Raw genomic sequence first — 230,686 nt, forward strand, 5'->3', positions numbered from 1 at the left:
TGCGTCAACCTCGCCGACCACAATGGACAACCGCTCGCTGGTACCTCCCGGACTCGCCAAATAGCTCAGCACCGGCTGGCAGCGCCCCACGGTAATCCCGGCCTCCTCCTGCGCCTCACGCCGGGCCACCTGCTCTACGCTTTCACCCGCCTCAATCATTCCCGCGACCATTTCCAGCAGCCAGGGCGTGCGGCTGCTGGTGTAGGCAGGCATGCGCAGCTGTTCAATCAAGACCACCTCATCGCGGCGCGGATCATAGGGCAACAGCACCGCCGCGTGACCGCGCTCAAAGACCTCGCGCACCACTTCGCCGCTCATTTCGCCGTTAAACAGACGGTGACGGAAACGGTAGCGATCGAGTGAAAAAAAACCACGGTAGCAGGTTTCCCGTGCAATAATTTCCACATCATCTTTGCCGAAGGTGACGGGGCTGGGTTTGTCGACACACATAACGTAATATCCTTACTGATTGAAAGAGCACCGGACCTGAACCTAAGCAAGTCGTACACTTTAGCGAGACGGTTAGCGCTCTTAAACTTGGATGATTTAGCAAGAATGGCACATTCGGCCACCCGTCCCAGAGGAAGCTCTCTGGTAAAATTGGCAGTCTAAGACGTTAGGTCTGTGCCACGCTAACCATATTTTCTGCATAACAAGGAATGCAAATGAAGAAACTGCTCCCTCTTCTTATTGGCCTAAGCCTCAGTGGCTTCAGTGCATTAAGTCAGGCAGAAAACCTGATGCAGGTATATCAGCAGGCCAAAGAAAGCAACCCGGATCTCCGTCAGGCCGCCGCTAACCGCGACGCTGCGTTTGAAAAGATCAATGAGTCCCGCAGCCCGCTGCTGCCGCAGCTGGGGCTTGGCGCTGACTATACCTATACCAACGGCTTTCGCGACAGCAGCGGCCTGAACTCAAATAATTACGGGGCTACCCTGGCGCTGACGCAGACAATCTTCGATATGTCCAAATGGCGTCAGCTATCGCTGACCGAAAAGCAGGCCGGGATTCAGGATGTCTCCTATCAGTCCTCTGAACAGACGCTGATGCTGAATACTGCCACCGCCTACTTTAACGTGCTACGCGCTATCGATCAGCTGACCTATACCGAAGCCAACAAACAGGCGATTTACAATCAGCTCGATCAGACGACCCAGCGCTTCAACGTCGGCCTGGTGGCTATTACCGACGTACAGAACGCCCGAGCGCAGTACGATCAGGTGCTGGCCCAAGAGGTCAGCGCACGCAACAATCTGGATAACTCGCTGGAGGCCCTGCGCCAGATCACCGGCCAGTACTATCCGCAGCTCTCCACTCTGAATATCGATCGCTTCAGCACCAAGCGTCCTGACGATGTGAAAGCGCTGCTGCAAGAGGCCGAGAAGCGCAACCTACAGCTGTTAAGCGCCCGCCTGAGCCAGGACCTGGCGCGTCAGCAGATCAAGTATGCCGAAACCGGCTATATGCCGACCCTGAATCTGACAGCCTCCACCGGCGTCAGCAATACCGACTATAACTCCCTCTCCAACGCGCAGAAAGAAACGCTGAGGGGAGGCAACGGCAGCAGCTATCAGGGACAGAACACCGTAGGCCTGAGCTTTAACCTGCCGCTGTATTCCGGCGGCGCCACCAACTCACAGGTGAAACAGGCACAGTACAACTTTGTCGGCGCCAGCGAGGCCCTGGACAGCGCCCACCGCAGCGTGGTGCAGAATGTCCGCTCCTCCTTCAACAATATCTCTGCCGCCATCAGCGGCGTATCTGCCTATAAACAGGCCGTGGTCTCAGCACAAAGCTCCTTGGATGCGACCCAGGCCGGCTATCAAGTAGGCACCCGCACCATCGTCGATGTGCTGAACGCCACCACGGCGCTGTACAACGCCAAGCAGAACCTGGCCAACGCGCGCTATGACTATCTGATCAGCCAGCTAAACATCAAGTATGCGCTGGGCACGCTCAACCAAAACGATCTGCTGGCGCTCAACGGCGATCTGAGTAAACCGGTCCCGACGGCGGCCGACAGCATTGCCCCCGATGATGCGGCCCAGGCCGCCAAAGCCAATGGGCCGATCCCCGGCGGGAGCGTGCGCTAAATAGCGTTGGCGCGGATGGCAACGTATAAGAAAGGGCGGATTTTCCGCCCTTGTTTTTTTCAACGCCACCGCGCGGCTATAATAAATCCTGCTGTGCCACGCCCTGTGGAGTATGCATCCGCGCCTCATAGGTGCGCGCCTTAGCGCGATCGAACTGATGCTCCCACTTGGCAACCACCAGTACGGCCAATGCGTTACCTACCACGTTCAGCGCCGTGCGCGCCATATCCAGAATCCGATCGACCCCGGCAATAAAGGCCAGTCCTTCCAGCGGAATACCGACGCTGCCCAGCGTCGCCAGCAGCACCACAAACGAGACGCCGGGGACGCCGGCGATGCCTTTGGAGGTCACCATCAGGGTCAGAACCAGGATAATCTCCTGACCGAGCGACAGCTGAATGCCGTACAGCTGGGCGATAAAAATCGCGGCGATGCTCTGGTATAGCGTCGAGCCATCCAGATTAAACGAATAGCCCGTCGGCACCACAAAGCTGGTGATCGATTTCGGCGCGCCATAGGCCTCCATCTTTTCCATAATGCGCGGCAGCACGGTTTCAGAGCTGGCGGTGGAGTAGGCCAGGATCAGCTCATCTTTCAATATCACGATCAGCGTCCAGATACGCAGGTGACACAGGCGAGCCACTGCGCCCAACACCACCAGGGCAAAAAACAGGATCGCCGCGTAGACCAACAGCACCAGCTTGGCCAGCGGGATCAGCGAGGCAAAGCCGAAGTTAGCCACCGTTACCGAGATCAGGCCAAAGACCCCGATCGGGGCATAGCGCATGATCATATGGGTTACTTTAAACATGCTTTCGGAAACCGCGCGGAACACCCGCAGCAGCGGCTCCTTATGCTCTACCGGCAGAGAAGAGAGCCCCAGGCCAAACAGCACAGAGAAAAAAATAATCGGCAAGATCTCGCCCTTTGCCATGGCCGAGAACAGGTTCGCCGGTATCAGCGCCAGCAGCGTACCGATCAGGCTGTGCGCCCCGCTCTGCACCTGCTCGGTAGTCCGCTCATACTGTGAGATGTCGACCGCAGCCAGATGGCTCATATCGACGCCCAGTCCCGGCTGAAACAGGTTAGCCAGCGTAATGCCCACGACGATGGCCACCGTGGTGATCAGCTCGAAATAGAGGATGGTCTTCAGGCCAATACGCCCCAGCTTTTTCGCATCGCCGACGCCGGCAATCCCGACAATCAGCGTCGAGATCACAATCGGGATAACAATCATCTTAATCAGGCGAATAAAAATATCGCCCGCGGGTCCCAGCACGTTGCTGACCAGCCACTGGCGCGATTCGGTTTGATCATGCAGCGCCGCACCCACCGCAATCCCTAAAATCAGCGCAGTAACAATCTGCCACGCCAGGGTCAATTTAAATCGTTTCGTCACTCTACCACCTCATTCTTATTGGGCGCCGCGGCGCCCTTTTTTATCTCTTGCCACTTCCCGACGGCGATCCCCCGCCACAGCCTGTCCCGCTGCTCGTCACTCCCTAGCGATATAAGCATAATTTATGCCACAAGACGGCATATCCCTCCGGATGGCGACAATTCAACCTGAATAAAAGAACAATATGCTGTTATACAGCCAATAGTTCGCCGGTGAATAAAACCAGAGGCAATCTTAACGATATCGCGACGGCCCATGACATCCGATGGCCGCCTCTCCCTCGACGCACGCTCTCGCACGCCCCAATTTGGGGCACCAAGTTGGGGCGATGCACTGTCGTTCAGCATACGTTCGCGCCATCGGAACATTCTCCGTACTGCGGCGCCGCGCTGCGTTTTATTACGTGATCGTGCGCGCAAAAAATACACAACTCGCTAACCGAGGCTAAAATTAACTCTATATTGACATATTATTAACATTGGCGCGGAGACGCAGCATGAGCCAGATCCATACCTACCCTGTTCCAGCGGATATTGCCCAGCACGCCTTTATCAATGCGGAAATGTACCGCGAAATGTACCTGGCCTCCGTCGAGGATCCCGAGGCGTTCTGGGCTGAACAGGGACAGATCATCAGCTGGATAACCCCCTACAGCCGAGTGAAGAATACCTCCTTCGATCCAGGCCATATCAATATCCGTTGGTTTGAGGATGGTTCCCTCAACCTAGCGGCCAACTGTCTGGATCGCCATCTGGCTGAACGCGGTGAGCAGACGGCCATCATCTGGGAGGGCGACGATCCGCAGGAGAGCCGCAGGGTAACCTATCGCCAGCTGCACGCTGAGGTCTGCCGATTCGCCAATGTGCTGAAATCACTGCAGGTAGAAAAGGGCGACGTCGTCGCAATCTATATGCCCATGGTGGTCGAAGCGGCAGTTGCCATGCTGGCCTGCGCGCGGATTGGCGCCATTCACTCCGTGATCTTCGGCGGTTTTTCCCCAGAGGCGGTTGCCGGGCGCATTATCGACTCTGGAGCCAAACTGGTGATCACGGCAGATGAGGGGGTTCGCGCCGGGCGAACCATTCCACTCAAGCGCAACGTCGACGAAGCGTTGCAGCACCCCCAGGTCAACAGCGTGCGCCATGTCGTGGTATTCCGCCGTACCGGCGGCGCGGGCGAATGGGACAGCGGTCGCGATCGTTGGTGGCATGAGCTGATGGCCCAGGCCGATGAACACTGTCCGGCGGTGGAGATGAACGCCGAAGATCCGCTGTTTATTCTGTATACCTCCGGATCGACCGGCAAACCGAAGGGTGTACTGCACAGCACCGGCGGCTATCTGGTCTACGCAGCGACCACCTTTAAGTATGTGTTTGACTACCATCCCGGCGATATTTACTGGTGTACGGCGGACGTCGGCTGGGTCACCGGCCACAGCTACCTGCTGTATGGCCCCTTGGCCAACGGTGCCATAACGCTGATGTTCGAGGGGGTCCCCAATTACCCCGGCATTAATCGCCTCAGTCAGATCGTAGACAAGCACCAGGTCAATATTCTGTATACCGCGCCGACGGCGATCCGCGCGCTGATGGCCGAGGGGCAGCGCGCCGTCTCCGGCACTCGCCGGACCTCGCTGCGCATAATGGGATCGGTCGGCGAACCGATCAATCCCGAGGCCTGGGAGTGGTATTACCATACCATCGGCAACGGCCGCTGCCCGATCATGGATACCTGGTGGCAGACCGAAACCGGCGGCTTTATGATCACCCCGCTGCCCGGCGCCACCGTGCTTAAAGCCGGATCGGCAACCCGCCCCTTTTTTGGCGTACAGCCCGCCCTGGTCGATAACAGCGGGGAGATCTTGGAAGGCGCCTGTGAAGGTAATCTGGTGATCCTAGACTCTTGGCCTGGACAGGCGCGTACATTGTTTGGTGCCCATGAGCGCTTTGAGCAAACCTACTTCTCCACCTTCAAGGGCATGTATTTCAGCGGCGACGGTGCCCGACGCGACGAAGACGGCTATTACTGGATAACCGGTCGCGTCGACGATGTACTCAACGTCTCAGGACACCGCCTGGGCACGGCGGAGATCGAATCAGCGCTGGTCGCACACCCGAAGATCGCCGAAGCGGCCGTCGTCGGGATCCCTCACAGCATTAAAGGACAGGCGATTTATGCCTATATCACACTGAACGTAGGAGAGGAGCCATCGCCCGCGCTGTACGCCGAGGTCCGCGACTGGGTACGTAAAGAGATTGGCCCCATTGCCACACCGGACATCCTACACTGGACCGATGCGCTACCCAAAACCCGCTCCGGCAAGATCATGCGTCGTATCCTGCGCAAAATTGCCAGCGGCGATATCAGTAATCTGGGAGATACCTCAACGCTGGCCGATCCTGGCGTCGTAGAAAAACTGCTGGAAGAGAAACAGGCTATGCAGCCGCGTTAGCGGCACTTACGGCGGAGAAGCGCGCTCCGCCTCATTCATAACGCCGCACGGACCGATACTGCCTGCGCGGCACGAGGAGTCTTTATGCACAACGAACTGGCTAATCCCGCGCCGCTGGGGCTAATGGGATTCGGAATGACCACGGTGCTGCTCAATATGCACAATGCGGGCATATTCGCACTGGATGCGATGATCCTCGCAATGGGGATCTTTTTTGGCGGGCTGGCGCAGATCTTCGCCGGACTGCTGGAGTTCCGCAAAGGCAATACCTTCGGACTGACCGCCTTTACCGCCTATGGCGCATTCTGGCTCACGCTGGTTGCCCTGCTGCTATTACCCAAAATGGGGTTGGCGGATGCCGTCACGCCGCCGTCGCTGGCGGCCTATCTGGCGCTATGGGGGATCTTTACGCTCTTCATGTTCTTTGGCACCCTACGCGCTAATCGGGCACTGCAGTTTGTCTTTGCCAGCCTAACCCTCCTGTTTTTTCTGCTGGCCTATGGCAATCTGACCGGCAATGCGGGCTTACTCCATATCGCCGGCGTTGAAGGGATCATCTGTGGCGCCAGCGCCATCTACCTGGCCATGGCCGAGGTGATCAATGGCCAGCTCGGTCGCCGCGTATTGCCCATCGGGGAGATCCGCTAACGCCGGTGCGGCAGCGCCAGCGTCGCCGGGCGGATAAACCCAAGGCCCCCGGCTTTCAGACATCGCTTCCTAGACGTTCCGTTCTGCTCCACGGCCGGCGCCGCGGTTCGCCTCAGGAGTCACCCACTGCCCGGCAAAACCTCGATAAACAAAAAGACCCCATGCTTGCGCATGGGGTCTTTCCGTTTGTTTGATGCCTGGCAGTTCCCTACTCTCGCATGGGGAGACCCCACACTACCATCGGCGCTACGGCGTTTCACTTCTGAGTTCGGCATGGGGTCAGGTGGGACCACCGCGCTATCGCCGCCAGGCAAATTCTGTTTTACCAACCGCCATCACTGGCCATCGGTTCCAATCTTGAACAAGCTAAATTCGTCTCTCTAAAAACACCTTCGGTGTTGTAAGGTTAAGTCTCACGGATCATTAGTACTGGTTAGCTCAACGTATCGCTACGCTTACACACCCAGCCTATCAACGTCTTAGTCTTAAACGTTCCTTCAGTGGGCTCAAGGCCCAAGGGAAGACTCATCTCGAGGCAAGTTTCGCGCTTAGATGCTTTCAGCGCTTATCTTTTCCGCACGTAGCTACCGGGCAATGCAATTGGCATCACAACCCGAACACCAGCGGTGCGTCCACTCCGGTCCTCTCGTACTAGGAGCAGCCCCTCTCAATCTTCCAACGCCCACGGCAGATAGGGACCGAACTGTCTCACGACGTTCTAAACCCAGCTCGCGTACCACTTTAAATGGCGAACAGCCATACCCTTGGGACCTACTTCAGCCCCAGGATGTGATGAGCCGACATCGAGGTGCCAAACACCGCCGTCGATATGAACTCTTGGGCGGTATCAGCCTGTTATCCCCGGAGTACCTTTTATCCGTTGAGCGATGGCCCTTCCATTCAGAACCACCGGATCACTAAGACCTGCTTTCGCACCTGCTCGAGCCGTCACTCTCGCAGTCAAGCTAGCTTATGCCTTTGCACTAACCTCCTGATGTCCGACCAGGATTAGCTAACCTTCGTGCTCCTCCGTTACTCTTTGGGAGGAGACCGCCCCAGTCAAACTACCCACCAGACACTGTCCCTACCCCGGATCACGGGGCCAGGTTAGAACATCAAACATTAAAGGGTGGTATTTCAAGGTCGGCTCCATGCAGACTGGCGTCCACACTTCAAAGCCTCCCACCTATCCTACACATCAAGGTTCAATGTTCAGTGTCAAGCTATAGTAAAGGTTCACGGGGTCTTTCCGTCTTGCCGCGGGTACACTGCATCTTCACAGCGAGTTCAATTTCACTGAGTCTCGGGTGGAGACAGCCTGGCCATCATTACGCCATTCGTGCAGGTCGGAACTTACCCGACAAGGAATTTCGCTACCTTAGGACCGTTATAGTTACGGCCGCCGTTTACTGGGGCTTCGATCAAGAGCTTCGCCTTGCGGCTGACCCCATCAATTAACCTTCCAGCACCGGGCAGGCGTCACACCCTATACGTCCACTTTCGTGTTTGCAGAGTGCTGTGTTTTTATTAAACAGTTGCAGCCAGCTGGTATCTTCGACTGGCTTCGGCTCCATCCGCGAGGGACTTCACCTACGTGCCAGCGTGCCTTCTCCCGAAGTTACGGCACCATTTTGCCTAGTTCCTTCACCCGAGTTCTCTCAAGCGCCTTGGTATTCTCTACCTGACCACCTGTGTCGGTTTGGGGTACGATTCAGTGTTATCTGAAGCTTAGAGGCTTTTCCTGGAAGCAGGGCATTAACCACTTCAGCACCGTAGTGCCTCGTCATCACGCCTCAGTGTTAAAGATGACCGGATTTGCCAGGTCATCACACCTACACGCTTAAACCGGGACAACCGTCGCCCGGCCGGTCTAGCCTTCTCCGTCCCCCCTTCGCAATAACACCAAGTACAGGAATATTAACCTGTTTCCCATCGACTACGCCTTTCGGCCTCGCCTTAGGGGTCGACTTACCCTGCCCCGATTAACGTTGGACAGGAACCCTTGGTCTTCCGGCGAGCGGGCTTTTCACCCGCTTTATCGTTACTTATGTCAGCATTCGCACTTCTGATACCTCCAGCAGCCCTCACAGGCCACCTTCAACGGCTTACAGAACGCTCCCCTACCCAACAACGCCTAAGCGTCGCTGCCGCAGCTTCGGTGCATGGTTTAGCCCCGTTACATCTTCCGCGCAGGCCGACTCGACCAGTGAGCTATTACGCTTTCTTTAAATGATGGCTGCTTCTAAGCCAACATCCTGGCTGTCTATGCCTTCCCACATCGTTTCCCACTTAACCATGACTTTGGGACCTTAGCTGGCGGTCTGGGTTGTTTCCCTCTTCACGACGGACGTTAGCACCCGCCGTGTGTCTCCCGTGATAACATTCTTCGGTATTCGTAGTTTGCATCGGGTTGGTAAGTCGGGATGACCCCCTAGCCGAAACAGTGCTCTACCCCCGAAGATGAATTCACGAGGCGCTACCTAAATAGCTTTCGGGGAGAACCAGCTATCTCCCGGTTTGATTGGCCTTTCACCCCCAGCCACAAGTCATCCGCTAATTTTTCAACATTAGTCGGTTCGGTCCTCCAGTTAGTGTTACCCAACCTTCAACCTGCCCATGGCTAGATCACCGGGTTTCGGGTCTATACCTTGCAACTAGACGCCCAGTTAAGACTCGGTTTCCCTACGGCTCCCCTATTCGGTTAACCTTGCTACAAAATATAAGTCGCTGACCCATTATACAAAAGGTACGCAGTCACACCCCGAAGGATGCTCCCACTGCTTGTACGTACACGGTTTCAGGTTCTATTTCACTCCCCTCGCCGGGGTTCTTTTCGCCTTTCCCTCACGGTACTGGTTCACTATCGGTCAGTCAGGAGTATTTAGCCTTGGAGGATGGTCCCCCCATATTCAGACAGGATAACACGTGTCCCGCCCTACTCATCGAACTCACAGCTGTGCACCTTCGTGTACGGGGCTATCACCCTGTATCGCGCGACTTTCCAGACGCTTCCACTAATGCACAAACTGATTCAGGTTCTGGGCTCTTCCCCGTTCGCTCGCCGCTACTGGGGGAATCTCGGTTGATTTCTTTTCCTCAGGGTACTTAGATGTTTCAGTTCCCCTGGTTCGCCTCGTTAAGCTATGTATTCACTTAACGATAGTGCAACGGATTGCACTGGGTTTCCCCATTCGGACATCGCCGGCTAATAATGCTTCATATCAGCTCACCGACGCTTATCGCAGATTAGCACGTCCTTCATCGCCTCTGACTGCCTAGGCATCCACCGTGTACGCTTAGTCACTTAACCTCACAACCCGAAGATGTTTCACTTCGTGCTGTAAGCATTTGAGAGACTCTCGAATCACTTATTAAAAGCAATTCGATTGTTTTCGAATTTTCAGCTTGTTCCAGATTGTTAAAGAGCAAAATATTGCAAACATGACTCGTAAGTCCGTTTTGCAATACTGTTGGCACCGTCTTTCACCCGATACCGCAAATGGCGTCCCCTAGGGGATTCGAACCCCTGTTACCGCCGTGAAAGGGCGGTGTCCTAGGCCTCTAGACGAAGGGGACACAAGGGTCGGCTTCGCAGACGCGTTTGCTCGAACATCTATCAGACAATCTGTGTGAGCACTACACAATTTCGTATTTTCAGGTAAGGAGGTGATCCAACCGCAGGTTCCCCTACGGTTACCTTGTTACGACTTCACCCCAGTCATGAATCACAAAGTGGTAAGCGCCCTCCCGAAGGTTAAGCTACCTACTTCTTTTGCAACCCACTCCCATGGTGTGACGGGCGGTGTGTACAAGGCCCGGGAACGTATTCACCGTGGCATTCTGATCCACGATTACTAGCGATTCCGACTTCATGGAGTCGAGTTGCAGACTCCAATCCGGACTACGACGTACTTTATGAGGTCCGCTTGCTCTCGTGAGGTCGCTTCTCTTTGTATACGCCATTGTAGCACGTGTGTAGCCCTACTCGTAAGGGCCATGATGACTTGACGTCATCCCCACCTTCCTCCAGTTTATCACTGGCAGTCTCCTTTGAGTTCCCGGCCGAACCGCTGGCAACAAAGGATAAGGGTTGCGCTCGTTGCGGGACTTAACCCAACATTTCACAACACGAGCTGACGACAGCCATGCAGCACCTGTCTCAGCGTTCCCGAAGGCACTCCCGTATCTCTACAGGATTCGCTGGATGTCAAGAGTAGGTAAGGTTCTTCGCGTTGCATCGAATTAAACCACATGCTCCACCGCTTGTGCGGGCCCCCGTCAATTCATTTGAGTTTTAACCTTGCGGCCGTACTCCCCAGGCGGTCGATTTAACGCGTTAGCTTCGGAAGCCACGCCTCAAGGGCACAACCTCCAAATCGACATCGTTTACAGCGTGGACTACCAGGGTATCTAATCCTGTTTGCTCCCCACGCTTTCGCACCTGAGCGTCAGTCTTCGTCCAGGAGGCCGCCTTCGCCACCGGTATTCCTCCAGATCTCTACGCATTTCACCGCTACACCTGGAATTCTACCTCCCTCTACGAGACTCTAGCTTGCCAGTCTTGGATGCAGTTCCCAGGTTAAGCCCGGGGATTTCACATCCAACTTAACAAACCGCCTGCGTGCGCTTTACGCCCAGTAATTCCGATTAACGCTTGCACCCTCCGTATTACCGCGGCTGCTGGCACGGAGTTAGCCGGTGCTTCTTCTGTAGGTAACGTCAATTGTGAGCGCTATTAACGTTCACACCTTCCTCCCTACTGAAAGTACTTTACAACCCGAAGGCCTTCTTCATACACGCGGCATGGCTGCATCAGGCTTGCGCCCATTGTGCAATATTCCCCACTGCTGCCTCCCGTAGGAGTCTGGACCGTGTCTCAGTTCCAGTGTGGCTGGTCATCCTCTCAGACCAGCTAGGGATCGTCGCCTAGGTGAGCCATTACCTCACCTACTAGCTAATCCCATCTGGGTTCATCTGATGGCATGAGGCCCGAAGGTCCCCCACTTTGGTCTTGCGACGTTATGCGGTATTAGCTACCGTTTCCAGTAGTTATCCCCCTCCATCAGGCAGATCCCCAGACATTACTCACCCGTCCGCCGCTCGTCAGCGGAGAAAGCAAGCTTTCTCCCTGCTACCGCTCGACTTGCATGTGTTAAGCCTGCCGCCAGCGTTCAATCTGAGCCATGATCAAACTCTTCAATTAAAAGCTTGATGCTCAAAGAAATTAAACTGTTTATTCGTAATGAATTAACTGCTGTCACTCTTCAAGACTTTAAATATTTTGGCATTCCGAGGAATGCTTAATACGAATCTTGCGAGTGCCCACACAGATTGTCTGATAATTTGTTAAAGAGCAGTGACTTAGCAAGTTCTCCTTACCAAGTCGAGGTGGCGTATATTACGCTTTCCTCGGTGAGAGTCAACGTTTAATTTACCGTTTCACTCTCACTCTCCCCGGCTCATCCTGTGATGTTGTTCACATGTGCCGTGTCGATGGAGGCGCATTATAGGGCCTGTTTTACCGGGCGCAACCGCTATTTTGCCCCAAATGAACCGAATGGCGCATTACACAGCAATTGAACTGCTTATACCTCATTACGCACAGAGTTATCCACAAAGGTGGCGCCGGCAAAAATTTGTCGAGCTTTACGCAAACGTTTTCGTTAAAATCATCGCGCATCAACATTCCGCTTCATTCGCAGCAAATTCTAATGGGTATATATAAGTAGGATTTACTGCGATCCATTGCCGAGGGATATAACCACCATGCAACACAGTCGTCCTGTTCGCCGCGCACTGCTGAGTGTCTCCGATAAATCCGGTATCGTCGAATTCGCCCAGGCCTTACATCTACGCGGCGTTGAACTGCTCTCCACCGGCGGTACCGCCCGCCTCCTGTCACAGGCCGGCCTGCCGGTTACCGAGGTTTCCGACTACACGGGCTTTCCTGAGATGATGGATGGACGTGTCAAGACCCTGCATCCCAAGGTTCACGGTGGGATCCTCGGACGTCGCGATCGCGACGCAGCCGTTATGCAGCAGCATGGTATTCAGCCCATCGATATGGTCGTCGTCAATCTCTATCCCTTTGCTCAAACCGTTGCGCGTCCCGACTGTTCGCAGGAGGACGCGGTGGAGAATATCGATATCGGCGGGCCGACCATGGTGCGCTCCGCGGCGAAGAACCATAACGATGTGGCTATCGTGGTTAACAACGGTGACTTTGAGAACATTATTGCCGAAATGGATGCCCACCACGGAGCCCTGACGCAGGCCACCCGCTTCGACCTAGCCATTAAGGCCTTTGAGCATACGGCCGCCTACGACAGTATGATCGCCAACTACTTTGGTTCGCTGGTCGCCCCCTACCACGGCGATATCCATAGTCCAAGCGGCCGCTTCCCGCGGACGCTAAACCTTAACCTAGTAAAAAAACAGGATATGCGCTACGGCGAAAACGGCCACCAGCAGGCCGCCTTCTATATTGAAGAGCCACAGGTTGAAGCCTGCATCGCTACTGCCCAGCAGCTTCAGGGGAAGGCGCTGTCCTACAATAACATTGCCGATACTGACGCCGCGCTGGAGTGCGTCAAGAGATTTGCCGAGCCGGCCTGCGTCATCGTCAAACATGCCAACCCCTGCGGCGTTGCGCTCGGCGACGATCCGTTCGATGCCTATGAGCGTGCCTACCAGACCGATCCCACCTCCGCCTTTGGCGGCATCATAGCCTTTAACCGTACGCTGGATGCCAAGACCGCTCAGGCCATCATCGCGCGCCAATTCGTTGAGGTCATCATCGCACCCCATGTGACAGAGGACGCCCTGGATCTCCTCAGCGCCAAGCAAAACGTGCGTGTTCTGGCCTGCGGCGCGTGGGAGGCACGCGTCCCCGGTCTGGACTTTAAACGGGTCAATGGGGGGCTATTGGTGCAGGATCGCGATCTGGGCATGGTGGATGTCGCCGATCTGCGCGTGGTCACCGAACGCCAGCCCAGCGAGCAGGAGCTGCGCGATGCCTTGTTCTGCTGGAAAGTCGCCAAGTTTGTTAAGTCCAACGCCATCGTCTATGCACGGGATAACATGACCGTTGGCATCGGGGCCGGACAGATGAGCAGGGTCTATTCAGCCAAAATTGCCGGTATCAAAGCCGCGGACGAGGGTCTACAGGTCGCCGGATCCGTGATGGCATCCGATGCCTTCTTCCCATTCCGTGACGGTATCGATGCCGCCGCCGCCGTCGGGATCCGCTGCGTCATCCAGCCGGGGGGCTCTATCCGCGATGACGAGGTCATTGCCGCCGCTAACGAACACGGCATCGCCATGATCTTTACCGGCATGCGCCACTTCCGCCACTAAGCTAATCGCCGCGGGCCTCCCGCGGCTCACAGGTGACCATCATGAATATTTTGATTATCGGCAGCGGTGGGCGTGAACATGCCCTGGCTTGGAAAGCAGCCCAGTCTCCGCTGGCCGAACGCGTATTTGTCGCGCCGGGCAACGCCGGCACTGCGCAGGAGCCTGCGCTGGAGAACATCGATATCGCCGCGACCGATATCGATGCGTTGGTTGCGTTTGCTTTGCACCATCAGGTCGGGCTCACTATCGTCGGCCCAGAGGCGCCGCTGGTGCTCGGGGTGGTCGACGCCTTCCGCGCGGCGGGGCTGACTATCTTCGGCCCGAGCCAAAGCGCCGCCCGCCTCGAAGGTTCCAAAGCGTTCAGCAAAGACTTCCTGGCGCGTCAACGTATCCCTACCGCCACCTACCGTAATTTTACCGAGATCGAGCCGGCGCTGGCCTACGTGCGTGAACAGGGCGCACCGCTCGTGATCAAGGCCGATGGACTGGCCGCAGGTAAAGGGGTGATCGTCGCGATGACGCAGGAGGACGCCGAAGCCGCCGTCCACGATATGCTGGCCGGTAACGCCTTTGGCGATGCAGGGCACCGCATTGTCGTCGAGGAGTTTTTGGAAGGAGAAGAGGCCAGCTTTATCGTGATGGTCGACGGCGAACACGTGCTGCCGATGGCCACCAGCCAGGATCATAAGCGAGTTGGCGATGGTGACAGCGGCCCCAATACCGGTGGTATGGGAGCCTATTCGCCGGCGCCGGTGGTCAGCGACGCGGTGCATCAGCGGGTCATGGAGCAGGTGATTTGGCCAACCGTACGCGGTATGGCGCAGGAGGGCGCCCCCTATACCGGTTTCCTGTATGCCGGCCTGATGATCTCTGCCGACGGCGAGCCAAAGGTCATTGAGTTTAACTGTCGCTTTGGCGATCCGGAGACCCAGCCCATCATAATGCGCATGCAGTCCGATCTGGTCGCGCTGTGCCTGGCCGGTGCCAACGGCACCCTGGATCGCCAGTCATCGGCATGGGATCCGCGCCCCGCGCTGGGCGTCGTATTGGCCGCGGGCGGATACCCGGGCGACTATCGTCAGGGCGACGTCATTCACGGTCTCCCCCCTGGCAGCGCGCAGGCCAAGGTGTTTCACGCCGGAACCCGGCTGAATGCACAGGGCGAGGTCGAAACCTGCGGTGGACGAGTACTGTGCGCGACAGCGCTGGGCGAGGACATTGCCGAAGCGCAGCGCAATGCCTACCGTCTGGCCGATACGTTGAGCTGGGAGGGCGGATTCTGCCGCCGCGATATCGGCTACCGGGCGCTACAGCGCTAGCGCTCAGACTATCAAGCCGGCGCTAAGCCGGCTTTTACACTGTTTTTTCCGTCGGTGCCCAGGCGCAGATGTTATGATTGGCGACCTGCAGTAGCTGCGCGCCCTCCGGAGCCGACAGCCAGGCCACCCATAGCGGGCCACGGCTATTGGCTTCTCGCCGCGCCAGCTGTGCCGCCTGCCAGCCGGAGAGCGGCAGCGGCGCGACCTGACCATCGCAGCGCGTAAATATTCCCCCCTGCCAACGCCCCTGGATGAGATTTACCCCACCGGCCACCAGCGTCGCCGCCATCTCCTGCGCATGGCGGGCCTGATACTGGGCTTTGGCGACCTCGTCGCTCCCCGGCATCTCCTTGCTCCCATTGCGCAGACGCTGCATATAGCTCAGCGCGCCCTGCATATCGAAGCGCAGCTGCAGCACATCGTCATTACCCTGTCCCGTCTGCTGCAGGATCTGGTACAGATGTCCGTCGCGGTAGGTATAGCGATCGATCTGTGTCTCAGTGCCATCCAGCGGGGTAAATACCCGCATCATCGCCTGAGGCTGATGTCCCGCCCCCTCCAGGCGCCAGAGTCGAACGATCCCGCCGTCCGCGATATAGCCCGTCGCGGTAAACGGCGCCACCGGCGCAGCGGAATGGCAGCCGGTCAGCAGCAGTGCGACCGGCAACAGCCCACGTACCCGACGGCACATAGACAAAAGGGGCGTCATCGCCCCCTCAACTACATATTCTGCGCTTACCACGCGTGACTTATTACTTAACCGCGTCTTTCAATGCCTTGCCAGAAACGAACGCCGGTACGTTGGCGGCGGCAATTTTGATCTCATTGCCGGTCTGCGGGTTACGGCCAGTGCGCTCGTTACGATGATTCACTTTAAAAGTACCGAAACCAACCAATTGTACGGCATCGCCTGCTTTCAGAGACTCAGTAATAGCAGCCAGGGTAGACTCCAGAGCGGCTTTCGCCTGGGTCTTGGACAGATCGGCCTTGTCTGCAATTACATCAATCAGCTGAGTCTTATTCATAAGTTATCCTTACAGTGTGTTTATCGTTTGCAAAGCATCGAGTGCGACGGATATGCCGATTGACAGCACTCTCCTGCATACACGCACCGATAGCCACTTCTTTTACGCCCCCCAAATGTAGAACAAGCGGGGGGCGAATGTGAAGCCTTATAGGGCGACAAATCAGGTGTTAAATCACGTTTTGCCGTCTTATTGCGCTAATTCAATACCAATATTGCTCACACCTGCCTCACGTAGGTCTGCGCGCAGCCCTTTTATCAGTTCCAGATCGCGCTCTTCCGCTTCGCTCAGCAGGCGATAAATCTCCCACTGAATGTCCAGTTCATCCTGGATCGCCGGTAATGTCTTCAGTTCATCGTCGCTCATTTCGCGCCCAGACTGCGTCATTTCCAGCATGCCAACCGTATACAGAGAGGTTTCGCTCACGGCAATGGCATGCGCCAGCATCTCGCCGCCCAGCTGCGCGTGCAGGATCTCACTCAGCGCAACGCAGGCATCGATCGCCGGATAGACGCCATACATATCGTAGGCATCGGCATCGGGGATCGCCGCCTCTAGCTTTTCCAGCTGGCTGTCGAAGTTAATCTTGACGTCTTTCACCGTCAGAAGCTCCCAGACCAGATCCAGAATACGGCGATACACTGCCGCCTCGCCAAAGGCGCTCTGCTGGCAAAAAGCCTGGTAGTTGGGGTACATCCGCTCAGTAAGACAAGCCATAAAGGTCAGCTGTTGCCAGCTTTCCAACTTTTCCAGACGTTTATGAATGGGATTACGCAGCATGCTGAAGTCTCTCTCGATTATCTGCGGCGCAGTCTAACCGAATTGCGGGAAAAACCCTACGACTGCGCCTGATTATAGGAATCTTTATCCATCATCCGTTTACATTTATTCCACCTGAACCGCCGATCGCGGCTGGGCGGCCTGCCAGCGTAGAAAGGCCGGGCGTCGCGAGGCGATGGCATCGGCCCAGCGAGTCGGCTCCGGTAGGCGGTATCCGCGCAGGCAGCACTGTACCCACGCCAGCGCACTGTCCGTACTCACGCGATGGCCGCCGGAGATGAACAGCGGGTTACAGCGAGCCTTGCTACGCAGCACCCAACCAAGCTGCTCGGTCCCATCCATGAGCGCCACCACCGACCCCGGCGTCTCATCCAGCGGCGCCGACTGTCCGCACAGACGCCGTTTGGCAACCCCGATAGTGGGCACATCGACCAGCAGGCCAAAGTGGCTGGCAATCCCAAGACGGCGCGGGTGGGCGATCCCATGGCCGTCCACCATCACTAGCTGGGGGCGGTGCCGCAGCTGCCCCCACGCCTGTAGCAGAGCTGGATACTCACGAAACGAGAGAAAGCCGGGAATATAGGGCATCAGGGTCTCAATGCGGGCGACCTGATACTCCACCAGCGTCAGCTCAGGGTAGCGCAGTACGGCCAGTGCGGCGCGGGTCACCGCGCCATCCTGCTCAAACCCAACGTCGGCGCCGGCGATCAATACCGGGGTCTCCCAGCGATCCGCCCGCTCCACCTGTACCGCCCGGGCCCGCTGCTCACTGCGTAACGCCTGCAAATCCATCGGTTAATGTCCCATCAGCGATGATAAGGTACGGACAGCCGGTGCACCGTATCAACAAACACGCCGGCGTGCTCGGGAGGGACATCCGGATGAATACCGTGCCCCAGGTTGCACACGTGTCCCTCGCCCTGCCCGAAGCCGGCCAGGATCGTCTCGACCTCTTGCTCAATGCGCGCCGGCGGCGCATACAGCAGAGAGGGATCCATATTGCCCTGCAGCGCCACCCGATCGCCAACCCGACGGCGGGCATCCGCGATATCGCAGGTCCAGTCCAGTCCCAAGGCATCGCAGCCCGTATCAGCCATCGCCTCCAGCCACTGACCGCCGCCCTTGGTGAATAGCGTCACCGGCACCCGACGACCTTCGCTCTCACGCTGTAAGCCATCGATGATCTGGTGCATATAGCGCAAAGAGAACTCGCGATAGTCGCGCCCGGTCAGCACGCCCCCCCAGGTATCAAAGATCATCACCGCCTGCGCCCCGGCGCGGATCTGCGCATTCAGATACAGAATGACGCTTTGCGCCAGCTTATCCAGCAGCAGATGCAGCGCCGCCGGATCGGAGTACATCATCTTCTTAATTTTAGTAAAGGCCTTGCTGCTGCCGCCCTCTACCATATAGGTCGCCAGCGTCCAGGGGCTGCCGGAGAAGCCGATCAGCGGTACGTCACCGCGCAGACTGCGACGAATGGTACGCACCGCGTCCATGACATAGCCCAGCTCCTGTTCAGGATCGGGGATCGGAAGCCGTTGGATATCCGCGTGACAGGTCACAGGATGAGTAAAGCGCGGCCCCTCGCCGGTCTCGAAGTAGAGCCCCAGCCCCATGGCATCCGGCACGGTCAGTATGTCAGAAAACAGGATAGCCGCATCCAGCGGGAAACGACGCAGCGGCTGCAGCGTTACCTCGCAGGCCAGCTCGGCATTTTTGCACAGGGCGATAAAATTACCGGCCTGCGCGCGGGTGGCGTTGTACTCCGGCAGATAGCGCCCCGCCTGACGCATCATCCATACCGGGGTCACATCAACCGGCTGGCGCAGCAGCGCGCGCAGGTAGCGATCGTTTTTCAGTTCGGTCATCCTTCGGCTCCCATTATTATTTGATGGCATTGTAACATGCGCGCTGCTTATTCATGCTGCGCCCGGCACAGCGCGACGGTGTCTTCGATCAGGCGGCGGGCCACGGTGCCTGCAGGGGGAAGCTGTGGCAAACGATCATAGCGATACCAATCGGCTTCCTGCAGCTCTTTGGGATCGTGGCACAGATCGCCGGCGGCGTAGTCGGCCAGAAAAGCCATCATCAGCGAATGGGGAAACGGCCACGGCTGTGAGGTCACATAGCGCAGATTCTTCACCTGCAGCCGGCTCTCCTCAAAAATCTCCCGCGCCGCCGCCTGCTCCAGGGTCTCTCCCACTTCGACAAAGCCCGCCAGTACGGTATAGATTCCGTTACGGTGGCGATTATGCCGCGCCAGCAGAATATGATCATCACGGCGAATGGCAACGATGATGCAGGGTGCGATCTGTGGGTAATAGCGCTGCTGACAATGGGTGCATAGGCGTGCCCACTCCTGCTGGCTCGCGTGCATCGGATGCCCGCAGTAGCCGCAGAAACGGTGGGACTGAAAAAATGCCGCCAGCTGCACGCCGCGCCCGACCAGCTGAAACAGGCCGCGATCGGTATCGATCAGCTGGCGCACCGATACCATGTCCTGCGGATACGCCAGGCACAGCAGCCATACCGGCATGCCCTGCCACTCGCCGATGCGATACGCCATCTTGCCAACCAAATGCCACTGCGCGGCGCTACCGTATGGCAGTTCGCCCTCCGGCAGCCAGATACGCCCCCGATCGCTGACCACCCACCAACCGCTATCACCGTCACTCACTTGCTGTGCCACTGTCACCGTATACACCCCTTACGCTCGATGGACGCGCTGACCTCCCCTGCGCAGGCAGCGCCGCATCAATTCTACGTTATTACTAAACATATTATTAACAATGCTTGCAGTTTCGCAGGCCGCTCCTTACACTGGCTCCCGCAGCATAGGCTCCGCCTGCGCTGCGCTATCTTGTCGGAGTGCCTAGCTGATACGCCGTATCACAGGCTGAGACCGTTGATTCGGGATCCGCGGAACCTGATTGGGTTAATACCCACGAAGGGAACAAGAGTAATTATCACGCTGAACCGGGCTCAGGCCCTTTTGCAACGTTCACCACTATTCATTACTCCTCTCCGAGCTCCAGACAAGCAATTTTTCCCTGTAACACCGTTGATGGCAGGAATTTGCTATGTCTACCGTTACTCACCGCGACGCACCGCGTCGCCAGCGCCGAGCTCAGGCTCAGGCCTTTATCGATACTCTCCAGGCGCAAGCCTATCCCAGCTCCCAACGCATCTACCTACAGGGCTCACGCGCGGATCTCCGAGTCCCCCTGCGCGAAATTGCCCTGAGCCCCACCCTGATCGGTGGGACGCCAGAGCAGCCGCAGTGGCGTGATAATGAGGCGATTGCGGTGTACGACACCTCCGGCGCCTATGGCGATCCGCAGGCGGAGATCGATCTGCGCCGCGGGCTGCCAGCCATACGCCGCGCCTGGATTGCGGAGCGCAACGACAGCGAGATCCTGCCGGGGCGCAGCTCAGACTATACCCGCCGCCGCCAAGCCGATCAGGATCTGGAGACGCTGCGTTTTGACCAGCGCTCTCCCGCACGCCGCGCGCGGCCGGGACACCGGGTCACGCAGCTGCACTATGCCAGACAGGGTATCATCACCCCGGAGATGGAGTTTATCGCGCTGCGTGAGAATATGGGGCGCGAGCGCATTCGCAGTGCCGTTTTACGTCAGCAGCACCCGGGGATCGCCTTCGGCGCCCACCTGCCGGACAATATCACGCCGGCGTTTGTCCGGGACGAGGTCGCCGCCGGGCGCGCCATCATTCCGGCCAATATTAACCACCCCGAGTCAGAGCCAATGATTATCGGGCGTAACTTTCTGGTGAAGGTCAACGCGAACATCGGCAGCTCATCTGTCACCTCCTCTATAGAGGAAGAGGTCGAAAAGCTGGTGTGGGCCACCCGCTGGGGCGCCGATACCGTGATGGATCTCTCTACCGGCCGCTACATTCATGAGACGCGTGAGTGGATCCTCCGCAACAGCCCGGTGCCCATCGGTACCGTCCCCATCTATCAGGCGCTGGAGAAGGTCAACGGCATCGCCGAGAACCTTGACTGGCCGCTGGTCCGGGATACGCTGTTAGAACAGGCGGAGCAAGGCGTGGACTATTTCACTCTGCACGCGGGCCTGCTGCTGCGCTTCATTCCGATGACCGCCGAGCGCCTGACCGGTATCGTATCGCGCGGCGGCGCCATCATGGCCAAGTGGTGCCTGTCGCACCATCAGGAGAACTTCCTCTATACCCACTTCCGCGAGATCTGCGAGATCTGTAGTGCCTATGACATCGCGCTTTCACTCGGCGACGGCCTGCGGCCCGGATCGATCCAGGATGCCAACGATCCGGCCCAGTTCGCCGAGCTGCATACCCTGGGCGAGCTGACCCGCATCGCCTGGGAATACGATGTGCAGGTGATGATCGAGGGGCCGGGCCATGTCCCCATGCACATGATCCAGCGAAATATGGAAGAAGAGCTCAGCCACTGCCACGAGGCCCCCTTCTATACCCTGGGGCCGTTAACGACCGACATCGCGCCCGGCTACGACCATTTCACCTCCGGCATCGGTGCCGCCATGATCGGCTGGTTCGGCTGCGCGATGCTGTGCTATGTCACGCCCAAGGAGCACCTGGGACTGCCCGATAAGGATGACGTCAAGCAGGGGCTCATCACCTATAAGATCGCGGCCCACGCCGCCGATCTGGCCAAGGGACATCCCGGCGCGCAAATTCGCGATAACGCCATGTCCAAGGCCCGCTTCGAATTCCGCTGGGAGGATCAGTTCAATCTGGCGCTCGATCCGGTGACGGCGCGCGCCTATCACGATGCCACCCTGCCGCAGGCATCCGGTAAGCTCGCCCACTTCTGCTCGATGTGCGGGCCGAAGTTCTGCTCCATGAAGATATCTCGAGAGGTACGCGAGCACGCCGCGCGCCAGCAGGAGGCCGACCCCGGCATGGCACAAATGGCACAGCAGTTCCGGGAGCAGGGCAGCGAAATCTATCTGGCGGACGTCGCCGACAGCGTGCCGCAGCATAAAGGGTCGTAATACGCCAGCCTATTTTTGCTGCGGCGCCGGCAACATCGCGCTGATCAGCGCCATTACCCGGGCACCAGGCTGGCTGGCGGCGACCGATACTCTGCCACCGCGGATCGGGGGCGGCGCGCACACGACGTCTAACGTTCCGCGGCCTCTCCCCGCCCCACAGGCAAAATAGCCCCCTGCCTGGCAGAGGGGTTTCATCGGCAAAAAAAAAACCGCTCCGAAGAGCGGTTTTTCATACTGTCACACAGACTCGTTAGTCGTCATTGCCACCCAGCAGACCTGCGTTCAGCAGCTCGGCCAGGTTGGCGCTGGCTTCTTCCGCGCTCACCTGCGGTGCGCTAGAGGTATCGGCAGCGCGGCGGCGCATGCGATCCTGGTGGTAGGCATAGCCGGTACCCGCCGGGATCAGACGGCCCACGATGACGTTCTCTTTCAGGCCGCGCAGCTCATCACGCTTACCGGCAACGGCCGCTTCCGTCAGCACGCGGGTGGTCTCCTGGAAGGAGGCCGCGGAGATGAAGGACTCGGTCGCCAGAGACGCCTTGGTGATACCCAGCAGATCGCGCATATAGGTCGCGGCAATCTTGCCGTCAGACTCCAACAGGCGGTTGGCAATCTTGACGCGGGACACTTCCACCTGCTCGCCTTCCAGGAACTCGGAGCTGCCGGCATTGGCGATGGTCGCCTTACGCAACATCTGACGCACGATAACTTCGATGTGCTTATCGTTAATCTTAACGCCCTGCAGACGGTATACATCCTGGACTTCGTTAACGATATAGCGGGTTACCGCGTTCACGCCGCGCAGACGCAGGATGTCGTGCGGAGACTCTGGACCGTCGGAGATCACGTCGCCGCGTTCCACGCGTTCGCCTTCGAACACGTTGAGCTGACGCCACTTCGGAATCATCTCTTCGTAGGCATCGCTGCCATCCAGCGGCGTGATCACCAGGCGGCGCTTGCCCTTGGTCTCTTTACCGAAGGAAACCACGCCGCTGATCTCGGCCAGGATCGCCGGCTCTTTCGGACGACGGGCTTCGAACAGGTCGGCAACGCGCGGCAGACCACCGGTGATATCCTTAGTACCGCCGGATTCCTGTGGAATACGCGCCAGGGTGTCACCGGCGCTGATGGCAATGCCATCCTCCAGCTGCACGATCGCTTTACCCGGCAGGAAGTACTGGGCCGGCATATCGGTACCCGGCAGCAGCACGTCATCACCGTTGGCGTCAACGATCTTCAGCGCCGGACGCAGATCTTTACCGCTGCCGGTACGCTCTGCGGAGTCCAGAACCACCTGAGAGGAGAGACCGGTCAGCTCGTCGGTCTGACGGGTTACCGTCTGGCCGTCGATCATATCGGCGAAGCGGATGAAGCCGCTAACCTCAGTGATAACCGGCATGGTATGCGGGTCCCAGTTGGCGACCGTTTCACCGCCGTTCACCTCGGCACTATCGCCCTTGGCCAGCGTAGCACCGTAAGGCACCTTGTAGCTTTCCTTGGTACGACCGAATTCGTCGATCAGCTTCAGCTCGGTGTTACGTGAGGTGATAACCAGCTTACCGTCAGAGTTCACCACGAACTTGGCGTTGCTCAGCTTCAGGTTACCCTTGTTCTTCACCTGAATGCTGGACTCTGCCGCCGCACGTGATGCCGCACCACCGATGTGGAAGGTACGCATGGTCAGCTGGGTACCCGGTTCACCGATGGACTGTGCCGCGATGACGCCGATGGCTTCGCCCTTGTTCACCAGGTGACCACGGGCCAGATCGCGACCGTAGCAGTGGGCGCACACGCCGAAGTCAGTTTCACAGCTTACGACGGAGCGCACTTTCACGCTGTCGACAGAGTGCTCTTCCAGCAGGTCACACCATTTTTCGTTCAGCAGGGTGTTGCGCGGCACCAGGATATCCGCCGTACCCGGCTTCAGCACTTCCTCTGCCGTCACACGACCCAGAACGCGGTCACGCAGCGGTTCTTTAACGTCGCCACCTTCGATAACCGGGGTCATCACGATGCCGTTGTGGGTACCACAATCGTCCTCGATAACCACCAGGTCCTGGGCCACGTCGACCAGACGACGGGTCAGGTAACCGGAGTTCGCCGTCTTCAGTGCGGTATCCGCCAGACCTTTACGCGCGCCGTGAGTTGAGATGAAGTACTGCAGTACGTTCAGACCCTCACGGAAGTTTGCGGTGATCGGCGTTTCGATGATGGAGCCATCCGGCTTCGCCATCAGGCCACGCATACCGGCCAGCTGACGAATCTGGGCGGCAGAACCACGCGCACCGGAGTCGGCCATCATAAAGATGCTGTTAAAGGAGACCTGACGCTCTTCTTCGCCATCGCGGTTGATAACGGTTTCGGTAGACAGGTTTTCCATCATCGCCTTGGCCACGCGCTCGTTCGCCGCGGCCCAGATATCGATGACCTTGTTATAACGTTCGCCGGCGGTCACCAGACCAGACTGGAACTGCTCCTGGATCTCGGCTACTTCGGCTTCGGCCTCGGCGATAATCCCCGCTTTCTTCTCCGGGATCACCATGTCGTCGATGCCGACAGACGCACCGGAGCGCGCCGCATAGGCGAAACCGGTATACATGATCTGGTCAGCAAAGATAACGGTCGGCTTCAGACCCAGCGCGCGGTAGCAGGCGTTCAGCATCTTAGAGATGGCTTTCTTGCCCAGCGGCTGGTTAACGATAGAGTACGGCAGACCTTTCGGCACGATCATCCACAGGATAGCGCGGCCAACGGTGGTGTCGATAAGTCCGGTGTTCGGAACCATCTCGCCATCGGCGCTTTTGCTGTACTGGGTGATACGCACTTTAACGCGGGCATGCAGCGACGCCAGACCGGCGCGATAAATACGCTCGGCCTCTTTCGGGCCACTCAGCACCATGCCTTCGCCTTTGGCGTTCACGCAGTCGCGGGTCATGTAGTACAGACCCAATACCACGTCCTGAGACGGAACGATGATCGGATCGCCGTTCGCCGGAGAGAGGATGTTGTTGGTGGACATCATCAACGCACGCGCTTCCAACTGGGCTTCCAGGGTCAACGGTACGTGTACCGCCATCTGGTCACCGTCGAAGTCGGCGTTGTATGCCGCACACACCAGCGGGTGCAGCTGAATGGCCTTACCTTCGATCAGCAGCGGTTCGAACGCCTGGATACCCAGACGGTGCAGGGTCGGCGCACGGTTCAGCATGACCGGGTGCTCGCGGATCACCTCATCGAGGATATCCCATACCACGGCTTCTTCACGCTCGACCATCTTCTTGGCCGCTTTAATGGTGGTAGCAAGACCACGCAGCTCCAGCTTGCCATAGATGAACGGCTTGAACAGCTCTAGCGCCATCTTCTTCGGCAGACCGCACTGATGCAGACGCAGGTACGGACCGACGGTGATAACGGAACGACCAGAGTAGTCGACGCGTTTACCCAGCAGGTTCTGACGGAAACGACCCTGCTTACCCTTGATCATGTCGGCCAGAGACTTCAGCGGACGCTTGTTAGAGCCGGTGATGGCGCGACCGCGACGGCCGTTATCTAACAGCGCATCGACCGCTTCCTGCAGCATACGCTTTTCGTTGCGTACGATGATATCCGGCGCGGCCAGATCCAATAGGCGCTTCAGACGGTTGTTACGGTTGATCACGCGACGATACAGATCGTTCAGATCGGAGGTCGCGAAACGACCGCCATCCAACGGGACCAGCGGACGCAGATCCGGCGGCAATACCGGCAGCACGGTCAGGATCATCCACTCCGGCTTGTTGCCAGACAGAATGAACGCTTCCAGCAGCTTGATGCGCTTGGTCAGCTTCTTACGCTTGGTCTCGGAGTTGGTCTCACCAAGCTCTTCACGCAGCTGCTCGCACTCGGCTTCCAGATCCATCCCTTTCAGCAGGGCCTGGATCGCCTCGGCGCCCATCTTGGCGTCGAATTCGTCACCGAACTCTTCCAGTGCGTCCAGATACTGCTCTTCGGTCAGGATCTGACGACGCTCCAGGTTGGTCATCCCACCTTCGACGACGACATAAGATTCGAAGTACAGCACGCGTTCGATATCACGCAGCGGCATGTCCAGCAACAGACCAATACGGGACGGCAGGGACTTCAGGAACCAGATGTGTGCGGTCGGCGAGGCCAGCTCGATGTGACCCATGCGCTCACGGCGAACCTTGGTCTGGGTCACTTCAACGCCACATTTTTCACAGATGACGCCACGGTGTTTCAAACGCTTGTACTTACCGCACAGGCACTCGTAATCTTTCACCGGCCCAAAAATACGGGCGCAGAAAAGACCGTCACGTTCCGGCTTGAACGTACGGTAGTTGATGGTTTCCGGCTTCTTAACTTCGCCGAACGACCAGGAACGGATCATATCTGGCGAAGCCAGCGCAATTTTGATCGCGTCAAACTCTTCGGTCTTGGTTTGCGCTTTCAGAAACTTCAGTAAGTCTTTCACGGATTAGCTCCCGTCGGAGTGAGAACTCTTAAGGCGCCCGCCGTAACGGGCGCCCTGTGATCGGTACGGATTCGAGTGCTTACTCGTCTTCCAGCTCGATGTTGATGCCCAGCGAGCGGATTTCTTTCAACAGTACGTTGAAGGATTCCGGCATGCCCGGTTCCATCTGATGGCTGCCATCCACGATGTTCTTATACATCTTGGTACGGCCGTTCACGTCATCAGACTTGACGGTGAGCATTTCCTGCAGGGTGTAGGCGGCGCCGTAGGCTTCCAGCGCCCACACTTCCATCTCCCCGAAGCGCTGACCACCGAACTGCGCCTTACCACCCAGCGGCTGCTGGGTAACCAGGCTGTAGGAGCCGGTGGAACGCGCGTGCATCTTGTCGTCGACCAGGTGGTTCAGTTTCAGCATGTACATGTAACCCACGGTTACCTGACGCTCGAAACGCTCACCGGTGCGACCGTCATACAGGGTGATCTGACCGGAGGTCGGGATACCACCCAGCTCCAGCAGACCCTTGATTTCGCGCTCTTTAGCACCGTCGAATACCGGCGTTGCAACCGGCAGACCCTTCTTCAGGTTTTCCGCCAGACGCAGGACTTCGTCATCGCTAAAGGTGTTCAGATCCACCTGCTGACGGGTGTTGTCACCCAGATCGTAGGCTCTCTGGATGAACTCACGCAGTTTGGCCACTTCCTGCTGCTGCTTGAGCATGGCGTTGATCTTGTCGCCGATGCCTTTCGCCGCCATACCCAGGTGGGTTTCCAGGATCTGACCGATGTTCATACGTGACGGTACGCCCAGCGGGTTCAGTACGATGTCGACCGGCGTGCCGTTCTCATCATAAGGCATATCTTCGATCGGGTTGATCTTAGAGATAACACCCTTGTTACCGTGACGACCTGCCATCTTATCGCCCGGCTGGATCTGACGTTTCACCGCCAGGTACACCTTAACGATCTTCAGCACGCCCGGCGCCAGATCGTCGCCCTGGGTGATCTTACGACGCTTAGCTTCCAGCTTCTTCTCGAACTCCGCCTTCAGCTCGTCATACTGCTCGGCCAGCTGCTCCAGCTGATTTTGCTTGGCTTCATCGGCCAGGCCCAGCTCAAGCCAACGGTCACGCGGCAGTTTTTCCAGTTTTTCCGCTTCCACACCGCCGGCAACCAGCACGTCGTGAATACGGGCAAACAGACCGGCTTCCAGGATCTGCAGCTCTTCGGTCAGGTCTTTCTTGGCCTGCTTCAGCTGCATCTCTTCGATTTCCAGCGCACGCTTGTCTTTTTCCACGCCATCGCGGGTAAAGACCTGTACGTCGATAACGGTACCGGAAACGCTGTTCGGCACACGCAGAGAAGAGTCTTTCACGTCAGACGCCTTCTCACCGAAGATGGCGCGCAGCAGCTTCTCTTCCGGCGTCAGCTGGGTTTCACCTTTCGGCGTTACCTTACCGACCAGGATATCGCCACCCTTAACTTCGGCGCCGATATAGACGATGCCGGATTCGTCGAGCTTGGAAAGTGCGGCCTCACCGACGTTCGGGATGTCGGCGGTGATCTCTTCCGGCCCCAGCTTGGTGTCGCGGGACACACAGGCCAGTTCCTGGATATGAATAGAGGTGAAGCGATCTTCTTGTACCACGCGCTCGGAGACCAAGATGGAGTCTTCGAAGTTGTAACCGTTCCACGGCATGAACGCCACGCGCATGTTCTGACCCAGTGCCAGTTCGCCCAGATCGGTGGACGGACCGTCGGCCAGCACGTCGCCACGCTCGATCGGCTCACCCAGTGAGACACACGGCATCTGGCTGATGCAGGTGTTCTGGTTGGAACGGGTGTACTTGGTCAGGTTGTAGATGTCGATGCCGGCTTCGCCCGGGAACATCTCATCTTCGTTAACCTTGATGACGATACGGGACGCATCCACGTACTGCACCATACCACCGCGCTTGGCGACGGAGGTTACACCGGAGTCAACGGCAACCGCACGCTCCATACCGGTACCAACCAGCGGCTTATCGGCGCGCAGGGTCGGTACGGCCTGACGCTGCATGTTCGCACCCATCAGGGCACGGTTGGCATCATCGTGTTCCAAGAACGGGATCAGGGACGCACCGACGGAAACCACCTGCTGGGTGGAAACGTCCATGTAGTCAACCTGATCACGGCTGAACAGGCTGGATTCGCCCTTGCTGCGGCAGGTCACCAGATCTTCAACGAAGCGGCCTTCATCATCCAGGTTGGAGTTCGCCTGGGCGATAACGAAGTTGCCTTCTTCGATGGCAGACAGGTAATGGATCTCGTCGGTCACGATACCGTCACGCACGCGGCGATACGGGGTTTCCAGGAAACCATACTCGTTGGTCTGTGCGTACACAGACAGGGAGTTGATCAGACCGATGTTCGGACCTTCCGGCGTTTCGATAGGACATACGCGACCGTAGTGGGTCGGGTGTACGTCTCGCACTTCAAAGCCGGCGCGCTCACGGGTCAGACCGCCCGGGCCCAACGCAGAGATACGACGCTTGTGGGTGATCTCAGACAGCGGGTTATTCTGGTCCATAAACTGGGACAGCTGGCTGGAGCCGAAGAACTCTTTCACCGCCGCCGAAATCGGCTTGGCGTTGATCATGTCCTGCGGCATCAGCATATCCAGATCGCCCAAAGACAGACGCTCTTTCACCGCGCGCTCAACGCGCACCAGGCCAACGCGGAATTGGTTTTCCGCCATCTCGCCCACGGAGCGGATACGACGGTTGCCCAGGTGGTCGATATCGTCGACTTCGCCTTTACCGTTACGGATATCGATGAGCTTCTTCATCACCTCGATGATGTCGTCTTTGCTCAGGATACCGGAGCCTTCGATCTCGTCACGCATCAGAGAACGGTTGAACTTCATGCGGCCGACCGCAGAGAGATCGTAGCGATCTTCAGAGAAGAACAGGTTCTCGAACAGGTTTTCGGCGGCTTCGCGGGTCGGCGGCTCGCCCGGGCGCATCATGCGGTAGATTTCTACCAGCGCGCTCAGGCGATCGTTGGTCGGATCGACGCGCAGGGTCTCGGACATGTACGGACCGTGATCCAGGTCGTTGGTGAACAGCGTTTCGATACGCTTGTAACCAGACTGGCTCAGCTTGGCCAGCAGATCCAGCGACAGCTCCATGTTGGCGGCGCAGATCAGCTCACCGGTGCTTTCGTCGATGTAATCTTTGGCGGCCACTTTACCGACGATGTACTCAACCGGGACTTCGATCAGCTTAACATCATCTTTTTCCAGCTGACGGATGTGGCGGGCGGTAATACGGCGGCCTTTCTCAACGTAGACCTTACCGTTAGCCTCGATATCAAAAGAGGCGGTCTCACCGCGCAGACGCTCCGGTACCAGCTCCATCTGCAGCTTGTTGTCGCGAATTTCAAAGATCACCTTATCGAAGAACAGATCGAGGATCTGCTCGGTGGTGAAATCCAGCGCGCGCAGGATGATGGTGGCCGGCAGCTTGCGGCGGCGGTCAATACGGACAAACAGGTTGTCTTTCGGGTCGAACTCAAAGTCCAGCCAGGAACCGCGGTAAGGAATGATGCGTGCGTTATACAGCACCTTACCTGAAGAGTGGGTTTTACCCTTGTCGCTATCGAAGAATACGCCCGGGCTGCGGTGCAGCTGAGAGACGATAACACGCTCGGTGCCGTTGATGACGAAAGTACCGTTTTCGGTCATCAGCGGGATTTCACCCATGTAAACTTCTTGTTCTTTGATGTCTTTAACGGTGCCTTCCGGCGCCTCACGCTCGTAGATCACCAGGCGCAGCTTCACGCGCAGCGGAGCGGAATAGGTTACGCCGCGGATCTGACACTCTTTGACGTCAAATACCGGCTCACCCAGACGGTAGCTGACATACTGCAGCTCGGAGTTGCCGCTGTAGCTCTGGATCGGGAACACAGAGCGGAAAGCCGCTTCCAGACCGTACTGGCCTTCCGGATCTTGCTCGATAAACTTCTGAAACGAGTCAAGCTGGATAGAAAGGAGGTATGGTACGTCCAGCACTTGGGGACGCTTACCAAAGTCCTTACGAATACGTTTTTTCTCGGTATAGGAGTAAACCATAGGGTTCCTCAGCTCGCTGAATAGTCGACCCATTCTGTCCGTCCTGATAGGACAGTTCATGCGACACCGTTTTGTGACCGAAAGGGTGAATCCCCCTTCGCAATACTTGTTTCTATCACTCTTAAACCATTTCATTGCGCTTTACACAGGCGCCGTAACTCACGGCCCTGACGCAGTATATTAAGGCGTCGATAGAAACAAGTATTGGGGATAACCGCTGGCTAAACAGTGTGAAACACCACCGGCATCCTTTACAGCGCAAAAAGGCTGGTGACCAAAAAGTCACCAGCCATCAGTCTGTTAGCACAGACTGTACTCCAGGAAGTTAAACTTATTTAACTTCAACAGAAGCGCCAGCTTCTTCCAGAGCTTTCTTCAGAGCTTCAGCGTCGTCTTTGCTGATGGCTTCTTTCAGAACTGCCGGAGCAGATTCTACCAGGTCTTTGGCTTCTTTCAGGCCCAGACCGGTTGCGCCACGGACAGCTTTGATGACAGCAACTTTGTTGCCACCGGCAGCGGTCAGAACTACGTCGAATTCAGTTTTTTCTTCAACGGCTTCAGCAGCGCCGCCAGCGGCAACGGCTACAGCAGCAGCAGCAGAAACACCGAATTTTTCTTCCATCATGGAGATCAGTTCAACAACGTCCATTACGGACATTTCTGCAACTGCGTCCAGAATTTGCTCTTTAGTGATAGACATGACAATTGTTCCTAAAAATCAGAAATAGTTTATACGTTAGCAAGTGCGACAGTAGCAAAGCAGCGGTTAAGCAGCTTCTTTCTGATCGCGCAGAGCAGCCAGAGTGCGGACCAATTTGCCGGCAGCGGCTTCTTTCATGGTCGCCATCAGGCGTGCGATTGCTTCTTCGTAAGTCGGCAGAGTTGCCAGACGGTCGATCTGGGCCGCCGGGATCAGCTCACCTTCAAAGGCTGCAGCTTTGACCTCAAATTTTGCATTGTCTTTGGCAAAAGCCTTGAACAGACGAGCGGCAGCGCCCGGGTGTTCCATAGAAAATGCAATCAGGGTCGGACCAACAAACGTGTCTTTCAGGCACTCGAACTGAGAGCCTTCAACGACGCGGCGCATCAGGGTGTTGCGAACAACACGCATGTATACGCCAGCTTCACGACCTGCTTTACGCAGTTCGGTCATTTTGTCTACGGTTACGCCGCGGGAATCCGCAACGACAGCAGACAGCGCGCCTTTGGCTACTTCGGTGACTTCAGCAACAATCGCTTGTTTGTCTTGAAGATTTAATGCCATTAGCTTGTGCTCCTGGATTTTTGCCGGAGAATGACTCCGGAACTCACTTCACTCGCTTACGACCGAGGCCGCGGCGAGCATAGAAACACGGTGAGCAGAATCCAGACATCTAAAAAGATTTCTTCGGGATCTGTCACCGTCTACGCAGGGAAATTAAGTCTCTGACGAGACACCTGCGGTCTTGGACGGAGGTCTGGAAAAGGCCAGACTCCAACCGAAAATTCGTTCGCTTTACATTCCGAGAATGCGCGGGCGTTAGATTTTAGACAAAACCGACGCCCGCGTAAAGCGAAAAGGCAATCCTAATCCCGCAGGATTAGTTAGCCACTGCGCTCAGGGTAGCCTGATCAATCGTTACGCCAGCGCCCATGGTGGTGGACAGGCAAACTTTCTTGATGTAGACGCCTTTGGCAGTTGCCGGCTTCGCCTTCTTCAGGGCAACCATCAGGGCTTCCAGGTTTTCCTTCAGCTGCTCAGCAGAGAAGCTCGCCTTACCGATGGTGCTGTGAATGATACCGTTCTTGTCGTTACGATAACGAACCTGACCAGCTTTAGCGTTCTTAACCGCTTCGGCTACGTTCGGAGTAACGGTACCCACTTTCGGGTTCGGCATCAGGCCACGCGGCCCCAGGATCTGGCCCAGTTGACCAACAACGCGCATTGCATCCGGGGAAGCAATGACAACGTCGAAGTTCATCTCGCCTTTTTTGATCTGATCAGCCAGGTCTTCCATACCGACCAGGTCAGCGCCGGCAGCTTTCGCCGCTTCAGCATTCGGACCCTGGGTAAAGACGGCAACGCGTACGGTACGGCCGGTGCCATGCGGCAGGACGGTAGCACCACGTACGTTCTGGTCAGATTTACGCGCGTCGATGCCCAGGTTTACGGCAACGTCTACGCTTTCAACGAATTTAGCGGTGGCCAGCTCTTGCAACAGAGCAACGGCTTCGTTGATGTCGTACTGTTTAGTCGCATCAACTTTCTCACGGATCACGCGCATGCGCTTGGTCAGCTTAGCCATCTCTTAGTCCTCCACTACCAGGCCCATGGAACGAGCGGTACCTTCGATTGAGCGAGCCATCGCTTCAACGTCAGAACCAGTCATGTCCGCAGCTTTAGTTTCTGCGATTTCACGTACCTGAGCACGGGTCACTTTACCGACCTTGTCTTTGTTCGGCTTACCGGAACCAGACTTGACACCAGCAGCTTTCTTCAGCAGAACGGCAGCCGGCGGGGTCTTGGTAACGAAAGTGAAGGAACGGTCAGAGTAAACGGTAATAACAACCGGAATCGGCAGACCTTTTTCAATGCTGTCAGTCTTAGCATTGAACGCCTTACAGAATTCCATGATGTTAACACCCTGCTGACCCAGAGCCGGACCGACCGGCGGGCTCGGGTTAGCCATACCAGCTGCAACCTGCAGCTTCACGTAGGCTTGGACTTTCTTGGCCATGTAAATTTCCTCAGTTGGGTAATATCGCCTCAGCGAGGCTCCCCGCGATGGTAAAACGTTTATGTGCTGAAAAACGCATCAGCCCATAAATACAAAAGGCGCGAAATTGTAGTTCAATTTCGCGCCTATGGCAATGCAGATTTTGCTGCCGCGTGCGTTATTACGCTTTTTCGACCTGGCTGAAGTCCAGCTCTACCGGCGTCGCACGACCAAAGATAGAGACAGATACCTTCAGGCGGCTCTTCTCGTAATCCACCTCTTCGACCACGCCGTTGAAGTCGGCAAACGGCCCTTCGTTGACGCGAACCATTTCGCCCGGCTCGAACAGCGTCTTCGGACGCGGCTTATCCCCCACCTGCTGCAGGCGGTTCATAATCGCATCCACTTCTTTATCGCTGATCGGCGCGGGACGATCGGACGTTCCACCGATAAAGCCCATCACACGCGGTACACTGCGCACCAGATGCCAGCTGGCGTCGTTCATCACCATTTGCACCAGGACATAGCCCGGGAAGAACTTACGCTCGCTCTTGCGGCGCTGGCCGCCACGGATTTCGACCACTTCCTCGGTCGGCACCATGACTTCACCAAACAGCTCTTCCATATTGTGCAGTTTGATATGCTCACGCAGCGACTGCGCTACGCGACCCTCAAAACCGGAAAACGCCTGAACGACGTACCAACGCTTCTTCGGTGCTTCAGACATTTTAGAACCTCAGGCCAGTAATAAAGGAAACCAGACGGACCAGAATACCATCCAGTCCCCACAGAATCAGTGCCATAACGGCGGTCACTGCGGCGACGATCAAAGTCGTATGCAGCGCTTCCTGGCGTGTCGGCCAAATCACTTTACGCATTTCGGTACGCGCTTCGCGGGCAAATGCCACGGTCGCCTTACCCTGCACTGTCATCAAGGCGATGCCGCCCGCGGCAGCGATGATAACCACAACGGCCAGAGCACGCAGTGGCAGACTCACATCACGGTAAATATAGTTACCGACGATGGCTACGATCAGCAGAACGGCGACGACCAGCCACTTCATGACTTCCAGGCCACGCCCGCTCCCTTGAGCATCGGTATTCGCACTCATAAACCAACCTGTCACTAGATTCCAGAAAAACAACTTTGCCCCGCAATGCGAGGCAAACCAAACCGAATGAGAATCTTACGAGATACCAATGTGGATAGCACATTTATATCTGCAAAAAGCGATGTTGCTCGCGTGTTTGCGCGGCAATCCACAGTTCGGCACCATACGCCGTATCGCCAGAGCCCATCTCACCAGTAATTATGTAGAAAAAAACCACTGATGAGATAGGTTCTTGTCAAACCGCGTAGAAAAAGGGCATCAAATGATGCCCTTTTATCACGTGCTGCGTCAAATCTTATTCGATAACTTTAGCAACAACGCCCGCACCAACGGTACGGCCGCCTTCGCGGATTGCGAAGCGCAGACCATCGTCCATGGCGATCGGGTGGATCAGGGTAACAACCATCTTGATGTTGTCGCCCGGCATTACCATCTCTACGCCTTCCGGCAGTTCGATGGTGCCCGTTACGTCAGTAGTACGGAAGTAGAACTGCGGACGGTAGCCTTTGAAGAACGGGGTATGACGGCCGCCTTCATCCTTGCTCAGGATATATACTTCGGATTCGAACTTGGTGTGCGGAGTGATGGAGCCCGGCTTAGCCAGTACCTGACCACGTTCGATCTCGTCACGCTTGGTACCACGCAGCAGAACGCCAACGTTCTCACCGGCACGACCTTCGTCCAGCAGTTTGCGGAACATTTCCACGCCGGTACAGGTGGTTTTGGTGGTCGGCTTGATACCAACGATTTCAACTTCGTCACCCACCTTGATGATACCGCGCTCTACACGACCGGTAACAACGGTACCACGGCCAGAGATAGAGAATACGTCTTCGATCGGCAGCAGGAACGGCTTGTCGATGTCACGCTCAGGTTCCGGGATGTAGGAGTCCAGCGTCTCGGCCAGTTCGATGATCTTGGCTTCCCACTCGGCTTCGCCTTCCAGCGCTTTCAGCGCAGAACCGCGGATTACCGGGGTATCGTCGCCCGGGAAGTCGTACTGAGACAGCAGCTCACGCACTTCCATCTCAACCAGTTCCAGCAGCTCTTCGTCATCAACCATGTCGCACTTGTTCAGGAACACGATGATGTACGGAACGCCTACCTGGCGACCCAGCAGGATGTGCTCACGGGTCTGCGGCATCGGGCCGTCAGTCGCAGCAACAACCAGGATTGCGCCGTCCATCTGAGCCGCACCGGTGATCATGTTTTTAACATAGTCGGCGTGCCCCGGGCAGTCTACGTGAGCGTAGTGACGGGTCGGGGTATCGTATTCAACGTGAGAGGTGTTGATGGTGATACCACGTGCTTTTTCTTCCGGCGCGTTATCGATCTGATCGAATGCGCGAGCGCTACCGCCGTAGGTTTTAGCCAGAACGGTGGTGATAGCAGCGGTCAGGGTAGTTTTACCGTGGTCAACGTGGCCGATAGTACCGACGTTAACGTGCGGTTTTGAACGTTCAAACTTTTCTTTAGACATTAATTGTCCCTCTAATACACGGATAAATCGGTGATATCACCACATCAACCAAGCAAATAACGCTAAAGGGCTGTTTATATGCTTGCTGAAATTTATTACAGAGAAACCAGAAGGGGGAAAAGAGAGATGGTGCTGATACCCAGAATCGAACTGGGGACCTCACCCTTACCAAGGGTGCGCTCTACCGACTGAGCCATATCAGCACATGTTTGGAGCGGGCAGCGGGAATCGAACCCGCATCATCAGCTTGGAAGGCTGAGGTAATAGCCATTATACGATGCCCGCACCTGAACCCGGCTACCTGATTGTTCTGTAGAGTTTACACCGGACGCCGTTGCTGCGCGTACCGCTGTATTCTGGAATGTACCGACTGCTTACACTCCAAGCCCTATTGCTAAGGCCGAATAAATGGTGGTGGGGGAAGGATTCGAACCTTCGAAGTCTGAGACGGCAGATTTACAGTCTGCTCCCTTTGGCCGCTCGGGAACCCCACCACACCGGATTGTATTACTTGATGGTGCCGGCTGCCGGAATCGAACTGGCGACCTACTGATTACAAGTCAGTTGCTCTACCTACTGAGCTAAGCCGGCATCAAGTAGCGCGCATTCTAGGTAGTGATCGTCAGCTATGCAACAAAAAAATTCGATTTTATGCTTCTTCGCTCATAAAACGCGCAGAACAGACGAATTCACGCCTCTGCGTCTCGATAAAGAAGCGACCGATCCCGTTCGCCGCAGCACATCGCGCTAAAGAATAATCCAATCCACCGCCAGAAGAAAGTCCATTGTGCCAACTTTTCCCCGCGGCGCGTAAATCCCCCGGAAACGGGCAAGCCGATTTATATAACGCTCCCCGCGACGACAGATGGCTTGATCGCATACAAACCATCACGTAGATTGAAGCAACTTTTGGAAAAAAGCGCTGCGCCCCAACCGAAGCTGTCTATAATAAGCGACTCGTTTTCTCTGGAGTTGGCGTCCGCGCCGTTTCCATCCCGCGCTGACAGGCAGACACAGGCATATGAAGAAAGAGCAAACCCTGGCGACCCCCTATCTGCAGTTTGATCGCCATCAGTGGGCGGCATTGCGTAATGCCGTCCCGTTAACTCTCACCGAAGAAGAGATTGCCCGTCTCAAAGGGATAAATGAAGATCTCTCGCTGGATGAGGTTGCCCAGATCTATTTGCCCCTTTCACGCTTGCTGAATTTCTATTTCAGCTCCAGCGTCAGTCGACAGGCCGTGCTGGAGAAGTTCCTCGGCACTCATAGCCCGCGCATCCCCTATATTATCGGCATTGCAGGCAGCGTCGCCGTCGGCAAGAGCACGACGGCCCGCGTATTACAAGCGCTGCTTAGCCGGTGGCCGGAGCATCGCCGGGTCGAACTGATCACCACCGACGGATTCCTGCATCCCAATAAAGTACTGCAGGAGCGGGGTCTGATGAAAAAGAAAGGCTTTCCCCAATCCTACGATATGCACCGTCTGGTGAAGTTTGTCTCAGATATAAAATCAGGCGTGCCGCGGGTAACCGCCCCTCAGTACTCTCACCTGATTTACGATGTGATCCCGGACAGCCATAAGGTGATTGAGCGGCCGGATATTCTGATCCTGGAAGGGTTGAACGTACTGCAAAGTGGGATGGACTATCCGCACGATCCACATCGGGTATTCGTATCCGACTTCGTCGACTTCTCCATCTATGTTGATGCTGATGAGCATCAGCTACAGGCCTGGTACATCAACCGCTTTCTCAAGTTCCGCGAGGGCGCCTTCTCCAACCCGGACTCTTACTTCCATCATTATTCACAGCTGCCGGAGTCTGAGGCCATCGCGATTGCCACCGGGCTATGGAATGAAATTAACGGATTAAACCTGCGCCAGAATATTCTGCCAACCCGCGAGCGGGCCAGCCTCATTATGACCAAGGGCAGCAACCACGCCATTGAGAGCGTCCGACTGCGTAAATAGGTATCTCACGGCACCGCGCTGACAGAAATAGCCGGGGGGAGCCCACGCTCCCCCGCCTTCGAACGATATGCCTACTCAGCCTGCGCGTAAGGAGATCTCACCGCCGATAAACGGGGTGATAATGCCGTCACGCTCCAGCAGCAGCGCACCCTGCGCATCAATGCCCCGCGCAATGCCGTGGATAACCTGCTCCCCGATGATCAGCCGTACCGGACGGTCAATAAAGTTATCCAGCGCGCGCCAACGGGCGATAAACGGTGATAAACCACGCACCTCAAAATCGGCCAACGTACTGCGCAAACGGCTCAGCAGGCAGGCTACCAGCTGGTTGCGATCGATGTCGACCCCGGCCTCCTGTAGGTTGATCCACTGCTGATCCACCACGCTGGTATCGGGATTGCGCATCATCAAGTTGATCCCGGCGCCGACCACAATATTCGCCGCATCGCCCGTTTTTCCCGTCAGCTCAACCAGAATACCGGCCAGCTTGCGATCGTTGAGATAGAGATCATTCGGCCACTTGACCTTCACACCGGCGGCCCCCAGTTCCTGTAATACCTCCGCCATGACGATCCCGATCACCAGGCTCAGCCCCATTGCGGCGGCCGGCCCCTGCTCCAGCTTCCAGTACATGGACAGATACAGGTTGGCACCGAAGGGTGAGAACCAGTGACGGCCTCGACGACCGCGCCCAGCCTGCTGATACTCGGCGACGCAGGCATCGCCGGAAGCCAGCGCGCCAATCCGCTCCAGCAGGTACTGATTGGTGGAATCCACCACCGGCAACACCGTTACTCGCCCCTGGGGCAGCAGGGTGCCGATCGTCTCTGCATTCAGCAGCTGCATGGGCGTCGGCAGACAGTAGCCTTTCCCTGGAACGGTAAATACGTCAATGCCCCAGTCGCGCAGGGTCTGAATATGCTTATTGATCCCCGCACGGCTCATGCCCAGCGACTCCCCCAAATGCTCTCCAGAGTGAAAATCGCCATCGGCCAGCTGCGAAATCAGTTTCAATGGAACCGTAATATCTTTCATGACAGCACCTCAACGGCGTTAACCTCACCCTGCGCGGCGATAAAGCGTACCTCTGGATCCAGCCACACAGCAAACGCCTCACCAACCCGACGGCGCACATAGCGCGCCAGCGCGATGACATCCTGGGCGCTAGCGTGATGCTGATTAATCAGCACCAGCGCCTGCTGACGGTGCACCGCCGCACCGCCGATCTGATATCCCTTAAGCTCGCAGCGATCGATGAGCCAGCCTGCCGCTAACTTCACCTCCCCCTTATCCTGCGGGTAGCAGGGCGCTTGTGGATAGCGCGCACGAATAGCCTCGGCAACCTCGGCGCTCACCACCGGATTCTTAAAGAAGCTTCCCGCGTTGCCATGCTGCACCGGGTCGGGCAACTTGGTTCTACGCATATGGCAGACCGCGTCAAATACGGCCCTCGGCGTCACGGTCATCGCATCAAGGCGAGTCAGATCGCCGTAGCTAAGCATCGGCTGCCAGCGTTTGCCCAGGCGTAATCCCACGGCGACGATCGCATACCCATCGCGATAGCGATGTTTAAAAATACTCTCTCGATAGCCAAAGCCACACGCGGCAGCAGGTAGGCGCTGCAGAGTGCCATTGCGCAGATCCAGCGCGTCGACATAGTCACAGACATGCTGTAACTCTACGCCGTAGGCACCGATATTCTGAATGGGCGCAGAACCTACACAGCCAGGGATCAGCGCCAAATTCTCTAGACCCGCCATTCCACGATCCAGGGTATAGCGCACCAGATCGTGCCAGTTTTCACCGGCCCCCACGTGCAAATGCCAGTTCGCCTCATCCTCATCAACCTGGATCCCGGGAATACGATTAAGGATCACACTGCCGGCAAAATCCTCCATGAACAGGACATTGCTACCGCCCCCCAGTATCAGAACCGGCTGTCGGCGCGCCGTCGCCGCCTGCCAATGAGACAAAAGCGCCGCAGCGCTGTCCGCAGTAAGGATCTGCTCGGCCCGGGCGGGAAGACCGAAGGTGGTAAATTCGGTAAGTGATGTAAGGTGCTTGGACATGAAACGGCTATCTCATCCTGACTAAACAGTCTCTAGTCTACCCGATTATCCGCGCCATACCGTGGATAAATCGGTAGAGAGAGAGGAATTTCAGCGGGCGGATCATCGGGGGAGATCCGCTAACGCCGGTGCGGCAGCGCCAGCGTCGCCGGGCGGATAAACCCAAGGCCCCCGGCTTTCAGACATCGCTTCCTAGACGTTCCGTTCTGCTCCACGGCCGGCGCCGCGGTTCGCCTCAGGAGTCACCCACTGCCCGGCAAAACCTCGATAAACAAAAAGACCCCATGCTTGCGCATGGGGTCTTTCCGTTTGTTTGATGCCTGGCAGTTCCCTACTCTCGCATGGGGAGACCCCACACTACCATCGGCGCTACGGCGTTTCACTTCTGAGTTCGGCATGGGGTCAGGTGGGACCACCGCGCTATCGCCGCCAGGCAAATTCTGTTTTACCAACCGCCATCACTGGCCATCGGTTCCAATCTTGAACAAGCTAAATTCGTCTCTCTAAAAACACCTTCGGTGTTGTAAGGTTAAGTCTCACGGATCATTAGTACTGGTTAGCTCAACGTATCGCTACGCTTACACACCCAGCCTATCAACGTCTTAGTCTTAAACGTTCCTTCAGTGGACTCAAGGTCCAAGGGAAGACTCATCTCGAGGCAAGTTTCGCGCTTAGATGCTTTCAGCGCTTATCTTTTCCGCACGTAGCTACCGGGCAATGCAATTGGCATCACAACCCGAACACCAGCGGTGCGTCCACTCCGGTCCTCTCGTACTAGGAGCAGCCCCTCTCAATCTTCCAACGCCCACGGCAGATAGGGACCGAACTGTCTCACGACGTTCTAAACCCAGCTCGCGTACCACTTTAAATGGCGAACAGCCATACCCTTGGGACCTACTTCAGCCCCAGGATGTGATGAGCCGACATCGAGGTGCCAAACACCGCCGTCGATATGAACTCTTGGGCGGTATCAGCCTGTTATCCCCGGAGTACCTTTTATCCGTTGAGCGATGGCCCTTCCATTCAGAACCACCGGATCACTAAGACCTGCTTTCGCACCTGCTCGAGCCGTCACTCTCGCAGTCAAGCTAGCTTATGCCTTTGCACTAACCTCCTGATGTCCGACCAGGATTAGCTAACCTTCGTGCTCCTCCGTTACTCTTTGGGAGGAGACCGCCCCAGTCAAACTACCCACCAGACACTGTCCCTACCCCGGATCACGGGGCCAGGTTAGAACATCAAACATTAAAGGGTGGTATTTCAAGGTCGGCTCCATGCAGACTGGCGTCCACACTTCAAAGCCTCCCACCTATCCTACACATCAAGGTTCAATGTTCAGTGTCAAGCTATAGTAAAGGTTCACGGGGTCTTTCCGTCTTGCCGCGGGTACACTGCATCTTCACAGCGAGTTCAATTTCACTGAGTCTCGGGTGGAGACAGCCTGGCCATCATTACGCCATTCGTGCAGGTCGGAACTTACCCGACAAGGAATTTCGCTACCTTAGGACCGTTATAGTTACGGCCGCCGTTTACTGGGGCTTCGATCAAGAGCTTCGCCTTGCGGCTGACCCCATCAATTAACCTTCCAGCACCGGGCAGGCGTCACACCCTATACGTCCACTTTCGTGTTTGCAGAGTGCTGTGTTTTTATTAAACAGTTGCAGCCAGCTGGTATCTTCGACTGGCTTCGGCTCCATCCGCGAAGGACTTCACCTACATGCCAGCGTGCCTTCTCCCGAAGTTACGGCACCATTTTGCCTAGTTCCTTCACCCGAGTTCTCTCAAGCGCCTTGGTATTCTCTACCTGACCACCTGTGTCGGTTTGGGGTACGATTCAGTGTTATCTGGAGCTTAGAGGCTTTTCCTGGAAGCAGGGCATTAACCACTTCAGCACCGTAGTGCCTCGTCATCACGCCTCAGTGTTAAAGATGACCGGATTTGCCAGGTCATCACACCTACACGCTTAAACCGGGACAACCGTCGCCCGGCCGGTCTAGCCTTCTCCGTCCCCCCTTCGCAATAACACCAAGTACAGGAATATTAACCTGTTTCCCATCGACTACGCCTTTCGGCCTCGCCTTAGGGGTCGACTTACCCTGCCCCGATTAACGTTGGACAGGAACCCTTGGTCTTCCGGCGAGCGGGCTTTTCACCCGCTTTATCGTTACTTATGTCAGCATTCGCACTTCTGATACCTCCAGCAGCCCTCACAGGCCACCTTCAACGGCTTACAGAACGCTCCCCTACCCAACAACGCCTAAGCGTCGCTGCCGCAGCTTCGGTGCATGGTTTAGCCCCGTTACATCTTCCGCGCAGGCCGACTCGACCAGTGAGCTATTACGCTTTCTTTAAATGATGGCTGCTTCTAAGCCAACATCCTGGCTGTCTATGCCTTCCCACATCGTTTCCCACTTAACCATGACTTTGGGACCTTAGCTGGCGGTCTGGGTTGTTTCCCTCTTCACGACGGACGTTAGCACCCGCCGTGTGTCTCCCGTGATAACATTCTTCGGTATTCGTAGTTTGCATCGGGTTGGTAAGTCGGGATGACCCCCTAGCCGAAACAGTGCTCTACCCCCGAAGATGAGTTCACGAGGCGCTACCTAAATAGCTTTCGGGGAGAACCAGCTATCTCCCGGTTTGATTGGCCTTTCACCCCCAGCCACAAGTCATCCGCTAATTTTTCAACATTAGTCGGTTCGGTCCTCCAGTTAGTGTTACCCAACCTTCAACCTGCCCATGGCTAGATCACCGGGTTTCGGGTCTATACCTTGCAACTAGACGCCCAGTTAAGACTCGGTTTCCCTACGGCTCCCCTATTCGGTTAACCTTGCTACAAAATATAAGTCGCTGACCCATTATACAAAAGGTACGCAGTCACACCCCGAAGGATGCTCCCACTGCTTGTACGTACACGGTTTCAGGTTCTATTTCACTCCCCTCGCCGGGGTTCTTTTCGCCTTTCCCTCACGGTACTGGTTCACTATCGGTCAGTCAGGAGTATTTAGCCTTGGAGGATGGTCCCCCCATATTCAGACAGGATAACACGTGTCCCGCCCTACTCATCGAACTCACAGCTGTGCACCTTCGTGTACGGGGCTATCACCCTGTATCGCGCGACTTTCCAGACGCTTCCACTAATGCACAAACTGATTCAGGTTCTGGGCTCTTCCCCGTTCGCTCGCCGCTACTGGGGGAATCTCGGTTGATTTCTTTTCCTCAGGGTACTTAGATGTTTCAGTTCCCCTGGTTCGCCTCGTTAAGCTATGTATTCACTTAACGATAGTGCAACGGATTGCACTGGGTTTCCCCATTCGGACATCGCCGGCTAATAACACTTCATATCAGCTCACCGACGCTTATCGCAGATTAGCACGTCCTTCATCGCCTCTGACTGCCTAGGCATCCACCGTGTACGCTTAGTCACTTAACCTCACAACCCGAAGATGTTTCACTTCGTGCTGTAAGCATTTGAGAGACTCTCGAATCACTTATTAAAAGCAATTCGATTGTTTTCGAATTTTCAGCTTGTTCCAGATTGTTAAAGAGCAAAATATTGCAAACATGACTCGTAAGTCCGTTTTGCAATACTGTTGGCACCGTCTTTCACCCGATACCGCAAATGGCGTCCCCTAGGGGATTCGAACCCCTGTTACCGCCGTGAAAGGGCGGTGTCCTAGGCCTCTAGACGAAGGGGACACAAGGGTCGGCTTCGCAGACGCGTTTGCTCGAACATCTATCAGACAATCTGTGTGAGCACTACACAATTTCGTATCTTCAGGTAAGGAGGTGATCCAACCGCAGGTTCCCCTACGGTTACCTTGTTACGACTTCACCCCAGTCATGAATCACAAAGTGGTAAGCGCCCTCCCGAAGGTTAAGCTACCTACTTCTTTTGCAACCCACTCCCATGGTGTGACGGGCGGTGTGTACAAGGCCCGGGAACGTATTCACCGTGGCATTCTGATCCACGATTACTAGCGATTCCGACTTCATGGAGTCGAGTTGCAGACTCCAATCCGGACTACGACGTACTTTATGAGGTCCGCTTGCTCTCGCGAGGTCGCTTCTCTTTGTATACGCCATTGTAGCACGTGTGTAGCCCTACTCGTAAGGGCCATGATGACTTGACGTCATCCCCACCTTCCTCCAGTTTATCACTGGCAGTCTCCTTTGAGTTCCCGGCCGAACCGCTGGCAACAAAGGATAAGGGTTGCGCTCGTTGCGGGACTTAACCCAACATTTCACAACACGAGCTGACGACAGCCATGCAGCACCTGTCTCAGCGTTCCCGAAGGCACTCCTGTATCTCTACAGGATTCGCTGGATGTCAAGAGTAGGTAAGGTTCTTCGCGTTGCATCGAATTAAACCACATGCTCCACCGCTTGTGCGGGCCCCCGTCAATTCATTTGAGTTTTAACCTTGCGGCCGTACTCCCCAGGCGGTCGATTTAACGCGTTAGCTTCGGAAGCCACGCCTCAAGGGCACAACCTCCAAATCGACATCGTTTACAGCGTGGACTACCAGGGTATCTAATCCTGTTTGCTCCCCACGCTTTCGCACCTGAGCGTCAGTCTTCGTCCAGGAGGCCGCCTTCGCCACCGGTATTCCTCCAGATCTCTACGCATTTCACCGCTACACCTGGAATTCTACCTCCCTCTACGAGACTCTAGCTTGCCAGTCTTGGATGCAGTTCCCAGGTTAAGCCCGGGGATTTCACATCCAACTTAACAAACCGCCTGCGTGCGCTTTACGCCCAGTAATTCCGATTAACGCTTGCACCCTCCGTATTACCGCGGCTGCTGGCACGGAGTTAGCCGGTGCTTCTTCTGTAGGTAACGTCAATTGTGAACGCTATTAACGCTCACACCTTCCTCCCTACTGAAAGTACTTTACAACCCGAAGGCCTTCTTCATACACGCGGCATGGCTGCATCAGGCTTGCGCCCATTGTGCAATATTCCCCACTGCTGCCTCCCGTAGGAGTCTGGACCGTGTCTCAGTTCCAGTGTGGCTGGTCATCCTCTCAGACCAGCTAGGGATCGTCGCCTAGGTAAGCCATTACCCCACCTACTAGCTAATCCCATCTGGGTTCATCTGATGGCATGAGGCCCGAAGGTCCCCCACTTTGGTCTTGCGACGTTATGCGGTATTAGCTACCGTTTCCAGTAGTTATCCCCCTCCATCAGGCAGATCCCCAGACATTACTCACCCGTCCGCCGCTCGTCAGCGGAGAAAGCAAGCTTTCTCCCTGCTACCGCTCGACTTGCATGTGTTAAGCCTGCCGCCAGCGTTCAATCTGAGCCATGATCAAACTCTTCAATTAAAAGCTTGATGCTCAAAGAAATTAAACTGTTTATTCGTAATGAATTAACTGCTGTCACTCTTCAAGACTTTAAATATTTTGGCATTCCGAGGAATGCTTAATACGAATCTTGCGAGTGCCCACACAGATTGTCTGATAATTTGTTAAAGAGCGTCGCCGTGAAAACCCGTTGAGTTATCACCGGCGTGGGCTGCGTATACTACGCTTTTCGCCCGCAGAGTCAAGCATTTATTTTTGCTTTCTCTGCCTGACTGGGCGACGAGTTGGTCGTTGTTCCCGGTCAGTGGAGGCGCATTATAGGGACTTCTCGCGACGAGACAAGTCTTAATTTTAAAATTTATATCGTTCGGTTTTTTTTTCAACAAAACCCAGGTTTTATGCAGTTTTTTTAGCTAACGTGCTCACGAAGCGAGCAAAATCACGGGCAAAACGATCGACCTGTTGCCAGTCCGTGTACTCGACCTCTTTTGTCGTATCGGTCTCACCGCCGGTCATCTTCATAATCATCTTAATCATGGTGCGATCCAGCCAGCCATAGCGCGGATAGCGCAGCGCACCGGCAAATACCACGCACTGGGCGGGTTTCCAGGGCGTCGACAGCAAAAACTTACGCGTATAGCCGTTCGTCTGCGGGGTTCGCTTCTCTGGCTTGCGCGCCGTCAGGTTAATGGCAAAAAATGCGCTCGGCATCGTATTCAGCCGCGGGGTATGGTCACTGGCAAAGCGGTACAGCGCGCGAGGAAAGTGGCCATAGCGTACCGCGGCGCCAATCGCCACCGCCTGGTAGGCGTTCAGGTCAATATCGCCTGCCTGTTCTAAATCCCGCAGCTCACAGTCCAACGTCTCAGACATCGCCGTCGCAATCGCGGTAGCGATCGCTTTAGTTTGTCCATCGTGGCTCGAATACAGCACTAACGTTTTCATCGTTGATCCCTATTCCGTCAGTTGCGCCAAAAAGTTGGCGTAAACAGCACCAATAATGTAAACACCTCCAGACGGCCAAATAGCATGGTCACCACCAAGATCCATTTAGCGACATCATTCATTGAGGTGAAGTTATCCGCCACGACCCCCAGCCCGGGGCCAAGGTTATTTAAGGTTGCGACCACCGCCGCAAAGGCAGAGAAATCGTCGACTCCGGTCGCAATGATCGCCAGCATGCTGATGATAAACACTAGCGCATAGGCTGAAAAGAATCCCCAGACGGCCTCCAGAATCCGCTCCGGCAGGGCGCGATTTCCCAGCTTGATGGTATATACCGCATTGGGGTGCACCAGCCGCTTGAGCTCACGTGACCCCTGTAGGAACAGCAGCAGAATACGGATCACCTTAAGCCCACCGCCGGTAGAGCCAGCGCAGCCCCCGATAAACGCAGAGCACAGCAGCAGCACGGGTAAAAACAGCGGCCATTTGGCAATGCTGTCGGTGGTGAAACCGGCGGTAGTCGCCATCGAGACCACCTGGAAAAAGGCCTGATTGAGCGTTTGCCATCCGCTGGCGTATACATTATGCAGCCACAGGACCAGCGTACAGACGCTGACCAGCGTCAGCTGCACGGCGATGAACATCCTGAACTCCGGATCGCGCCAATACACCCGGGGACTGCGCCCACTGAGAAAGGCAAAGTGCAGGCTGAAGTTACACCCGGAAATCAGCAGAAAAACGGAGATGATGGTATTAATGGTCGGACTGTTGAAATAGCCGATGCTGGCGTCATGGGTTGAAAACCCGCCGATGGCAATCGTCGAAAAGCTGTGCGAAATCGCGTCAAACACATCCATTCCCGCCCCCCACAGGGCGATAGCACAGGCGATGGTCAACATGACATAGATAAGCCACAGCGTTTTGGCCGTTTCGGCAATACGCGGGCGCATCTTGTTATCTTTAAGGGGGCCCGGCATCTCGGCCCGGTATAGCTGCAGGCCACCGACGCCAAGAATGGGCAGAATGGCCACCGCCAGCACAATGATCCCCATACCGCCGAGCCACTGTAGCATCTGCCGATAGAACAGTATCGCCTTAGGCAGCGCGTCTAGCCCGACCAGCGTTGTGGCGCCGGTCGTGGTCAAGCCGGAAAACGACTCGAAGAACGCATCGGTGACGCTAAGATTCGGGCGTTCTGAAAACAGAAACGGCAGCGCACCGACGCTGCCCAACACGGTCCAAAACAGCACGACGATCAGAAACCCCTCACGCGGCTTCAGCTCATGCTTCTGTTTACGCTGGGGCCACCACAGCAGCATACCGATGCCGAGGGCGACAAAAAACGTTTCGACAAACGCACGCCCGGCGCCATCGCGGTAGATCAGCGCCACCAGTCCGGGGACAAACATGGTGCCGGAAAACAGGATGACCAGCAGGCCGACGATTCGAATGATGGCGCGAAAATGCATCCGGACACATTCCTTGCTCAATAAGCACTAAATAACGGGAGAGCGCGGATTATTACGAAGTCGCCTGTAATTGCAATGTTCCACGACTGGCGTTGCGCAATTTTTCATCCACATCGTCCTGACGGCCAAGTGGCAGGCTCAGCCGCAGCATCACCTGAGCAGAAAACGCGCTGTCAAGCACGCTACCGCCCGCCTGCGCCACAATCCCCTCCACCAGCGTCAGTTGGGCATAGTCACAGCACAGCGTATACGCTGCCATCGGCACCTTTTGCCGACGGACCAGCGCCTGCAACGCCTGCTGAACTCCGCTGCCGTAGGCCCTGACCAATCCGCCGGTGCCCAACTTGATCCCGCCGTAGTAACGCACGACGACCGCACACACCTCGCCTACGCCGCTGCCCATCAGCTGAGCCAGCATGGGTTTCCCCGCCGTGCCGGAGGGTTCACCGTCATCTGAAAAACCCAGCCGTTGGGTATCCTCCGGCGCACCGGCCACGAAGGCCCAGCAGTGATGGCGTGCATCAGGGTGTGCCCGTCGGGTCTCCTGAACGAACGCCTTCGCCGCGTCAACCCCCGGCGTGTGAGCCAGCAGCGTAATGAAGCGGCTTTTCTTGATCTCCTCACAGACGCTGACGGGCTGCGCGGGAACGGGGTACGGATGCGGCATCAGGCGAGATGCAGATCGCGCGTCATATTTTCTACGCCGTGCGCATGGAAGATCACATTATCCTCAATGCGAATGCCGCCATAGGGGCGCAGGGCGTCAATACGGCCACGGTTAAAGTGCTGGCCAAACTCACCCTCGAGCCAAGGCGCGAGCAGCGTATCGATAAAATAGAGGCCTGGTTCAATGGTCATTACCATGCCCGGCTCCATGATTCGGGTACAGCGCAAATAGGGATACCGATCCGGCGCCGCCATCTGCGTCCCCAGCTCGTCCTGCATAAAACCTGCTACATCATGCACCTGCAGACCAAGCGGGTGCCCCAGCCCATGCGGCAGGAACGGCGTGGTCAGCCCCTGGGTGACGGCCGCCTCATCGCTAATGCCGGTCAGAATATGATGATGACGCAGGATCGCAGCCAAACGCTGATGGAACTGTAAATTGTAGTCGGTATAACGCACGCCGGTCTGCAGCGTGGCAATTAACGCCTGCTGAGCCTGGTTCACCTCTGCTACCAGCGCGGCGAAGTCGCTCTGTCCGTTTGCCGCATAGGTACGCGTTAAGTCGGCTGCATAGCCATGAAACTCCGCTCCCGCATCGATCAGAAAACTGTGCATCTCAGACGGTGCACGCCGCTCTAGGTGCGTATAGTGCAGCACCGCGGCATGCCGGTTCAGGGCGATGATATTGTCGTACGGTACGTCATTCTCTCCCTGCCCGGTCGCGCTCAGATAGGCGAGGTTGATATCAAACTCGCTCATTCCTGCGCGGAAGGCCTCCAACGCGGCCTGGTGGCCATCCACGGCGATTTTCTGCGCCTCGCGCATACAGGCCTGCTCATACTCGCTCTTGTACGCGCGATGATAGTGCAGGAAATTCAGCACTGCCTGCGGGTTCTGATGCGCCTCGTCGATGCCAAGGCTGCGCGCCCGCTCAGCGTTCGGCCCGATATAGGCGACGTTGCCGCGCGCGGCGGGCAGCAGGGCAGCGATATCATCGGCATGACGCAGCGCCGTCATCTCTACCTGCTCGGTCCAAAATGCCTGCGGCAACGGCGAAACGCTGTGCCAATAATCCAGGGGAGAGTAAAACCACAGCTTGGGCTTATTGACGCCATCGATCCACAGCCAGCAGTTCGGTACCTGGGTCACCGGCACCCAGGCTTTAAAATGCGGGTTGATCTTGAAAGGGTAATCCTGATCGTCCAAGAAACGCGCGATGGGTTCACCGGAGTGAATCAGCAGCCCATCCAGCTGATGGCGTTCCAGAATGGTACGCGCGCGCTGCTGCAGCGTAGCGAGGTGCTTCGTATAGAGTGAGGCCAGAGTGTCCATGTCATTACCCTTTACAGACGTCGATTGGCGTCATCTTAGCACAGGGTATTGCACAAAACTCCCCCTTGGCGGTAAGGCGGTCAGGGGGCTAAGTGCCGCGGCGCCGTCCCCATGCATACGATACGACGCCGCGCCTCACGCATCAGATAAAGGCAAAGGCATCGCCGTAAATATGCTCTGGATTGGCCTCACGCTCGGCACAGAAGCGCTCCCGAGCAATCTTAGCCATCTCGAAACGTCCGGCGATATAGATATCGTGCTGGGCCAATGAGCCAAAGTCCTGCATCACGGCGCTGATCACCGTGCCGCTCCGCCCTTGCCAATCGGCATCCGGTTGCTCTACGGTCGGGATTATCTTCAGTTGGGGATAGCGCGCACTCAGCGCATACAGCTCATTGAGATCATACAGATGCTTCAGCTCGCGTCCGCCCCAATAGAGAGAGATCTCCCGCTGCGGCTGCTGAGACAGCGCCATCAGCAGAATCGAGCGGGTATAGGAGAAACCGGTGCCGCCGGCGATCAGTACCAGCGGGCGCAGGCTGTCTTCGCGCAGCCAGGCATCGCCATGAGGCATATCGACGCACAGCGTGCGATCCTGCAGAATGCGATCCATGACGGCCATGGCGTAGAGATTAAGCTCCGAAGCGCCGATGTGCAGTTCAATACAATCGCTCTGCAGCGGCGTGGATGCCATAGAGAACGGGCGCTTATCCCGCTCATCCATCACGACCATCAGGTATTGACCGGCGCGAAAATCGACGGCACGCTCCGGCACCAAACGTACGCGGTACACGGTATCCGTGATGGCATCTACTGAAGTAACTTTACAGCTCAACGTTGTCATGTGATTACTCTATTGGGTCATTAGCGCAGCGCTCAGGCTCACTGCGCATCCTTGTCGTTAGCAAAAATGTCCAATTCATTCCACAGGGTATCTACCCGCGCGCGTACGGCTTCATCCATCACGATGGGATGCCCCCACTCCCGCTGGGTTTCTCCCGGCCACTTGTTCGTCGCATCCAGCCCCATCTTCGAGCCCAGGCCAGACACCGGCGAGGCAAAGTCCAGATAGTCTATCGGGGTATTCTCGATCAACAGCGTATCACGCGCGGGGTCCATTCGCGTCGTCAGCGCCCAGATCACATCCTGCCAATCACGGGCATTGATATCATCGTCACAGACAATCACAAACTTGGTGTACATAAATTGACGCAGAAATGACCACACCCCCATCATCACCCGCTTGGCGTGTCCCGGATACTGCTTCTTCATCGTCACCACCGCCATACGGTAGGAGCACCCCTCAGGCGGCAGATAAAAGTCCACGATCTCCGGAAACTGCTTCTGCAGCAGAGGGACGAACACCTCATTCAGCGCCAGCCCCAGCACCGCTGGCTCATCGGGAGGGCGGCCGGTATAGGTCGAATGATAAATCGGCCGATCGCGCTGCGTCAGGTGAGTCACGGTGAATACCGGGAAGCGCTCCACCTCATTATAGTATCCGGTATGGTCGCCATAGGGGCCCTCTGGCGCCGTCTCCCCCGGTTCAATGTAGCCTTCCAAGACGATCTCGGCGCTGGCCGGAACCTCTAAATCGCAGGACAGGCATTTGACGACCTCGCTTTTATGACCACGCAGCAGCCCGGCGAAAGCGTATTCCGACAGCGAGTCCGGCACCGGCGTAACCGCCGCGAGCAGCGTGGCCGGATCGGCGCCGAGCGCCACCGCCACAGGAAAGCGCTCACCGGGATGCGCCTGGCACCACTCCTGAAAATCGAGCGCGCCGCCGCGATGGGACAACCAACGCATGATGAGCTTATTTTTACCCAGTACCTGCTGGCGATAGATCCCCAGGTTTTGACGCGACTTACAGGGGCCTCGGGTCACCGTTAACCCCCAGGAGACCAGCGGGGCAACATCCTGCGGCCAACAGTGCATCACCGGCAGCGTGGCCAGGTCGACATCGTCGCCTTGGAGTACCCGCTCCTGACAGGGCGCCTTGGACAGACGCTTGGTCGGCATATTTAAGATCTGCTTAAACTGCGGCAGCTTCTCCACCAGGTCGCGAAACCCTTTCGGCGGATCCGGTTCCTTCAGAAAAGCCAGCAGCTTACCGACATCACGCAGCGCACCAACCTCCTCCTGCCCCATGCCCAGAGCCACCCGCTGTGGCGTACCGAATAGGTTACACAGCACGGGAATATCGTAGCCTTTGGGATTTTCGAACAGCAGCGCCGGGCCACCGGCGCGCAGGGTGCGATCGGCAATCTCGGTCATTTCCAGATAGGGATCGATGGACTGTTGGATACGCTTTAATTCACCCCGCTGTTCAAGCAAGGCAATGAACTCACGCAAGTCACGGTATTTCATAGCATTCTTATCGATTCGGGTGAAGAACCCATTATAAGCGTTCTTCACCCGACTTGCTGTACTTTTGTTACAATCGAGTAACTCATACGGCAAGAAATGCGTCGCTCGCAGCGCCCGTTTAACGGCAGTGGAACGGCACCAGCGCAGCTAAAGCCTGCGTATCATGGTACTCGCGTGTCTCCTCGCCGTGGCGAAAGACCTTGTAGCCCTGCGCTTTGGCGCTGTAATACTGCAGGGTTTCACCGCTGACGTGCAGCAGGCTGCCTTCGCGCAGGGCGATTACGGACTCGCTGGGGTTCACGGCGCAGAATTCGGCGATACGCTCATCGCGCGTTTCCCCCATATGTCCGCTGAGATGGGCATCGATATAGTGCGGGTTAATCTGCACCGGAAACAGCCCCAGCGATGGCAATACCACGCTGTTACGCACCGGCATATCATTCGTAGTACGGATGCTTGGCGTAGCCACGTTACAGCCGGCGCTCCAGCCAATATAGGGAATACCGCGCTCACGTACCGCACGCTGGATCGGCACGATCAGCCCATTCTCATGCAGCATCTGGTTCAGCACCCAGGTATTACCGCCGCTGATCAGGATACACTCCGCCTCTTCCAGCGCCTTGACCGGATCGGCGTGGTGATGAATGCTCTCCACGGTAATTCCCAGCGAATGCTCCAGCTCAGCGGCACGGGCATCATAGCTGCTGCGGATCAGGGCATATGGGATAAGCAGAGCCCGGCGGATCTTCTTCTCCAGCAGCATCGACTGGATCATTCCTTTGGCATAGCCCAGCAGCTCAGACTCACCGGATACTTTGCCATTACTCAGTAAAAATAACTCCATGATCTCCCCCGAGGTAGTGCGTAGCCGCCGTCGAACGTCACCCGATGGTGCCCGCCGGCGATACGCGGTCATTTTTCCCGGCCTTTATAACTAAACATCCGGCTCATTGATGTGATCTTATGCCGGCCCTGGGGAAAAAAGCAGGTCACAACGCGCAGTTGGTGAGCAAATGTGCACATGCCGACGCACGTCGCTTCTGCGGGCAGCCGTGAATATGCTAGGCTGCGCGGTATGAGAGGAGTATGAACGTATGGAATCCTGGTATTTGTTGTATTGCAAACGGGGCCAGTTAACGCGGGCGCGTGAGCACCTGATGCGTCAGGAGATCCCCTGTGTTATCCCCATGATCACCCTGGAAAAGGTCGTACGGGGCAAACGCACGCAGGTGCAGGAACCCATGTTCCCCAACTACATGTTTATTGAGCTGGATCCTGAGCGGATCCATACCACCACGGTACAGTCGACCCGCGGCGTTAGCCACTTTGTCCGCTTCGGTAAGCTGCCCGCCACCGTGCCCTTTAGTATCGTTAAGCAGCTGATGATGGCACCTGCGCCGATGGCGATCGCGCCGCAAACGCCGATCCCCGGCGATAGGGTGCGAATTACCCAGGGAGCCTTCAGCGGCATGGAAGCGATTTACCGCGAAAGCGACGGGGAAAAGCGCGCCATTTTACTGCTTAATCTGCTGAATCAAGAGGTGAGCCATACGCTGAGTAACAGCGCGTTTGAAAAGATCCTTTGAGTCGACCGAATATATCGGCAACAAAAAGCCCGCATCCGCGGGCTTTTTACTTTATCGCCGTCAGAAAGACTCAGCGAGTCATCTCCGCATCATGCAGCCACTGCGCCACACGCTTGGCAAAATAGGTCAGCACGCCATCGGCGCCCGCACGCTTGAAGCAGATCAGGGACTCCATGATCGCCGGCTTCTCCTGCAGCCAACCGTTCTGGATCGCAGCCATATGCATGGCATACTCACCGGAGACCTGATAGGCAAAGGTCGGCACGCCAAAGGTATCTTTCACCCGGCGTAATACGTCCAGATACGGCATACCCGGTTTAACCATCACCATATCGGCCCCCTCCTGCAGATCCTGAGCTACCTCCTGCAGCGCCTCATCACCGTTGGCCGGGTCCATCTGATAGGTCTTCTTGTTGCCGCCCTTCAGGTTCCCTGAGGAGCCCAGTGCATCACGGAATGGGCCGTAGTAGCAGGAGGCATACTTCGCGGAGTAAGCCATGATCTGGGTGTTGACCAGCTTTTGGCTCTCCAGCATGCTGCGGATAGCGCCAATGCGGCCATCCATCATATCGCTCGGCGCCACGATATCGGCGCCGACCTCGGCATGGGACAAGGCCTGACGCACCAGGATCTCTTTAGTGATATCGTTGACGACGTAGCCGTCCTCATCGATCACGCCATCCTGACCGTGGGTCGTATACGGATCCAGTGCGACGTCGGTTAAGATGCCAAGCTCAGGCACCGCATCCTTCAGGGCCCGCACCGCGCGCTGCACCAAACCATCGCTGCTGTACGCCTCTTCGGCATACAGGGATTTTTTATCCGTACCGACCACCGGGAACAGCGACAGCACCGGCACGCCCAGCTTAGCGACGGCCTCGGCCTCACGAACCAGGACATCGATGGTCATGCGCTGAACTCCCGGCATGGAGGATACCGCCTCCTGATGGTTATTCCCCTCCATCACAAACACCGGATAGATCAGATCGTCAACCGTCAGCACGTTTTCGGCACACAGACGGCGACTAAAATCATGCCGGCGCAGACGGCGCAGGCGGCGCCCCGGAAAGGCGCCTGGAAATGCATAGCTCACGGTAATCTCCTCTACTTATGCCAGCCTAAACAGTTGGCGGGCATTGTTTTCAGTCACCTGCTTCAGCCAGCGGGCATCCTGTTGACGCCAGCGGGCCGCCTGCTCCGCGATGTGGGGCAAAAAGCAGGGTTCATTACGCCGCGACTTCGGTTTGGGTTGTATATCGCGCGGCAATAAATAAGGGGCATCCGTCTCCAGCAGCAATCGATCAGTGGGAATATGCGGCAGCAGCGCCCGCAGGGGCATGCCTCGCCGTTCATCGCAGATCCAGCCGGTAATGCCAATATACAGCCCCAGCGACAGGCATGCATCCAGCTCGTCACGGGTACCGGTAAAACAGTGCAGTACGGCACCGGGAAGACGACTCAGCCAGGGACGCAATAGCGCGATAAACCGCGCGTGGGCCTCCCGGCAGTGCAGGAATACGGGTTTCCCGATCCGGGCTGCCAGCGCTAACTGCGCCTCAAAGGCCACCTCCTGCTGCGCCGGCGTCGAGAAGTTACGGGCAAAATCCAACCCGCACTCGCCGACGGCAACGACCGCCGACGAACTCAGCAGCGGCTCAAGATCGGCGGCGCTGTTTTCGCTCCAGCAATGGGCATCGTGGGGATGCACGCCGGCCGTCGCCCAGCAAAAGTCAGGATATGCCTGTGCCAGACGCAGGGCCTGCGCGCTTTCCGTCAGGCTAGTACCGGTAATTATCATACCATTTAATCCCGCCTGACGCGCCCGGGCAACCACCTGCGGCACATCGCCACTAAACTGGCCGTTGGTCAGATTGACACCGATATCCAGCATCGGTCTACTCCTCCTAATGCTAAGAGCGCCACTCCGCCACGGAGGTGGCATCCACGACGGCTCATTCCAGCAGCGTAGCTGCACATCGGCACCGAGACAACAAGAGCCATCGCCTGCGTCCCCGCCAAAACACACAGGCCGCCCCAAGGGCGGCCTGTGAAGTGAAGGGAGAATCAGCTCGCTTTGGGCTGCTCTTCATCGTGTGACGCTTCGTCTTCGTCCTCTTCTTCCGGATCGCGACGGCGCTTGCCGACATAGAAGCGAGCGAAGAAGACGCCGACTTCAAACAGCAGACACATCGGGATCGCCAGCAGCGTCTGCGAAAATACGTCCGGTGGCGTCAGCAGCATACCAACGACGAAGGCGCCGACGATAACGTAGGGCCGCTTTTTCTTCAGCTCTGCCGGGGTGGTCACGCCGGTCCAGCACAGCAGAATGATAGCAACCGGCACCTCGAACGAGACGCCAAACGCCATAAACAGCGCCATGACAAAGTCGAGGTAGTTATTGATATCGGTAGCAATCGTCACCCCGGCTGGCGCGGTTTTGGCAAAAAAGCCAAACGCCAGCGGAAAGACCACAAAATAAGCAAACGCCATGCCGATATAGAACAGCAGCGTACTGGAGACCAGCAGCGGCGTCAGCATCCGGCGCTCATGCTTGTACAGCGCCGGCGCCACAAAGGCCCAGACCTGATACAGGATAAACGGCGCGGAGACAAAAACTGACACAATCATGGTCAGCTTAATCGGCGTAAAGAAGGGGGACGCCACGTCGGTCGCGATCATGCTGGCACCGTGCGGCAGCTGATTGATCAACGGGGCAGAAACCAGATGGTAGATATCGTTGGCAAAGTAGACCAATGCCAGGAATACCACCAGGATACAAATAATTGCATTCAACAGCCGCTTACGCAGCTCGATCAAATGACTAATCAACGGCTGGGTATCTTCAACGGCCATGCTGCGCACTATCGTGAGAGGTGGAAGGAGAAGATGCGGGCTGCGCGCTGGCAGTCACGGCATCGGCGTGGGTGGAGGGGGCGGCCTGCGCAGCCGGTGCTTCCTGCACCGCGCTCTGACGCGGCGCGAGCGCTGCGTCAGCCTCCGGCTTGGGCATATCCGCATGAGGGATCGTTTCCGCCGCCGAAGGCTCCTTTTCCGTATCGGATCCAGTGATCTCTGAATGATAACTGCGTTTCATTGATTCGGCCGCCTGCTTCAGTTCATCCATGGAGGCCTTCAGCTCCGGCGTCAAATTCTGCAAGCCGGCCGATTCGGCCTTCTTGAGACTGTCCTGCAACTCCTGCAGCTTCAATTCTTGCGACAGTTCGTTCTGAACCGACGTTGCCAACGAGCGCAGCGCCCTGATCCATCCCGCCACCGTACGCACCGCTACCGGCAACCGTTCCGGCCCAAGCACCACCAGGCCGATGACCATTACCAGCAGCAGTTCACTAAATCCGATGTCAAACACGGTTTACACCTGCTCTTTATTCTGACTCTTGGACTCTTCTTTCTTCACTTCAGGCTGCTGCTCAACGATCGATTTGAAATCTGCATCCTGAGGTGCCGCACTGCTGTTTGCATTGGTGGAGGGAGGCGTTTTTTCTTCATCGCCAATGGCTTTCTTAAAGCCTTTGATCGATGCGCCCAGATCCGAACCCAGAGTACGCAGCTTATTGGTGCCAAACAGCAACACCACGATCACTGCAATAATCAACAACTGCCAAATGCTGATACCGCCCATTTTTACTCACCTCTATCGCAAGGGGTTATATTCGTGACGCCGCATTATACGGTACACATCGTCATTTTGAACGCCTTTCGGCCTTCGACATCTCCCTAATTCGGGGTATGGATCACCGGGTATAACGCCAGCCTGCGAGCCAGATCACGACTCCAGCAACATACAGCCCTATCGGCCAGAGCGCAATATTCGCCATGGTCAGGATGGTACCACTGAGCAACAGGGTTGCGCCAATACCGAACAGATAGCGCGCGCGTCCCTGTCTGTTGCCCTGCTGCCCCAGGCGGTGCGTCATGCTATCCATGCTGTGCTGTAGGCGACGCTGCTGCTGCAGGCTGTCATACAGCAGCTCCGGCAGCTCCGGCAGCTTCTCGCTCCAGTAGGGCGCCTTAGCCTTCAGCGCCCGCATCAGCGCCGGCAGTCCGACCTGATCGTGCAGCCAGTTCTCCAAGAAGGGTTTGGCCGTGGTCCACAGATCCAGCTGCGGATACAGCTGACGCCCCAGCCCCTCGACGTACAGCAGCGTTTTCTGCAGGAGCACCAGCTGAGGCTGAACCTCCATATTAAAACGCCGTGCGGTATTGAACAGGTTGAGCAGCACGTGGCCAAACGAAATCTGATCCAGCGGCTTCTCAAAGATCGGCTCACATACGGTGCGGATAGCAAACTCGAACTCTTCAACATTGGTATCCGGTGGTACCCAGCCCGAGTCGACGTGCAGCTCTGCAACCTTACGGTAATCCCGGTTGAAGAAGGCAATAAAGTTTTCAGCCAAATAGCGCTTGTCCGCCTTGTTCAGGCTGCCGACAATGCCGCAGTCAATCCCGATATACTGCGGATCCTGCGGGTGTTCATAGCTGACAAAGATATTGCCCGGATGCATATCGGCATGGAAGAAGCTGTCGCGAAACACCTGGGTAAAAAAGACCTGCACCCCACGCTCAGCCAACAGCTTCATATTGGTGTTCTGCGCGTGTAGCGCCGCGATATCGGATACCGGCACCCCGTAAATCCGCTCCATCACCAGTACCGACTCACGGCAGTAGTCGGAAAACACCTCCGGCACATACAGCATCGGACTGGCATCGAAGTTACGCCGCAGCTGGATCGCATTCGCCGCCTCGCGCAGCAGATTCAGCTCATCCAGCAGGGTCTTTTCGTACTCGCGAACGACCTCGCGCGGCCGCAGTCGGCGCCCGTCAGGCAGCAGCTTAGGCACCCATCCCGCCAGCCGGTACATCAGGCGCACATCCGCCCGGATAATCGGCTGAATGTCGGGGCGGATCACCTTAAGCACCACCTCTCGGCCATTCTCACGCAGCGTCGCGGTATGCACCTGCGCAATGGAAGCCGACGCCAGCGCCTGGCTGTCAAAGTCGTCAAACCACTGTTCCAGAGGCCCTCCCAGCGCGGCCTCAATCTGCCGCCGCGCCAGCGCACCGTCAAACGGAGCAACTCGATCCTGCAGCAGCGCGAGCTGATCGGCGATGGCCGGCGCAAACAGATCGCGCCGGGTCGACAACATCTGGCCAAACTTGATCCACACGGGTCCCAGTGTCTGCAACGCTAGGCGCAACCGCTCTCCCAGCGGCTTGTCCCTGTGACGGTTACGCATCCAGAATAGGCAGCGACGCCCGATACGCAGCGGCAGGGTAATCCGCATTGGGGGATCAGTTCATCCAGGCCATAGGCGAGAAAAACCCGAATAATCAGGCAAAGTCGGCGCAGTTCGCTGGGCGTCATACACATTTCTCCAGTCGGGCAAGACGCTGTTCAAACGCCGACGCCTGGCGTTGCAGGGCAGCGACCTCCTCCTGAAACCAGGTAAACTCCAGCGTACCGGGCGCTAAACGCCACTCCTCAATCAGCGCATCGCGCGCGTAGTGGCGCTGACGCCGCAGGGATCCCTGCAGGGCACGCCCGCCCCGCTGAGCGGCGGAGCACAGCCCCTGTGCCACAATATCACCGGTATAGGGTGCCAGCAGCTCAGCCGGCGCCCACTCGGCCAAATCCAGCAGAGTAACCAGCTGCTGCACGACCTGAATATCGCCATCGACGCGCAGCTCACCGCGCTGCATCAGCGCCGCCAGCTGGCGGCGGTCGCGCAGCTGGGACAGCACGGACAGCCGCGTCGTCACCTGACAATCGACGGCGCCCTCCCAGAGGGCCAGCACATCGACCTGGCGCTGGCTAAAGATCAGGAAAAAAGGATCCTCCAGCTCCGCCAGCGAAATCTGCAGCACCCGGCCAGCCAGACGCTGGCGGGCAGACTGAAGCGCGCGATCCCGATACAGCGCAGCATTCAGCGCCGTTTCCAGCAGCGCCGTGCACAAAGGGGTCAGCATGCCGATTCCTTCAGATTAAAATTTGTAGCCACGGTGCAGAGCCACGATACCGCCGGTCAGGTTATCGTAGGTGGTATTTTCAAATCCGGCCGACGCCATCATTCCCTTCAGGGTCTCCTGATCCGGATGCATACGGATGGACTCCGCCAGATAGCGGTAGCTGTCGCCATCGTTCGCCACCATCTCACCGATACGCGGCAGAATATGGAAAGAGTAGGCGTCATAGGCCTTGCTCAACGCGGCGAGCTGGGGCTTGGAAAACTCCAGCACCAGCAGACGTCCCCCCGGCTTCAGCACCCGGAACATGGAGCGCAGCGCCTTGTCTTTGTCCGTCACGTTACGTAGGCCAAAGGCGATGGTAATGCAGTCGAAATAGTTCTCAGGGAACGGCAGCGCCTCCGCGTTGGCCTGCACGTAGTTCAGGTTGCCGGCGATCCCCATGTTGCGCAGCTTTTCGCGCCCGATCTTCAGCATCGAATCATTGATATCGGCCAGTACCACTTCCCCCTGCTCGCCGACCATACGCGAGAACTTGGCGGCCAAATCGCCGGTACCCCCGGCCAGATCGAGAACGCGCTGCCCCTGTCGTACGCCGCTGCAGTCAATGGTAAAGCGTTTCCACAGGCGGTGAATACCGAATGACATCAGGTCATTCATCAGGTCGTACTTGCCCGCCACGGAGTGAAACACCTGCGCTACTTTCCCCGCCTTATCGGCGGCGGCGACGGTCTTGTAACCAAAGTGAGTGGTTTCCGGCGTTTGATCTACCATTTCTTTCCTTAGCCTAAAATTGGTGGTCGCATGGCCTCCGCATGCGGCGCGGAAGCCTCAACGTCGCCCTCTGCGGGCAACACAGTGTCAACGATAGGGTGGAGAGCGGACGGCACGGGCCCTTACTGCACAGAGGGAGTCCCATGATGCGCCACCATCTCGCCGGATACCGCTGCGGGCTCTCCGTCCTGTGGCGGCTGGCAGGCTTCTTGTGCCAGCGCCGGGCTGATCGGACGTTTAACCTCCACGCCCAGCCCGCGAAAACTTTCCACTTGGCCTATCAGGTTACCACGCCCGTGGCTCAGTTTGTTCATCGCCTGGCGATAACTTGACTGGGCCCGCTCCAGACTTTGCCCCAGTGTAGACATATCATCGACGAACAAGCGCACTTTATCGTATAGCTTGGCGGCACGATCAGCGATTTTTTGTGCATTTTGACTTTGGTACTCGTAGCGCCATAAATTATTGATGGTGCGCAAAGCCACCAGCAATGTAGTCGGACTTACCAACATAATATTGTGACGCAGCGCCTCACTGATCAGCTCGGGATCGCGCTCGATCGCTGCCAGAAAGGCCGGCTCGAGGGGGATAAACATCAGCACATAGTCCAGGGTGCGCAGACCGGGTAGCCGCTGATAATCCTTACGCCCCAGCTGGCGAATATGAGCCCGCAGCGACAGAATATGCTGCTGCAGCGCCAGCTCACGCTCGTGCTCATCCTCCGCGTTGAAAAAGCGCTCATAGGCCACCAGCGACATTTTGGCATCCACCACCACATCTTTTCCCTGGGGTAGGTGTACCACCACATCCGGCTGCATGCGCCCGCTTTCCTCCGTTTGCACGCTGACCTGAGTGCGATATTCATGCCCCTCACGCAGGCCGGAGGACTCCAGCACCCGGCTCAGCACCACCTCGCCCCAGTTGCCCTGCATCTTGTTGTCCCCCTTCAGCGCACGCGTCAGGTTAAGCGCCTCGCGCGCCATCTGGGCGTTCATCTGCTGCAGGCTGCGAATCTCATGGGTCAAGGTGTGACGCTCGCGGGCCTCCTGGCCAAAGCTCTCGTTGATCTGGCGGCGAAAGCCATCGAGCTGTTCGCGCAGCGGCGTCAGCAGGGCATCGAGACTCTGCCGATTTTGCGCCTCGACCCGCCGACCGCTGTGCTCAAAAATACGGTTAGCCAGATTCTCAAACTGGACATTCAGGCGCTGCTCCGCGTTCAGCAGCAGACGCTGCTTCTCTTCTGCGCCCATGCGCGTCTCCTCCAGCCGGATCGTCACCTCGCGCAGCTCAGCCTCCTGGGCGCTATTGACGTCACGCTGAGCGCGTAGTTCCTGGTTTAGACGCTCACATTCTTCGTGCCACAGCCGCTGCTGGGCTATCCGCTCCTGGGCGGCGGCGAGCTGGCTATCCAGCGCGCCCAGCGCCTGCTCATGGGCAACCCGCGCCTGCTGCGCCCGCAGGGCCGCCGCCAACCAACCGATAACCATCCCGGCCAGCGATGCCGCCAGTATCCAAAGCGTTACGTTCTCCACCCTGCCTCTCCCCGTGAGATCCCTGCCCGACACGGTAATCAGCAGCTGTATGGATGTCCAGAGATTACCCGTTCAGAATGCGAAACGGCGCACAGCAAAATGTTACCCGATCCACTGGCCCAGCCAGCGGATGCCCAGCATGCCCGGTGCCAGAATCCCCGCACCCCAGATCAGCGCAGACAGCAGGTTGGCCAACTGAAAATAGCGCTGCCGCATGGCGCAAATCCCGGCGACCAGCGGCACGGCGGCTCGCAGGGGCCCCAGGAAACGACCAAAGAAGACCCCCCAAAACCCCCAGCGCGCAAAGTAACGGTGTCCACGCTGCAGTATCTGCGGGCTACGCGACAGCGGCCACATATGGCTGATCTGATGCTGATAATGGTAGCCAAGCCAATAGGAAAGCCAGTCGCCCAAAAAGGCGCCGACCGCCGCCGCCAGCCAGACAGGGACAAACGGAACGCCGCCCTCACCCAGCAGGGCGCTCAGCGCAAAGAGGATCACCGTCGCCGGCAGTAAAAGGGAGATAAAGGCCAGCGATTCACCAAAGGCCAGGAAAAATACCAGCGGCACCGCCCAGCCCTGATGCAGGCGGACAAACTCGATGGTGCCTTGAATAAGGCTGTCTAGCACGCCCTTACTCCTCATACGACGGTCAAGCGTCCAGCTTACCCGTAGTCACCCCGATAAAAAACCAACGGCCGTTAAATCGGCCGTCGATTGTTATCGGAAAGCGTATGGCAACGCGGGATCAGGCCGTTGCCTCCGCCTGCGCGGCGGCCAGCTCACCGCCGCGCTTCATCCACAGCTCACGCCATTTGCGCAGGGCCGATAGCAGGATCACCAGGCCCAGCACCAGCATGATGATGGAGATCGTCCCGTTGAACAGGTTATAGCCCGCCGCCTGCGGATTAAAGTAAACGTGCTTCACCATCCAGTAACCGGCGTAGTTCACCGTAATAAACAGATAGACCAGCGGAATAATACAGGTCAGCATGTAAATACGTTTGGTCGCCAGACGCAGAATGATGGTGGCACCGATGATCAGACCCACGGAAGCCATCAGCTGGTTAGATACACCGAACAGTGCCCATACCGAGTTGATGTCGCCAGAGTTGAGCAGATACCCCCACAGTAGGCAGGCAACGATAGAGCAGAAAATCGAACCGGGCAGCCAGTCTGTGCGCTTCAGCGGCGCCCACAGATCCCCCAAGAAGTCCTGCAGCAGGTAGCGCGCCACGCGGGTGCCGGAATCGACGGCCGTCAGAATAAAGACCGCTTCGAACATGATGACAAACTGGAAGAAGTAGGAGGCCAGGCTACTAAACCACGGCACCCGGATAAAGATATCCGTCATCCCAACCGCCAGGGTCACCGCCCCGCCGGTCCGCCCGTACAGATCCAGACCGATCTCCTGACTCAGCTGCGGCAGGTGGACGACCTCCATCCCCAGCCCGGCCCAGGCCTGAGCGCTGGAGTTAATGGCAAAGTAATCCGCCGGGTGCAGCGAGGTGGCAGCGATCAGCGCCATGACCCCAACGACGCACTCCGCCAGCATAGCGCCAAAGCCCACCGGCAGAATGTCGCTCCACTTGTCGATCTGCTTCGGCGTGGTGCCAGAGCCGATAAAGGCGTGAAAACCGGAGATAGCGCCACAGGCGATGGTAATGGAGATAAACGGCCATACCGGCCCAGACAGTACCGGACCACCGCCGTGAATAAATTGGGTGATCGCCGGAAACTGAATTTCGGGGTTGATAAAGACCACCCCGACCACCAGCGCGCCGAAGACCCCAATCTTCATAAAGCTAGACAGGTAGCCGCGCGGCGTCAGCAGCATCCAGACCGGCAGCGCCGTGGCAAAGAAGGCATAGGCCGGCAGCAGCAGGCTTACGGTTGAAGACTTCCAGGTCAGCCACTCCCCGAAGGTCGTGTGCTGAATGTAGGGCCCGGCAAAAACGCACAGAATAATCGCGGCAATCCCGGCGTAGGTCGCCCCTTTCATACTGCCGGTGATGCGCTCCCACAGCCCGACGCAGATGGCGATCGGGATGGTCATAAAGACGGCGAAGGTTCCCCACGGGTTACGCTCTAGGGCATGAACCACCACCATGGACAGGCCGGCCATGGTAATGGTAATGATGAACAGCATCGCCAGACCGGTACACCAGCCGGCAATGGGGCCCAGCTCCGATTTAGCCACCTCGGACAGTGACTTTCCCTGATGCTTCATCGACGCGAACAGCACCACCGTATCGTGTACCGCCCCGCCGATGACGCAGCCGATCAGCAGCCACAGGAAGCCCGGCAGATAGCCAAACTGCGCGGCCAGTACCGGCCCGACCAGCGGCCCCGCGGCAGCAATGGCGGCAAAATGGCTGCCGAAGTTGACCCATTTCTTGGTCGGCACATAGTCTTTACCGTCTTCATAGGTATGTGAGGGTGTGACTTCACTATCGTCGGCACGCAGCACCTTTCTCACGAAAAACAGGCCGTACAGACGGTAGCAAATAGCAAGAATACACAGCGTTGCCAACACGAAGGTAATCGCATGTTGCATGGTTATTATCTCCCCTGAGGATTTTTCAGGGATCACCCTAACCACTTTGGCGCCGCCAGCGTCATCGCGGATCGCCCAGCGGTAACCGGGCGAATTAAACGGTCGAAAAACGCCCCCGAGCGGCAGCCGCGGGAGGGCGGCGCGTGGGGCGGCGCAGGAGCGAAAGATCTGTCATCCTCATCACAGGAATCTGTCTAAAATTCCGACGTTATCGCCATATATTGTGAATATAATCACAATTTTTTGTCGATAATGATACCGTTTCTTCATATCAAGTGACTTGAGTCACGCATTTATCCGACGAATTTCAGTAGAGTGATCCCTTGTTCCTCAGCGGAGGATAACGATGACACAGGAGTCAGCAGCGATGTCTAAACCTGAAGTATTCCACCTCGGACTGGCCAAAAGCGATCTGCACGGTGCTACGCTGGCCATCGTGCCCGGCGACCCGGAGCGCGTGGAAAAAATTGCCAAACTGATGGAGAACCCGGTCAAGCTGGCCTCCCATCGTGAATTCACCAGCTGGCGCGCCGAGCTGGACGGTAAGGCTGTCATCGTCTGCTCCACCGGTATCGGCGGTCCGTCGACCTCCATCGCCGTGGAAGAGCTGGCACAGCTGGGTATCCGTACCTTCCTGCGCGTCGGGACCACCGGTGCCATTCAGCCGCACATCAACGTCGGCGACGTGCTGGTCACCACCGCCTCCGTACGCCTTGACGGCGCCAGCCTGCACTTCGCGCCGATGGAGTTCCCGGCCGTTGCCGACTTCACCTGCACCACCGCGCTGGTCGATGCCGCCCGCGCCGTCGGCGCTGCGACCCACGTCGGGATCACCGCCTCCTCCGACACCTTCTACCCGGGTCAGGAGCGCTATGATACCTTCTCAGGCCGTGTAACCCGCCGCTTCCGCGGCTCGATGAAAGAGTGGCAAGAGATGGGCGTGATGAACTTCGAGATGGAGTCCGCCACGCTGCTGACCATGTGCTCCAGCCAGGGGCTGCGCGCCGGGATGGTGGCCGGGGTCATCGTCAACCGCACCCAGCAAGAGATCCCCAACGCGGAGACCATGAAGCAGACCGAATCGCACGCGGTAAAAATCGTCGTCGATGCCGCACGCCGTCTGCTGCAGGACTAAGTATCATCGCGGTATTGCGGGCGGGAGCAGTCGCTCCCGCCCGTTTTTTTATGCCTGCGTCTGCGCGCGCAGCAAGCGCGCCGCCGCCACCATGTTGCTCAGCGCACGTCGGGTCTCCTCCCAGCCACGCGTCTTTAAACCGCAGTCCGGATTCACCCACAGCCTCTCGGCGGGAATATGCTGTGCCGCCCGGCGCAGCAGCTCGACCATCGCCGCCTGCGTCGGCACGTTCGGTGAGTGGATATCGTACACCCCGGGCCCGATCTCATTGGGATAGTCGAAGCGAGAAAAGGCCTCCAACAGCTCCATATCCGATCGCGCCGTCTCAATGGTGATCACGTCCGCATCCAACGCCGCAATCGCCGCCATGATGTCATTGAACTCGCAGTAGCACATATGAGTATGGATCTGGGTATCATCGTACGCCACCGCCGCCGTCAGACGAAACGCCGCCACGGCCCACGCCAGGTACGCCTGCCACTCATCCTGACGCAGCGGCAGGCCCTCGCGCAGCGCGGGCTCGTCGATTTGAATGATGCCGATCCCCGCGCGCTGCAGGTCGTCTACCTCGTCGCGCAGCGCCAGCGCCAGCTGACGGGCGATAACCTCTCGCGGCACATCTTCACGGGCAAACGACCAACACAGCATCGTTATCGGACCGGTCAGCATGCCCTTCACCGGCCGGGAGGTCTGAGCCTGGGCAAAGGTGGTCCATTCGACGGTCAGCGGCGCGGGGCGGCTGATATCCCCGACGATCACCGGCGGCTTTACACAGCGTGAGCCATAGCTCTGTACCCAGCCGTTACGGGTAAACACAAACCCCTCCAGCTGCTCACCGAAATACTCCACCATATCATTACGTTCGGCCTCACCGTGCACCAGTACGTCCAGCCCCAGTAGCTCCTGCTCGCTAATCGCCTGGCGGATGTGATCGGCTATTCCCCGACGATAGTGCTGCGGGGTCAGCTGCCCACGGCGAAAGTCGAGGCGCAGGGTGCGGATAGCCGGCGTCTGCGGGAATGAGCCGATGGTCGTCGTCGGCCAGCGCGGCAGTGCAAAGCGCTGGCGCTGACGCCGAGCGCGCTGGGGGTATCCGCTGGGGCGCTGCGTATCCGCATCGGTCAGCGCGGCCAGACGCTCGGCTACCGCCGGGTTATGAACCCGCTCGGAGCGGCGACGCAGGTATAGCGGCGCACTGTAGCTCAGCAACGCCTCCCGCCGCGGCGCAGGATCGTTCAGGGCCTGGGTCAGCAGCGCCAGCTCGTCGCACTTCTGCAGGGCAAAGGCAAACCAGCTTTTCACCTCCTCATCCAGCTGGGTTTCCGCACTCAGATCAATAGGCGTATGCAGCAGGGAGCAGGAACTGCCCAGCCAGATCGGCCGCTGACCGACCAGCGGCTGCAGACGCGTCTGCCAATCGGCCAGATCGGCGCGCCAGACGTTACGACCGCTGATCGCGCCCAGCGATAGCACCCAGTCGGCGGGCAGCTGACGGTGGAGCGCCAGCGCATCGACCGCGCCCTGAACCAGATCGACGTGCAGCCCCTGCACCGGCAGAGCACAGATCGTCGGCAGGTGGTGGCCGATGTCGCCAAAGTAGGTGGTCAGCAGCAGCTTCACCGGCCCCTGTAGCGCCTGATACGCATGCTGATAGGCATCGCGCCACGCCGGCGGCAGCGTCAGCACCAGCGCCGGCTCATCCACCTGCACCCATTCGACCCCGCGTTCGGCCAGCGCGGCCAGCACCTGACGGTATACCGCCAGTACCTCCTCCAGTAGGCTTAGACGATCGAAAGGCGCCCCTTTTACCTTGCCGAGCCATAGGTAGGTCAGCGGCCCCAGCAGTACCGGTTTCACCCGATATCCCTGCGCCAGCGCCTCATCTACCTCGTCCAGCAGCTGGCGCCAGCCAAGGGAAAAGCGCTGCCCGCGGGTAAACTCGGGCACGATATAGTGATAGTTGGTGTTAAACCATTTTGTCATCTCCGCCGCCGCCGCGGGCTTTCCTCCGGGCGCCTGGCCGCGCGCAATCCCAAACAGCGTATCCAGATCGATGACGCCGTCGGCGCGCCGGTGGCGTGCCGGGACATTCCCCAGCATCAGACTGGTCGCCAACACATGGTCATACCAGGCAAAATCGCCCACCGGCAGCAGATCGATTCCCGCCTGATGCTGCTGACGCCAATGGCGGGCGCGCAGCTCGGCGCCGCAGGCCAGTAGCGCGTTCTGGGGCGCGCTGCCCGACCAGTAGGCCTCCAGTGCCTTCTTCAACTCACGCTGTAACCCTATACGTGGAAACCCCAGGGTATGACTGATTACCTGCATCCTCTTTTACCTCGCAATGCCGATTATGGATGTTTAGATGTCCAGATGTTTACACATCCATAATCAGCGGGTAATGTAGAGGACTCAAGCGCAATCTGTTCATCTGTTAACTGAGGGTTTCTCATGATCGAGCTGAAGCACCTAAGAACGCTGCAGGCTCTGCGCGCCGGCAGTTCACTGGCCGCCGCCGCCGCCCGGCTACACCAAACCCAGTCGGCCCTCTCTCATCAGTTCAGTGAACTGGAACAGCGCCTGGGATACCGACTGTTTGTCCGTAAGAGCCAGCCCCTGCGCTTTACCCCCCAGGGCGAGATCCTGCTGGCGCTGGCGGAGCAGGTGCTGCCCCAGGTACAGCAGGCCCTACAGGCATGTCAGGTACCGCCGCAGCAGACGCTGCGTCTGGCCATTGAGTGTCACAGCTGTATTCAGTGGCTGACGCCGGCCCTGGCGCAGTTTCAAGCCCAGTTTCCCCAGGTGACGCTCGATTTTCGCTCCGGCGTCACCTTCGATCCCCAGCCCGCGCTGCAGCAGGGGGAGCTGGATCTGGTGCTGACCTCGGATATTTTGCCGCGCGGCACGCTGTACTATGCGCCGCTGTTCGATTATGAAGTGCGTTTGGTGATGGCCCCCGGGCACCCGCTGGCCCGCAGAGGCACGGTTCGGCCACAGGATCTGGCACAGGAGACGCTGTTAATTTATCCGGTGGCCCGGCAGCGTCTGGATGTCTGGAACCACTTTCTCCAGCCCGCCGGCATCGCCCCCCGGCTAAAACAAGTCGACAATACGCTGCTGCTGCTGCAGATGGCGGCCGCGGGGATGGGCATCGCCGCGCTGCCGCACTGGGTCGCGGAAAGCGCCGAGCGCCAGGGGGCGCTGACCACCCGACCGCTGGGTGAGGGGCTATGGCGTCGGCTGTATGCGGCGCTGCGCACGGGAGAGCAGCGCCAGTCGGTGATGGATGGCTTTATTCAGCTGGCGCGCCGCCACGCCTGCGACGGCCTGCCGTTTGTCCGTGATGTGGTACGATCCAGCGCCGGTGCACCCAAAGCGACAGGGCGATCACTGTCCCACCCAGCGTCAGCCTGATCCAGTCAGGATGCTGTTGCCAGATAGCCAGATTCACCAGCAGCCCCGCCGGGATCAGCGCATTATTCATGATGGCCAGCGTACCGGCATCCACCTGCGTAGCGCCATAGTTCCACATGAAGTACCCCAGGCCAGAGGCACCGATGCCCAGCCACAGCAAAATTCCCCACTGTAGCGGCGCAGCCGGCAGCCTATGCGGATTGCCATACAGCCACCAGGCCGGAAGCGCAACCATCAGCGCCCCCAGATAAAACCAGGAGAAGGCGCGATGCTGCGGCAGCGGCATCACCTCCATCAGACGTTTGTATCCCACCTGCCCCAGCGCAAAGCAGAGATTGGCCCCCTGGATCAGGGCAAAACCCAGTAAAAACTGTGAGCTGAGCGGGTTATAGCGGATGATCAGCGCGCCCAGCACAGCCAGCAGCGCGCTGCCCAAATAGCCTGGGCGCAGGCGTCGCCCCTGTAGCAGATCGTAAATCAGCGTGACATACAGCGGCGTCAGAATGGTAAACAGCAGCACCTCTGGCACCGTCAGATACAGAAACGCGGGATAGTAGAACAGGTACATCAGCCCCAGTTGAAAAGCGCCCACCAGCATATAGGCCAGCGCCTGACGCGGGCGCACCCCACGCCAGCGCAGAAACGGGAGAAAGACCAGCGTCGCCAGCGCAACCCGCGCCAGCACGGCAAACCAGCTATCGACCTGGCCGGCCAAATACACGCCGATCAGACTAAACGAAAAGGCCCACAGCAGCGTGGTCGCCAGCAGTAGAAACACGGAAGAGATCCATTCGATGCAGTTGATGGGCGCTATTCTACCCAAGGGCGACGCCGACCGCCGCCCAGAGTGGGTTTACATCTGGTCAAATACAGCGCGAACAAGTATCGGTATCGCCTCTAACGCTTACGCGAAAGCTGCAGCGTATCCTGCGCCTGGGCAAATGCCGCCAAATGACCGAAGTCACGCCAGGTGTAATAGTGCGGCGGAACGGGCAGGCGTTTCATTGACGCGCCCGGCAGCAGGCGCAGCTCCGCCAGCTTGGCAAGATCGTAACGGTGCACCTGCCCCGGCAGCATCAGACGCAGCGGCGGCGTCAACTCCCCGGAAATCGAAGTCGGCAGGCGATCGTCACGGGTATCATAGTTGCGCTTAAGCACCAGAAACTTTTGCGGCACGGCCTGACGGCTGTCCCACCATTTGCCATCCAGCATATCAAACTGAAAACGCGTCAATATGGCGGGCTGCGCCTGCAGCTGGCACAGCGCCTGCGGCAGCAGCGTCGTCAGCGCCGCGCTGTATTGCCCCAGCGAGGCCGTATGTCCATTCAGGATCAGCGTCAAGGCCAGTCGCGTCCCCAGTAGATTGGAATAGAGATCCTCCGGGGAAAACGCCGAGACCCCCTCCGAAAAGCCGGGGATAGACTCATAGCCATACCACTGGGCAACCTCGTGCCAGGCAGCCACCTCAAACGCCAGGCGGGCGGCTAAATAGGCCGCGAGGGTATAGCGCTCCCGCGCCTCATGCGGCGGCGTAAAGGCAGAAAACACCAGCTGACGCCGCGCGAGCTCGTCGCCCAGGTCGAGGCGGAAAGCCTGCCCTAGCCGCGGGTACAGATGGCTGAAGATGTATACCGTCATATCCGCGCTATCGCGAACATGCGCCAGATCCAAGAAGCCACCGCGGCGCGTATATATCAGGCCATTACGTTCACTGCCCAGGCCGGCCAAACTGGCCAGCGCGCCAAACAGGCTATCGTTGTAGCGATGGCCACCCAGCGCATCCGCCTCAACCACATTGTTCAAACGGTAAAAGGGAATGGGGACGCCCAGCGCCTCGGCGTTCAGATCATAGCCGAAGGCACAGCAGGGGCGCAGCCCATCCGGCGGCGGCAAAGGCGCGCTCACCGGCCAGGCATGAGCCGCCTGCAGGGGCTGCAGCTGCGCCAGATCAAGGCTCATCGGCAGGCCAAACGCCCCTGCCGCGCCGCACCAGGCCAGCAGCGCTGCACACCATCTCCGGACCACCGCCATCAAAATGCCTCTCCTACCTGAAAATAAAAGCCGCTGCTGCCGCGACCAATGCCATAGTCCAAACGAATATTAATACCTGGCTTAAAGGCGAAGCGGTAGCCGACCCCCACGGTGGGCAGCCAGCGACTGCTGCCCAGCTCCCTGACGTTTGGCCCCATCGTACCGGCGCCGGCCCAGGCCACCACGCCGTGGCGCCAGCTCAGCTTCTGCCGATACTCCAGCTGTGAGCTAATCAGATTACGATCGCGGTAGCGCCCCTGGTAGTAACCCCGCATCCGCTGATCGCCACCGAGCGACGGCAGCATATTCCACGGCACCATCCCCTGGGTGAACTCACCGTCGATCTCCCAGGCCAGCACGCGGGTCTCATCCAGCGCGTGGTAGGTGCTGAAGCGGGTCGTCAGGTTATCAAAGCGGGTATCGCTGCCCGTCTCCGGCGTATAGTGGGTGTAGCGCAGGCTCGCCAGCATCCCCCGGCGCGGATTGGGCACAAAGTCCCGGCTGTCATACTGCAGCGATAGGCTGGGGCCGGAGCTGAATACCGTACGCCCATCGCGAATCTGCGCCAGGCGATCCGTCTGCTTCACATCGGCGGCATGCATCGCCGACAGCGACCAGCCAACGCCGAGGTATGTCTGAGACGCTATCCGGTACAGCACCTCCGGCTGTAGCCGCAGCGACTGTGCCGTGTATTTCTGCCGACCGTCGTCGTCGGCCCCGGCGCGGAAGCCCTGCCCCCAGTAGTAGGTTGGCGTATCGCTAATCCCACCGGTGACAAAGATACGCCAGCGATCGTGGTCAAAAAAGCTATAGCTGCGGACTCCCAGCCCAAAGGCGCCGGTAGAGCTGAGGTAGCCGCTCAGCGTGATGCTGGAGTTCTGGCTGGTGGTGTCCGAGGGATCCGGGCGATACAGCCCGGCCACCGCGGCGCCGATCCCCAGCCCCAGTTCGGGATTGAAAAACGGCCCCGGCAGTACCCCCAGTCGATCCCTTTGTCCGGATCGAAGCGATCGTCGCCGCCCAGATGCCCCAGCCACTCATCGATCTGCGCACGCGTCGGCAACAGTGCCGCCTGTCCCGCCAGCGGCGAGAGCGCGTAGACCAGCGCCAGCGTCATCAGGGGGCGGCACATCAGAAGCGGTACTCTCCGGAGACAAAGAAGCTATTGCGCTCGGCAAAGCCCACCTCCGTGGTCAGGTTAAAGTTACGAGTGATTTCATACTGTGCGCCAATCAGTACGTTCCATGGCGACGATAAATGCTGGCGCACATCGAAACGGCCCTGACCCTGCTGATTGGCAATCGCCATCAGCGCAGATAATCCGCCCGGCATCGACAGATCGCTGAGGCTGCCCTTAAACTCCTGCTGCACATCCTGATACATAGAGCCGACCCACAGGCTGAGCTTGCCGTCCGGCAGGCCGACGGCGCCGATGCCGGGGGTAGTGAAGCGGTAGCCGACGCGCGGCGACAGGGTAAAGGCGTCGATGCTGCCGTCGAGAATATCGAAGCGGGTCTGGGTATAGTTCATATCCACCAGGCCGAACCAGTTGCCGTAGCCGCCGGCCAGCACCGTACCGGCGCCGTAGGTGGTGCCCTTAAAGTTCAGCTGGAAATCCAGATCGCGCAGCTGTCCGCTCTTATTCATACCATGTACTATTTGTGCGATGATCCCATCCATACTAAATGGCTTATATTGGCTGGGATCGGCATCGACAGAGACCTTGGACAATGAGCTACCGCGCGTCTTGCCGACGATGCCGTAGACGTTCATGAAAGGCAGCACCCACGCATCCAACTTAATCGTTTGAGTCACGCTACGCTGGCGGGTACTCCCCACCTTAATATTGAACAGATCCGTAGGCAGCGAATAGCTATCCCAGCCCAACCCGCTAAAACTAATGCTATCCACCACGATATTCTGGCGCATATTCATATAGTTAATATTAATACCGAAAGGCTCTGGCAGATCGTAGCCGCGCGCGCGCGCCTCGTCGCCCCAAATCGGCAGAATCGAGCTCTTTTGCGCCTCTGGCGCCGACGTCTGGGCCGTTGGCACGCTGTCCGCCGCATGGGCCTGCGACTGGGGCAAGCCGTAGTAGGTGGGAAGGGTGCTGCTGAGCTCGGTGGTATTATCCTGAGTGGCCGCATGGGCAACACCGCTCATCAGCACGCCGGAAAGACAGGACAGCAATGCACGATTATTCATATTGTTAAGCGTTATAAAGTGAGTGGAAACAAAAGCAGGGTGCGGAGTATAGCAGTAAATGAGTGTAACTTCGTGCAACATAACGTGCGTATCATTCCCCGGTAACGATACGCACGTTAATTATTACCCAGACAGACTTAACGGCGGCGCAACAGGCGCAGCGCATTCGCCGTCACCAGCGCCGTGGCGCCAGAGTCAGCCAGCACCGCCAGCCACAGCCCAGTGATCCCCAGCAGGCTGGTGATCAGGAAGACCCCTTTGAGTCCCAACGCCAGCGTAATGTTCTGGCGGATGTTGGCGTGGGTCGCCCGCGATAAGGCGATCATCTGCGCGAGCCCGGTCAGGCGATTATGAGTCAGCGCCGCATCCGCCATCTCCAGCGCGACGTCCGTCCCCCCGCCCATGGCGATACCGATACTGGCCGCCTTCATCGCCGGCGCGTCATTGATCCCGTCACCGACCATCGCGGTATCCGCCCGGCGGCTGAGCGCCTCCACCTGATGCACCTTATCCTGCGGCAGCAGCCCGGCCCGGAAATCGATCCCCAGAGAACCGGCAATCGCCGCCGCCGCGCGCGGGTTATCTCCCGTCAGCATCACGGCCTCAATGCCCAGCGCCCGCAGCGCATCCAGCGCCTCAACGGCGTCCGGGCGCAGCGTATCGCTCATGGCGATCGCCCCGATGGCTACGCCATCTCGCAGGACCGTCACGACCGTCTGCCCCAGCTCCTCCCACGCCACGATCTGCGTCAGCAGGGCCTCTGACAACGTCTCTGGCGCCAGGCGACTCGGCGCCGCAACCTGTACCGCTACGCCGTCGACCTCTCCCGCGACGCCGATACCGGCCTGTGCCTGACGGGCCTGAGCCTGCACCACCGGCAGGCCACGCTGCTCGCAGGCCAGGATCACCGCCTTGGCCAATGGATGGTGGGAGCCCACCTCCACCGCCGCCGCCAGCGTCAGTAGCCGTTCAGCCGACACGCCCTCAACGCTGAATACGCCGCTCACCTGCGGCATCCCCTGCGTCAGGGTCCCGGTTTTATCGAACGCGATAGTGCGCACGCGCCCCAGCTGCTCCAACGCCGCCCCGCCCTTAATCAGCGCACCGTGACGTGACGCCGCCGCCAGACCGGAGGTGATCGCCGCCGGCGTTGAGATCACCAGCGCGCAGGGACAGCCGATCAGCAGCAGCGTTAGCCCCCGGTAAATCCAGGTATCCCAGGGCTGGGCAAAGGCCAGCGGCGGAATCAGAATCACCAGCAGCGCCAGCGCCATGATCGCCGGCGTATAGTAACGGCTAAAGCGATCCAGGAACCGCTCGATCGGCGCACGGCGCTCCTCGGCCTCTTCGATCAGCTGCAGAATGCGATCGATGGCATTTTGTCCGGGCTGTGAGATCACCCGCAGCCGGCACACCCGATCGACGACCAGCGCGCCGGCCGGCACCCGCGCCCCCGGCTGACGATCGACCGGCAGCGATTCGCCGGTCAACGCGCTTTCATCAAAGCTCACGCTCTCCAGCAACAGCTCGGCATCGGCGGGCAGACGACCGCCCGGTGCAACCTCGATCTCCATGCCGGGACGCAGCGCGGAGACGGCCAGCGTGCGCCGCCGCTCCTGTTCTATCACCACCGCCTCATCGGGCACCAGCGCCATCAGGGCGCTGACCCCTTTGCGGGCCCGGTTGGCCGCATAGGATTCCAAGCGCTCGCCCAGCATGAACAGTAGCAAGACCATCGCCGCTTCCTGCGTCGCCCCGATAAACAGCGCCCCCAGCGCGGCAATGCTCATCAGGGTTTCAATGGCGAAATAGCTGCCGCTGCGCATCAGGCGCACGGCTTTTAGCATGATCGGCGCCACCCCGACCAGCGTTGTCGCGATAAAGGCCACCCGGCCCAGCGACGGGTCAACCAGCGTCAGCCCATAGCTCAGTAGCATCAGCAGCGCCAGCGCGATCGGCGGCATCACCTCATGCCAGCGCAGCGCGGCGCTCTCCGCCCGCTTGGCGCCCACGGACTGCAGGCTAAAGCCCGCCTGGCGCACCGCCCGTTCAATCGCCGGGGAGAGATCCCGCGAGGCATCCACCACCAGTTTCTGGGTTGCGAACAGGACCGAGGCGCGCTCCACCCCGTTAATCTGGGCGACCGCCGTTTCTATTTTGCGGGCGCAGCTGGGACAGTCCATCCCCTCCACCCGCCAGCTGAAGCGCTGGCGCCCAGACGCCAGGGGAGGCAAGGGGTGGGGATCGGCGTCCTCCTCGACGCCATCATGGTCGTGGGCCGCCATACAGCAGGCGCCGTCGGCGGCCGGCGTCAACGGCGACGCCATACTGATCTTCAGCGTGCCGTGCGCCGGACGGCTGCAGCCGTGCTGCATCGCCGCATGCTGATGGCCGCAGCCACAGCCTGCATCGGACCCGCCGGGGTGAATGTGTTTATGGGTCATCGGTTCCTCCTCGCATCATTACCAGTCTTACTATTACGGATAATTCTACACGTTGGAGTCGACTCCAGAGTCAAGCAACAAATGAGATCCATTCCTTTTTACTCGCCGCCTACGCGTCGCACGTCCAGGACGAGCGGCTAGAAAACCATGCGCGCCCCATGCTCGACGACTGATTTTTTGCTACACTGATGCCCTCCGATAAAGAGTGTATATTTCATTGAAAATGAAGAAAAAGCGCCCAGTACTGCAGGATATAGCCGATCGCGTCGGCGTCACCAAAATGACCGTCAGCCGCTACTTGCGCAACCCCGAGCTGGTTTCGCTGCCTCTGCGCGGCAAGATCGCCGCGGCGCTGGATGAGCTGGGCTATATTCCCAACCGGGCGCCCGATATTCTCTCTAACGCGACCAGCCGCGCTATCGGCGTGCTGCTGCCCTCGCTAACCAACCAGGTTTTCGCTGAGGTTTTGCGCGGCATCGAAAGCGTCACCGACCAGCACCACTACCAAACCATGCTGGCCCACTACGGTTACCGCAAGGAAAAGGAGGAGGAACGCCTTACCTCCCTGCTCTCCTACAACATCGACGGGCTGATTCTGGCCGAGCGCGACCATACCCCGCGTACCCTGAAGATGATCGAGGTCGCCGGCATCCCGGTAGTCGAGCTGATGGACAGTGTCTCCCCCTGCCTCGATATGGCCGTGGGCTTCGACAACGTTGAGGCCGCACGAGCAATGACCCAGGCCATCATCGCGCGCGGCCACCGCCGCACCGTCTACTTTGGCGCCCGGCTCGATGAACGTACGGTGATGAAGCAGCGGGGCTATGAGGCGGCGATGCGCGCCGCCGACCTGACGCCGCGCAGCGTCATGATCCCACGCAGCTCCTCCTACTCCGTCGGCGGCGAACTGCTGCGTGAAGCGCTGAAGCGCTACCCCGATATGGATAGCATCTTCTGTACCAACGATGACCTGGCCGTTGGCGCAGCCTTTGAGTGTCAACGCCTGGGACTGCGTATCCCGCAGGATATGGCCATCGCCGGCTTCCATGGACACGATATTGGCCAGGTGATGGAGCCGCAGCTCGCCAGCGTGCTCACCCCGCGTCAGCGCATGGGCCAGCTGGCCGCCGAACGTCTGCTGGCGCGCCTGCGCGGTGAGCACAGCGCCGAGGCCGCCGCCGTCGACGTCGGCTTTACCCTGCTGCACGGCGGCAGCATTTAGCTCCTCTCGCGTACCACGGCGCTCCGACGTGATCACGGTTGCCGGTTCGCGGAGCGCTCGGCCTACATCTCCCTAACAACTGCGAGTAGCATCACAGTTATTAATCATACCATTTAACATTCGTTGCTAATTTCTCCAGCGCACCAGAGAATGTTACCCATAACAGTTACCAGTAACATTAGATTGCGCGGCGACTTGCCGCCCACCGGGGAATACAGCATGAGCGAAAGCCAACAGCAAAAACACGTCTTTGTTTTGATGGGCGTTTCCGGCAGCGGCAAGTCCGCCGTCGCCAGCGCCGTCGCCCAACGGCTGGGCGCCGCCTTTCTGGACGGCGACTTCCTTCACCCGCGCGCCAACATCAGCAAGATGGCCGACGGCCACGCGCTGAACGATGACGATCGCACACCGTGGCTCCAGGCCCTCAACGATGCGGTCTTCGCCATGCAGCGCACCAACGACGTCTCGCTGATCGTCTGCTCGGCGCTGAAAAAGCGCTACCGCGACATGCTGCGCGACGGTAACACTAACCTCTCATTCATCTACCTGCAGGGTGATTTCGCCTTGATCGAAAGCCGTCTGCTGGCGCGCAAGGGACACTTCTTCAAACCGCAGATGCTGGTTTCCCAGTTTGCGGCCCTGGAAGAGCCGACGGCCGAAGAGCGCGACGTGTACGCCATCGATATCAGCCAGACGCTGGACAGCGTGGTGGCCGACACCCTGAATACCATTAAATCCATCATTGCCTAGGAGCACCGACGATGAGTACGCTAACCCTCGTAATGACCGCAGTCGGCTCCGTGCTGCTGCTGCTGTTCCTGGTCATGAAGGCGCGCATGCACGCCTTTGTGGCCCTGATGCTGGTCTCTATCGGCGCCGGCATCTTCTCCGGTATGCCCATCGATAAAATTGCCCAGACCATGCAAAACGGAATGGGCGGCACGCTGGGCTTCCTCTCTATCGTGGTCGCGCTGGGCGCCATGTTCGGTAAAATCCTGCACGAAACCGGTGCACTGGATCAGATCGCCGCCCGCCTGCTGAAGAGCTTTGGTGAAAAGCGCGCCCACTACGCGCTGGGCATCGCCGGTCTGGTGTGCGCCCTGCCGCTGTTCTTTGACGTCGCTATCGTACTGCTGATCGGCGTCGTGTTCGCCGTAGCGCGCCGCACCGGTGGCAACGTGGTCAAGCTGGCCATCCCGCTGTTTGCCGGCGTAGCCGGGGCCGCCGCCTTCCTGCTGCCGGGGCCAACCCCGATGCTGCTGGCCTCCCAGATGGGTGCCGACTATGGCTGGATGATCCTGATCGGCCTGTGCGCCGCCATCCCAGGTATGATTCTGGCCGGCCCGCTGTACGGTAACTTCATCAGCAAGCACGTCACCCTGGCGCTGCCGAAAGATATTCAGGAGCCAAGCCTGGGCAAAGGTCAGCTGCCCTCCTTTAGCTTCAGCCTGGCACTGGTACTGTTCCCGCTGGTGCTGGTCGGCCTAAAAACCATCGGCGCCCGCTTCGTGGAGCAGGGATCCGAGCTGTACAAGTGGCTGGAGTTCATCGGCCATCCGTTCACCGCCATCCTGCTGGCCTGCCTGGTCGCCACCTATGGCCTGGCCATCCGCCGCGGCATGAGCAAAGAGAAGGTGATGGACATCTGCTCCGCGGCCATCCAACCCGCCGGTATCATTCTGCTGGTCACCGGTGCCGGCGGCGTGTTCAAGCAGGTTCTGGTGGATTCCGGCGTTGGCCCTGCGCTGGGTAACTCCCTGATCGGAGCCGGTCTGCCCATCGCCGTTGCCTGCTTCGTCCTGGCCGCCGCGGTACGTGTCATCCAGGGCTCTGCGACCGTCGCCTGTCTGACTACCGTCGGCCTGGTACTGCCGGTCATCGGCGAGCTGGGCTACAGCGGCGCACAGCTGGCGGCCCTGTCCGTCTGCATCGCCGGCGGCTCCATCGTCCTGAGCCACGTCAACGACTCCGGCTTCTGGCTGTACGGTAAGTTCACCGGCGCCACCGAAGCCCAGACCCTGAAAACCTGGTCTGTCATGGAAACCATCCTCGGCACCACCGGCGCCGTGGTCGGGATGCTGTTCTTCATGGCGCTGTAAGCCCAACGCTTGAAACACGACGGGGCGCGATATTCGCGCCCCGTTTTTCTATTGACGCGACAGCCCCTGACGCATTAACGACTCAGGATCAGGTGCAGGCCAAACGCGGTGAACAGCGTCCCCGCCGCGCCGTCGATCCAACGCGCCATGCGCTGATAGCCACGCCGCATGACCGGCAGCGCAAATACCGACGCCACCAGGCTGAACCAGATAAAGGTTTCGCTGACGATCAGGATGAACAGCCCGACGCGTTGACCGCCGGTGACCTCATCGCCGACGAACAGGGAGAAGACCGAGCCAAAATAGATCACCGCCTTGGGGTTGGACAGGTTGGTCAGGAAACCGCGCCAGAAGGCGCCGCCGTGCAGCGATGCCATCCCCTGTAAGGCATCGCCCTGAGGACGGCGGGCGGCGCGGAGCATCTGCAGCCCCATCCAGCACAGATACAGTCCGCCACCGACGGTGATGATGCTGTGCAGCCAGGCCATCTTCATTAACAGAAGATGCAGCCCCATCAGCGCCACGCCGGCCCAGATGACGATCCCCAGCGAAATACCGGCAACGCCGCGCAGCGCCTCGGTCCGGGAACGGCTCAGCGCCGTCTGTGAAACAAAGAAAAAGTCAGGTCCCGGCGTCATTAACGCCAGCAGGTGGACTACCGCGACGGTCAGAAACAGCATCATGTGAGGTAACTCATGGAGTAGGATTTCTCCATGCTAACATCGTTGACAAATAATGTGCGCACTGATGAATAACCGATCTGTCCATTATTTGGACAGCGCGAGTCCGCCCCTCACCGCGCGGGCTACCACGTTACTCAAGGAATGAGGAAAAAATCATGCGCATCATCCGGCTCACCCTGCTGCTGCGCGGCACGCTCTATCTCCATGGCGCGCTGGCGCTGGTACTGCAGACCGACTTCAGCCTGCAGGATGGCGCCGTCTCCGCGATGAAAGGAGTCGCCTTCGGCGTCGATAGCCAGATTCACCTCTTCGACCTGACCCATGAGATCCCCCCTACGACATCTGGCAGGCGGCCAACCGGCTACCTCAGACCGCCCGTTACTGGCCGACAGGCACCGTTTTTGTCAGCGTGGTCGATCCGGGCGTCGGCAGTGCGCGTCGCTCCGTGGTGCTGAAGACCAAAAACGGCCAGTTTTTCGTCTCGCCGGATAATGGCACGCTGACGTTGGTCGCCCAGACGCTGAGGATCGACAGCGTGCGCGAGATCGATGAGCAGACCAACCGGCTGCAGGGATCGGAAAAGTCATATACCTTCCACGGCCGCGATGTGTACGCCTATACCGGTGCTCGGCTGGCCTCGGGCGCTATCCGTTTCGAGCAGGTTAGCCCACGCTTGCCGAACCAGATAACCGAAATTCCCTATCAGCAGGCGCAGTGGCAGCCGGGGAAAGTCAGCGGCGCCATTGCCATTCTGGACGTTCAGTATGGCAATCTATGGAGCAATATCGGGGATGAGATGCTGGAAAAGGCGGGGATCGCGCTCAACGATCGGCTGTGCATCACGATAGCCCAACAGGGTTGGCGCGCTATCAGGGGCACGCGCCCGATGTGCACAGCTTCGCCGATGTGCCACCGGAACAACCGCGGGTCTATCTCAACAGCCTGCTCAACATCGCCGTCGCGCTAAATATGGACAGCTTTGCCGAAAAGCAGCGCATCGCCGCCGGCGCGGAGTGGCGGATAACGCTGCAAAAGTGCCGCTGATCGTCTCTAGCCCTGCCCCTCATCCAGATGTTCGCGGATCAGGGTCATAAACGGCGCGCCAAAGCGCTCCAGCTTACGCTGGCCAACGCCGTTGATGCTGAGCAGATCGCCCGCCCGTAGCGGCATCTGCTCCGCCATCTCCAGCAGCGTCGCGTCGTTAAACACGACGTAGGGCGGGATATTCTCTTCGTCGGCGATCGCCTTACGCAGCTTGCGCAGCTTGGCAAATAGCTTGCGGTCATAGTTGCCGCCATAGCTCTTCTGTGCGCTGCTGCGCGCCTTGAGGTTGATGACCCGGGGAACCGCCAGCTGGAGGGCGACCTCTCCCCGCAGGACCGGGCGCGCCGCCTCCGTCAGCTGCAGCGCCGAGTGCAGGGCAATATTCTGCGTCACCAGCCCCAGGTGGATCAGCTGGCGTAGAATGCTCACCCAGTGCTCGGTGCTGTGCTCGCGGCCAATGCCGTAGACCGACAGCTTATCGTGCCCCCATTCGCGGATACGGGCGCTGTTGGCGCCGCGCAGCACCTCGACCACATAGCCAATGCCAAAACGCTGCCCGACGCGGGCCACGGTCGACAGCGCCTTCTGCGCATCGAGCAGGCCATCGTAGCGCTTGGGCGGATCCAGGCAGATATCGCAGTTATCGCAGCTCTCCTGTCGCCCCTCGCCAAAGTAGTTCAGCAGCACCAGACGACGACAGGTTTGCGCCTCGGCAAAGGCATTCATCGCATTCAGCTTGTGACGCTCGATCTCCTTCTGTGCGCCCTCTGGCTTCTCCTCCAGACAGCGGCGCAGCCAGGCCATATCGGCCGGATCGTAAAACAGCAGCGCCTCCGCCGGCAGCCCGTCGCGCCCGGCACGCCCGGTCTCCTGATAGTAGGATTCGATATTGCGCGGAATATCAAAGTGCACCACGAAGCGAACGTTGGGCTTGTTGATCCCCATGCCAAAGGCCACCGTCGCCACCACAATCTGCAAATCATCGCGCTGAAACGCCTCCTGCACCTCGGCGCGGCGGCCATTGTCCAGCCCAGCGTGATACGCACCGACGCTCAGACCGCGGCTTTGCAGGCGCGCGGCGGTGTCCTCCACCTTGGCGCGGCTGTTGCAGTAGATGATGCCTGACTTCCCGCGCTGCGACTGCACAAAGTGCCACAGCTGATCCAGCGGCTTAAACTTTTCGATCAGGGTATAGCGGATATTGGGGCGGTCAAAGCTGCTGACCTGCACCAGCGGATCGCGCAGATCGAGCAGGCGCAGGATATCCTGGCGGGTCGCGTCATCGGCGGTTGCCGTCAGCGCGATCACCGGCATCTGCGGGAAACGGTGCTTAATCTGCCCCAGCGCGCTGTATTCCGGCCGAAAATCGTGTCCCCACTGGGAGATACAGTGCGCCTCATCAACCGCCAGCAGCGTGGGATTCCACTGCGGCAGCGTATCCAGCAGGTTATCCATCATCAACCGCTCTGGGGCGATGTACAGCAGACGGATCTCCCCGCTGCGGCAGCCGGCATAGACCGCCTGCTGCTGTTCACGGCTCAGGGTCGAGTTCAGGCAGGCGGCGTTTACCCCGTTAGCCTGCAGCTGATCGACCTGATCCTTCATCAGGGATATCAGCGGAGAAACGACGATGGTCAACCCATCCCGTACTAACGCCGGTATTTGGTAACACAGGGATTTTCCGCCCCCGGTCGGCATTACCACCAGGCAGTCGCGCCCGGCGATCGCCGCCTCGACGATAGCCTGTTGTCCCGGGCGGAACTGCTGATAGCCGAAGGTGTCTTTAAGCACCCCCTCTGCCAGCCTCTCTGTATTCATGACCGCTGCCGTTGCCACACTACTCCCCGCAAACCATAAAAAACACCGGCGCTATTTTAGGCGTACGCGCCGGTTTTGTCCCGCGTTACAGGATATCGTTCAGCATGACGCCGACGCCGAAGCGGGTCTGGCGGAAGTTATAGTCGATTAACGACTCGCCGTAGCCGCTGAACAGCTGGGTATAGAAACGGACGTGGCGGGTCAGCGGATAGCTCCAGCCGAACTCAGCCGCGCCATAGCCGCTGTTCCAATTGTAGCGCCCACGCAGGCTGAAGACGCTCTCGCCCAGACGGTAACCCATCTCCGCCTCGTAGTAGCCCATGTACTTGGTAATATCGGGGTTATCGTCCTTGTTCGGACTCTCCGGGATGCGATACCACGGCATCAGCTGAACCTGAAAATTTCCGTTCTGCGCCAGGAAACGGGTATAGACGCGGTTCCAGCTGCGCGAGGTCGGATCCGACCGGCCATTGGACTGGTGCACCCCGCCCGCCTCGATATCGCGCAGCACCCAGCCGCCGAACAGGGGATAGTCGGTCGCCCAGCCTAAAAACAGGCGCGGCTCATAGTTGGTTTCGCGAAACGGTGAGGATTCGCTGCGGTTAAACGCCTGCCACCAGGACTGCTGGGTGTAAGCCGCGCCGAGCACTGAGTTGTCGCCGGCGATACCGCGCCAGATAGGGAATGCCAGGCTAATCTGAAACTTAATCTCATTCTTTTTAGCCTGATCGCCCCAGTCGTAAGAGCTGATGGCCTCTTTATTAATGTCGCTGGTCTGGGTATACAGCACATAGTTGGTGGAGTAAGGATAGAGAGTAAACGGGTTATCGTAATGCCGCAGCATGTTGGCGATCACCCCTTCATTATCACTCAGCGCGGGAGCCACACCGCTTTCACTCACGCTCGGCGCCGCCTGCGCGACCAGTGGCAACGCCGCCACTCCGGCCATTAAATATTTTTTTAACGCTTTCATCACTACATCGCTCTCTGAAGTACTCTGCCCACCGCGGGCAGCCAATCTGCCGCGCTCATCCCAGGTGGAGCCATTAACACGCCTGACCATGGCGCCGTTCGCCACCGCCCAGCGACATCGCTGCACCGCCATTTTAGCCCTGAGCATAAAATGAAAAATACAGTACACTCCCTCGCTACATTCAGCGGGAAGCGCGGAAAAAGAACATGGACACACAGCACACCCGCCAGGGGGTCATTCTGGCACTGGCAGCCTATTTAATCTGGGGCATCGCCCCGATCTACTTCAAACTGCTGCAACAGGTTCCCGCCACGGAAATCCTGACCCATCGCATCATCTGGTCATTTTTCTTTATGCTGATCCTGCTGGCCATTGGCCGCAGCTGGCGCCAGCTTTACGCCCTGCGCCATACGCCCTACAAAATTGCCCTGCTGGCGCTGAGCGCCTGCCTGATCGGGGGCAACTGGCTGCTGTATATCTGGGCCGTCAATCATAACCACATGCTGGAGGCCAGCCTGGGATATTTTATCAATCCCTTGGTCAATGTGTTGCTGGGGATGCTGTTTCTCGGCGAACGCTTTCGCCGGATGCAGTGGCTGGCGGTCGCGCTGGCCATCGTCGGCGTCATGGTTCAGCTATGGCAGTTCGGCTCCGTACCGGTAATCTCGCTGGGGCTGGCCTTCAGCTTTGCCTTCTACGGTCTGCTGCGCAAAAAGATCGCCATCGATGCGCAGAGCGGCATGCTGATGGAAACCCTATGGCTGCTGCCACTGGCGCTGTACTACCTGTTTGTCGCGGCCGACTCTCCCACCAGCCACCTCGGTGCAAATCCGCTGTCGCTAAATCTGCTGCTGATCGCCGCCGGCGTCGTCACCACCGTACCTCTGCTCTGTTTCACCGCGGCGGCGACCCGCCTGCGTCTCTCTACCCTGGGCTTTTTCCAGTACCTCGGCCCTACGCTGATGTTTCTGCTGGCGACCCTCTGCTATGGCGAGCAGATGACGCGCGACAAGCTCATCGCCTTTGGCTTTATCTGGAGCGCGCTGCTGCTGTTCATTCTCGATGCACTCTATACCCAGCGCCGCCTACGGCGCTGTGGCCGCATGACGTGAGATCCAGCGCGCAACGGCCGGCCCCATCAGCAGAATGGTAAACAGACGTAGCATCTGCAGGGCCATGACAAAGGCCAGATTCACCTGGCTACCGGCGGCGATAATGGCGATGGTATCCAGTCCGCCGGGGCTGGTTGCCAGATAGGCGCTGAGCGGATCGATCGGCAGCACCTGCGTAAGCCCCCAGGCCATCAACGCGCAAAACAGCATCAGAGCCGCAATCGACAGGATGATCTGCGGCAGTGCGCGCAGCGCCAAGACAAAGATCGTACGGGTAAACAGCAAGCCGACCTGCCAACCGATCAGGGTATAGGCGATGACCAGCAGCCACTCCGGGGTTTGCGGCGTCATGACACCGGTGGCGTTACACAGGGCGCCGATCAGCATCGGCAGCAGCAGAGCCCCCGCGGGAATACGCAGCCGGCGTCCCAGCCAGGCGCCGCCGCCGGCGAGGAGCAGCGTGGCAACAAACTCGCTCCCCAGCGCGGGAAACCAGGGGAGAGCCGGCGCTGCCCCCTGCGGCGCATCGCCCAGGCCCACCCGCACCACCAGCGCCGCCGCCGCCGCGACAAACAGCACCCGCAGATATTGCATAAAGGCCACCAGCCGCACGTCGGCACCGAACTCACCCGCCATCGCCACCATCGCCGACGCCCCGCCGGGCGACGATCCCCAGGCACCGGTGGGGCCGGGCAAATCGCTCAGGCGCACCAGCAGCCAACCGGTGATCGCACTGCACAGCTGAGTGCACAGTAGCACCAGCAGGACCACGGGCCAGTCATCCAGCAACGGCGCCAGAAGCGCTAGCGACAGCGTGCGGGCGATCATACAGCCGAGGATCGCCTGGGCTATCGGCATCGCCAGTCGGTGCACCCGAATGGTCGCCCCCCGTAGCCCCATCGCGACGGCGGCCAGCATGGGCCCCAGCAGCAGCGCCGCAGGCAGGTGCAGCCACAGAAATAGCCCCCCCAGCCCCAGCGACAGGACCGCCAATATGCTCCACTGTTCAGCGTGCGCCAAACGATCCACCGCGCCTCCTGCACCGATCACGTCACGCTATGATAAGCATTTTTCCCCGTGAAGATGTACAAAAAATAACGGCCCCTGCGGGGCCGTTATTCACCAAAGGGCGCGCTGGCTCAGAGCCATTTTTTACGCTTAAAGTAGAGATAGGGCGCAAGGCCCGCCAGGATCATCAGCAGAATGGCGCCGGGGTAGCCAAACGACCACTTCAGCTCCGGCATAAACTCAAAGTTCATCCCATAGCTGGAGGCGACCAGCGTCGGCGGCAGGAAGACCACAGAGACCACCGAGAAGATCTTGATGATGCGGTTCTGCTCGATATTGATAAAGCCCATAGCCGCCTGCATCAAAAAGTTAACCTTCTGAAACAGGGATTCATTGTGCGGCAGCAGGGATTCGATATCACGCAGCACCTCACGGGCCTGCTCCAGCTGGCCGGCGGGCAGACGCGCCTTACGCACCAGGAAGTTCAGCGCGCGCTGGGTATCCATTAGACACAGGCGGACCTTCCAGCCGATATCCTCCAGCTCGGCCAGCGTCGAGAGCGCATCGTCATACTCATCGCCCTGCTGCCCTTCCATGATCACCCGGCTCAGCTTCTCCAGATCGCTGTAGATGTTTTCGATCTCGTCGGCCAGCTGCTCGATTTTGGTTTCAAACAGATCCAGCAACAGCTCATAGGCGTTGCCGTCCACCAGCATCTGATTACGCGCCCGCATCCGGTATAGGCGAAACGCCGGCAGTTCGCGCTCACGCAGGGTAAACAGACGCCCTTCACGAATGGTAAAGGCGACGGTGGAGTTACCGGCGTGATCTTCCGCATCTTCGTAATAGAAGAAGGAGTGAATATGCAGGCCATCCTCATCTTCGAAGAAGCGCGCGGAGGCCTCGATATCATCCAGCTCCGGGCGGGTGGCCAGACTCTGCCCCAGTTCACTCTGTACGCGCCGGCGCTCATCCTCTTCGGGCTCGACCAGATCCACCCACAGCGACGCCGTGAGATGGTCCGTGTCATCCAGCTCCATACGGGATAAGCGACCGTGGTCTAAACGAAATGCACTTAGCATGCTTTAACTCCGTTGCGGTGACTTCAGGATCACGCATGGAGCACGGGAAACAAACCGGGAATACGTCACCTGCCTGTTTCAGACCATATAAGATCTGACTCTGCGACGCATTAAAGGTCGCTGACAACCACTAAGGCCATCAGCATCGGTGGATAGCCTTAGAAGTTGTACCCGCGTACGGGTCCAATGAGCCAGCATCTACTGGGTGTGTCCAAGGCGTATGTCCTCACAGATTAATCGTGCGCGCATGTTACGCCGACAGGAAAAAGCCTGTCAACAGGCTTGCACAACTCGGCGTCATCCCTACAGCACCTCGAGGCGGGCATACGCGGCGACCAGCCACTTAATCCCCTCGCCCTTAAAGGCGATCTGTAAACGGGTATGCTCCCCGCTGCCCTCCAAGTTAATAATCGTCCCCTCGCCGAATTTGGCATGGGTGACGCGCTGCCCCAGACGATAGCCGCTGTCACTCTGGCTTAACGGCGTCCCCATGCGCGCATGGCTGACGGGGCGCGTCACGCTGGCACGCAGGCGCACCTCTTCTACGCACGTCTCCGGCAGCTCGCCGACAAAGCGTGACGGACGATGATACACCTCTTTGCCGTACAGGCGTCGACTCTCCGCATAGGTCAGGGTCAGCTTACGCATCGCCCGGGTCACGCCGACGTAGGCCAGGCGCCGCTCCTCCTCCAGCCGCCCCCCCTCATCCAGCGACATCTGGCTGGGGAACATCCCCTCCTCCATCCCAACGATGAAAACCAGGGGAAACTCCAGCCCCTTGGCGGAGTGCAGGGTCATCAGCTGTACCGCGTCCTGATAGGCATCGGCCTGCCCCTCGCCGGACTCCAGGGCGGCATGAGACAGAAACGCCTGCAGCGGCGACAGATCGTCATCGTCCTCATAGCTGAACTGGCGCGTTGCCGTCACCAGCTCCTCCAGGTTTTCGATGCGCGTCTGTCCTTTCTCGCCTTTCTCCTGCTCATACATCTGACGCAGCCCGGAGTCACGGATCACCCGATCGGTCTGCACGTGCAGCGGAAGGTCGTCGCTGTCCTGCGCCAGCGCCTCAATCAGCTCCAGAAAACGGCGCAGCGCATTGGCGGCGCGCCCCGGAAACACCTGCTCCTGAAGCAACGCGCGGGTCGCCTGCCACAGGGTAAGCTGACGATCGCGGGCCGTCTGACGCACCACGTCCAGCGTCCGATCGCCGATGCCGCGCACCGGCGTATTCACCACCCGCTCAAAGGCGGCGTCATCGTTACGGTTGGACAGCAGGCGCAGGTAGGCCAGCGCATCTTTGATCTCCTGACGCTCGAAGAAACGCATTCCCCCATAAATCCGATAGGGCGTCGCCGCCTGCAGCAGCGCCTCCTCCAGCACGCGGGACTGGGCGTTACTGCGGTACAGGATGGCGCACTCTTTCAGGGCGCCGCCGTTATCCTGCCAGGCCTTGATTCGGTTAACTACGAAGCGCGCCTCATCCAACTCATTGAACGCGCAATACAGGGAAATCGGCTCCCCTTCACCGTCCTCCGTCCACAGCTTTTTACCCAGACGCCCATCGTTATTTTCGATCAGCGCGTTGGCCGCGCGCAGGATATTGCCGCTGGAGCGGTAGTTCTGCTCCAGGCGAATCGTCTGTGCACCGGGGAAATCGTCGAGAAATTTCTGAATGTTCTCTACCTGGGCGCCGCGCCAGCCATAGATCGACTGATCGTCATCGCCGACGATCATCACCCTGCCGCTGTCACCGGCCAGCATGCGAATCCAGGCATACTGAATACGGTTGGTATCCTGGAACTCATCCACCAGGATATTGTTAAAGCGGGCGCGATAGTGCTCCAGAATCTGGGGCTTATGCAGCCACAGCTCATGCGCGCGCAGCAGCAGTTCGGCAAAGTCCACCAGCCCCGCGCGATCGCAGGCTTCCTGATAGGCCTGATAGATGCGCAGCCAGGTTTGTTCCACTGGATTACCATAGCTTTCAATGTGCTGCGGACGCAGCCCATCATCTTTCTTGCCGTTGATGTACCACATGCCCTGGCGCGCTGGCCACTGCTTCTCATCCAGATTCATGGCCTTGATCAGGCGCTTCAGCAGGCGCAGCTGATCTTCGCTATCGAGGATTTGAAAGTCCTGCGGCAGGCCGGCATCCAGATGGTGGGCGCGCAGCAGGCGGTGCGCCAGGCCGTGGAAGGTGCCGATCCACATCCCCCCTTGGCTGGTACCGATCAGCGCCTCAATACGGTGCCGCATTTCCGCCGCCGCCTTATTGGTAAAGGTGACCGCCATGATGGAGAACGGCGAACAGTTTTCTACCGCCAATAGCCAGGCGATACGGTGCACCAGAACGCGGGTCTTACCGCTGCCTGCACCGGCCAGCACCAGCAGGTTGCTGCGCGGCGCGGCTACCGCCTCGCGCTGTTTATCGTTCAGGCTGTCAAGCAGATCAGATACGTCCATAGGCACCGTCTTTTGGCTGGGAAAATGGCGCCATCGACACCATTTCACTGGAGATTTATACAGAAGCTGTCGGGAATTATATCAGTGCGAGCAGCGAATCCAACCGCGAAATCTCGACGTGGGGTAGCAGGCGCCCATCGGCGGCGCACAGCAGCGAGCGACCGCGATCGTTCACCCAGCAGGCCTGCATACCGCTGCGCACGGCGCCGGCGACGTCGGTCGTCAGATCGTCGCCCACGTGCAGGATCTGCCCGGGCGTCAGGCCCAAACGCTGGGCGGCGGCCAGATACATGTCACTGTAGGGCTTGGCGCGCCCGTCCGGCCCGGCGCGCAGCACAAAGCGAAAGTACGCGCCCAGACCGCAGCGCGCCGGGTCGGCGTTGCCGTTGGTGATCGCCGCCAGCGGCAGGCGCGCCGCCAGCGCCTTCAGCGTCTGGTGCGTCCCCGAAGAGATCGCGATACGACTGCGCCATTGCGCAAAGTGGGCCATCGCCTCATCGGCGCCGTCGTGGCAGTACGCCGGACTCAGCCCGGCGCGCCACAGCGCCTCGTACACCGTACGCCAGCGCCACTGGGTCACGTCGTGGTAGATTTCCGGATCGCTGGCACGCAGTTCGGAGCGCAGGCGCTGCCAGTCAGCGCTCTGGAAATCCTGCAGGGCGGGAAAGCGGCGGCGTAAAAAATCCAGCGCGGCCTGCTCGCTGCGCACAATCACCGGATGGTTATCGTACAGCGTATCATCCAAGTCAAAGGTCAGCGCGGCAGGACGCTGTAACGGGCGGTAAAAGTGCATCAGGTTTTCCCTCTTTTGGCGCGCGGATGCGCGGCATCGTACACGGTAGCCAAATGCTGAAAATCGAGATGGGTATAGATTTGCGTCGTCGAGAGGTTGGCGTGCCCTAACAGCTCCTGTACCGCGCGCAGATCGCCGCTGGACTCCAGCATATGGGTAGCAAAGGAGTGACGCAGCTTATGGGGATGAATATGGCTGGTCACACCCTGCCTCACCCCCCACTCCGCAAAACGCTTCTGCACGCTGCGCGGTGAAATACGCCCCCCGAGGCGCGAGACAAACAGCGCATCATCCTGCGGCTGCAGCGACAAACGCAGCGACAGCCACTTCTGCAGCCAGCGCACCGCCTCTCGCCCCACCGGCAGCCGGCGCTCTTTGCTGCCCTTTCCCAGCACCCAGACCTCGCCCGTCGTCAGATCGACGTGGCGACAGTCCAGGCCGACCAGCTCCGACAGACGCAGACCGCCGCCGTACATCACCTCCAGCATCGCGCGATCGCGTACGGCCAGCATATCGCCCTCATCGATATCCAGCAGTCGATTAACGTCGTCCACATCCAGGTTCTTGGGCAGATGGCGCCCCTGGCGCGGCGCAGAGACGCCTTTGGCCGGATTGGCCGTCAGCGCGCCGCGGCTGACCTGCCAGTCCAAAAAACTGCGCAGCGCCGACAGGCGCAGCGCCAGACTGGCCGGCTCAAGTCCCTGACGACGGCTGCGCGCCACCAGCGAACGCACCCGCGTCGTATCCAGCGCCGCCCAGTCGCAGAGACCGCCTTCGAGCAACAGCGCCGCGCTCGCCGCCAGCTGGCGGCGATAGGTTTCAACCGTACGCGGGCTGAGCTGACGCTCAACGCGCATCATCTGCAGAAACGCGGCGACGGGCGTACTCAGCGCCTCGGGCAGGGGCGTCATTGCCGCTCGATCCAGCGGGTCAGCATCGGCGGGATCAGCCGCGCCAGCTGCTCCAGCAGTGCCGTTCCCATGCCCTGCTGATAGTGCTGTGCATCGGCGCTGGTGAACACCAGCAGCCCCAGATCGGCGAAATCCCCCATCAGCGAGAGGGCAACCGACCCCACGTGGCGCGCCTGCGGCAGCAGCAGCAGCAGCAGCAGCTCCTGGCCGTTCAGGCTCCCCAGATAGTGGCTGGCATCGCCCAGGCGCTGAATGCGCAGCAGCTCTACGTCTGACCGGGCGATCGCCAGGTGGGAAAAGCGCGACGGCGCGCCAAGGCGCCAGCGATCGGCGAACAGACGGATATAGGCACCGGACAGCCCCAGCGAACGGGCCCAGCGCTGTAGGCGCTGCAGAAAGTCGTCCATATCTTGCGCCGATGCCAGATGGCCCTGCAGCGCCAGCAGGCTGCCGAACAGCCGCTCGTTATCTCGCGCCAGCGTGATGAGCTGTTCAATCTCCTGATCCAGCACGGCTATCTGCCGGCGCTGGCGGCCCAGCTGCCACTCCAGCAGAGAGACGGCTCCCCGCACCGGGTGCGGGATCATCATCTGCTCCACCTGGCGGGCATTACGAATAAAAAAATCAGGGTGCTGCTGCAAATAGGCCACAACCTGCTCATCCGCCAGCGACGGCTGAAGGAGGTCGCGGCTATCCCTCTCGCTCATAGCTACCTACCGTTTACAAATGGATGAATCCATCATAGACGTGGGCGGCAGGTCCGGTCATCAACAGCGGCATCCCCGGCCCCGGCCAACGGATGTGCAGGGTACCGCCGGGCAGATCAACCTGCACCTGCTCATCCAGCAGTCCCTGCTGGATCCCCACGGCTACCGCCGCACAGGCGCCGCTGCCGCAGGCCTGCGTCTCGCCGGCGCCGCGCTCATATACCCGTAGCCGGATATGGCCGCGCTCGACCACCTGCATAAAGCCAACGTTTACCCGCTCAGGAAAGCGCTCATGGCTTTCCAGCACCGGCCCCAGCAGCTCAACCTGAGCCTGGCTGACGTCCTCAACCTGCAGGACACAGTGAGGGTTTCCCATCGAGACCGCGCCGCACAGCACGGTCTGCTGCGCCACGCGTAAAATATAGGTTTTCTCCGCCTTGGCGGCTTTGAACGGGATACGCCCCGGCTCAAACTGCGGCTCTCCCATATTGACCGTCACCCGATCGTCCTCGCCGACGTGCAGCGTCATGCGGCCATTCTGGGTGCTGACGCGGATATCGCGCCGGTTGGTCAGCCCCTTGATCCGAACAAAACGGGCAAAGCAGCGCGCCCCATTGCCGCACTGCGCGACCTCGCTGCCGTCGGCGTTAAAGATGCGATAGTGAAAGTCCAGATCGGGATCGTAGGGCGGTTCAACCACCAACAGCTGATCGAATCCGACTCCGGTATGCCTGTCGGCCAGGCGGCGGATCAACTCCGGTGAAAAGTAAACGTTTTGGGTGACGGCATCCACCACCATAAAATCATTACCCAACCCGTGCATCTTGGCAAACTGCATGTCCCTACCCCTTGATGAATACCTGCAAACGTCTACCCTTGGCACACGGTGCGCAACTCAGTGGGCTTTCCCGACCTCGGCGGCGGGTGCCGTATTCGGCGTCTGCGTATTCGGCGTCTGGGCGGCCGGCTCATGGGACGGCGCCTGCACGCTATAGGCGTCCGGCGCCTTTTGCGCCGCCGGTGCCTGCTGCGCAGGGGGGAAGTACAGCGGCCCTTTCAGCCCGCATCCGCCCAGCGTCGCGGCACACAGCACCAACAGCGCACTACGGAATTGTCTGTTCATTGTATTAATGCCTGTGATTCCTCGGTTCAAGCTTTCTATAATCGCAGTTGGATACTGAAAAGCAATAGGAAATGATTATGAATGACAGCGAGTTTCATCTGTTGGCCGACGGGCTGATGCAGGCACTGGAAGAGGCGCTGGACGCCTGCCAGAGCGATGCGGATATTGACTGTGAGACCAACGGCGGCGTCATGACGCTGAGCTTTGAGAACGGCAGTAAAATCGTGATTAATCGCCAAGAGCCTCTGCACCAGATCTGGCTGGCGACGCGCGCCGGGGGCTACCACTTTGACTACCGTGACGGACAATGGCGCTGCTCACGCAGCGGCGCGCCCCTTCATCAGGTACTGAATGAGGCATGCAGCGCCCAGGCCGGTGTGCCGGTGGCGCTGGATCTCTAGACGGGATTCAATACACCTTGAACTGCTGGCGCGGCGCGGCGGCGCCGTCGCCTTCCGTCTCTGCGCCAGGCGGCGTCATCGCCTTGCTGCGGAATGGGATCACCTGCGCCCGCCCCGCCACCGTGACGATCTGATAAAACTGCGGCAGGTTGAAGTTGATAAAGCTGGAGCCATAGGTAAAGCGATCGTGTGATGACGAATAGAAGCGGCTGACATCGCGTACCAGCTCCTCTTTACTGCCCTCGCAGTGGTGATACACCTCGACGCGGTTGGACTCATCCAGAATGTATATATTAAAGCCGTCGCGCTCGCCGTCCTCAAAAAAGAACTGAATGATCCCTTCACTGGCATAGCCATCGACCACCGCCGGCAGGTGTGCCTGATCGGTCTCCACCTGCATCGACAGACCGTGCAGCTTATTGTTGGAGATGGCGCCATAAAATTCGACCGCATTTTCCAGCTTTTGCACCGATACGCTCAGCCGTTCGAAGAAGAGCCCCCAGGTCTGGCCGGCCACTCGCACCGCCTTGAAGCGCCCCGGCTCCTGGCGGCGGCTGGAAAGGCGCAGATCGATACACTCCGAAACCAGCTGCTGTAGCCGGGTGCGGATCAGCCCGCGCAGATGGCGGCTATAGCAGAACACCTCTACGGCCTCCGGCGGCGCGGCATCCTGGTGCATCTTGCCCAGGATGGTCTTCAACGCCTCCAGCACCGCCTGCTCGCCGCTAAAGTGCAGGGTTCGCACCTCATTCCACGAGTTGCGGTACAGCAGATCGACGCTGCCGACCAGACACTGCTGCTGTTCGCCGAAGCTAAAGACATCCAGCTGACGGAAATCAAAGTGCACCACCTGATTGCTGAAGGTGGCGGTAGGATCGTGCTCCAGATTGACAATGATCGCCAAATGGCGGATCTCGCACGGGCTATACAGCGCCTTGGGCGTCGGCGCAGAGAGGCGCAGCGGGAAGTGGTTGGAGACATCGCGCACCAGCTCCCGCAGCTTGTTCAGATCGCACTGGCTGCTGTTCGCCTTGATATGCAGACGGGTCTCTTCCGTCAGCAAACCGTTAAAATAGGCCCAGGCCACCAGCTTATTCAGGTAGCGGTTATACTCCAGCGGCTGATGGCTGACGATGCTGTCGATGGTCGGCGCCTGGTTGTACAGGTACCAGCCGCTGCGATTGGCGCGCCCAATCGGCACATAGATAAAGGTCAGATCGCGCTCGGACAGATCCGGCGAGATCTGCGGATTCACCAGCGTCACCTTGCCCGGCAACGCCTCAAAGGCGGCGTACAGCTTACGGGTCAGCACCCCTATATCCTGCGGGCTGGCGCTGACGCTCAGGTTATTGCGACGCGCGAAGCGGATCAGGTTGCGATAGCTTTGCATCATCGCATCCAGCAGTTCATTATGCGCCTCGCGCACCTGGCCGATCTTCCAGTTGGCGCGGTTGTCGAGCGAACGGATCAGCGCCTCATCCCAGCCCCAGTGAGCCACCAGCTGACTGAGGATCTCCCGACGCCAGCCGACGCAGGCGCGAGCGCGCGACATCTTTTCGCACACCTTGAGATAAAAACAGCGACGCGCCAGGTCGAGGCGGGCATGATCGCCGATCTGCTCCAGATAATGGGTAACCCGATCCAGCATCATGCAATAGGAATCGAGGCCGAAAGAGACGATCTCCCCTTTATGCAGACGCTGCTTAATGTCCATCGCCAGCAGCTCGGTATTGGGATACTCCCAGGAGTAGGCCTCCAGCAGCAGGGTTTTCAGCACCGCCTTGTAGGGGGAGTCGATACTTTTATACAGCTGCCACAGGCTGGCGCCAAAGTACTCCTCCGCCGACAGCGAGCTCAGCCCGCCGAGATCGAGCCACTCGTTGGGCGTCAGCGCCCCCTGCGCGTAGAGTGACAGCACATACTCATCGTAGTGCTCCTCCTCTTCACAGGGCACCATGCTCCACAGAATACGCTTGCCGGCCAGACGAACGGCGGTGCGGTAAAACTCATCCAGCAGCAGAATATGCTGGGTTGAGCCGCAGTCCTCCCCCCCAGGCTACCGCTTTCGTTGTGGCGAAACCGGTTCTCATCGATCAGGAAAAAGCTGACCTCAACCCCAAGCGACGCCGCCCACTCCTCCAGCAGCGTACACTTCTGCTGCAGCTGACTACGCTCGCAGGCGTCAAGCCAGGAGTGGTGACAGACCCAGATATCCAAGTCAGAGCTACAGCTCTGGCCGATGGAGGAGGTGCTGCCCATGGTGTACAGTCCGGTAATCGGCATCTGATCCGACCCCGTCACCGGTGGAATACTACCCGGCGCACGCTGCTCCAGATGCAGCAAATAGTTCTGCTGTGGCTCATCCGGCGTAAAGAAGCAGATCCCGTGAGGAACGTTACCCTCCAGGTAGCCCGGCATCAGCGGATGGTGAAAATGCAATAAGGTAGGCAGCAGCGTATATACCTGCTGAAACGCGGGGCCCATCGCCGACAGCGCCCGATCAACCCGCAGTTGGTTAATCGCGTCCAGTCGTTGCTTCAGTGTCTCGATATAGAGGTACAAGACGTTTCGCCTGATTTTCTGGTGTACGAAGGGAGACTTGTTTCCACGCCCCAACGGTGGTTTTATTAATAGTAATGATAGATGGGAAATTGCTGGAAACGTGATCAATTTAACACCTTGCCGATTGACCGTAAAGATACAAAAACCACACACTTACTATTGCGCTCCTCTTATCATTGATCTTTCCGGCTTTTCCAACGCATTTTCCCGCCCCCTTCTATACTCACCTTCCGTGCGCGTACGCTGCATGCCCATGCAACAACATGGTAGGATGACGCCTAGGCAAATAAGGGATATTCACATGCAATCAATGACAACGGCAACGCAGCCCACGCTGCGTATCGCAACGCGCCAGAGCCCGCTGGCACTGTGGCAGGCACACTACGTCCGGGATCAGCTGCTGGCCCACTGGCCGCAGCTGACGATAGCGCTGGTGCCTATGGTCACCCGGGGCGACGTTTTGCTGGATACCCCGCTGGCCAAAGTCGGCGGCAAGGGGCTGTTCGTGAAAGAGCTGGAGCTGGCGCTGCTGGAGGGACGGGCCGATATCGCCGTGCACTCCATGAAAGATGTGCCGGTCGCCTTCCCCGACGGCCTGGGGCTGGCGACCATCTGCCAGCGCGAAGATCCGCGCGATGCCTTTGTCTCACCGCGCTTTGCCTCGCTAGATCAGCTGCCGCCCGGCAGCGTCGTCGGCACCTCCAGCCTGCGCCGCCAGTGTCAGCTGCGCGCGGCGCGTCCGGATTTGCAGATCCGCGATCTGCGCGGCAACGTCGGCACCCGCCTGGCTAAACTGGATGCCGGTGACTATGACGCCATTATCCTGGCCGCCGCCGGTCTGAAGCGTCTGCAGCTGGAAAATCGCATCCGTACGCCGCTGACGCCGGAGCAGTCGCTGCCCGCCGTCGGTCAGGGCGCCGTCGGTATCGAGTGCCGGTTGGCGGACAGCGCCACCCGCCGCCTGCTGACACCGCTCAACCATGCCGATACCGCGCTGCGCGTCTGCGCCGAGCGGGCGATGAACACGCGTCTAGAAGGCGGCTGCCAGGTGCCTATTGGCAGCTATGCCGAAATCGACGGCGACCAGCTGTGGCTACGCGCGCTGGTCGGTGCGCCTGACGGCTCGCTGATGATTCGCGGCGAACGGCGCGGCCCGCTGGCGCAGGCGGAGGCGATGGGCACCGCGCTAGCCGATGAGCTGCTGGCGCGCGGCGCGCGTGCCATCCTCGATGCCGTCTACAGCCAGAAAGCGTAAGCGGCCATGGGTATTCTGGTGACTCGCCCTTCTCCCGCCGGTGAACAGCTGGTCGATCGCCTGCGGGCGCTGGGGATGGCGGCGTGTCATACGCCGCTGATCGGCATTGCCCCCGGCCGCCAGCTGGCGCAGCTGCCGGAGGCCACGGCAGCGCTGCAGCGGGGCGATCTGCTGCTGGCCGTCTCCCGCCACGCCGTTCTCCACGCCACAGAGGCGCTGCGGCAGGCCGGTCGGGAGTGGCCCACGGCTCCGCGCTACGCCGCTATCGGCCACAGCACTGCACAGTCGCTACGGGCCGCCTGTCACCAGCCGGTGATCTTTCCGCCGGCGCCGGAAACCTCGGAGGCGCTTCTGGCGCTGCCCGCCATACAGCAGCTGCGGGCCCAGCGGGCGCTGATCCTGCGCGGCAACGGCGGACGCGACCTGATCGCCGATGCCCTGCGCGCGCGCGGCGTATCGGTCACCCTATGCGAATGCTATCGCCGGGTCGCCATCGCCCACCCCGCTGACGAGCTCTACGCACGCTGGCGGCAACAGAAAGTCTCGACACTGGTAGTGACCAGTGGTGAAATGCTGCAACAGCTCTATGATTTAGTTCCTGAATACGATCGGCGACGTTGGCTCCTCGGCTGCCGGCTGATCGTCGTCAGCGAACGTCTGGCACAGCGCGCCCGGGATCTGGGATGGCAGGAGATCCGGGTAGCGGACAGCGCCAACAATGATGCGCTATTGCGTACGCTACAGATCAACTGACCATGGGATAATGCCACGATGACGGAACCCACTACCCCGCCAGACAAGGCGGCCGCCGCCGAAGCGGCTACCGAGCAGACACAGCCGCTGGAGCGCGCTCACAAACAGGATAAGCAGATCGTGAAAAAATCCGCCGCCGGTGGCCCGGCGCTGGGCGCCATTGCCATCGTACTGGTTATCGCCCTCGGTGCCGGTCTTTATTACCACGGGCATCAACAGGCACAGATGCAGCAGGCCACCGAACAAAACCTGCAGGAACAGCTCAGCGCGCTGCATACCGCGCAGGCGCAGGAAAAGCTGCGGATGGAGGCGTTGCTGAATAAACAGGCGAAGGCGCTGGATGTCGCCGCCCAGCTGCAGGCCAGCCAGTCACAGCAGCTCAAGGAGCTGGAGCAAAAGGTCGCGGCGATCTCCGGCAATGACGCCAACACCTGGAAGCTGGCGCAGGCCGATTTTATGGTGAAGCTGGCTGAACGCAAGCTGTGGAGCGATCAGGACGTCACCACCGCCCTCGCCCTGCTGAAGAGCGCCGATGCCACCCTGGCCGGCCTGGATGACCCCAGCCTGCTGGGCGTACGCCGCGCGCTGACTGAGGACATCGCCACCCTCTCCGCGCTCAACCAGATCGACTTTGACGGCATCATCCTCCAGCTGAATCAGCTGGCCAATCAGGTTGACGATCTACGGCTGGCGGATAATGACGGCGACGAAGCGCCGATGGATCAGGACGACGGTGAGCTGAGCGCCTCGCTGAGTCAGTGGCGACAAAACCTGGCCAAAAGCTGGCACAGCTTCATCTCTGAATTTATCACCATCCGGCGCCGCGATAGCAGCGCCGAGCCCCTGCTGGCGCCCAGTCAGGACGTATACCTGCGTGAGAATATCCGCTCTCGCCTGCTGATCGCCGCTCAGGCGGTGCCGCGCCACCAGAATCAAATCTACCAGCAGTCGCTGGAAAGCGTCTCAGCCTGGGTCCGCGCCTATTTTGACGTCAACGATCCGAGCACCAAGGCGTTTTTAAACCAGATTGACGCCCTTAGCCAGCAGTCCGTCAGCATGATATTGCCCGATGCGCTAAAGAGTCAGCCGCTGCTGGATAAACTGCTGCACGCCCGGAGCAACGCGCTGACCGCCGCGCCGGCTGCACCCGCGACGCAGGGGGAATGACCATGCTCAAGGTCCTGCTGCTGTTTATCATTCTGATCGCCGGCATCGTGCTCGGCCCGATGCTGGCCGGCCATCAGGGGTATGTGCTAATCCAGACCGACGGCTACAACATCGAGACCAGCGTAACCTCGCTGGTGATCATGCTGATCCTGCTGATGCTCGTGCTGTTTGCCCTGGAGTGGCTGCTGCGGCGGCTGCTGCGCACCGGTGCCCGTACCCATGGCTGGTTTATGGGACGTAAGCGCACCCGCGCGCGCCGCCAGACCCGCGCCGGATTGCTCAAGCTGACGGAGGGCGACTATGGCCAGGTTGAAAAGCTGCTGGCGCGCAATGCCGATCACGCCGATCAGCCGCTGGTGAACTATCTGCTGGCGGCCGAAGCCGCACAGCAGCGCGGCGATGAGCTGCGCGCCAACCAGTATCTGGAGCGCGCCGCCGAGGTCGCCGGCAGCGATCCGCTGCCGGTCGATATCACCCGCGTACGCCTGCAGCTGGCGCGTGGGGAGAACCACGCTGCCCGCCATGGGGTGGATGCCCTGCTCAACTATGCGCCGCGTCATCCCGAAGTCCTGCGTCTGGCAGAGCAGGCCTACCTGCGTACCGATGCCTTCGGCCCGCTGCTGGAAATCCTGCCCGCGTTGGCCAAGCAGGGACTACACAGCGATGATGATATCGAGAAGCTGCAGATCCGGGCCTATATCGGCCTGATGGTTCAGGCGATGGCCAACGGCGGCAGCGAGGGGCTGAAACAGTGGTGGAAAGCGCAGGGGCGTAAAACGCGTCATGAAACTGCGCTACAGGTCGCCTTGGCCGAACACTTGATAGAGTGTGACGATCACGGTGCCGCTCAGCAAATCGTCGTCGACGGGCTGAAGCGCCGCTTCGATGAGCGGCTGGTGCAGCTGATGCCGCGACTGAAGTCCGGTAATCCCGAACAGCTGGAGAAGCTGCTGCAGCAGCAGATCCGTCAGCATGGCGCCAGCGCGCTGCTCAACAGCACCCTGGGGCAGCTGCTCATGCGCCACGGCGAGTGGCAGCTGGCGGCAGAGGCGCTGCGCGCCGCGCTCAAGCAGCGCCCGGATGCCTATGACTACGCCTGGCTCGCCGATACGCTGGACAAGCTACACCGCCCGGAGGAGGCCGCACAGATGCGGCGCGACGGCCTGCTGCTAACCCTGCACCAGGATCAGCCGACCGCCTGACCCCTCGGCGAGTCCACGCTCAGGATAGCGCCAGCGTTATCATCCGGCCCGCTCACCGCGGGCCTTTTTTTGGCAAAAAAAAAACACCTGCCATCAGGCAAGTGTTGAAAAAGGACAATCAGATCTTAAGACAACTGATCGGTGCCTCACTCAACGACGTGTCCGTGACATGCTGGCGCTAGGGACAGCACGATTCGGACGATAGGCACCACAAGTCGGCTCTGCATCATTCTCAGATTTATGAAGCTTACGCAAACATAAGGGGGCGAATGAGCATCTACGGCGCAAGTATTGCATAAACCATGCCAATATTAAAACCCGCGGCCCACCGCCCATGTCGCGGGCACACGGCGCCGAGATGTCGTCTTTCGGAGACGCTAATGCGGCATTTTATTTTTTATTGTTTTAAAACATGCTACTAAACGTCTCTTTATGGCGACACATCGCCCGGGCGCCGTCGTAAAAAAGAGACGGGTGAGGGATGAGGTTGCCGATCTGTCGCAATAAACTGCGAACGGGAAAAACGGGAATGAGAGAAAAGTAACGCGCCAGGGAACCTGGTGGAGTTAGCGGAAACGCAGAGACAAAAAAACCTCGCGATGCGAGGAGATGGGGTGGTCGGCGAGAGAGGATTCGAACCTCCGACCCACTGGTCCCAAACCAGTTGCGCTACCAAGCTGCGCTACTCGCCGATTCATTTAGTCCCAGTAGGGGTGTGGTGCGAAGAGAGGGACTTGAACCCTCACGTCCGTTAAGACACTAACACCTGAAGCTAGCGCGTCTACCAATTCCGCCACCTTCGCATGCCACTTGAATCTGGGGTGGCTAATGGGACTCGAACCCACGACAACTGGAATCACAATCCAGGGCTCTACCAACTGAGCTATAGCCACCAATGTACTTCTTAACGCGGTAATGATACCACCGCAGCTCTTGCGCCTTAAGCAATATGGCGCGCCCGACAGGATTCGAACCTGAGACCTCTGCCTCCGGAGGGCAGCGCTCTATCCAGCTGAGCTACGGGCGCTCAGCGCCGTTGCGGGGGTGGATACTACGGGCTTAAGGCCATGCTGTCCAGCGCTTTTTTGCAGAAATATCGCGTTTGGCTACACTTTGCGCACTCTGCTGTAAAAGCACACGCTCCCGGACGCAAAACCACCGTGCGCGCCCGGCGACACGGCCTGCGCGAGGCGACAGCGCGCTATAGCTTCCTCGCGTAGTAGTAGGTCACGAAACGCAGCAGCTTAACCTGGCGGCGCCAGCGCGTCGGCTGGGACAGCAGGCGATACAGCCACTCCAGACCAAAGCGCCGCCACAGAAGCGGCGCGCGACGAACCCGCCCGGTAAAGACGTCATAGGTGCCGCCAACCCCCATATACAGCGCCTGGGGATAGTAAGCCCGACAGTCGCGCATCAGGATCTCCTGGCGCGGTGAGCCCATCGCAACCGTCACGATCTGCGCCCCGCTGGCGCGAATCCGCTCAAACAGCGCATCGCGTTGTTCTGGGGAGAAATAGCCATCCTGGGCGCCGACGACATTGACCCCCCATCGGCGGCGCAACGCCGCCTCGGTCTGCGCCAGGACGTCGGGCTGGCCTCCGACCAAAAACACCGGAATGCCCAGCTCACCGGCGCGCTGCATCAGCGCCTCCCACAGATCGGCACCGGCGATGCGGCTGACCTGTGCTCCGGGGTATTTACGCCGAATGGCGCGCACGATGCTGATGCCATCGGCATATTTATACTCCGCCGCCGCGATCAGCGCCCGCAGCGCAGCGTCATCCTCCGCCGTCATCACCTTTTCGGCGTTAATCGCGACCAGCGTGCCTGGACGTACCGCCGTCTCCGTCAGCAGATGGCGCAGAAACTGATCGCTGTCGCGAAAGCCCCAGATATCGATACCGCGAATCGCATAATGTGGAATTGACCCGTTACTCTCCATCGTTTCTATCCTTGCGGGCCGGCGATCCCTCCCCGACAGAAGACGCCGCGATGGCCGCGCGCGCGCGGATCAGCCCCGCCGCATCAAACAGCCAGTACAGCAGCTTTGCCAGCAGCAGACAGCAGCCGAAAATAATACAGAAAAACACCACGCGCGAGACAAAGGCGTCAAGCCCCTCGCGCGCCAGTACGATCATATTAAACACCGCCCCGAAGCAAAACGCCTGGATCACCGCGCCCCGGTAGCGGTTTGACGCCAAGCATCCTCGGGTATACAGCCAGTCGAACCACTTGATAATCAGCCCCACGGCGATCGCCCCCAGCGGAATAAACGCCGCGCCGCCCATCACCACCAATGAGCCAATCAGGGTGGGGGAGATGGCCAGCCCCGAATGGTTATCGAGCACCTGCCAGGTAAAATAGTTGGCGCTATTCAGCACCAGATGCGGCCGATCCGGCCACATCCAGCCGGGGATAAAGACGTAGAAATCGCGGGCGATCGGCGCCAGTCCCTGAAAATCTATCTGGGTATAGTGCTGCAGCAGCAGCGCCAGATTCTCCCAGGGCGAGAAGGTGTCGCGCGTCAGATAGAGAAAGGTGTAGAAGGCCTCGTCGCCGCTTACCGCCAGGCCGTAGCGCTTGAGGGCCAGCCAGAACATGCCGACGACCCCGACGACGCCGGCCAGCGCCAGCATCCACAGGGTTATCCAGCCGCGCTGGATACCGATAAACAGGAACAGCGCGAAGGCGATGATAATGTTGGCGCGCGTCCCGCCGACGATGACGTAGGTCAACAGGCCAAAAACCACAGTGCTGACCAGAAAAAAAAGCCAGGCGGCCTGCGTCTGACGAAGAAAGTACACCACCAGCATCGCCGGAATAAAAAAGTAAAAGAAGCGCTTTAGCGCCACGCCGGAGACGCCGCTGGAGAAGATCTGGCTATAGGAGTGCAGCTTAAACAGCAAAAAGCCGTTGTTGAGGAAGAAAATGGTTACGGTCACCAGCGCCACCAGCGCCAGCAATATCCAGGTCAGCTGCGCCTCCACCCGGTTGAGCTGCAGCCAGGCGGAGCCGCCGCTCGACGCCGACGTTGCCGAACGCAGCCGCGTCTTGTAGGTGACGTAATAGATAGCGTAAAACGCCGTGGCCGACAGCAGGGCGTACAGCATCTCCTCCGCCGGCACCGTCGCCACGTCAAAGCGGAACACCAGCGTACAGGTCAGCGGAAAGCCGAAATAGAATGTCAGTAAAAATAGCAGTGAAAAGAATACGTTAAAATTAAAGCGAACCCGGCGAAACTCTTTGTAGGTCAGAAACGCCACAAACAGCAGCGAGAAAAAGTACACCAGCGCCAAACCGGCAAACTGCATCAGGGTCATGGCCGTTCTCCCAGCGCCAGCGCCTGCAGCCAGCCGTCGGTATAGTTGGGGTCGAAAAAGGCGAGCCGGCTCAGATCGCGCTGCGCCAGCTGACGCTGCGCCGCCCGCACCGCGGCGTCATCCGGCGCGTCATCGTCAAACAGCACCGGCAGCTGTTGATCGACCATATCGCGCCAAAAGGGGTTCTGCCGACTCAATACCAGGGGGATCCCCTGCTGTAGCAGCAGACACAGCGTGCCGATCCCCTGCTGACGTTCAAAGATAAAGTAGCCCAGATCGCAGCGGGCCAGAAGCGCCAGATAGTCGGTAAAGGCAACCTGCTGCGTCAGCAGCGTCGCATTATGGCCAAACAGGCCCTCGGCTCGCTCGCGTACCTGCGTGATATAGGCCTGGTTGTTGGCAGGATAGCCCAGCGGCACGATGACCCGCGTCTGCGCACCGAAGGTATCGTGCAGTCGCTGCAGCGCCACCAGATGGCGATTGCTGCGATCGCCGGAGTTCCCCACCAGCACCGTCAGCGCTTCCGACGTCGCTCTAGCCCGCTGATTGCACGTCAGCGCCGGATCCATCCGCGTCGGGAAATAGAGCGTCGACGTCGCCACCCGCGGATGGCGCCGCCGATAATAGTCCAGATCGCCCAGCGTGGCGAAGACGTGCCCCACCCGCCCCTGAGCCCGGCGGCGCAGGCCGTAGTACAGCCGGTATTTCCAGCCGCGGGCCTCCTCATACAGATCGGCCCCCCACACGTGCCACAGCACCTGCTGCGGCCGCAGACGCCCGCACAGCAACGCCAGCCATAGCCAAGGATTAAACTGACCGTGCAGGAAGAAGCGCAGAGCACGATCCGCGCTGGCGCGAGCCAGCAGCGCCCGCGCCAGCGCGCGCTTGTCTGGCCAAACCTCGATATCCAGCCTGGTCAGGTCGGCGAACGGGGCGGCGTCGCGCGCCACCACCATAAAACGCCGGCGCGGCGCTGTCGCGGCGCGCTGCGACAGCACGCCGTCAAAGAAACGCAGCAGCGTCAGATTATGGTGCGGGATATCCGCTCCCAGTACGTGAATCAGTGTCGTCATGCGCGGTTACGATAAATCCAAAATACGCTGCCACACAGCAGGAAATAAATAATATAGGTTGCCATATAGGCCTGAGCGGCGCCCAAGGCACCGTGCAGCGGGATCAGAATACGCGACAGCAGGGTCAGCAGGATAAACTGGCTTATTTCGCACAGCAGGTAAAAGCGCAGCGAGGCTTTGGCGATCACCAGGTAGCCGAAGACATAGGCGCCCACCTTAAACACATCCCCCGTCAGCTGCCAGGCAAACAGGTCGCGCATGGCGCTGAATTTCCCCGACAGCAGTAGCCAAATCACCAGATCGCGCAGCAGCCAGACCGTAAAGCTGACGGCCGCCACCGCGGGCAAAACAAAGCGCAGCGCGCGCAGGATCTCCTGCCCAACCGCCTGACGGCTGTGCAACCCGGCCAGGGTCGGCAGCAGATAAACGCTGAACGAGGCGGTAATAAACTGCAGGTAGGCGTCGGAGATGCCGCTCACCCCTTGCCAGATCCCGACGGCCTCCCAGCCATCCAGCGCCGCCAGCTGATTACGCATCATGACATAGGCAACCGGCATCGTCACCGCGGTCATCACCGCCATCAGGGTAAACTTCCCCAGGCTAGCGGCCAGCGGCCGATCCCAGGACGGATGAAAATAGTGCCACGGGATATGACGCTGACGCCAAAGCACCCACAGGGCCGGCAGTGTGGCGGCCGCCGGCACCAGCGCCAGCCCGGCCAGCGCACCGCGGTAGCCGCCCAAAAAATAGCTCAGAGTATAGGCCGCCACGCCCAGCAGGCTACCGAGCGAAACCGCCAGCGCGTTGCCGCGGGCGTCGCGATACCCCTTGATCACCGCCAGGCAGTAGTTAGCGCAGGCAATGCCCATTTGCAGCAACGCCACCAGGCGGATCACCGCCTGATAGCGATCGTGGCCAAACAGCACCACGCTGATCGGCGCGGCCCCTAGGGTAAAGATCAGCGCCAGCAGCAGGGAGAACCCCAGGATCATCGTCGATGCGGTGCCCAGCAGCGCCCGTAGCCGCTGCGGCTGCTGGCGATACTCTGCGACATACTTGGTTATACCGTTGAAAATCCCGGCGCCCGACAGCACCCCCAGGACGGTGATCACCTGACGAAAGTTGGCCGCCTGCCCCACGCCGACGGGGCCGAACGCCACGGCCAGCAGCTTGACCACCACCAGTCCGGCACCGATCTTGATCAGGGTCGAACCGGCGGTCCACAACGATGCCCGCGCCAGGGACATCAGTGGAAGAAACTCTGAATGCTGTTAATCACCGTCCGTTGGTTTACGTCCGGCAAATTATAAAACAGCGGAAGGCGTACCAGACGCTCGCTCTCACGCGTGGTGTAGCGATCCTCTCCGACGAAGCGGCCAAAGCGCGCCCCTGCCGGGCTGCAGTGCAGCGGGATATAGTGGAATACCGCCATAATCTCCGCCTCTTTGAGAAAGTCGATAAAGGCGCTGCGTTCGCGCATATCGCGTAGCTTGAGATAAAACATATGCGCGTTGTGCCCGCAGTGTACCGGCGTGGTCGGCAGCGCGAGGCGCCCGGCCTCGACCAGCGGCGCCAACGCCTCGTGGTACTGCCGCCACAGCTGCAGGCGCCGCTGATTGATGCGATCGGCCACCTCCAGCTGCGCCCACAGATAGGCGGCCTGCAGATCGGACATCAGGTAGCTGGAGCCGATATCACGCCAGGTATATTTATCCACCTGCCCGCGGAAAAACTGGCTGCGGTTGGTGCCCTTTTCACGGATGATCTCCGCCCGCTCGATCAGTGCCGCATCGTTTATCAGCGTCGCGCCGCCCTCGCCGCCGGCGGTGTAATTCTTGGTTTCGTGAAAGCTGTAGCAGCCGATGTGGCCGATAGTGCCCAGCGCCCGCCCTTTGTAGGTCGACATCACCCCCTGCGCGGCATCTTCGACCACATAGAGGCCGTACTGCTGCGCCAGCGCCATGATGGTATCCATCTCGCAGGCGACGCCGGCATAGTGCACCGGTACGATGGCGCGGGTTTTCTCCGTGATCGCCGCCTCGATCAGCGTCTCATCAATATTCATCGTATCGGGACGTACATCGACAAAGACAATCCGGGCGCCGCGCAGCGCGAAGGCGTTAGCCGTCGAGACAAAGGTAAAGCTCGGCATGATCACTTCGTCGCCGGGCTGAATATCCAGCAGCAGGGCCGCCATCTCCAGCGACGCCGTACAGGAGGGGGTCAACAGGACTTTGGCGCTGCCGAAGCGCTGTTCCATCCACTGCTGGCAGCGGCGGGTGAAGCCGCCGTCGCCGCACAGCTTGCCACTGGCCATCGCCGCCTGCATATAGTCGGACTCGTTGCCGGTGACCGGGGGCGCATTAAATGGGATCATTGTGTTCACCTCGATCGAGATAACGTTATCGGTATAGCCAATAAGCGGTAGCAGCCAGCTGCGCACCGCAACCAAGATACAAACGTTGCGCCGCCAGATTACCTATCTGGGTTGCCACGTGCAGCCGAGACAGATGCTGTGCGTGACACCACGCCTGCGCCTGCGTGACCAGGCGCCGCCCCACGCCGCAGCGGAACGATGCGCCGTCCACCGCCAGTAGCCCAATCCGGGCGCTGCCGTCCACCTGTCGCCGCAGTGTGACAAATCCCTGAGGATTGCCCTCATTATCCAGCGCCAGCAGGCAAGCGTGATCGAACGTGCCATAGACGGCCTTCTCGACCCATTCGGCATAGAAACGCGCGCTGTCCCCGTCGCGATACCAAGGGGCTCGAAAACGGCTCAGCGCAAAGGCATCGCGCGCCAGGGTGCGCAGCCACGGGCAATCCTGCGCCTGCGCCTGACGCTGGCTACCGGATGCCGGCGCGGACGATACGGGTAGGATAAAGTCGGCCTCCCCCTCCGCCAGACGGAACCCCAGCGCCTGCAGGGCATCACAGTGCGCCAGATCGCGAGCGTCCACCTTCGCCTGCAGCAGCTGATAGGCATCGCACGCCGACGCCAGCAGCGGAGGAGCCCGATCGTCAAACATCAACCGCCCGCTGCGCAGGGCAAAAAAGGCGCTCTCCCACGCCAGCGGCTCAATACTGGCGTGGACGGACATGCAGTAACTCCCGCAGATAGGCGCCATAGGCGGTCTTGTCCAGCGATGCCGCGGCGCGCGCTACGCCGCGGTCATCCAGCCAACCGTTGCGCCAGGCAATCTCCTCCAGGCAGGCAATCTTAAAGCCCTGTCGCTTCTCCACCGTCTGCACAAAGGCGCTGGCCTCCAGCAGGCTGTCATGGGTACCGGTATCGAGCCAGGCGAACCCCCGCCCCAGCAGCTCTACGTTGAGCTCACCACGCTGCAGATACATCTGGTTAATACTGGTGATCTCCAGCTCGCCGCGAACGGAGGGAGTAACCCTGCGGGCAAAGTCCACCACCTGAGCATCATAGAAATAGAGCCCGGTCACCGCCCAGTTCGAGCGCGGCCGCAGGGGCTTCTCCTCGATGGAGAGGGCACGGAAGTCGTCATCGAACTCAACCACCCCAAAACGCTCGGGGTCCATCACCTGATAGCCGAATACCGTCGCCCCGCCCTCGCGCTGCGCCACCTGACGCAGCTTGGGGCTAAACCCTTGGCCAAAAAAGATATTGTCCCCAAGGACCAGGCAACAGCTATCGCCGTCAAGGAACGACTCTCCGATTAAAAACGCCTGGGCCAGCCCCTCTGGACGCGGCTGCTCGGCGTACTGCAAGCGGACGCCGATATCGCCGCCATCACCCAACAGCCGCTGAAACGCCGGCAGATCCTGCGGGGTGCTGATCAGCAGAATGTCGCGGATCCCGGCCAGCATCAATACCGACAGCGGATAATAGATCATCGGCTTGTCGTAGATCGGCAGCAGCTGTTTGGAGACGCCGCGGGTTATGGGATACAGGCGGGTGCCCGATCCCCCCGCCAAAATAATACCTTTCATCGGTCATCCTTATCTTCGCGTACGTGAACGCGTCAGGCCAGCCCCAACCGTTCACCGGCATAGGAGCCATCCATCACGGCGCGCCACCAGCGCTCATTGGCCAGGTACCAGGCGACCGTCTTGCGGATACCGCTCTCAAAGGTCTCCTGTGGCCGCCAGCCCAGCTCTCGCTCGATCTTGGCGGCGTCGATCGCATAGCGCACATCATGACCTGGGCGATCCGCCACATAGGTGATCAGATCGGCAAAATGGCGCACGCCGACGGGTTTTTCCGGCACCATCTCCTGCAGCAATGCGCACAGCGTCGTCACCACATCAATGTTGCGCTGTTCGTTGTGACCGCCGATGTTATAGGTCTCCCCCACTCGCCCGGTCGTCAGCACCCGATACAGCGCGCGGGCATGATCCTCGACGTACAGCCAGTCGCGCACCTGCAGGCCGTTGCCATAAACCGGCAGCGGCTTAGCAGCCAGCGCATTGATGATGGTCAGCGGGATCAGTTTTTCCGGAAAGTGGTAGGGACCATAGTTATTCGAGCAGTTGGTGATCAGCGTCGGCAGTCCGTAGGTGCGCAGCCAGGCGCGTACCAGATGATCGCTGGCGGCCTTGGAGGCAGAGTAGGGGCTGCTCGGCGCATAGGGCGTATCTTCGCGGAACAACGCCTGCGGACCGTGCAGATCCCCATACACCTCGTCGGTAGAAATATGATGGAAACGGAATGCCGCCCGCTGCGCCGCCGGCAACGCGCTCCAGTATCCACGCGTCGCCTCCAGCAGGGTATAGGTGCCCACGATGTTGGTCTGAATAAAATCCGCCGGGCCGTCGATAGAGCGATCGACGTGGCTCTCGGCCGCTAGATGCATAATGGCATCCGGCCGGTACTGGGTAAGGATCCGATCCATCGCCGCGCGGTCGCCGATATCCGCCCGCTCAAACGCATAGCGATCGCTGTCCACCACCGGCGCTAGCGAGGCCAGATTACCGGCGTAGGTCAGCTTGTCGACCACCACCACGCTGTCGGTCGTATCCATGATGATATGCCGCACAACGGCCGAGCCGATAAAGCCGGCGCCGCCGGTGACCAAAATGCGTCTCACCGCCATACCCCCTTGGTGTCCACCACAAAGCGCTGGGTCACCGTCTGAGGCGCCAGCACCCGGAACGGCTGATGATCGACCAGCAGCACCACGACATCGGCCTGCGCCAGCGCCGTAGTGCAGTCCGTCAGCTGCGCCATACCGGCCAGGCGGGTAGGCAGTTGGTGAATGTTGGGCTCAACCACCAGCGTGGTGCCACTGTGCCACTGAGCGACCATCTCGGCGATCTCCATCGCCGGACTCTCGCGCAGATCGTCGATATCCGGCTTAAAAGCCAGGCCGAAGCAGGCAATGGTCGCTTCGGAGGCCCGTTTATCCTCCGCGGCCAAGCAGTCGGCCAGCGCCGCTTTCACCCGATCGACGACCCACAGCGGCTTGCCGTCATTCACCAGGCGCGCCGTATGGATCAAACGTGCCAGCTGCGGATTCTGCGCCACGATAAACCAAGGGTCTACCGCGATACAGTGCCCACCGACGCCCGGCCCCGGCTGCAGAATATTCACGCGTGGATGGCGGTTAGCCAGCGCAATCAGCTGCCAAACATCGATACCCTGAGCATCGCAAATCAGGGACAGCTCATTGGCAAAGGCAATGTTCACGTCGCGGAAGCTGTTTTCGGTCAATTTACACATTTCGGCGGTGCGGGCGTTGGTCTCCACGCACTCCCCCTCCAGAAACAGCCGGTACAGCGCGCTGGCCTGAGCCGAACAGGCTGGCGTCATGCCGCCGATCACCCGATCGTTGCGCAGCAGCTCCACCATGATTTTCCCCGGCAGTACCCGCTCTGGGCAATAGGCGACGCGGATATCCGCCTGCTCGCCGCCCTGATGGGGGAAACGCAGATCCGCCCGGCACTCGGCCAGCCAGGCGCACATCTGCTCCGTGGCACCGACCGGAGAGGTCGACTCGAGGATCACCAGATCCCCTTTCTTCAGCACCGGCGCAATGGAGCGCGCCGCCGCTTCGACATAGGTTAAATCGGGCTCATGCTCGCCCTTGAAGGGCGTGGGAACCGCGATCAAAAAGGCGTCGGCCGGCTCGGGTCGCATCACCGCACGCAGAAAGCCCCCCTCAACGGCGCGCTTCACCGCCCGATCCAGATCTGGCTCAACGATGTGAATTTCACCGCGGTTGATGGTCTCGACCGCATGTTGACTGACGTCAACCCCGATCACCTGCTTACGGCACCCGGCAAACGCCACGGCCGTCGGCAAACCGATATAACCCAGCCCAATAACGGAAATAGTGTCAAAACTCATAGTGTTGCCCGATAATTTTTTAATGCGCTTAAAATACGCTGACAGGCATGCCCGTCACCATAGGGGTTAGTAGCATGGCTCATCGCCCGGTACTGCTGCTCATCCTCCAGCAGCAGACTCACCTGCGCGACAATCGTCGCCGTATCCGTCCCCACCAGACGCACGGTTCCGGCCTGTACCGCCTCCGGCCGCTCAGTGGTCTCCCGCATCACCAGCACCGGCTTGCCTAGAGAGGGCGCCTCCTCCTGGATCCCCCCCGAATCAGTCAAAATCAGCTGGGCTCGCCCCATCAAATAGACAAACGGCAGGTAGTCCTGCGGCGGGATCAAAAAGACATTCTCGATGTCGTGCAGGATGCGGTTAACCGGCTCGCTGACGTTAGGGTTCAAGTGTACCGGATAAACGATCTGTACCTGCGGGTGGCTGCGCGCAATCTGCGCCAGCGCACCGCAGATACGCTCAAAGCCGCCGCCGAAGCTCTCGCGCCGATGACCGGTCACCAGCAGCAGCGGCTTATCTGCAGCCAAAAACGGATAGGACGCGGCCAGACGGGTCTGCAATGCCGCATCGGCGCAGATCCTGTCTCGCACCCACAGCAGGGCATCAACCACGCTATTGCCGGTCAGGTGGATCGTCTGTTCACCAATGCCTTCGCGTAGAAGATTGGCGCGCGCCGTGAGGGTCGGCGCAAAATGGAGGCTGGCCAGGTGTCCGGTCAGCGTACGGTTGGCCTCCTCGGGCCAAGGCGAATAGAGATCGCCGGTGCGCAACCCCGCCTCCACGTGCCCGACCGGAATTCGCTGGTAAAATGCCGCCAGACTGGCCGCCAGCGTGGTGGTGGTATCGCCGTGAACCAGTACCACATCGGGTCGGAACTCGGCCAAGACGGGCTTGAGCCCCTCCAGGATCCGGCAGGTAATATCGCTCAGATCCTGTCCCGGACGCATAATGTTCAGATCGTAATCGGGCACGATTTGAAACAGCCCCAGCACCTGATCCAACATCTCCCGGTGCTGGGCGGTGACGCAGACGCGAGCATCAAATGCGGCGTCTGCGGCCAGCGCATGCACTAAAGGGGCCATTTTGATCGCTTCAGGACGCGTGCCAAAGACGGTTAACACTTTCACTGTATCATTCTTCTTTTGTTACCGCCGATCCCCGCCCGCTGGCCGGACCGGCCAATTCCCTGTTAAGCGCTAACGCAGGCGCTCAGATCCGTGCGCGGCGGGAAAGCGCAATACCGGCGCCGACCAGCGCGCCAATGGCGCCCCACATCACCATCATAAAGAGCCGGCGCGGGCTATCACGCTTCACCGGCTCCTCCGGCGTGCGCAGATAGCGATAAGGCTGAAACGCCGCGTCCAAAACCGGCCCGACGCTCAGGGTCGTGAGCATCGCCCGATTCCGGTCATAGTCAATGTCATAGGATGGCCCAACGGCGCGCAGGGCCTCCAGACGCGCGCGCAGCATCGGCTGTCCTAGCATAAACAGCTCGGCATCGGGCACCTCGGCCTGCGCCGTCGTCGCCATGCTGCGGGTGATCCCCTGCTGCGCGGCGATCTTCAGCCCCTGCTCCAGGCCGTTTAGCTCACGCTGATAGATCGCCTGCGCCACCGCCTCCTGACGCTTTACCTGCGCCTTCAGAAAGATACTACGGGCCGCCCAGGCCCCCTGCAGAGAGGCATTCAGATTGGCGCTGGCGCGATGGGCGGCAAAGGCAACGTACTGGCGCAGCAGCTGGTTAGCCTGCGCGGCGCCGTCGGCGGTAAGACGAATGCTGTCATCGCTGTGCTTCGCCGCGTCCCCCGGCGTAAAGACGATCTGATTAATCAGCTCATCCAGCAGCGCCGCATCCGCCTGCGCGCTCCCCTCTTTATGACGCTGATAATAGGGGCTATGCAGCCAAAACTCGCGCCGCGTGTCATAGGAGGCCAGCTGTGTCGTGAACTCAGCGTAGGCCTCATCGGCGATGCTGCCCTGCGCCGCCGCGCCGCTGGGCGCGCTTAGCTGCGCAAGATTGCGTAAAAACTGCTGCTGAGAGTAGTAGCCGCCCAGGCTGTTAACGCCCGGGCTCGCGGTGATCGCCGCCGCGCTCCACTTCTGCGGCATCAGCAGAGAGACACCCAGCGCCAGCGCCGCAAACAACACCGCCGTGCCAACGATCCAGGACTTACCGCGCCACAGCGTTCGACACAGCCCTCGGACATCCAGCTCATTCTCCACGGGCATCGGATTTTGACTCACCATCGGTTTTCCCTTTATGGCCGACTAGGGCCGTTAGACATGCATGCCTGCCGATTTACGGCGCAGACGGCGCTTAAAGCGCTTCACCATACGCGCCACGCGCCACGCGCGCTTGATACAGTAACCATAGAGGGCAAAAGCAAGCAAGAACAGTGCCATCATGACATATTCGGGCAGCCAGATCTCACCCAGAACCCCGATCGCCGCCAGCAGCGCCGCCGCCAGCGTAATCAGGACAAACGCCTGGCGGGAGGTAAAGCCAGCGCGCATAATCAGGTGATGAATATGCTGGCGGTCTGGTGAAAAGGGGCTCATCCCTTTGCGCAGACGCCGATACATAATAGCGATCATATCCATCAGCGGTATCGCGATAACCCACAGCGCCGTCACCGGGTTCATCGGATGCCCGCGCCCCTGGGTGCTCTCCAGCAAAATCCAGATAACGGTAAAGCCGATCAGGGTACTTCCGGCGTCGCCCATAAAGACCTTGAAACGCGGCCCAACCACGCCCAGATTCAGCAGAATGTAGGGAAGCGTCGCCGCGATAATCGCAAAGCACCACAGCGCCAAATCCGGCTGGCCGTCCCACTGCAGCAGGATCCCCATGGCGGCAAAGGTGACGCAGGACAGACCGCCGAGCAGGCCGTCGATACCGTCCACCATATTAAAGGCGTTGATCGCCGCCCATACTGCAAACAGCGTCACCAGATAACCGAAGGGGCCTAAAATCAGCTCCCAGGGCCCTAAGACAAACCCCAGGCTGCGCAGGTATAGGCCGCCTGCGACCATCATGGCGATGGCGATCAGCGCCTGCACCGTGGCGCGGAACTTTACGCTGATATCGAAGCGATCATCCAGCGCACCGACCAGCACCAGGATCCCGGCACAGATCAGATACAGGGTGGCGTGGGGAATGTAGGGTTTAAAAAACAGGAAAGTAAAGCAGATCCCCGCGTACACCGAGATACCGCCGACCAGCGGGATCAGCCCCTGATGCCGCTTACGGTAATTGGGCTTATCCACCAGACCTATCTTCTTGGCTACCCGGCGGGCGACCAGTAAAAATGCCATAGAGAAAAGGAAGATAAGGAAAAATTTGCTACTCAGAGTGAGTAAATTCACGGTTAACTGCTCTCTGTCTGATCGCCGCCATGACGTTACGCGACGATATCCCTTTAACAAGACCAACACATCGGCGAAATAGGCCCGGCAGTCCAGAACAATAAAAAGACATCGCCTGGACTCCCGCGGTCAGCGACATATGCATAATCTGGACGATTCGCCAATTTTATACATATAGTGCAAAATATATTTGTCTAATCGTATCCGCTAAAAGTGCAAAACGCCACGTTATTGCTAACGTGGCGTCGTTTTTCCCGAGTTGGCAGAGCCGATGATTAAGAGCGTTTCATCATGTCAAAGAACTCATCGTTAGTTTTGGTCATTGCCAACTTATTGATCAGGAACTCCATCGCATCGATCTCACCCATCGGGTGAATAATCTTGCGCAGGATCCACATCTTCTGCAGCTCCTCCGGCGTGGTGAGCAGCTCTTCTTTACGGGTACCGGAGCGGTTGTAATCGATGGCGGGGAAGACGCGCTTCTCAGCAATCTTACGCGACAGATGCAGCTCCATGTTACCGGTGCCCTTAAACTCTTCGTAGATAACCTCATCCATCTTAGAGCCGGTATCGATCAGCGCCGTCGCGATGATGGTCAGGCTGCCGCCCTCCTCCACGTTACGCGCCGCGCCGAAGAAGCGCTTCGGACGGTGCAGGGCGTTGGCGTCCACGCCGCCGGTCAACACTTTACCGGAGGCCGGCACCACGGTGTTATAGGCGCGAGCCAGACGGGTGATGGAGTCCAGCAGGATGATCACGTCTTTCTTGTGTTCAACCAGACGCTTGGCCTTTTCGATCACCATTTCAGCGACCTGAACATGGCGCGACGCCGGCTCATCAAAGGTCGAGGCAACCACCTCACCCTTCACCAGACGCTGCATCTCCGTCACCTCTTCCGGACGCTCATCGATCAGCAGCACCATCAGCACGCAGTCAGGATGGTTATAGGCGATGCTCTGGGCGATGTTCTGCAGCAGCATCGTCTTACCGGCCTTCGGCGGAGCGACGATCAGACCGCGTTGACCGCGGCCAATCGGCGAGGCCAGATCCAGCACGCGCGCGGTCAAGTCTTCCGTAGAACCGTTGCCACGCTCCATGCGCAGACGCGAATTGGCATGCAGCGGCGTCAGGTTTTCAAACAGGATCTTGCTGCGGGCATTTTCCGGCTTGTCATAGTTAACTTCGTTAACCTTCAGCAGGGCAAAGTAGCGCTCACCCTCTTTCGGCGGACGAATTTTGCCGGAAATGGTATCACCGGTACGCAGGTTAAAACGGCGGATTTGGCTGGGAGAAACGTAGATATCATCGGGACCGGCAAGGTAGGAGCTGTCTGCGGAGCGCAGGAATCCAAAACCGTCCTGCAGGATCTCTAGCACGCCATCGCCAAAAATATCTTCGCCGCTTTTCGCATGCTGCTTAAGGATGGCAAAAATAATATCCTGCTTACGCATGCGCGCCAGATTTTCCAGCCCCATGCTCTCGCCAAGCGTAATCAACTCAGAAACCGGCGTATTCTTTAATTCGGTAAGATTCATAGTGGTGGGTTCTTTAAACTCGGGGTATATCTCGAACTGTATAGTGAATGGTATGACGGGGTCATCCATGCCTGTTTGCGAACTTTCCTTCCCCTGTGCGCCCATGCTGCTAGCGGTGCGACAGATCCAGCGGACGATTCTCGCTGATGGGACGAAAGAGGCGTTAACGATTTAAAACCTATGTTTTAACTTGCTGATCCATGCTTCATCCCGGTGACAAAGCCACATACAACAGGAAGAACGCTGGCGATACAGAGGTTTCAAACAGAGTAAAACTTAGATTCTAACTTTTGACTCAAACCAGATGATTCAAACTACAGGTAAGCACTGACTTAGGCAGCTTGGTTAAACTTAACACGCTTATGAGCGGACGTCTAGCGGTCAACAGCAAGAATCCGTTAACCGCCGGACGCCGTCACAAATGGCGGGCAACCTTACAGGTTGGCATCCAGAAACTCTTTCAACTGAGTCTTGGACAGCGCGCCCACTTTGGTGGCCGCAACCGCGCCGTTCTTGAACAGCAGCAGCGTCGGAATACCACGGATACCGTACTTCGGCGCAGTAGCCGGGTTTTCGTCGATATTCAGCTTAGCAATGGTCAGCTTCCCTGCATACTCGGCTGCGATTTCGTCCAGGATCGGAGCAATCATCTTGCACGGACCGCACCATTCAGCCCAGAAATCAACCAGGATCGGGCCTTCAGCCTTCAGCACGTCAGCCTCGAAGCCACTGTCGCTCAGGTGAACAATTTTATCGCTCATGTTCTACTCCACAGGATTAAGTCTGCCTTGTTGGTTATAGTAATAGCCTACTTCCCCCAACAAAGGGTTGACTTTATTTCATCGGATACGCTTTCGTAAAGCAATACTTTCGTGAAGATACGGTTAACTGTTATTCTACGCCATTATGAGCAAAACACACTTGACTGAACAGAAGTTTGCCGACTTCGCCCTGCACCCAATGGTGATAAAAGCCCTTGAATCAAAAGGGTTTCACAGCTGCACTCCCATTCAGGCACTGGCATTGCCCCTGGCGATCGCCGGGCGTGACGTTGCGGGACAGGCGCAAACCGGCACCGGCAAGACGCTAGCATTTTTAGCGTCTACTTTTCATTATCTACTGACTCATCCGGCCATTGCCGAGCGCAAAACCAATCAGCCGCGCGCGCTGATTATGGCGCCGACACGTGAGCTGGCCGTCCAGATCCACTCCGATGCCGAGCCTCTGGCCCAAGAAACCGGCCTGCGCCTGGGCCTGGCCTACGGCGGCGATGGCTATGACAAGCAGCTCCGGGTCTTAGAGCAGGGTGTTGATATTCTGATCGGCACCACCGGACGCCTGATCGACTATACCAAGCAGGGTCACGTTGACCTCGGCGCCATTCAGGTCGTGGTACTCGACGAAGCCGATCGCATGTTCGATCTGGGCTTTATCAAAGACATTCGCTGGCTGTTCCGCCGTATGCCGCCGACCGCCCAGCGTCTCAACATGCTGTTTTCCGCCACCCTCTCTTATCGCGTGCGTGAACTGGCGTTCGAGCATATGAACAACGCCGAGTATGTCGAGGTTGAGCCGGAGCAAAAAACCGGACACCGGATCCAGGAAGAGCTGTTCTACCCCTCCAACGAAGAGAAAATGCGCCTGCTGCAGACGCTGCTGGAAGAGGAGTGGCCGGATCGCTGCATCATTTTCGCCAACACCAAGCACCGCTGCGAGGACATCTGGGGGCACCTGGCCGCCGATGGCCACCGCGTCGGTCTGCTGACCGGGGACGTACCGCAGAAAAAACGCCTGCGCATCCTGGAAGATTTCACCAAGGGGCACATCGATATTCTGGTCGCCACCGACGTCGCCGCGCGCGGCCTGCATATCCCGGCGGTCACCCATGTGTTTAACTATGACCTGCCCGACGACTGTGAAGACTACGTACACCGCATCGGCCGTACCGGTCGTGCCGGCGCCAGCGGCAACTCCATCAGCCTCGCCTGTGAAGAGTATGTGCTGAACCTGCCGGCTATCGAAAGCTATATCGGCCATTCGATTCCGGTCAGCAAATACAACGGCGATGCCCTGCTCAAGGATCTGCCGGCCCCCAAACGCCTGAGCCGTAGCCGTAACGGCGCCGGCGCACGCCGTCCGGGATCGCCGCGCCGCGGCAGCGGCGCACCGCGCCCTAACCGTAAACGCTCAGGTTAATCAGCATGGGCAAGAGCGCCGCGTTGTATGCCGCCATCGATTTAGGCTCTAACAGCTTCCACATGCTGGTGGTGCGCGAGATGGCCGGCGGTATCCAGACGCTGGCGCGGATCAAGCGCAAGGTGCGTCTGGCCGCCGGTCTGGACGCTGACAATATTCTGTCTCCGGATGCGATGCAGCGTGGCTGGCAATGCCTGCGCCTCTTCGCTGAGCGCCTGCAGGATATTCCCATCGACCACATCCGGGTCGTTGCGACGGCGACGCTACGCATCGCCCGGAACGCCGACGCGTTTATCGAGCGAGCGCAGGAGATCCTCGGGCGTCCGGTACGCATCATCAGCGGTGAAGAGGAAGCCCGCCTGATTTATCAGGGGGTTGCCCACACAACCGGCGGCGCCCGCCAGCGGCTGGTGGTCGACATCGGCGGCGGCAGTACCGAGCTAGCCTGCGGCGAAGGCGCCAAGGCCGACGTTCTATTCAGCCTACAGATGGGCTGCGTCACGTGGCTGGAGCGCTACTTCAGCGACCGTCACCTGACACAGGCCAACTTTGCCCGTGCCGGCGATGCCGCGCATGCGATGATAGCCCCGGTGCGCGACACGCTGCTACGCCATGGCTGGCAGGCCTGCGTCGGCGCATCCGGTACCGTGCAGGCTCTGCAGGAGATCATGGTCGCCCAGGGGATGGACGAACGTATCACCCTGGATAAGCTGTGTCAGCTGCGCGATCGCGCCATTGAGTGCGGTAAGCTTGAAGAGCTGGAGATCGATGGACTGACCCTGGAGCGCGCTCTGGTGTTCCCCAGCGGCCTGGCCATTCTGATCGCCCTGTTTGAGGCGCTGCATATCGACAGTATGACCCTCTCCGGCGGCGCGCTGCGCGAGGGGCTGGTCTATGGCATGCTGGCGCTGCCGGTGGGCTGCGATGTCCGAACTCGGACGCTGCACAACATTCAGCGGCGCTTTTTAATCGATGAAGGGCAGGCCGAGCGGGTCTGGCATCTGGCCGACAGTCTGGCCCGGCAGCTAACCCCCCCGTGGCCGCTGGACAGCTGCGCCCATACGCTGCTGCACGCGGCCTGCCTGCTCCATGAGCTGGGGCTGAGCGTCGATGTGCGTCAGGCGCCGCAGCACGCCGCCTATCTGGTTCGCCATCTGGATCTGCCCGGCTTCACGCCGGCGCAGAAAAAGCTGTTGGCGACCCTACTGGCTAACCAGAGCGGTCCGCTCAATCTGGCGCTGTTTGGCCAGCAGAACGCCGTTCCGCTACGCACCGCCCAGCGACTGTGTCGTCTGCTGCGCCTGGCGATCATTTTCGCCAGTCAACGCCACGACGGCGCGCTGCCGTCGCTGCTGACGCAGGTCGGCGAGGAGGACGCCCTGCGCCTGATCCTGCCGACGGGCTGGCTCGCCGCTCACCCGCTGCGCGCCGAAAGCCTGCAGCAAGAGAGCCTCTGGCAGGGCTACGCCCACTGGCCGCTGCAGATCGTCGAAGCGACGTCGGCGTAATGTCGGATCCCACGCCGCGCGGGACGCTCGTCGGGCGCCCCGCGCGCGTTTTCTTTCGCGCGTATTTCCCTTAGTCCTGCGGCGATTTCGCCCGCGCCAGCTGCGCCTTCAGATTGGCCAGGTGGGACTGTCCTCGCTGCATGCGCTCCTGTGGGCTGACCACCTTACGGGCGCTCTCCCAGCTCAGATCGTCCTGCGGCAGCTCCAGCAGAAAACGGCTGGGCTCCGGACGCACCTGCTCACCGTACTGGCGGCGCTCGCGGCACAGGGTAAACACCAACTCTTTCTGGGCCCGGGTAATGCCGACGTAGGCCAGGCGCCGCTCCTCATCGACGTTGTCCTCATCGATGCTGCTCTGATGCGGCAGCAGCCCCTCCTCCATGCCGACCAGATACACGTAGGGGAACTCCAGCCCCTTAGAGGCATGTAGGGTCATCAGCTGTACCTGATCGGCCTCCTCCTCAGACTCTCCCCGCTCCATCATGTCGCGCAGCGTAAAGCGATTCACCACCTGCGTCAGGGTCATCGGCTCATCCAGATCGCTACCCTGCAGCATGTCGGTCATCCAGCCGAACAGCTGATTGACGTTCTTCATGCGCATCTCCGCCGCGCGCGGACTGGCCGACGTTTCAAACAGCCAGCTCTCATAGTCGATGCCGTGGATCAGATCGCGTACCGCCGCCGTTGCGTCGCGCTCACACAGCTGGGACAGCTCATCCATCCAGCGGGTAAAATGCTGCAGCGACGCCAGACCGCGGCCGCTCAGTGTCTGCTCCAGCCCCACGTCAAAGCTGGCGCGAAACAGGCTGATGCCGCGCTGATTCGCCCACGCCCCAAGCTTTTGTAGGGTCGAGGGGCCTATCTCTCGCCGCGGCGTATTGACGATACGTAAAAAGGCGCTGTCATCATCTGGGTTGGTCAACACCCGCAGATAGGAGAGCAGATCTTTGATCTCCGCGCGGGAAAAGAAAGAGGTTCCGCCCGAAATCTTGTACGGAATGCGGTTTTGCATCAGCATTTTTTCGAACACCCGCGACTGGTGATTGCCACGGTAGAGGATCGCATAGTCGCTGTAGGCAGTTTTGTGAATAAAGTGATGGGCGATCAGTTCACCGACCACGCGCTCCGCCTCATGATCCTCATTGTTAGCCGTGATCACCTTGAGCGGCTCACCGTAGCCCAGCTCAGAAAACAGGCGTTTTTCAAAGACGTGTGGGTTATTGGCGATCAGGATATTGGCCGCCTTAAGAATGCGCTGCGAAGAGCGGTAGTTCTGCTCCAGCTTGATCACCTGCAGCGCCGGAAAGTCCTCTTTCAGCAGTACCAGATTCTGCGGGCGCGCGCCGCGCCAGGAGTAGATGGACTGATCGTCGTCGCCCACCACGGTAAAGCGAGCGCGGCTGCCGACCAGCAGCTTCACCAGCTCATACTGGCTGGTGTTGGTATCCTGATACTCATCGACCAGCAGGTAACGGATGCGCTGTTGCCAGCGCTCGCGCACCTCCGGGTCACGGCGCAGCAGCAGCGTCGGCAGCAGGATCAGATCGTCAAAATCCAGTACATTGCAGGACTTGAGCTGGGTGTCATACAGGCCATAGCAGTCGGCGAACAGCCGATCCCGCGCTGAACGCGCCTGCGCCGCCGCCTGGGCGGGATCGATCAGATCGTTCTTCCAGTTGGAGATAGTCGCGATCAGCTGTTGCAGCTGGGTTTTGTCCTTTTCCAGCCAGCGCTCGGTCAGATCGGTCAGCAAAGCCAGCTGATCCTGATCGTCGAACAGGGAGAAATTGGACTTCATCCCCAGCGCCTTATACTCACGCTTGATGATCTCCAGCCCCAGGGTGTGGAAAGTTGAAATCATCAGCCCACGGGCCTCTTTGCGCCCCAGCGTCTGCGCCACGCGCTCTTTCATCTCGCGCGCGGCCTTATTGGTGAAGGTGACGGCGGCGATGTGGCGCGCCTGATAGCCGCACACGCGGATCAGGTGGGCTATCTTGTTGGTGATCACCCGGGTCTTACCGGAGCCGGCGCCCGCCAGAACCAGACAGGGGCCGGTAACAAATTCGACGGCCTGCTGTTGACCGGGATTTAAGCGCATGACGATATTCCTGCTAATGATGACCCCCGTGGGCGGGAGGCGATTGTAGCAGAAAGCGACGACGGAAAAAAAACCGCGCCGTCGGCGCATTGCCTGCGCTGCGCCGCCGCCGTACACTACGCAGGTTTTCATCACGCCGGTGAGCGGTCGCATACCGTCCGACGCCTGCGCGATCTCTGCGTCACCGCTCTTAATAACCCTAAGGATACCCCCATGGCCCGCCGCGCCGCCGCACTGCACATTCTGGTCGAGAGTCAGGCCGAAGCCGAATCGCTGCTGCAAAAGCTGAAGCGAGGTGCCTCATTTCAAACGCTGGCGCGTCGCCATTCCCGCTGTCCCTCCAAGCGCCAGGGTGGCGACCTGGGGGAGTTTACGAAGGGAAACATGGTGCCCGAGTTTGATCGCGCCGTCTTCAGCGGCCCGCTGCTGACCCCTATCGGCCCGATCAAAACCCGTTTCGGCTACCACATCATTAAGGTGCTGTACCGCAGCTAACCGGCGACGGCCACGCGCTTCATATCGGTCATATAGCCGCGCAGGCGCTCGCCGACCGTCTCAATGGGATGCTGACGGATGGCCTGATTGACCTCGCGCAGCGCGGCGTTATCCACCGCCTCCGCCGGCAGCGGCTGCCCCAGATCTCCCGGCTGCAGAGTCGCCATAAACCCTTGACGCAGCAGCGGAACGGCCGCGTTGGCAAACAGGTAGTTGCCATATTCGGCGGTATCAGAGATAACCACGTTCATCTCATACAGCCGCCGACGTGCGATGGTATTGGCGATCAGCGGAAGCTCATGCAGCGACTCATAGTAGGCGGACTCGGCGACGATGCCGGAGGCGACCATGGTTTCGAAGGCCAGCTCGACCCCGGCCTTCACCATCGCCACCAGCAGCACACCGCGATCAAAATAGGTCTGCTCATCGATCTTGCCCTCAAACGGCGGCGCCTTTTCAAAGGCGCTTTCACCGGTCTCCGCGCGCCAGGTCAGCAGGTGGGCATCGTCCTCGGCCCAGTCCGCCATCATCCCCTGAGAGAAGGTGCCGGAGAGAATGTCATCCATATGCTTGGCAAACAGCGGCGCCATCAGCGTCTTAAGCTGCTCGGCCAGCGCGTAGGCGCGCAGCTTGGCGGGATTGGAGAGGCGATCCATCATCAGGGTGATCCCGCCCTGCTTCAGGGCCTCGGTGATGGTCTCCCAGCCAAACTGGATCAGCTTGCCGGCCCAGGCCGGATCGGCCCCCTCGGCGACCAGACGCTCATAGCACAGCAGTGAGCCGGTCTGCAGCATCCCACACAGAATGGTCTGCTCGCCCATCAGGTCAGACTTTACCTCCGCCACAAACGATGACTCCAGCACCCCGGCGCGATCGCCGCCGGTCGCCGACGCCCACGCCTTGGCAATCGCCATCCCCTCGCCGCGCGGATCGTTTTCCGGGTGTACCGCGATCAGGGTCGGCACGCCAAAGCCGCGCTTATACTCCTCGCGCACTTCGGTGCCGGGGCACTTGGGAGCAACCATCACTACGGTGATGTCCGGACGGATCTGCTGTCCTACCTCAACAATATTAAAGCCGTGCGAATACCCCAGCGCTGCCCCTTGCTTCATCAGCGGCTGCACCGCGCTGACCACGGCGGCATGCTGTTTGTCCGGCGTCAGGTTGATAACCAGATCGGCCTGTGGGATCAGGGCCTGATAATCCCCGACGCGGAAACCGTGCTCGGTGGCGCGGCGATAGGAGTCGCGCCGTTCGGCGATCGCCTCTGTCCGCAGGGCATAGGCGACGTCCAGCCCCGAGTCGCGCATGTTCAGCCCCTGGTTCAGCCCCTGGGCGCCGCAGCCGACGATCACCACCTGCTTACCGCGCAGGGCATTGGCCCCATCGGTAAACTCCGTTCGCGCCATAAAACGGCACTTGCCCAACTGCGCCAGCTGCTGGCGCAGATTCAGCGTATTAAAATAGTTGCTCATGCTGCACTCCATCCTGTTCAGTGATGTGGCCGTGCTCCCGGCAATATTGCCGGCGACACCCCGTTGTCTGTTACCCTGCCCGTCCGGCGCCTGTCCGGCGGCGATAAATCCATCATAGGCTAGGACGGATGTTGCTTAAATTGATATATTGAGAAGATGTAATTGCGTATTTTGCAACAACTGAGGCGACGCCATACGATGGATATCCGCGATCTGAAGCTGTTTTTACACCTGTCTGAAAGCCGCCATTTTGGCCGTACCGCAGCGGCGGTGCACGTCAGTCCCTCCACGCTATCGCGCCAGATCCAGCGTTTAGAGGAGGAGCTCGGCCAACCGCTGTTGCTACGCGACAACCGCGATGTCCGCCTGACGGCGGCAGGCGAACAGCTGCAGGATTTCGCCCGCCAGACGCTGCTGCACTACCGACAACTGCGCGGCGGGTTGGACAGCTACGGCGCGGCGCTGTGCGGCGAGCTGCACCTGTTCTGCTCCGTAACCGCCGCCTACAGCCATCTACCGCCGATCCTGGACCGTTTTCGCGCCCATCATCCGCAGGTGGATATTCGCCTGACCACCGGCGACGCCGCCGACGCCGTCGGCAAAGTTCAGGGCGGCACGGCGGATCTGGCTATCGCAGGACGACCGCAGTCGCTACCCGCCAGCGTTGAATTCTGCCCAATTGGCGAAATCCCGCTGCGGCTGATCGCCCCGGCTCAGCCCTGCCCGGTACACCGTCAGGCGCAGCGCCCCCGCCCAGACTGGGCGCAGATCCCATTTATTCTGCCGCAGCACGGGCCGGCGCGGCAGCGTATCGATCAGTGGTTTCGCCGCCGCCGTATCCCGGCACCGCGTATTTATGCCACCGTCGCCGGTCATGAAGCCATCGTCTCCATGGTGGCGCTGGGCTGCGGCATCGCCCTGCTGCCCGAGGTAGTGATCGACAACAGCCCGGACAGCGTACGCACCCGCATCGTCACGCTGGACAACGACGTTACCATCGCCCCCTTTGAGCTCGGCGTCTGCGTGCAGCATAAACGCCTGCGCGAGCCGCCGATCACCGCCTTCTGGTCGCTGCTGGCCCACGCGGCGCCTTAAGCGCTATCCCTGCAAAAAGAAGCGAAACGCCGGATTCCCCGTCTCATCGTGACACTCATAGCCCAGCTCCTTGAGACGCGCCTCGAAGCTGGCATCGCTGTCCGGCCGCTCAAACGCCGCCAGCACCCGGCCAAAGTCGGTACCGTGGCTGCGATAGTGAAACAGGGAGATGTTCCAATGGGTGCCCAGGGTATGCAGGAACTTCAGCAGCGCCCCGGGCGCCTCGGGAAACTCAAAGCTATACAGCCGCTCATGCAGCGGCTTACTGGGCCGGCCGCCCACCATATAGCGCACGTGCAGCTTGGCCATCTCATCATCGGAGAGATCCACCACCTGATAGCCGCCGCCGCGCAGCGAGGCGATGATCTCCTCACGCTCGCCACGCCCGCCGGTCAGCCGCACGCCGACAAAAATGCAGGCGCTGTCGGCATCGGCATAGCGGTAGTTAAACTCGGTCACCGAGCGCCCCCCCAGCAGCTGACAAAACGCCAGGAAGCTGCCCTTACGCTCCGGGATGGTCACCGCCAGCAGCGCCTCGCGCTGCTCACCCAGCTCACAGCGCTCGGAGACATAGCGTAGACCGTGGAAGTTCAGATTGGCGCCGGACAACACGTGTGCCAGCCGTTCGCCGCGCAGCGCATGTCGCTGGACATACTGTTTCAACCCGGCCAGCGCCAGCGCACCCGAGGGCTCCGCGACGGCCCGTACATCCTCAAACAGATCCTTGACGGCGGCGCAGATAGCGTCGCTATTCACCGTAATCACATCGTCCAGATAGCGCTGGCACAGGCGGAACGTCTCGTCACCGATGCGTTTGACCGCCACGCCCTCGGCAAACAGACCAACCCGCGGCAGATCTACCGGCTGACCGGCATCCAGCGCCGCGCGCAGGCAGGCGGAGTCCTCGGCCTCCACGCCGATCACCTTGACCTGCGGCATCAGCTGTTTAATCAGTACGGCCACGCCGGCGGCCAGCCCACCGCCGCCCACCGGTACAAAAATACGGTCGAGGTGGGCATCCTGCTGCAACAGCTCCAGCGCCAGGGTTCCCTGACCCGCGATCACCGCCGGATGATCGAAGGGCGGAATAAAGGTCATGCCGGTTTCCTGTGCCATCTGGATGGCATGGGCCTTGGCCTCATCAAAGTTGGCGCCGTGCAGCAGTACCCGGCCACCGAAGCCGCGTACCGCCTCAACCTTGATCTCTGCCGTCGCCCGCGGCATGACAATGGTGGCCGCGATCCCCAGTCGCGACGCCGACAGCGCCACGCCCTGGGCGTGATTTCCCGCCGAGGCGGTGATCACGCCGCAGGCCCGCTGGGCCTCACTCAGCCCGGCGATCATCGCGTAGGCGCCGCGCAGCTTAAAGCTGTGTACCGGCTGGCGATCCTCGCGCTTGACCAGAATATGGTTACCCAGGCGGCCTGAAAGCTTTTCCATCGCCTGCAGCGGCGTGACCTGCGCCGCCTCATACACCGGCGAGCGCAGCACCGCCCGCAGGTATTCCGCGCCGTCCGGCGCCGAAGAGATAAGGGGGTTCGATGCCATCGTTAGCCTCCCAGCTTCGCTCTATCGCGCACCGCGCCACGATCGGCGCTGGTCGCCAGACTGGCATAGGCACGCAGGGCCAGCGAGACCGTACGGCGCCGGTCGCGCGGAGTCCACGCCTGCGCGCCCCGCGCTAGCTCCTGCTGGAGACGCAGCGCCAGCTCGCTTTCGGCAATGGCTAAGCGGATATGGCGCGCCGGGATATCGATCTCGATCGGATCGCCGTCGCGCACCAGCGCAATGGCGCCGCCGCTGGCGGCCTCCGGCGAGACATGCCCGATGGACAGGCCGGAGGTTCCGCCGGAAAAGCGCCCGTCGGTGATCAGAGCGCACTGCTTTCCCAGCCCCATCGACTTGAGGTAGGCGGTAGGATAGAGCATCTCCTGCATTCCCGGCCCTCCCCTGGGCCCTTCATAGCGGATCACCAGCGCGTCGCCGGGGTGGATCCGCCCACCGAGTATCGCCTCGACGGCCTCCTCCTGACTTTCAAACACCCGGGCCAGGCCGCGGAAGATCAGGCTATCGGACTCAACGCCGGCGGTCTTGACGATGCAGCCGTCCTGCGCCAGGTTGCCCGAGAGCACCGCCAGCCCCCCATCCTGACTGTAGGCATGTTCACGCGCGCGGATACAGCCATGCTGCCGATCCCTGTCCAACGCATCCCAGCGGCAGGACTGCGAAAAAGGCACGACGGTACGCAGCCCCGCCGGGCCGGCACTGTACAGAGATGACAGCGCCTCATCGTCGCTGCGCATGATGTCGTAGCTCGCCAGGGTTTCACTCAGGTCCAGTCCCAGAACGTTAACGACGCCCCGATTGAGCAGCCCGGCGCGATCCAGCTCGCCCAGGATCCCCATCACGCCGCCCGCGCGGTGTACGTCCTCCATGTGGTAATCCGGCGTGCTGGGCGCAACCTTGCACAGGTGCGGCACCTGGCGTGACAGGCGATCGATGTCCGTCAGGGTAAAGTCGATCTCCCCCTCCTGCGCCGCGGCCAGCAGATGCAGTACCGTATTGGTCGATCCCCCCATGGCGATATCCAGCGTCATGGCATTCTCAAAGGCCGCCTTGCCGGCGATACTGCGCGGCAGCGCTGACGCATCATCCTGTTCATAGTAGCGGCGGGTCAGAGCGACGATACGCCGCCCCGCCTCTTCGAACAGCGCCCGGCGATCGGCGTGGGTCGCCAGCAGGGAGCCGTTACCCGGCAGCGCCAGCCCCAGCGCCTCGGTCAGGCAGTTCATGGAGTTGGCGGTAAACATCCCGGAGCAGGAGCCGCAGGTTGGGCAGGCGGCACGCTCGATCTGTTCACTCTGCGCATCGCTGACCTGCGGGTTGGCTCCCTGGATCATCGCATCGACCAGATCCAGCTTAATCAGTTGGTCAGACAGCTTGGTCTTCCCAGCTTCCATCGGCCCACCGGAGACGAAGATCGCCGGGATATTCAGGCGCAGCGCCGCCATCATCATCCCAGGCGTGATCTTGTCGCAGTTGGAGATGCAGACCATGGCATCGGCGCAGTGGGCATTGACCATATATTCAACGGAGTCGGCGATAAGCTCCCGCGAGGGGAGCGAATAGAGCATGCCGCCGTGCCCCATGGCGATACCGTCATCCACGGCGATGGTATTAAACTCTTTCGCTACGCCGCCGGCGGCCTCGATCTGCGCGGCGACCAGCTGGCCCAAATCGCGCAGATGCACATGGCCCGGCACAAACTGGGTAAACGAGTTCACCACGGCAATGATCGGCTTGCCGAAATCCGCGTCGGTCATTCCGGTCGCGCGCCACAGCGCGCGGGCACCGGCCATATTACGGCCATGGGTAGTCGTGGCAGAACGATACTTAGGCATGCACAATTCACTCCCTGCGTTACCCGCGCTGCGCGGGAAAATCAATGAACAGGCGCCGCGCTCCCGGCGCCCCATCGGCTCAGCCTACCGGCACGGCAGGCTTACGGATTCACCGGGTCAAGCCAGCCAAAGCGGTCCTCGGTCTGGCCGTTGAACAGGCCAAAAAAGGCCTGCTGCACCCGCTTGGTGATAGGGCCACAGCGGCCAATCCCGACCTGGATACTGTCCACGCTGCGCACCGGCGTGATTTCGGCCGCCGTGCCCGACATGAAAATTTCATCGGCCAGGTACAGCGCCTCGCGTGACAGCACCTGCTCCCGAACCTCCAGCCCCTGCGCCTGTGCCAAGGTGATGATCGCGTCGCGGGTGATCCCCGGCAGGGCGGCGGAGGTAAACGGCGGCGTGAAGATCACCCCGTTTTTCACCATAAACAGGTTTTCACCAGCGCCCTCAGAAACATAGCCGTGGACATCCAGCGCAATGCCCTCCTGATAACCGTGGCGCCGCGCCTCTGATCCCACCAGCAGCGAAGAGAGATAGTTTCCCCCGGCCTTGGCCGCGGTCGGGATGGTGTTGGGCGCGGCCCGGTGCCAGGACGAAACCATGGCATCGATGCCCTGTTCCAGCGCCTCCTCCCCCAGATAGGTCCCCCAGGGGAAGGCGGCGAGGATCACATCCGTGCTATAGCCCGCGGGGGGATTCACGCCCATGCCGACGTCACCGATAAAGACCAGCGGGCGGATATAGGCGCTCGACAGCTGATTCCGACGCAGGGTTTCACGGCAGGCGGCCATCAGCTCGTCAACGCTGTAGGCCAGCGGCATGCGGTAGATACGCGCCGAATCATGCAGGCGCTGCATATGTTCACGGTGGCGGAATACCGCCGGGCCGCGATGGGTTTCGTAGCAACGCACTCCCTCAAAAACCGAGGTGCCGTAGTGCAGGGCGTGAGACATCACGTGTACTCGGGCCTCACCCCAGGGCACCATGTCGCCGTTAAACCAGATATAATCCGCTTTCTTAGTGGTCATTGACTTATTCCTTTTGGCGACCTGCGCCTGATTCAATAACGGGAAAAATCACTCAGCCCAGCGCCTGGCGGCGGGGCAGCATGCGCAGCGATCGCGGGGCGCTGACGTCCACCCGCGCGACGTCTAGCAGCTTACTCAGCTGGGACGACAGCAGCGTGACCGGCCGCGTACTGGCCACCGTCAGCTCAATACTGACGCTATCGCAGTCGCTGTCCTGAGCCATGTTCATCGCGTGGATCTCAAAGCCTCGATGACGCACCACGCGCAGAACCCGCTCCAGGATCTCCGGACGACGGCGTGCCTGAATGGCCAGATGGTGTTGGAATGAAGGACTCTGCATCATGATACGTTCTCCAGCATAGATTCGTTGCCTGCGCCCGGCGGCACCAGCGGCCAGACATTTTCAAATTCGTCGATAGCGACCTGCAGCAGATAAGGGCCCGGGGTGCTAAACAGGGCCTCCAGCGCCTCTGCCACCTGCGCCTTGCGGCTGATGCGCTGCCCCGGGATATCAAACGCCTGCGCCAGGGTTAAAAAATCCGGGTTATCGGAGAGATCGGTTTCGCTGTAGCGGGCGTCAAAGAACAGCTGCTGCCACTGGCGTACCATCCCCAGACGCTGGTTATCCAGCAGCACGATTTTCAGCGGCAGCCTGGCTCGCTTGATGGTGCCCAGCTCCTGAACGTTCATCATGAAAGAGCCGTCGCCGGATACGCAGATCACGCAGTCGTCAGGGCGAGCGACCTGTGCGCCAACCGCGGCCGGGATCCCGAACCCCATGGTCCCCAGCCCGCTGGAGGTAATAAAATCCTGCGGCAGGGAAAATCGCATATGCTGAGCGCTCCACATCTGATGCTGTCCGACATCGGTGGTGACCACCGCCTGCGGCGGCTTACGCTCGGAGAGCTGACGCAAAAACAGCGGCGCATAAATAGCTTCGCCGGGATGGTCATAGCGCCAGGCATGCTGCGCCTTAAGCGCCGCCACCTGCTGCCGCCATGGGGCGATATCCAGCGGCATGGTCAGCGCCGACAGCAGCGGTTTCAGATCGCCGCACAGCAACACGTGCGCCTGACGCAGCTTGCCCAGCTCCGCCGGATCGATATCCAGATGGATCACCTGCGCCTGCGGCGCAAAGGCATCGAGGCGACCGGTAACGCGATCGTCAAAGCGAGCGCCGACGGCGATCAGCAAATCGCACTGCTGAACCGCCAGATTGGCCGCCTTACAGCCGTGCATCCCCAGCATCCCCAGGTAAGTGGGGTGACGATCATCGGCGGCGCCCAGCCCCTTTAGTGTCGCGGCGACCGGTATCCCGCTGCGCGACACCAGCGCGCGCAGCGCCGGCACCGCACCGGCCATCCCTACACCGCCCCCCACGTACAGCACCGGACGCTGCGCCTGCGCCAGCATGGCACGCGCCTGCGCCAACGCCGCTGGCTGGCAGGGTGTCTGCGCCGACGCCACGCTGCACATCGGCGTAGCCAGCGTCCCCTGCGCCAGCTGAATATCTTTGGGAATATCGATCAGCACCGGCCCTGGACGCCCCTGCATCGCAATGGCAAACGCGCGATCCATCACCTCCGGCAGCTCGGCCAGCGAGGTCACCATGAAGCTGTGTTTGGTACAGGCCAGCGACAGACCTAGAACATCCATCTCCTGAAAAGCGTCGGTGCCAATCAGCGCTGAAGCGACCTGTCCGGTAATCGCCACCAGCGGCACCGAATCCATCATGGCATCGGCCAGGCCGGTGATCAGGTTGGTGGCACCGGGGCCAGAGGTGGCGATACAGACGCCAACGCGGCCACTGGCGCGGGCATAGCCAATCGCCGCCATCACCGCGCCCTGCTCGTGCCGGCACAGCAAATGGGCTACACCGCCGTCATACAGCGCATCGTACAGCGGCATAATCGCGCCGCCCGGATAACCGAAAACCTGGTTCACCCCCTGCGCACGTAACGCTTGTACTACCCACTGCGCTCCATTCATAATTAATTCCCCGACCCTGTCCTAGTTTTTAGAATTTTATGCTAATTCAAGCTATCCCTGCCTCCGCCGGCCGCAGCGTAAAAAAAAGCCCCCGGACCGGATGGTGCGGAGGCTCTTTTCTGATTTTGGCTTGATTTCTAAGCCCTTCTTCGTCCAAGTGCAGCCCCGCACGGTGGGATAATAATCACCACCACGCTAATCACGACTAGGCTAATCACTTGGACGAATAGGCTCATAAACAGTGAAATCTGTTGTTTTGACATACGATACTTACAGAGGTATCACAGTTTTTTGCTCGCTGACAACCCTTTTTTTGCGCATGAAGTGCACCATCCCTGGCGTAATATCGAGCAACACATTGAGTTAGCTAATTTTTATAGACTGATGCTGACGTGGCATTTTCTCTGTCATCGATACACCGCGCGTATCGCGGCCAAAGGCGATCAGCGCCGCGATCGTGAGCGCGACGCAGGCCGCAGTGATGGCCATCGCCAGCGCATAATTTTGCCCATGATCGGCGGCGATTGACGCTTGCATCGTTGCGTTCACCGACGCAATCAGATTACCCAGCTGGTAGACAAAGCCCGGCAATACCGCACGGGCATTGGCCGGCACTAGCTCGTTCAGATAGGTCGGGATCACGCCCCAGGCTCCCTGCACCATAAACTGCATCACAAAGGCGCCGACGCCCAGCATCAGCGAGCCGCTGGAAAAGGCCCACAGCGGGATCACCGGAAGCGCCAGCAGCGCCGCCAGCATGATGGCGCGTTTACGACCGATCCGCTCCGACAGGGCGCCGAAGAACACACCCCCAATAATTGACGCAATATTGTAGGTAACGGCAATGATACTGATGATATTTGTCGAGAAACCATGCTGTACCCTAAGAAACGTAGGATAGAGATCCTGAGTGCCGTGGCTAAAGAAATTAAACGCCGCCATCAGCGCGATCAGATAAACGCACAGCTTCCAGTGACGCCTCAGCACCGGCAGCAGCGCGACGCTCTGATGCCGCGCGCGCGCCGCCAGCCAGACCGGTGACTCAGGGACATAAAAATAGATGAAGGGCAGTAAAACGATCGGCACGGCACCAATGATAAACATACCGCGCCAGCCCAGCGCCTGGGCACATAATCCGTAGATCACCGCCGCCAGCAAATAGCCAAACGGGTAGCCCGCCTGAAAAATACCGGACATCAGCCCGCGTGAGCGATCGGGAATGGTTTCCATGGTCAATGATGATGCGACACCCCAAATTCCCCCATCGCAACGCCGTATAGCGCCCGTAGCAGCAGGAAAATCAGCAGCGAGGGCGCCGCGGCGGAGAGCAGCTCAAACAGGGAAAAGAAGATAATATTCAGCATCAAAATGGGGCGGCGCCCATACTTCTCCGCCGCCCGACCAAAAATTAACGCGCCGATCGGGCGTACCGCCAGCGTGAGCAGAATGGCCAGCGTGACCTGCTCCACCCCGACGTGAAACGTACGGGCGATATCGCTAAGTAGGAAGACCAGAATGAAAAAATCGAATGAATCCAGCGTCCAGCTTAAAAAGCTGGCGATAGCAACGTTACGCTGCCGCGCAGACCAACCAAGCATGATATGTTACCTTTGCATAGGGTATAGGGTAAGAAGACTGCCTTTACGCCCTCAGCCTGGATGGTTATCTCTATTGTTGGCAGGACGTCAGCCTTTTGTATAATTTTTGTTAAAATACCCCTAACCTTTCTGCTGGGTAAATCGCCGACGGGTTACATTTGTTGTTAATATGTTAATAATTATTGCATAACCACGGCCTTTCCGCGTACGTCCCCGCATCCCTAACGCTGCCCCCTTTCCCCGCCCAACGCTTGCGCCATGATGACATGCCGAAAGGAGAGACCATCATGACTCTGGCCACTGTATACACGCGCGCCGCTCTGGGTATTCAAGCCCCCGAGGTCCGCATTGAGGCGCATATCGGCAACGGCCTGCCGGGCTTTACCCTGGTGGGCCTGCCGGAAACGGCCGTACGCGAAGCCAAAGATCGGGTGCGCTGCGCCATGCTGAGCAGCGGGTTTCAGTTCCCGCCGAAGCGCATTACGCTGAACCTGGCGCCCGCCGATCTGCCCAAGGAGGGGGGCCGCTACGATCTGCCGATGGCGCTGGCGCTGCTGCTGGCGTCTGGGCAGCTGGCCCCGCGCATATCCGTTGGCGACTATGAATTTCTCGGTGAACTGGCCCTGTCCGGCGATCTACGCCCGGTACAGGGGGCTCTACCCGCCGCGCTGAGCGCCGCCCGCGCGAGGCGTACCCTGATAGCGCCCAGCGATAACGCGGCGGAACTCGGGCTGCTGACCGCCCCACGGCCCCCCGTCGCGCCGTCGTTGCTGGCCGTCTGCGCCTTTCTGAGCGGCCAGGCATCCCTGGAGGCCGCGCCGGCCGGCGAAATGACGAGCGACTGCGCCGGCACCGGCGATATGGCCGACATTATCGGTCAGGCGCAGGCGCGGCGGGCGCTGGAGATCGCCGCCGCCGGTGGGCATAACCTGCTACTGATCGGACCGCCGGGCACCGGTAAAACCATGCTGGCCTGCCGCCTGCCGGGCCTGCTACCGCCGATGACTCCGGATGAGGCGCTAGAGCAGGCGGCCATCAGCAGCCTGGCCTCCCCAGGTGCGATGCCACCACGCTATGGCGTGCGCCCCTTTCGCGCGCCACACCACAGCGCCTCCATGGCCGCGCTGATCGGCGGAGGGCCGCTGCCGAAGCCCGGCGAGATCTCGTTGGCTCATCACGGCGTCCTGTTTCTTGACGAGCTGGCCGAATTCGACCGGCGAACCCTGGACGCCCTGCGCGAACCGCTGGAGTCCGGCGTTGTCCACCTGTCTCGCGCCAGGATAAAGGTCAGCTTTCCCGCCCGGGTACAGCTGGTGGCGGCCATGAACCCCAGCAGCGGTGGCCACGCAGACGGACGCGATCGCCGGGCGGCAGCGCCGCAGGTGCTAAGATACCTTTCACGGCTGTCCGGCCCCCTGCTTGACCGCTTCGATCTGTCGATCGATGTTCCGCCGCTGCCACCGGGCCAGCTAGCCCGCCAACGGGCGGATGGCGAAGACAGTGCGACCCTGCGCCGGCGGGTCTGCGCCGCCCGGGCGCGGCAGTACGCCCGCGGCGGCCGACTCAATGCGCATTTGGAGGGCGCCGCCCGCGACCGCGACTGCCGCCTGATACCGGACGATGCCCTCTATCTGGAGCAGGCGCTCACGCGCCTGGCGCTATCGGTACGCGCCTGGCACCGGCTGCTGAAAGTCGCTCGTACGCTGGCGGATCTGGAAGGATGCGATGACATTGCACGCCGCCATCTGGCCGAGGCGCTGAGCTACCGCGCCATGGATCGGCTGCTGCTCACCCTGCAGCGGGGCTAAAACGCATCACGCCCGCACGGCGCGGGCGTGATGGCTCGGATGCTACGTCATGGGCTCACGACCAGTTCAGGATCACCTTGCCTGAATGCCCCGAGCGCATCGCGTCAAATCCCTTCTGAAAATCATCGATAGCGTATTGATGGGTGATGATCGGCGTCAGATCGAGGCCTGATTGGATCAGCGCCGCCATCTTGTACCAGGTTTCAAACATCTCACGCCCATAGATCCCCTTAATCAACAGCCCCTTAAAAATCACCTGGTTCCAGTCGATGGCCATATCGCCCGGCGGGATACCCAGCATGGCGATCTTACCGCCGTGATTCATGGTATCCAACATCGTACGAAAGGCCGGCGGTGCGCCGGACATCTCCAGCCCGACGTCAAACCCTTCGCTCATCCCCAGCGCCTGCATCACCTCCGGTAGCGACTCCCGGCTGACGTTAACCGCCCGCGTCACGCCCATCTTACGCGCCAGATCCAGACGATAGTCATTCACATCGGTGATCACCACGTGGCGCGCCCCCACGTGGCGACAGACCGCCGCGGCCATGATGCCGATCGGCCCGGCCCCGGAGACCAGCACATCCTCCCCGACCAGATCGAACGAGAGCGCCGTATGCACCGCGTTGCCGAACGGATCGAAAATCGCCGCCAGCGTATCGGGAATATTGTCGGGGATCTTGAACGCATTGAAGGCCGGGATTACCAGATACTCGGCAAAGGCCCCTTGGCGGTTAACGCCAACGCCGATGGTATTACGGCACAGGTGGGTGCGCCCGGCGCGACAGTTACGACAGTGTCCACAGGTGATGTGACCCTCACCGGAGACGCGGTCGCCAATGCGGAAGCCGCTGACCTCCTGGCCGACGGCCACCACCTCACCCACGTACTCATGCCCGACCACCATCGGTACCGGAATGGTCTTCTGCGACCACGCATCCCAGTTATAGATATGGACATCCGTCCCGCAGATCGCCGTCTTACGGATTTTGATCATGATATCGTTGTGGCCCAGCGCCGGCAGCGGCACATCGGTCATCCAGATACCCTCTTCGGCTTTCAGTTTGGATAAGGCTTTCATATCAGACCTCTAGGCAATGACGCCAAGCTGTTTACCAACGCGGATAAAGGCGGCCACGGCCTGTTCAATCTGCGCAGGCGTATGGGCTGCCGACATCTGGGTACGAATACGGGCCTGCCCCTGCGGCACCACCGGATAGAAGAACCCGGTCACATAGATCCCTTCCTGCAGCAGCAGATCGGCAAAGCGCTGCGCCAGCGGCGCCTCCCCCAGCATCACCGGGATAATGGCGTGATCGGCGCCGGCCAGGGTAAAACCGGCGGCGGTCATCTTTTCACGGAACAGGCGGGCGTTATCCCATAGGCGAGCGCGCAAATCGTCCCCCTGAGCCAGCAGGGTCAGCACTCGGGACGAGGCGGCGACGATGGCCGGCGCCAGCGAGTTGGAGAACAGATACGGCCGCGAGCGCTGACGCAGCCACTCGACGACCTCTTTACGGGCCGCGGTATAGCCGCCGGAGGCCCCGCCCAGGGCTTTGCCCAGTGTGCCGGTAATAATATCGACGCGCCCCATCACGCCGCAGTACTCCGGTGTCCCCCGCCCCTGAGCGCCGACAAACCCGACGGCGTGTGAGTCGTCCACCATCACCAGGGCGTCATATTCATCCGCCAGATCGCAAATCGACCTCAGATCGGCGATCACGCCATCCATGGAGAACACCCCGTCGGTAGCGATCATGATATGGCGAGCACCTTCGGCCCGGGCCTGCTCCAGGCGCGCCTTCAGCTCGGCCATATCATTATTGGCATAGCGGTAGCGCCGCGCCTTGCACAGGCGAACCCCGTCGATGATCGACGCATGGTTCAGCGCATCAGAAATAATGGCATCCTCCGGCCCCAGCAGCGTTTCAAACAGCCCGCCGTTAGCATCAAAGCAGGAGGAGTAAAGAATGGCATCCTCCATGCCGAGAAAGGCCGCCAGCTGCTGCTCTAACGCCTTATGGCTATCCTGGGTGCCGCAGATGAAGCGCACCGAGGCCATACCGAAACCGTGTGAGTCCATCCCCTCCTTGGCGGCCGCGATCAGCGCCGGATGATCGGCCAGCCCAAGGTAGTTATTGGCACAAAAGTTCAGTACGCGGCTACCGTCAGCCACGGCAATCTCCGCCTGCTGGGCAGAGGTGATGATCCGTTCGGTCTTGTACAGTCCTTCAGCACGCGTCGCAACGAGCTGCTGCGCCAGCTGCTGGTAAAAATCCGCAGACATGGGTTCTCTCCTAGGTTCCGGGTTCGCGAGGATATCTTACTGATGAAACAGTATTGAAACGAGTTTGCAACCTTTATAATGCTAGAAATGCAGCATCTATCACGTCATGGCGTGCGGCAAGTGAGAATACGTCACAAAGTACGTCTATCTCGCGGGCACGCGCCGTCTCGCATTCGCTTTTCGGTTAACAACTGCACTCCCAACGCTGCTTGCGGCGTCATGAAATGCTATGATGACGCCATCTGTAGCGCATTCGAGCGCTCCCGTTAGCTCATCGAAAGGTAAACCTCATGATTATTGTCACTGGCGGCGCCGGTATGATCGGCAGCAACATCGTTAAGGCACTGAACGATAAAGGCTATACCGACATTCTGGTGGTTGATAACCTCAAGGACGGCACCAAGTTTGTCAACCTGGTCGACCTGGATATCACCGACTATATGGACAAAGAGGATTTCATTGCCGGCATCGTTGCCGGCGATGACTTTGGCGATATCGACGCGGTATTCCACGAAGGCGCCTGCTCTTCCACTACCGAGTGGGATGGCAAGTACGTCATGGATAACAACTATCAGTACTCCAAAGAGCTGCTGCACTTCTGCCTGGAGCGCCAGATCCCCTTCCTGTATGCCTCTTCCGCCGCAACCTATGGCATGACGGACAAATTCGTGGAGGATCGCCGCTACGAAGGTCCGCTGAACGTGTATGGCTACTCCAAATTCCTGTTTGACCAGTATGTGCGTCGCATCCTGCCCCATGCCGAGTCTCAGATCTGTGGTTTCCGCTATTTCAATGTCTATGGCCCGCGTGAAGGCCACAAAGGCGGTATGGCCAGCGTTGCCTATCACTTGAATACCCAGATCAACAACGGAGAACAGCCTAAACTGTTTGAAGGCAGCGAGAACTTTAGGCGCGACTTCATCTATGTGGGCGATGTTGCGGACGTTAACCTGTGGTTTTGGGAAAACGGCGTCTCCGGGATCTTTAACTGCGGTACCGGCAACGCCGAGTCTTTCCAGGCCGTCGCTGACGCCGTCGTGGCGTATCATCAGAAAGGCAGCGTGACCTATATTCCGTTCCCGGACAAACTCAAAGGGCGCTACCAGGCCTTCACCCAGGCGGATACCACCCAGCTACGCGCAGCCGGCTACAGCCGTCCGTTTAAGACCGTGGCGCAGGGAGTGCGTGAATATATGGAATGGCTGAACCGTAAGCCCTAATACAGTAAGGAATTTCTCTCGGTATGAAAATACTGGTTATCGGCCCGTCGTGGGTAGGCGATATGATGATGTCACAAAGCCTGTACCGCACCCTGAAGGCGACGAATCCCGAGGCAGAAATCGACGTGATGGCACCCAACTGGTGCCGTCCGCTTCTAGAGCGTATGCCGGAGGTACATCAGGCGATTCCTATGCCGCTGGGGCACGGTACGCTGGGGCTGGGCGAACGCTATCGTCTGGGTCGACAGCTGCGTGAGCGGGAGTACGATCGGGCCTATGTGCTGCCCAACTCCTTTAAATCAGCGCTGATCCCCTTCTTTGCCCGCATCCCCGTACGCACCGGTTGGAAAGGGGAGATGCGCTATGGCCTGCTGAACGATCTGCGTCAACTGGATAAGTCGGCATTTCCACTGATGGTCGAACGCTACGCTGCGCTAGCTTATCCCGCGACGCAGATACGTCGTGCCGCGGATCTGCCGCAGCCGCTGCTGTGGCCTGCGCTGCAGGTGCGCGACGAAGAGATCGCCGAAACCGCCGCGGCCTTTAACCTGACAGATCACCGCCCGGTGATCGGCTTTTGCCCCGGTGCGGAATTTGGCCCGGCCAAACGCTGGCCCCATTACCACTATGCCACGCTGGCCCAGCGCCTGATCGGCCAAGGGTATCAGATCGCGCTCTTTGGCTCGGCCAAAGACGTTGATGCCGGAGAGGAGATCCGCCGGGCGCTGGACGAAGAGAGCCGCGAGTACTGCCTGAACCTGGCCGGACACACCTCGCTGGATCAAGCCGTTGCGCTGATCGCCGCCTGCCAGGCCATCGTCAGCAATGACTCAGGGCTGATGCACATCGCCGCCGCGCTCGACAAGCCGCTGGTTGCCCTGTATGGGCCAAGCAGCCCGGACTTTACCCCGCCGCTGAGCCAACATGCCCGGGTGATCCGACTGATTACCGGCTACCATAAGGTCCGCCGCGGCGAGGGAGAGACCGGATACCACCAGAGCCTGATCGATATTACGCCGGATCGGGTTGAACAGACGCTGCAGGCGCTGCTGCATGATGAGAAGGAGAGCGGGTGCGTATCCTGATGGTCAAAACCTCCTCCATGGGGGATGTCATCCACACGCTGCCGGCGCTGACCGACGCGCAGCAGGCAATTCCGGGGCTTTGCGTAGACTGGGTGGTCGAAGAGGGCTTTGCCCAGATCCCATCCTGGCACTCGGCGGTCGATCGCGTGATTCCGGTCGCAATCCGGCGCTGGCGAAAAAACCTGCTCAGCGCCCAGACCCGTCAGGAGTGGCGCACGTTTACGCAACAGCTGCGTCAGGAGCGCTATGATGCGGTTATCGACGCCCAAGGGCTGCTTAAAAGTGCGCTGCTGGTCACCCGCAATGCCCTCGGCACCCGCCATGGGTTCGATCGCCGCAGCGCCCGAGAGCCGCTGGCCAGTCTGTTTTACGACCGGCGCCATCGCGTTGCCCGCGATCAGCATGCGGTGGAAAGAACCCGCCAGCTGGTTGCGCAGAGCCTGGGCTATTCCCTGCCTGCGCAGCGCGGTGACTACGCCATCGCCCGTCATTTCACCCAACAACTCCCCATGGATGCCGGCCAGTACATGGTGTTTCTGCATGCCACCACCCGTGATGAGAAACACTGGCCAGAGGCGCACTGGCGTGAGCTGATCACCTGGGTTGGCCGCCATACGACGCAGCGAATCAAGCTGCCCTGGGGCGCCGAACATGAGCATCAGCGCGCCCTGCGTCTGGCAGAGGGCTTCCCCCACGTTGACGTTTTGCCTAAAATGGCGCTGTCCGACGTCGCCACCGTATTAGCCGGCGCCAGCCAGGTGATCTCTGTCGACACCGGCCTCAGCCATCTGGCGGCGGCGCTGGATCGCCCCAATATCACCCTGTATGGCCCCACCGATCCAGGACTCATCGGCGGGTATGGGAAAAACCAGCTGGAAATTATTGAACCGACACACTCTCTTGATGCACTGCCATCGTTAGCCGTCGTTGAGTACTTAAAAAATGAAAATTAATTTCATAGATAAGCTACCTATATATATTTCAACATTATTTTGCTTGTTTATTTCGCTGCTATCGATTAGTGATGACAATAATATAGTTAGCAATATTTATTATGTTTCGTTTGCATTATTTATCGTATGGTGCGTGTGCGAAAGAAAAAACATATTCAACAAAACAAGTTTATTACTTGGCGCATTCCTTCTATTAAGCGCTATATCAACATATTGGTCTGATCACAGTAAAGATACATCGCGCTATATACAGCATGCGGTATATATTTTCATCTTCTCATCTATAATTTATGAGCTGAGAGAGACACTTTTTTTTAAAAATATTCTATTTAAATCCTATGTCGCGACATGTTCTATTTTTGTTATAATAAATGGCTTTCTTTTTTATTCCAAGTATAACTTATATGATAGATTCTATCCGATCCTCGGTCCCTCTAACACCATAGACTATGCGGGGATCCTATGCTTGGCGATAATATTTTGCTGCTACCTCTATCAGCATGAGAAGAATAAAACTCCATATGTTATTGCCGGCATAGTTCTATTAGCTGGCGTAATATTAAGCCAAAGCAGAACACCAATAATTGCTTTAGCCATATCGCTCATGGCCATTTTTATAACAAGCAAGAGATCAGCGCTAATATCACTGGTGACCATCCTGGTAATCGTATTGCTGGTTCATACGGCCTACCCAAGTATTTTTACCCGTGACGCTGTCGATGGCGCACCTACGCCAAGAATTTTTACTTGGCTATATACTATCCAACAAGTAAGCGAACATCACCCATGGCTTGGTTTTGGCTATAATGATACATTTGCTCATTATTTCAAGCCTCGGAATTTCACTTACAACAATGCCCACAGCGTCTTCATGAGTATGCTCTACTATTCTGGCATCATTGGCGTCGTTCTGTTTTTTTCTTATATTTTAAATATCCTCTCCGCGGCAATAAAAGTCTTTAATCACAACAGATATCCTATAGCATTTATTCTAATTTCGCTAATATTCTCATCAACCCAAGGATATCTATATATTTATCATCCGCGCGAAATATGGCTAGTTTTATGGCTACCGCTATTCTTAGCTATCCCAATGAGCAAGATATCATCGGAGCAATTATAAAATGGCAGAAAAAAGCATTGTTCACTTGGTTAATCTTCGCGATTTCGGTGGCGTTGAGCGTCTTATTTTAGACTATGTTATTAATGGCAAAAAACATAACTGGGTTATTATAAACACGGCCAACTCCCTCAACAAGCGGTTTCACGAACATGCTAATTCCATTATTTTCTGTAATCGAGCCATTCAGTCAGCGGCTATCCAGATCCCATCATTTATCAGAAAAAAAGCACTCTGGAACAAAATAAAAAAAATAAACCCAAGCCATGTTGTTATCTGGAATCAAATTGTCTCCCTGGAAGACAAACCTGAATCCATCAAAGCGATATATTATGACCATGGCGCAGTATGGGAGCTTGAAAAAAACAAAAAAACCATTGATTTTTTCAAAAAAATCAATGGCTGCATTTGTGTCTCACAGGCTTCCAAGAAAGTATTGGAAAATAAATTCGAGCATCACTGTGACATATCCGTAATGTTAAATAAAACTAATGTTGTATCACGCGACAGCATCGCTGACGATAAGAAAAAAACCTTTACTATCGGCTGTGCAGCACGATTATCACCATTAAAAGCGCTTGGATTACTTCCCCTGATCGCAGAAGAGACAGCCCTGCAAGGATTCAACTTCAATTTTATTATTGCCGGAACCGGTGAAGAGGAGTCGGCATTAGCCAGTTTAATCGACAGAAAAAACCTAAAAAAATCAATAAAAACAATTGGTTTTCTCAACAACCTTAACGACTTTTATAAACATATTGATATTTACATAAGCACCTCTGCACATGAAACATGCAGTCTGTCCTGCATTGAAGCAATGTCGTTTGGTATACCTATCATTTCAGCAAATATTGATGGGCAGCCGGAAATAATTAGTAACGGACATACTGGCTTCTGTATTGCACCGACGATGAGCATGGAGGATTATTGCAAAAAAACAGGAATGTCGCTGCCATTCCAAAAAGATATCTACTATCCAGAAAACGATACCATTGGCCCCCCACGCTTATTAAACCCCAAAGATGCAGCAGATAAAATAATTGAAATTTATCTTCATGGAGTGGATGATTACAAAAAAAAATCAAGACATCGAGCCAAAGAACTCTTTGATGATAAAACCTTTGAGGAAAACCTCATTGAAACAGTTAGGAATTTTTAGATAATGAACATCGCCCACTTTGAAACCTCCATGGACTGGGGTGGTCAAGAGCTACGGATCGTAGAGCAGGCTGAATGGCTAAACCAACACGGCTATCCGACCTGGATCATTGCTCGCCCAGGCTCGGCCATCCTGGCTAAAGCCCAGGAGAAAAATCTGCCAACGTTTGCTATTCGCGTACGGGGTTCCGTGCATCCCAAGACATTAACGCCATTATTAAAATTTATCCGCGAGCGGCGCATCGATATTCTTGATTGTCATGGTAGCCGGGATGCCGTCTATGGCGCATTGGTCAAACTGCTTACCGGCGTCAAAGTTATCCGCTCTCGTCACGTCACCGACCCAATAAAAATGAGCGGGCTCCATGGGTTGGTATGGCGCCACGGCAACCACGGTATCATTACTACAGCAAAAAAAATCCAGGAGATGCTGGAGGCGCAGGGGATCCCGAATAAGGATAAAACGCTGGTCGCTCCCGCCGGCGTCGACCCGCAGCGCTTCTCTCCCGAGCACGATGCACAGCAGCTACGGACCCGTCTTGGCATCGCCGCCGATAGCCTGGTTATCGCCAATATCGGGATGATCCGCCCCGATAAAGGGCAAAACTATTATGTGGAAGCCTGCAAGCAACTGCTGGATAAAGGAGTGCCAATCACCTGTATCCAGGTTGGCGAGGCCACAAGCCAGACCGCAGACTTTAAACGGCAGGTTCTCGAGCTCGCACAGCCCTATTTAGATAAACAGATCCGTTTTCTCGGCTACCATAATGATATTGAAAACTATCTGGCTATTGCAGATATTGTTGTTGTCGCCTCGGTCGCTACGGAGGCGCAGACTCGCTTAGTCTCCCAAGCCTTTTTGATGAAGAAAAATGTCATCGCAACGACGACAGGGGGACTGCCGGAGATGATCACCCATGAGCAAACCGGTCTGCTTTGCCCTCCCCATGATGCACAGGCGCTAGCGGACGCCGTCTGTCGGCTGATTGAACAGCCCTCGCTACGTGCACAGCTCCGCGACAACGCCTATCAACACGCGCTGCAATATATGACTTTTGATTATATGATCAAAGAGATGGTTAAGTTTTACCAGACAACGCTGCACAAATAATCTCACTCCCCTCTTGGATATATCCAGAGGGGAGACGCGCTATCTCCACAGACTATTATTATTGCTCAGCCTGTCATAGGCATAATTTTGCATCCCTAAAAGCATGCGAGACTCTTCATTTTTTTAATGATAGCATGACGCCATTATTAATTAATTTCACTTAATAAATGACTGACCGCCAGGCTAAAACATTCCGCCTCATCCACTTGATTGATCTACGTAAAGTGGGCGGCGTTGAAACCATGTTTTGCGATTTTCTGCGCTATGCTACGCAGGCCTATCCGCATATTCAACACACGCTGATAATGGAGCACAGCGGTATTGCCAGCGCCCTGCGCCCTCGCCTACAGGGCCTGCAGCATGTCAGCATCCTAACGATTAAACGCTATGGATCACTCAGCCTGCCCAACCGCCCCAAGCTCTTTCGCGCCTGGAACCGTCTGCGGCTGATCCGGAACGCAGATCCAGATATTGTATTGATCTGGAACCAGTTTACGGAATGGCACCTCTCTGGAGCACGGACAGCGCGCTACCTACGCTGCCCGATCGTCTACTATGAGCACGGCATGTCATGGTATCAGCACACGCCGACGCTACCGCAGCGCTTCTTCGCCCAGGTGACGCATTGCCTGGCCGTATCCCACGCCTGCAAACGTATGCTGGAGCTTAAACACCACGTCACGCAGCCGATCGCCGTGGAGCTTAATGCCCCACGCAGCCTGCCAGCGCACGCCGCGCTGAAGCCCGCGCGCCATAGCGGGCAACCGATTATCTTTGGCAGTGCAGGGCGATGGGTGCCGCTCAAATGCCTCGGGCTGCTGCTGCTGACCTCCCAGATACTACAGCAGCGCGGTATACCGCATCACTGCTACATCGCAGGAGAAGGTAAAGAGGCGGATTATCTACAGCATCTACGCACGGAGCTTGGCGTGGAAAAGGAGACGACATTATTAGGCTTTGTCTCTGATATGGCGGAATTTTATGCCAAGCTGGATCTCTATATCTGCCCCTCCATGCATGAAACCGCATCGCTCACCGCGCTGGAGGCTGGAACCTATGGGATCCCGACGATCACCAGTAATATCGATGGTCTGCCAGAAACCGTTCGCCACCAGCAGACCGGCCTCTGCCTCACCCCGACGCTCTCGGTCGAGCAGTATTCCCATATCAGCGCCGCCTCCACCGATTTCTCACCGCTGGTCTACGATCCGGTGCAGGATCGGCTAACCCCGCCGTTAATCCTGTCACCTGAGCAGCTTGCGGATAGCATTGAGTCTCTCTATCGCACCCCGGAAACCTACCGGCGACTGAGCGACGGCGCCCGCGAATACGCCGCCGCCAGCCGATGTTTTAACGACCTCGCACAGGCGCTGTGTCAGCGTCTGCTCACGCTGGCTGCCCCCCGCCCGCGCGGCTAAAGCCTATCGGACGGTATAAAGACAACGGGGGAAGACATGCGTCTCCCCCCGTGCAATACCGCGTCTTCGCTCTCACGCCCAGACGGAATTACATCGCCGGGCGCTAACCACGTTTTATCTGATAAAACTCCGCCAGCGTCTGCCCCTTCACCTGAGGCGCCAGCCAGTCAAACAGCGCCTCCAGATCGTGATACAGCCGTTCGATATCCTGCTCATTCCGGAAGGTCGGGCTTCCTCCGGGCATAAACTCAGAGGAGTGCAGCATAAATTCTACATAATCACGCCCCTGGGACAGGTGATACTCCGCCACCCGCTGCATCTCCTGCAGGTTCCCACCGCGCGGACGCAGCCACTGAACCGACGGCGGACGACGCTTGCCCCGCAGGCGATCGTAGGCGCCGCGCAGGTGATTAAACAGCGGAGCATGCTTCAAGCGGGTGCTCATCGGCACTTCCAGCAGGGCGGTGGAGCCTTCACGGCGTAAATCAGCGGCGTCCACAAAATAAGCGTGGTCCGGATAGCCGCTGTAGTCACTGCCGCCGTTCCCCTGCGGCGCACCGCGGGCACCACGCCAATCGACGCGCGGCGTGACCGAGCAATCTACCTGATAGCCCTGCTCCAACAGCAGCTGCAAATAAAAGGCATTCATCGCCCAGCGCCCCGCGCGATGGCTCACCATTTTCGTCTGGAAGGTATCCTCCAGCAGGTGCGTCATGTAATCCACTTTTTGCCGGATTACCTCAGCAGGATATTCAATTAGATAAGGTTTATTGGCCCAGTCATTATCCGTCAGCGGAATCTCCGGCGGGCTGTTCCAGGCGTGCAGGTGCATCCCGACCTCACCGCATCCCCGGGCGATCACATCCTGGGCAAACTCAACATAAACCGGATCGCTGGCCATTTCATAATTGGTCAAATAGACCGGCTTAAAACCATATTTCTCACACAACTGCTGGAATCGAGGCAAATAGCGGGCATTCTCGGTGGTAATCCGATCGTGGTTTTGCCACAGATTATCGCCTTCGGTATCGATGGTAATGATAAACGCAGGATGGCTCATACTGATACGTCTTCTTCTTAAAGCCCATTCTTTTGCCCATGGTAGAACAATTAATATAAAACCGCCACCACGCTTCTCCCCGCCCCGCTAATCCTCTAAAATCGAGTGTCAAACCGCAGTCAAAGGCAAAAGAATGGTATCCAATCCGACGCTTCCCGCCGCGTTTTCTCCGCAGCGGATTTTGGTGATCAAGCTACGCCACCACGGCGATATGCTCTTGGTCACGCCGGTTATCAGCACGCTGAAACGGCACTATCCCTCGGCGCAGATAGACGTTCTGCTATATGCAGAAACCCGGGATATGCTGTCGGCTAATCAGGATATCCATCAGCTCTATTGCATTGATCGTCAGTGGAAAAAACAGGGCGTTCGTCATCAGCTAAGCCAAGAGTGGCGCCTGCTGCGTACGCTGCGAGCGCAGCGGTACGATCTGGTCGTCAACCTGGCCGATCAGTGGCGCAGCGCCATCGTCACGGCGCTGAGCTCCGCGCCGGTGCGTATCGGTTTTGACTTTACCAAGCGCCGTCACCCGCTCTGGCGAGCCAGCCATACACATCTCGCCAGTACGGCAGAGCACGGAAAACAGCATACCGTAGAGCAAAACCTCTCGATCCTGGCACCACTCGGACTCGCCGACGACGATAGCCGCGTCACCATGGGATACTGCGAACAGGATTGGCAAAGCGCAAGCGCGCTCATTCCTACGCCATGGCAGGCGGGATATATTGTCATTCAGCCGACCTCGCGCTGGTTCTTTAAGTGCTGGCGAGAGGCGCGTATGAGCGAGGTCATTAATGCTCTCTCTCAGGCGGGCTACCCTATTCTGCTTACCTCAGGGCCAGATGCCCGAGAGCGGGCGATGATCGACGCCATTATGCAGGGATGTCCAACGGCGCAGGTGGCCAGCCTGGCAGGGCAGCTAACGCTGCGCCAGCTGGCGGCCATTATCGATCACGCCCGCCTATTTATCGGCGTGGACTCCGTGCCCATGCATATGGCCGCTGCGCTACAGACGCCGCTTGTCGCGCTATTTGGCCCCTCAAAGCTCGTCTTCTGGCGCCCCTGGCAAGCCCGTGGCGATGTTATCTGGGCCGGCGATTTTGGCGCCCTCCCCGATCCGGATGCCATCGATACCCAAACAGCGGAGCGCTATCTGGATTTAATCCCCAGCAACGCAGTGATCGCGGCAGCAAAGAGGTTACTTGAATGACCCCATTCAGATTGGCGTTAGTCCGGCAAAAATACCGCCCTGACGGCGGCGCAGAGCGTTTTGTCTCGCGGGCACTAGAAGCGCTGGACAACCATGACATCGAGCTAAACGTCATCACGCGTCAGTGGCAAGGCCCCGTCAAACCTGCGTGGCATATCCACCAGTGCAATCCCTGGAAATGGGGGCGCATCAGCCGCGAGCGTGGTTTTGCCCATGCGGCCCGCACGCTTTGGCAGCGGCAGCGCTTCGATCTGGTACAGAGCCATGAGCGTATCCCCGGCTGCGATCTCTATCGCGCCGGCGACGGCGTACATCAGCGCTGGCTGACGCAGCGCGCGCGGGTCCTTCCCGGCTGGAAAGCCCGCATGCTGTGGCACGATCGCTATCATCGCTATGTCATGAACGCAGAGCAGGCCATGTATCAAGCGCCTGAGCTGCGCGCCGTTATCTGTAATGCGGATATGATTAAACAGGAGATCATCGCAGACTTTGGCGTGCCGGAAAATAAAATCCATGTCATCTACAATGCCATCGATCATCACCGTTTCCTGCCCCCGGATGAGGCGCAACGCGCCGAACTGCGCCGCCGCTGGCAAATACCGCAGGGCGCCTCCTGTCTGATCTATGTCGGATCGGGCTTTGAGCGCAAAGGGCTACAAGCCGCGATAGAGGCGATCGCACCCACGGAGCGTTACCTGTTAGTTGTCGGCAAAGATAAAGAAGAAGCCCGCTACCGCGCGCTGGCAAATACTCTGGGCTGCGCTCAGCGCGTGCGCTTTCTGGGTATGCAGCCGGAAACGCTGCCGTTTTACCAAATGGCCGACGGACTGCTGCTGCCAACGCTGTACGATCCCTTCCCTAATGTAATTCTGGAGGCAATGGCCTGCGGTCTGCCGGTAGTCACCAGCACAGGCTGCGGCGGCGCCGAGTTTATCCGCAGCGGCGATAACGGCTACGTTTGCGATGCGCTGGATATTGCCGCGCTACGCGATGCGGTCATAGCGCTGCCCGCTCAGGCGCTGGGCTCTCACGCGGGCAAGCTGGCCCGGGAGCGAATTATGGAATGCACCGCCGAGCGCCTTTCAGCGCAGCTTATTGGGCTGTACCGACAACTGGTGAAGTAACTATGCGAATTTTAATGATTATCGACGGTCTCCCGGGCGGGGGGGCCGAAAAGATCGTATTGACGCTGGCGCAGTATTTCTTGGCCCGGGGCGACAGCGTCTCCCTGTTCTCTCTACGCGATGTCTGCCATTATCCGCTGCCTGACGGCCTTGACTACCGCGTCATCCGCGATACCTGCCGCGCCCCCTGGCGCAAGCTGAGTGAGCTGTCGCGCCGAGCCCGCCAGCTGGATGAGGAGATCGCCCGCGCAGAGCAGAAGGAGCGCTATAATCTGGTCTTATCCAACCTGCACAAAACCGATCGCATCGTCGCCCGTAGCAATATGCTGCGGGACCATAACCTCTGGTTCTGTCTGCACGGCGTCTTCTCCGCCTCCTATCTGGGACATCGCCATGGCTTCAGCCGCTGGCTGAAGCGTGAAAAGATCCGCCGTATCTATCAGGGCCGCCAAATCGTCGCCGTCTCTCACGCCGTGGGGGAGGATCTGTGCCAGCAGTTTAAGGTGACGCCGGCGCAGCTACAGGCCATTCCCAATCCCTTTGATCTCGAAGCTATCCGCCGCGCCGCCGATGCCCCCTGTCCGCTGGAGGGGCAAGACTACCTGATCCACGTCGGACGCTTCCATCCGGCCAAGCGGCACGATCGCCTGCTTGAGGCCTATGCGCAAAGCGGACTTAGCGCACCGTTGGTGCTACTGGGACAGGGGAGCCCAGAACAGGAGCACATGCTGCGCGCATTGGCCAAAACCCTTAACGTGGCGGAACGGGTACATTTTGCCGGGTTTCAAGCCAATCCTTACCCCTGGATCCGTCATGCCCGCCTCCTGGTCGTCAGCTCCGACAGCGAGGGATTTGGCAATGTGCTGGTCGAGGCTCTCACGCTGGGTACCGCCGTGGTTAGCACGCGCTGCCCCGGTGGGCCAGCCGAAATCATGACGGGCGATCTGGCGCGCGGCCTGTGTCACCCGGATGCTGCCTCTCTGGCGCAGACCCTACAGGATATTTATCGCAATCCCCCCGCTATCGACGATACGCTGCTGCAGCAATATGACGTCGCCGCCGTTTGCACGCGCTACCGTCAGCTCGGAAAATCCTGATAGCCCGACGCGGGTAGCCAGCGTTACCCGTATCACCCCGCGATCGTAATGCGGCATGTATTTTCACTGGCCGCATTGATATGTAATTTCTGGGAAAATCGGTAAAATAATGGCATTAGCGCTGTGAAATGCTTAGAATTTGCCCGCCGATACTAAAAATAACGGATACAAGCTTGGAATCGTTATATACCGTACTGCTTTATATTATTCAGCCCCTGATCTGGCTCAGACTGCTGCTGCGTAGCCGCAAAGCCCCCGCCTACCGCAAACGCTGGGGAGAACGCTATGGCTTCTGCCGTAATAAGGTTGCGCCGGGCGGAATTCTGCTGCACTCGGTATCCGTCGGCGAAACGCTGGCCGCCGTTCCGCTGGTGCGGGCGCTGCGCCACCGCTACCCAACGCTGCCCATCACGGTGACCACCATGACACCGACCGGCTCAGAGCGGGTCATGTCGGCCTTTGGTAACGATGTGCATCACGTTTATCTACCGTATGATCTCCCCGGCGCCATGCGGCGCTTTCTGAACACGGTGCGCCCCAAACTGGTGATCGTGATGGAGACCGAACTGTGGCCCAACATGATTTCGGCCCTGCACCAGCGCCAGATCCCGCTGGTGATTGCCAATGCGCGCCTCTCTGCCCGCTCAGCCAAAGGCTATGGCAAACTGGGCGGGTTTATGCGCCGTCTGCTGCGTAAAGTCACCCTGATCGCCGCGCAAAACCAAGAGGATGGCGAGCGCTTCGTCGCTCTGGGGCTCAAGCGCAGCCAGCTGGCCGTCACCGGTAGCATTAAGTTTGATATCTCGGTCACACCTGAGCTGGCCGCCCGCGCCGTCACGCTGCGCCGCCAGTGGGCCCCCCACCGGAAGGTGTGGATCGCCGCCAGCACCCACCAGGGCGAGGAGGCCATCATTCTGCAGGCTCACCGCCGTCTGCTGGCCCAGTTTCCCGACCTGCTGCTGATCCTGGTTCCCCGTCACCCCGAGCGCTTTAAAGAAACCGAGCAGCTGACTCAAAAAGAGGGATTTACCTACCTGATGCGCAGCGGCGGTGAAATCCCGACGCCGCAGACCCAGGTGGTGATCGGCGATAGCATGGGCGAGCTGATGCTGCTGTATGGAATCGCCGATCTGGCCTTTGTCGGCGGCAGCCTGATCGAGCGCGGCGGACATAACCCCTTAGAGCCTGCCGCACACGCCATCCCGGTGCTGATGGGCCCCCATACCTTTAACTTCAAGGACATTTGTGCCAAGCTGCATCAGGCCGACGGCTTGATTAGCGTGGCGGACGGCGATGCGCTGGTCCACGAGGTCTCGACCCTCCTGACCGATGAGGACTACCGCCTGTGGTATGGACGCCACGCCGTCGAGGTGCTGCATCAGAATCAGGGAGCTCTCCAGCGCCTGCTGCAGCTGCTATTGCCCTATCTGCCACTACGGAGTCACTGACCATGCCACCGCGCCTCTCCGTCGTCCTGATTTGCAAGAATGCGGCCGAACTCTTGCCGGAGTGTCTAGCCTCCGTGGCATGGGCTGATGAAATCATCGTTCTTGACTCCGGCAGCAGCGATGAGACGCAGCGTATCGCCCAGGCCGCCGGCGCCAAAGTCTATGAAAACCGCGACTGGCAAGGATTCGGCATCCAGCGCCAGCGGGCACAGCAGTATGCCCGCGGTGACTATATTCTGATGATCGACAGCGATGAGCGCGTCACACCGGCGCTGAAAGAGGCTATCACTAAGGTTCTCACACAGCCTGTCGCCGATCGGGTATACAGCATCGCCCGCCGCAATCTGTTTTTGGGGCGCTTTATGCGTCACAGCGGCTGGTATCCAGACCGGGTGATCCGACTCTACCCGCGTCAGCGCTACGGCTATGACACCAGCCCGGTTCACGAGTCCCTGGCGTGTCACGGCGCGTCGGTCACGCCGCTGCAGGGCGATCTGCTACACCTGACCTGTCGTGACTTTGCTGGATTCCAGCAAAAACAGCTGTGCTATGCCACAGCCTGGGCGCACGAGCGCCACGCCCGCGGTAAAAAGACATCCATGCTGGGCATATTCGGCCATACCGTCGGCGCCCTGCTAAAAACCCTGCTGCTGCGCGGCGGCGTGTTGGACGGCAAACAGGGATGGCTGCTGGCCGTCGTCAACGCACAGTACACATTTAACAAATACGCCGAGCTGTGGGCACTGCAGCATGGCTACACGGAAAAAACGCCTTTATGAGCCGCACAGCGATTTATCCGGGAACATTCGACCCGCTGACCAATGGACACCTGGACATTGTGACGCGCGCCGCGCATATGTTCGACAGCGTGATCCTGGCCATCGCCGCCAGCCCAGGCAAACGGCCACTGTTTACCCTGGAGGAGCGTGTCGCCATGGCGCGTGAGGTGACCGCCCACCTGACCAACGTTGAGGTTCAGGGCTTCAGCGAGCTGATGGCACACTTTGCACAGCGCCAGGGGGCCAATATTTTGGTGCGGGGACTGCGCGCCGTCTCCGACTTTGAATATGAGCTGCAGCTGGCCAATATGAATCGCCACCTCATGCCGACGCTGGAAAGCGTATTTCTGATGCCAGCGGAGGCCTGGTCCTTTATCTCCTCCTCGCTGGTGAAGGAGGTTGCACGCCACGGCGGCGACGTCGACGCATTTCTGCCCGAGCCGGTAGCCCGGGCGCTGATGGCTCGCCTGCGCGACGCTTAACGCTGGCAGTGCGGGCAGTAAAACGTGGTGCGCTGCCCGTGCTTGCTACGCTTGATGGCCGTGCCGCAGGTCAGGCATGCCTCCCCTGCCCGTCCATAAACCTGTAGCTGCTGCGCAAAGTAGCCCGGCTTACCGTCCGCCTGTAAAAAGTCGCGCAGCGTCGTCCCGCCTTGATCGATGGATCGCTGCAGCACCGCCTTGATCGTCTGTACCAGCAGGCGCGCCTCATCTGCACTCAGCGATCCCGCCAGACGATCCGGATGGATCTGCGCACTGAACAGCGACTCGCTGGCATAGATGTTACCGACGCCGACCACCAGCGTGTTATCCATCAGCCACGGCTTCACCGCCGTACGCCGACCACGCGCCCTCTCCAGCAGGTACTCTGCGCTGAACGCCTCGCTGAGCGGCTCCGGCCCCAGGTGTGCCAGTACGCTGGCCGTCGTCAGGCTGTCATACCACAGCCAGGCGCCAAAGCGGCGCGGATCGGTATAGCGCAGCATCATGCCATCCGTCAGCAGCAGATCGATGTGATCGTGCTTCTGCGGCGGCGTCTGTGCCGGCAGGATCCTGACGCTCCCCGACATGCCAAGATGGATGACGATCCACCCCTCAGGCAACTCCAGCAGCAGATACTTGGCACGCCGCTGTACGCTGAGTATCGGCCGATCGCGCAGCGTCAGCAGCGTTTCGGAAACCGGCCAACGCAGGCGCGGCTGGCGCACCGTCAGATGGGAGAGCGTTTTCCCCTCCAAAAACGGTGCGATACCGCGCCGGCTGGTTTCTACTTCCGGTAATTCAGGCATAACCCCTCTCTGAAAAAACAGCCTAGGCTATAGATAGGGGCAAATGGACAAAAAAAAACCCGGCAGAGCCGGGTTTTTCCAATTCCACTAAAATTATTTAATTTTAGCTTCTTTGTAGATCACATGCTGGCGTACCACCGGATCGAACTTTTTCAGTTCCAATTTTTCCGGTTTGGTACGTTTGTTCTTGGTAGTGGTGTAGTAGTGACCAGTACCAGCAGAGGAAACCAGCTTGATCTTCTCGCGAATACCTTTAGCCATGATTCAGCTCCTTAATACTTCTCACCACGGGCACGCAGATCGGCCAGAACCGCTTCGATACCCTTCTTATCAATAACACGCATACCTTTAGCAGATACACGCAGAGTTACAAAGCGCTTCTCACCTTCAACCCAAAAACGGTGTGAGTGCAGGTTAGGCAGAAAACGGCGTTTGGTCGCATTCAGCGCATGGGAACGGTTGTTACCGGTCACCGGACGCTTGCCAGTAACTTGGCAGACTCGGGACATGTCTATTCTCCAAAAATCAAATCAGCTCGAGCTTCGTATAGGATGTGGCCGCCTCGTCAGGCTTTAGAGCCCATCCCGGCAAACTCCGCCGAGTAGACTCTGAGTCAGGTCGAAACCTGCTGAGATAGGCTCTTAACGCCACAACCTAGATTCTCAAAGGTGGCGTAGTATACGCTCTAGAGCGCATGTGCTCAAGACCCGAACAGCTAAAGATCCCTCAGGATCGCGAAAAATATGATTAAATCCACCCACGTTCAGCAAAGGAAACCCGCTGACCATGGCCGATGACCATATGATCGAGAACCTGAATATCCACCAGTGCACAGGCCTTAGCCACGCGCTCCGTCAACAAACGGTCCGCCACACTGGGTTCGGGATTGCCCGACGGGTGATTGTGCGCCAGGATTAACGCCACAGCATTCAGCTTAAGCGCTTCCCTGACGATTTCCCGTGGATATACATCCACGCAGTTTATAGTACCTGAAAACATCTGCTCAGATCGAATAACACGGTGTTGATTGTCTAAAAACAGCACGACAAAGATCTCTCGCTCCAGTGAGACGAAGAGATTCTGCAGATACAGCGCCGTCAGATCGGGGCTGGTAATCGCGCTTTCCTCACCGATACGGTGCCGTAGCACCCGTCGCGATAGCTCAGTAACCGCCTGAAGCTGGGCAAACTTGGCGATGCCCAGCCCTTGGCTGGCGCAGAAGGTATCAACGTCTGCCCGCAGCACCCCCTGTAGCGACCCAAAGCGCTGCAGCAGCCGATCCGCCAGCTGTATCACATGCACCCCCGGCAGGCCCGTGCGCAGAAACAACGCCAGCAGCTCACGATCGCTGAGCGCCGCCGCGCCCTGCGCGAGCAGCTTTTCCCTCGGCAGCGCCCCCTGCGACCAGCCGCCCTCAATCCTCCTCTGCGCCATCGCCCCGCCTCCCCCGTCAGCCAGACTACCGATGGGCACAAATTAACTGTATAAATAAACAGCATCAAACGACGCGGATAAAAACTGTGCAGTCTTACGCAGGCTTTCCACGGTCGTTGCAGGGTCGGCGAGAGAAAACGGGTTATGATAAAATCTTGCCAACCTTGGGCTTTCAACGGAACCAACACCATGACTGTACTTCGCGGCAAACGCATCCTGTTGGGCATCAGCGGCGGGATAGCCGCCTATAAGTGCCCGGAAATCGTACGTCGGCTGCGCGAGCGCGGCGCAGAGGTGCGCGTCGTCATGACCAAAGGGGCACAGGCCTTTATCACCCCCCTGACGCTGCAGGCCGTCTCAGGACATCCGGTTGCCGACGATCTGTTCGATCCGGCGGCCGAAGCCTCTATGGGGCACATCGCGCTGGGAAAATGGGCCGACCTGGTGCTCTTGGCCCCCGCAACGGCGGACCTGATGGCGCGCTTGGCCGCCGGAATGGCGGACGATCTGCTGGCAACCCTGTGTCTGGCCAGCGCAGCGCCTCTCGCCATCGCGCCGGCGATGAACCAGCAGATGTTCCGCGCCGCCGCCACGCAGGACAATCTGGCCACTCTGACGCAGCGCGGGGCGCTGATCTGGGGCCCAGACAGCGGAGAGCAGGCCTGCGGTGACGTCGGCCCAGGGCGCATGCTGGATCCGCTGACGCTGGTCAGCCTTACGGAGAAACATTTCAGCCAGAGCCAGGACCTAGCGGCCTACCGAGTGATCATCACCGCCGGCCCAACGCGCGAAGCGCTGGATCCGGTGCGTTTTATCAGTAACCACAGCTCCGGTAAAATGGGCTTTGCCATCGCTGAAGCCGCCGCCCGCCGCGGCGCACAGGTGACGCTGATCAGCGGGCCGGTCACCCTGCCAACCCCGCCAGGGGTAGCGCGTGTCGATGTGCAGAGCGCACTGGACATGCAGGCGGCCGTCGCCCAGCGCGCGCGTGATTGCGATATCTTCATCGCCTGCGCCGCCGTCGCCGACTACCGCGCGCAGCAGATCGCGCCAGAAAAGATGAAAAAGCAGCGGGGCGATATGCTGACGCTGACGCTGGTGAAAAATCCGGATATCGTCGCCGGCGTCGCCGCCATGACCGAAGCACGGCCGTTTGTGGTAGGATTTGCCGCTGAAACACAGAATGTGGAAGAATACGCCAGACAAAAGCTGGCGCGTAAAGGGCTCGACCTGATCTGCGCCAACGACGTTTCACAAGATGGGCAGGGTTTTAATAGCGATACCAATGCCTTACATCTTTTTTGGCCCCAGGGTGACAAACGGTTGCCGCTCAGCAGTAAATCCCGCCTGGGCTGCACCTTAATCAATGAGATCGTCAGACATTATGAAGAAAAAAATCGACGTTAAGATCCTCGACGCACGCATAGGTCAACAGTTTCCGCTGCCGACCTATGCCACCCCCGGCTCCGCCGGTCTGGATCTGCGTGCCTGCCTGGACAGCGCCGTCGTGCTCGCGCCGGGTGAAACCACCCTGCTGCCCACCGGGCTGGCTATTCACATTGCCGATCCGTCTCTGGCGGCGGTGATCCTGCCGCGCTCCGGCCTGGGCCACAAGCACGGTATCGTGCTGGGTAACCTGGTCGGGCTGATCGACTCCGACTACCAGGGACAGCTGATGATTTCCGTGTGGAACCGTGGGCAGACCCCCTTTACCATTGAGCCGGGTGAGCGCATTGCGCAGCTGGTGCTGGTACCGGTGGTGCAGGCCGACTTTAATCTGGTGGAATCCTTTGAGGACAGCGCGCGCGGCGACGGCGGCTTTGGCCACTCCGGTCGCCACTAATCCGCCGCACGCAACGCTATCAAGCCTAATCACCGTCGCACCCAGTTGCGGCGGTGTCTGTTGTGGGAAATCCGTTTTCGCCGTTTAGCAAGGGTCTTGTCAGGCATGGCAGAAAAAGAAAATACGAAAAGGAACCGTCGCGAAGAGATTTTACAGGCGCTGGCGCAGATGCTGGAGTCCAGCGACGGTAGTCAACGCATCACGACAGCAAAACTGGCGGCGAACGTCGGCGTTTCAGAAGCCGCACTCTATCGCCATTTTCCCAGTAAAACGCGGATGTTCGACAGTCTTATCGAGTTTATCGAGGACACGCTGACATCGCGCATCAATCTTATACTGCAGGATGAAAAAGACACCTTCAATCGGCTTCGTCTTATTCTGCTGCTGATCCTGGGCTTTGCCGAACGCAATCCTGGGTTAACCCGGATTATGACCGGCCATGCCCTGATGTTTGAGCAGGATCGCCTACAGGGGCGGATCAACCAGCTGTTCGAGCGCATTGAGGCCCAGCTTAGACAGGTCTTAAAAGAGCGCCGGCTGCACGAAGGCAGCGGCTTTGAACACGACGAAACGCTGCTGGCCAGCCAGCTTCTGGCGTTTTGCGAAGGTATGCTATCGCGCTTCGTGCGGTCAGAGTTCCGCTACCGCCCCACGCAGGAGTTCGAGACACGCTGGCCACTCCTGGCCTGCCAGCTGCAGTGACTCCCAACGATGGCCGCCGGACGGCGGCCATCGGCAACTCACACCCCGTACCGGGCGCGATACGCCTTGACTGCCGCCAGATGCTGCGCCATCTCCGGCTGCTCTTCCAGATAGTGGATCAGATCGCCTAAGGTGATGATTGAAATCACCCGGCAGCCGTAGTCGCGCTCCACCTCCTGGATCGCCGACAGTTCGCCGCGGCCACGCTCCTGACGATCAAGAGAGATCAGCACGCCGGCCAGCGCCGCCCCGTTGGCCTGGATAATCGACATCGACTCGCGAATCGCGGTACCGGCAGTGATCACATCGTCCACCAGCATCACCCGCCCGGCCAGCGCACTGCCTACCAGCGTGCCGCCTTCACCGTGATCCTTGGCCTCTTTACGGTTAAAGCAGTAAGGCATATCCCGATCGTGGTGCTCAGCCAGGGCCACCGCCGTTGTGGTCGCAATCGGGATCCCTTTGTAGGCTGGCCCGAACAGCACGTCAAACGCAATCCCGCTGTCCACCAGGGCCTCCGCATAGAAACGCCCCAGCAGCGCCAGATCTCGCCCGGTGTTAAACAGGCCGGCGTTAAAGAAATAGGGGCTGGTGCGCCCGGACTTCAGCGTAAACTCGCCAAACTTTAGCACCTGCTTGCTGAGTGCGAATTCAATAAAACGGCGCTGATAGGCCTTCATACTTTTCTCCTTCAAAGTCTGTTAACGCGACGGATGCCCACCCCGCGGGCAAAAAAAAGGCGACTTATTCAGTCGCCTAAAAATCACTGCTCCAGCGCCGTCTTCTGCGCCTGGATAATCTGTCCTATGCCGTCTCTGGCCAGCGCCAGCAACGTCAAGAGCTCTTCATGGCTGAACGGTTCGCCTTCGGCGGTGCCCTGCACCTCGATCATCCGACCGTCCTCCATCATCACCACGTTCATATCGGTTTCCGCGGCGGAGTCTTCCACATACTCCAGATCGCACACCGCCTCGCCGGCCACGATCCCCACCGAAACGGCGGCCACCATGCCCTTCAGCGGGCTCTCCTTCAGCTTACCGGCGGCCACCAGCGCGCCCAGCGCATCGGCCAACGCCACACAGGCTCCGGTGATCGACGCCGTACGGGTTCCGCCGTCCGCCTGAATCACATCGCAGTCCAGGGTGATGGTAAACTCGCCCAGCTTCTTCAGATCTACCGCCGCCCGCAGCGAGCGAGCGATCAGCCGCTGGATCTCCATGGTACGGCCACCCTGCTTGCCCTTGGCCGCCTCGCGCGCCATGCGGCTATGGGTAGAACGCGGCAACATGCCGTATTCTGCGGTGACCCACCCCTGTCCCTGGCCTTTTAAAAAGCGCGGCACCCCTTCATCAACGCTGGCGGTACACAGCACTTTGGTATCGCCAAACTCCACCAGCACGGACCCTTCCGCATGCTTGGTATAGTGACGGGTCAAACGCAGTGGACGGATCTGTCCGGCAGCTCGGCCTTCAGGACGCATAAGCTCATCTCCGCAGGTAATTCAGTCATCGGCTGCGCATTATACGGCCTTCATCTGCTTATGCCTATCACGCAGGACGCCGCGGGGCTATAATCCCGACAACACACACCGTTTTAGTAATAGGCAGGCACTATGATCCGTAGCATGACCGCTTACGCCCGACGCGAAGTCAAGGGTAACTGGGGCAGCGCAGCCTGGGAGCTGCGCTCAGTAAACCAGCGCTATCTGGAAACCTATATCCGTCTTCCGGAGCAGTTCCGCAGTCTGGAGCCGGTGATCCGTGAGCGCCTGCGCACCCGCCTGACCCGTGGCAAGGTCGAGTGCAACCTGCGCTTCGAACTGGATCCGAGCGCCCAGAGCGCCTTGATCCTCAACGAAAGCCTGGCTAAACAGCTGGTCGATGCCGCTAACTGGGTCAAACTGCAGAGCGACGAGGGTGAAATCAACCCGCTGGACGTCCTGCGCTGGCCCGGTGTGATGGCGGCCGCCGAGCAGGATCTGGACGCCATCGGCAGCGAGCTGCTCGCCGCGCTGGACGGCACCATCGACGACTTTATCGACGCGCGCGAGCGTGAGGGCAGCGCCCTGAAGCAGCTGATCGAACAGCGTCTGGAGGCCGTATCCGCGGAGGTGGCCAAGGTGCGCAGCCGGATGCCGGAAATCCTGCAGTGGCAGCGCGAGCGTCTGGTCAGCAAGCTGGAGGAAGCCCAGGTACAGTTGGAAAACAACCGTCTGGAGCAGGAGCTGGTGCTGATGGCTCAGCGTATCGACGTGGCCGAAGAGCTGGATCGCCTGGATGCCCACGTGAAAGAAACCTACGTCATCCTGAAGAAGAAAGAGGCCGTCGGCCGTCGCCTGGACTTTATGATGCAGGAGTTCAACCGCGAGTCGAACACCCTTGCGTCCAAGTCGATCAACGCCGATATCACCGCCTCTGCCATTGAGCTGAAGGTGCTGATTGAGCAGATGCGCGAGCAGATCCAAAACATAGAGTAAAATTTCAGAAAAACTTTTTAAGTCTCACAACATCTCACCGACACCAACAAGCCCGCGTAATAGCGGGCTTTTCTAATGCCATAGAATCTCACACGATCTCAATACAGCGCACATTTATCGTGTACATAGTTGTGTATATACTCATGTTATGTACACGCACATCTATGTACACAGTAAGAACTTCATTGAGGACGTATTATGGCAAAGCTAACGGACATTCAGATCAAAGCATGGGTGAGGGCTGGGGAACGATTTAATGGTCGATCTGATGGCAATGGCTTGTATCTATGCTTTCCTAAAAACTACGCTATCCCATTCTGGCGTTTCCGCTATCGGTTTGTCGGGAAACAGAGGGCAATGGTTATTGGAACCTACTCTGAATTTTCACTCGCTAAAGCGCGAGAAACGGCGAAAGAGCTTTCCGCACGTGTTGCCTTAGGCTATGACGTTGCAGGAGAAAAGCAGGAACGTAAGGCCGAGGCTATCAAAAAGATTGAAGAACAAAAAAATGCGTTGAAGGTTTCAGATCTGGCCCACGAGTACTTCGAACGCCAGATCTTAGGGAACTGGAAACATCCAGATATCCTGCGCCGTCGTATCGACAAAGACATCAATCCTAGTATTGGGCATCTTAAAATCGAAGATGTTCGCCCCCGCCATATTGATGATATGTTGCAGAAGATCATCGCACGAAACGCCCCTACAGTGGCTAATGATGTCCTCCGCTGGACCCGCCGCATTTTCAACTATGGTATCAAACGCCATATGCTGGAGAGTAACCCCACAACAGCGTTTGAGATCGCTGATGCTGGAGGTAAGGAGAAATCCCGTGAACGCTGGCTGAGCAGAGAAGAATTGATTAAATTCTTTCAGGCCATGCGGGTGACTCAAGGATTTTCCCGGCAAAACGAGCTGACTATGAAACTTCTGCTTGCACTCTGCTGTAGGAAAATGGAACTCTGCGCTGCTCAGTGGGCTGAATTTGATTTAAATAACTCAGTCTGGCATTTACCTGCCGAACGGGTAAAGAACGGTGATGCTATCGATATCCCCTTACCCGCGATAACCGTTGAATGGTTGAAGGAACTACACCAGATGTCCCTCAATAGCCAGTGGGTGCTACCTGCGCGTAAAATGCAACACAGAATGATCCCTCATATACAGGAAAGTACACTGCCCGTAGCACTGGCAAAAGTGCGCAGCAACCTTCCTGATATACCAAATTTCACCATCCATGATTTCCGACGTACAGGGCGCTCACACTTAGCTGCTTTAGGCGTTGACCCTGTTGTTGCAGAACGTTGTTTAAACCACCGTATCAAGGGTGTAGAAGGCATCTATAACCGTTATGAATATTTTCAAGAACGTAAAGCAGCCTTAGAGCAGTGGGCAGCATTACTGGCCTCACTGGAACGCGGTGAGGATTACAATGTGATGCCGATAAAAAACAACAAAAAAATCAGTTAGCCTGTACGGCGATAAAATGTTTCATTGATTTGTTAGGGGATTAACAGACTGGAATGACCCCAGAGCAATAGGCAATTCCGGTCCTCACGACTAGTTCTGTGAGGAATCCCCCATACTGAGGTTGCTTGGGTAATTGTGTATCGTGCCAATATGGCTACTATCGTTAACAACTGGGTGCCTGTAAGAGTCGTTGCCGCTTTCTGCGCACAGATTTAGCAAGTAACCGATGAATCTTACTGGGGGGATATGCCTCTCCGTGAAATGACAAAATACTCATACAGGCCCAGAAACTATTTTGATGGCTCACAGGCTCGTCTGAAGGCCATTTTGACATAAACTTTCACCGATGAACAATGGTCATGATTCTGCGCCCTAAGTGCCCCTGTATGAGTAACAAGGGCGCCTGGAGTAATGTTTAACCAAATCGGCGTATTCTGTTGCTGTTGATCCACAACGGCGCGTTGCTTAATAGGCCGAGTTTAGATACGCAACTGGGCCAGGCACACCATATTTCAGACTTATTCAAAAGATCGTATTCATACATTCTGAACACATTTTCAAGACGCTTCGGCATTTTCCTGAGATTAACAGACTTCAAGAAGTCGTGTTTATTTTTCACCAGATTATCCCCCTTTTCATATTTAAAGCGACTCTCAGTAAGATACAACGCTTTGTCCAGACCTTTCTGATAGATCTGTAGATCTTCATACGGGTTCTCTACTTCGCCTATATCAGCCAGAAGCAGAGCATTTTTACCCTGCTTTGAGTGAGGTTTACTTTTGGGACGAATTCTGGCCTCGATACGCAGGAAATCCGCGAACTGATTCACACAGAGAGTGTTTTTACCCTCGGTTTTTACCGCTTTAATAGATGTTTCAACACCAGACAGATCAATCTTCTCATAAATTGACATCTGAATATGAGAACTCACTGTACCCAATGTCATTCCCCTAGTTTCCGTGCCAAGGTTCATTTTCCCTGTATAACAGCGTTTCATCCCAAAAAAATAGTCCTCAAGGTTACACTTATACAGATCTAGAGCCACGTCTAAGCGTGTAATCCACGCTCTTTTTAAGAGTTTGAAAATAAACTCACCAAGGCCACTTTCAGCCATCCAAAGAATAAGGCTGTCCATGCCCTTTTCATCCAAATGCTGAGGTCGAAACTCCATTCTTATATTGCCAATTTTGCTTCTTACTGGTTTATATTCAAACCTCAGTAGCATGGTTTTCCCAGAGTATATAACAACACCTTTTTGATAGAGTTTTTTCCCATTCTTCGATATTGTCGCAGGTCTTAAAGAATAGGGCATTGGATCTTCGAAAATACTCTCAACCCAACGTTTAACAAGTATTCTCTCATTCTTGTTTTCTGCCATGGTTACAATAGTAATCCCATCCACACGCATTCTCATTGGGTGCTCATCTTTGCTTACCCCAATTTTTAATGACTTTTTCCCATTGTCGATATTATTCATGTTTATCTCCACGCCACCCACCATCGTGAGTGGCTATATCAGTTAATCCAATTAAATGCTTCTTACTGGTTATCTTTACCCAGTAGCAATATGGTTCTAAGTAGGCGCATATGTGGCTTATAGACGGGCTGAAAACACGCCCATAAGCCTCCATCTGCTACTTTCGCTGCCCTGTGGGTACCCTGGAGGCAATCCACGCCTCAACGTCGTGTTGCAATCATGCCACCGCACGCCCTCCTGTTAGCGATACCGGACGCGGGAATGTGCCTGCTGCAACCATTCGGTAGAGCGTTGCCCGGCTGACGGCGCAGCGCTCCAGTACGGCCTGACGTTTGATCAATTTGAGTTCGTTCATCGAAGTGCTCCTTCAGTTAATGAGGAGCAGGATTTACAAGATGCAATTTCTCTCATTTTTCGAAAAAGAAGCGTGACAGTTCGCCTTGAATTTGTGACAGTCACATAGTCAATGGCGAACTGTACATTTGTCGTAGGAGGTATGATGAGGAACCCGCAGGTAAAAAAGCGTGAGGCTGCCAATATCAGGAAAAAAATTCAGCGTGATACGTTGGTTAAAAAATTTGGTAGGTTAATGGAAATTTACATCCATAAAGATATGGAGAAATGTCTTGAGGAAATTATCAGGGGAGGAGGGTTTCCCGCTTTAGATGTTGATATGTTGAAAACAACTGAAGGACGTTGTTTTGTTATAGCAGAATTGATTGGCTTCACTTATTTGCAACAATGTTCTACCGTCAAAAATAAGAATGAAAAAATAATTCGTGAAATTCATCAAAAGGTATGCAAAGAGAGAGTTAGAAAAGATAAAACAGTCAAGGCCGTTGCGTTGGAATTGAATAATAATAGCGTTTTTTCAATAGGTAAAAAAGACGGTGATATTATAATAGATGACGGGGAGTGGACTGATGCCAAGGTTAAAAAAATGAGTGAATTTTCAACGGTAGCTAAGATTATTATTAATCTGGATAAAAATACATGATTAGTACTTGCGAATATACGTCATTGGATTGGGTATATATTTGGATGAGATATTTTATAATCTCATTTATCACATATTCAATATTTGTATATATCATTAAGAGAATATTATACCCATTCAGAAAAGAGTTTTCTTCTCCTCCTATTACAAGATGGCAGAATGGACATGAAAGCACATTTTTTATCAGCCCTGATTACTGGTGGGCATTTCGCTTCAAATCCCGACTAAAGGCAAACGTTACGGGTGAAAAAGTGAAGGAAGAGTTAAAAGATTATGTGGATATAAACAATAAGGTTAACTTTTGTATTAGTGTTATTATCATGGTGCTTAACTTTCTTGTTTATGAATATGCTCATGATTACTTTTATTCAAAAGCGTTAATGTGTATAGCTTTTATTCGATTTATTTCTAGAAGTTATGAGATCACATATGCTTTTGTTTGTGACATATTTCAGCAGCATGAATCCGTTACGGGGTTAAACAAACATGAACGTATTCGGTTAGCTCTATTTAGCTATTTAGAGATATTTTTTTATTCAGCGGCGGCATATATGTTATTACCGCAAATAAATTTTGTATATGATGCCGTAACAATGTCGTTGAGTGTTGGCACGCTAACGAATGTGGGGTATGCATTTAATTTTTGTGGGCAAAACACACCTTTCATTACAAACATTGTGTTTGTTCAGGTTTTTGCTACATTGAGTCTTGTAGTACTAAGTCTTGCAGTATATCTTTCTAGGAAGGATGGTGACACGTAATTACCTCTATTCAATATCTTAGGCGGAAAATACCATCACAAAAGTGAAGTATTAAAACTGAAATAAAACCACACGTCAGAAACATTATCGCTGCCGTATGGTTTTTTTATTTGAAAGGACGGTGTTATACTTTATTAGATATTAAGTGCTTTAGCATCCTTTAAAATAACAAAGAAATATAGTTAGCATTAGTTCAGCCCTTTAGGTGCGCCTTCCCCGCCAGCATATCAATCATTACGAGATAAATTTTCTCGCACTGAGCCCCGCTATTCTGTACAGCGAACTTCCATCCTTCATCCATAGCCGCAGCAACCTCTGTTGTTGAGGCTATGGGCCAGTCGCTTACGGTGTCGTAGACTCTACCGATCGCCGTTTTCTTATCAACGCCTGTACGTTGCTGTAGACACATCCTGACCATCACTTCTGCGGCCTGAGCAGGCTGGCTTGCCGGGTAAGTTGCCAGCGCCGGGGCGGATGCTGTTGTGACGAGTAGCGCAGTAATAATACGCTTCTTCATTGTGTTACCCCTCACTGAATTGGAATACCCTGAACCGGGCTGTTTTCCCATTTCATCGGGCGGTCTTCCGGCTCGGTAGGGGCGGGTGCTAAAGCAGGGGATTCGGTTTGCGGCGAGTTCGTAGCTGAGATCTTTTCCTCAAGCTCATCGAACCGGCCAGTGAAATCTTTAAGCACTTTATTGCATACAATGGAGGCCTGATCCTGCTGACCAAGCATTCGTGCATTCAGTACGTCCATATCCGCTCGATTGTGATATTCCTGCTCCATTGCCGGGGTGATGCGGGTTGTGGTACCGGAGGCATCCTGGTATTCAAAGCGTTTGATGAGTTTATCAAGCCGCTTAAGTACTGCTGTATCGACAATATATCCCTCAGCTCTGCAAGTGTTCAAAAGACTGAACTGCTCCGTTAAGACGTTGTATGACTGGATCGGTAATACTTTGGCTTCTGCTGATAATGTAAGCAGTAGGATACTCGGTAGTGAGACCATCAATGTTTTTTTCATAATTTCCTGTCCTTAATACTTAAAAATCATGTAGTTGTCAGACTGGTTCTGGTTTGTGATATCAGAATCTGTCGGTTTTACTTCTTTACTTTCCCCCATAGCGCTGAGGCCAGATGGATTCAGGTGTGGTACCCAAAGCGTCTGCAATAATTTTTTCAGCCCGTGGATAATGACGTTCGAAGGCATTATTTAGTGTCCGTGAAGCCAGCCTATGCTGCCGTGAGAGGGAAGACAGAGAAAGCCCCTGTTTGTGCAGGGCCGCGATAATATCGGCCCGGTGCCAGTTAACAGCACTTCCCTTACTTCGCTTTTTTTGCGAATCTGTTGAGTTACTCAATGTATTCACTCCGGGTTGTTAGTACTGGAGATATTAAAAGCGAACAAAGGGAAGCTATCAAGTTCCCTTTTGTGGTTATTTGCGCTCATTTAACTAACGCTTTGATCAGAGGTGAAATTTTTATGAGTAATGAACAGATGACTGGGCCCAGTGATATCGGTGCGATAGAAAGTGGAGAGTGGCTAACAGCAGAGCAGTTTGCCGGAATGGAAGGGATGCCGGGCACTGCGAAAGGGGCACGGCTACGTCTGGAAAAACTCACAGCTCTGCACCCGGAAATCCGCCGCAAACGCACGAGTGGGAAGGGATTTCTGTACCATATCAGCGCGGTAGGGATGGCGCTGAAAAGTGAGAGGGATGCGACAGATGCCTCAGCAGACGAGCAACTTAACCTGTGGATACAACTGTTTCGCACAATGAAACCGGCCTCCAGGGATAAACTTTTACAGCAGGCTCTGACTCAGGTTGCGAGGGACCTGGCTGAAGGAGACGTTAACCAGTAATAAGTAATGGAAGCCTTGACTGTGTTGGATAAGTGATAATAGGAATCATTTGAATTAACTGTTTGATTTTGCTATAATTTATACAGTGGCAGTCATTGCGTACTCAGCCACTGTAATAACCCATCTTAGCTGGTTCACGGCCATCACCTATTCTGGAATCACTACAATGACACTTCCCCGAGACGTCCATGCGTCCCGTCAGGGTCAGCATGACTACTTGTGTGGCATCTACAGCCTGATTAACACCCTCAGTTATCTTTATGACGGCAGAGTTCGGCGAGAAAAATTGATGTACCACCTACTTAGCAGCTATAAACGACGATGGGATTTATTTGATCTACTGACGCTTGGCTTGGATGAAGAGCAAATGGACCACCTGATTGGTGATGTCCTGTTGAAAGGGCATTACGCCCGACATTATCCTCTCAATATTCATACCCCTTTCCGTTACCGCTCCCGACGTACCCGACAGATTCTCAGCGACATCAACGACTGGCTGGCACCATCGGAAAATCAGGCGCAGCGCGTGGTGATTCTGGGCACCACCTGGCACTGGTCTGTGGTTATTCGCACGGATTCCACCCGGCTGTTCTTGTTTGACAGCTTGGGGATACATAGTCAGCGCAGGGACACCTTCTCCATTCAGCCAGAGCTGAAACGGCATACGCTGCTGACGGATGCAATTTACTTTGTTGAACGTGAATTCTGACCTGTACGAGAAGGAGTTGAGCATGACATCTATCGCCAGTGATCGCAGCGGTTACAGACAGACAGTTAAATCATTTACCTGCATGGAGATTATCTCGACATTGATATGAATATTAATCAGTGGCATAGCTCTCAGGAATAAATTTTATGAATTGATCAATTTCTACCAATCAAGTAGATTACCTTCACTGAACTATTTCTCGAATATATTTTGTATTTTTATCTTTAAAGGATACTACGATGCTTGAGAAGTTAGAATTAACCAAAAATGCACAATTTTATATTTCCAAGGGAAATGAACCACTACCTCCAATAGAAGATGTATTTATCTTGGATATATTAAATGCTTCTGATGACAATATTGAACCTGATGCTCTATATATACTAAATGAATTTAGAACTCGAAGCCATTTAATTGATGAAGATATCCCTTATTTATATTCAGTCAGGATATTCCCCACGATCAGGCCAGTTTACTTCATTGGGAAAGATGAAGGTGAGCTTGGCCTATATGACAGAATTCATGCGTTTATTATTATTTTTGAATTTGAAAATCACATTAGTATAATCAAAAAAAGCTGCTCTAATATATCTGAAAAAATTGAGAAAAACTTTGACCTGATTACTAACACTATGATAGCTGAGACTTTCAATGATTCTGATGTTTCTTTCCAAAGAATATCCTTAAGAAACATGACGGTATCGGACAAAGCAATAAGGCAGCGATCTTATGAAGCTCCGGATTTAAAGGGCACTTTCTCTACTCATGCTGCTGGAAGATCAATACCGCTATTCTTGAAATTCAGACAAGGATCAACTGTAAGAACTATTTCAGGAACCGGGCGTTTAGTCGAGTCATCTAATAGAATTAACTTTGATAACTTAGCTCTTTGGGTTTACAATCAACTTTCTCTAATAAAAGATGGTGGGGGCGAAAAGGATTTTTTAGATGCATTTGCGAAGCAGAAGAAACTTCATGAAGTGCTTGAGCACTCAAAACCAAATGCAATTTTAATTGAAAGCTCATCTTTATATGACCAACTCATCGAAGATGATATTAAAATTAGATATGAAAACAAAAAAGGAATAGAGGTTGAACTAAAAACGAAGGAATTAGAGCGATTGATAAAGCATCTCGAAAGAGTTTACCCCATCGATTCAGAAGGGAAAATAACAACTAAATTTGGCCGGGCATTTATCAGAATAAATAATAAAACTTTAACCTTCGACTCCTCATTCTTGAGATCATTAAAAGTAAATGTATCAGGAAGTAATGTTACGCTACAAAGTTATATAATTAAAAATGGATTTTATAGTATAACTTTTGATGATCCCCGCTATATGTATTTTATTGGAAACTGTTTTCAAGATGACTCAGGCATCGCAGAAATAAATAGTATATTAGATATGTTAAGACCCGTGGAAAATATGGATTCCGTAACTAGTGAAAAAGGTAATTTCAGGAAAACCAGTGTCCAATTTTCGAAAGAGTCAATGTTTAATCTAGTTGAGAAGATACATAAAAATGATGACTATGTTTTTTGCGATGATTTAGGTAATGAATGGGCTGATCACATAACCTTTAATAAAGGTGACTCATGCATCAATTTCATTCATTCGAAGCATGGACCGGTTAGTACTTCCGCTAGTAACTTGCATGATGTTGTCGGACAAGCGGTAAAAAACTTAGGTTACATGAATTTTAGTAAAGCTGATTTTATGAAAAAATTCGAAGCTAAATTTGTAGAGAAATATAATTCAACTAAAGGTGAGACAAATATAAAAAGGACCAGAAAAGGCAACTCAAATGGTCTGGATGAATATATTTCTAATCTTTTAAAGGATTTTAAATTGCATAGAAAATGCATTCTGAGCTGTTCCTTTGTATCAAAGAATGAAATAAAGGATGAGTTTAATAAAATATCCAGAGGTGAGAAGGTGAATGGGCACATTACTCAATTGCTATGGATATTGTCATCTTTTTCTCATGCAGTAAAAGAAGTAAACGCAATCCCAATTATCTACTGCTCAGAGTGAGAGAGAAAGTTTAGGCCCTTAAATATTAAGGGCCATAGAGGACAATAAAACGTCAAAACTTGAATGGAACAACAATATCGTCATAGCCATCATCTATGTCAGGTACGTATTTAACACCTGATATATCTGCCAATAATTCTGGTTTGATTTTAATCTTTTCAGCTAACATGCCGAAAGATATACCCAGATGTTCTTTCAAAATAGTTAAACTTTCCTCAAGAACATGAGGTTCTTCTAATGGAATTTGATCGTCCAGTTTTTCTTTTTTCGTTTGTCGTGTTTGACTGAACCAAACATTAGCGCTTCTATATTGCTGGGCGTTAATAAATCCCAAGAAATGTGCTCTATAAATAATTGCTTTAGCACTAACTTTCCATCGAGCTTTTAAAGCATACACTTTTTTCCAGTCAATCATTCCGCCAACACCTAAGCAGGACGGAAATTCTCTGGCAAAAGACTTTCTAGGAAATAAGAAAGCACTAGCAAAAGCATCAGCCTCTCGCTCTGTTTTTTTACATCCAGTCTCAATACCATCATGCATTATTAAATGACCACATTCATGAGCCAAGTCAAAACGCATTCGGCAGGCACTTTCTTTCGCAGTGTTGCGAATTATTATAGGGAATTTTCTATTAACAGATAAAGCATCAACTTTTTCAGACACGCCATCAAAACAGGTAACAATTGCTCCCTGATTTTCAACAACGTTAACCATATTATCTATAGGGGCATCAGGTGTTAGCCCCCAACGAATACGGGCCCCCTCAGCAATCTTTTCTATCAATGGAGGTGTTAATTCTACAATCTTACTATTATCAATCAAATTAAAACCGTTCTCGGGCATATCTAGGTGTTCATGCAGCTCAGCAACGAGTTGCTCAAGAATAGTACTGTATGCCTGAACCCGCTCTTTAACACCTGCAGGCGTTGTCTGTCTTTTACGAAAATGGCATTGCTCTGGCTTAACGTCACCAGAAAGAGGTATCCCGAAGAAATCGGTGGAAACCTGAAGAAACTCTGCCAATGCATTCCGCACGTCATCAGCTGGTGCCCGAACGTCACTTTCGTACTGATGTATACTTTGCCGGGTCACGCAAACAGCATCACCAAGCTCTTGCAGAGTATACCCTTTTAACAAACGAGCGAGCCGAAGCCGCTCGCCATAAAATTCTATAGCCATAACTTACGAACCATTATTCGAGTCATCATTCTCGGCCTTTTTATCTTTCCTTTTAACAGAGATTGATGCTTTCTGAGTTTTGACTGGCTCAGGTAATTCGGTATCAATGGAGCTGAAAGCAGGAACTCTTTCATCCAAAGGAATTTCCCAGCATGAAACCTGCACGCCTTCTAAAAAGCCAGTAAAGGTTACACGCTCAACATAGCGGAAATCATCAACTTCAACAGCAAAAAACCAAATAACTGAAGCAGCGTTGCCTACTTCAACAGGCAATAAACTCATCTGACTCAGCGCTTCTACGCAAGGTATCAGCCTGCGCTCTTCCGGGCGATTAGGGCCTCCCCGGTACAAACGGACTGGCACTGAATCAATAGAAAAGGTAAATTTCCCATCGTCTTTCACTATGCCAAGCCAGGGCCACTCTTCATATTGAGTTGCAGCACGAATTATCCTCGTTCGGCAACATTCATAGGCCCTCAGCCCAGTTGAACGAGCAGAATCACCAAGCTCTTCATTATGTAAATCAATCACATCATCCCTGACATTTCGAATTAGGGATGCAAGTTGTTTAAGTCGCTCTATTGTTAGAGCTGGGTTTAGCTCCCACGGTTGCTTCATTACAAAAAAGACCTCATGCGTAGAGTTACGTAGCCCCTGATGGGATTTGGTGAAATACCTAGCAATAATCTTGCATTTTTCGATATTTGTCAAGTGGTATTAAAAAAGTAACCGATTCACAAGCTTGTCAATGCTGATGATAAGCATATAATTAGTAGCCGTTTTTATGTTTTAGTCAGAACAATACACACTCAGAAACTGAATTCGAGCAGAACCTGATACCGATATGACCAAAGCACTCATCGATCGAGTACAAAACCATGCGATTAGGTAAGAAAACGTTGACCAGTTAGTGCAGCACCTACAAAATCTCATGGTGCAAACTAAATTCGTTAAACACGATTCTGCTCTGAGAGCATTAAGCTACGTGCTAAGGAAGACATTTGGGAATCATAGATAAATCGACATATACACTAAAATGTCCGAATTGCGAGATTGTAGAAACTCTGGCAATACTAGATAAAGGTTCTAACTGGGGCGGCTCTCATTGGCAAAGTGGAGGCTCTTTCCAACATTTTCATACAGAATGGCAAGGAGGAGGCCTTACTGAGCCCTCTCTTAAAATTGCAAAATGTAAAGTATGCCAACAATCCGCACTTGCTACTTCATCTTACTGAACCGATTTCCCCAACTGCAATGAACACTTTCTTTTCTCGTGTACTTAAGAGTGTACTTAACGAAAAAATAGATTATTAAAAACATAATAAAATCAACGCAAACACACAATCACTCAATATTCAGATCCAAAGCGGCCGGCGGACGATGCGTCCGCCCCGCTGAAGCATGCTAAAAAGCCATTGTTGAAATGGCTTTTTTTCTATTGTGACCAACGCGCTGCCGCGGCCCACCTCCGGCGGCGTGGCTCACCCTCGCCAGTTAACCACTAAAAAAACTAATCTATATCAAATATAAAATACGCAATCAAAGCCACAAATAAGGCATATATACATTAGAAAAATTAATTCGAAACGGCATACCTTAGAAAAACTCAGTCGCGCAGCCCGCCCAGGCTGACTATCCTGCCCACTTTCGACCTCTTCCCTGGCTTTACGGACGAGCATACCCATTATGTTACTGAGCATTCTCTATATTGTCGGCATTACCGCAGAGGCGATGACCGGCGCGCTGGCGGCGGGACGTCGCCAAATGGACACCTTCGGGGTGATCATCATCGCTTCGGCCACCGCCATCGGCGGCGGCTCGGTACGCGATATGCTGCTGGGGCACTACCCGCTGAGCTGGGTCAAACACCCGGAAAACATTGTGATCGTCGCCTGTGCCGCCGTGCTGACCACCTGGGTGGCGCCGCTGATGTCGCATCTGCGTCGCCTATTTCTGCTGCTCGACGCCGTCGGCCTGATCGTCTTTTCCATCATCGGAGCCCAGGTCGCGCTGGAGATGGGGCATGGCCCTATCGTCGCGGTCATCGCCGCCGTCGTCACCGGGGTGTTCGGCGGCGTTCTGCGCGATCTGTTCTGCAATCAGATCCCCCTCGTCTTTCAGAAAGAGCTGTACGCAGGGATCTCGTTTGCCGCCGCCTGGCTCTATCTGGGACTGCTATACCTGCAGGTACCGCAGGATCTCACGGTGATCATCACCCTGGTGGCCGGCTTTAGCGCCCGTCTGCTGGCGCTGCGCTTCCATCTGAGCCTGCCGGTTTTCGACTATAAACAGCCGGAGCGCGAATAGTCCGAGCGGCGTGAAATCTGCGTCGGCGCAACGAGAGCGCTGCAACCGGCGGCGGAGCCGTGTATAATGAGCGGATATATTGCTATATTTCGCTCTTTTACACGCTGATAAGACAGACACATGGTACAAGGTACGCTCTATATCGTTTCCGCGCCGAGCGGCGCTGGCAAATCCAGCCTGATCCAGGCCCTGCTGAAAACGCAGCCGACCTACGACTCCCGGGTTTCCGTCTCGCACACCACGCGCGCCAGCCGTCCGGGCGAACAGCACGGTGAGCATTACTACTTTGTCTCTGTGGACGAGTTCAAGGCAATGATCGCCCGCGATGATTTCCTGGAGCACGCCGAAGTTTTTGGCAACTACTATGGCACCTCGCGTCAGGCGATTGAAAAGGTTCTGGCGCAGGGGATCGATGTTTTCCTCGATATCGACTGGCAGGGCGCCCGCCAGGTGCGCAGCAAGATGCCGCAGGCCCGCAGCATCTTCATTCTGCCGCCGTCGCGCGAGGAGCTGGCGCGCCGTCTGCACGGCCGCGGCCAGGACAGCGATGACGTCATCGCCGGGCGTATGGCCAAGGCGGTCAGCGAAATGTCGCACTATAGCGAGTACGACTACCTCATCATCAACGACGACTTCGACGTCGCGCTGCAGGATCTGCGCACAATCATCCGCGCCGAACGCCTGCGCCGCGAGCGTCAGCAGCTGCGTCATGATGCTTTAATCAGCAAATTATTGGCAGACTGAGCCCAGTTTCAGTATCATGCCCAGTCATTTCTTCACCTGTGGAGTAGCACTTTTATGGCACGCGTAACTGTTCAAGACGCTGTAGAGAAAATTGGTAACCGTTTTGACCTGGTGTTGGTCGCAGCCCGTCGCGCGCGCCAGATGCAGACGGGCGGCAAAGAGCCGCTGGTTCCGGAAGAGAACGATAAGACCACGGTTATCGCCCTGCGCGAAATCGAAGAAGGTCTGATCAACAACCAGATCCTCGACGTGCGTGAGCGTCAGGAGCAGCAGGAGCAGGAAGCTGCCGAGCTGCAGGCGGTAACCGCCATTGCGGAAGGTCGTCGTTAATTAACCTCAAGGGCAGCCTTTGTATCTGTTTGAAAGTCTGAATCTCCTGATTCAAAAATACCTGCCGGAAGAGCAGATCAAACGCCTGAAGCAGGCCTATCTGGTCGCGCGCGATGCGCACGAGGGACAAACGCGCTCCAGCGGTGAGCCCTATATCACCCACCCGGTCGCGGTGGCCTGCATTCTGGCCGAAATGCGTCTCGACTATGAGACGCTGATGGCCGCCCTGTTACACGACGTCATCGAAGATACCCCCGCTACCTACCAGGATATGGAACAGCTGTTCGGCAAGAGCGTCGCCGAACTGGTGGAGGGGGTATCCAAGCTCGACAAGCTGAAGTTTCGCGATAAAAAAGAGGCCCAGGCGGAAAACTTCCGCAAGATGATCATGGCGATGGTGCAGGACATCCGCGTCATTCTGATCAAGCTGGCCGATCGCACCCACAATATGCGTACCCTGGGTTCGCTGCGTCCTGACAAACGTCGCCGCATCGCGCGTGAAACCCTGGAGATCTACAGCCCGCTGGCTCACCGCCTGGGTATTCATCACCTGAAAACCGAGCTGGAAGAGCTGGGCTTTGAGGCCCTGTATCCCAATCGTTACCGGGTGATCAAAGAGGTGGTGAAGGCCGCGCGCGGCAACCGCAAGGAGATGATCCAAAAAATCCTGGCGGAGATCGACGGGCGCCTGACCGAGGCCGGCATGGCCTGCCAGGTCAACGGCCGTGAGAAACACCTCTACTCCATCTACCGCAAGATGCACCTCAAAGAGCAGCGCTTCCACTCCATCATGGATATCTACGCCTTTCGCGTCATCGTCAAGGACGTGGATACCTGCTATCGGGTGCTCGGCCAGGTGCACAGTCTGTACAAACCGCGCCCGGGGCGGGTGAAGGATTACATCGCCATTCCCAAGGCTAACGGCTACCAGTCGCTGCACACCTCGCTGATCGGGCCGCACGGCGTGCCGGTCGAGGTACAGATCCGCACCGAAGATATGGATCAGATGGCCGAGATGGGGGTCGCCGCCCACTGGGCGTATAAAGAGGGCGAGTCGAGCACCACCGCCCAGATCCGTGCCCAGCGCTGGATGCAGAGCCTGCTGGAGCTGCAGCAGAGCGCCGGAAACTCCTTTGAATTCATCGAAAGCGTAAAGTCGGATCTGTTCCCCGACGAAATCTACGTTTTTACCCCCGAAGGGCGCATCGTCGAACTGCCGGCCGGCGCCACGCCGGTCGACTTCGCCTATGCGGTGCATACCGACATCGGCCACGCCTGCGTCGGCGCCCGCGTCGATCGCCAACCCTACCCGCTGTCTCAGGCCCTGAGCAGCGGCCAAACCATAGAAGTGATCACCGCGCCAGGCGCCAGACCCAACGCCGCCTGGCTGAACTTTGTGGTCAGCTCTAAGGCGCGGGCCAAGATCCGCCAAATGCTGAAAAACCTCAAGCGCGATGACTCCGTTAGCCTGGGGCGCCGCCTGTTGACCCACGCGCTGGGCAACGGCCGCAAGCTGGCCAGTATTCCTGCGCCCAACATCCAGCGCGAGCTGGAGCGCATGAAGCTGCAGTCGCTGGACGACCTCTTGGCGGAGATCGGGCTGGGCAACGCGATGAGCGTCGTGGTGGCGCGCAATCTGCTGGGTGAACAGGATACGCCGCCGGGCGGCCGTAAGCTGCCGATCAAGGGCGCCGATGGCGTGCTGCTGACCTTTGCCAAGTGCTGCCGCCCCATTCCTGGCGATCCGATCATCGCCCACGTCAGCCCCGGCAAAGGCCTGGTTATTCACCATGAGTCCTGCCGTAACATCCGCGGCTATCAGAAAGAGCCGGAAAAGTTCATGCCGGTGGAGTGGGATAAGGAAATCGATCAAGAGTTTATCGCCGAAATTAAGGTTGATATGTTCAACCACCAGGGGGCGCTGGCCAACCTGACGGCGGCGATCAACGCGACGGCCTCCAATATTCAGAGCATGAACACCGAAGAGAAAGACGGGCGCGTCTACTCCGTTTATATTCGCCTGACCACCCGCGATCGCGTGCATCTGGCCAATATCATGCGCAAAATCCGCATCATGCCGGATGTCATTAAAGTCACCCGAAACAGAAACTAACCGCCATGACCCCACAACGCTATGCGCGGATCTGTCAGATGATGGCGGCACGCCAGCCGGATCTGACGGTCTGCATGGAGCAGGTTCACAAACCGCACAACGTCTCCGCCGTGATCCGCACCGCAGACGCCGTCGGCGTCCATCAGGTCCACGCCGTCTGGCCGGGCAAAAGCATGCGCACCCTGGTCTCCACCGCCGCCGGCAGCAACAGCTGGGTCAGCGTTAAAACCCACCGAGATATTGCCACCGCCGTCGGCGAGCTGAAAGGTCAGGGCATGCAGATCCTGGCCACCAACCTCTCAGCCACCGCCGTTGATTTTCGCGAGATAGACTACACCCGACCGACCTGCATCCTGATGGGACAGGAAAAACGCGGCATCAGCGCCGAAGCATTGCAGCTGGCCGATCGCGATATCATCATTCCGATGGTCGGCATGGTGCAGTCGCTCAATGTCTCCGTCGCCAGCGCGCTGATCCTGTATGAGGCACAGCGTCAGCGCCAGCAGGCCGGCATGTATGGCCGCAGCCAGCCCTCTCTGAGCGAAGAGGAGCAGCAGCGCCTGCTGTGGGAAGGCGGCTATCCGGTCTTAGCCAGCGTCGCCCGGCGCAAGGGCCTGGCGCGTCCGCGCATCGGCGACGATGGGCAGATCGACGCCCCCCAGGCCTGGTGGGACGCCATGCAGGCCGCCCGGAGCTGATATGCAAGGCCAGCTGCTCGATGCCGTTCCGCTGACCTCGCTCTCCGGCGTCGGCGCCAGCCAGGCGGGAAAGCTGGCCAAGCTCGGGCTGGTCACCATACAGGATCTGTTGTTGCATCTACCGCTGCGCTACGAAGATCGCACCCGCCTGTATCGCATCGGTGAGCTGCAGCCCGGGATCACGGTGACGGTGGAGGGCGAGGTCCTGCGTACCGACGTCGCCTTTGGGCGCCGTCGCATGCTGACCAGCCAAATCAGCGATGGCTCAGGCCTGCTGACCCTGCGCTTTTTCAACTTCAGCGCCGCCATGAAGAATAGCCTCGCGCCGGGTAAACGGGTGCTGGCCTACGGCGAGATCAAGCGCGGACACCACGGCGCAGAGATAATCCATCCCGAATACCGTATACAGGGTGACGACGCCACACCGGCGCTGCAGGAGGCGCTGACGCCGGTCTATCCGACCACCGAAGGCGTCCGCCAGGCCACGCTGCGCAAGCTGAGCGATCAGGCGCTGGCGCTGCTCGATATCACCCCTATCCCGGAGCTGCTGCCCGATACCCTAAAGCAAGGACTCCTTAGCCTGCCCGATGCGCTGCGCACCCTGCACCGCCCACCGCCGGACATCCATCAAGAGGATCTGGCACAGGGGCGCCATCCCGCCCAGCGGCGCCTGATTCTGGAAGAGCTCCTGGCGCATCACCTCAGCATGCTGGCGGTGCGCGCCGGCAATCAGCGCCATCGCGCGCTAGCCTTGGCAACCGATGACCATCTCAAACACCGTTTTCTCGCGGCGCTACCCTTTACCCCCACCGCCGCCCAGCGGCGGGTACTGAGCGATATTGAGGCGGACATGGCCAAAAGCGTGCCGATGATGCGCCTGGTACAGGGCGACGTCGGCTGCGGTAAAACCCTGGTCGCCGCCCTGGCGGCGCTGCGCGCCATCGCCCATGGCCACCAGGTGGCGCTGATGGCGCCCACCGAGCTGCTGGCTGAACAGCATGCCGCCACCTTCCGCCAGTGGTTCGCCCCGCTGGGCTTAAGCGTTGGCTGGCTGGCCGGGAAACAGAAGGGCAAGGCGCGCCAGACACAGATGGCGGCCATTGCCGCCGGCGAGGTAAACATGGTGGTCGGGACCCACGCCCTGTTTCAGGAGCAGGTGCAGTTTGCCGGTCTGGCCCTGGTTATTATCGACGAGCAGCACCGCTTTGGGGTGCATCAGCGGCTGGCCCTGTGGGAAAAGGGCGAGGCGCAGGGGTTCCACCCGCACCAGCTGATCATGACCGCCACCCCGATCCCGCGCACCCTGGCGATGACCGCCTATGCCGATCTGGATACCTCGGTCATCGATGAGCTACCGCCGGGACGAACTCCGGTCACCACCGTGGCCATCGCCGATACTCGACGCCAGCAGATCCTGGATCGGGTACGGCACGCCTGTCTGGAGGAGAAGCGCCAGGCCTACTGGGTCTGCACCCTGATTGAAGAGTCCGATCTCCTGGAGGCCCAGGCGGCCGAAGCTACGGCTGAGGCCCTTATTCAGCAGCTTCCAGAGCTACGTATTGCGCTGGTGCATGGCCGGATGAAGGCGGCGGATAAACAGCGGGTCATGGCGCAATTCAAGGCGGGCGAGGTCGATCTGCTGGTGGCCACCACGGTGATCGAGGTCGGGGTCGATGTCCCTAACGCCAGCCTGATGATCATTGAAAACCCCGAGCGGCTGGGACTGGCGCAGCTGCACCAGCTGCGTGGACGCGTCGGGCGTGGTGCGATCGCCTCCCACTGTGTTTTGCTATACAAGGCGCCGCTGAGCCAGACGGCGCAGCGGCGCCTGCAGGTGCTGCGCGACAGCAATGATGGTTTTGTTATTGCCCAGCGCGATCTGGAGATCCGCGGCCCCGGCGAGATGTTGGGCACCCGCCAAACCGGCAACGCCGAATTCCGCGTCGCTGACCTGCTGCGCGATCAGGCACTGATACCCGAAGTCCAGCGTATCGCTCGCCATCTGCACAGCGCCTATCCACAGCACGCCCGCACCCTGATCGAACGCTGGCTGCCCGCCGGCAGCCGCTACTCCAACGCCTGAGCTGCGCCGATCCGCCTTAGCCGATCGCCTGTGCAAACAGCGGCAGCATTAAATACAGCTTAATAATGATGGCGTTGGCAATATCGATAAAGAAGGCGCCGACCATCGGCACCACCAAGAACGCCAAATGGGAAGGGCCAAAGCGCTCGGTGATGGCCTGCATGTTGGCGATGGCCGTCGGCGTAGCGCCTAGCCCAAAACCACAGTGCCCCGCCGCCAGAACCGCCGCGTCGTAGTTCTTTCCCATCACCCGATAGGTGACGAAAATGGCGTACAGCGCCATCACCAGCGTCTGCACAGCCAGGATCGCCAGCATCGGCAACGCCAGCGAGGCCAGCTCCCACAACTTCAGGCTCATCAGCGCCATCGCCAGGAACAGCGACAGGCTGACGTTGCCCAATACCGAGACGGCGCGCTCGAACACCTGATAAAAGCCGATTTTTGACAGAGTATTGCTTAAGATAACCCCGACAAACAGCACGCAGACGAAGGTCGGCAGCTCCAGCGCCGAGCCGCGCAGCCACCCGGCGATCAGCTGGCCGACCGTCAGGCAGATGACGATCAGCGCCAGGGTTTCAATCAGCACCAGCGAGGTGATCATGCGCCCACTCTGCGGCTTCTCAAAGGCGCTGGGCACCGCGTTGTCATCCGGCGTGCCGTCCGGCGTCGAAGAGTGCTTAACCAGGTAGCGCGCGACCGGACCGCCGATCAGGCCGCCCAGCACCAGCCCGAAGGTCGCGCAGGCCATCGCCACTTCGGTCGCATTCTGAAAACCGTAGCGCTCAATAAACAGCTTGCTCCAGGCCGCGCCGGTACCGTGGCCGCCGGACAGCGTTATAGAGCCTGCCAACAGTCCCATCAGCGGATCCAGCCCCATCAGTTTCGCCATGCTGATCCCGATGGCGTTCTGTACGATCAGCAGCCCAACCACCACAAACAGGAAAATACTCAGCGCCTTGCCCCCGGCGCGTAGGCTGGCCAGGTTGGCATTCAGACCAATGGTGGCAAAGAAAGCCAGCATCAACGGATCCTTCAACGACATGTCGAAGTCGACTTCAAAACCGATGCTTTTTTTCAGGATTAGCAGGGCCAGGGCAACCAATAGCCCGCCGGCTACGGGTTCAGGAATGGTGTATTTGGTCAACAGAGGTATTTTTTGCACCATCTGGCGCCCCAACAGCAGCACCAGCGTCGCGGCAACCAACGTGCCATAAATATCCAAATGATACATTCAGGTACTCCATATAATTTTTATATTTCAGAAAGTTATATAATTTCACCGTTTTTTCGCAGCTCAGTAACCTGACAATTTAATGACAAAGGTTGTAGTGCGGCAAGCTTTTATCGAAAAAACTACGCGGAATAAAAGCCACAAAAAAGTGGCAACACACTCAACGCAAACGATTGCTTTTGTGGCAAAGATCATTAAAATGCGCCCATTGTTGATCCTGGATGCCCGCACACATGACCACTCAAACGACCGACCTCGATCCGATGGCCCAACCGGCTACGCCCCCGGCGACCAGCAGCGAACTGATCTATCGCCTGGATGACTGCCCGCCGCTGGCGCAGACCCTGTTTGCCGCCTGCCAACATCTGTTAGCGATGTTCGTCGCCGTCATCACCCCGGCCCTGTTGATCTGTCAGGCGCTCGGTCTGCCGGCGCAGGATACCCAGCACATCATCAGCATGTCGCTGTTCGCCTCTGGGCTCGCCTCCCTGCTCCAGATCAAAACCTGGGGCCCCGTCGGCTCTGGCCTGCTGTCGATTCAGGGCACCAGCTTTAACTTTGTCACGCCGCTGATCATGGGCGGTATGGCGCTAAAAAACGGCGGCGCCGATATTCCTACCATGATGGCGACGCTGTTTGGCACCCTGATGCTGGCCTCCTGCACAGAGATTATCCTGTCACGCTTCCTGCATCTGGCGCGCCGCATCATCACCCCGCTGGTCTCCGGCATCGTCGTGATGATCATCGGGCTGTCGCTGATCCAGGTCGGTCTGATCTCCATCGGCGGTGGCTATAGCGCAATGGGCGATCACAGCTTCGGCGCGCCGCGGAATCTGCTGCTGGCCGGGGCGGTGCTGCTGGTGATCATCCTGCTCAACCGCCAGCGCAATCCCTACCTGCGCGTCGCCTCGCTGGTGATCGCGATGGCCGTCGGCTATGGACTGGCCTGGCTGATGGACATGCTGCCGGCGTCCGCCGCACAGCCGAATACGGCGCCGCTGGTCACAATACCGACTCCGCTGTACTACGGCCTGGGGATCGACTGGAATCTGCTGATACCGCTGATGCTGGTGTTTATGGTGACCTCGCTGGAGACCATAGGAGATATCACCGCGACGTCGGATGTCTCAGAACAGCCGGTCTCTGGGCCGCTGTATATGAAGCGGCTGAAAGGGGGGTACTGGCGAATGGCCTCAACTCGATGCTCTCCGCCGTCTTCAACACCTTCCCCAACTCCTGCTTCGGACAAAATAACGGCGTGATCCAGCTGACCGGCGTCGCCAGCCGCAAGGTCGGCTTCGTGGTCGCGCTGATGCTGGTCCTGCTCGGCCTATTCCCCGCCGTCGCCGGGTTTGTCCAGCACATACCCGAGCCGGTGCTCGGCGGCGCTACCATCGTGATGTTTGGCACCATCGCCGCCTCAGGGGTGCGTATCGTCTCGCGTGAGCCGCTTAACCGCCGCGCCATCATGATCATGGCGCTGTCGCTGGCCGTGGGACTGGGCGTATCGCAGCAGCCGGAAATCCTGCAGTTCGCCCCTCAATGGCTGAAAACCCTGCTCTCCTCCGGCATTGCGGCGGGCGGGATCACCGCTATCGTACTGAATCTGATTTTCCCGCACGAGACTCACCGCTGATCCCCGCTATGCGGGCTTGATAACAGGCCCGCTTTCGCCTTTCACGACGCTTTCCCTTGAGCCTCGGACATAATTACGGCATAAACTAGGCTGTGCCCGGTGAACGGGGCCAGATAGATCCCGCCCTTTAAGCGGCATCGATGCCCTCCTGGACACGGCCGCGTATGCCGCCCCGGAACACTGAAAGGACGAGTCACCATGAAAGTTATCGGGAAACTGCTGCTGGCGCTCTGCGTACTGATCCTGCTGGCGCTGGCGGCAGCCTATTTTATCGTACAGAGCCGCTGGGGGGCCCGCCAGATAAGCGACTGGGTCAACCAGCATACCCACTACCGCATCACGCTTAGCGCGCTGCAGCATACCCTGCGTCAGCCAACGGTGATACAGGTTAACGGATTCAGCCTGGCCCGCGCCGGTCAGCCCCCGCTGGTCCAGTCCGCGACGCTGCGCCTGACCTTCGGCTGGCAGCAACTGAGCGAGCCGCGCCACTTTAGCGCGATTGGCCTCAGCGGCGGCAAACTGACGCTGACGCAGGACGCTGTACCATCGCTCCCCATCAGCGCCGCCGCCCTGCGCCTGCACGATATGCAGATCCGCTGGCCCCACGCGGACTGGCCCCTGCAGGCCTCCGACGTAGACGGCGGCATCGTTCCCCTGCGTCCCGGCAGCGCCAAGGCCGACTTTCAGTTCAGCGCCGCGGCGCTGAGCATCGGCGATATTCCGGCCAAAAACGTACTGGTTCAGGGGGAGTATCGGGATCGTCAGCTGTGGCTGAATAACCTGGGCGCCGATGTGGCCAACGGGCAAATGACGGCGCAGGCGTTGCGCCAGGCCGATGGCACATGGCGTATCGACAGCCTGCGTCTGAGCCAGATCCACTGGCAAAGCCCACAGGCGCTGCGGCCGTTTCTACACGCGCTACAGCTCCTGCCGCCGTTGACGCTCGTCCGACTCGATCTGCTGGGCGCCAGCCTTGAGGGCAAGGACTGGGCACTGGGCGGGCTGGATGCCACCCTGCGCAATGTCTCTCTGACCGATGGCCATTGGCACAGCCAGCGGGGATCGCTGGCCTTCAACGCGACGGATATCGTGCTCGGGGCGGTGCATCTGAGCGATCCCCTGCTCAGCGCCGACCTCACGCCGCAGGGGATCACGCTGCGCCAGTTCAACACCCGCTGGAGCAATGCGCTGCTCCGCGCCAGCGGCGACTGGCAGCGTGACAGCGGCCATCTGACCCTCAACGATTTAGCCATCGTCGGCCTGGAGTACACGCTGCCCACCGCCTGGCGCACGCTGTGGCTGCGCCCGCTGCCCGCCTGGCTGCAGGAGATCACGCTGCAGCGTTTCTCTCTCAGCCGTACCCTGTTGGTCGATATTAACCCCGACTTTCCATTTCAGATAACGGCACTGGATGGCTTTGGTAGCCATGTCACCCTCGCCCGCCAGCGCCGCTGGGGGCTCTGGCATGGACAGATGCAGTTCAACGCCAGCGAGGCCACTTTTAATAAGGTGGATCTGCGCCGCCCGTCGGCAACGCTGCAGGCGGACAGCGGTACCGTCCGCGTCAGCGATCTCAGCGCGATTTCACAGAAGGGATTACTGGAGGCCAGCGCGACCCTGAGCCAGGGCGACAGCCTATTAACGCTGGCGCTCCACGGGCGCGGCGTACCGGTCAGTCAGCTGGATGCCTGGGGCTGGCCTGCGCTGACGGCGCTGCAGGGCGGCATTAATCTGCAGCTGACGCTACGCGCACCGCTGCAGGCCGGCACGCCGTTCCGCCAAGGCGTCGATGCGACGCTGCAGGCGCAGGACGGGCATGGACACACGCTGCATCAACGCATGGTCAGCGGACAGCTGGTCGCAGAGGCGCCACCGATCGCGGCGGAGAGCCGATAGCATATCGGCCCTCCGATTACGCTTATTGGGCAAAGGAGAGGGTATCGAGCACGCCGTTGGCGATATTCGCCGCCTCTTGACGATTATCGCCCGGCAGGGAGATCTGCATGGTCATCAGCTGATCGCCGACCTGGGCGAGGATAATGCTGGAGTAGATGGCGTGACCGTTCGCCTGCTGCATACTCACGACCTTCTCAACCGCCTTTCCACCCAGCTTAACGCTCTCAGACGAGACCAGCTGCAGGCTGGCGTCGCGTGATTTCTGCTGGTCAATCAGGCGGGTCGACAGGGTATTCAGGTTATCCTGCGGCATCGGCGCCAGAATGACGATCACCGCCTGCTGCCCGGTTTTATTGGCATACACGGACATATTGTTGGTCTGTGAGCCCAGCTTGCTGGTCTGATCGCTCAGTCCCGCAGGCAGCGTAAAGCCAATCTTACCGTCCAACAGGCTGACTTTGGCCCCCGCCGGCACGCTGGGCTGAGTCGCGCTCGCCCCCTGCGCCGGTGCGTTGGTCTCCGCGGTGGAGCTGCCATCGCAGGCGGCCAGTCCGGTAACCAACAGCCCGACGCCGATCAACTTCACTAAATTACCCATGGAAATTCCTTATGTTGTCCGAAGGTCTAATTCCACATCGCACCCGATCGCGGAACAAAAAGCAAGTAACCGTATGTTACGCCGCATCTACACGCAGATCCCTGACCAGACGCAGACGATAGTCGACAACCTCGTCCTGAGGCTGCACCTGAATAATGTGATAGCCATTATTTATCAACATCACCAGCATCGCGGAAAAGCCGTTACGGGTTTTTACCTCAATACGCCGATACCCTTGATTTAACGCCCACGTCTGCTGCGCACGCAATAGGATTTGAGCGATTCCTTTCCGCCGCCATCCGGGTAAAACGCCGCCAAGCCAGCTGTAAAACGTCTGGTCATCCAGCGCATAACCCACCTTAAATCCCACGTCGCAGCCTCCGCTGCGGGCGATCAGGAGACAGGCCTGACGGCCGGCAAGACGCCGCTGTATATCCGCCAGCGAATGGCGCGGAACAAACTCCGGAATGGCTCGATACAGCGCCAAGATCGCGGCCGGAGTGGCCGAGTACAGCGTGATCGGTGTCATCGTGCGCCTCCTGTCGGGAGATAAAAGGAGAGCATAGCGTAAAACCCCGAAAAGGCGGAATCAGGGAAAAAATACCCTGCGCGCCGGGCACAGGGTAGACGGCAGCCTACTGATAGCGCAGGCCAAAGCCGTAGGGACGCCAGGTATCCAGGGCACGGTAGCCCGGCATATCGGAGAGTTGGTTAACGACCGCCTGCGCCCGATTAGGCAGCGCAAAGGGGAGGCGCCCCTGTGGATTAAAACGGCCGCTGAGCACATCCATCAACGCATGGTCGGAAACGCCAAATGTCGCCAGGATAGCGCCGGCGCGATCCATTCCACTGGCGCGGTCTAGCACAAACGGCTGGCGATAGTTTATGGATAAAATCGTGTTGGCCGCCCCAACCCGCGCCATAATCGTCTGGATATCGGCCAGCGACGGCGTAATTTGCCACGTTTTAGCCCGTGCCATCGCGCTAAAGCCCAGATCATTCAGCTCATCTTCGGCGGCGCCGCCAAAGCGACGCGCCTCGACGTAGGGATTGCTGACCACCACACGAACGATCGCCCGCGTCGTCTGAGGCGGGATCGCGGGCAGCGCGCCGCCGCGCCGATCGCCGCTGATCACCCGAAACCCATACCCCTCAACAATCGCCTTATCCATCCCTACCACATATAGCGTCTGCGCGGGCTTCAGCGGTAATAGCGGCGCCCTATCGTCGCCATTTTTCAACAAGACGATAGACTTACGCTGCGCCAGCGAGGCCCGCGCCTGAAACGCCTTATTTCCCAGCGTCTGCGCGGCCCGTTCGGGATCGACATAGGCGTTTTCAAACAGCCCCAGCGTAAACTGCTCTTTCAGCAGCCGGGTGACCGCCAGATCGACCCGCTCCTGGCTGATTTTTCCCGCGCGAATCGTGTCATATACGATGGCATTGCTGTGATAGCCCGAAAGGACATCCGTCCCCGCATTGACCGCGATGGCAATCTGCTCCTGCTCCGGCAGGTGTTCAATGCCCCATGTGCGATCGCCGATAATCCCAGTATCGCTATTGACATATCCCTTGAATCCAAGCTGCTCACGCAGCAGCCCGGTGATGACGCCGGCCGAGAATGCCATACCGACGTCGTTTGGTGTCAGCGCCTGGCCGACGGGAATACCGTAGTAGGGCATGATAGCCGATACGCCGAGCTCAATGGCGGTAATAAAGGGCTTCAGATGATAGTGAAAATTCTGCCCGGCATAGTTCTGATTTTTCCCGTAGGCATAGTGGGGATCGCCGCCGTTCTCCTGCGGCCCCCCGCCGGGAAAATGTTTTACTGTCAGCGCGATACTGTCTCGGCCTAGCCGTTCGCCCTGCAGCCCCAGGATCAATTGGCGGGCAATGTCCGACATCAGATCGGCATCCTCGGTAAAGGTTTCATGAACGCGATACCAACGGGGCTCCGTCGCCAGATCCATCATGTAACCATACATGCCGCGAATACCGACGGCGCGCCACTCCTGGGCCATAATCCCGGCAAACTCACGGATAAGGGACATGTCTCGGGTTGCCGCCAGCCCCGCCTCTTTCGGCCAGGAGGAGAATGCGCCACTAATCACATTGATCCCCTCCCGAGCCTGGGGATCAATGTGATTGCGGGCGTTAGACTTAAATAGCGCCGGAATGCCGTGGGGGGTTCGCTCCGCCATCTCCTGGGCCCGATTTAGCGCCTCTGCCACCTCCCGGGGCGTCAGCTGATTGGTGCCGGACTGCGGCTGCGACACCACCGGATTACGGAAAATGAAGCGCGTCATATGCTGCTCACGGATTAACGCAGCCTCCTCCTGGGGGATCGCACCCTGCGGCGCCACCCGGAACGTATCGATCATCATCATGCCGGCCTTTTCCCACAGCGTCATACGCGCGACCAGATCGGCGCTGCGCTGCTCCGCAGAAAGCCGCCAATCCTCATAGGGATCCAGGCGGCCATTGCCGTTAGCATCGCGAAAGGTGTATCCCTGAACATGCAGCAGCGGATGTACTCGGGAAACCACCGGCGGCTGCCCTGCTCCGGCGGAATACGCCGTCGCCGCGAACGGCGACAGCAGGGCGCATATCAATAGCAGGTATTTATACATCCGTGCAGATCTATACATAATATTCTCCTCAGAAAGATCTCTCCTGTGGAGGAACATAGCGCAGAAAAAAGCGAAATAAAATTATATATCATAATGATATATATGAATTTTTTATAGACTTGAGTTATCCGTTAGCGGCGGCGGTATCCCGAAACGACAACGGGGCACGCCTGCGCGCACCCCGTTTCGTCTCCCTCATCCCGCGTGAATCACGCCGGCGAGACCTGCCGCTGGCGAAACGCTATCCGCTTCAGCAGCATATTCAGCATAACGCCGTACATCGGCAAGAAGAAAACCATGCTAATCAACAATTTGAATGCATAATCCACCAGCGCAATCTCTACCCAGTGGGTTGCCATAAACGCGTCGCTGCTGCGGTAAAAGGCAATAAAGAAAAACGATAGCGTATCGCTGATGTTGCCAAACAGCGTTGAGGCGGTCGGTGCGACCCACCAGGCCCGCGTCTGCCGCAGGCGGTTAAACACATGCACATCCAGTATCTGCCCCAGCACATAGGCCATAAAGCTGGCACAGGCAATGCGCGCGACCATCAGGTTAACACTGCCCAGCGCGGCAAAGCCCTGCCACTGCCCCTGAAAAAATAGGGCGGAGACACAGTAGGAGATCAGCAGCGCTGGCACCATCACCGCCAAAATAATACGCCGAGCCAGCGGTGCGCCAAAGATACGCACGGTCAGATCCGTCGCCAAAAAGATAAACGGGAAGGTAAAGGCGCCCCAGGTGGTATGGAAACCGAACACGGTGATCGGCAGCTGCACCAGATAGTTGCTTGATGTGATAATCAAGACGTGGAAGAGAGACAGCCAACACAGGGCCGTAAACCGCTGCTGCGGTGTAAAACTAAACATCGATGTCACCTTTTTGGTTATTGGGGTGAGGGAACCCAAGAAAACGATCATCCTTAACGGATGCGGCGGCGATCATACCCGGCTCTCGCCACGATGCAACGGTTATTTTTCACGCAATCGTTAACGCCCTTTGCAGCCTGCGCAGCGCCGGGTACACTAGGGCGCGTCCCGTAACGGTGCGCGTCAGCGACGCGCACAGCCAATGACGGGATACGCCCTAGCGACGTTAGATTATTTATTCGTGCGACCGCCCTGAACGGCGCTATTCAGAGACCTGCCATGACCGATCTGTTCGCCAATCCGGACAAAACCCTAGACGCTCTGGGCCTGCGCTGCCCGGAGCCGGTAATGATGGTACGCAAGGCCGTACGCCATATGGCGGCGGGTGAAACCCTGCTGATCATCGCCGACGATCCGGCCACCACCCGCGATATTCCCGGCTTCTGCCGTTTTATGGATCACGCCCTGCTGGCGCAGGAGATCGAGCAGACGCCCTACCGCTATCTGCTGCGCAAAGGCGGCGCCTGAGCTGCCCGACCAGGCCGGGCACCCCATGGCTGAGCCCCTTACAGCGGGCTAAGCGTGATTTCCACGCGGCGGTTTTGTGCTTTCCCCGCGGCAGTGCTGTTCGTTGCAATCGGGTTCGCCGGCCCCATACCAATGGTGCGAATGCGTCCCGCGGACACGCCCTGCACGATCAGCGCGCTGGCAACGCTGTCGGCGCGCTGCTGTGACAGGCGCATGTTCAGATCGCGGCTACCGGTGCTATCGGTATAGCCCACGACGTTAACCGCTGTTTTCTGGTACTCCTTCAGCACCATCGCCACCCCGGTCAGCGTATTGGCACCGGCCGGCTTCAGATTGCTGCTATTCGAATCAAAGGTCACGTTATTCGGCATATTCAGGACAATGTTATCGCCCTGACGGGTGACGCTCACCCCGGTACCGCGCATCTTGTCGCGCAGCTTCGCCTCTTGTACATCCATGTAATAACCGATGCCGCCGCCCAGCGCCGCACCCGCCGCCGCGCCGATCAGCGCCCCCTTACCACGATCGCTCTTAGAAGAGGAGAGTGCGCCCACGCCGGCGCCCAGCAGGGCACCCAAGCCGGCGCCGACGCCGGACTTCCCAGCCTGAGACTCACCGGTATAGGGATTGGTGGTACATCCGGATAGGATCAGCGCCGCACTGATCAGGCCTGCGATGCAAAAACGGCTTTTTTTCATGAATAAACCTCAATGTCGATAAATGTCCCCGCTCCCGGGGACGTCAAGATAGCGTGATGCGTGATGCGCGGCACCTGCCGCGGTCGCGCTGCCCCCGTCTGACCGGCTCGGTGGGCATTGGTTCAGTATGAGTGGAGCAAAAATCACGTCACAGGATAAGGGTAACAACTCCTAAAATCGCAAACAGCAGGGAAGAAAGTTGCCTTCCCCAGCCGCTCTTCAGGTAGGGCTGCAGCCGAGCACCGAACCACAGCATCGGCGCATTGGCCAGCACCATCCCTAGCGTCGACCCCAGGACGACCCAGGTAATATGCTGATAGTGCGCGCCCAGCAGGACGGTCGCAATCTGGGTCTTATCGCCAATCTCGGCCAGAAAGAACACCACCAGCGACGTCCAGAAGGGATGCCCCCCGCGGATCTCACCGTCATCTTTATCGGGAAACAGTACCCACACGGCCATGGCCAAGAAGCCCGCCGCCACCATCCAGCGCATAATCTGCGGACTGAGAAACTGAGTGACCAGCTCCCCTATCAGGGCAGCAAAGTAGTGGTTAACCAGCGTTGCCAGAATAATTGCCAACAGGATCAGGAAAGGCTTACCAAAGCGCGCTACCAGCAGCAGCGTCAAAAGCTGAGTTTTATCGCCGATTTCAGCCAGGGCGACGGAGCTCATCGGAGTAAGAATAATGGACACAGCGGAACATATACCGGGGTGAGTCTCATAGACACATGGCGCGACCAGGCCCTCACCCCGGAGTGCGCCTTGGCCGGCCACAGGTCTCGTCAACCCATCTCGTGACGGGCGCTGACGCCATGATGATAACACCAAGTTTGTTGACGTCAGCGTCGGCGCTGGCGCACCGACAGACTACTCCCCCATGACGGAAGAGCGCGCAGTGTAATCAAGACGCTCGCTTTTCTCAAGCACCGCCCCACGCTGCCACAGCAGCGTGGCCACCGCCTGGCCTGTCTGCGCCTGAATCTGCCTGTCGATGCAGTGGAACCCCTGTCGGCGGTAAAAAGCCTGCGCCCGCCGGTTGGCACAGTACGCCTCCAGCAGCAGCCAGGGATGGTGGCGTTTAGCGTGATGCATCAGACGCTGTGCCACGCCGCGTCCGCGGTAGCGCCGCGCCACGAACAGCGCACCGAGCAGATGGCCAGGCAATATGCAGATAAAACCGCCGATCCGTCCACGGTCGGTCGCCAGCCACGTCTGCCCCTCCGGCAGATAGGCATCGCGCACCCACGGCAGGCTGGCGCGCCAGTAGCCGGGCGGTATCGACGGGTGAGCCTGGATCGTCAGCTTCAGCCACAACGCCAGCAGCGCCGACGTATCAGCGGGCCTGGCCGGATGCAGATACAGGGGATGCATCATGGTACAGACAGCAGCCTGGCATATGGTCATTCACCATCCCACAGGCCTGCATGAAGGCGTAGCAGATCGTGGTGCCGACAAAGGTAAAACCGCGCTGCTTCAGCGCGCGGGCCAGGGCATCAGAAACCGACGTGTGGGTCAGCGCCTGCCATCCGCCCTCCGGCGGCGCCAGCGGTGCCCCGCCGACGAACGACCAGATAAAGGCCGAAAACGCCTCGCCGCGCTGCGCCATCGCCAGCAGGGCCCGGGCATTGGTGACGATCGCCTCCAGCTTGCGCCGGTTGCGGATCAGCCCCTGGTCCAACAGCAGGTCAGCGATATCCTCTGCCGTCATCGCCGCCACCTTGGCGGGATCAAAACCATGGAAAGCCTGCCGGTAACGCTGACGCTTTTTCAGCACCGTCAGCCAGGAGAGCCCGGCCTGCTGCCCCTCCAGACACAGCAGTTCGAACAGCGCCCGCCCGTCATAGAGCGGCCTACCCCACTCATGATCGTGATAGGCGAGATACAGCGGATCGGCCGAAACCCAGGCACAGCGCTGCAGCATGTGGTCGTCCATACGTTCTCCCGATAACAGTCTTCAGCGCATCATACCCTGTCAGTGCATCCGCGCCCGGCGCTGATGCGATATTTTGCACGTAAAATCCGCAATAGCGGCGCCTGCGGGCTAAAAAAGCGTGCCTTGTCGCACTATTGCTGTATATCTTACGCTCAGGCGGTATACTGATCCTTTCTGTTTCAATCCACTTGAACGCGTGCGAACACATCCAACATGCAAAAGTTTGATATCAAGACCTTTCAGGGGCTGATCCTGACTCTGCAGGACTATTGGGCGCGCCAGGGCTGCACCATCGTCCAACCGCTGGACATGGAAGTCGGCGCCGGCACCTCCCATCCGATGACCTGCCTGCGAGCGCTGGGCCCAGAGCCGATGGCTACCGCCTATGTACAACCGTCCCGCCGTCCGACCGATGGCCGCTACGGCGAAAACCCGAACCGACTGCAGCATTACTACCAGTTTCAGGTCGTGATCAAGCCGTCACCGGACAACATTCAGGAACTGTACCTGGGCTCACTAAAAGCGCTGGGGCTGGATCCCACCGTGCATGATATCCGCTTTGTTGAGGATAACTGGGAAAACCCGACCCTGGGTGCCTGGGGCCTGGGCTGGGAAGTCTGGCTCAACGGTATGGAAGTCACTCAGTTCACCTACTTCCAGCAGGTGGGCGGCCTGGAGTGTAAGCCTGTTACCGGTGAAATCACCTACGGCTTAGAGCGTCTGGCCATGTATATCCAGGGCGTCGATAGCGTCTACGACCTGGTGTGGAGCGATGGCCCGCTGGGTAAAACCACCTACGGCGACGTGTTCCACCAGAACGAAGTGGAGCAGTCCACCTATAACTTCGAATACGCTGACGTCGATTTCCTGTTCGCCTGCTTTGAACAGTACGAGAAAGAAGCCCGCATGCTGCTGGAGCTGGAGCACCCGCTGCCGCTGCCGGCCTATGAGCGCATTCTGAAGGCTGCCCATAGCTTCAACCTGCTGGATGCCCGCAAAGCGATCTCTGTGACCGAGCGCCAGCGCTACATCCTGCGCATCCGCACCCTGACCAAAATGGTCGCCGAAGCCTACTACGCCTCCCGCGAGGCGCTGGGCTTCCCGATGTGTAAAAAAGATTAAGAGGCAGCCATGACGCAACAGACTTTCCTGGTTGAAATCGGCACGGAAGAGCTGCCGCCGAAAGCTCTTCGCTCCCTGGCGCAGGCCTTTGCCGACAACTTCCGCACAGAGCTGGATAATGCCGGTCTGGCGCACGGCGATATCGAATGGTTCGCCGCACCGCGCCGCCTGGCGCTGAAAGTCGCCGCCCTGAACGCGGCGCAGCCCGATCGCGAGATCGAAAAACGGGGTCCGGCCATCGCCCAGGCGTTCGACGCCGAGGGTAAGCCGACCAAGGCGGCCGAGGGCTGGGCCCGCGGCTGTGGCATCAGCGTCGATCAGGCTGAACGCCTGAGCACCGACAAAGGCGAGTGGCTGCTGTACCGCGCGCTGCAGAAAGGGCAGCGCGCCCAGGATCTGCTGCCTGCGCTGGTCGCCAGCGCCCTGTCTCGCCTGCCTATCCCCAAGCTGATGCGCTGGGGCGACAGCGATACGCAGTTTGTCCGCCCGGTGCATACCGTCACCCTGCTGCTGGGCAGTGAAAGCATTCCGGCGACGATCCTTGGGGTGCCGTCCGATCGCGTAATCCGCGGCCACCGCTTTATGGGCGAAGCCGAGTTCACCCTCGACAACGCCGATCAGTATCCGCAGATCCTGCTGGAGCGCGGTAAGGTTATCGCTGACTATAACGCCCGCAAGGCGCTGATCAAGCGCGATGCCGAAGCCGCGGCGGCCCGCATCGGCGGCGTAGCCGATCTGAGCGACAGCCTGCTGGAAGAGGTCACCTCTCTGGTCGAATGGCCGGTCGTGCTGACCGCCAAGTTCGAAGAGAAATTCCTCGCCGTTCCGGCAGAGGCGCTGGTATACACCATGAAAGGTGACCAGAAATACTTCCCGGTTTACGATGCGGCAGGCAAGCTGCTGCCAAACTTCATCTTTGTCGCCAATATTGACTCCAAGGATGCCCAGCAGATCATCGCCGGCAACGAGAAGGTGGTACGCCCGCGTCTGGCCGACGCCGAGTTCTTCTTCAAAACCGACCGTAAGCAGCGCCTTGAGGACAACCTGCCACGTCTGGAAAGCGTGCTGTTCCAGCAGCAGCTGGGCAGCCTGCGTGACAAGACCGATCGCATCACCGCGCTGGCCGGCTGGATTGCCCAGCAGATCGGCGCCGATGTCAATATGGCAACCCGCGCGGGCCTGCTGTCCAAGTGTGACCTGATGACCAACATGGTGTTTGAGTTCACCGACACCCAGGGGGTCATGGGGATGCACTATGCCCGCCACGACGGCGAGGCCGAAGAGGTCGCCGTCGCCCTGAACGAACAGTATATGCCGCGCTTTGCCGGCGATGCGCTGCCCAGCTCCCTGGTCGCCTGCGCTGTCGCCATTGCCGATAAAATGGATACCCTGGCGGGGATCTTCGGCATCGGTCAGCATCCGAAGGGCGATAAAGATCCGTTTGCTCTGCGCCGCGCCGCGCTGGGCGTGCTGCGTATCGTCGTAGAGAAAAAGCTGCCGCTGGATCTGCTGACCCTGACGCAGGAGGCCGTGCGCCTGTACGGTGACAAGCTGAGCAACGCCAGCGTCGTCGATGACGTTGTGGAGTTTATGCTGGGCCGCTTCCGCGCGTGGTATCAGGAAGAGGGGCATGCCGTTGACACCATTCAGGCGGTGCTGGCGCGCCGTCCGACCCGTCCGGCCGACTTCGACGCCCGCGTACGCGCCGTCAGCCACTTCCGTACCCTGCCGGAGGCCGCTACGCTGGCCGCCGCGAACAAGCGCGTCTCCAATATCCTAGCCAAATCAGGCGATGTCCTGGCTGAACAGGTGCAGGCCGCCCTGCTGAAAGAGCCGGCGGAAATCCGTCTGGCGGCCAACCTGATCACGCTGCAGGAGAAGCTGGCGCCGCTGTTCGCCGACGGCCGTTATCAGGAAGCGTTGGTTGAGCTGGCTACCCTGCGTCAGCCGGTTGATGACTTCTTCGAGCAGGTCATGGTCATGGCCGACGATGAGCAGGTCCGCATCAACCGCCTGACGCTGCTGAACAAGCTGCGCGATCTCTTCCTGCAGGTCGCCGACATCTCCGTTCTGCAGTAGGTTCGCGAAGCAGGCTATCTAACCCGCCGTTAGGCGGGTTTTTTACTTTATGGCTGTTATCCCGCATTTTACGGGGTACACTAGATTGACAGATTTCGCATCACCCTTGCGCGGTTTACAGGAGTCACTCACATGACATTCGCAGTAAAAACATGGGCACAGCGCCTGCTGATGCCCGTTATGGCACTCTTTTTCGTCATGCAGCTGAGTGGCTGCGGCGATAGCGATAAAGAGCAGCAAAAAGCCTTTATCGACTATCTGCAGAATACGGTAATGCGCGGCAGCGTTACGATCCCCACCCTGAGCGAGGCCCAAAAACAGCAGCTGGGGCACTATGCCGGCGACTATGCTATTCTGGTCACCTTTTCTCAGAACTTTAACCGCGCCATGGAAGCCAGCATGACGCCGCTGTTCAGTACCCTGCAACAGATCCGTACTCCGCAGGAGTATCTGACCCAGCGCGATCGTCTGCAGCAGGAGCTTGGCGCGCTGAACATGCTGGGCCAGCAGATCCAGAGTGCCAAGGCTCAGGCCGACGGCGCCTACGCCACGCTGAAGCAGCCTGAAGAGGTCAAAGCCGTCTTCGACAAAGCCTTCACCAAGATTGTCACCGGCCCCAGCAACGCCGTTATGCCGATGATCCCGCAGGCGGCGGGCGTCGCCCAAACGCTGGTACAGGTCGGTGATTTCCTGCAAAATCTGGGACCGCAGGCGCGCTTCGATAATCAGGGCGTACAGCTGCAGACCCAGGCTCAGGTCGATCAGTACAACCAGCTGATGCGCGATCTCTCGGTAAAATACCAAGCGCTGATGGCGGCCCAACAGCAAAATGCCGGGCTGCTGCAGAACTGAGTTCCACATCTCCGTAGATCACCCGGCTATGGCCGGGTTTTTTATGACCATCCCCCGCTCATCGGCTTTCCCCTGCCACACACCGACCGATGTCACGCTCACCCACAAATATCTTGCGATCAACATCACATTTCAAAAACAAAGCGAACAACAAAATTAGTGATTTCGTTCACAAAAAACAACCAAACACCTCGAATATGCTACGCCTTTAGCGAATTTTTTGTGATTAAGATCACCATAAACACCACCTCCACCGGGGACAAATAGTGATTTTTATCACAAAAAAACCTCGGGGTACGCGTGAACAACGGGTCGTGATAGAGTCGATTTTGCATACAAAACGACTGATGGTTTTTGGCGAAACCATCCAACAAACCACGACGCGTTGCCCTGTTACGCGCACCACCGAGGGACGTTTTATGTTATCACCAGACATTAAGGTCAAGGTACAAAATTTTGGCCGCTTCCTCAGCAATATGGTTATGCCCAACATTGGCGCTTTTATTGCCTGGGGTCTGATTACCGCTCTCTTTATTCCAACGGGCTGGCTGCCCAATGAAACGCTGGCCAAGTTGGTCGGCCCCATGATCACCTACCTGTTGCCACTGCTGATCGGCTATACCGGCGGGCGTTTAATCGGCGGCGAACGCGGTGGCGTGGTCGGTGCCATCACCACAATAGGGGTGATCATCGGCGCCGATATTCCGATGTTTATGGGAGCAATGATGGCTGGTCCGCTGGGCGGTTGGGCTATCAAGCGCGTCGATCATTGGCTCAATGGCCGGGTCAAAAGCGGCTTCGAAATGCTGGCCAGCAACTTCTCCGCCGGTATTCTGGGCATGCTGCTAGCCATGCTGGCCTTCCTGGCTATCGGGCCATTGGTCGCCGTGCTCTCTACTTTGTTAGCCAGCGGCGTCAACTTGCTGGTTCAGAATAACTTGTTGCCATTAACGGCGATCTTCGTCGAACCAGCGAAAATTTTATTTCTTAATAACGCGATTAACCACGGTATATTCTCCCCACTCGGCATTCAACAAGCCACCGAAACGGGTAAATCCATATTCTTCCTGATCGAGGCGAACCCAGGGCCAGGCCTGGGCGTGTTGCTGGCCTATATGTTCTTCGGCAAGGGCAGCGCCAAGCAGTCAGCTCCCGGCGCCGCCGTCATCCATTTCTTCGGGGGAATCCACGAGATCTACTTCCCGTATGTATTGATGAATCCCCGTCTAGTCCTGGCGGTGATCCTCGGCGGCATGACCGGTATCTTCACCCTGACGCTGTTCCATGCCGGGTTGGTCTCTCCCGCCTCACCCGGCTCTATCTTCGCCATCCTGCTAATGACGCCGAAGTCGTCGCTGATCGGCGTGAGCCTTGCCGTACTCAGCTCCTGCCTCGTCACCTTTGTCGTCGCCAGCCTGATGCTGAAGCGGGCGCCTGCCGGTCAACAAGATAACGACGGTCTGGCCAACGCCACTCGGCGCATTCAGGGGATGAAACAACAGGCAAAAGGCGAGTCAGGTCAACAGGCTGCGCCGCAGCCCACCCGTGCACATCTTGATCTGGCACACGACCTGAGTCAGGTGCGTAACATCATCGTAGCGTGTGACGCCGGCATGGGATCGAGCGCGATGGGCGCTGGCGTACTGCGCAAAAAGATCGTCGAGGCTGGATTAAGCCAGGTCCAGGTCCGTAACCTCGCGATTAACGCCCTGCCCGATGATGTGGATCTGGTGATCACACACCGAGACTTAACCGAACGCGCCCTACGTCACGCTCCACACGCTATCCATCTGTCTCTGAGCAACTTCCTCGACAGTGGACTGTACAACGACCTGACTACGCGTCTGCTCGCCGCTCATCTTCCGCAGGCGGCAAACGATAGTCGGCTGATTAATCAACCGGTTGCCGCCGCTAATGATGATCATTATGAGCTCGGTGACGAACAGCTATTTGAACTACAGGAGCACGACATCTTCCTCAGCCAGCATGCCGATGATAAAGAACAGGCCATCCGCTTCGCCGGCGCCCAACTGGTGGCTCGATGCTATGTCGAGGCCGACTATATCGAGGCGATGTTGGCGCGCGAGGCGTTAACCTCCACTTACCTCGGCGAATCCATCGCTGTACCGCACGGTACCGTAGCCGCCAAAGATCGCGTCCTGCGTACCGGTGTCGTCATTTGCCAGTACCCACAGGGTGTCCGCTTCGGCGACGATCCTGCTGATATCGCCCATCTGGTGATAGGTATCGCCGCCCGTAATAATGAACATATCCAGGTTATTACTCGCCTGACCAACGCCTTGGACGACGAGAGCATCATTACTCGTCTCATCCATAGCACCAGCGTACGTGAAATTCTTCAGCTACTACGCAGTGAGCGAGCGGCGTAATTCGCCGCGATGCGGACGTCGGTGACAGAGATAGACGGTGCGTCCTAGTACCACCTCGTTTTAGGGCCATCTCGTCCTAGGACACACCGGATCACTTCCTATTCAGGTGAGGTTTAACATGAAAGCAATTCATTTTGGTGCAGGTAATATTGGGCGTGGCTTTATCGGTAAACTGCTGGCAGATGCCAATGCCGAGCTGACCTTCGCCGACGTCAATCAGCCATTGATCGATCAGTTGGCTCATCAGCAAAGCTACGAGGTCCATGTCGTCGGCGAGCAACAACGTGTCGAGCGGGTACAGCATGTCAGCGCCATCCACAGCGCCAGCCCCGATGCGATCGCGCAAATCGCCCACGCCGATATCATCACCACCGCCGTCGGCCCACAGGTATTGAACCGGCTCTCCGCCACCCTAGCGCAAGGGTTGCTTGAGCGTCATCGCATCGGCAATGCGCAGCCGCTCAATATCATCGCCTGTGAGAATATGGTACGCGGCACCAGCCAACTGAAACAGCACGTCATGGCCATTCTACCAACGGCGCTACACCCCTGGGTAAACCAGCAGATCGGCTTCGTCGACTCCGCCGTGGATCGCATCGTGCCGCCCAGCGACGCCGCCAACGACGATCCCTTGGACGTCACAGTGGAAACCTTCAGCGAATGGATCGTCGATAGCACGCAGTTCAAGGGCGAGCTACCGGTTATCGCTGGCATGGAGCCAACAGCCAATCTGATGGCCTATGTCGAGCGAAAGCTATTCACTCTCAATACCGGCCACGCCATCACCGCCTATCTGGGCTGCTTGGCGGGTTATCGCACCATCCGCGAGGCGATCCTTGACCCCGCGATCCGCAGCAACGTCAAGGCGGCTATGGAGGAGAGTGGCGCGGTACTGATCCGTCGCTATGGCTTCGACCCTCAGCAACACCACGCCTATATTGAAAAAATCCTCTCCCGCTTCGAAAACCCTTATCTGCGGGACGACGTCGAGCGCGTCGGGCGCCAGCCTTTGCGTAAGCTGGGGGCGATGGATCGTTTAACCAAGCCGTTGCGTGGAACTCTAGAATACGCCTTACCACATCGTCACCTGCTGATCGGGATTGCCGCCGCCTTATGTTACCGCAATGCACACGATCCCCAGGCACAAGAGATGGCGCAACAGATCGCGCACCTCGGCGTTGAGACAGCGTTAAACCAATTCGCTCAGTTGGAGGATTATCCTCAGGTCACCTCGGCGGTAGCAAAGGTATATCGAACCCTGCGACATAAGGCATAATTTACTCAATACAGACTTCTGATGATAGGCATGCGTCGGGCAACTCCCGGCGCATGAAACCACACTATGGCAACAATGGAAGAAACCCAGGCTTTTGAGAACCGCATTCTGGAACGGCTCAATGCCAGACAGACAGTAAAGGGCCTGCTACAAGCGGCGATACCGATGCTGGCCGAGGCTATCGACCGTTTAGTGTTACAGGCGTTCCGTAAGGATGACTATGCGGTGAAATATGCCGTCGAACCCCTGCTAGAGAGCGATGGTCCATTAGCGGCGCTACCGATGCGTTTAAAGCTGATCTATGCCTTAGGTGCCATCAGCCGCATCGAGTATGAGGATATCGAGCTGCTGCTGGCGCTGCATAACCAACTGACGTTGGATAGCCAGACTTACCACTTTACCGACGATGAAGTGCTCGGCCCACTCCGCATGCTGCACGGCATGCGTCACTTACCACTCGCGCCCACATTGCATCTCCCTGAGGATGTGGTCGACTCCCGCTTAGTTGATATGCAGCAGCAGCGTTATCAGCAAATGGTGCGTTCAACACTGGTGTTAAGCCTCACCGAAATGCTGGCCAGCCTTGCGCATAAGAAGGCCTTTTAACGGTAAAGCGTCCTATCACTCGCGTAGTGCCGCTTCGCAGTAGGCACGCTCGACCTCTTCTGCCAGGATCTGCACCCCGCGTTCAATCAACGCCGGATCCGGCACATAGTTCATGCGCATACACTGCCGTGTATGCGGCCAATCCTGCGCCAGCCCCGGAAAAAAGTGGTCGCCGGGAACCATCAGTACGCCGCGCAGTTTCAGTCGTTGATACAGTACTTCGCTACCAATCGGCAGATCCTTAAACCATAGCCAAAGAAAAATTGCCCCCTCTGGGCGGTGGATCAGGCAGCGCTCCTCCGGCAGATAGCGGCGAATAATCGCCAGCGTCTGGTCAACACGCTGCTGATAGAAAGGGCGGATCACCTCGCGACTCAGCCGCAGCAGGTCGCAGCGCTCGATCATGCGCAGTGCCAGCGCGGGACCCATGCTGCCCGGAGAGAGACTGATGACGCCGTTCATATTGCTCAGCGCCTGAATGGTTCGTTCGTCAGCCACCACGATCCCGCAGCGTACGCCCGGCAACCCTAGCTTCGACAAGCTCATGCACAGGATCGTATTTGGGTTCCACAGCGGCGTCGCCTCGGTAAAGATGATCCCGGGAAAGGGCACCCCGTAGGCGTTATCGATCAGCAGCGGAACCCTATGCTGCCGTGCCAGAGCATCTAGGCGGGTAAGCTCTTCATCCGTCAGCACGTTCCCGGTTGGGTTGGTTGGCCGCGATACGCAGATCAGTCCAATGTCATCCTCAATCTTCAAGCGATCGAAGTCGATATGGTACTTGAACTGTCCCTGAGGCAGCAGCGCAATGCTGGGTTTGAGCGCCACAAACAGATCATCCTCCAGGCCAGCGTCGGCATAGCCGATATACTCCGGCGCCAGCGGAAACAGGACCCGCCGCCGAGCGCCATCGCTGCGCCGACCCGCAAACAGGTTAAAGAGGTAGAAAAACGCGCTCTGACTGCCGTTAGTCAGCGCAATATTTTGTGCCCCAATCGGCCAGCCATACTGTTCTGATAGCAGCCTGGCCAACGCCTCCAGCAGCGTATCCTTACCCTGTGGTCCATCATAGTTACACAGCGCTTCACCCAGCGTCCCCTCCTCCAGCAACTCACGACATAGGGAGGTAAAATAATCCTCCATCTGCGCAATCCGCGCCGGGTTACCGCCGCCCAGCATAACGGCGCCGGGTGTGCGCAGGCCATTATTGAGATCGTCCATCAGACGGGTGATTGCGGAGTAACGGGTAAATCTCTCGCCAAAAGCAGAAAACGTCATAGCGGACCACGCGGACGGTTAGGGATAAAAAAAGCCACCTTACCTGCAGTTCGGCGAGGCGACAAGTCGACCGCCCAGCCCCTTTATTTTGATTATTCTGTAAAAGTCAGGAATAGCAGAATAAAAAAAGGCGCAGCCGCGGCTGCGCCAAATCGAGAGGGTTTATACCCACGGGAGGTATGGACGATCTGATTATTACTGTTGGGTGTTCGGTTCATCCCGGCACTCGAGCGCCGCCGGATCGCGCTGCGCGGCGCTGATGATAATACGCTGCGGCTGGAGCGCCTCCGGTACGTGACGCACCAGGTCGATATTCAATAGGCCGTTTTCAAAGGCGGCGCCCTCTACCGTCAGGTGTTCTGCCAGGGTAAAGCTCAACTCAAAGGCTTTGCACACCAGCCCCTGATGCAGGTACTCCACCGGCTTTTCCGGTTTGACCGGGTTGCCGCGCACCGTCAGGCGTGGGCCTTCAACCTCAATATCCAGCTCACTCTGGCGAAATCCCGCCAGCGCGAGAGAGATGCGGTAGTGGTTATCATCACTCTTTTCAATGTTATAGGGTGGAAATCCCTGCGGTTCCAGCGAGGTTTGCATGGCATTAGCCAGCTTGTCAAAACCAATCCACTGACGCATTAACGGTGAAAGGTCATAATTACGCATGTTCATATACTCCTTCTAAGAAGCGAGATGTTAATAATGCTCAGGTGGAATTATTTCCACCTGCATTGCCCCCAAAGGCAGGCAAAAAATAGAATCAGCCAACCAGCTAACTGCCGTTATTTTATGGCAATCTTACGCGCCTGCTGCGACTCGGGAATGACGCGTGCCAAGTCGATAAATAATAGTCCATTCTCCAGCCGCGCGCCTTCTATATGAATATGTTCAGCCAGCTGAAATTTACGCTCAAAATTACGCTCGGCGATCCCCTGATACAAATAGGTGCGCTGCTTGTCGCTCACTTGATGAGAGCCTTTAATAATCAGTGAGTTGGAATGAGATATTATCTCAAACTCCTCCTCATCAAAGCCAGCGACGGCAATAGAAATACGGTAGTGATTATCATCTACCAGTTCAACATTATACGGAGGATATCCCCCATTGGTATTATTCTGCCCCGACTCAATAAGATTGAATAAACGATCGAATCCGATAGCAGAACGGTACAGCGGTGCCAAATCAAAATTACGCATAGCGACAACCTCCTAAACAATGCAGCGAGGATGAAATAATCTTCCTAATGGACAGATTGATTAAATAGATACCCTATCGGCATATCCATCATTACTCTTTTAATAAGATGGCGACGATCCTGACGTTTTCAAGCGCTATCGTCTAAATTTTATGATACAGCACATATTGACAAAATTTGGCTGAAAAACAAACACACCGTCAATATTCCGGTATATGCTAAGCAGCGTTGCCGGAAAGAGACAGCGGCAGATTGGAATCAGCCCTGGATGACACTATGACTACACCCTTCGTGCGCCATACCACGCTCCTGCTTGCCGGGAGTATGCTGTTACTCAGCAGCGGATGCTCCAGCGTCATGACGCGCGTCGGCCCCCATCAGGGCTACTACGCAGGGACCAAAAACGATCTGCAAATGATCGGCAGCGAGGAGAGCGGCTGGGCCATGCGCCCGCTGTTGGCGCTGGACCTACCGCTGTCGGCGGTTGCCGATACGCTGCTGTTGCCCTATGACTACTACCGCGCCGACGACGATCCGGCCGCGGAGTCGCCGCGCGCCCGGGTTCAGCGCGCCGAGCAGGCCAGCGTTGCCAGCGGCATGGCGCCACCGGCAGCGCTAGGAAACTGACCGCGGCTACTCGTCATCCGAGCTCAGGCGCGCGACAAAAATTTGTGCCCAACCGTTGACCTCTCGCATATAGGCTACCCAGCGGCCATCCGGCGACGGAATGACGGCGTCCGCGCAGGGAGGCTGCGCCGTACGCTCGGTGATCCGGGTGACCGCTCCGCTGGCCACATCGCAGCGCACCACGCTGTTATCCATCACCATCAGCACCGAGCGCCCGTCCGGGTGCCAGTTAAAGGCGGACTGCACGTCATATTCTCCGTGGGTCACCTGGCGTAGCTCACCGCCGTTAGGCGATACGCGCCACAGCTGTACCACGCCATTTTCGTCCCGCATCAGAAACGCGATGCTCCCGCCGTCCGGCGCGCTGCGAACCCAGTGCCGCGGGATCGTCGCCAGGCCGGGGTAGCGCCGAGAATGGGTAAACGTCAATCGCCGCTGCGATACGCCGGCCGGCGGCGCCGGCAGGGTGCCCCCGCTCCCCTGCAGCGGTGAGACGCCAGCCAGACGATAGGCGCTATCCTCTTCAGGCAGGTCAACAATAAACAGCTCCGGTACGCGCTGGCCGTCTTCTGACAACGTATCGCCGATAAATGCCAGCGCCCAGCGCTGACGCTGGCCGTCGGGCTTCAGGTATCCCCGCTGACCGACCCAGCCCTCCTCATAGGCCCGGGTGATATCATCGCTGCCGGGACGCGGCGTTGGCGTCGTGTGGGTTACCAGCACGCAGAAATGGCTGCCATCATACTCACGCGGGTGCGTTTTGGCAGAGCGTACCGGCGATCCCGACAGCGCGACCCCCACGTTGCGCTGATCGCGCTCAGGAGAGTCCTCGTGCATCACATGATCGTTATAGGTAAAGCTCAGGCGCGACGCATCGGGGCTAAAGACGTGTACGTGGGAGCCACCGCGCAGGGCACCGGGAGTATAGGGGGGCGTGATATCCAGCGCGTCCAGCGTCTCTGCAACGTCGGGATGCTCGGCGCTGACGATCACCCCACGCCGATGGTGAAAATCGTACTGCCAGAGCGCATCTGGGTGCTCCGGCCCGTGAATAAAGACATAGCGCTCCGGCAGCGTTGGCGCCACCGTGACCACGCCAACGCAGGCGCCGTCGACGGCGCAGTAGAGACACTGCGTCTGGCCATCGGGCACGCTGACCCGCTCAATGGTCTCGCCGCTGAATGTCGCACCGTGCGGACGCACGTCATAGGCTATCCAGCGGCTGTCGGGTGTCCAGACATGGGTATTGGTCAACTGATGCCCGCGGGCATCGTAGGTAAGCTGTAACTCTGATGGATGGCGCATAATTAGCCCCCTGGCGGCCTGTTTTTACCAGCATAAACCAGGCCCGCCGGAGAGACTATCCATAAGCGGCATTTTACACAGCGGCTTACGCCGCATTGAGAATCCAGCGCTGGATAGCCTGCGCCACGCCATCTTCGCGGTTGCTGGCCGTCACATACTGCGCCGCGGCTAGAATGGCCGGCTCGGCGTTGCCCATCGCCACCCCCAGGCCGGCGTAGTCAATCATCGCCAGATCGTTACCGTGGTCGCCAATACACATCACATGCTGGCGGTCGATACCCAGATGCTCGGCCAAACGTGCGATCCCTTTCCCTTTGTCCACGTCGCGATGTAGGATCTCGAGGAAGAACGGGCTGCTACGCAGCAGGGTATAGCGTTGATACGCCTGCGCGGGAATGCGCGCGATCGCCGCCTCCAGCACCTTGGGGTGATCGATCATCATCACCTTGGGAAAACGCAGGGAAGGATCCATCTGTTCTGCCGGGCAAAAATACAGCGGAATGCCGGTAATAAAGGATTCGTGCACCGTGTACTTACTGATATCCCTATTGGCGGTAAACAGACGCTCAGCGTCCAGCGCGTGAAAATGGCAGCCCACCTCACGCGCCAGCGCCTCCAGATAACGGTAGTCGCTATAGTCCAACGCGGTCTCAAACAGGGTCTCTCCGCTATCGGCATGGACAATCAGCCCCCCGTTATTGCACAGGCAATACTCCCCGGCGACATCCAGCGCCAGCTCGCGTAGGTAAGGACGCACCCCGATCAGCGGGCGGCCGGTGGCCAACACCACTTTAACCCCCCGCCGGCGCGCGTCAGCGATGGCGGCCTTTACCGCCGGTGTAATTTCCCGCGCCTCGTTCAGCAGCGTTCCATCCAAATCGATAGCGATCAGTTTAATTGGCATGATTGGCTCCCTTATTCAATGCACGCGGGTCAGCGCTGGTTAACCCACAGCAAAAAGGGACGTTTCCGTCCCTTTTCAACTCATTATATCCGGCGCAATTAAAAGTCCAGATTGGACGCTTTCAGCGCGTTCTCTTCAATAAAGGCCCGGCGCGGCTCAACCGCATCCCCCATCAGGGTGGTGAACAACTGATCGGCCGCCACCGCATCCTTGATGGTCACGCGCAGCATGCGGCGCCCTTCCGGATCCATGGTGGTTTCCCACAGCTGTTCCGGGTTCATTTCACCCAGCCCTTTGTAGCGCTGAATGGCCAGGCCGCGACGCGACTCCTTCACCAACCAGTCCAGCGCCTGCTCAAAGCTGATCACCGGCTGGCGACGCTCGCCGCGCTCCACGAAGGCGCTCTCTTCCAACAGGTCACGCAGCTTTTCGCCCAGCGCGCAAATGCGGCGATATTCGGCGCCGTGAGCAAAGTCAAAGTCAAACGCGTAGTCGGTATCCACGCCGTGGGTACGCACGCGCACCAGCGGCTCAAACATCTGGCGTTCGCGATTCTCCAGAACGCGGGCGCTATAGACACTACCGTGCAGCTCCTTCTCGTTCAGCGTTGCCACCAGCGAGTTAATCCACTGCTCAACCTGCGCCTGGTTCCCCAGGTCGGCTTCGCTGAGGGTCGGCTGATAAATAAGCTGATTCAGCACCGCCTTGGGATAGCGACGCTCCATGCGACCGATCAGCTTCTGCACCTGGTAATGTTCCGCCACCAGTTTTTCCAGCGGCTCACCGGCCAACGCAGGGGCAGCGGCGTTGATATGCAGGGCGGCGCCGTCCAGCGCGATGGACATCTGATACTGGTCCATCGCCTCATCGTCTTTAATGTACTGCTCCTGCTTGCCTTTCTTCACCTTGTACAGCGGCGGCTGAGCAATATACACATGGCCGCGCTCGATAATTTCCGGCATCTGGCGGTAGAAGAAGGTCAGCAGCAGCGTACGAATGTGCGAACCGTCGACGTCGGCATCGGTCATGATAATAATGCTGTGGTAGCGCAGCTTATCCGGGTTGTACTCATCCCGACCAATGCCGCAGCCCAGTGCGGTGATCAGGGTCGCGACCTCCTGCGAGGAGAGCATCTTATCGAAGCGTGTCTTCTCGACGTTGAGGATCTTACCCTTCAGCGGCAGGATGGCCTGATTCTTACGGTTACGCCCCTGCTTGGCAGAGCCGCCCGCAGAGTCCCCTTCCACTAAGTAAAGCTCTGAATGGGCGGGATCGCGCTCCTGGCAGTCCGCCAGCTTGCCCGGCAGGCCGGCCAGATCCAGCGCGCCCTTGCGACGGGTCATTTCACGCGCCTTGCGAGCCGCCTCACGGGCGCGGGCCGCGTCGATGATTTTACCTACGACGATTTTGGCATCGCTGGGATTTTCCAGCAGGTATTCAGCCAGACGCTCGTTCATCAGCGACTCAACGGCGGATTTCACCTCAGAAGAGACCAGCTTATCCTTGGTCTGAGAGGAGAACTTGGGATCCGGCACCTTCACGGACACCACGGCAATCAGCCCCTCACGCGCATCGTCGCCGGTGGCGGAGATTTTGCTCTTCTTGGTATAGCCTTCGTTTTCCATGTAGCTGTTCAGCGTACGGGTCATCGCCGCACGGAAACCGGCCAGATGAGTCCCGCCGTCGCGCTGCGGGATGTTATTGGTAAAGCAGTAGATATTCTCCTGGAAGCCATCGTTCCACTGCAGAGCCACCTCTACGCCGATATCATCCTTCATGGTCGAAAAGTAAAACACGTTCGGATGGATCGGCGTTTTGTTTTTGTTCAGATACTCAACAAACGCCTTGATCCCACCCTCATAGTGGAAATGATCTTCGCGATCGTTGCGTTTGTCGCGCAGGCGAATGGAGACGCCGGAGTTCAGGAAAGAGAGTTCACGCAGGCGCTTAGCCAGAATGTCATACTGGAATTCGACCACATTGCTGAAGGTCTCCATGCTCGGCCAGAAACGCACGCGGGTACCGGTCTGCTCGGTGTCGCCAACTACCTTCAGCGGCGCCGCCGGCACACCGTGCCGGTAGATTTGCTCATGGACATGGCCATCGCGGCGGATCACCAGCTCCAGCTTCTCGGACAGGGCATTCACTACGGAAACCCCCACGCCATGCAGGCCGCCGGAGACTTTATAGGAGTTGTCGTCAAATTTACCGCCGGCGTGCAGCACGGTCATGATGACCTCGGCGGCAGAGACACCCTCCTCCGGGTGAATGCCGGTTGGGATGCCGCGGCCGTCATCCTGTACGGAGACAGAGTTGTCACTGTGAATGGTGACGATGATATCTTTGCAATAACCAGCGAGCGCTTCGTCAATCGCGTTATCCACCACCTCAAACACCATGTGGTGCAGACCCGTACCATCATCGGTATCCCCGATGTACATGCCCGGGCGCTTACGAACGGCATCCAGCCCTTTTAATACCTTGATACTTGAGGAGTCATACGTATTTGACATCAGCCTTTCTCGCTCATTGGATAACTATCGTAATAAATCGAATCTAAACGGCTATTTTACCCTGTTCCACGCGGAACATCTTGCCCTTTTCATCAACCATGTCGCCGACCTGATCGGCGTTGACCGCGCTGACAAACACCTGTGCGCCGGTAGCTTTCAGCCGTTCGGCAAGCAAACGGCGCCGCCCGGCATCCAGCTCAGAGGCGAAGTCATCGATCAGATACAGACACTGACGGCCGCTGTGACGCGTCAGGTATTCTCCCTGTGCGAGGCGCAGCGCGCACATCAACAATTTTAGCTGTCCGCGCGACAGCAAATCCTCAACCGGCGTACCGTCGGCGCGGATGCGGAAGTCCGCCTTATGCGGCCCCTGCGCGGTATAGGTCAGCGCCCGATCGCGCTCAAAATGACGCTCCAGCAGCTCAGCATAATCGCCCTCGCGATCCCAGCCGCGCATAAACGAAAAGGATAGCGCATACTCTGGTAAAAACTGGCTGCAGGTTGCCGCAATATCCTGTGCGATAGCCTCGCTGTAGGCCGCCCGCAGCGCGCTGACCTGCTCGGCCAGCGGCACCAGCTCCTGATCCCAGGGCCGGATTTGGGCATAGCGCGTCACCTGACGCAGCGCGGCATTGCGCTGCTTCAACACCCGCCGCAGATTGTTCCACGCGGTAAAAAAGCCCCGATCGCCATGAAAACAGCCCCAGTCCAGGAAGGACCTGCGGTATTTAGGTCCGCCGTTGAGCAGGGTAAACCCCTCCGGGGTGATCAGCTGCATTGGCAGCATCTGCGCCAGCTCAGCCACTTTATGACCGTCGCTGCCGTCGATGCGAACCTTGCTGTCCCCCTGGCGATCCTTGCTCAGCCCGACAGCCAGCTCCCGCCCGCCGCCGTCATCAATACGGCCATGCAGCACAAACGCGGCGCAGTCGTGACGGATCACCCGCCCGGCCTGCAGGCTGCGAAACGCCCGCCCGTGCCCCAGCGTATAGATGGCCTCCAGCACGCTGGTCTTTCCACTGCCGTTCGCGCCGACCAGAAAATTAAACCCAGGGGCCAACGCGAGATCGGCCTCTTCGATGTTACGAAAATCACGGATCACGAGACGGGTCAATGCCATGCACACCGCCCTGCCATGGCCGCGGCAGATCCGCCGCGGCGCAAAGACTCACTACGTGAGTAAAGGAGCGCCATCGTTACAAACGCATCGGCATCACGACATACACCGCCGCCTGGCTGGCGGCATCTTCTATCTGTACGCTGGAAACCGCATCCGTCAGCATCATCACCACCCGCTCACACTTCAGGGCGTTTAGCACATCTAGAACGTAGCTCACGTTAAAGCCGATCTCTAGATCGCTGCCCGGATAGTCCACGTCCAGCAGCTCCTCGGCCTCCTCCTGCTCCGGGTTGTTAGCCGTGATCTTCAGCTGGTTATGGCTGACGTGCAGACGTACGCCGCGGAATTTCTCATTGGAGAGGATCGCCGCGCGGGCAAAGGCCTGCTTTAGCTCGTCACAGCCGGCCTCCAGGGCTTTATCTGGGTTCTTCGGCAATACGCGCCGATAATCAGGGAAACGGCCATCGACCAACTTGGAGGTAAAGATGAATCCCCCGACGTGAGCGCGCAGATTATTGCTACCAATCTGCAGGCGCAGCGGCGTCTCGCCGCCGTCCAGCAGGCGCATCAGTTCAATCACGCCTTTACGCGGTACGATCACCGAATGGCTCGGCAGGCTCTGACCGATCGGCATTGAACAGACCGCCAGGCGATGACCATCCGTCGCCACGGTGCGTAGCTCTTCGCCCTCGGTTTCAAACAGCATGCCGTTCAGATAATAGCGGACGTCCTGATGGGCCATGGAAAACTGCGTCGCTTCGATCAGGCGCTTCAGCGTCGCCTGCGGCAGGGTAAACTCCACCTCGCTCTGCCAGTCATCCAGGTTAGGAAAATCCACGGCCGGTAGGGTGGAGAGAGAAAAACGGCTGCGCCCGGAGCGGATCAGCATGCGATCGCCGTCCAAGGCCACCGAAATTTCGGCGCCGTCCGGCAAACCACGGCAAATATCCAGAAACTTACGCGCCGGGACCGTCGTCGCTCCCGCTTCATGGGGCTGTACCAGGGGCACCCTGGCTACCATCTCCATCTCGAGATCGGTGCCGGTCAGCGACAGATGGCCATCTTCCACCTGCAGCAACAGGTTACCCAGAATCGGCAACGTAGGGCGCCCGCCCAGCGGGCTGCTCACCTGTTGCAACGGCTTGATAAGATGCTCACGCTCAACAATAAATTTCATATCGCTACGATGACTGTTAGGTAATTAGGATGACAACGTTCTGATTAGATTAGAAAAATCTTCTTTGATGTCGTGACTTTCTTCGCGCAGCTGCTCAATCTTACGGCAGGCGTGCAGCACCGTGGTATGGTCCCGGCCACCAAAGGCATCGCCGATCTCCGGCAGGCTGTGGTTGGTCAGCTCCTTGGCCAACGCCATCGCCATCTGGCGCGGGCGGGCAACGGAGCGGGAGCGGCGCTTGGACAACAGGTCGGCCACTTTAATCTTGTAGTACTCCGCCACCGTCTTCTGAATGTTGTCGATGGTGACCAGCTTCTCCTGCAGCGCCAACAAGTCACGCAGCGCTTCGCGGACAAAGTCGATGGTGATCGCCCGCCCGGTAAAGTTGGCGTTGGCGATCACCCGATTCAGCGCCCCCTCCAGCTCACGGACGTTCGAGCGCAGGCGCTTGGCAATGAAGAAAGCTACCTCGCCCGGCAGGCGAATGTCGTTTTCGTCGGCCTTCTTCATCAGAATAGCGACGCGCGTCTCCAGCTCCGGCGGCTCGATAGCCACCGTTAGTCCCCAGCCGAAACGCGACTTAAGGCGATCTTCTACCCCGTTGATCTCTTTCGGATAACGATCGGAAGTCAAGATGATTTGCTGATTGCCCTCCAGCAGCGCATTGAAGGTGTGAAAAAACTCCTCCTGTGAGCGCTCCTTATTGGCAAAAAACTGAATATCGTCGATCAGCAGCGCATCGACAGAGCGGTAGTAGCGCTTGAACTCTTCGATAGCGTTATTCTGCAGCGCTTTGACCATATCCTGAACAAAGCGCTCGGAATGCATGTACACCACCTTGGCGTTAGGCTTGCGCGCCATGATGCCATTGCCTACCGCATGCAGCAGGTGCGTTTTACCCAGGCCGGTACCACCGTATAGAAACAGCGGGTTATAAGCGCCACCCGGGTTATCCGCCACCTGACGCGCCGCCGCGCGCGCCAGCTGGTTAGACTTACCCTCAACAAAGTTATCGAAGGTGTGCTTAGGGTTAACGTTGGAGCGATAGGAGAGCTCCGGCTGGGCGGTAACCCGCTCCCAGCTCGGTCGCGCCGGACTGCTGGTCCGAACGGCGGCCGGCGCCACGCTCACGCCGCTACTGGCGGCGCTGCTAACCGCAGCCGGGGCTGCCGGCTTGCTGCCCACCTCAAAACGCAGCACCGGCGCATCGGAACCGCAAAAGTCATTAAGTAACCCATTAATATTATTTAAATATTTATCACGAACCCAATCAAGAACAAAGCGGTTGGGCGCATACAGCGCCAGCGTGTTGTCACTGAGCTCCGCCTGAAGAGGACGGATCCACATGCTGAATTCTGTGGCAGGTAACTCATCCTGCAATCGGGCAAGACACTGCTGCCAAAGCGAAAGTGACACGGCGGACTCCACTCGAACAAAGATAAATAAGAAATGATTAGGGTGCTTAGGGTTTTTCATTACCGGAAATGCAGCCGGTAGCCCGCGGCGCGCAATGCGGCCGGATCCCAACGGGGCGGCGGGATCATAAACAGGTTACCCACAACTTGACCACTTCCTGGTCACCGCTTGCGCGGCATACTCGCACAACCGCCCCTAACAAGAAAGGGATCGCGATCGGGATGGCGGATCATAGCCTAAACCGTACAGAAGATCCTCTCCTTCTGCACAGAATCGATCCTTTTTATCCACAGACCAACCGGCCCCCTGTATGGATTATCCCTTTTCCTATGCAATATAGCGTTAACGGCAGCACAAAGCGGAGACTTTCAGAAAAACCGTTGATCAATACCGCACCGATCCCAAGATCGACAGAAGGATCACACTAAGATCCTTGCGCTTTGGTAGGGAGTCCGTATAATTTGCCACCCACGCGTTACGCCTGCGTTCTGTTGCCGGAAACGCAGTACCCCAACCCTCCGGAAGGTTAGGTGTGACGGTGACAGCGGGTTTACCCGTGTGAGCCCAGGTGAGCTGCTTGGCATAAGTCAATTGACTCAGGACTGTACAATTATTACAATCCTGCCTCTTTAATATATGCGATTGAGGCGTCGGTCGTTCTCACGTCGAGTAGCCAAACGCGTTTACTGATCAGTAATTATTTAAAGTTTAGGTAGAAATCGCTATGAAACGCACTTTCCAACCGTCCGTATTGAAACGCAACCGTACCCACGGTTTCCGTGCTCGTATGGCAAACAAAAATGGCCGTCAGGTTCTTGCCCGTCGCCGCGCTAAAGGCCGCGCTCGTCTGACCGTAGCCGGTTAATTTAGCTGACCAGATTAGTGGTTAAGCTAAGTTTCCCTAGGGAGTTACGTTTGTTAACTCCCAATCACTTCAATTTCGTCTTCCAGCAACCGCAACGAGCCGGTACGCCCCAACTTACCATTCTCGGCCGTATGAACTCGCTGGGGTATCCCCGCATCGGTCTTACTGTCGCCAAAAAGCATGTCAAACGCGCTCACGAGCGTAACCGCATCAAGCGCCTGACACGCGAAAGTTTCCGTCTGCGTCAGCATTCGCTGCCAGCCATGGACTTTGTGGTAATCGTCAAAAAGGGTGTTCAGGAACTCGATAATCGGGCGCTGACAGAGATGTTGGAAAAATTATGGCGTCGCCATTGTCGCCAGGCTCGCGTCTCCTGATTGCGCTGATACGCGGTTATCAGCGCTTTATCAGTCCGCTGCTTGGGCCGCACTGTCGCTTCCATCCCACCTGCTCACAGTACGGAATTGAGGCATTGCGCAGGTTTGGGGTGGTAAAAGGCAGTTGGTTGACACTGAAACGCGTATTAAAATGCCACCCTTTGAACCCGGGTGGCGATGATCCCGTGCCGCCAAAGACCAATAACAGAGAACATTAAGATGGATTCGCAACGTAATCTATTCCTCGTCGCTCTGCTGTTCGTGTCCTTCTTGATCTGGCAGGCCTGGCAGACGGACCACAATCCGCAGCCGGTCGCTCAGACAGCAGGACAGAGCGTAAGTGACACCGCTAGCCAGGCAGTACCGGAAAGCGGCCAGGGTAAGCTTATTACGGTTAAGACCGACGTACTGGCTTTGACCATCAACACCCGCGGTGGTGACATCGAGCAGGCCGATCTGCTGGCCTACCCGGCTACTCTGGGCTCAAATACCCCGTTCCAGCTGCTGGAAACCACGCCGCAGTTTGTCTACCAGGCTCAGAGCGGCCTGACCGGCAAGAGCGGTCCGGATAACCCGGCTAACGGCGCCCGCCCGCTGTACAGCGCTAACCAAACCAGCTACGAAATGCTGCCGGGCCAAGATGAGCTGCGAATCCCGCTGACCTATACCGCTGCGAACGGCGTTATCTACACCAAAACCTTCGTTCTTAAGCGCAATGACTACGCTATCGCCGTTGACTATAAGGTGAAAAACGACAGCCACGACGCACTGGATCTGACCCTGTTCGGTCAGCTCAAGCAGTCTGTCGATCTGCCGAAGCACCGCGATACCGGCAGCAATAACTTTGCGCTGCACACCTTCCGCGGCGCGGCTTACTCCTCCAGCGATGACAAGTATCAGAAGTACAGCTTCAGCGATATCGAAGACAAGAATCTGAACGTGCAGACGAAGGGCGGCTGGGTCGCCATGCTGCAACAGTACTTCGCCACCGCCTGGATCCCGCACGACAGCGGCGTAAACACCTTCTACACCGCCAATCTGGGCAACGGCCAGGCCGCTATCGGCTATAAAGCACCGTCCGTCAGCGTCGCGCCAAACACAGAGAAGGTGCTCAGCACCACGCTGTGGGTCGGCCCGGAGCTGCAAAGCGACATGGCTGCCGTTGCGCCACACCTCGATTTGACCGTGGACTATGGCTGGCTGTGGTTTATCTCTCAGCCGCTGTTTAAGCTGCTGCAGCTGATCCACAGCTTCGTCGGGAACTGGGGCTTCGCTATCATTATCATCACCTTTATCGTTCGTGGCATCATGTACCCGCTGACCAAGGCGCAGTACACCTCGATGGCCAAGATGCGTATGCTGCAGCCCAAGCTGCAGGCCATGCGCGAACGTATCGGCGATGACAAACAGCGCATGAGTCAGGAGATGATGGCGCTGTACAAGACCGAGAAGGTTAACCCGCTGGGCGGCTGCTTCCCGCTGCTGATCCAGATGCCTATCTTCCTGGCCCTGTACTACATGCTGATGGGCTCCGTCGAGCTGCGTCAGGCGCCGTTCGCCCTGTGGATCCATGACCTGGCCGCGCCAGACCCGTACTACATCCTGCCTATCCTGATGGGCGTAACCATGTTCTTCATCCAGAAGATGTCGCCAACAACCGTCACCGATCCGATGCAGCAGAAGATCATGACGTTTATGCCGGTTATCTTTACCGTCTTCTTCCTGTGGTTCCCGTCAGGTCTGGTGCTGTACTATATCGTCAGCAACCTGGTCACCATCATCCAGCAGCAGCTGATTTACCGCGGCCTGGAAAAACGCGGCCTGCACAGCCGGGATAAAAAATAACCCACGCTGATGCAGCGAGGTACCAGGGGGGCGGTCATCAGACCGCCCCTTTTTTCTTGTCGCCCGCCGCGCGGGCCAGCACTCAAAGCCAAAAGAGAGAGAATATGATCAGCTCATCCGACACCATCGTCGCCCAGGCTACCGCGCCGGGACGCGGCGGCGTGGGGATCCTGCGCGTATCCGGCCCGCAGGCGCAGGCCGTAGCCCTGGCGCTATTGGGCAAGCTGCCCAAGCCGCGCTATGCCGACTACCTGCCGTTCCGAGACCATGATGGAACCCCGCTGGATCAGGGCATTGCCCTCTATTTCCCCGGCCCCAACTCCTTTACCGGAGAGGATGTGCTGGAGCTACAGGGCCACGGTGGGCCGGTGATCCTCGATTTACTGTTAAAGCGTATTCTGCAGCTGCCGGGACTGCGCATCGCCCGTCCAGGAGAGTTCTCCGAACGCGCGTTTCTCAACGATAAAATGGATCTGGCGCAGGCCGAGGCGATTGCCGACCTTATCGACGCCAGCTCAGAGCAGGCGGCGCGCTCGGCGGTCAACTCGCTGCAGGGCGTCTTCTCGGCGCGCATCCATCAGCTGGTCGAGTCCCTGATCCACCTGCGCATCTACGTCGAGGCCGCCATCGACTTTCCCGATGAAGAGATAGACTTTCTCTCCGACGGTAAGGTGGAGGCTCAGCTGAATGCGGTGATGGATGAACTGGCCGGCGTACGCACAGAGGCACGCCAGGGCAGCCTACTGCGTGAAGGGATGAAAGTGGTGATCGCCGGACGCCCCAACGCCGGGAAATCCAGTCTGCTCAACGCGCTGGCCGGACGAGAAGCGGCTATCGTCACCGATATCGCCGGCACCACTCGCGACGTCCTGCGTGAGCATATTCATATCGATGGCATGCCGCTGCACATCATCGATACCGCCGGGCTGCGCGAGGCCAGCGACGAAGTGGAGCGTATCGGCATTGAGCGCGCCTGGCAGGAGATCGAGCGCGCCGATCGTGTACTGTTTATGGTCGACGGCACCACCACCGACGCCACCGATCCCGTCACCATCTGGCCCGATTTTATCGCGCGTCTGCCGTCCAGCCTACCCATTACCGTGGTGCGTAATAAGGCGGACGTAACCGGTGAGCCGCTGGGGATCAGCGACTGCGATGGCCATACGCTGGTACGCCTGTCGGCTCGCACCGGCGCCGGCGTCGACGTACTGCGCGATCACCTCAAGCGCAGTATGGGCTTTGACACTCGTCTGGAGGGGGGATTTCTGGCACGCCGCCGTCATCTGCAGGCGCTGGATCAGGCCGCCCTGCACCTGCAGCAGGGAAAAGATCAGCTGCTCGGCGCCATGGCCGGAGAGCTGCTGGCCGAAGAGCTGCGTCTGGCGCAGCAGTCGCTCAGCGAGATCACCGGCGAATTTACCTCTGACGATCTGCTGGGACGCATCTTCACCAACTTCTGCATCGGCAAGTGAGGCTACGCCGAAACGAACGCCGACCCGCCCGGCGTTATCCCCGTCGTTTCTGGTGACGCTCGCGGTTATCCACCTTACGCCGCTCGCTCTTACGCAGCAGGATATAGAGCGCGCCGCTGCCGCCGTGGCGCCTATCGGCGCTGTGTATCGCCATCACGTCAGGGATCTGCGGCAGCCAGGCGCTGACATAGCTTTTCAGCAGCGCCTGAGGCTGGCTGCGCTCCCCTTTGCCATGCAATACCAACGCGGTACGAACGTCGCGCGCGATGCAGTCCGCCACGAACTGCAGCAGCGCGGCGCGCGCCTCAACCAGTGTATGACGGTGCAGATCCAGAACCGCCTGCAGCGCATATTTCCCCAGCCGCAGCTTACGGTAAACCCCGTCTTGGATCCCCTCACGCTTAAATCCCAGCAGATCGCACGGGCGTAGCATCACGACCGATACCATCGAGAGCGAATCCAGAGACACATCCAAGGTCTGCTGCGCAGCCGCCCGCCGGGCCAGCTGCGCCTCACTGGGTGGCGCGGCGCGCGCCGTCGACACGCGGCGATCCGATACCAGCGGTTTCACGCCGGCCATCTCTTGGCAAAACAGCTGATGGCTATCCATTCTTATCTTCCTTATCTCCTCGCACAACCTCAGTCGCCTGACAGCATATCCGGGCTATCGTGTACCGCGCCGAGACAGTGACGGTATACCTGGCGCGCCGCCTGAGTAATGGAAAACAGCAGTAGACCGCACAGCAGCAGCTCTACGCTAACCTGCCAGGTCACCCCGCGCTGCGCCAGCGTCGCCGCCATATAGCTGTAGAGAAATGTCCCCGGCAACAGCGTTAACGCTGAAATCCAGGTATATCGCCAAAAACCGATGTCCGTCAGCCCATAGGCATAGTTTTGAATATTGTAGGGAAACAGCGGCACCAGGCGGGTAAAGATCAGAAAGTCGACGCCATAGCGCGTCATCCCCAAAGCGATCCGCTGAAACAGGGGACGCGACCCAAAACGGGCCTGTAGCCAGTCACGCCCCAAATACCGCGCCAGCAGAAAGGCGCAGGCGGATGCCAGCGTCGCCGCCAACAGTGAAAATAGCGTTCCCCACCATACCCCAAACAGCATCGCCGCCGCGATCACCAGAATACTGCCCGGAAACAGCATCAGCGAGGCGGCAATAAACAGGATCATATAGCCCAGCGCGCCATAGACAAACCCCATCTCCCCCAGCAGACGCTGCAACGCCGCCAGATCGCCGCTCAGCGTGCGCAGCGGCGTACAGGCGATCGCGACGGCCACTAGCGCCAACATCCCCCATCGCCGCCAAGGTTTACGCCTTCTTTTCCATCGCATGTCTCCTCTTATCTCGCATTCCTCGCTAGCGCGGTAACCAAATCAGTGCGCTATGCCACACATTACATACATGATGATTATCAAATATCGTTAGAGGATAAATACTTCTAAGGGTTATACAACCGCCATGTGACAGGCAAGCTGGACTGACACCGGTAAATGCGCCGATCTTTACCGCCTGACGCATCATTATGATCGGCAGTATAGGGAGTGACTATGGAAAGCCACTTTGTCTGGTGGAACACAGAGCATCGCCCACTGGACGTCCATCGACTCACCGAAGACGTCATCGCAACCTCACTCCACTACTCCCCTAAACGGCGTGAGCGTTTTCTGCACGCCCGGGTTGCGCTGGCGGAGCTGATGGCCATTCTGTATGGCCACAGTAAACTGCCGCGTACGGCGATCGACTGCCGCGGGCGTCCTTTTTTTATCGATCCCAGCCTGCCCGACTTCAGCCTGGCCTATGGCGGCAACATCGTCGGGGTGATGCTGGGATGTACCGGTAAGGTAGGCCTGGATATTGAGGTAATCCGCGCCCGCCAGGGTGGATTCGTTCCCCTGCAGCAGCAGTACCTGAGCAATACGGAAAAAGTCTGGATCGCACGCCAAGAGGACAGACTGGAAGCAACCACTCAGCTGTGGGCCATCCGTCAATCCGTGCTGAAAATCTCCGGCCTCGGCAATAGCGGACTCGATACCCTGCGGCTCCAGCCCGGCGCGGGAAAACTGCGCTCAAGCGCCACGCCGCAGGTCGAAACCCTGAGTGCGATACACAACGATATCGCCTGGGCCTGCAGCCGCTCGCCCTCGCTACAGCGGCTGCACTACTGGTATATGCAGCCCAACGGGCGCTTGGCCAACGTCGATAGAGAAAAACGCCAGACGCTGGAGCTGTTACCAACGTTTCTACGCTTTACCAGCCATGTTCCGCTACAGACGGTATCCGACTGATATACCGCGCACAGGATGTGGGCAAGCCAGCGACCTGGATAAAAAGGATTTATTATTCATCTGGGTGTCCATGGCCTTGCGCACCCCTGGGAGAAATCGCTGCCGCTGCGGACTCTACCCGATCGACTTCGCACACGGCGCAGCGGCAGAAGGCAGGACTCTATCGTCTGTTCCATAGACCGATCAGATCCAGCGCACCCGCGTTGACCGCGACGCTAGCTGATGAACGGCTGCCGTACGCCATAAACAAACAGGGAGGGCTAATGCCCTCCCTGTCGCTGCTGCGCTTCATCGCGTGGATCAGTGCGCGTCAACCAATGCTATCTTCAGCACAAACAGCAGCGCCACCACCACCACGCAGGGGCTAATCTCACGCCAGCGTCCCGTGCCCGCCTTCATCACGCAGTAGGCGATAAAGCCGAGCGCGATCCCCTCGGTGATCGAGAAGCTGAACGGCATCATCACCGCAGTAATAAACGCCGGTACCGCCTCGGTCAGATCATCCCACTTAACCCGCGCCAGACTCGAGGTCATCAGCACGCCGACGTAGATCAGCGCCCCAGCGGCGGCATACCCCGGCACCATCGCCGCCAGCGGAGAGAGGAAGATCACCAGCATGAACAGCAGCCCCACCACCACGGCGGTCAGCCCGGTGCGCCCGCCGACGGAGACCCCAGAGGAGCTTTCAATGTAGGCGGTCACAGAGGAAGTGCCGATGAAAGAACCGGCGACGGAGCTGATACTGTCCACATACAGTGCCTGCTGCATGCGCGGAAACTTGCCGTTGACGTCCGTCAGACCCGCTTTATCCGTAACGCCAATCAGCGTGCCCGAGGAGTCGAACAGGTTCACCAGCATAAAGGAGAAGATAACGCCGGACAGACCGATATTCAGCGCACCGCTCAAATCGACCTGACCGACTACGCTGGTCACGCTGGGCGGCATAGAGAAAATGCCGCTGTACTGCACGTCACCCAGCAGCAGACCGATAGCCGTTGTCACCACAATCGATACCAGCACCGCGGCGTGAATGTTACGCGACGCCAGAACAGCGATGATGAAAAAGCCCAGCGCCCCCAGCAGAACATGGTGCGACGTCAACTCCCCCACCGTCACCAGCGTATCCTGGTTCGGCACGATGATACCGGCGTTTTTGAGCCCCATCATCGCAATAAACAGACCGATACCGCTGGTGATCCCCACCCGCAGGCTCAGCGGAATATTGGCGATCATCCAATAGCGAATACGGAATATCGTCAGCAGCAGCAGACCGACGGCGCCCCAGAAAATGGCGCCCATCCCGATCTGCCAGGAGAGTCCCATCGCCCCGACGACCACAAAAGCAAAGAAGGCGTTCAGCCCCATCGCTGGCGCCAACGCGACCGGAAGGTTGGCTAACAACCCCATAAGAATACTGCCGAAGGCGGCAATCAGACAGGTCGTCACAAACACGGCCTGGGTATCCATGCCTGCGGCGCTGAGGATCTGCGGGTTAACGAAGACGATGTACACCATGGTGAGGAACGTGGTGAAACCGGCAATCACTTCGGTCCTGACGGTGGTACCATGCGCCTGCAGTTTAAAGACGCGCTCGAATACGCCCCGGGATTGGGCGGTATTGGACGTGGATTGGCTCATACATGAAATCCGTATAGTGTCTTGGATGGCTATCCTATACTAAAAATGCCAAATGTTGATGTCTGTCACATCCTTTTTTTGCTGTTTTTTTGCCACCGATCAGCCAATGTGATGTAACGCAAACGCTTATATACATAAAATCGCTACAATAGACAGATAAAATCGCTTTAATATCAAAATGATAAATCCAATAGCCGTAAGGTGACCCACATGGAAAATAGTCATCACAAACATACGCAATCGCTTTCCCGCGCTGCGATGCTGCGTCTTCTGGCCGTTTCACGCGGCGATCAGCCTGCCGATCTCATCATCGACAATGTTTTCCTGCTGGATCTCATCAACGGCGGAACCCTGCCGGGCCCCATCCTCATCAGCGGTGACAGCATTGCCGGCGTCGGGCCGGCCTACGCCGGTGCCGCAGCCCTGGAGCGCATTGACGCCGGCGGTGCCGTAGCCGTTCCCGGCTTTATCGACGCCCATCTGCACATCGAATCCAGCATGATGACCCCCATCACCTTCGAAAGCGTCACGTTACCTCTCGGCGTCACCACCATTGTGTGTGACCCTCATGAGATCGTGAACGTTATGGGAGAGGAGGGGCTGGCATGGTTCCTGCGCTGCGCCGAGGGCGCGCAGCAAAACCAGTTCATACAGATCAGCTCCTGTGTGCCGGCGCTGGCCGGAACCGATATCAACGGCGCAGAGTTTCCCCTGACAGCGATGCTGCCCTACCGCGAGCATCCCCACGTGCTGGGGCTGGCAGAGATGATGAACTTTCCCGGCGTCATTGCCGGCGATGAGCAGATTCTCGATAAGCTGGATGCGTTCCGCCACCTGACGCTGGACGGCCATAGCCCCATGCTGAGCGGCAAAGCGCTGAATGCCTATCTGGCCGCCGGAGTGGAAAACTGCCATGAAACGCTGGCGCTGGAAGAGGGACGGGAAAAGCTGGCGCTGGGCATGGCGCTGATGATCCGCGAAGGCTCCGCGGCGCGCAACCTGGATACGCTGGCGCCCCTGATCAGCGAGTTCAACAGCCCGCAGTGCATGCTGTGCACCGATGACCGTAATCCATGGGAGATCGCGCACGAAGGGCACATCGATGCGCTGATCCGGCGCCTGATCCAACGGCATCACATCGCGCCACACGTAGCATACCGCGTCGCCAGCTGGTCAGCGGCGCGCCACTTTGGCCTCAAGCGCCTGGGGCTGATCGCGCCGGGGAAAAAGGCGGATATCGTTCTGCTGGATGACGTTGAGCAGGTGGCCATTCGCCAGGTATTTGCCGGCGGTAAGGCCATCGATGCACAGCTGCTGCTGCGCAGCGCAGCGACACGCCAGCTGGCCAGCTCTCCACCGCAGCACAATACCCTACGGCGAGCCCCGCTCCGCGCCAAAGATCTGACGCTGCCGCTGGCGCAGGGCGCCGACTATCGCGCCATTCAGCTGATCCCCAACGAGCTCATCACCCCGGCCAGAACGGTACGCTGGCTGGGCGATCGCTTCGATACGCCAGACGTATGCCGCATTGCGGTGATGGAGCGCTATGGTCAGCAAAGGGCGCCGGCGCTAGGCCTTCTGCACAACAGCGGCCTGAGCAAAGGGGCGCTGGCGGCGACCGTCAGCCACGACAGCCACAATATTGTGACCATCGGCCACTGTCCAGAAGAGATGGCGCTGGCGGTCAATCAGCTGATTGACGACGGCGGTGGGCTGTGTGTCGTTGCCGACGGACAGGTCGTAGCCCATCTGCCGCTGCCCATCGCCGGCCTGATGAGCTCACGATCGGCAGCGGAGATTGCCGATGTCATCGATGCGCTGAAACAGGCCTGCCGCGACTGCGGTATGACCCTGAATGAACCGTTTATTCAGATGGCGTTTCTCTCGCTGCCGGTGATTCCGTCGCTCAAGCTGACCAGTCTTGGGCTGTATGATGTAGACCACTTCCGCTTTACCGAGGTTCGCATACAGGAAGAGAGCGTTTAAACTAGGACGAAAATAACGTTGATACGGCGCGAGCCTCTCCGCGCCGACCGGCCAAAAAGGACGCCCATGAGCAGTATCCGCTGTATTCTCTTCGACTGTGATGGAACGCTGGTAGACAGCGAAATTATCTGCAGTAAAGCCTATGTCAGTATGTTCTCCCGCTATGGGATCACGCTATCGCTGGAAGATATCTATCGTGAATTCAAAGGGGTGCGGCTGTATGAAATTATCGACGTGATACAGCAGCGTCATCCATTTACGGCCGATCGCGCCGAGATGGAGTCCCACTACCGCGCCGAGGTGGCACGCCTGTTCGACAGCGAGCTCCAGCCAATCCCCCACGCCCACGAGCTGCTAAGCCAAGTCTGCGTCCCCATGTGCACCGCCTCCAATGGGCCGGTCAGCAAAATGCAGAGCTCCCTTGGCGCCACCGGAATGCTGCCCTTCTTCGGCGATCGCCTGTACAGCGGCTACGATATCCAGCGCTGGAAACCCCAGCCGGATTTATTGTTCCACGCGGCCCGGGACATGGGGGTCGATATCGGTGAGTGCATCCTCGTGGACGACTCGCCGGCCGGGGCACAGTCCGGCATTGCAGCCGGCATCCCGGTATTTTACTTTTGCGCCGATCCCCACAACCCGACGATCGACCATCCGCTGGTCACCGCCTTCGACGATCTGCGCCAGCTCCCGCAGCTGTGGCGCCAGCGCGGCTGGCAGCTGACCCGCGACGCATAAAAGAAAGCCGCCCTTATGGGCGGCCCGATACGGTTTAGCGTGAGGCGGCGTGAGAGGCTATGCCTCGTCCGTCCGGCGATGATCCGTCAGCAGCTGCTCCAGATCGTCCCCGCCGATATGGCGGAAATCCTGCCCTTTGACGTAGTAGAAAATAAACTCACAGATATTCTGGCAGCGATCGCCGATACGCTCGATAGAGCGGGCGCAGAACAGCGCCGTCAATACGCTGGGAATGGTGCGCGAGTCCTCCATCATGTAGGTCATCAGCTGGCGCACAATGCCTTCATACTCCTGATCGACCTTCTTATCTTCCCGATAAATCCGAATGGCCTCATTCAGATCCATGCGCGCAAAGGCATCCAGCACATCGTGCAGCATCTGTACGGTATGTTGTCCCAGGGACTCCAGGCTAACCAACAGCGGCTGATGCTGCTGGGAAAACTTCTCCAGCGCGGTGCGGCAGATTTTATCCGCGACGTCGCCAATGCGCTCCAGCTCGGAGATCGTTTTAATAATCGCCATCACCAGGCGTAGATCGCTGGCAGTCGGCTGACGCTTGGCAATAATTTTAACGCAGGCCTCATCGATGGCGATCTCCATCATGTTGACCTTGGCATCCCCTTCCACCACCCGGCGCGCCAGATCGGCATCCTGGTTATGCATGGCAGTGATCGCATCCGTCAGCTGCTGCTCCACCAGCCCACCCATGCTCATTACCTGGGTGCGGATATATTCAAGCTCGGCATTAAACTGACCGGAGGTGTGCTTGTTTAAATTCAGATTATCCATGTTCCCTTCCTAAAAACCATCAGCCATAGCGACCGGTAATATAGTCTTCCGTCTGCCGCTGCGCAGGGGCGGTAAACAGCTTATCTGTATCACTAAACTCAATCAGCTCACCAAGATACATAAATGCAGTGTAATCAGAACAGCGCGCCGCCTGCTGCATATTGTGGGTCACGATCACCACGGTGTAGTCCTGCTTCAGCTCGGTAATAAGCTCCTCGATGCGGCTGGTCGAAATAGGATCCAGCGCAGAGCAGGGTTCATCCAACAGTAAGACCTCTGGACGGATAGCAATACCGCGGGCGATACACAGACGCTGCTGCTGACCGCCTGACAGGCTATAGCCGCTTTGGTGCAGCTTATCTTTCGTCTCACTCCACAGCGCCGCCTTGGTCAGCGCCCACTGCACTCGCTCATCCATATCGGCACGCGACAGTTTTTCAAACAGGCGTACGCCGAAGGCGATATTGTCGTAGATGGACATAGGAAAAGGCGTCGGCTTCTGAAACACCATGCCCACCTTGGCGCGCAGCAGCGCGACATCCTGGCTGTCGGTCAGGATATTCTGGCCATCCAGTAAAATCTCCCCCTCTGCGCGCTGCTCCGGGTAAAGCTGGAACATCTTGTTAAAGGTACGCAGCAGCGTCGACTTGCCGCAGCCGGACGGACCGATGAAGGCCGTCACTTTATTTTTCTCAATATCCAGCGAGATATTCTTCAGCGCGTGGAATTTTCCGTAATAGAAGTTCAGATCGCGCACCTGAATTTTACTGTTGGTCGGGTCTGTCACTACATTACTCATCGTTTTTCTCTCTGTTAGCGACGCCGCTGCGGCAGCGCCCCAAAATTAGTGTTTTTTCTTGGCAAAAATCACGCGGGCCACGATATTCAGCAGCAGAACGCACAGCGTGATCAGTAGTACTCCGGCCCAGGCCAGCTGTTGCCACTCCGCAAACGGACTCATGGCAAACTTGAAGATAGTGACTGGCAGGTTAGCCAGCGGCTGCATCATGTCGGTGCTCCAAAACTGGTTGGAGAGCGACGTAAACAGCAGGGGGGCCGTCTCACCGGCGATACGGGCGATGGCCAGCAGTACCCCGGTAATAATCCCCGACACGGACGCCTTCAGGGTAATCGCTGAAATCATCTTCCACTTGGGTGTACCCAGCGCATAGGCCGCCTCGCGCAGGCTATCCGGCACCAGCTTTAGCATATTCTCCGTGGTACGGATAACGATCGGCACCTGCAGCAGTGCCAGCGCGATCACCCCGGCCCAGCCGGAAAAGTGCTGCATCTTAGTCACCACAATGGTGTAGACGAACAGCCCGACCACGATAGAGGGCGCAGATAACAGGATATCGTTAATAAAACGGGTCACGTTAGCAAACCAGCCGTTGCGGCCGTATTCCGCCAGATAAATGCCCGCCATTATCCCCAGCGGCGTACCGATCACCGTCGCCCACAGGATCAGCAGCCCGGAGCCAACGATGGCGTTCGCTAAACCGCCGCCTTCGGTATTCGGCGGCGGCGTCATTTCGGTAAACAGCGCCAGCGACATGCCGTCCAGGCCACGGGTAAAGGTGGATAGCAGGATCCACACCAGCCAAAACAGGCCAAAGGCCATCGTGCCCATCGACAGGCACAGCGCAATACGGTTTTTCTGGCGGCGCCAGGCCTGCATGCGGCGACGGGATTCCGCCAGCTTCTGCGGATTTTGTACGTCCATCATTGCCATATTAACGCCCCTCGTTCTTCGCCAGACGCAGAATCATCAGCTTGGACAACGCCAGCACGATGAAGGTGATCACAAATAGAATCAGCCCAAGCTCCATCAGCGCCGCGGTATGCAGCCCGGACTCCGCCTCAGCAAACTCATTGGCCAGCGCCGAGGTAATACTGTTGCCCGGCATATACAGTGAAAAGCTGTCGAGCTGGTAGGTATTGCCGATGACAAAGGTAACCGCCATGGTCTCCCCCAGCGCGCGCCCCAGCCCCAGCATAACGCCCCCGATCACCCCATTTTTAGTGAACGGCAGGACGATACGCCAGATCACCTCCCAGGTGGTACAGCCAATGCCGTAGGCGGACTCTTTCATCATGACCGGCGTCTGCTCAAACACATCGCGCATCACCGCCGCAATATAGGGGATGATCATGATCGCCAGGATCACCCCCGCCGCCAAGATGCCGATACCGAACGCCGGACCGGAAAACAGGGTACCGACGATGGGAATACCGGAAAGCACGTTGCCCACCGGGATCTGAAAATACTCGGCAAACAGCGGGGCAAAGATAAATAGCCCCCACATGCCGTAAACGATGCTGGGGATCGCCGCCAGTAGCTCAATCGCCACCCCTAGCGGACGACGTAGCCATCCCGGCGCCAGCTCCGTCAAAAATAGGGCAATACCGAAGCTGACCGGAACGGCGATGATCAGCGCGATAAGGGAAGTAACCAGCGTGCCGTAGATAGGCACCAGTGCGCCAAACTGCTCCGCGGGCGCATCCCACTCTTTGCTCCACAGGAACGCAAAGCCAAACTTCTCCATGCTGGGCAGCGCGGCGACGATCAGCGAAACGATGATCCCCCCCAGCAGCAATAGCGTAATCAGGGCCGCCAGTTTGACCAGCGCCCCAAAAATGACGTCACCAAGCTTACTCGGCGCTTTTATCATCGGCTGTTTATTAGACAAAGGCGAATCAGCCATGCGTATCTCTTCTTCAACGGTCACGGTACGGCACGCACCGTACGGTGCGTGCCAAAAAGCGATCAGTACAGCGCGTTGCCGCCGCTGTCCTTAACGCTGCTTTTCCAGGCGGTACGAATGTGCTCCACCACCGACGCCGGCAGGGTCGCATAGTCCAGATCGTTGGCCTGCTTGGCGCCTTTACTGTAGGCCCAATCGAAGAACTTCAGCACTTCCACCGTTTGCTTGGGCTTGCTGGACTCCTTGTGAACCAGAATGAAGGTGGTCGAGGTGATCGGCCATACGTTATCGCCGGGCTGATTCGTTAGATCCTGGGCGAAAGACGCACTCCAGTCAGCGCCTTTCGCCGCATTGCTGAAGCTGACCTCCGTCGGGCTGACCGCCTGCCCTTCGGAGGAGATCAGCTTGGTGTAGGCCAGCTTATTCTGCTTGGCATAGGCATACTCGACGTAGCCGATGGCGCCAGGCAAGCGCTGTACAAAGGCGGCAACACCATCGTTACCTTTTCCACCCAGCCCCGTCGGCCAGTTAACGGTAGATCCGGCGCCGACGTCACTCTTCCACTGTGCGTTGACTTTGTTCAGGTAGCTGGTAAAGACAAACGAGGTGCCCGAGCCATCGGCGCGACGCACCACGGCAATCGCCTGATCCGGCAGCTTAACGCCCGGGTTCAGCTTGGCAATCGCCGCGTCGTTCCACTTTTTAATTTTACCCAGGTAGATATCGCCCAGCGTTTCACCGTCCAGCGTCAGCTCGCCGGACTTAATGCCCGGCAGGTTAACGGCCATCACCACGCCGCCGATAACCGTCGGAAACTGAAATAGGCCGTCTGCCGCCAGCTTTTCTTCGCTCAGGGGCGCATCGGAGGCACCGAAGTCAACGGTGTTGGCAATGATCTGCTTCACGCCGCCAGAGGAGCCAATGCCTTGATAGTTTACTTTATTACCGGTCTCTTTCTGATAGGAGTCAGCCCACTTGGCGTAAACCGGCGCAGGGAAGGTGGCACCGGCACCGGTCAAGCTCTCCGCCGCAAAGGCAGGCATGGCGCTCAGGGAGACGGTCGCCGCGACAATCCCGGCGACAGCGGTACGCATCAGTTTCATATTCCCTCCAGGGAAGTGTTATTCATCTAACGTATGAACGATCGGATCAAGTATGGTGCAGGTAGCAAAATAAGGCAGTTTGATGACAGTAAAATGTATGGATTATGACAGTTTTATGACAACTCAGTGGCCAGGGCGTACGCCGCACGATAGGCCGCGGGTTCCGTCGTCAGCGCGGCGGTCATCTGCTCGACGGCCAGCAGAAAACGCAGCGCCCTCAGATAAATCGCGTATGACGATATATTAAAAATTGCGAGCTACAACAAATACATATTACTATCGTTGGTGATATTAACCACTATCCGTGTGATAATGGGCAAAATCGCTCACCTCATGGCTATGCTCACAGGATAACCGCTAAATGATTCACCAAGACAATGACAAACAACATATTAAACTGTCTTATGTGACACACTTTTACTGCAATCAGAAAAGTATTGAATCTGTCTTTTCACTGCTGCGAAAGTATGAAAATTTACCGTTATCCATCCGCAGCGCGGTGGAGTTTATTATTGTCGATGATGGCTCCCCGATAACCTACGACATTGGCAGTTTTGACTTGAATATTACTTGGTTAAAGATAACCGAGGATATTAAATGGAATCAGGCTGGCGCACGCAACCTGGGGGTTACCTATGCAAAGTCTGATAAAATTTTGCTGACCGATTTGGATCACGAACTGCCGGCCGAAACATTTGAGTACCTGATCAACGCGAGAAATCCCGGGCGTAACTTCTATAAGATATACAGAACAAGCCCTGAGCAGGGACGGTACAAAGGCCATTCTAATCTATTTTTTATGTCGCGAGCGCGTTTCTTTCGCCACTTTGGCTATGACGAAGAGTTTGCCGGTAACTACGGCGCAGAGGATTACCGTTTTGTTAAATATCATAAATATCATGGTTCTCGACAAAAATATCTGCCAAAGAAAATTATTTGCCACGAGAGAGTGCTCGATCGTGAAAAAAGCTACCATAGCCTGAGTCGCGATTTATCAGCCAATACGCCTGTCGACTTGCAAAAGCGAAAAGAGTGCGAAACATATGGCGATGAATATGGCCATAGCCGCATTTTCCTTAATTTTGAATGGAAGATTATCTACCGCCACAGTGTATTTCCAACGACGCTGCCAGCAGAAAAACGCTGGTGGAAGCCGCTATGGTGGCTACGCTATTTATCGTCCACCCTTTCTCGCTAATCCCCTCAATAAAAAGGGGATGCCGAGGCATCCCCTGATATCTCACGATCGCGCTTTATTCTACGGTAACCGACTTAGCCAGGTTACGCGGCTGATCGACGTCGGTCCCCTTGATCAGGGCGACATGATAGGAGAGCAGCTGTAGCGGCACCGTATAGAAAATCGGTGCAATCACCTCTTCTACGTGCGGCAGCGCGATAATACGCATCCCTTCACTTTCGCTAAACCCGGCGCTCTGGGCGGCGAAAACGTACAGCAGACCGCCGCGGGCGCGTACCTCTTCAATATTGGACTTTAGCTTCTCCAGCAGCTCATTATTCGGCGCCACCACCACCACCGGCATATCGGAGTCGATCAGCGCCAGTGGACCATGCTTCAGCTCACCGGCGGCGTAGGCCTCGGCATGGATATAGGAGATCTCCTTCAGCTTCAGCGCCCCTTCCATCGCGATCGGATACTGATCGCCGCGCCCTAAGAACAGCGCATGGTGCTTATCCAGGAAGTCTTCGGCCAGCGCCTCAATGCTGCGATCCAGCGAAAGCATCTGCTCAATGCGATTAGGCAACGCCTGCAGGGCATGGACAATCTCCAGCTCCGCCTCCGCAGACATACCGTGCAGACGGCCAATACGCGCCACCAGCATCAGCAATACCGTCAGCTGCGTAGTGAAGGCCTTGGTTGAGGCTACACCGATCTCGGTACCGGCGCGTGTCATCAATGCCAGGTCTGACTCACGCACCAGCGAGGAGCTGGCTACGTTACAAATCGCCAGCGAACCCAGGTAGCCAATCTCCTTGGACAGGCGCAGCGCCGCCAGCGTATCGGCCGTTTCACCTGACTGAGACAGCGTTATTATCAAGCTATTTTTACGCACGGCTGACTTACGGTAGCGGAATTCAGAGGCGATCTCCACATCGCAGGGAATGCCGGCCAGCGCCTCAAACCAATAGCGGGCAACCATACCGGAGTGGTATGACGTTCCGCAGGCGATAATTTGGATATGCTCAACCTGTGACAGCAGGCGCTCTCCGGCCTCGCCCAGCTCCTGCAGATCGATTTGACCGTGGCTAAAGCGCCCTTCAAGGGTGTTTTTGATCGCCTGCGGCTGTTCGTAAATCTCTTTCTGCATGTAGTGGCGATAGGCCCCCTTATCCCCGGCGTCATACTGCACGTTGGATTCAACTTCGGCACGCGCCGCCGGTGCACCGTCGGCGTCAAAGATCGTCACGCTGTGGCGGGTTATCTCGGCAATATCGCCCTCTTCCAGGAATATAAAGCGGCGGGTGACCGGCAGCAGCGCCAGCTGATCGGAGGCCAGAAAGTTTTCCCCCATCCCTCGGCCAATCACCAGCGGGCTGCCCGAGCGGGCGCAGACCAGCGCCTCCGGGTGCTGACTGTCCATCACCACCGTGCCATACGCACCGCGCAGCTGTGGGATGACCCGCTTAACAACCTCCAGCAGGGAGCCTCCCTGGCGCTGTTCCCAGTTCACCAGGTACGCAATCACCTCCGTATCCGTCTCGGAGGTAAAGCGGTAACCACGCTCGATCAGCTGCGCGCGCAGCGTCTCGTGGTTTTCGATAATGCCGTTGTGCACTACGCTGATATGGCCGGAGACATGGGGATGCGCATTCTGCTCGTTCGGCTCACCATGGGTTGCCCAGCGGGTGTGGGCAATACCGGTGCCGCCGACCATCGGAGACAGGGCAACCGCGTCGCTTAACGCGTTGACCTTGCCTACACGACGCAGACGTTGCATATGTCCCTGAGCGTCTACGACCGCCAGACCCGCAGAGTCATAGCCGCGGTATTCCAGACGACGTAACCCTTCCAGCAGGATCTCTGCCACATCTCGCTGCGCTACCGCGCCAACAATTCCACACATAAGGTTTGATTCCTATAGCCAAACCGCCGCAGCGGTCTGTCGATGCCCGTATCGATCTGATTGATAAACGGCGCTGTGCACCGCTGCCCCGAGCCTTGTAGAGAGTGGGGCTGATCCCTTTAGCAGGATCGTTATTATGTTTTTCCCTGTGTCCCTCATCGGGGCACAGGGAAAAACCGCTGCGGCCGTTAGGTCGCAGCGATCGCGATCATTTTTTCTTCATCGGCCGTTTCCAGCCGCTGAGCTGCACCTGTTTCACCCGGCTGAGCACCAGCTCTCCGTCACCCACATTTTTGGTTACCGTCGTACCGGCCGCGATCGTCGCACCACGGCCAACGGTAACCGGCGCCACCAGCTGACTGTCTGAACCAACGAAGACGTCATCACCGATCACCGTCTGGTGTTTATTGGCACCATCATAGTTACAAGTAATAGTCCCTGCGCCGATATTCACCCCAGCGCCGATCTCCGCATCGCCCAGGTAACTCAGATGGCCCGCCTTAGAGCCGCGCCCCAGGTATGCCTTCTTCATTTCAACGAAGTTACCCACGTGAGCCTCCGCATCGAGGCAGGCGCCGGGGCGCAGACGGGCAAAGGGCCCCACGGTACAGGCCTGTGCCAGCCGGGCACCCTCAATCACCGTATAGGGACTAATCACACTATCATCGGCGATCTGGCAATCCTTCAGCACACAGCCGCTACCGATATGAACTCGGTCTCCCAGCGTCACTTTGCCTTCGATAATCACGTTGGTATCGATCACCACATCGCGCCCGTGCACCAGCTCACCGCGCAGATCGAAGCGTGCCGGATCGGTTAGCATTACGCCAGCCAGCAGCAAACGCTGCGCCTGCTGCTGCTGATAGGCTCGTTCCAGGGTGGAAAGCTGCAGGCGGTTGTTAACCCCCTCCACCTCGCTCAGGCGTTCGGGATGCACTGCCGCAATCTGCCGCCCTTCCTGATGGGCCATGGCGATAATATCGGTAATATAGAACTCACCCTGAGCATTGTTGTTATCCAGACGGGCCAGCCAGCGCTTCAGATCCGCGCCGTTGGCCACCAGAATGCCGGTGTTGATCTCATTGATACGACGCTGCAATTCGCTGGCGTCCTTATGTTCGACGATCCCCACCACGCTGTCGTGATGACGCACAATGCGGCCATAGCCGCTCGGGTCGTCCAGTTTTACCGTCAGCAGACCGATTCCCCCCTGGGGCTTCGCCGCGATCAGGCGCTGCAGCGTCGCGGCCGAAATCAGCGGCACATCGCCGTATAGCATCAGGATATCTTCATCGTCGGAAAAATCAGGCGCCGCCTGCTGCATGGCATGGCCGGTGCCCAGCTGCTGAGCCTGTAGCACCCAGTTCAGCGGCTGGCCAGACAGATGGGCCTTCAGCAGGTCGCCGCCGTGACCGTATACCAGATGTACCTGACGGGCGCCCAGCGTCAGCGCGCTGTCAATAACGTGCTGCACCATCGGCTTGCCTGCCAACGGATGCAACACCTTAGGAAGATCGGAATACATGCGGGTTCCTTTACCGGCGGCAAGGATGACCACGCTTAATGGAGATGTCGACATAAGCAATCTGATCCATTCAAATTGATGGGGTAAAGTAAACCCGTTAAGCGGCGGGATTACTACATATTTCTCTACTCAAAACGCGCGCAGGCCAGATGTACTGCGGGGATAAGATGATGATAGATAACTTGGCAGGAGGGGGGTAAACACTCTCTTCGCCAATGCGCTTTTTCGCGCGATTAGCCCAACAATTGCGCAGCGAATATCCAGGGAGAGCGTTTTTTTTAACGATAAAAAAAACCTCTCCGCCGGGGAGAGGTTTTTTACCGTCGTCTGCTTACATCATTTTTTTGGTCAATTCGATTACGCGCAGTTTGGCAATCGCCTTGGCCAGCTCT

The 230,686-nt window shown here is 58.0% G+C and carries 189 protein-coding genes, 10 tRNA genes, 6 rRNA genes, 7 pseudogenes and 2 riboswitches (2 of these 214 running past the window's edge); of the genes and pseudogenes, 73 read left to right on the forward strand and 139 right to left on the reverse strand.

Translation table 11 applies throughout. From position 1 onward, the window contains the following. Positions 1–450 carry the 5' portion of an ADP-ribose diphosphatase gene (gene nudF / locus QY76_RS01840; protein WP_034163046.1) on the reverse strand. The gene continues 180 nt to the left of window position 1, outside the view, so the window shows 450 of its 630 coding nt (coding positions 1–450); the start codon lies at positions 448–450; its stop codon lies off the left edge, out of view. A gap of 215 nt (positions 451–665) precedes the next feature. Here nudF and tolC point away from each other — a divergent pair, with 215 nt between their 5' ends. Next, positions 666–2,093, forward strand: coding sequence for an outer membrane channel protein TolC (tolC, locus tag QY76_RS01845; protein ID WP_045427820.1), 1,428 nt, complete (start codon positions 666–668; stop codon positions 2,091–2,093). A gap of 76 nt (positions 2,094–2,169) precedes the next feature. Here tolC and gltP read toward each other — a convergent pair whose 3' ends face one another. Next, positions 2,170–3,492 carry a glutamate/aspartate:proton symporter GltP gene (gltP, locus tag QY76_RS01850; RefSeq protein ID WP_034163048.1) on the reverse strand — a complete coding sequence of 441 codons (1,323 nt, stop codon included), beginning with the start codon at positions 3,490–3,492 and terminating at the stop codon, positions 2,170–2,172. Between the two features lie 496 nt (positions 3,493–3,988). On the opposite strand from gltP, the gene acs reads away from it, so the two are divergent. Next, positions 3,989–5,944, forward strand: coding sequence for an acetate--CoA ligase (gene acs, locus QY76_RS01855; protein WP_045427823.1), 1,956 nt, complete (start codon positions 3,989–3,991; stop codon positions 5,942–5,944). Between the two features lie 84 nt (positions 5,945–6,028). Continuing rightward, complete coding sequence (satP, locus tag QY76_RS01860; protein WP_034163050.1) at positions 6,029–6,592, forward strand: acetate uptake transporter; 564 nt, start codon at positions 6,029–6,031, stop codon at positions 6,590–6,592. Positions 6,593–6,787: 195 nt separating this feature from the next. Here satP and rrf (QY76_RS01865) read toward each other — a convergent pair. From rrf (QY76_RS01865) to QY76_RS01880, 4 genes are all read right to left on the reverse strand, one after another. Further along, a 5S ribosomal RNA gene (gene rrf, locus QY76_RS01865) occupies positions 6,788–6,903 on the reverse strand. A 91-nt stretch (positions 6,904–6,994) separates the two neighbouring features. Further along, positions 6,995–9,902, reverse strand: a 23S ribosomal RNA gene (locus QY76_RS01870). Between the two features lie 190 nt (positions 9,903–10,092). Next, positions 10,093–10,168: transfer RNA gene (locus tag QY76_RS01875), tRNA-Glu, on the reverse strand. A gap of 83 nt (positions 10,169–10,251) precedes the next feature. Further along, positions 10,252–11,795: ribosomal RNA gene (locus QY76_RS01880) — 16S ribosomal RNA — on the reverse strand. The 16S, 23S and 5S rRNA genes sit together here with 1 tRNA gene alongside, the layout of an rRNA operon. A 563-nt stretch (positions 11,796–12,358) precedes the next feature. Here QY76_RS01880 and purH point away from each other — a divergent pair. Then, positions 12,359–13,948, forward strand: coding sequence for a bifunctional phosphoribosylaminoimidazolecarboxamide formyltransferase/IMP cyclohydrolase (gene purH / locus QY76_RS01885; protein WP_045428282.1), 1,590 nt, complete (start codon positions 12,359–12,361; stop codon positions 13,946–13,948). A 41-nt stretch (positions 13,949–13,989) separates the two neighbouring features. After that, the gene (purD, locus tag QY76_RS01890; protein WP_045428279.1) at positions 13,990–15,267 is read left to right on the forward strand and encodes a phosphoribosylamine--glycine ligase; all 1,278 of its coding nucleotides are present in this window, start codon (positions 13,990–13,992) and stop codon (positions 15,265–15,267) included. A 34-nt stretch (positions 15,268–15,301) separates the two neighbouring features. Here purD and QY76_RS01895 read toward each other — a convergent pair whose 3' ends face one another. The 6 genes from QY76_RS01895 to nudC all read right to left on the reverse strand — a co-directional run bounded on the left by QY76_RS01895 (position 15,302) and on the right by nudC (position 19,764). Next, positions 15,302–15,976: a DUF1481 domain-containing protein gene (locus tag QY76_RS01895; protein WP_225865132.1), complete on the reverse strand. Its 675-nt coding sequence runs from the start codon at positions 15,974–15,976 to the stop codon at positions 15,302–15,304. A 43-nt stretch (positions 15,977–16,019) separates the two neighbouring features. Continuing rightward, positions 16,020–16,292: a nucleoid-associated protein HU-alpha gene (hupA, locus tag QY76_RS01900; RefSeq protein ID WP_012847061.1), complete on the reverse strand. Its 273-nt coding sequence runs from the start codon at positions 16,290–16,292 to the stop codon at positions 16,020–16,022. A gap of 189 nt (positions 16,293–16,481) precedes the next feature. Further along, positions 16,482–17,072 (reverse strand): YjaG family protein, encoded by a 591-nt coding sequence (locus QY76_RS01905; protein WP_034165777.1) that lies wholly within the window; start codon positions 17,070–17,072, stop codon positions 16,482–16,484. A 105-nt stretch (positions 17,073–17,177) separates the two neighbouring features. Beyond that, entirely contained in the window at positions 17,178–17,864 is a 687-nt protein-coding gene (gene nfi / locus QY76_RS01910) for a deoxyribonuclease V (protein WP_034165778.1), read from the reverse strand. 14 nt (positions 17,865–17,878) lie between these two features. After that, the gene (hemE, locus tag QY76_RS01915; RefSeq protein WP_045428274.1) at positions 17,879–18,943 is read right to left on the reverse strand and encodes a uroporphyrinogen decarboxylase; all 1,065 of its coding nucleotides are present in this window, start codon (positions 18,941–18,943) and stop codon (positions 17,879–17,881) included. A gap of 47 nt (positions 18,944–18,990) precedes the next feature. Continuing rightward, the gene (nudC, locus tag QY76_RS01920; RefSeq protein ID WP_034165784.1) at positions 18,991–19,764 is read right to left on the reverse strand and encodes an NAD(+) diphosphatase; all 774 of its coding nucleotides are present in this window, start codon (positions 19,762–19,764) and stop codon (positions 18,991–18,993) included. Positions 19,765–19,929: 165 nt separating this feature from the next. Then, positions 19,930–20,045: riboswitch (TPP riboswitch) on the forward strand. 110 nt (positions 20,046–20,155) lie between these two features. Here nudC and thiC point away from each other — a divergent pair. Next, positions 20,156–22,087, forward strand: coding sequence for a phosphomethylpyrimidine synthase ThiC (gene thiC / locus QY76_RS01925; protein ID WP_045428271.1), 1,932 nt, complete (start codon positions 20,156–20,158; stop codon positions 22,085–22,087). A gap of 250 nt (positions 22,088–22,337) precedes the next feature. On the opposite strand, the gene rpoC is transcribed toward thiC, so the two are convergent. From rpoC to QY76_RS01990, 13 genes are all read right to left on the reverse strand, one after another. Continuing rightward, positions 22,338–26,558, reverse strand: coding sequence for a DNA-directed RNA polymerase subunit beta' (gene rpoC / locus QY76_RS01930; protein ID WP_034165781.1), 4,221 nt, complete (start codon positions 26,556–26,558; stop codon positions 22,338–22,340). Between the two features lie 79 nt (positions 26,559–26,637). Beyond that, on the reverse strand, positions 26,638–30,666 hold the full coding sequence (rpoB, locus tag QY76_RS01935; protein WP_034165782.1) for a DNA-directed RNA polymerase subunit beta: 4,029 nt from the start codon (positions 30,664–30,666) through the stop codon (positions 26,638–26,640). A 331-nt stretch (positions 30,667–30,997) separates the two neighbouring features. Then, complete coding sequence (gene rplL / locus QY76_RS01940; protein ID WP_005280479.1) at positions 30,998–31,366, reverse strand: 50S ribosomal protein L7/L12; 369 nt, start codon at positions 31,364–31,366, stop codon at positions 30,998–31,000. 66 nt (positions 31,367–31,432) lie between these two features. Next, positions 31,433–31,930 (reverse strand): 50S ribosomal protein L10, encoded by a 498-nt coding sequence (gene rplJ / locus QY76_RS01945; protein ID WP_005280485.1) that lies wholly within the window; start codon positions 31,928–31,930, stop codon positions 31,433–31,435. Between the two features lie 316 nt (positions 31,931–32,246). Beyond that, entirely contained in the window at positions 32,247–32,951 is a 705-nt protein-coding gene (gene rplA, locus QY76_RS01950; protein ID WP_012847052.1) for a 50S ribosomal protein L1, read from the reverse strand. A gap of 3 nt (positions 32,952–32,954) precedes the next feature. Next, positions 32,955–33,383, reverse strand: coding sequence for a 50S ribosomal protein L11 (rplK, locus tag QY76_RS01955; protein WP_012847051.1), 429 nt, complete (start codon positions 33,381–33,383; stop codon positions 32,955–32,957). Between the two features lie 160 nt (positions 33,384–33,543). Continuing rightward, positions 33,544–34,089 (reverse strand): transcription termination/antitermination protein NusG, encoded by a 546-nt coding sequence (gene nusG, locus QY76_RS01960; RefSeq protein ID WP_005280494.1) that lies wholly within the window; start codon positions 34,087–34,089, stop codon positions 33,544–33,546. 1 nt (position 34,090) lies between these two features. Next, on the reverse strand, positions 34,091–34,474 hold the full coding sequence (gene secE / locus QY76_RS01965; RefSeq protein ID WP_034165783.1) for a preprotein translocase subunit SecE: 384 nt from the start codon (positions 34,472–34,474) through the stop codon (positions 34,091–34,093). 295 nt (positions 34,475–34,769) lie between these two features. Continuing rightward, entirely contained in the window at positions 34,770–35,954 is a 1,185-nt protein-coding gene (gene tuf / locus QY76_RS01970; RefSeq protein ID WP_038631315.1) for an elongation factor Tu, read from the reverse strand. Positions 35,955–36,081: 127 nt separating this feature from the next. Continuing rightward, positions 36,082–36,157 (reverse strand) — tRNA-Thr (locus QY76_RS01975). Between the two features lie 7 nt (positions 36,158–36,164). After that, positions 36,165–36,239, reverse strand: a tRNA-Gly gene (locus tag QY76_RS01980). Between the two features lie 124 nt (positions 36,240–36,363). Beyond that, a tRNA-Tyr gene (locus QY76_RS01985) sits at positions 36,364–36,448 on the reverse strand. A 21-nt stretch (positions 36,449–36,469) separates the two neighbouring features. Continuing rightward, positions 36,470–36,545 (reverse strand) — tRNA-Thr (locus tag QY76_RS01990). Positions 36,546–36,975: 430 nt separating this feature from the next. Between QY76_RS01990 and coaA the strand changes: the two genes are divergently transcribed. Then, positions 36,976–37,923 carry a type I pantothenate kinase gene (gene coaA / locus QY76_RS01995; protein ID WP_034166042.1) on the forward strand — a complete coding sequence of 316 codons (948 nt, stop codon included), beginning with the start codon at positions 36,976–36,978 and terminating at the stop codon, positions 37,921–37,923. Positions 37,924–37,998: 75 nt separating this feature from the next. On the opposite strand, the gene birA is transcribed toward coaA, so the two are convergent. From birA to pepE, 13 genes are all read right to left on the reverse strand, one after another. Beyond that, positions 37,999–38,958 (reverse strand): bifunctional biotin--[acetyl-CoA-carboxylase] ligase/biotin operon repressor BirA, encoded by a 960-nt coding sequence (birA, locus tag QY76_RS02000; protein WP_034166041.1) that lies wholly within the window; start codon positions 38,956–38,958, stop codon positions 37,999–38,001. Beyond that, positions 38,955–39,992 (reverse strand): UDP-N-acetylmuramate dehydrogenase, encoded by a 1,038-nt coding sequence (murB, locus tag QY76_RS02005; protein ID WP_034166040.1) that lies wholly within the window; start codon positions 39,990–39,992, stop codon positions 38,955–38,957. The genes birA and murB overlap by 4 nt, the downstream gene beginning before the upstream one ends. 318 nt (positions 39,993–40,310) lie before the next feature. Further along, positions 40,311–40,426 (reverse strand): 5S ribosomal RNA (gene rrf, locus QY76_RS02010). Positions 40,427–40,517: 91 nt separating this feature from the next. Then, positions 40,518–43,425: ribosomal RNA gene (locus QY76_RS02015) — 23S ribosomal RNA — on the reverse strand. Positions 43,426–43,615: 190 nt separating this feature from the next. After that, positions 43,616–43,691 (reverse strand) — tRNA-Glu (locus QY76_RS02020). A gap of 83 nt (positions 43,692–43,774) precedes the next feature. Beyond that, a 16S ribosomal RNA gene (locus tag QY76_RS02025) occupies positions 43,775–45,318 on the reverse strand. 375 nt (positions 45,319–45,693) lie between these two features. Beyond that, positions 45,694–46,242 carry a menaquinone-dependent protoporphyrinogen IX dehydrogenase gene (hemG, locus tag QY76_RS02030; RefSeq protein WP_034164582.1) on the reverse strand — a complete coding sequence of 183 codons (549 nt, stop codon included), beginning with the start codon at positions 46,240–46,242 and terminating at the stop codon, positions 45,694–45,696. Positions 46,243–46,259: 17 nt separating this feature from the next. Beyond that, positions 46,260–47,711, reverse strand: a complete 1,452-nt coding sequence (gene trkH / locus QY76_RS02035; protein WP_045426457.1) for a Trk system potassium transporter TrkH — start codon at positions 47,709–47,711, stop codon at positions 46,260–46,262. A 52-nt stretch (positions 47,712–47,763) separates the two neighbouring features. Next, positions 47,764–48,378 (reverse strand): IMPACT family protein, encoded by a 615-nt coding sequence (locus QY76_RS02040; RefSeq protein WP_015869624.1) that lies wholly within the window; start codon positions 48,376–48,378, stop codon positions 47,764–47,766. Then, positions 48,378–49,709: a Xaa-Pro dipeptidase gene (gene pepQ / locus QY76_RS02045; RefSeq protein ID WP_034164581.1), complete on the reverse strand. Its 1,332-nt coding sequence runs from the start codon at positions 49,707–49,709 to the stop codon at positions 48,378–48,380. The genes QY76_RS02040 and pepQ overlap by 1 nt, the downstream gene beginning before the upstream one ends. A gap of 142 nt (positions 49,710–49,851) precedes the next feature. Next, positions 49,852–50,553, reverse strand: a complete 702-nt coding sequence (gene fre / locus QY76_RS02050; protein WP_015869622.1) for an NAD(P)H-flavin reductase — start codon at positions 50,551–50,553, stop codon at positions 49,852–49,854. Positions 50,554–50,591: 38 nt separating this feature from the next. Next, complete coding sequence (gene ubiD, locus QY76_RS02055) at positions 50,592–52,079, reverse strand: 4-hydroxy-3-polyprenylbenzoate decarboxylase (RefSeq protein ID WP_034164580.1); 1,488 nt, start codon at positions 52,077–52,079, stop codon at positions 50,592–50,594. 118 nt (positions 52,080–52,197) lie between these two features. Further along, positions 52,198–52,923 (reverse strand): dipeptidase PepE, encoded by a 726-nt coding sequence (gene pepE / locus QY76_RS02060; RefSeq protein ID WP_015869620.1) that lies wholly within the window; start codon positions 52,921–52,923, stop codon positions 52,198–52,200. 250 nt (positions 52,924–53,173) lie between these two features. Between pepE and rfaH the strand changes: the two genes are divergently transcribed. Beyond that, positions 53,174–53,665 carry a transcription/translation regulatory transformer protein RfaH gene (gene rfaH, locus QY76_RS02065; RefSeq protein WP_034164579.1) on the forward strand — a complete coding sequence of 164 codons (492 nt, stop codon included), beginning with the start codon at positions 53,174–53,176 and terminating at the stop codon, positions 53,663–53,665. Between the two features lie 70 nt (positions 53,666–53,735). Here the strand turns inward: rfaH and hemB are convergent, their stop codons facing one another. The 11 genes and pseudogenes from hemB to QY76_RS02120 form a co-directional block, all read right to left on the reverse strand. Continuing rightward, positions 53,736–54,758, reverse strand: coding sequence for a porphobilinogen synthase (hemB, locus tag QY76_RS02070; protein WP_045426460.1), 1,023 nt, complete (start codon positions 54,756–54,758; stop codon positions 53,736–53,738). Positions 54,759–54,773: 15 nt separating this feature from the next. Further along, positions 54,774–55,556: a 3'-5' ssDNA/RNA exonuclease TatD gene (gene tatD, locus QY76_RS02075; RefSeq protein ID WP_034164578.1), complete on the reverse strand. Its 783-nt coding sequence runs from the start codon at positions 55,554–55,556 to the stop codon at positions 54,774–54,776. A 173-nt stretch (positions 55,557–55,729) separates the two neighbouring features. Next, positions 55,730–56,518 (reverse strand): Sec-independent protein translocase subunit TatC, encoded by a 789-nt coding sequence (tatC, locus tag QY76_RS02080; RefSeq protein ID WP_034164577.1) that lies wholly within the window; start codon positions 56,516–56,518, stop codon positions 55,730–55,732. After that, positions 56,508–57,032 (reverse strand): Sec-independent protein translocase protein TatB, encoded by a 525-nt coding sequence (gene tatB / locus QY76_RS02085; protein ID WP_034164576.1) that lies wholly within the window; start codon positions 57,030–57,032, stop codon positions 56,508–56,510. The genes tatC and tatB overlap by 11 nt, the downstream gene beginning before the upstream one ends. Before the next feature lie 3 nt (positions 57,033–57,035). Next, positions 57,036–57,305, reverse strand: a complete 270-nt coding sequence (tatA, locus tag QY76_RS02090; protein ID WP_012847030.1) for a Sec-independent protein translocase subunit TatA — start codon at positions 57,303–57,305, stop codon at positions 57,036–57,038. Between the two features lie 112 nt (positions 57,306–57,417). Then, positions 57,418–59,048, reverse strand: a pseudogene (ubiB, locus tag QY76_RS02095) (ubiquinone biosynthesis regulatory protein kinase UbiB). Further along, the gene (locus QY76_RS02100; RefSeq protein ID WP_034164574.1) at positions 59,045–59,650 is read right to left on the reverse strand and encodes an SCP2 domain-containing protein; all 606 of its coding nucleotides are present in this window, start codon (positions 59,648–59,650) and stop codon (positions 59,045–59,047) included. Before QY76_RS02100 ends, ubiB begins: the two are co-directional and overlap by 4 nt. A 15-nt stretch (positions 59,651–59,665) precedes the next feature. Then, positions 59,666–60,421, reverse strand: a complete 756-nt coding sequence (ubiE, locus tag QY76_RS02105; protein ID WP_034164573.1) for a bifunctional demethylmenaquinone methyltransferase/2-methoxy-6-polyprenyl-1,4-benzoquinol methylase UbiE — start codon at positions 60,419–60,421, stop codon at positions 59,666–59,668. Positions 60,422–60,543: 122 nt separating this feature from the next. Then, positions 60,544–61,908, reverse strand: coding sequence for a DNA recombination protein RmuC (gene rmuC, locus QY76_RS02110; protein WP_071844210.1), 1,365 nt, complete (start codon positions 61,906–61,908; stop codon positions 60,544–60,546). A gap of 147 nt (positions 61,909–62,055) precedes the next feature. After that, entirely contained in the window at positions 62,056–62,583 is a 528-nt protein-coding gene (locus QY76_RS02115) for a DedA family protein (RefSeq protein WP_034164571.1), read from the reverse strand. 118 nt (positions 62,584–62,701) lie between these two features. Continuing rightward, the gene (locus QY76_RS02120) at positions 62,702–64,510 is read right to left on the reverse strand and encodes a carbon starvation protein A (RefSeq protein WP_034164570.1); all 1,809 of its coding nucleotides are present in this window, start codon (positions 64,508–64,510) and stop codon (positions 62,702–62,704) included. Positions 64,511–64,877: 367 nt separating this feature from the next. On the opposite strand from QY76_RS02120, the gene udp reads away from it, so the two are divergent. After that, on the forward strand, positions 64,878–65,645 hold the full coding sequence (udp, locus tag QY76_RS02125; RefSeq protein ID WP_012847023.1) for a uridine phosphorylase: 768 nt from the start codon (positions 64,878–64,880) through the stop codon (positions 65,643–65,645). 48 nt (positions 65,646–65,693) lie between these two features. Here udp and metE read toward each other — a convergent pair whose 3' ends face one another. Continuing rightward, positions 65,694–67,970, reverse strand: coding sequence for a 5-methyltetrahydropteroyltriglutamate--homocysteine S-methyltransferase (gene metE / locus QY76_RS02130; RefSeq protein WP_045426469.1), 2,277 nt, complete (start codon positions 67,968–67,970; stop codon positions 65,694–65,696). Positions 67,971–68,093: 123 nt separating this feature from the next. On the opposite strand from metE, the gene metR reads away from it, so the two are divergent. After that, a complete protein-coding gene (gene metR / locus QY76_RS17525) occupies positions 68,094–69,056 on the forward strand; it encodes an HTH-type transcriptional regulator MetR (RefSeq protein WP_071844095.1) in 963 nt (320 codons plus the stop codon). Between the two features lie 19 nt (positions 69,057–69,075). On the opposite strand, the pseudogene QY76_RS02135 reads toward metR, so the two are convergent. The 5 genes and pseudogenes from QY76_RS02135 to QY76_RS02155 all read right to left on the reverse strand — a co-directional run. Further along, a pseudogene (locus QY76_RS02135) lies at positions 69,076–69,834 on the reverse strand (carboxylate/amino acid/amine transporter); the annotation flags it as partial. Between the two features lie 119 nt (positions 69,835–69,953). After that, entirely contained in the window at positions 69,954–71,087 is a 1,134-nt protein-coding gene (locus tag QY76_RS02140; protein WP_034164567.1) for a DUF4056 domain-containing protein, read from the reverse strand. Then, positions 71,087–72,219: pseudogene (locus QY76_RS02145) on the reverse strand (BamA/TamA family outer membrane protein). Before QY76_RS02145 ends, QY76_RS02140 begins: the two are co-directional and overlap by 1 nt. Next, positions 72,219–73,295 carry a hypothetical protein gene (locus tag QY76_RS02150; RefSeq protein WP_034164564.1) on the reverse strand — a complete coding sequence of 359 codons (1,077 nt, stop codon included), beginning with the start codon at positions 73,293–73,295 and terminating at the stop codon, positions 72,219–72,221. The pseudogene QY76_RS02145 and the gene QY76_RS02150 overlap by 1 nt, the downstream one beginning before the upstream one ends. A gap of 137 nt (positions 73,296–73,432) precedes the next feature. After that, a complete protein-coding gene (locus QY76_RS02155; RefSeq protein WP_045426477.1) occupies positions 73,433–75,739 on the reverse strand; it encodes a zinc/cadmium/mercury/lead-transporting ATPase in 2,307 nt (768 codons plus the stop codon). Between the two features lie 223 nt (positions 75,740–75,962). On the opposite strand from QY76_RS02155, the gene gntR reads away from it, so the two are divergent. From gntR to gntU, 3 genes are all read left to right on the forward strand, one after another. After that, positions 75,963–76,961, forward strand: coding sequence for a gluconate operon transcriptional repressor GntR (gene gntR, locus QY76_RS02160; protein WP_034164561.1), 999 nt, complete (start codon positions 75,963–75,965; stop codon positions 76,959–76,961). A 219-nt stretch (positions 76,962–77,180) separates the two neighbouring features. Then, the gene (gene gntK / locus QY76_RS02165; RefSeq protein ID WP_034164560.1) at positions 77,181–77,711 is read left to right on the forward strand and encodes a gluconokinase; all 531 of its coding nucleotides are present in this window, start codon (positions 77,181–77,183) and stop codon (positions 77,709–77,711) included. A gap of 11 nt (positions 77,712–77,722) precedes the next feature. Continuing rightward, on the forward strand, positions 77,723–79,060 hold the full coding sequence (gene gntU / locus QY76_RS02170; RefSeq protein ID WP_034164559.1) for a gluconate transporter: 1,338 nt from the start codon (positions 77,723–77,725) through the stop codon (positions 79,058–79,060). A gap of 74 nt (positions 79,061–79,134) precedes the next feature. Here gntU and rhtC read toward each other — a convergent pair whose 3' ends face one another. Beyond that, positions 79,135–79,743, reverse strand: a complete 609-nt coding sequence (gene rhtC, locus QY76_RS02175) for a threonine export protein RhtC (RefSeq protein WP_034164558.1) — start codon at positions 79,741–79,743, stop codon at positions 79,135–79,137. 155 nt (positions 79,744–79,898) lie between these two features. On the opposite strand from rhtC, the pseudogene QY76_RS02180 reads away from it, so the two are divergent. Then, a pseudogene (locus QY76_RS02180) lies at positions 79,899–80,787 on the forward strand (S-adenosyl-l-methionine hydroxide adenosyltransferase family protein). A gap of 6 nt (positions 80,788–80,793) precedes the next feature. Here the strand turns inward: QY76_RS02180 and recQ are convergent. Together recQ and pldA are read right to left on the reverse strand one after the other, a co-directional pair. Then, positions 80,794–82,623, reverse strand: coding sequence for an ATP-dependent DNA helicase RecQ (gene recQ, locus QY76_RS02185; RefSeq protein ID WP_034164557.1), 1,830 nt, complete (start codon positions 82,621–82,623; stop codon positions 80,794–80,796). A gap of 67 nt (positions 82,624–82,690) precedes the next feature. Then, entirely contained in the window at positions 82,691–83,578 is an 888-nt protein-coding gene (gene pldA, locus QY76_RS02190) for a phospholipase A (protein WP_034164556.1), read from the reverse strand. A 206-nt stretch (positions 83,579–83,784) separates the two neighbouring features. Between pldA and rarD the strand changes: the two genes are divergently transcribed. Then, positions 83,785–84,690 (forward strand): EamA family transporter RarD, encoded by a 906-nt coding sequence (rarD, locus tag QY76_RS02195; RefSeq protein WP_034164555.1) that lies wholly within the window; start codon positions 83,785–83,787, stop codon positions 84,688–84,690. Here the strand turns inward: rarD and QY76_RS02200 are convergent. The 8 genes from QY76_RS02200 to QY76_RS02235 all read right to left on the reverse strand — a co-directional run bounded on the left by QY76_RS02200 (position 84,664) and on the right by QY76_RS02235 (position 92,777). Next, complete coding sequence (locus QY76_RS02200) at positions 84,664–85,719, reverse strand: AbrB family transcriptional regulator (RefSeq protein WP_034164554.1); 1,056 nt, start codon at positions 85,717–85,719, stop codon at positions 84,664–84,666. The two genes, rarD and QY76_RS02200, sit on opposite strands and share 27 nt — an antisense overlap. Before the next feature lie 110 nt (positions 85,720–85,829). After that, positions 85,830–86,780 carry a magnesium/cobalt transporter CorA gene (gene corA, locus QY76_RS02205; RefSeq protein ID WP_034164553.1) on the reverse strand — a complete coding sequence of 317 codons (951 nt, stop codon included), beginning with the start codon at positions 86,778–86,780 and terminating at the stop codon, positions 85,830–85,832. 303 nt (positions 86,781–87,083) lie between these two features. Further along, positions 87,084–89,243, reverse strand: coding sequence for a DNA helicase II (gene uvrD / locus QY76_RS02210; protein WP_034164551.1), 2,160 nt, complete (start codon positions 89,241–89,243; stop codon positions 87,084–87,086). Between the two features lie 76 nt (positions 89,244–89,319). Further along, positions 89,320–90,036: a 5-amino-6-(5-phospho-D-ribitylamino)uracil phosphatase YigB gene (gene yigB / locus QY76_RS02215; protein ID WP_045426480.1), complete on the reverse strand. Its 717-nt coding sequence runs from the start codon at positions 90,034–90,036 to the stop codon at positions 89,320–89,322. Continuing rightward, positions 90,036–90,947 (reverse strand): tyrosine recombinase XerC, encoded by a 912-nt coding sequence (gene xerC, locus QY76_RS02220; protein ID WP_034164548.1) that lies wholly within the window; start codon positions 90,945–90,947, stop codon positions 90,036–90,038. Before xerC ends, yigB begins: the two co-directional genes overlap by 1 nt. After that, positions 90,944–91,654: a DUF484 domain-containing protein gene (locus QY76_RS02225; RefSeq protein WP_045426483.1), complete on the reverse strand. Its 711-nt coding sequence runs from the start codon at positions 91,652–91,654 to the stop codon at positions 90,944–90,946. Before QY76_RS02225 ends, xerC begins: the two co-directional genes overlap by 4 nt. A 13-nt stretch (positions 91,655–91,667) precedes the next feature. Next, a complete protein-coding gene (gene dapF, locus QY76_RS02230) occupies positions 91,668–92,492 on the reverse strand; it encodes a diaminopimelate epimerase (protein ID WP_034164545.1) in 825 nt (274 codons plus the stop codon). A 57-nt stretch (positions 92,493–92,549) separates the two neighbouring features. Beyond that, positions 92,550–92,777 carry a lipoprotein gene (locus QY76_RS02235; RefSeq protein WP_034164544.1) on the reverse strand — a complete coding sequence of 76 codons (228 nt, stop codon included), beginning with the start codon at positions 92,775–92,777 and terminating at the stop codon, positions 92,550–92,552. Between the two features lie 77 nt (positions 92,778–92,854). Here QY76_RS02235 and cyaY point away from each other — a divergent pair, with 77 nt between their 5' ends. Continuing rightward, a complete protein-coding gene (gene cyaY / locus QY76_RS02240; RefSeq protein WP_034164543.1) occupies positions 92,855–93,178 on the forward strand; it encodes an iron donor protein CyaY in 324 nt (107 codons plus the stop codon). A gap of 7 nt (positions 93,179–93,185) precedes the next feature. Here the strand turns inward: cyaY and QY76_RS02245 are convergent. After that, positions 93,186–95,740: pseudogene (locus tag QY76_RS02245) on the reverse strand (class I adenylate cyclase). A gap of 301 nt (positions 95,741–96,041) precedes the next feature. On the opposite strand from QY76_RS02245, the gene hemC reads away from it, so the two are divergent. Genes hemC through hemY form a run of 4 tightly spaced genes read left to right on the forward strand, consistent with a single transcriptional unit; the run spans position 96,042 to position 100,117 of the window. Then, complete coding sequence (gene hemC, locus QY76_RS02255) at positions 96,042–96,995, forward strand: hydroxymethylbilane synthase (protein WP_045426489.1); 954 nt, start codon at positions 96,042–96,044, stop codon at positions 96,993–96,995. A gap of 6 nt (positions 96,996–97,001) precedes the next feature. Then, on the forward strand, positions 97,002–97,748 hold the full coding sequence (gene hemD, locus QY76_RS02260) for a uroporphyrinogen-III synthase (protein WP_034164540.1): 747 nt from the start codon (positions 97,002–97,004) through the stop codon (positions 97,746–97,748). A gap of 18 nt (positions 97,749–97,766) precedes the next feature. After that, positions 97,767–98,915, forward strand: coding sequence for a uroporphyrinogen-III C-methyltransferase (gene hemX, locus QY76_RS02265; protein WP_045426492.1), 1,149 nt, complete (start codon positions 97,767–97,769; stop codon positions 98,913–98,915). 2 nt (positions 98,916–98,917) lie between these two features. After that, positions 98,918–100,117, forward strand: coding sequence for a protoheme IX biogenesis protein HemY (gene hemY / locus QY76_RS02270; protein ID WP_034164537.1), 1,200 nt, complete (start codon positions 98,918–98,920; stop codon positions 100,115–100,117). 615 nt (positions 100,118–100,732) lie between these two features. On the opposite strand, the gene QY76_RS02275 is transcribed toward hemY, so the two are convergent. From QY76_RS02275 to trxA, 18 genes are all read right to left on the reverse strand, one after another. Continuing rightward, positions 100,733–100,809, reverse strand: a tRNA-Pro gene (locus QY76_RS02275). A 24-nt stretch (positions 100,810–100,833) separates the two neighbouring features. After that, positions 100,834–100,920: transfer RNA gene (locus tag QY76_RS02280), tRNA-Leu, on the reverse strand. A 14-nt stretch (positions 100,921–100,934) separates the two neighbouring features. Beyond that, positions 100,935–101,010: transfer RNA gene (locus QY76_RS02285), tRNA-His, on the reverse strand. Positions 101,011–101,067: 57 nt separating this feature from the next. After that, a tRNA-Arg gene (locus QY76_RS02290) sits at positions 101,068–101,144 on the reverse strand. A gap of 174 nt (positions 101,145–101,318) precedes the next feature. Then, positions 101,319–102,059: a lipopolysaccharide N-acetylmannosaminouronosyltransferase gene (wecG, locus tag QY76_RS02295; RefSeq protein ID WP_034164536.1), complete on the reverse strand. Its 741-nt coding sequence runs from the start codon at positions 102,057–102,059 to the stop codon at positions 101,319–101,321. Continuing rightward, on the reverse strand, positions 102,049–103,437 hold the full coding sequence (gene wzyE / locus QY76_RS02300) for an ECA oligosaccharide polymerase (protein ID WP_034164535.1): 1,389 nt from the start codon (positions 103,435–103,437) through the stop codon (positions 102,049–102,051). Before wzyE ends, wecG begins: the two co-directional genes overlap by 11 nt. Beyond that, the gene (locus QY76_RS02305; protein WP_045426496.1) at positions 103,434–104,510 is read right to left on the reverse strand and encodes a TDP-N-acetylfucosamine:lipid II N-acetylfucosaminyltransferase; all 1,077 of its coding nucleotides are present in this window, start codon (positions 104,508–104,510) and stop codon (positions 103,434–103,436) included. The genes wzyE and QY76_RS02305 overlap by 4 nt, the downstream gene beginning before the upstream one ends. Next, positions 104,507–105,757 (reverse strand): lipid III flippase WzxE, encoded by a 1,251-nt coding sequence (gene wzxE, locus QY76_RS02310; protein WP_034164533.1) that lies wholly within the window; start codon positions 105,755–105,757, stop codon positions 104,507–104,509. The genes QY76_RS02305 and wzxE overlap by 4 nt, the downstream gene beginning before the upstream one ends. After that, entirely contained in the window at positions 105,757–106,887 is a 1,131-nt protein-coding gene (gene rffA, locus QY76_RS02315; protein WP_045426631.1) for a dTDP-4-amino-4,6-dideoxygalactose transaminase, read from the reverse strand. The genes wzxE and rffA overlap by 1 nt, the downstream gene beginning before the upstream one ends. 25 nt (positions 106,888–106,912) lie before the next feature. Next, the gene (gene rffC / locus QY76_RS02320) at positions 106,913–107,608 is read right to left on the reverse strand and encodes a dTDP-4-amino-4,6-dideoxy-D-galactose acyltransferase (RefSeq protein ID WP_034164531.1); all 696 of its coding nucleotides are present in this window, start codon (positions 107,606–107,608) and stop codon (positions 106,913–106,915) included. Next, positions 107,586–108,467, reverse strand: coding sequence for a glucose-1-phosphate thymidylyltransferase RfbA (rfbA, locus tag QY76_RS02325; RefSeq protein ID WP_034164529.1), 882 nt, complete (start codon positions 108,465–108,467; stop codon positions 107,586–107,588). The genes rffC and rfbA overlap by 23 nt, the downstream gene beginning before the upstream one ends. Before the next feature lie 32 nt (positions 108,468–108,499). Beyond that, positions 108,500–109,564: a dTDP-glucose 4,6-dehydratase gene (gene rfbB / locus QY76_RS02330; RefSeq protein ID WP_117026405.1), complete on the reverse strand. Its 1,065-nt coding sequence runs from the start codon at positions 109,562–109,564 to the stop codon at positions 108,500–108,502. Then, a complete protein-coding gene (gene wecC, locus QY76_RS02335; protein ID WP_045426502.1) occupies positions 109,561–110,823 on the reverse strand; it encodes a UDP-N-acetyl-D-mannosamine dehydrogenase in 1,263 nt (420 codons plus the stop codon). The genes rfbB and wecC overlap by 4 nt, the downstream gene beginning before the upstream one ends. Continuing rightward, a complete protein-coding gene (gene wecB / locus QY76_RS02340) occupies positions 110,820–111,950 on the reverse strand; it encodes a non-hydrolyzing UDP-N-acetylglucosamine 2-epimerase (RefSeq protein ID WP_034164526.1) in 1,131 nt (376 codons plus the stop codon). Before wecB ends, wecC begins: the two co-directional genes overlap by 4 nt. Positions 111,951–112,032: 82 nt before the next feature. Next, the gene (wzzE, locus tag QY76_RS02345) at positions 112,033–113,070 is read right to left on the reverse strand and encodes an ECA polysaccharide chain length modulation protein (RefSeq protein ID WP_034164525.1); all 1,038 of its coding nucleotides are present in this window, start codon (positions 113,068–113,070) and stop codon (positions 112,033–112,035) included. Positions 113,071–113,100: 30 nt separating this feature from the next. Then, a complete protein-coding gene (wecA, locus tag QY76_RS02350) occupies positions 113,101–114,189 on the reverse strand; it encodes a UDP-N-acetylglucosamine--undecaprenyl-phosphate N-acetylglucosaminephosphotransferase (protein ID WP_034164524.1) in 1,089 nt (362 codons plus the stop codon). Between the two features lie 275 nt (positions 114,190–114,464). Next, positions 114,465–115,724, reverse strand: a complete 1,260-nt coding sequence (gene rho / locus QY76_RS02355; protein WP_005297111.1) for a transcription termination factor Rho — start codon at positions 115,722–115,724, stop codon at positions 114,465–114,467. Positions 115,725–116,158: 434 nt separating this feature from the next. Continuing rightward, the gene (gene trxA / locus QY76_RS02360; protein ID WP_012846980.1) at positions 116,159–116,485 is read right to left on the reverse strand and encodes a thioredoxin TrxA; all 327 of its coding nucleotides are present in this window, start codon (positions 116,483–116,485) and stop codon (positions 116,159–116,161) included. Positions 116,486–116,630: 145 nt separating this feature from the next. Here trxA and rhlB point away from each other — a divergent pair, with 145 nt between their 5' ends. Both rhlB and gppA read left to right on the forward strand, forming a co-directional pair. Then, positions 116,631–117,920: an ATP-dependent RNA helicase RhlB gene (gene rhlB / locus QY76_RS02365; RefSeq protein ID WP_045426505.1), complete on the forward strand. Its 1,290-nt coding sequence runs from the start codon at positions 116,631–116,633 to the stop codon at positions 117,918–117,920. A gap of 5 nt (positions 117,921–117,925) precedes the next feature. Next, a complete protein-coding gene (gene gppA / locus QY76_RS02370; RefSeq protein ID WP_034164522.1) occupies positions 117,926–119,428 on the forward strand; it encodes a guanosine-5'-triphosphate,3'-diphosphate diphosphatase in 1,503 nt (500 codons plus the stop codon). A 70-nt stretch (positions 119,429–119,498) separates the two neighbouring features. Here the strand turns inward: gppA and rep are convergent, their stop codons facing one another. Next, on the reverse strand, positions 119,499–121,526 hold the full coding sequence (gene rep, locus QY76_RS02375; protein WP_034164590.1) for a DNA helicase Rep: 2,028 nt from the start codon (positions 121,524–121,526) through the stop codon (positions 119,499–119,501). A 213-nt stretch (positions 121,527–121,739) separates the two neighbouring features. Between rep and ppiC the strand changes: the two genes are divergently transcribed. Continuing rightward, entirely contained in the window at positions 121,740–122,021 is a 282-nt protein-coding gene (gene ppiC / locus QY76_RS02380; protein WP_045426508.1) for a peptidylprolyl isomerase PpiC, read from the forward strand. On the opposite strand, the gene ilvC is transcribed toward ppiC, so the two are convergent. Continuing rightward, the gene (gene ilvC / locus QY76_RS02385; protein ID WP_034164520.1) at positions 122,018–123,496 is read right to left on the reverse strand and encodes a ketol-acid reductoisomerase; all 1,479 of its coding nucleotides are present in this window, start codon (positions 123,494–123,496) and stop codon (positions 122,018–122,020) included. The genes ppiC and ilvC overlap by 4 nt on opposite strands. 198 nt (positions 123,497–123,694) lie before the next feature. Here ilvC and ilvY point away from each other — a divergent pair, with 198 nt between their 5' ends. Next, positions 123,695–124,591, forward strand: coding sequence for an HTH-type transcriptional activator IlvY (ilvY, locus tag QY76_RS02390; protein WP_034164519.1), 897 nt, complete (start codon positions 123,695–123,697; stop codon positions 124,589–124,591). A 3-nt stretch (positions 124,592–124,594) separates the two neighbouring features. Here ilvY and ilvA read toward each other — a convergent pair whose 3' ends face one another. From ilvA to QY76_RS02420, 7 genes and pseudogenes are all read right to left on the reverse strand, one after another. Further along, a complete protein-coding gene (gene ilvA / locus QY76_RS02395; protein ID WP_045426511.1) occupies positions 124,595–126,139 on the reverse strand; it encodes a threonine ammonia-lyase, biosynthetic in 1,545 nt (514 codons plus the stop codon). Positions 126,140–126,141: 2 nt separating this feature from the next. Beyond that, positions 126,142–127,992: a dihydroxy-acid dehydratase gene (gene ilvD / locus QY76_RS02400; protein WP_034164517.1), complete on the reverse strand. Its 1,851-nt coding sequence runs from the start codon at positions 127,990–127,992 to the stop codon at positions 126,142–126,144. Between the two features lie 101 nt (positions 127,993–128,093). Beyond that, positions 128,094–129,023 carry a branched-chain amino acid transaminase gene (locus QY76_RS02405; RefSeq protein ID WP_045426514.1) on the reverse strand — a complete coding sequence of 310 codons (930 nt, stop codon included), beginning with the start codon at positions 129,021–129,023 and terminating at the stop codon, positions 128,094–128,096. Positions 129,024–129,075: 52 nt separating this feature from the next. After that, entirely contained in the window at positions 129,076–129,366 is a 291-nt protein-coding gene (gene ilvM / locus QY76_RS02410) for an acetolactate synthase 2 small subunit (protein WP_034164515.1), read from the reverse strand. After that, positions 129,363–131,012, reverse strand: coding sequence for an acetolactate synthase 2 catalytic subunit (gene ilvG / locus QY76_RS02415; protein WP_034164514.1), 1,650 nt, complete (start codon positions 131,010–131,012; stop codon positions 129,363–129,365). The genes ilvM and ilvG overlap by 4 nt, the downstream gene beginning before the upstream one ends. Before the next feature lie 137 nt (positions 131,013–131,149). Further along, positions 131,150–131,248: an ilv operon leader peptide gene (gene ilvL / locus QY76_RS17530; protein WP_071818493.1), complete on the reverse strand. Its 99-nt coding sequence runs from the start codon at positions 131,246–131,248 to the stop codon at positions 131,150–131,152. A 127-nt stretch (positions 131,249–131,375) separates the two neighbouring features. Further along, positions 131,376–132,610 (reverse strand): annotated as a pseudogene (locus tag QY76_RS02420) (MFS transporter). A 287-nt stretch (positions 132,611–132,897) separates the two neighbouring features. Here QY76_RS02420 and QY76_RS02425 point away from each other — a divergent pair. Then, positions 132,898–134,418 (forward strand): YifB family Mg chelatase-like AAA ATPase, encoded by a 1,521-nt coding sequence (locus tag QY76_RS02425; RefSeq protein WP_045426520.1) that lies wholly within the window; start codon positions 132,898–132,900, stop codon positions 134,416–134,418. 55 nt (positions 134,419–134,473) lie between these two features. Here the strand turns inward: QY76_RS02425 and tdh are convergent, their stop codons facing one another. Together tdh and QY76_RS02435 are read right to left on the reverse strand one after the other, a co-directional pair. Continuing rightward, positions 134,474–135,499, reverse strand: coding sequence for an L-threonine 3-dehydrogenase (gene tdh / locus QY76_RS02430; RefSeq protein ID WP_012846966.1), 1,026 nt, complete (start codon positions 135,497–135,499; stop codon positions 134,474–134,476). 9 nt (positions 135,500–135,508) lie between these two features. Beyond that, entirely contained in the window at positions 135,509–136,705 is a 1,197-nt protein-coding gene (locus QY76_RS02435) for a glycine C-acetyltransferase (RefSeq protein ID WP_034164511.1), read from the reverse strand. 290 nt (positions 136,706–136,995) lie between these two features. Here QY76_RS02435 and rfaD point away from each other — a divergent pair, with 290 nt between their 5' ends. The 7 genes from rfaD (at position 136,996) to QY76_RS02465 (ending at position 144,770) form a co-directional block, all read left to right on the forward strand. Further along, positions 136,996–137,925 carry an ADP-glyceromanno-heptose 6-epimerase gene (gene rfaD / locus QY76_RS02440; RefSeq protein WP_034164510.1) on the forward strand — a complete coding sequence of 310 codons (930 nt, stop codon included), beginning with the start codon at positions 136,996–136,998 and terminating at the stop codon, positions 137,923–137,925. 23 nt (positions 137,926–137,948) lie between these two features. After that, positions 137,949–139,010, forward strand: coding sequence for an ADP-heptose--LPS heptosyltransferase RfaF (gene rfaF, locus QY76_RS02445; RefSeq protein ID WP_034164509.1), 1,062 nt, complete (start codon positions 137,949–137,951; stop codon positions 139,008–139,010). Beyond that, on the forward strand, positions 138,998–139,963 hold the full coding sequence (gene rfaC, locus QY76_RS02450) for a lipopolysaccharide heptosyltransferase RfaC (protein ID WP_034164508.1): 966 nt from the start codon (positions 138,998–139,000) through the stop codon (positions 139,961–139,963). Before rfaF ends, rfaC begins: the two co-directional genes overlap by 13 nt. A gap of 466 nt (positions 139,964–140,429) precedes the next feature. Next, on the forward strand, positions 140,430–141,086 hold the full coding sequence (locus tag QY76_RS19145) for an O-antigen ligase (RefSeq protein WP_235439438.1): 657 nt from the start codon (positions 140,430–140,432) through the stop codon (positions 141,084–141,086). A gap of 1 nt (position 141,087) precedes the next feature. Continuing rightward, positions 141,088–142,242, forward strand: coding sequence for a glycosyltransferase (locus QY76_RS02455; RefSeq protein ID WP_049648749.1), 1,155 nt, complete (start codon positions 141,088–141,090; stop codon positions 142,240–142,242). Positions 142,243–142,245: 3 nt separating this feature from the next. Continuing rightward, the gene (locus QY76_RS02460; RefSeq protein WP_034164505.1) at positions 142,246–143,352 is read left to right on the forward strand and encodes a glycosyltransferase family 4 protein; all 1,107 of its coding nucleotides are present in this window, start codon (positions 142,246–142,248) and stop codon (positions 143,350–143,352) included. 167 nt (positions 143,353–143,519) lie between these two features. Next, positions 143,520–144,770, forward strand: a complete 1,251-nt coding sequence (locus QY76_RS02465; RefSeq protein ID WP_045426524.1) for a glycosyltransferase — start codon at positions 143,520–143,522, stop codon at positions 144,768–144,770. Between the two features lie 103 nt (positions 144,771–144,873). On the opposite strand, the gene QY76_RS02470 is transcribed toward QY76_RS02465, so the two are convergent. Then, positions 144,874–145,830, reverse strand: a complete 957-nt coding sequence (locus QY76_RS02470; protein ID WP_045426526.1) for a polysaccharide deacetylase family protein — start codon at positions 145,828–145,830, stop codon at positions 144,874–144,876. 133 nt (positions 145,831–145,963) lie between these two features. Between QY76_RS02470 and rfaQ the strand changes: the two genes are divergently transcribed. The 6 genes from rfaQ (at position 145,964) to coaD (ending at position 151,970) form a co-directional block, all read left to right on the forward strand. Next, positions 145,964–147,040 (forward strand): putative lipopolysaccharide heptosyltransferase III, encoded by a 1,077-nt coding sequence (rfaQ, locus tag QY76_RS02475; protein WP_034164502.1) that lies wholly within the window; start codon positions 145,964–145,966, stop codon positions 147,038–147,040. Further along, on the forward strand, positions 147,037–148,164 hold the full coding sequence (locus QY76_RS02480; protein WP_045426528.1) for a glycosyltransferase family 4 protein: 1,128 nt from the start codon (positions 147,037–147,039) through the stop codon (positions 148,162–148,164). Before rfaQ ends, QY76_RS02480 begins: the two co-directional genes overlap by 4 nt. Before the next feature lie 2 nt (positions 148,165–148,166). Continuing rightward, positions 148,167–149,261 (forward strand): glycosyltransferase, encoded by a 1,095-nt coding sequence (locus QY76_RS02485; RefSeq protein ID WP_049648750.1) that lies wholly within the window; start codon positions 148,167–148,169, stop codon positions 149,259–149,261. A 173-nt stretch (positions 149,262–149,434) separates the two neighbouring features. Next, positions 149,435–150,709 (forward strand): lipid IV(A) 3-deoxy-D-manno-octulosonic acid transferase, encoded by a 1,275-nt coding sequence (gene waaA / locus QY76_RS02490; protein WP_034164499.1) that lies wholly within the window; start codon positions 149,435–149,437, stop codon positions 150,707–150,709. Positions 150,710–150,711: 2 nt separating this feature from the next. Beyond that, on the forward strand, positions 150,712–151,488 hold the full coding sequence (locus tag QY76_RS02495) for a glycosyltransferase family 2 protein (RefSeq protein ID WP_045426535.1): 777 nt from the start codon (positions 150,712–150,714) through the stop codon (positions 151,486–151,488). Continuing rightward, on the forward strand, positions 151,485–151,970 hold the full coding sequence (gene coaD, locus QY76_RS02500; protein WP_034164497.1) for a pantetheine-phosphate adenylyltransferase: 486 nt from the start codon (positions 151,485–151,487) through the stop codon (positions 151,968–151,970). The genes QY76_RS02495 and coaD overlap by 4 nt, the downstream gene beginning before the upstream one ends. Here coaD and mutM read toward each other — a convergent pair. The 4 genes from mutM to radC form a co-directional block, all read right to left on the reverse strand. Further along, positions 151,967–152,776 carry a bifunctional DNA-formamidopyrimidine glycosylase/DNA-(apurinic or apyrimidinic site) lyase gene (gene mutM, locus QY76_RS02505; protein ID WP_034164496.1) on the reverse strand — a complete coding sequence of 270 codons (810 nt, stop codon included), beginning with the start codon at positions 152,774–152,776 and terminating at the stop codon, positions 151,967–151,969. The genes coaD and mutM overlap by 4 nt on opposite strands. Before the next feature lie 93 nt (positions 152,777–152,869). After that, positions 152,870–153,037 (reverse strand): 50S ribosomal protein L33, encoded by a 168-nt coding sequence (gene rpmG, locus QY76_RS02510; RefSeq protein WP_005290066.1) that lies wholly within the window; start codon positions 153,035–153,037, stop codon positions 152,870–152,872. Between the two features lie 11 nt (positions 153,038–153,048). Continuing rightward, positions 153,049–153,285, reverse strand: coding sequence for a 50S ribosomal protein L28 (rpmB, locus tag QY76_RS02515; RefSeq protein ID WP_015460658.1), 237 nt, complete (start codon positions 153,283–153,285; stop codon positions 153,049–153,051). Between the two features lie 238 nt (positions 153,286–153,523). Next, positions 153,524–154,210, reverse strand: a complete 687-nt coding sequence (gene radC, locus QY76_RS02520; protein ID WP_034164495.1) for a DNA repair protein RadC — start codon at positions 154,208–154,210, stop codon at positions 153,524–153,526. A 189-nt stretch (positions 154,211–154,399) separates the two neighbouring features. Here radC and coaBC point away from each other — a divergent pair, with 189 nt between their 5' ends. From coaBC to slmA, 3 genes are all read left to right on the forward strand, one after another. After that, a complete protein-coding gene (coaBC, locus tag QY76_RS02525) occupies positions 154,400–155,617 on the forward strand; it encodes a bifunctional phosphopantothenoylcysteine decarboxylase/phosphopantothenate--cysteine ligase CoaBC (protein WP_034164494.1) in 1,218 nt (405 codons plus the stop codon). Next, the gene (dut, locus tag QY76_RS02530) at positions 155,595–156,053 is read left to right on the forward strand and encodes a dUTP diphosphatase (protein ID WP_034164493.1); all 459 of its coding nucleotides are present in this window, start codon (positions 155,595–155,597) and stop codon (positions 156,051–156,053) included. Before coaBC ends, dut begins: the two co-directional genes overlap by 23 nt. A 105-nt stretch (positions 156,054–156,158) precedes the next feature. Beyond that, complete coding sequence (gene slmA / locus QY76_RS02535; protein WP_045426539.1) at positions 156,159–156,755, forward strand: nucleoid occlusion factor SlmA; 597 nt, start codon at positions 156,159–156,161, stop codon at positions 156,753–156,755. Between the two features lie 38 nt (positions 156,756–156,793). Here slmA and pyrE read toward each other — a convergent pair whose 3' ends face one another. Beyond that, positions 156,794–157,435, reverse strand: a complete 642-nt coding sequence (gene pyrE / locus QY76_RS02540; RefSeq protein WP_034164491.1) for an orotate phosphoribosyltransferase — start codon at positions 157,433–157,435, stop codon at positions 156,794–156,796. 83 nt (positions 157,436–157,518) lie between these two features. Then, positions 157,519–158,235 carry a ribonuclease PH gene (rph, locus tag QY76_RS02545; protein ID WP_015460655.1) on the reverse strand — a complete coding sequence of 239 codons (717 nt, stop codon included), beginning with the start codon at positions 158,233–158,235 and terminating at the stop codon, positions 157,519–157,521. Between the two features lie 132 nt (positions 158,236–158,367). On the opposite strand from rph, the gene QY76_RS02550 reads away from it, so the two are divergent. After that, positions 158,368–159,231 (forward strand): YicC/YloC family endoribonuclease, encoded by an 864-nt coding sequence (locus QY76_RS02550; protein WP_012846942.1) that lies wholly within the window; start codon positions 158,368–158,370, stop codon positions 159,229–159,231. Positions 159,232–159,429: 198 nt separating this feature from the next. Continuing rightward, entirely contained in the window at positions 159,430–160,698 is a 1,269-nt protein-coding gene (locus QY76_RS02555; protein WP_045426541.1) for a site-specific integrase, read from the forward strand. Between the two features lie 415 nt (positions 160,699–161,113). On the opposite strand, the gene QY76_RS02560 is transcribed toward QY76_RS02555, so the two are convergent. Both QY76_RS02560 and QY76_RS17540 read right to left on the reverse strand, forming a co-directional pair. Next, positions 161,114–162,175 carry a hypothetical protein gene (locus QY76_RS02560; protein ID WP_045426543.1) on the reverse strand — a complete coding sequence of 354 codons (1,062 nt, stop codon included), beginning with the start codon at positions 162,173–162,175 and terminating at the stop codon, positions 161,114–161,116. A 217-nt stretch (positions 162,176–162,392) separates the two neighbouring features. Further along, on the reverse strand, positions 162,393–162,530 hold the full coding sequence (locus QY76_RS17540) for an AlpA family transcriptional regulator (protein WP_071844097.1): 138 nt from the start codon (positions 162,528–162,530) through the stop codon (positions 162,393–162,395). 141 nt (positions 162,531–162,671) lie between these two features. On the opposite strand from QY76_RS17540, the gene QY76_RS02565 reads away from it, so the two are divergent. Beyond that, complete coding sequence (locus tag QY76_RS02565; protein WP_147319170.1) at positions 162,672–163,172, forward strand: hypothetical protein; 501 nt, start codon at positions 162,672–162,674, stop codon at positions 163,170–163,172. 251 nt (positions 163,173–163,423) lie between these two features. Continuing rightward, positions 163,424–163,933 carry a hypothetical protein gene (locus QY76_RS18585; RefSeq protein WP_144418090.1) on the forward strand — a complete coding sequence of 170 codons (510 nt, stop codon included), beginning with the start codon at positions 163,424–163,426 and terminating at the stop codon, positions 163,931–163,933. Positions 163,934–164,126: 193 nt separating this feature from the next. On the opposite strand, the gene QY76_RS02570 is transcribed toward QY76_RS18585, so the two are convergent. From QY76_RS02570 to QY76_RS17545, 3 genes are all read right to left on the reverse strand, one after another. Continuing rightward, positions 164,127–164,450 (reverse strand): hypothetical protein, encoded by a 324-nt coding sequence (locus QY76_RS02570; RefSeq protein ID WP_045426548.1) that lies wholly within the window; start codon positions 164,448–164,450, stop codon positions 164,127–164,129. A gap of 11 nt (positions 164,451–164,461) precedes the next feature. Beyond that, a complete protein-coding gene (locus tag QY76_RS02575; protein WP_045426551.1) occupies positions 164,462–164,956 on the reverse strand; it encodes a hypothetical protein in 495 nt (164 codons plus the stop codon). 85 nt (positions 164,957–165,041) lie between these two features. Further along, on the reverse strand, positions 165,042–165,293 hold the full coding sequence (locus tag QY76_RS17545) for a helix-turn-helix domain-containing protein (protein ID WP_071844098.1): 252 nt from the start codon (positions 165,291–165,293) through the stop codon (positions 165,042–165,044). A gap of 122 nt (positions 165,294–165,415) precedes the next feature. Between QY76_RS17545 and QY76_RS02580 the strand changes: the two genes are divergently transcribed. From QY76_RS02580 to QY76_RS02590, 3 genes are all read left to right on the forward strand, one after another. Beyond that, the gene (locus QY76_RS02580; RefSeq protein ID WP_045426637.1) at positions 165,416–165,796 is read left to right on the forward strand and encodes a hypothetical protein; all 381 of its coding nucleotides are present in this window, start codon (positions 165,416–165,418) and stop codon (positions 165,794–165,796) included. A 166-nt stretch (positions 165,797–165,962) separates the two neighbouring features. Beyond that, complete coding sequence (locus QY76_RS02585; RefSeq protein WP_045426554.1) at positions 165,963–166,505, forward strand: hypothetical protein; 543 nt, start codon at positions 165,963–165,965, stop codon at positions 166,503–166,505. 239 nt (positions 166,506–166,744) lie between these two features. After that, positions 166,745–168,541, forward strand: a complete 1,797-nt coding sequence (locus QY76_RS02590; protein WP_045426557.1) for a hypothetical protein — start codon at positions 166,745–166,747, stop codon at positions 168,539–168,541. A 52-nt stretch (positions 168,542–168,593) separates the two neighbouring features. Here the strand turns inward: QY76_RS02590 and QY76_RS02595 are convergent, their stop codons facing one another. After that, the gene (locus QY76_RS02595) at positions 168,594–169,721 is read right to left on the reverse strand and encodes an ImmA/IrrE family metallo-endopeptidase (RefSeq protein ID WP_032175747.1); all 1,128 of its coding nucleotides are present in this window, start codon (positions 169,719–169,721) and stop codon (positions 168,594–168,596) included. 3 nt (positions 169,722–169,724) lie between these two features. Beyond that, positions 169,725–170,339, reverse strand: a complete 615-nt coding sequence (locus QY76_RS19150) for a hypothetical protein (protein ID WP_223862641.1) — start codon at positions 170,337–170,339, stop codon at positions 169,725–169,727. A 1,068-nt stretch (positions 170,340–171,407) separates the two neighbouring features. Between QY76_RS19150 and QY76_RS02600 the strand changes: the two genes are divergently transcribed. The 6 genes from QY76_RS02600 to recG all read left to right on the forward strand — a co-directional run bounded on the left by QY76_RS02600 (position 171,408) and on the right by recG (position 177,996). Beyond that, a complete protein-coding gene (locus QY76_RS02600; protein ID WP_012846914.1) occupies positions 171,408–172,028 on the forward strand; it encodes a trimeric intracellular cation channel family protein in 621 nt (206 codons plus the stop codon). 120 nt (positions 172,029–172,148) lie between these two features. Continuing rightward, positions 172,149–172,772 carry a guanylate kinase gene (gmk, locus tag QY76_RS02605; protein WP_012846913.1) on the forward strand — a complete coding sequence of 208 codons (624 nt, stop codon included), beginning with the start codon at positions 172,149–172,151 and terminating at the stop codon, positions 172,770–172,772. A gap of 54 nt (positions 172,773–172,826) precedes the next feature. Beyond that, a complete protein-coding gene (gene rpoZ, locus QY76_RS02610) occupies positions 172,827–173,102 on the forward strand; it encodes a DNA-directed RNA polymerase subunit omega (protein WP_005291030.1) in 276 nt (91 codons plus the stop codon). Positions 173,103–173,121: 19 nt separating this feature from the next. Continuing rightward, a complete protein-coding gene (gene spoT, locus QY76_RS02615) occupies positions 173,122–175,215 on the forward strand; it encodes a bifunctional GTP diphosphokinase/guanosine-3',5'-bis pyrophosphate 3'-pyrophosphohydrolase (protein ID WP_012846912.1) in 2,094 nt (697 codons plus the stop codon). Positions 175,216–175,220: 5 nt separating this feature from the next. Further along, the gene (gene trmH / locus QY76_RS02620; protein ID WP_034164490.1) at positions 175,221–175,913 is read left to right on the forward strand and encodes a tRNA (guanosine(18)-2'-O)-methyltransferase TrmH; all 693 of its coding nucleotides are present in this window, start codon (positions 175,221–175,223) and stop codon (positions 175,911–175,913) included. A 1-nt stretch (position 175,914) separates the two neighbouring features. Beyond that, a complete protein-coding gene (gene recG / locus QY76_RS02625) occupies positions 175,915–177,996 on the forward strand; it encodes an ATP-dependent DNA helicase RecG (protein ID WP_045426564.1) in 2,082 nt (693 codons plus the stop codon). 16 nt (positions 177,997–178,012) lie between these two features. Here recG and gltS read toward each other — a convergent pair whose 3' ends face one another. Next, entirely contained in the window at positions 178,013–179,227 is a 1,215-nt protein-coding gene (gene gltS, locus QY76_RS02630) for a sodium/glutamate symporter (protein ID WP_012846909.1), read from the reverse strand. Between the two features lie 233 nt (positions 179,228–179,460). On the opposite strand from gltS, the pseudogene QY76_RS02635 reads away from it, so the two are divergent. Beyond that, positions 179,461–180,863 (forward strand): annotated as a pseudogene (locus tag QY76_RS02635) (NCS2 family protein). Positions 180,864–181,061: 198 nt separating this feature from the next. Then, complete coding sequence (locus QY76_RS02640; RefSeq protein ID WP_045426567.1) at positions 181,062–182,759, forward strand: AsmA family protein; 1,698 nt, start codon at positions 181,062–181,064, stop codon at positions 182,757–182,759. 22 nt (positions 182,760–182,781) lie between these two features. On the opposite strand, the gene QY76_RS02645 is transcribed toward QY76_RS02640, so the two are convergent. The 4 genes from QY76_RS02645 to QY76_RS02660 form a co-directional block, all read right to left on the reverse strand. Then, positions 182,782–183,357, reverse strand: a complete 576-nt coding sequence (locus tag QY76_RS02645) for a DcrB family lipoprotein (protein WP_034164486.1) — start codon at positions 183,355–183,357, stop codon at positions 182,782–182,784. A gap of 76 nt (positions 183,358–183,433) precedes the next feature. Next, on the reverse strand, positions 183,434–183,886 hold the full coding sequence (locus tag QY76_RS02650; RefSeq protein WP_034164485.1) for a GNAT family N-acetyltransferase: 453 nt from the start codon (positions 183,884–183,886) through the stop codon (positions 183,434–183,436). 106 nt (positions 183,887–183,992) lie between these two features. Next, positions 183,993–186,005: a glycoside hydrolase family 3 protein gene (locus QY76_RS02655; protein WP_235439440.1), complete on the reverse strand. Its 2,013-nt coding sequence runs from the start codon at positions 186,003–186,005 to the stop codon at positions 183,993–183,995. Positions 186,006–186,196: 191 nt separating this feature from the next. After that, positions 186,197–186,856, reverse strand: coding sequence for a 7-cyano-7-deazaguanine/7-aminomethyl-7-deazaguanine transporter (locus QY76_RS02660; protein WP_034164483.1), 660 nt, complete (start codon positions 186,854–186,856; stop codon positions 186,197–186,199). A 279-nt stretch (positions 186,857–187,135) separates the two neighbouring features. Between QY76_RS02660 and tusA the strand changes: the two genes are divergently transcribed. After that, entirely contained in the window at positions 187,136–187,384 is a 249-nt protein-coding gene (tusA, locus tag QY76_RS02665; RefSeq protein ID WP_014524145.1) for a sulfurtransferase TusA, read from the forward strand. A gap of 38 nt (positions 187,385–187,422) precedes the next feature. On the opposite strand, the gene QY76_RS02670 is transcribed toward tusA, so the two are convergent. The 4 genes from QY76_RS02670 to QY76_RS02685 form a co-directional block, all read right to left on the reverse strand. Further along, positions 187,423–188,082 carry an OmpA family lipoprotein gene (locus QY76_RS02670; protein ID WP_012846900.1) on the reverse strand — a complete coding sequence of 220 codons (660 nt, stop codon included), beginning with the start codon at positions 188,080–188,082 and terminating at the stop codon, positions 187,423–187,425. 148 nt (positions 188,083–188,230) lie between these two features. After that, complete coding sequence (locus QY76_RS02675; protein ID WP_235439441.1) at positions 188,231–188,776, reverse strand: TMEM165/GDT1 family protein; 546 nt, start codon at positions 188,774–188,776, stop codon at positions 188,231–188,233. A 92-nt stretch (positions 188,777–188,868) separates the two neighbouring features. Continuing rightward, positions 188,869–188,971, reverse strand: a riboswitch (yybP-ykoY riboswitch). Beyond that, positions 188,951–189,457, reverse strand: coding sequence for an N-acetyltransferase (locus QY76_RS02680; protein WP_034164481.1), 507 nt, complete (start codon positions 189,455–189,457; stop codon positions 188,951–188,953). It overlaps the preceding riboswitch by 21 nt. Beyond that, positions 189,417–190,016 carry a DNA-3-methyladenine glycosylase I gene (locus QY76_RS02685; RefSeq protein WP_045426574.1) on the reverse strand — a complete coding sequence of 200 codons (600 nt, stop codon included), beginning with the start codon at positions 190,014–190,016 and terminating at the stop codon, positions 189,417–189,419. The genes QY76_RS02680 and QY76_RS02685 overlap by 41 nt, the downstream gene beginning before the upstream one ends. 213 nt (positions 190,017–190,229) lie before the next feature. Between QY76_RS02685 and glyQ the strand changes: the two genes are divergently transcribed. The 6 genes from glyQ to QY76_RS02715 all read left to right on the forward strand — a co-directional run bounded on the left by glyQ (position 190,230) and on the right by QY76_RS02715 (position 198,341). After that, entirely contained in the window at positions 190,230–191,138 is a 909-nt protein-coding gene (gene glyQ, locus QY76_RS02690; protein ID WP_012846896.1) for a glycine--tRNA ligase subunit alpha, read from the forward strand. Positions 191,139–191,147: 9 nt separating this feature from the next. Beyond that, a complete protein-coding gene (gene glyS / locus QY76_RS02695; protein WP_045426577.1) occupies positions 191,148–193,217 on the forward strand; it encodes a glycine--tRNA ligase subunit beta in 2,070 nt (689 codons plus the stop codon). 132 nt (positions 193,218–193,349) lie between these two features. Next, the gene (locus tag QY76_RS02700) at positions 193,350–194,069 is read left to right on the forward strand and encodes a DUF3053 domain-containing protein (protein WP_034164478.1); all 720 of its coding nucleotides are present in this window, start codon (positions 193,350–193,352) and stop codon (positions 194,067–194,069) included. Positions 194,070–194,488: 419 nt separating this feature from the next. Continuing rightward, positions 194,489–196,459 (forward strand): PTS mannitol transporter subunit IICBA, encoded by a 1,971-nt coding sequence (locus tag QY76_RS02705; protein WP_045426640.1) that lies wholly within the window; start codon positions 194,489–194,491, stop codon positions 196,457–196,459. A gap of 118 nt (positions 196,460–196,577) precedes the next feature. Continuing rightward, complete coding sequence (locus QY76_RS02710) at positions 196,578–197,735, forward strand: mannitol-1-phosphate 5-dehydrogenase (protein ID WP_034164477.1); 1,158 nt, start codon at positions 196,578–196,580, stop codon at positions 197,733–197,735. A gap of 66 nt (positions 197,736–197,801) precedes the next feature. Next, positions 197,802–198,341: an MltR family transcriptional regulator gene (locus tag QY76_RS02715; protein ID WP_071844099.1), complete on the forward strand. Its 540-nt coding sequence runs from the start codon at positions 197,802–197,804 to the stop codon at positions 198,339–198,341. Positions 198,342–198,356: 15 nt separating this feature from the next. Here the strand turns inward: QY76_RS02715 and QY76_RS02720 are convergent, their stop codons facing one another. From QY76_RS02720 to ibpA, 3 genes are all read right to left on the reverse strand, one after another. After that, on the reverse strand, positions 198,357–199,619 hold the full coding sequence (locus QY76_RS02720; RefSeq protein WP_045426581.1) for a valine--pyruvate transaminase: 1,263 nt from the start codon (positions 199,617–199,619) through the stop codon (positions 198,357–198,359). Positions 199,620–199,814: 195 nt separating this feature from the next. Then, positions 199,815–200,279 (reverse strand): small heat shock chaperone IbpB, encoded by a 465-nt coding sequence (ibpB, locus tag QY76_RS02725; protein ID WP_034164588.1) that lies wholly within the window; start codon positions 200,277–200,279, stop codon positions 199,815–199,817. Positions 200,280–200,395: 116 nt separating this feature from the next. Next, positions 200,396–200,809 (reverse strand): small heat shock chaperone IbpA, encoded by a 414-nt coding sequence (gene ibpA / locus QY76_RS02730; protein WP_049648752.1) that lies wholly within the window; start codon positions 200,807–200,809, stop codon positions 200,396–200,398. 275 nt (positions 200,810–201,084) lie between these two features. Here ibpA and QY76_RS02735 point away from each other — a divergent pair, with 275 nt between their 5' ends. Beyond that, complete coding sequence (locus QY76_RS02735; RefSeq protein WP_081854103.1) at positions 201,085–201,435, forward strand: YceK/YidQ family lipoprotein; 351 nt, start codon at positions 201,085–201,087, stop codon at positions 201,433–201,435. 6 nt (positions 201,436–201,441) lie between these two features. Here the strand turns inward: QY76_RS02735 and QY76_RS02740 are convergent, their stop codons facing one another. From QY76_RS02740 to dnaA, 6 genes are all read right to left on the reverse strand, one after another. Then, the gene (locus QY76_RS02740) at positions 201,442–202,740 is read right to left on the reverse strand and encodes a DUF3748 domain-containing protein (protein WP_034164473.1); all 1,299 of its coding nucleotides are present in this window, start codon (positions 202,738–202,740) and stop codon (positions 201,442–201,444) included. A gap of 85 nt (positions 202,741–202,825) precedes the next feature. Beyond that, the gene (gene yidA / locus QY76_RS02745) at positions 202,826–203,644 is read right to left on the reverse strand and encodes a sugar-phosphatase (RefSeq protein ID WP_045426584.1); all 819 of its coding nucleotides are present in this window, start codon (positions 203,642–203,644) and stop codon (positions 202,826–202,828) included. A gap of 98 nt (positions 203,645–203,742) precedes the next feature. Continuing rightward, on the reverse strand, positions 203,743–206,157 hold the full coding sequence (gyrB, locus tag QY76_RS02750) for a DNA topoisomerase (ATP-hydrolyzing) subunit B (protein ID WP_045426587.1): 2,415 nt from the start codon (positions 206,155–206,157) through the stop codon (positions 203,743–203,745). Positions 206,158–206,200: 43 nt separating this feature from the next. Further along, positions 206,201–207,277 (reverse strand): DNA replication/repair protein RecF, encoded by a 1,077-nt coding sequence (gene recF / locus QY76_RS02755; RefSeq protein WP_034164470.1) that lies wholly within the window; start codon positions 207,275–207,277, stop codon positions 206,201–206,203. Between the two features lie 76 nt (positions 207,278–207,353). Next, the gene (gene dnaN, locus QY76_RS02760; RefSeq protein ID WP_034164469.1) at positions 207,354–208,454 is read right to left on the reverse strand and encodes a DNA polymerase III subunit beta; all 1,101 of its coding nucleotides are present in this window, start codon (positions 208,452–208,454) and stop codon (positions 207,354–207,356) included. 24 nt (positions 208,455–208,478) lie between these two features. Further along, on the reverse strand, positions 208,479–209,870 hold the full coding sequence (gene dnaA, locus QY76_RS02765; protein ID WP_095666550.1) for a chromosomal replication initiator protein DnaA: 1,392 nt from the start codon (positions 209,868–209,870) through the stop codon (positions 208,479–208,481). Between the two features lie 724 nt (positions 209,871–210,594). On the opposite strand from dnaA, the gene rpmH reads away from it, so the two are divergent. The 5 genes from rpmH to mnmE all read left to right on the forward strand — a co-directional run bounded on the left by rpmH (position 210,595) and on the right by mnmE (position 214,429). Next, positions 210,595–210,735 (forward strand): 50S ribosomal protein L34, encoded by a 141-nt coding sequence (rpmH, locus tag QY76_RS17555; RefSeq protein WP_015462599.1) that lies wholly within the window; start codon positions 210,595–210,597, stop codon positions 210,733–210,735. A gap of 17 nt (positions 210,736–210,752) precedes the next feature. Continuing rightward, positions 210,753–211,112, forward strand: a complete 360-nt coding sequence (gene rnpA / locus QY76_RS17560; RefSeq protein WP_015462598.1) for a ribonuclease P protein component — start codon at positions 210,753–210,755, stop codon at positions 211,110–211,112. Continuing rightward, the gene (gene yidD / locus QY76_RS17565) at positions 211,076–211,330 is read left to right on the forward strand and encodes a membrane protein insertion efficiency factor YidD (protein ID WP_015462597.1); all 255 of its coding nucleotides are present in this window, start codon (positions 211,076–211,078) and stop codon (positions 211,328–211,330) included. The genes rnpA and yidD overlap by 37 nt, the downstream gene beginning before the upstream one ends. Before the next feature lies 1 nt (position 211,331). After that, on the forward strand, positions 211,332–212,957 hold the full coding sequence (gene yidC, locus QY76_RS02775) for a membrane protein insertase YidC (protein WP_034164466.1): 1,626 nt from the start codon (positions 211,332–211,334) through the stop codon (positions 212,955–212,957). Between the two features lie 107 nt (positions 212,958–213,064). Then, positions 213,065–214,429, forward strand: a complete 1,365-nt coding sequence (gene mnmE, locus QY76_RS02780) for a tRNA uridine-5-carboxymethylaminomethyl(34) synthesis GTPase MnmE (protein WP_117026406.1) — start codon at positions 213,065–213,067, stop codon at positions 214,427–214,429. A 34-nt stretch (positions 214,430–214,463) separates the two neighbouring features. Here the strand turns inward: mnmE and smrA are convergent, their stop codons facing one another. Continuing rightward, complete coding sequence (gene smrA, locus QY76_RS02785) at positions 214,464–215,039, reverse strand: DNA endonuclease SmrA (RefSeq protein WP_034164465.1); 576 nt, start codon at positions 215,037–215,039, stop codon at positions 214,464–214,466. Between the two features lie 29 nt (positions 215,040–215,068). Then, positions 215,069–215,719 carry a TVP38/TMEM64 family protein gene (locus QY76_RS02790; protein WP_052365588.1) on the reverse strand — a complete coding sequence of 217 codons (651 nt, stop codon included), beginning with the start codon at positions 215,717–215,719 and terminating at the stop codon, positions 215,069–215,071. Between the two features lie 270 nt (positions 215,720–215,989). Here QY76_RS02790 and QY76_RS02795 point away from each other — a divergent pair, with 270 nt between their 5' ends. Then, positions 215,990–216,727, forward strand: coding sequence for a 4'-phosphopantetheinyl transferase superfamily protein (locus QY76_RS02795; RefSeq protein WP_034164464.1), 738 nt, complete (start codon positions 215,990–215,992; stop codon positions 216,725–216,727). A gap of 300 nt (positions 216,728–217,027) precedes the next feature. Here the strand turns inward: QY76_RS02795 and QY76_RS02800 are convergent, their stop codons facing one another. Beyond that, positions 217,028–218,365 carry an NCS2 family permease gene (locus QY76_RS02800; RefSeq protein ID WP_012850338.1) on the reverse strand — a complete coding sequence of 446 codons (1,338 nt, stop codon included), beginning with the start codon at positions 218,363–218,365 and terminating at the stop codon, positions 217,028–217,030. 210 nt (positions 218,366–218,575) lie between these two features. Here QY76_RS02800 and adeD point away from each other — a divergent pair, with 210 nt between their 5' ends. Both adeD and yieH read left to right on the forward strand, forming a co-directional pair. Beyond that, positions 218,576–220,351, forward strand: a complete 1,776-nt coding sequence (gene adeD / locus QY76_RS02805; protein WP_034164463.1) for an adenine deaminase — start codon at positions 218,576–218,578, stop codon at positions 220,349–220,351. A gap of 66 nt (positions 220,352–220,417) precedes the next feature. Beyond that, a complete protein-coding gene (gene yieH, locus QY76_RS02810; RefSeq protein ID WP_045426596.1) occupies positions 220,418–221,089 on the forward strand; it encodes a 6-phosphogluconate phosphatase in 672 nt (223 codons plus the stop codon). 57 nt (positions 221,090–221,146) lie between these two features. Here the strand turns inward: yieH and phoU are convergent, their stop codons facing one another. From phoU to pstS, 5 genes are all read right to left on the reverse strand, one after another. Next, positions 221,147–221,878, reverse strand: coding sequence for a phosphate signaling complex protein PhoU (phoU, locus tag QY76_RS02815; protein WP_034164461.1), 732 nt, complete (start codon positions 221,876–221,878; stop codon positions 221,147–221,149). A 19-nt stretch (positions 221,879–221,897) separates the two neighbouring features. Continuing rightward, complete coding sequence (gene pstB / locus QY76_RS02820) at positions 221,898–222,677, reverse strand: phosphate ABC transporter ATP-binding protein PstB (protein ID WP_015462590.1); 780 nt, start codon at positions 222,675–222,677, stop codon at positions 221,898–221,900. A gap of 45 nt (positions 222,678–222,722) precedes the next feature. Next, the gene (gene pstA, locus QY76_RS02825) at positions 222,723–223,610 is read right to left on the reverse strand and encodes a phosphate ABC transporter permease PstA (RefSeq protein ID WP_034164460.1); all 888 of its coding nucleotides are present in this window, start codon (positions 223,608–223,610) and stop codon (positions 222,723–222,725) included. Between the two features lies 1 nt (position 223,611). After that, on the reverse strand, positions 223,612–224,583 hold the full coding sequence (gene pstC, locus QY76_RS02830) for a phosphate ABC transporter permease PstC (protein WP_095666549.1): 972 nt from the start codon (positions 224,581–224,583) through the stop codon (positions 223,612–223,614). A gap of 62 nt (positions 224,584–224,645) precedes the next feature. Continuing rightward, a complete protein-coding gene (gene pstS, locus QY76_RS02835) occupies positions 224,646–225,686 on the reverse strand; it encodes a phosphate ABC transporter substrate-binding protein PstS (RefSeq protein WP_034164459.1) in 1,041 nt (346 codons plus the stop codon). A gap of 361 nt (positions 225,687–226,047) precedes the next feature. On the opposite strand from pstS, the gene QY76_RS02840 reads away from it, so the two are divergent. Next, entirely contained in the window at positions 226,048–226,884 is an 837-nt protein-coding gene (locus tag QY76_RS02840; RefSeq protein ID WP_034164458.1) for a glycosyltransferase family A protein, read from the forward strand. Positions 226,885–226,939: 55 nt separating this feature from the next. On the opposite strand, the gene glmS is transcribed toward QY76_RS02840, so the two are convergent. From glmS to QY76_RS02855, 3 genes are all read right to left on the reverse strand, one after another. Beyond that, on the reverse strand, positions 226,940–228,769 hold the full coding sequence (gene glmS, locus QY76_RS02845; RefSeq protein WP_045426600.1) for a glutamine--fructose-6-phosphate transaminase (isomerizing): 1,830 nt from the start codon (positions 228,767–228,769) through the stop codon (positions 226,940–226,942). Between the two features lie 208 nt (positions 228,770–228,977). Further along, positions 228,978–230,348, reverse strand: a complete 1,371-nt coding sequence (glmU, locus tag QY76_RS02850; RefSeq protein ID WP_049648753.1) for a bifunctional UDP-N-acetylglucosamine diphosphorylase/glucosamine-1-phosphate N-acetyltransferase GlmU — start codon at positions 230,346–230,348, stop codon at positions 228,978–228,980. Between the two features lie 277 nt (positions 230,349–230,625). Continuing rightward, positions 230,626–230,686 carry the end of a F0F1 ATP synthase subunit epsilon gene (locus QY76_RS02855; protein WP_012850327.1) on the reverse strand. 359 nt of this gene lie beyond the right edge of the window, so only the last 61 of its 420 coding nucleotides appear in the window; the start codon falls outside the window, past its right edge; its stop codon occupies positions 230,626–230,628.

Origin of the sequence: Edwardsiella sp. EA181011, assembly GCF_000800725.1 — a bacterium.
GTDB classification, from domain to species: Bacteria; Pseudomonadota; Gammaproteobacteria; order Enterobacterales; family Enterobacteriaceae; genus Edwardsiella; species Edwardsiella anguillarum.

Excerpts from the sequence above, each read along its gene's own strand:
- tolC (WP_045427820.1), top strand. The coding sequence starts at position 666 with ATGAAGAAACTGCTCCCTCTTCTTATTGGCCTAAGCCTCAGTGGCTTC.
- acs (WP_045427823.1), top strand. The coding sequence starts at position 3,989 with ATGAGCCAGATCCATACCTACCCTGTTCCAGCGGATATTGCCCAGCAC.
- satP (WP_034163050.1), top strand. The coding sequence starts at position 6,029 with ATGCACAACGAACTGGCTAATCCCGCGCCGCTGGGGCTAATGGGATTC.
- purH (WP_045428282.1), top strand. The coding sequence starts at position 12,359 with ATGCAACACAGTCGTCCTGTTCGCCGCGCACTGCTGAGTGTCTCCGAT.
- purD (WP_045428279.1), top strand. The coding sequence starts at position 13,990 with ATGAATATTTTGATTATCGGCAGCGGTGGGCGTGAACATGCCCTGGCT.
- QY76_RS01895 (WP_225865132.1), bottom strand. The coding sequence starts at position 15,976 with ATGACGCCCCTTTTGTCTATGTGCCGTCGGGTACGTGGGCTGTTGCCG.
- hupA (WP_012847061.1), bottom strand. The coding sequence starts at position 16,292 with ATGAATAAGACTCAGCTGATTGATGTAATTGCAGACAAGGCCGATCTG.
- QY76_RS01905 (WP_034165777.1), bottom strand. The coding sequence starts at position 17,072 with ATGCTGCGTAATCCCATTCATAAACGTCTGGAAAAGTTGGAAAGCTGG.
- nfi (WP_034165778.1), bottom strand. The coding sequence starts at position 17,864 with ATGGATTTGCAGGCGTTACGCAGTGAGCAGCGGGCCCGGGCGGTACAG.
- hemE (WP_045428274.1), bottom strand. The coding sequence starts at position 18,943 with ATGACCGAACTGAAAAACGATCGCTACCTGCGCGCGCTGCTGCGCCAG.
- thiC (WP_045428271.1), top strand. The coding sequence starts at position 20,156 with ATGTCTACCGTTACTCACCGCGACGCACCGCGTCGCCAGCGCCGAGCT.
- rpoB (WP_034165782.1), bottom strand. The coding sequence starts at position 30,666 with ATGGTTTACTCCTATACCGAGAAAAAACGTATTCGTAAGGACTTTGGT.
- rplL (WP_005280479.1), bottom strand. The coding sequence starts at position 31,366 with ATGTCTATCACTAAAGAGCAAATTCTGGACGCAGTTGCAGAAATGTCC.
- rplJ (WP_005280485.1), bottom strand. The coding sequence starts at position 31,930 with ATGGCATTAAATCTTCAAGACAAACAAGCGATTGTTGCTGAAGTCACC.
- rplA (WP_012847052.1), bottom strand. The coding sequence starts at position 32,951 with ATGGCTAAGCTGACCAAGCGCATGCGCGTGATCCGTGAGAAAGTTGAT.
- rplK (WP_012847051.1), bottom strand. The coding sequence starts at position 33,383 with ATGGCCAAGAAAGTCCAAGCCTACGTGAAGCTGCAGGTTGCAGCTGGT.
- nusG (WP_005280494.1), bottom strand. The coding sequence starts at position 34,089 with ATGTCTGAAGCACCGAAGAAGCGTTGGTACGTCGTTCAGGCGTTTTCC.
- secE (WP_034165783.1), bottom strand. The coding sequence starts at position 34,474 with ATGAGTGCGAATACCGATGCTCAAGGGAGCGGGCGTGGCCTGGAAGTC.
- tuf (WP_038631315.1), bottom strand. The coding sequence starts at position 35,954 with ATGTCTAAAGAAAAGTTTGAACGTTCAAAACCGCACGTTAACGTCGGT.
- coaA (WP_034166042.1), top strand. The coding sequence starts at position 36,976 with ATGAAGAAAGAGCAAACCCTGGCGACCCCCTATCTGCAGTTTGATCGC.
- birA (WP_034166041.1), bottom strand. The coding sequence starts at position 38,958 with ATGAAAGATATTACGGTTCCATTGAAACTGATTTCGCAGCTGGCCGAT.
- murB (WP_034166040.1), bottom strand. The coding sequence starts at position 39,992 with ATGTCCAAGCACCTTACATCACTTACCGAATTTACCACCTTCGGTCTT.
- hemG (WP_034164582.1), bottom strand. The coding sequence starts at position 46,242 with ATGAAAACGTTAGTGCTGTATTCGAGCCACGATGGACAAACTAAAGCG.
- trkH (WP_045426457.1), bottom strand. The coding sequence starts at position 47,711 with ATGCATTTTCGCGCCATCATTCGAATCGTCGGCCTGCTGGTCATCCTG.
- QY76_RS02040 (WP_015869624.1), bottom strand. The coding sequence starts at position 48,378 with ATGCCGCATCCGTACCCCGTTCCCGCGCAGCCCGTCAGCGTCTGTGAG.
- pepQ (WP_034164581.1), bottom strand. The coding sequence starts at position 49,709 with ATGGACACTCTGGCCTCACTCTATACGAAGCACCTCGCTACGCTGCAG.
- fre (WP_015869622.1), bottom strand. The coding sequence starts at position 50,553 with ATGACAACGTTGAGCTGTAAAGTTACTTCAGTAGATGCCATCACGGAT.
- ubiD (WP_034164580.1), bottom strand. The coding sequence starts at position 52,079 with ATGAAATACCGTGACTTGCGTGAGTTCATTGCCTTGCTTGAACAGCGG.
- pepE (WP_015869620.1), bottom strand. The coding sequence starts at position 52,923 with ATGGAGTTATTTTTACTGAGTAATGGCAAAGTATCCGGTGAGTCTGAG.
- rfaH (WP_034164579.1), top strand. The coding sequence starts at position 53,174 with ATGGAATCCTGGTATTTGTTGTATTGCAAACGGGGCCAGTTAACGCGG.
- tatD (WP_034164578.1), bottom strand. The coding sequence starts at position 55,556 with ATGCTGGATATCGGTGTCAATCTGACCAACGGCCAGTTTAGTGGCGAT.
- tatC (WP_034164577.1), bottom strand. The coding sequence starts at position 56,518 with ATGGCCGTTGAAGATACCCAGCCGTTGATTAGTCATTTGATCGAGCTG.
- tatA (WP_012847030.1), bottom strand. The coding sequence starts at position 57,305 with ATGGGCGGTATCAGCATTTGGCAGTTGTTGATTATTGCAGTGATCGTG.
- QY76_RS02100 (WP_034164574.1), bottom strand. The coding sequence starts at position 59,650 with ATGCTGACCCCTTTGTGCACGGCGCTGCTGGAAACGGCGCTGAATGCT.
- ubiE (WP_034164573.1), bottom strand. The coding sequence starts at position 60,421 with ATGGTAGATCAAACGCCGGAAACCACTCACTTTGGTTACAAGACCGTC.
- rmuC (WP_071844210.1), bottom strand. The coding sequence starts at position 61,908 with ATGGTTATCGGTTGGTTGGCGGCGGCCCTGCGGGCGCAGCAGGCGCGG.
- QY76_RS02120 (WP_034164570.1), bottom strand. The coding sequence starts at position 64,510 with ATGCAACATGCGATTACCTTCGTGTTGGCAACGCTGTGTATTCTTGCT.
- udp (WP_012847023.1), top strand. The coding sequence starts at position 64,878 with ATGTCTAAACCTGAAGTATTCCACCTCGGACTGGCCAAAAGCGATCTG.
- metE (WP_045426469.1), bottom strand. The coding sequence starts at position 67,970 with ATGCAGGTAATCAGTCATACCCTGGGGTTTCCACGTATAGGGTTACAG.
- metR (WP_071844095.1), top strand. The coding sequence starts at position 68,094 with ATGATCGAGCTGAAGCACCTAAGAACGCTGCAGGCTCTGCGCGCCGGC.
- QY76_RS02140 (WP_034164567.1), bottom strand. The coding sequence starts at position 71,087 with ATGGCGGTGGTCCGGAGATGGTGTGCAGCGCTGCTGGCCTGGTGCGGC.
- QY76_RS02150 (WP_034164564.1), bottom strand. The coding sequence starts at position 73,295 with ATGAATAATCGTGCATTGCTGTCCTGTCTTTCCGGCGTGCTGATGAGC.
- QY76_RS02155 (WP_045426477.1), bottom strand. The coding sequence starts at position 75,739 with ATGACCCATAAACACATTCACCCCGGCGGGTCCGATGCAGGCTGTGGC.
- gntR (WP_034164561.1), top strand. The coding sequence starts at position 75,963 with ATGAAGAAAAAGCGCCCAGTACTGCAGGATATAGCCGATCGCGTCGGC.
- gntK (WP_034164560.1), top strand. The coding sequence starts at position 77,181 with ATGAGCGAAAGCCAACAGCAAAAACACGTCTTTGTTTTGATGGGCGTT.
- gntU (WP_034164559.1), top strand. The coding sequence starts at position 77,723 with ATGAGTACGCTAACCCTCGTAATGACCGCAGTCGGCTCCGTGCTGCTG.
- rhtC (WP_034164558.1), bottom strand. The coding sequence starts at position 79,743 with ATGATGCTGTTTCTGACCGTCGCGGTAGTCCACCTGCTGGCGTTAATG.
- pldA (WP_034164556.1), bottom strand. The coding sequence starts at position 83,578 with ATGAAAGCGTTAAAAAAATATTTAATGGCCGGAGTGGCGGCGTTGCCA.
- rarD (WP_034164555.1), top strand. The coding sequence starts at position 83,785 with ATGGACACACAGCACACCCGCCAGGGGGTCATTCTGGCACTGGCAGCC.
- corA (WP_034164553.1), bottom strand. The coding sequence starts at position 86,780 with ATGCTAAGTGCATTTCGTTTAGACCACGGTCGCTTATCCCGTATGGAG.
- uvrD (WP_034164551.1), bottom strand. The coding sequence starts at position 89,243 with ATGGACGTATCTGATCTGCTTGACAGCCTGAACGATAAACAGCGCGAG.
- yigB (WP_045426480.1), bottom strand. The coding sequence starts at position 90,036 with ATGCACTTTTACCGCCCGTTACAGCGTCCTGCCGCGCTGACCTTTGAC.
- xerC (WP_034164548.1), bottom strand. The coding sequence starts at position 90,947 with ATGACGCCCCTGCCCGAGGCGCTGAGTACGCCCGTCGCCGCGTTTCTG.
- QY76_RS02225 (WP_045426483.1), bottom strand. The coding sequence starts at position 91,654 with ATGAGCGAGAGGGATAGCCGCGACCTCCTTCAGCCGTCGCTGGCGGAT.
- dapF (WP_034164545.1), bottom strand. The coding sequence starts at position 92,492 with ATGCAGTTTGCCAAGATGCACGGGTTGGGTAATGATTTTATGGTGGTG.
- QY76_RS02235 (WP_034164544.1), bottom strand. The coding sequence starts at position 92,777 with ATGAACAGACAATTCCGTAGTGCGCTGTTGGTGCTGTGTGCCGCGACG.
- cyaY (WP_034164543.1), top strand. The coding sequence starts at position 92,855 with ATGAATGACAGCGAGTTTCATCTGTTGGCCGACGGGCTGATGCAGGCA.
- hemC (WP_045426489.1), top strand. The coding sequence starts at position 96,042 with ATGCAATCAATGACAACGGCAACGCAGCCCACGCTGCGTATCGCAACG.
- hemD (WP_034164540.1), top strand. The coding sequence starts at position 97,002 with ATGGGTATTCTGGTGACTCGCCCTTCTCCCGCCGGTGAACAGCTGGTC.
- hemX (WP_045426492.1), top strand. The coding sequence starts at position 97,767 with ATGACGGAACCCACTACCCCGCCAGACAAGGCGGCCGCCGCCGAAGCG.
- hemY (WP_034164537.1), top strand. The coding sequence starts at position 98,918 with ATGCTCAAGGTCCTGCTGCTGTTTATCATTCTGATCGCCGGCATCGTG.
- wecG (WP_034164536.1), bottom strand. The coding sequence starts at position 102,059 with ATGGAGAGTAACGGGTCAATTCCACATTATGCGATTCGCGGTATCGAT.
- wzyE (WP_034164535.1), bottom strand. The coding sequence starts at position 103,437 with ATGACCCTGATGCAGTTTGCCGGTTTGGCGCTGGTGTACTTTTTCTCG.
- QY76_RS02305 (WP_045426496.1), bottom strand. The coding sequence starts at position 104,510 with ATGACGACACTGATTCACGTACTGGGAGCGGATATCCCGCACCATAAT.
- wzxE (WP_034164533.1), bottom strand. The coding sequence starts at position 105,757 with ATGTCCCTGGCGCGGGCATCGTTGTGGACCGCCGGTTCGACCCTGATC.
- rffA (WP_045426631.1), bottom strand. The coding sequence starts at position 106,887 with ATGATCCCATTTAATGCGCCCCCGGTCACCGGCAACGAGTCCGACTAT.
- rffC (WP_034164531.1), bottom strand. The coding sequence starts at position 107,608 with ATGTCCGTCCACGCCAGTATTGAGCCGCTGGCGTGGGAGAGCGCCTTT.
- rfbA (WP_034164529.1), bottom strand. The coding sequence starts at position 108,467 with ATGAAAGGTATTATTTTGGCGGGGGGATCGGGCACCCGCCTGTATCCC.
- wecC (WP_045426502.1), bottom strand. The coding sequence starts at position 110,823 with ATGAGTTTTGACACTATTTCCGTTATTGGGCTGGGTTATATCGGTTTG.
- wzzE (WP_034164525.1), bottom strand. The coding sequence starts at position 113,070 with ATGGTGAGTCAAAATCCGATGCCCGTGGAGAATGAGCTGGATGTCCGA.
- rho (WP_005297111.1), bottom strand. The coding sequence starts at position 115,724 with ATGAATCTTACCGAATTAAAGAATACGCCGGTTTCTGAGTTGATTACG.
- trxA (WP_012846980.1), bottom strand. The coding sequence starts at position 116,485 with ATGAGCGATAAAATTGTTCACCTGAGCGACAGTGGCTTCGAGGCTGAC.
- rhlB (WP_045426505.1), top strand. The coding sequence starts at position 116,631 with ATGAGCAAAACACACTTGACTGAACAGAAGTTTGCCGACTTCGCCCTG.
- gppA (WP_034164522.1), top strand. The coding sequence starts at position 117,926 with ATGGGCAAGAGCGCCGCGTTGTATGCCGCCATCGATTTAGGCTCTAAC.
- rep (WP_034164590.1), bottom strand. The coding sequence starts at position 121,526 with ATGCGCTTAAATCCCGGTCAACAGCAGGCCGTCGAATTTGTTACCGGC.
- ppiC (WP_045426508.1), top strand. The coding sequence starts at position 121,740 with ATGGCCCGCCGCGCCGCCGCACTGCACATTCTGGTCGAGAGTCAGGCC.
- ilvC (WP_034164520.1), bottom strand. The coding sequence starts at position 123,496 with ATGAGCAACTATTTTAATACGCTGAATCTGCGCCAGCAGCTGGCGCAG.
- ilvY (WP_034164519.1), top strand. The coding sequence starts at position 123,695 with ATGGATATCCGCGATCTGAAGCTGTTTTTACACCTGTCTGAAAGCCGC.
- ilvA (WP_045426511.1), bottom strand. The coding sequence starts at position 126,139 with ATGGCATCGAACCCCCTTATCTCTTCGGCGCCGGACGGCGCGGAATAC.
- ilvD (WP_034164517.1), bottom strand. The coding sequence starts at position 127,992 with ATGCCTAAGTATCGTTCTGCCACGACTACCCATGGCCGTAATATGGCC.
- QY76_RS02405 (WP_045426514.1), bottom strand. The coding sequence starts at position 129,023 with ATGACCACTAAGAAAGCGGATTATATCTGGTTTAACGGCGACATGGTG.
- ilvM (WP_034164515.1), bottom strand. The coding sequence starts at position 129,366 with ATGATGCAGAGTCCTTCATTCCAACACCATCTGGCCATTCAGGCACGC.
- ilvG (WP_034164514.1), bottom strand. The coding sequence starts at position 131,012 with ATGAATGGAGCGCAGTGGGTAGTACAAGCGTTACGTGCGCAGGGGGTG.
- ilvL (WP_071818493.1), bottom strand. The coding sequence starts at position 131,248 with ATGAGCCTATTCGTCCAAGTGATTAGCCTAGTCGTGATTAGCGTGGTG.
- QY76_RS02425 (WP_045426520.1), top strand. The coding sequence starts at position 132,898 with ATGACTCTGGCCACTGTATACACGCGCGCCGCTCTGGGTATTCAAGCC.
- tdh (WP_012846966.1), bottom strand. The coding sequence starts at position 135,499 with ATGAAAGCCTTATCCAAACTGAAAGCCGAAGAGGGTATCTGGATGACC.
- QY76_RS02435 (WP_034164511.1), bottom strand. The coding sequence starts at position 136,705 with ATGTCTGCGGATTTTTACCAGCAGCTGGCGCAGCAGCTCGTTGCGACG.
- rfaD (WP_034164510.1), top strand. The coding sequence starts at position 136,996 with ATGATTATTGTCACTGGCGGCGCCGGTATGATCGGCAGCAACATCGTT.
- rfaF (WP_034164509.1), top strand. The coding sequence starts at position 137,949 with ATGAAAATACTGGTTATCGGCCCGTCGTGGGTAGGCGATATGATGATG.
- QY76_RS02455 (WP_049648749.1), top strand. The coding sequence starts at position 141,088 with ATGGCAGAAAAAAGCATTGTTCACTTGGTTAATCTTCGCGATTTCGGT.
- QY76_RS02460 (WP_034164505.1), top strand. The coding sequence starts at position 142,246 with ATGAACATCGCCCACTTTGAAACCTCCATGGACTGGGGTGGTCAAGAG.
- QY76_RS02465 (WP_045426524.1), top strand. The coding sequence starts at position 143,520 with ATGACTGACCGCCAGGCTAAAACATTCCGCCTCATCCACTTGATTGAT.
- QY76_RS02470 (WP_045426526.1), bottom strand. The coding sequence starts at position 145,830 with ATGAGCCATCCTGCGTTTATCATTACCATCGATACCGAAGGCGATAAT.
- rfaQ (WP_034164502.1), top strand. The coding sequence starts at position 145,964 with ATGGTATCCAATCCGACGCTTCCCGCCGCGTTTTCTCCGCAGCGGATT.
- QY76_RS02480 (WP_045426528.1), top strand. The coding sequence starts at position 147,037 with ATGACCCCATTCAGATTGGCGTTAGTCCGGCAAAAATACCGCCCTGAC.
- QY76_RS02485 (WP_049648750.1), top strand. The coding sequence starts at position 148,167 with ATGCGAATTTTAATGATTATCGACGGTCTCCCGGGCGGGGGGGCCGAA.
- QY76_RS02495 (WP_045426535.1), top strand. The coding sequence starts at position 150,712 with ATGCCACCGCGCCTCTCCGTCGTCCTGATTTGCAAGAATGCGGCCGAA.
- coaD (WP_034164497.1), top strand. The coding sequence starts at position 151,485 with ATGAGCCGCACAGCGATTTATCCGGGAACATTCGACCCGCTGACCAAT.
- mutM (WP_034164496.1), bottom strand. The coding sequence starts at position 152,776 with ATGCCTGAATTACCGGAAGTAGAAACCAGCCGGCGCGGTATCGCACCG.
- rpmG (WP_005290066.1), bottom strand. The coding sequence starts at position 153,037 with ATGGCTAAAGGTATTCGCGAGAAGATCAAGCTGGTTTCCTCTGCTGGT.
- rpmB (WP_015460658.1), bottom strand. The coding sequence starts at position 153,285 with ATGTCCCGAGTCTGCCAAGTTACTGGCAAGCGTCCGGTGACCGGTAAC.
- radC (WP_034164495.1), bottom strand. The coding sequence starts at position 154,210 with ATGGCGCAGAGGAGGATTGAGGGCGGCTGGTCGCAGGGGGCGCTGCCG.
- coaBC (WP_034164494.1), top strand. The coding sequence starts at position 154,400 with ATGACTGTACTTCGCGGCAAACGCATCCTGTTGGGCATCAGCGGCGGG.
- dut (WP_034164493.1), top strand. The coding sequence starts at position 155,595 with ATGAAGAAAAAAATCGACGTTAAGATCCTCGACGCACGCATAGGTCAA.
- slmA (WP_045426539.1), top strand. The coding sequence starts at position 156,159 with ATGGCAGAAAAAGAAAATACGAAAAGGAACCGTCGCGAAGAGATTTTA.
- pyrE (WP_034164491.1), bottom strand. The coding sequence starts at position 157,435 with ATGAAGGCCTATCAGCGCCGTTTTATTGAATTCGCACTCAGCAAGCAG.
- rph (WP_015460655.1), bottom strand. The coding sequence starts at position 158,235 with ATGCGTCCTGAAGGCCGAGCTGCCGGACAGATCCGTCCACTGCGTTTG.
- QY76_RS02550 (WP_012846942.1), top strand. The coding sequence starts at position 158,368 with ATGATCCGTAGCATGACCGCTTACGCCCGACGCGAAGTCAAGGGTAAC.
- QY76_RS02555 (WP_045426541.1), top strand. The coding sequence starts at position 159,430 with ATGGCAAAGCTAACGGACATTCAGATCAAAGCATGGGTGAGGGCTGGG.
- QY76_RS02560 (WP_045426543.1), bottom strand. The coding sequence starts at position 162,175 with ATGAATAATATCGACAATGGGAAAAAGTCATTAAAAATTGGGGTAAGC.
- QY76_RS17540 (WP_071844097.1), bottom strand. The coding sequence starts at position 162,530 with ATGAACGAACTCAAATTGATCAAACGTCAGGCCGTACTGGAGCGCTGC.
- QY76_RS02565 (WP_147319170.1), top strand. The coding sequence starts at position 162,672 with ATGATGAGGAACCCGCAGGTAAAAAAGCGTGAGGCTGCCAATATCAGG.
- QY76_RS02570 (WP_045426548.1), bottom strand. The coding sequence starts at position 164,450 with ATGAAGAAGCGTATTATTACTGCGCTACTCGTCACAACAGCATCCGCC.
- QY76_RS02575 (WP_045426551.1), bottom strand. The coding sequence starts at position 164,956 with ATGAAAAAAACATTGATGGTCTCACTACCGAGTATCCTACTGCTTACA.
- QY76_RS02580 (WP_045426637.1), top strand. The coding sequence starts at position 165,416 with ATGAGTAATGAACAGATGACTGGGCCCAGTGATATCGGTGCGATAGAA.
- QY76_RS02585 (WP_045426554.1), top strand. The coding sequence starts at position 165,963 with ATGACACTTCCCCGAGACGTCCATGCGTCCCGTCAGGGTCAGCATGAC.
- QY76_RS02590 (WP_045426557.1), top strand. The coding sequence starts at position 166,745 with ATGCTTGAGAAGTTAGAATTAACCAAAAATGCACAATTTTATATTTCC.
- QY76_RS02595 (WP_032175747.1), bottom strand. The coding sequence starts at position 169,721 with ATGGCTATAGAATTTTATGGCGAGCGGCTTCGGCTCGCTCGTTTGTTA.
- QY76_RS19150 (WP_223862641.1), bottom strand. The coding sequence starts at position 170,339 with ATGAAGCAACCGTGGGAGCTAAACCCAGCTCTAACAATAGAGCGACTT.
- QY76_RS02600 (WP_012846914.1), top strand. The coding sequence starts at position 171,408 with ATGTTACTGAGCATTCTCTATATTGTCGGCATTACCGCAGAGGCGATG.
- gmk (WP_012846913.1), top strand. The coding sequence starts at position 172,149 with ATGGTACAAGGTACGCTCTATATCGTTTCCGCGCCGAGCGGCGCTGGC.
- rpoZ (WP_005291030.1), top strand. The coding sequence starts at position 172,827 with ATGGCACGCGTAACTGTTCAAGACGCTGTAGAGAAAATTGGTAACCGT.
- trmH (WP_034164490.1), top strand. The coding sequence starts at position 175,221 with ATGACCCCACAACGCTATGCGCGGATCTGTCAGATGATGGCGGCACGC.
- recG (WP_045426564.1), top strand. The coding sequence starts at position 175,915 with ATGCAAGGCCAGCTGCTCGATGCCGTTCCGCTGACCTCGCTCTCCGGC.
- gltS (WP_012846909.1), bottom strand. The coding sequence starts at position 179,227 with ATGTATCATTTGGATATTTATGGCACGTTGGTTGCCGCGACGCTGGTG.
- QY76_RS02640 (WP_045426567.1), top strand. The coding sequence starts at position 181,062 with ATGAAAGTTATCGGGAAACTGCTGCTGGCGCTCTGCGTACTGATCCTG.
- QY76_RS02645 (WP_034164486.1), bottom strand. The coding sequence starts at position 183,357 with ATGGGTAATTTAGTGAAGTTGATCGGCGTCGGGCTGTTGGTTACCGGA.
- QY76_RS02650 (WP_034164485.1), bottom strand. The coding sequence starts at position 183,886 with ATGACACCGATCACGCTGTACTCGGCCACTCCGGCCGCGATCTTGGCG.
- QY76_RS02655 (WP_235439440.1), bottom strand. The coding sequence starts at position 186,005 with ATGTATAGATCTGCACGGATGTATAAATACCTGCTATTGATATGCGCC.
- QY76_RS02660 (WP_034164483.1), bottom strand. The coding sequence starts at position 186,856 with ATGTTTAGTTTTACACCGCAGCAGCGGTTTACGGCCCTGTGTTGGCTG.
- tusA (WP_014524145.1), top strand. The coding sequence starts at position 187,136 with ATGACCGATCTGTTCGCCAATCCGGACAAAACCCTAGACGCTCTGGGC.
- QY76_RS02670 (WP_012846900.1), bottom strand. The coding sequence starts at position 188,082 with ATGAAAAAAAGCCGTTTTTGCATCGCAGGCCTGATCAGTGCGGCGCTG.
- QY76_RS02680 (WP_034164481.1), bottom strand. The coding sequence starts at position 189,457 with ATGATGCATCCCCTGTATCTGCATCCGGCCAGGCCCGCTGATACGTCG.
- QY76_RS02685 (WP_045426574.1), bottom strand. The coding sequence starts at position 190,016 with ATGGACGACCACATGCTGCAGCGCTGTGCCTGGGTTTCGGCCGATCCG.
- glyQ (WP_012846896.1), top strand. The coding sequence starts at position 190,230 with ATGCAAAAGTTTGATATCAAGACCTTTCAGGGGCTGATCCTGACTCTG.
- glyS (WP_045426577.1), top strand. The coding sequence starts at position 191,148 with ATGACGCAACAGACTTTCCTGGTTGAAATCGGCACGGAAGAGCTGCCG.
- QY76_RS02700 (WP_034164478.1), top strand. The coding sequence starts at position 193,350 with ATGACATTCGCAGTAAAAACATGGGCACAGCGCCTGCTGATGCCCGTT.
- QY76_RS02705 (WP_045426640.1), top strand. The coding sequence starts at position 194,489 with ATGTTATCACCAGACATTAAGGTCAAGGTACAAAATTTTGGCCGCTTC.
- QY76_RS02710 (WP_034164477.1), top strand. The coding sequence starts at position 196,578 with ATGAAAGCAATTCATTTTGGTGCAGGTAATATTGGGCGTGGCTTTATC.
- QY76_RS02715 (WP_071844099.1), top strand. The coding sequence starts at position 197,802 with ATGGCAACAATGGAAGAAACCCAGGCTTTTGAGAACCGCATTCTGGAA.
- QY76_RS02720 (WP_045426581.1), bottom strand. The coding sequence starts at position 199,619 with ATGACGTTTTCTGCTTTTGGCGAGAGATTTACCCGTTACTCCGCAATC.
- ibpB (WP_034164588.1), bottom strand. The coding sequence starts at position 200,279 with ATGCGTAATTATGACCTTTCACCGTTAATGCGTCAGTGGATTGGTTTT.
- ibpA (WP_049648752.1), bottom strand. The coding sequence starts at position 200,809 with ATGCGTAATTTTGATTTGGCACCGCTGTACCGTTCTGCTATCGGATTC.
- QY76_RS02735 (WP_081854103.1), top strand. The coding sequence starts at position 201,085 with ATGACTACACCCTTCGTGCGCCATACCACGCTCCTGCTTGCCGGGAGT.
- QY76_RS02740 (WP_034164473.1), bottom strand. The coding sequence starts at position 202,740 with ATGCGCCATCCATCAGAGTTACAGCTTACCTACGATGCCCGCGGGCAT.
- yidA (WP_045426584.1), bottom strand. The coding sequence starts at position 203,644 with ATGCCAATTAAACTGATCGCTATCGATTTGGATGGAACGCTGCTGAAC.
- gyrB (WP_045426587.1), bottom strand. The coding sequence starts at position 206,157 with ATGTCAAATACGTATGACTCCTCAAGTATCAAGGTATTAAAAGGGCTG.
- recF (WP_034164470.1), bottom strand. The coding sequence starts at position 207,277 with ATGGCATTGACCCGTCTCGTGATCCGTGATTTTCGTAACATCGAAGAG.
- dnaN (WP_034164469.1), bottom strand. The coding sequence starts at position 208,454 with ATGAAATTTATTGTTGAGCGTGAGCATCTTATCAAGCCGTTGCAACAG.
- rpmH (WP_015462599.1), top strand. The coding sequence starts at position 210,595 with ATGAAACGCACTTTCCAACCGTCCGTATTGAAACGCAACCGTACCCAC.
- yidD (WP_015462597.1), top strand. The coding sequence starts at position 211,076 with ATGGCGTCGCCATTGTCGCCAGGCTCGCGTCTCCTGATTGCGCTGATA.
- yidC (WP_034164466.1), top strand. The coding sequence starts at position 211,332 with ATGGATTCGCAACGTAATCTATTCCTCGTCGCTCTGCTGTTCGTGTCC.
- smrA (WP_034164465.1), bottom strand. The coding sequence starts at position 215,039 with ATGGATAGCCATCAGCTGTTTTGCCAAGAGATGGCCGGCGTGAAACCG.
- QY76_RS02795 (WP_034164464.1), top strand. The coding sequence starts at position 215,990 with ATGGAAAGCCACTTTGTCTGGTGGAACACAGAGCATCGCCCACTGGAC.
- QY76_RS02800 (WP_012850338.1), bottom strand. The coding sequence starts at position 218,365 with ATGAGCCAATCCACGTCCAATACCGCCCAATCCCGGGGCGTATTCGAG.
- adeD (WP_034164463.1), top strand. The coding sequence starts at position 218,576 with ATGGAAAATAGTCATCACAAACATACGCAATCGCTTTCCCGCGCTGCG.
- yieH (WP_045426596.1), top strand. The coding sequence starts at position 220,418 with ATGAGCAGTATCCGCTGTATTCTCTTCGACTGTGATGGAACGCTGGTA.
- phoU (WP_034164461.1), bottom strand. The coding sequence starts at position 221,878 with ATGGATAATCTGAATTTAAACAAGCACACCTCCGGTCAGTTTAATGCC.
- pstB (WP_015462590.1), bottom strand. The coding sequence starts at position 222,677 with ATGAGTAATGTAGTGACAGACCCGACCAACAGTAAAATTCAGGTGCGC.
- pstA (WP_034164460.1), bottom strand. The coding sequence starts at position 223,610 with ATGGCAATGATGGACGTACAAAATCCGCAGAAGCTGGCGGAATCCCGT.
- pstC (WP_095666549.1), bottom strand. The coding sequence starts at position 224,583 with ATGGCTGATTCGCCTTTGTCTAATAAACAGCCGATGATAAAAGCGCCG.
- pstS (WP_034164459.1), bottom strand. The coding sequence starts at position 225,686 with ATGAAACTGATGCGTACCGCTGTCGCCGGGATTGTCGCGGCGACCGTC.
- QY76_RS02840 (WP_034164458.1), top strand. The coding sequence starts at position 226,048 with ATGATTCACCAAGACAATGACAAACAACATATTAAACTGTCTTATGTG.
- glmS (WP_045426600.1), bottom strand. The coding sequence starts at position 228,769 with ATGTGTGGAATTGTTGGCGCGGTAGCGCAGCGAGATGTGGCAGAGATC.
- glmU (WP_049648753.1), bottom strand. The coding sequence starts at position 230,348 with ATGTCGACATCTCCATTAAGCGTGGTCATCCTTGCCGCCGGTAAAGGA.